This is a genomic window from Rossellomorea sp. NPDC071047, assembly GCF_050270195.1.
GTDB lineage: Bacteria > Bacillota > Bacilli > Bacillales > Bacillaceae_B > Rossellomorea.
The window spans coordinates 670,097-900,782 of the sequence record NZ_JBNNJT010000001.1 but is presented as its reverse complement, the minus strand read 5'-3'; the positions used below and the strand labels follow the sequence as shown (position 1 = coordinate 900,782).

The following is a 230,686-nucleotide window of genomic DNA, read 5'->3' as shown; positions in this document are numbered from 1 at the left end:
GAAGCAAGCGATCCTTCAGGAACTATCGGACTTCAACAATAAGGATATGCAGAAGAGAGAACAAACTCTTTCCCAGCTACAAGGCTGGAGGGAAGTGATGACCAGCTTCCGTGACAACTTCGGCTGGAAAAAACTATTCCAAATGATTCCCATCGCAGGAATCTTGTTCGGCTCCTTCATCAACAAATCCATGATCTCAGACATAGGCGAAACCGGTCGTATGCTCTACCGAAAAAGACGGATTTTGGAGAAACTGGAAGAGGGACGGACCTCTGAAATTTAAATATTCTGAAGAAAAGGCTATATATCAATCTTTATTAATGATGAATGCTGATCAGAGGTCCGTCCCTCTGATCTTTTTTTCACTCTCATTCTTTCGGGAAAATTCATATAAATGGACGAAATTAATGAATCCAGAACCAGATTTCCTAAAAATCATTAACCAGTAAAACAAAAAGGACCTCCAATCGGAAGTCCCTTTCAATTATTCCTCTTCGCTCTTATCTTTATTAAACCAAAGTGGTTCATCATTATCCACTTCGCCATTATAGTTAATGAGCAATTCTTCGCCAGCTTGAATGTCTTTGTAGGCATAAAAGTCGAAGGTATGGTTATCAAAATTTATCTCGTAAGTTGTATTAGGCGTATAAGAATGATTAAACAACATTCCATAACCTAATAGAAGTGCTGTATGGTTGATTCCGTATTCAAATACATAATCCGCCAGGAACGTTTTCTCAATATGTTCATGTTCCTCATTGGGATAAGGTATGACTGGTGCTTCATGAACCAGCTCTCCTTTGGCTATATCTCTTTTTGCAAAAACGCCGCGATTAAGATCACCGTCACTAAGGGACGATATTTTCACTTCGATCATTATGCCACCTTCTTTCTAAATCCTTTAACTTAGTAAGCTTGACACGAACTGGATAGAAAAGCAACATCCAATCTTTATTGTAGCATGCCTAATTAAAACAAATCCCCAAAAAACCCTTTAATGCTACGTGCACTGCGTACTAGCCAACTAGCCTTCTCTACTGACTCAGCGGCATAAATGTCCACTTTATTAGAAGGATGTTTTTTATCGATAATATACTCATTCTTTTCCGGGGTTTCGAGCATCATTTCTCCAATCTTTTCTCCTTTTTCAATTGGAGCTTGAAGTGTACCATCATCATTAAGCTTATCTTCTTCTAATGTGATTGAAGCTTTCACTTTATTCTTCTCTTCTTTTGTTACTCGAATGGACAACGGCTTGTCTAGCTTGATGGTAACCGATTGTTCCTTACCATCTGGAACATCCAACGTGTGCTCCTTTTTCTTTTCAATATCATTCAAATCATATTTAACCGTCTCAAACTCATCAAACCCATAATCCAGAAGTTCTGTCGTTTGAATAAATCGCTCTGCACTGCTGGGCTGCCCATATTCATCTTTGGCATCTAAAATGACTGAAATATATCGTACCCCATCCCGCTCCGCAGTCCCGGTAAAAGTGGAACCTGCAAAAGGTGTCGTACCTGTCTTCAATCCATCTGCACCTTTGTAATAAAAAGATTTGTCTTTTAATAGGCCGTTTGTATTTTTCATAAGGAGTTCTTCATCTGTCCCAGGTCTGAAAACTTTGGAAGAGAGGGCCGATGTTTCTAATACTTCCGGAAAATCACGAATGAGGTAATACGCCAAAGTAGCCATATCCTCAGCCGATACCATGTTTTCATCATTCACACCGGTTCCTTTTGGAAACATGCCGAGCATATCGTAGTTACTTAGTCCGGAAGAATTAACAAATTGATAATTTTCAAAGCCGAGTTCCTTCGCCTTTGCATTCATCCGCTTTACAAATTCACCTTCGGAACCTGCTACAACTTCGGAAAGAGCAATTGATGCACCATTTCCAGATTTGATCACCATGGCATCATACAGTTCTCTTACCATATACTCTTCGTCCGCTCTTAAGGGGACATTGCTCAATCCGGGAGCGTTCGCTAATTGATAGACTTTGTCGCTTACTTTATAGGTTTGATCCCATTTAATCTTTCCTTTTTCAATGGCTTCTAACACAAGGTATTCTGTCATCATTTTCGTCATGCTGGCAATTCCGAGGAGCTGATCTTCATGTTCCTTATACACAATCTTACCTGTATCTGCTTCCACTAAAATCGCAGCATCTGCATTTATATCTAATTTCGTCTTACCATGCGCCGTTTGTTGAAAAGGCGTCATGGCCATAAGGGATATCATCAAAACCGACAGGCTTTGCTTTACCGTATTCTTTTTCAAATCAGTACCTCCAAAAAACAATTTTACGCAACCAAATTATTTTACCATACAAGCCTCCCAAACACCCCAAATCAACACAACCTTTTCAAATCGTTCATATTATTGTAAATAATTGTTTCGTGCAAAAAAGTAAAATGTTACCATAATAAGAGGGACGGACCTTCATTTAACCCAGGGAATAAATGTGTCGCATTCTTTTGTTAAATGAAGGTCCGTCCCTAAACTGACAAAGGGATGGAACTGTATGGTGAGAAGAGTGTGGCAGGTATGTTTTGAGTTGGGGTTGATTTTGGTTGGGATTGTATTGGTCAGTGCCACGTCTGCGCTGTTTGAGGGTCAGTCGTTTTCAATATTTCGTTTTTTCGTCGCGTTGATGGATGTCGGGGAAGAGCTTCTTACACCGCAAGCGATCGTGTACGAAAACCCGAGTTCGGGGGTAGAAAGAAGTTTGTTTCCCATTATTTTTTTAGCTTATTGGAGCAGTATCAGGATCTTTTTTCTGGCTCTGGGTATTTCCATATTGCTTTCTACGATATTATTAATCGGTTATTATTCTTTGGGGGAATATTTCAGGAAAGGTATTCAGGCAGTTGGTTTTTTACTGGGGGGGCTACCCGATCTTTTCGTGATCGCTCTTTTTCAATTGGGAATCGTCTGGTATTTTAAACAGACCGGAATCTTGATCATCGACGTGGCATCAGTAGGTGAAAACCAGGTGATTATGCTACCAGCTATCACACTATGTATACTTCCTACATTTTTCTTTTTCACCAACATGATTGTCTTCTTAAAGGATGAGGAAGGTAAGCCCTATGTAGAATTGGCTAAAAGCAAAGGACTTGGGAGGTTTACTATACTTTTCAGCCATACGATTCGAAATGTGTTGGTCAGTTTAACCTATCACGGCAAACAAATCGTTTGGATGATGCTTTCGAATCTACTTATTTTGGAATATCTGTTTAATGTATTTGGTGTCACATCATTCTTATTTTCCTACAATCAGCCGTCCATCTTTGCGATAACTTCCATTTTACTGTTCATTCCTCTCTATCTGGTGCTAAAAAGCCTCCAAGGACTCATAGGGAAGAAAATAGGGAAGGAGATGAGCCTATGAAATCGAATCGGTATGATTGGATGAGCTTCATTGGTTTTTCAAGTATACTCATTATTCTTCTATCTTGGAGTCTGGTCTACAATCTCTCAAATGAGGAAATTTCACAGACTCTCATTTTGTTCAATGACGAAGGGAAAGTCATTGGAGATTCACCATTCCCGCCTTCCATGCAATTTCCGTTTGGAACAGATCGAGATGGGTATCATATGACCGATAAAGTCATTCAAGGCGCACAATATACATTAGGTGCAGCCATCACGATATCATTTCTTAGTTTTACTTTGGCTTTCCTATTTGGAATTGCAGGAGGATTCACTAAAAGCAGGCTTAGAGTCATCACACAGAAGGTATTTACATCACTTTATTTCATTCCACAATCGATTATTGCTTATAACATTCTTCACCCTTTTCTGTGGGAGCCTATGGAAGGATTTCAGACATCGCTAGTAGAAAGAATGGTCGTTGAAATCGTCGTTCTGGCCATCATCGTCACTCCTACGACCGCCATATTGATCGCAAATGAAGCTGAACAGATTCTTCAAGAGGAATTCATCTTTTCCTCAAGGGTCCTTGGTGCACGTTCCTTCTACATATTTTATAAGCATCTTATGCCCCATCTTAAGAACCGGCTATTTGTCATTTATCCTAAAATTGTGATACAAGTCCTTCTGATCATTGCTCACTTGGGGTTTTTCACTTTGTATTTCGGAGGAACAGATATCTGCTATCAGCCATTTTGCCATCCGCCGAGGCCATTCGTCCAGGAGTGGTCAGGATTGATGGGAACAAATTACTCAGAATTATACAATGCGTGGTGGATATTTCTCGTGCCGATGATCTGTTTCGCCCTCACCATTCTCTTGCTGAATGGAATCGCTCATTCATTAGAGAGAATCATGGAGAGAAATGTTTCAAGAAGGAATTCAATAGTCGTTCAAAAGGAGAACGAGAGAAATAAACCAGTGGAATTGAATGAAGAAAGTTTTACATTAATGGAGCTGCGTAAATGATGCTACCATAATTGCATCATTTTATAGTCCACTGCACTTTGGAAAATAACACCTTGTAGCAAGACTACCGATCTGGTAAAATCATCTAAAAAGTTTGGAGAGATATTATGATTACATATCCATTACTAAATAAAAACGCAACCATAGGTGTGACCGCTCCTTCATCAGGAGTACCCTCGGAACTACATGACATTCTCAAGCAGTCGATCAAAAAAATGGAGAGCAAAGGCTACTCCGTTCAGTGCGGAGATACCATATGGACGCAGAATAAAGCTAAATCTTCCTCAGCTCAAAAAAGGGCCACAGAATTGAACCAAATGCTGCAGGACGAAAAAATCTCCCTAATCACCCCACCATGGGGCGGTCAACTACTCATAGAAATCCTTGACCTCATTGACTATGAAAATATCAAACTGAAATGGCTGCTGGGTTATTCCGACACGAGTGTGCTATTACTGGCACTTACATTAAAAACCGGAATCGCCACTGCACATGGAACCAATCTTGTTGATTTAAGAGGGGAATTCTCCGATCCAACGACGGCACAATGGGAATCCGTTCTCTCAACGAAAGTAGGATCATCTGTAATTCAATATTCATCCCAACACTATCAAAAAGAATGGAATCACGACCAGCCTTCCCCCACAGTCTTTCACTTGAATGAGCCAACTATTTGGAAAACTGTAGGAAATCAAGATGTAAAGGTCAATGGCCGTCTACTCGGAGGCTGCATAGATGTCATCAGGCACTTGGTCGGAACGCCTTACGGAAATATAGCAAATTTTAGAGAGAAGCATATAAAGAATGAACCCATCCTCTGGTATTTTGAAAACTGTGAATTAAACACCGCTGATCTGCGCCGTTCACTTGTACAGATGAAATTAGCCGGCTGGTTCGACCATTCTTCCAGTATTCTGTTTGGAAGAAGTGCCGCCAACACTCCTGTTGGTGATTATGTGGTTGAAGATGTCTACCAGGAACTATCAGACGAGCTGCAGATTCCAATCGTGTATGATATAGACTGTGGGCATCAGCCTCCTCAAGTTACTTTCATCAATGGAGCACATGGAGAGGTAGAAGTATCAGGTGGAAAAGGGAAAGTCATTCAAACATTCAAATAAATAATAAAAAAAACGTCCTATTGCCAGGACGTTTTTTCTGCTTATTTCTTTGAAACATTATAACGCCTTTCATTCAACATCCACATGATGTATCCCCATACCCATCCGCCTGCTGCACAGCATACCATTAAAAGGAGAAGGTAGTCTCCCATCACTACATACAGAATCCCTGAAATTACCAATCCGGTAATCAACGACCCATATACAACTGAAAAGAACCACTTCCCCTTTTCCCGGATGATTTCCCAACGTTTCCAGTAGGTGCCATCCTGCTCCCTGCTATTGATAAAGAAAACACAGGCATTCATAAAAAAGATAAGGCTGATGACCAAATACATGTAGGCTTTCGGATCTAACCAAAACACTAGAAAATTAATCATAGAAGTGAAGGAGAACATGATATATATAAGTTTATTTTGTTTTATTTTTTCCATTTCAGAACCCCCGTTCTTCTGTATTATATCAATTCACTTCCGGAAGCCCAACAAAATCCAGCTTAATAAAGGAAAATCCCGCCATTTTCTAGAAGTCTATTGAGTAACAGAATTCAGCTAAGGAGTTTTTATTAATGAAAGCAAATGTAATGACCATTCGGAATAAGGGAATCCATGTCGAAACCCATGGTTCTAAGGAGAGTCCCGCCTTACTATACTTGCACGGTGGCCCTGGTGAAAGTTGCTACGATTTCTCTTTTCACCAAAGTGGACGATTAGGGAAACATTTTTATCTTGTGGCAATCGACCAAAGAGGTGTATGCCGTTCAGAAGCCATTCAAGAGAATGAAGAGTTTGGTTTTCAGGACCTTGTAGATGATTGTGAAGCACTCAGAAAAGAATTAGGAATCGATAAATGGTCTGTACTAGGGCACTCCTTTGGAGGGTTTCTGGCTCTTGCATATGTCTCCCAGTATCCTGAATCCATCGAGAAAGTCATTTTCGAATGTCCTACCTTCGATTTCACCCTTACATCTAAAGGACTGCTAAAAAAAACCGCTCAGTTATTCGGAAAATACAATCAGTCAGGGTTGCAAGAGAAGGCCATGAATTTGGCTGATGATCACCTTACTCCAAGAGATTTTACAGAAATCTATATGAAGCTTAGTGATGAACTTGGAGAACACCGTATGCAAATTTATACGCATAATTTTGATAATCCTACTGACTATTATGCATCTTACACTGAGAAAGAATGGGACGCCCTATACGATCGTTCAGATCATCACTATCATCTTCTCCGTGAAGAGGGCGTCATTTTTACTAGTCTGTTAGATAGAATCAAGCTAATAGAAAAACCGATGCTTCTTCTAACAGGAGAATACGATCCCGTTACATGCGAAAAACACGTAGAAATATTTAAGAAAAATGCAGCAAATGGGGAGATCATTCATTTTAAACACAGTGGTCATACACCCCATTACGAGGAAGCCGACCGCTTTAAACAGGTGCTCATGGATTATCTATTAGTTAAAAACCGTCCATTATCATGAAAAGAGCAAAAAGAATTCACATCATAGGCTCCGTCGCAAGCGGGAAATCCACACTTGCTCGCCAGCTTTCAAGTGAAAGAGGGATACCCTATTATGAACTTGATAATGTGATGTGGAGAAGAAAACCCGATGGAGATATTAGAAATACAGAAGCCCAACGAAGAGACCTACTTACCCCTATACTGAATCGGGAATCATGGATCGTTGAAGGCGTCCATTATCAGGAATGGATGTTCAAATGTCTGGAAGAGGCAGAGCTTATCATCTTTCTTGATACACCAAAATGGAAGCGGAACTACAGGATATTCAAGCGCTATATTGAAGAGAGATATGGATTCAAGGAAGGGAACTACAAGCAAACCTTAACGATGCTAAGAAAAATGTATGGATGGAGTCGCCACTACGAAGAGAAAGAAAAGCCAAACGTCATGCGAATTCTCGATCCATATCAAGATAAAGTCAACATTCAAAAAGGATAAAGGAGCAATCAACTTGTTTACCTATAAACTAAACGACGAATTAGAATTAAGAATTCTAGATATCCAGGATGCTGAAAGGATCCATGAATTGACTGATCAGTCCAGATCCTATCTGCGTGAATGGCTACCATGGGTGGATTACTCAAAATCGGTTGAAGATTCAAAGGAATTTATTAAAGGTACACGTTTAGGCTTCGCGAATAATAAGAGCTTAACTACCGGCATCATGTATCAAAATGAATTAGTAGGGGTAGCAGGATTCAACGAACTTGATTGGTCAAATCAAGTAGCCATCATTGGCTATTGGCTAGGGGAGGGCTACCAAGGAAAAGGGATTATGACGACAGTTGCGAAGGGACTAACGAAATACGCATTTGAATATTGTAAAATGAATAAAGTCGAAATAACCGCTGCAGAATTCAACCATCGCAGTCGGGCAATTCCGGAACGTCTTGGTTTCAAGGAAGAAGGGAAGCTGAGGCAAAGAGAACGGATTAACGATCATTTTGTGGATCATATTGTATACGGGATGATCGCAGACGAGTGGAAGAAGTCTTGAAACAGACTCCGCAAGAACCACTAAAGGAATTGATCTCCTGGGTTGAAGACATTAAACATAAAAACGGGAGTTCTGCTGCAGCCCTTTATATTATAAAAGATAATCAGGTCGTTTTGGAGCATTATAGCGGCAGGCACTCCCATGAAAAAAATGCTCCTCAAATAACAGAAAAGTCTCAATTCAATGTTGCCTCTGCCCGTAAAAGCTATTTAGGCCTTACGGTTGCCTACGCTTTACATGATAAATATATCTCAAGTCTGGATGATCCCATCACTCAGTACTTTCCTGAGTTTGATAAAGATCTGTATAAAGCCACAACGATCCGTCATCTTGTGACTCATTCCCACGGACTCGATTCTGACGAACAAGGATACATATTTCGGAAATTCAAGCCAGGTAGCAGTTGGGCATACCGTAACGTGGGTGTGGACATTATGACAAAATTAATTCACCGACTATATCGAAAAGGGTTCCCGCAGCTGTTGAATGAGAGGGTTTTTACACCCATGGGGTTTAGTGAAACGGGATGGAGAACGGAACAGAAAGAAAATCTTGTACCTGTCATCGACCGCATTGATAAACCTGCACTCCCTGGAATCGGTAGAGTTTCAGATGGTACGGAGAAGAATTTATTTGTATCTCCCAGGGAATTTGCTCTATGGGGGCAGCTACATGTTCAGAAAGGCATGATGAATGGAAGACAAATCGTCCCCTCTAAAGTGATTGAGACTGCCACCACCATTCAAAATGTTTCGTATTCTAATTACTCCCATCCTGGGAACGGTCTTTTTTGGTACGTTCAAGATATTCCCCGAACTAAAAGTGAATTGGGGGATAGGGTACCTTCAGGATCCTATCAAATATTAGGGGTCACCGGTCCAACGATCCTAGTTATTCCTGCTTATAATGTGGTGGTGGCAAAGATGTATAACAAGCGATACAACTATGGAGGGGACCAATACCTTTATTATTTACGAGAGTTTAGTAACAAAGTGGCAGACCTATTTTCCTGAAGAATGGTTAATCAATAGACCGAGGAATGAATTACCAAATATTTGGTAACACTAATATCTATATTATGAGTAGGGCTATGGGGGGATCCCGTGTTTCATATTGTAGTCATTGCAGTGATAATTCTCAGTTCATTGAAGTGGGGATCCTGGAATAGATGGAGAGAATTTCTGCCCACCATCTATTACTTTAGTTTTTTCAATATGTTTTATCAGTATATCAGTTACACAATGAAGGCGGTTTGGGAATTAGATGGATTTTTCATCAATATGTTTGTGACGGATTCTCTTTACACGATGATCGCTTATCCTTGCCTTGTGGTTCTATTTCTAAGCCACTACCCAGAAGAAATCAGGATGAAACTCCTCTATTACCTGAAGTATATAGCTACCGCCACATTGATCGAATGGGCAGCGGGAAAAATGGATTCCATTGAATATTTCGAAGGCTGGAACCTGTGGTGGACCATACTGTTTTATTTTATTATGTTTCCCATGCTGCGCCTTCACTACAGAAATCCTGTTAGGGCACTGATGCTATCAATATTCGTCATTGGTTTCTTACTTATTAGCTTTGATTATCATGTACTATGAAAAAACGGTGAATCCACATCTTGGGACTCACCGTTTTGCAATGTGAAAATAGTTATAAGAACAAAACCATCAATTCTTCATCGAAATATTCATCGTTATATTTCAATGCCCGCTTTTCTGTCCCGTAAGGCTTGAATCCACAAGAATGATAGAGCCCCTTCGCTGTCTCATTGGTTGTGACAACTGTAATCATGACTTGTTCAATCCCATCCTCGGCTTTAGCTTGAGTGATGGCAGCTTGAAGCAGCCCTCTTGCGAACCCTTTCCCTCGATGTACAGGGTCAACATACATGGCAAAAATAGAAGCTTTATGTTTCATTTTTAAAGCTCCTTCACGTACAAGGGTCACCGCTCCGACTAGTTTCCCGTCATTAAAGCAACCAAACGTGTAGCTGCCCTTCTGTACAAGTCTCTCTGCTGTCATTTGAATTGGATTAATACGGGCAATTGCTTCTTCATAGCTGCTGCCGAAGCTTGAAGGACTCTGCTGCAGCATTTCTAACCTAAGCTTCCAATAAGCTTCGGCATGTATTTCATTGAGCAATTGAATTTCCATTATTTTCTGACCTTCTTTCTGTTACATGATATGATGAGAGGAGCATTAATTTTAGCTATTCAAACAGAATTCGACACTAAAGGTGGAAACCCTTTAAATTGGAGGTATATAAAATGGAAGATTGTCTCGGCTGCCGTCTTGCAAATGAAAAGGAGAAAGCATTTATTATATACGAAAATGATCACGTGTCCTGCTTTTTGGACCATGTTCCGCATCACCCAGGACATACACTGATTCTCCCCAAACGACACAAAGTGGAGGTAACGGAATTTAATGAAGAAGAAAGCATCTCCGTAATGAAGGCTTCACAACTAGTAGCACAAGCCATTCAGGCTCTATATGAACCAAATGGCATTACCGTCTGTCAGAATGGAGGCATATACAACGAATTAACTCATTATCATATGCATGTTATCCCTCGTAATGAGGAAGCGGAAAGATTCGGAAACTTATTCTTTGGTGAGGCCGAAGTTGAAACATACAGTGAATCCCTGGAAGAAACCCAGAAGAAAATGAAAACCTACATAGACAGATTACTAGAATAGGAGCATATAATATGACGTTCAATAAAGATTTCGAGGAAAAATTAAAACAATACGCTGAGCTCGCCATCAAAGTGGGAGTAAATGTTCAGCATGATCAGCCCCTATGGATTTCTGCTCCACTCGGAACTGAAAAATTCGTACGCATTGTTGTAAAAGAAGCATATCTTGCCGGAGCAAGAAACGTGCATGTTCAGTGGTATGACGAGGATATCATGAGAACACATTATGAACTTGCCCCGGATGACACATTCTACGAGTTTCCAAGCTGGCTGGCTGCAGCGCATGAATGGGTTGTGGACAATAAAGGAGCCTTCCTTCAAATAGAAGCCAATGATCCGGACCTGTTGAAAGGAATAGATCCAGACCGCATCCTTAATTTTGAAAAAGCAACTGGAGATGCCTTGGACCGTTTCTATGAAGCGATTGAAAAGGATCAAATCAGCTGGTCAATCGTAGCCATCCCTTCACAAAGATGGGCAGACAAAGTGTTTCCTGATTTACCAGAGAAAGAAAGAATCCCATGCCTTTGGGACCGTATCTTCACATCGGTCCGTATCAATCAAGAAAATCCAGTCCTTGCTTGGCAAACACATATCGAAACCCTAACCAACAAAGCAAGCGAACTCAATCACTTAAAGATCAAAAGCCTGCACTACCAATCGGAAGGGACGGACCTTACCATAGAACTACATGAAGACCACCTATGGCTCACAGGAGCAAGTAAAACACCTGAAGGAACACATTTCATTGCCAATATGCCGACAGAAGAGGTCTATACTGTCCCTGTCAAAACCGGAGTAAATGGAACGGTTTCAAGTACCAAGCCACTTGCTTACAATGGGAACGTGATTGACGATTTCACCCTTACTTTTGAAGAGGGGGAAATTAAGAAAGTCACAGCAAGAGAAGGGGAGGAAATCCTGAAAAAATTGATCCTGACAGACGAAGGCGCATCCTACCTTGGAGAAGTGGCTCTTGTTCCACATCAGTCTCCTATCTCTGATTCTGGTGTCCTATTCTTTAACACCTTATTCGATGAAAATGCATCCAATCATTTAGCCATCGGTTCCTCTTATCCGACTTGTATAAAAGATGGAGACATCTTATCCGATGAAGAAAGGGAAGAAAAAGGACTCAATGAAAGTGTGGTTCACGAAGATTTCATGATTGGTTCAGAACACATGAATATTGATGGAGTGTGCCGTGATGGAAGGAAGATCGCTATTTTCCGTAATGGGAATTGGGCTATCTGATGTTGTTTTGCAACATTTTTTAAATCATAACATCCTATAGCACCCTACCTTAAAATGAAATAGATTAAATAATTCCACTTAATAAAAGGAGAGGTTAGATGATTTATGAAATGACTGTACAAGTCCGCGTAAGCGATATGCAAAAAGGGCAAAAATGGTATGAGACTTTATTAAATCGCACTCCTGATTTCATTCCTCACGAAGGATTTGCAGAGTGGGAACTTATTACCGGCTGTTGGCTACAGGTAGCAGAAGGCACCCCATCCCTCAATTCCGGTCCCATAAGATTGGGGGTTGAAGATATTATTAGAGAACGGGAAAGACTTTCATCCCTTTTAGGTATCGAACACTTTGATATAAACGAAAGAGAAGAAGTCCCTGTCAAGTGGGCAACCTTTCAGGATCCATGGGGGAATGGAATCGGATTGTTTCAATATCGAAGTAAAACTGAAATGCAAGAGCGTATGCGATTCATTTTAGGAAAGAAATAAGGTCTTCTCTGACCAATATCCTGCTAACGAATGGAGGATAGCTTTGAATGAACACATAAGATTAGTTAAGCCAACCACTGATTTAGAAGAAGAGTATCTTGATTTTTATAATGAATGGAAATCAAATGGAGGTGACATGATCCCGTGGGTCATCAAAAAAGATCCCAATCCCTTTTCCAAAATGGTCGACTCCTTACTGCTTGCTGAAAAAGGAGAAAACCTGCCGAATGGATGGGTACCTGACTCGACTTATTGGCTCGTTTCAGAATCCGATCGAATACTAGGGGTCGTAAATATTCGCCATTCCTTAACGGAAAAACTTTCGCAAAATGGAGGACACATCGGTTATGGAATCAGACCTTCTGAAAGGAGAAAGGGCTTTGCCACTAAATTGCTGACTCTTTCCCTCCGAAAAGCACACTCGATTGGGATCGGTCAAGTGTTGATTGTGTGTGATGCATGGAATAAACCTTCGGAGCGGACAATCTTAAGTGCTGACCCTGTAAGGGATGAAGATTTTATCGAAGAAGATGGTAATGTAATTTTTCGCTATTGGGTTGATACAAAAGGGCGAAATTGGGAATAGTGCTATTTTCCTTAATGAATTCTTTATCTAAACTAGCCCTTGTCTAAACTGGCCCTTAAAGAAAGATACAGTTATTTATGATATAATTTCTCCTTGTGAAAAAGATCCATTGAAAATAGTAAGGGAGGGAAAAAGGTGAGTTTTGAAGGTCAGAAGATATTACCTGCCATCCGGTCCATGAAAGACTTTGATAAAATGCTCGAAACCTCTTTCCAGTACGGTGTGTTCCTCGACCTCCATGTGGGAATGCTTAAGAGTGTATTCGATTTCGCCCGTAAGGAAAATCGGAAAATGTTCCTGCATTTAGACTTAATCCACGGACTATCCAGTGATGAATACGCAACAGAATATGTCTGTCAGGAAATAAAGCCTTATGGCATCATTTCTACCAAAGGGAATGTGATTAAAAAAGCACGGCAAAAAGGTATTTTTTCCACTCAAAGGATGTTTGTAATCGATTCAAGTGCCATGAATCGCAGCATTGAGCTTATACATAAAACAGACCCTGACTTCATTGAAGTTCTTCCTGGAGTCATCCCTAAAATCATTTCGGAAATAAGAGAAAAAACGGGGAAACCTATTTTTGCAGGAGGGCTTATTGATACCGTTGAAGAGGTGGAATCCGCTCTTGAGGCTGGTGCTACGGCAATCACGACGTCAGATCGTTTGCTATGGAAGCATTTTGACCAGAAATAAATTCTGAAAAATGTATTGACAACGTTTTCATAGTGGAGTAACATAATTCACAAGTTAATACGTTGTGAAAGAGATGAAGAGACTCACGTGAACTGCCTATTTCCAGAGGGCATTCCGTGAGTCTTTTTATTTTTAAAAAAATTATGAAATGAGGGAAAAAGCATGACAGCATTTTTAGGAGAAGTAGTTGGTACAGCCTTACTCATCATTTTTGGTGCAGGGGTTTGTGCCAATGTAAATCTTAAGAAGTCATTTGCTTATAACGCTGGTTGGATTGTCATCACATTTGGTTGGGGTCTGGGTGTCGCCATGAGTGTATACGCCGTTGGACAATTTAGTGGGGCTCATTTAAACCCTGCCGTTACACTTGGACTGGCTTTTAATGGAGACTTCCCGTGGGGTGAGGTTCCTCAGTACATCTTAGCTCAAATGATCGGAGCGATGATTGGGGCAACGATCACATTTCTACACTTTCTACCCCATTGGCATGCAACGAAAGATCCCGGGGTGAAATTGGGGGTATTTGCTACAGGACCTGCCATCCCACACTATTTTTCAAATTTATTAAGTGAAATCATTGGAACTTTTGTGTTAGTAGTAGGATTATTATCTATAGGAGCGAATACATTTACAGATGGGCTTAATCCATTTATCGTCGGTTTCTTGATCATTGCTATCGGAATTTCTCTCGGTGGGACAACAGGGTATGCCATCAATCCTGCCCGTGATTTAGGACCGCGCATCGCTCACTTCCTGCTGCCGATTCCAGGTAAAGGACCATCCAACTGGGGATATTCCTGGGTTCCTGTAGTCGGACCTGTTCTGGGAGGTTCATTTGGAGGCGTATTTTATAAAGCCATTTTCATAGGACAAGTCACAACAAGCTTCTGGGTAGTCCTAGTTGTAACACTGGCAGTACTTGGACTTGCTTACGCCAGTGACAGAAAGATCAGCTTAGCTCAAAAAGTACATCAGCTATCAACCGATAATTAATTTTTTGGAGGGATAACAAAATGGAGAAATACATTTTATCATTAGACCAGGGAACGACAAGTTCAAGAGCGATTTTATTCAATAAAAAAGGAGAAGTCGCCCATACTGCACAAAAAGAATTCACCCAGCATTTTCCAAAACCAGGTTGGGTTGAACATAGTGCGAATGAAATTTGGGGATCGATTTTAGCCGTTATTGCAAGCGTTTTATCTGAATCGAGTATTAAACCTGATCAGATTGAAGGGATTGGGATTACAAATCAACGTGAAACTACGGTGGTCTGGGATAAAGAAACGGGCGATCCGGTTTACAACGCCATCGTGTGGCAGTCACGTCAAACTGCGGGGATTTGCGAAGAACTTAAATCACAAGGGCATAACGATACGTTTCGTGATAAAACCGGATTATTGATCGATGCTTACTTCTCTGGCACCAAGGTTAAATGGATTCTTGACAATGTAGAAGGTGCGAGAGAAAAAGCGGAGAATGGCAAACTTCTATTCGGGACGATCGACACATGGTTGATCTGGAAGATGTCTGGTGGAAAAGCCCACGTAACGGATTATTCCAATGCTTCCCGCACGCTTATGTATAATATTTACGACCTGAAATGGGATCAGGAGCTCCTTGACATATTAGGCATTCCAAAGAGCATGCTTCCGGAGGTCCGTCCCTCTTCAGAAGTTTATGCCAAAACCGTTCCTTACCACTTTTTCGGGAAGGAGATTCCGATTGCCGGTGCAGCAGGGGATCAGCAGGCGGCATTGTTTGGACAGGCTTGTTACGAAGAGGGTATGGCAAAGAATACGTATGGAACAGGTTGCTTTATGCTGATGAATACAGGTGAAAAAGCTGTGAAGTCTAATAATGGTTTACTCACAACCTTGGCATGGGGAATTGATGGAAAAGTGGAGTACGCTTTAGAAGGCAGTATTTTCGTGGCTGGTTCTGCGATTCAGTGGCTGCGTGATGGACTTCGTATGCTTAAGGATGCAAAGGACAGCCAAGGGTATGCAGAAAAGGTTGACTCAACAGATGGCGTCTACGTTGTTCCTGCCTTTGTAGGATTAGGAACTCCTTACTGGGACAGTGACGTTCGGGGAGCCGTGTTCGGTTTAACAAGAGGAACTTCTAAGGAGCATTTTGTAAGAGCCACCCTGGAATCCCTTGCTTATCAAACGAAAGATGTACTGACAGCAATGGAAGCCGACTCCGGAATCTCCCTTAAGAAACTGAGAGTCGATGGCGGTGCTGTTAAAAATGACTTTTTAATGCAATTCCAAAGTGATATCTTATCTGTTCCTGTTGAGCGACCAGTTGTAAATGAAACAACAGCTTTAGGTGCCGCTTATTTAGCTGGATTAGCCACAGGTTTCTGGGATAACCGTGATGAAATATCAAAGCAGTGGAATAAAGACAAGCAGTTTGAGCCGCAAATGCCTGTTGAAACCCAAGGAGAACTATATAACGGATGGAAAAAAGCTGTTAATGCAGCTATGGCTTTTAAATAAAAGAAACGTATGATATACTAATTTCAAGTTAATAAATTCGGTTAGAGACCACGAGAGACCAAACCTGCATTATGGAACTATATACCATAATGCTCGTTTCGGTCTCTTTTTTTATGGATAAACAATAAGAATGAGAGCTTAAACCATTTATAGATACCTTAGGAGGAATCAACTATGACATTTTCAAGTACTGCAAGAAGAGAAGTCAAAGAAACATTAGCCTCAAACCACTTTGATATGATTGTGATCGGAGGGGGAATTACTGGCGCAGGGATCGCCCTCGATGCTTCGAAACGTGGAATGAAGGTCGCATTAGTCGAGATGCAGGATTTCGCAGCCGGGACTTCCAGTCGTTCGACAAAGCTCGTTCATGGCGGATTACGTTACTTAAAGCAATTCGAAGTGAAAATGGTCGCGGAAGTAGGAAAAGAGCGTGAAATCGTTTATGAGAATGGACCTCACGTAACAACTCCTGAATGGATGCTGCTCCCCCTGCATAAAGGTGGCACATTCGGTAAATTCAGCACATCGATTGGATTAAAGGTGTATGACTATCTTGCAGGAGTCAAGAGAAGTGAACGACGATCCATGCTTTCAGTTTCGGAAACATTGAAGAAGGAACCTCTTGTGAAAAAAGATGGCCTAAAAGGCGGAGGGTACTACGTTGAATATCGGACTGATGATGCCCGTTTAACGATAGAAGTCATGAAAGAAGCAGTTGCACATGGTGCCACTGTCATTAACTATATGAAATCTCAACGATTCCTTTATGATAATAAGAAAATAGTCGGAATTGAAGCTGAGGACCTGGTGACGGGAGATACGATTGAAATCCGCGGTTCAAAATTTGTCAACGCTGCCGGCCCATGGGTGGATGATGTTCGAGGTAAAGATTATAGTACGAATAACAAACAGCTTCGATTAACGAAGGGAGTTCATCTTGTCATTGATCAAAGCAAATTCCCGCTTCAACAAGCGGTTTATTTCGACACACCCGATGGGCGTATGGTATTTGCGATTCCAAGGGATGGCAAGGCCTATGTAGGGACAACAGACACATTTTTCGATCAGGAAAAATCATCTCCTCATATGACATCTGAAGATAGGGACTACATTTTAAATGCGATCCATTTTATGTTTCCCGATGTGTCTGTAGGAATAGAGGATGTGGAATCGAGCTGGGCAGGTGTTCGTCCATTAATTTTTGAAAAAGGGAAGGACCCTTCTGAAATTTCACGGAAAGATGAAATTTGGGAAGCCGATAGCGGTCTCATCACGATCGCCGGCGGGAAGCTGACAGGTTACCGTAAAATGGGAGAGACCGTTGTGGACCTTGTATCTAAACGTTTACGTGAAGAGAACAAAAAGAAATTCCCAGCATCGTCCACGAAATATTTGCCAATCTCCGGAGGTCATGTAGGCGGATCGAAAAACTTTCAAGCGTTTATTGATCAAAAAGCAGCCGAGGCCCTTCAATATGGACTAACAGATCAAGAGGGAAGGAAGCTTGCAGGAATGTACGGATCAAATGTGGATCAGTTATTTAAACTCGCTCATGCTTATAGTGGAGCAAGTGATGAAAGGTCCGTTCCTCCTTATTTATATGCGCAACTGATTTATGCGATCCAGGAGGAGATGGCAGCGACTCCGGTTGATTTCTTTATTAGAAGGACTGGTGCTTTATTCTTTGATCGTGAGTGGGTGGAGAAATGGAAGGAGCCTGTGATCGAGATTATGGCGAAGCTTCTGAAATGGAATGGAGAGAAGGAACAGCAATATAGAGTGGAATTGAATAATGAGATTAAGAGTGCAGTAGTGCCAGTGGATTTGCAGTCGTAAGCTGGTAAAGGGCAGAACGAATTTCTGCCCTTTTCTTTGTATAGACTGGGAATTCCTCCGGTGACCGGGAAAAAATTGAGGCTGACTACTTTACATACCGGGAAGATATCCAGTTCAATCGAATTGAGCTTGAAGAGAAGGATTATTTCATTCACATAGAATCTTACGCGGGCATGCTTCATATTCCACAAGTAAATTTTTATTCTAGTGATGGAACAATAGTTGCTTCGACTCAGGCAAAATAATCATCCATAAATATGCTTACAATTATATAAATATATGAATAGTAGATGAAATTGAACATAGATGACTATTCATTTCCTGAGAGAACTGTTCACTCCCTCTAAGAGAAGTTGAACTAGATACTAGGTTGCTGTAAATTAAGAATAGAAATTGACACGACTTCCTCGTTAAAAGGGTGGCTTCAATGGGATGAAGCCACCCTTTTTTTGCATTTTTTTGACAAAAAATATTGTCGATAATAGCATTATTGCTATACTGATAGAAAGAAAAAATGGGGAGGAAGCTGGAATGAATCATAAAATAGCCGTCGTGACGGGGGCAAATAGCGGGTTTGGTTTTCTCTCAACGCTGGAGCTGGCACAACTTGGATATAAAGTAATCGCCTCCATGAGAGACCCTCATAAAGGAAGTGCATTGCTTCAACGAGCTCAGGAACTGAAGGTGGGGGATTTAGTGGAGATACATCCATTGGATGTAACGTCTGAAGCATCCATCAAGGAATTTTCTACCTCTCTTAATGATTTGGGCAGGGTGCATATTCTCCTGAATAATGCAGGGTTTGCCGGTGCAGGATTTGCAGAAGAAATTACAATCGATGAGTTCCGTGAACAATTTGAAACAAATGTTTTTGGTGTCATGAGAATGACTCAAATTGTTCTCCCTTATATGAGAAAGCAAGGAGAAGGGAAAATCATCAATATGAGCAGCATTAGCGGCAGATTCGGATTTCCTGGACTTAGTCCTTATGTTTCTTCCAAGCACGCATTAGAAGGTTACACCGAAAGTCTGAGATTCGAGGTCAAGCCCTTTGGCATATCCGTGCACCTGATCGAACCCGGTTCTTATCAAACGAATATCTGGACATCCGGAAAAAAAGTCACTCCACTCTCAATGCAGAAAAACTCTCCTTACTTTCGCTACATGGAAGCCATAAACTCGGAAATTCAAGCAGGCGCAGATACACTTGGAGATCCAAGGGAGGTTGCCTTCATCGTACGTGATATAGCACTAAACAAGAAAAATACTTTTAGAATTCCCATAGGCAAAGGAGTCCGGTTAACCCTATTACTCAAAACCATCCTCCCATGGAGCATAATGGAAAACATCATCTTAAAGAAACTCCGAATGAAAAAGACCTAAGAGGGACGGACCTTATAGTAAGTGTGAATAATGTCTGAATATAAAGAATTTCATTATGCAGAAGGAGAATTTTGTCAAAAGAGAGAATATGCTAAAGGAGACATTTCCATAAACTCATTTATTAAATTATTGAATGAGTTTAAATGCTTCCACAGGAAACGAGGTGATAGATTGGATGAATGGATTGGTGCATCTGCTCTTTGCATGCATGAAGGTCGTTTATTGATGGTATTACAAGGGAAAGAAGAAGAAGAGAAACGCTGGTCGGTTCCTTCAGGGGGGAGGGAATCAAGTGAATCCCTTCAGGAATGCTGTAAACGTGAAGTTTGGGAAGAAACAGGCTATGATGTTGAAATAGGAAGACATCTGTATTCTAAGTGGGGGAATGAAGGAAGTATTTCTATAAGAATTCATTACTATGAAGTCAGGCTTCTTGGAGGAGAGGCAACCATACAGGACCCTGATCAATTAATACATAAAATAAAATGGATTTCACTTCAAGAGTTAAAGAACCTGCCCCTGGGATTTCCAGAAGATCACTCCATCCTGGAAGCCTACATGAGTAAGAAGCTAAACACACTATCCATTTAAAGGCATAGTATCGTTTAAGCAAAATATATTATAAAGTATTTATTTTTAAAGGAGAGAGTAGAATGGTGAAACGAACTGGAGAAGTAGTAATGGGAGTCATCGGAATTATCTTATCCGCATTATTTTCCATAATCGGAATCGTAGTTAATATGGGGATGAGTGATCCTGAGGTCATGTCACAACTCGAAGAAGGTATGGAAAGTGATCCAAATATGCAAAATGCGGAGATGACTGCCGGAGATCTAAGCTCCTTTATAAACGCTGCCGAATCAGCTGGATCTTACCTTGTTATATTAGGAATCATTGCGTCCATCCTGGGGATTATTGCTGTACTGACCATTGTGAAAAATAAAAAACCGGTCTTGTCCGGAATCATGTTTATCATTGCTTCCCTTGTTATTGGGATTGGCACGATTGGATTTGGGTTCATACCCGGCCTTTTGTTCCTGATCGCAGGAATCATGGCATTTGTTCGCAAGCCTAAAAAAACAGACCCAGTGTATTAATAAAGAGTTAGAGAATTTATAATCCAAGCTATTTTTTTTCGTAAAGTTTTGCTTGTACTCATCTTGCTTTCAGACTCGATTTATACTATCTTAAAAGTAGAGCATAATGATAAAACAAGAGACACTGGCGGCAACCAATGTCTCTTGCTACACAGCAAACTGCAAGGAAAGCAGTGGCCCAATAGAGAAAGGAACATAACTCTACCCTTCAAAGTTTAGGCGCTTCATGAGGGTGGGGTTATTTCTTTTTGTCATTTGAAATAACTACGGCAATGATGGAGACAATTAAAGAGCCAAAGGTAATCATTAGCGTTAACGTCTCATACGTCGTCACTATAAGCACCACCTCCTTCTATAAGGAAGTGGCCACTCCCACCCTACATTCACTGTATGCTTCAAATTATATCACAAACATCCCCCTTACTTTATAGGCAAGAGGTAGGAAAAGCTTACCCCTATCAAAAAAACATACAACCCCATTGAGTACCTTCCGATTCAATAAGATTATTTCAAACTTTCTTCAAAATGTGTTAGCATAGATATGCTCATATTAATCGATTACATAACACCACGATATTCGAGGAGGAACTCACGATGAAACAACGTATAGAAATGCTGAAAAATTGGTTAAAAGAAGAAGAGATCGATGCTACATTTATCAATTCAACTGAAAATGTATTTTACTTAACGAACTTCCACACGGACCCACATGAGCGATTAATGGGACTGTTTGTATTTCCCGATGCCGAACCATTTGTGGTCGTACCTGGAATGGAAGCACGCCAAGTGAAGGATGCCGGCTGGGGTAACGAAGTGATCGGCTACTCTGATCATGAAAACCCATGGGAATTCATTCAACAAGCCATTCAAAGACGGGGAATTGATGGCCGCAAGGTGGCTTTTGAAAATGAAGTCGTAACGTATGGCCGCAGTCAGGCATTTATAAACATCTTCAACTCCCCGAATATAGTGAATGTTGAAGACAAATTAAATGAGATGCGTGTAGTGAAGGATGAGGGTGAAATTGCCATCATGCGTCGAGCAGCAGAAATGGCAGACTTCGGGGTTGAAGTAGGTGTAAGTGCACTTCAAGAAGGCATCACCGAGATGGAAGTCCTTGCGAAGATCGAGTATGAATTAAAGAAAAAAGGCATTCGTGAAATGTCTTTCTCTACGATGGTGCTCTTTGGTGAAAAAGCTGGAGATCCGCACGGAAACCCAGGAGACCGGAAGCTTAAGGCAGGAGATTTTGTCTTGTTTGACCTGGGTGTTGTCCTTGAAGGATATACTTCTGACATCACCCGTACGTTCGCTTATAAATCGGTTTCAGACAAGCAAAAAGAAATCTACACTACCGTTTTAAAAGCAGAACTGGCTTCACTGGAAGCAAGCAAGCCCGGGAACCGTATTGGTGATTTGGATCAAATCGCACGGGACATCATTACTGAAGCAGGGTATGGAGACTACTTCCCCCACCGGATTGGTCACGGCCTTGGAATCAACGTACATGAATTCCCATCAATGAGCCATTTAAATAATGGGATATTAAAAGAAGGAATGACCTACACCATAGAGCCTGGAATTTACGTTCCGGAAATTGGCGGCGTAAGAATTGAAGACGATGTACTCATAACGAAGGATGGATACGAAACCTTGACCAGATTCCCTAAAGAACTGCAAATCATTAAATAAGACATGGAGAAGGCTAACGGTGTGTTAGCCTTCTTTTTATGAAATGAAATGAAACCAATACGAAGGTCATTCGTATATATAGGGAGAGAAAGCTAGGGAAGGATGAAATTCAATGAAAAAATTAATCATATTACTCAGCTTTTTTATGCTGACAGGCTGTGGAATCCTCGAAGAAGCAAACAACAGTTTGACCTATGTTGAGGAAATGACCGATTATTTAAATGAAGCAGAGCAATTCGCAAACGATTTTCCTGGATTAGTGGAAAATGCTGCGGCAGATTCATCCAACATACCGGCACTTGAAACAAGATTAAAAGACATGAAAACAGAAATACAAGAGATCAATGATCTGACCCCGCCTCAGCTCGCAGAAAACATCCACAAAAAAGTGGAAGGGTATAATGAACAAGCGCTGGAAGGAATTGATCGTGCCTTAGTTGAAATCGATAAGGGAGAAGTTCAAATTTCAGAGTTGCAAAACCTTGAGATCGTAAACACCTTTAATCAGTTACAAGAGATTAAAGGTAATCTGGAAAATTTAGGACAATAAGCTGATGGTGTTACGGATAATACTTTTTATCCGTAACACCATCACACAGTAATATAACATTCCCCCATTTCCACTTAGCTACAGTCACACCATCCCCTTGATTCCACAAAAAAATCAACCCTATTCTATCATGTAGTTTTGTATTAAACTAATTTCAAATATGACCGAAAAAATCGAATATGATTTCTCATATATAGAACAAGAGTTCTTAATAACATGCTATAATGAAGGAATCATAAAGACGGACAGGAGATTGTTATGAAAGTTGTAATTGCCGAAAAACCCGATCAAGGAGCCACCCTCGCTAAACCTTTCCCTCATAGAAAACGCCAAGGTTACATAGAAATACAATCTAATGATGTGTTCCCTAAAGGAGCTTATATCACATGGGCTGTAGGTCACCTCTTTCAGCTTCAAGCCCCTGAAAAATATGAAAGCAGATGGAAAAAGTGGACGTTAGAAGACCTCCCAATCATTCCTCAACGATTTCAATATGAGCTTCAACGGGCAAAAGCGAAACAATTTGCAGTCATTAAAGAACTTCTAAAGAAAAGTGAAGTCACAGAAATCATTCATGCAGGGGACGCGGGACGTGAAGGTGAATTGATCATCCGGAATATTATTTCAATGTCACGTGTTCAGAAGCCCATGAAGAGATTATGGATATCATCTCTTACTGAGAAAGCCATCATTCAGGGGTTCACCAGTTTAAGAGAAGAAACGGAACTGCGGAGCCTCTATTATGAGGCCTATTCCCGTGCTTGTGCGGACTGGCTAGTGGGAATGAATGCATCGAGAGCGTATAGCATTCTACTAAAGCAGCAAGGCATGTCGGATGTTTTCTCTGCTGGAAGGGTACAAACGCCGACTCTTGCCTTGATTGTGAAAAGAGACGAAGAAATAGAGCAATTCAAAAGCGAACCCTTCTGGGAAGTGAAAGCAGACTTTCAAATGGGAGACCACACGTACGAAGGGATCTGGCAAAAGGATGGAGAGTCCCGAATTCAAACAAAGGAACTGGCAGAGAAGATTGCTTCGTTCTGCCAAAATAAGCCTGCAAGCGTTCTGGAGATGAAAACAGAAAGAAAAGAATTTGCTCCTCCATTGCTATTCAATCTTTCAGCTCTCCAGGCAACGATAAACAAGATGTATAAATTTTCACCTAAAAAAACACTGGATGTCCTGCAAAAGCTTTATCAGAAAGGCATTGTATCGTACCCAAGGTCAGATTCACAATATGTAACGAAAGGGGAAGCTGAAACCTTCCCGGAAATATTGTCTAAGCTAAAGGAATATAGCCCTTACAATAGCTGGATTCCGACTCCTCATGAGAGCCTGCTTAATAACAAGCGTTTTGTAAATGAAGCAAAGGTTTCAGATCACTACGCGATTATTCCAACTGAACAGGTAACCGATCCTCATTCGTTATCAGGGGACGAAAGTAAAATATATGATGTAGTGGTTAAACGTTTTATCGCTGCACATCACGACAAGGCGGTGATCCATTACACTACTATCACTACCATCGTGGACGAACGGGCTGAATTCATTTCTAAAGGAAAGCAAATTCTTCAAGAAGGATGGAGACAGGTTCTGATGCAGAATGAAAAGGATGACGAGCCGCTCCTGCCACCTGTTAAGGAAAGCGACAAGGGCAAAGTCAAAAGTGTCCATATTAAGGAAGGAAAAACCCAGCCACCAAAGCGTTACACAGAGGGCCAACTTATTACATTAATGAAAACAGCAGGGAAATACATGGATAATGATGAGCTCGAGAAAGTATTAAAGCAAACAGAAGGCCTGGGTACTGAGGCCACACGCGCTGGAATCATAACCATGCTTAAAGACCGGAACTACATTGATATCCAAAAGAATATTGTCTATCCTACCGATAAAGCAAAGGTATTGATTCGGGCAATTGGTGAAAATGTGTTGGCATCAGCTGAAATGACGGCAAAATGGGAGCAGCGACTACAGGAAATAGGAAAAGGGCAAGCTTCCGCCCCCGAGTTTATGGAGCAAGTGAAGAAATTAAGCGACAAACTTGTTCAAAACGCCCTTCAAGAGGCAAATAGATGGAATTTCGAAGACCTTGATACTGCTTCCATCCAACGATCCAAAGGGAGTAAAGGAAAAAGGACAACGAAAACCAGCGTCGGCACATGCTTAAAATGTGGAGGGAAAGTGGTTGACAAAGGAAAGTTTTACGGCTGTTCCAATTATCAAAAAACAAAATGCAGCTTCACCATTTCTAAGACTATTCTTTCGAAGCGCATGACACAAGCAATCGTAAAAAAAGTACTCTCGGATGGAAAATCCGAACGAATCGACGGTTTCAAAAAAGGAGAAAAGGAGTTTTCAGCTTACCTTAGTTGGGATCCTGTTGAAAAGAAAATGCAATTCGAATTTGATATACATTAATCCATTTAAACGACTCTCAATAGGGAGTCGTTTTTTCTGCTTAAAACCTTGTAATAGAAAAATAATTTTAATACGGAAGTTTAATTTCATGATAAGAGGATAAAACAAAAGGGTAGGATAACAGCTATATATAAATGGAGGGTACACATTGAAAAAAATATTAATGGTCTTAACGAATGAAAGTAAAATCGATGATGAACACGAAACAGGTCTTTGGTTATCTGAATTCGCTGAACCATATGAAGAATTTAAGAATCAGGGATTTGATGTAGATGTGGCTAGCTTAAAAGGAGGCCGTATTCCTTTAGATCCTAACAGCCTTGATGATGAACAGGTGGAAAAGTGGAAGGGTGTCACCAAAGAATTGGATCAAACAATGGTCCTTTCGCAATTGAATGTTAACGAATATTCAGGGATATTTTTACCGGGCGGACATGGAACAATGTTTGATCTCCCTGACAGTCCAGTACTTCAGCAAGCACTGGCTCACTTTGCTGAAAACAATAAAGCCATTGGATCTGTTTGCCACGGTCCTGCTGGATTCGTTGGAACGAAACTCTCAAATGGAAAATGGCTGGTTGAAGGAAAAAGCATGACTGGGTTCACCAACGAAGAAGAACAGCAAACGGGCCTTGATTCATTAATGCCTTTCTTATTAGAAACAAAATTAAGAGAGCAAGGAGCTCAATTTGAAAAATCTGAAGCATGGAGTGAGCATGTCATCACCGACGGGAAATTCGTGACCGGGCAGAATCCACAATCCAGTCAGTCCACTGCAGAAGCGTTCGCTAAATTGCTATAAAACGAATATTCATTCTAAAGAGCATGGGTGATGACACCCCATGCTCTTTTTCTGTTATTCACTACTCTCTACTGACCTCCCAATTGTGATAAAATCGTGAGAAGACTATTTAGCGAGGAGAAAATTATGCAGGTTTTTCGAACCATCATTCAAATTACCATTCTATGCTTATTTTATGAATTGGGAAAGTGGTGTACAGCCTTCTTTCATTTGCCCATTCCCGGAAGCGTTATCGGGATGCTTTTTTTGTTTCTACTTCTCTTGACGGGGGTAGTGAAAGAAAGATTATTAATGGACGGTACGGGATTCTTTCTAAGACATTTTTCCTTCTTTTTTCTTCCCTTGTCAGTTAGCGCAATGGTTCTGGGGCCATATTTTATTGATTTCGGGTGGAAACTCATTGTCATTCTGGTTATTAGCGGGATAACAGGGTTTGTAGGAACCGCCTTATCAGCGGAGAGATTAATAAGATGGAAGGAGAAGCGAAACCATGATCCATCTCATTAGTTCACTTATGGCAATAGGCATGACAATCTTGTATTTTATCTTTGGGGTAAAAATTCACCGACTTTGGCCAATCCCCATAACAATACCTATTTTTCTTAGTACAATTACTGTAATTGTCACATTACTGATTATCGATATTCCATATGAACAGTATGCAGACTTCACATCTTTCATAACCTATTTACTTGGACCTGCTACTGTTTCCCTTGCGTATCCCCTTTATCAGCACCGAAAGTTATTAGTACAGCATATACAGCCGATCCTTATCGGTATCCTTTTCGGTAGCGGTATGTCTATGCTTATTTCTTATTTCTTCAGTATGTGGTTGCGTATCCCAACTGAATGGAACCGATCCTTGCTTATTAAAACCATAACAACCCCAGTAGCTGTTGATATAGGGGAAGTAATTGGTGCAAATTTAGAAGTCATTCCGACGGTAGTCATTGTGACAGGGATGTTTGGTGCTATGATCATACCTTCTATATTAAATTGGTTGCAAGTAAAACACCCCATCGCAAAAGGACTTCCATTCGGTGTGATTTCCCATGGAGTAGGGACGGCACAGGCTATTAAAGAAGGCGAGAGGGAAGGGGCGGTTAGTGGTGCTGCGATGGCATTAACCGCCACGATCATGTCCTTCGTCATCCCCCTCCTATTTCTTTTTGTTTGATATAGTAATTGAAGGGAGCGAATCCCATAATAATTAACCACCATACTAAACAAAGCTTTCCCTTTAAAAACAGATTGTGATTCGGTATAGTAAGGTAAGGTGAAATTACAAAAGAGAAGGAAGATAATATGATTGTCAAAACTGATGAAGATTTAAAAGCGTTAAAAGAAATAGGAAGTATCGTGGCTAAGATCCGTGATGAATTACGCTCTCATACTAAGCCTGGCATAACGACAAAAAAGCTTGACGATATGGCCGGGAGAATGTTCGAAGATAATGGAGCCATTTCAGGTCCTAAAGGGGAATATGACTTTCCGGGTTTCACATGTATTAGTGTAAATGAAGAAGTGGCTCATGGAATTCCAGGTGAGCGTGTAATCAATGAGGGAGACCTTGTCAATATTGACGTATCAGGTTCTAAAGATGGCTACTATGCTGATACAGGAATCTCATTTGTTGTTGGGGAGGGAGACCCAAAACTTACAGACTTATGTGAAGCCGCATTAAAATCATTTCAAGCGGGTCTACAGAAAGCAAGAGCTGGATCAAAACAAAACGGAATCGGCAAAGCGGTTAATAATGAAGCGAGAAAGAATGGTTATACGGTGATTATGAACTTAACGGGCCACGGTGTAGGAAAGTCTCTTCATGAGAAACCGGATCACATCTTAAATTATTTCGATCCTTGGGATAATGCACTGTTAAAAGAAGGAATGGTCATTGCATTTGAACCATTCATCTCAACCAAGGCACAAAACGTAATCGAAAAAGGTGACGGCTGGACCTACATCACACCCGACAGCAGCTTCGTCGCCCAAATAGAACACACCATCATCATAACCAAGGACGAACCAATCATTTTAACACAATAAAGCAGTGAGGGACGGACCTTGATTCCTAGGAGTAGCTCCTAGGAATCAAGGTCCGTCCCTCTTTTTGTATAGGTTTTGTATAACAATGGTTGAATGCGATCCCTATGAGGAAATGGGAGCGAATCAATAGTTTAACATTAATTTTTTGGCATGGATTTCTTATACACTCAATAGAACCATACTTTAATGAATTATTTTAATTTTACAAACAAAATGATTGTCATAGGAAAAAAGTTGGGGTAAAGTAGATATATTGAAGTTATACAAAAATTATACATAAATCACTAAAAATAACGTTATTTATCGGAGGATCCCCATGGCTGTTCTATTTTCAAGAAAACCCAAAACTGAGTCTGTAATCGTCCCTACTTCTAAAGTCATTGTCCTGCAAGACAAGAAACTGAATGAAAGATTGCATTATATGCAATTCCAGGAACACCATTTGAACGAACTAAAAGAAGTTCTCCCCGTCTATGAGCAGTTATCCGATTCGTTGCTTGACACGGTCTTGGATCATCTCTACAAACATCCAAGTTTAGTCGAAATTGCTGATAACCACTCGAGCCGAGAACGTTTAAAGAATGTTTTCCATGATTACTTTCGTTCATTATTCTCTGGTGAGTTAAATGAAGAATATTTCTCCATGAGGGAGAGGATGGGGAAGATCCATAACCGGAATGGTGTTACAATCGATTGGTTTATTTCCACCTACACAACCATTCAGCATCTATTGATCCCTAAGATTGTAGAACTCTATCAAAACGACCCATCAAAACTTGCTTCTGTCCTGGTCGCAATTGATCACGGAATCCATTTAGACGCAAGTATTGTATCAGAATACTATATCCAAAGCAGAATGGATGAGCTCGAGAAGCTTCATCAGGAAAATCAGGCCCTTCAATTAGAAATGCTCAACATGAACACAGAACTCGGATCCTCATTAAGTCAAACAGAAAAAAGTCTAAATGAGACTGCTACGAAAGCGGAACGTATTCGTGCAGAATCTGAAAACACAGAGAAGAGCAGCAAAAATCTTCTTCATCTTTCAAGAATGAACAAAGATCAAACAGATAATATGATCGACAGCTTTGGCATCATTACTGAGCAAATCGAAACGCTTTTAAACGAGATCCAAGGTGTAAAAGCAATTGCAGAACAGATTACGCCGCTTTCAAATTCGATACAGCAAATAGCTGAGCAGACAAACCTCCTTGCATTAAATGCCTCGATTGAAGCAGCACGAGCCGGTAATGAAGGCAGGGGATTTGCAGTCGTTGCTTCTGAAGTGCGAAAGCTTGCCGAAGACTCAAAGGAACTGAGCCATTCCATTCATCAGCTTGTGAATGAAAGCAATAAGCAAATCGGAGTTGTCTCAAACCGGGTTCGCAACATGACTGACTTAACGGAGAACTCCCGCAAAGAGATAGGGAATGTACAAAATGGCATTATGACCGTTCAAATGGAAATGGAAAACTATATGGGTATGTTCAAACGGAATCAATCTGAATTAAATCATATTGTTGAAGCCATCAGGCAAATTAATCATACAACAGATGAATTGGTTCAGTTTGCTTCTACGATCATTAAAAAAATGAATTAATAGAAAAAAGGGAAACCGTTTTTGATACCGGTTTCCCTTTTTTCTATTAAACGATTTTCGTTTTACCACACTCTTGACACTTTCGATAAAACTTTCCATCTAATACACGTGATTTGAAAATATTGTTCCCACATTCGCAGCGACCGCTGTGTTCGTCGGGATCATCTTTATAAAGTACGATATTTTCTTCCTGATTTTCCAACCTCGTCAGCCTCCAGTTCAACCGATACTTCTTATAGTATAGTAGGAATCTTACAGCTTGTTAAGATTAAACTTCCTTCTTTTATAAGACTATATCTTCTTCAATTAAAAAATATATCGAGTATTGCGCATTATTCATCTACCAAAAAAAAAGCAAATTGATTTGTAGAATCAGTGCCAAATAGAATAAAATTTTATAATGATTTTATCCATAAATATCCTTTACACCTATTATTTTCATTGATAATTACCATAGTATTCCTCTACATGATAGTTTATACAGGAAATCGCTTTCTATTACAGTCGTGAAATATTCTTGACGCACGATATTAAAGTTCCTGTTATTGAATTGAGATTTTACTATGTTAGTATTTTCCCTGTTAGCAAAAATAAATAAACCGCTAGCTACATAAGGAGGAATTTTTCTATGAAACTAAAAAAATCGATTATTTCTGTGGCTGCATTTACAACACTTGCAGTGTCTGGTGGAGCTAGCGCTTCAGCACAAGACATCGAAGTTAATAAAGGTGACACTTTATGGGGAATTGCGCAGGAATACGGAACATCAGTTGATCAACTCATGAAATGGAACAATTTAAATTCACACCTAATCTACCCTGACCAAGAACTCAAGGTATCATCCAAAGAATACTATACAGTAAAAAAAGGTGACACACTCTGGGGGATTTCTTCACAATATGGAGTTTCCGTTGACAGTTTAATAGGCTGGAACGCACTTGAGAGTGACCTGATTGTCCCAGGACAAGAGTTAGTCATCAATTTAGAAGATAAAAAAGCACCTTCAGCTACTGCAAATACTTCTGAGCAAGCAGCAGCTCCTGCTCAAGAAGAAGAAACAGCAGAAGTAGCTCCAGAAGCTGAAGCGCCTGCAGCAGAACCGGCTGAAGAAGAACCGGCAGCAGCAGAACCAGCTCCACAAGAGGAAGCTGTTAAGGAAATCACAGTAGAAGCAACTGCTTACACAGCAAGTTGTGAAGGTTGCTCTGGTACGACAGCAACTGGAGTTAATCTTTTAGAAAATCCTGATGCAAAAGTAATCGCAGTGGACCCGGATGTCATTCCACTGGGATCAAAAGTATATGTTGAAGGATACGGTTATGCAACTGCTGAAGATACAGGTGGAGCGATTAAAGGAAATCGTATCGATGTATTCATCCCATCAAAAGATCAAGCGGTTGATTGGGGCAGAAAATCAGTCAACGTAAAAATCCTTGAAAGTAAATAATAGAGTGGAACCACTGGGAAGTCATTCTCAGTGGTTTTTTTATATTTCAATTAGCTTATCTCTTTATCACAAGATGCAAATGGGATAACTTTCTTAATAGTCTCTTCATTGCCTATTTCCATTCAATTCACCTACGTTTTTCAACTAACATTTCCCTTCAAATGAAAGAGTTAGAAATACTTCCAGCTGATTCGACAGAAAACAATAAATATTACACGCTTGTCATCTAATTGTTATCGGTTTATAAACATTTTGTTATATGTCTGAGGTAAGTCTATGTTACTATTTCAACTGTTGGTTTCATAGACCGAACACAAAAGGAGGAATTCCACAAGATGAAAAAAGTATTATTTTCCATTTTTTCCTTCACAGTTTTTCTAACAATCGGACTTACTTCTGCCTATGCAGAATCAGACGATACTGCAATGAATGATTATCATAATATAGAAAAAGGCGATATTCTTTGGGAGATTGCAAATCGATATCATGTTTCGATAGATGAGGTTGGCACACGCCAACAACTTTTAGAAGAAGGTTATACTGTGAATAACGCACAAGAAGATGAACAAGCTGTTAAATCCGCAGATACGGAAACTTCCGGTGACAACGTTGTAAAAGAGGTTAACGTCACCGCAACTGCGTATACAGCCTATTGTGAGGGCTGTATCGGCATCACAAAGACGGGAGTTGACTTAATCGAAAACCCTGATGCAAGAGTCATTGCCGTCGATCCAAGTGTCATTCCACTGGGATCTAAGGTGTATGTAGAAGGATACGGTTATGCCCGTGCGGAAGATACAGGTGGAGCCATTAAAGGAAAACGCATCGACATATATATGGAAAAGGAAAAAGATGCCCTTAAATATGGTGTACAGGATGTCAAAGTAAAAATAATTGAAGAGTAATGTATAGTCAGGACGCCGACTTTGGCGTCCTTTTTGTATCCAAAAAAACTATTTCCCTTGAAGTTTTGTACCTTTTCTAGCAGAAGGAGCTACCGATTTCATCTCAATTTCCTCACCCATTTGTTGTTGAGCTAATTTTTCAGCTGTTTCATGTTGAGAATTCTTTTGCTTGTTTTTCATGATTGGACCTCCCCCCGTACATTTTTAATTAATATTCACCGATATATGAAAATTACTACAGGTACTCCATCCAGAATTCCCATTTTTTACTTCAAGTATTATTGAGAAAACCTTTAATTATATCGACTTAAATACTTTTTCTTCCTGTAAAATTGTTAATACATGATTGTCAACCCGATTTATCTTAACGGAATATAATGCGTTTTCATTTCCAGTTTCTCAAGCTCGGAAATTCCTAAATTGGCTTTCACTTCAAAAAAAGAATAGGAATGAAAACGTTTAAATTACAAACACTATAAAAAAATATAATGGTTATCACTTGCAAAGTTAAACTTTTTTCTGATAGGGTAACAAATGTTGGTTTTATGAGAGTGTCGTGAGGGAATAGGTAATAAGTAATCATTCCTCCACAATCCTCAGAATGCACATATTCCCATCTGCATTAACTGAGACTCTTTCACGATGAAGATTATTGCCGCTGGTGTACATATTATGACAAACACCCTTAATCCGGCTGTCGTTACCTTCATACAGAAAAGAGCAAAAATACATTGAAAATGGAAAGGAGAATTTTATGAAGAGGATATCAAATGTTTTCTGGATTACCGTTGCATTAGTTGCAGCTTCTGTTGCCTATGGTGTCATCGCGCCAAAGTCATTCGAAAATGTAACAGCTGATATGCAAAGCTTTATTACCTCAACATTCGGTTGGTATTATCTTATTTTAGTAACAGTGATTGTTATTTTCTGCGTATTCTTGATCTTTAGTCCAATCGGAACGATTAGATTAGGAAAGCCAGACGAGAAACCTGAGTACACGAAAGGAACATGGTTCGCCATGTTATTTAGTGCAGGGATGGGAATCGGTTTAGTATTCTGGGGGGCAGCAGAGCCGCTGTCACACTATTTGACGCCCCCACTTGCTGAAGGTGGAACGAATCAGGCGATCAAGGAATCAATGCGTTATACGTTCTTCCACTGGGGAATACATGCTTGGGCGATCTATGCGATTGTCGCTCTAGCACTCGCTTATTATAAATTCCGTAAAGATGAGCCTGGCTTAATCTCAGCTACATTGAGACCGATCTTTGGAGATAAAGTGAACGGTCCACTGGGAACGGTCATCGATGTATTGGCTGTATTCGCCACCGTTGTCGGTGTTGCCACAACGCTTGGGTTCGGTGCAGCACAAATTAACGGAGGACTTTCATATCTACTGGGAGTTCCAAATAATTTCACCGTTCAATTCATTATCATTGCGGTTGTAACCGTCTTATTTATGATATCGGCATGGTCAGGATTAAGTAAGGGAATTAAATATCTATCAAATACGAATATGGTATTGGCAATTGGACTGTTCGTGTTAATGTTCTTTATCGGGCCTACATTGCTCATCCTGAATATGTTCACTGATACAATTGGTGCTTATATTCAAAACATCGCTGCCATGAGTTTCCGGATCGCCCCATTAAACGAAGAGCATCGCGGGTGGATCAATGGCTGGACGATTTTCTATTGGGCATGGTGGATTTCCTGGTCTCCATTTGTCGGAATCTTCATCGCACGTGTATCACGAGGCAGAACCATTCGTGAATTCTTAATCGGTGTACTACTGCTGCCAGCTTTAGTCAGTTTCATTTGGTTCGCTACTTTTGGTACATCTGCCATTGAAATTCAACAAGCTGGAACGGATATATCAGGACTAAATACAGAAGAGGTATTATTTGCTGTATTTAACGGATTTGAATGGTCAACGATTCTTTCGGTCATTGCCATCACATTGATCGGAACCTTCTTCATTACGTCTGCTGACTCAGCTACTTTCGTTCTGGGAATGCAAACAACCTATGGATCGTTGACTCCGCCAAACTATGTGAAGTTAACTTGGGGCCTTGCTCAGTCTACTGTTGCATTAATCCTTCTCTATAGTGGAGGATTACAGGCATTACAAAATGCGTTAATTGTCGCAGCGTTGCCATTCTCGGTCATTATGGCCCTGATGATGCTGTCCCTGTATAAATCACTGAATCAAGAGAAGAAAGAGCTTGGATTATACATCAAACCTAAGCCAAGAAAAACAAAAGAGCCTAAAGAGCACATGTAAATTCGTTTTAGCGCCTGGAAATGTTCCAGGCGCCTTTTTTTATATCAAGCACGTCCTATCTAGACATTTTACTCATTTTCCTCTCCACATGATATGCAAAACCCACTGTTCATAGGCAATCTGCTCCAGCTGCATTTCATAGTCAAAAAGTGAATGCAGATTTTAATTAACCTACAATTTGTCCCCTACATACATTAATATCGTAGTAAGATAACTGGAGGTGACTGATGATGTATGGATATGGATACCCTGGATATGGATATGGCTGCGGTGGTGGCTACGCTGGTGGCTTTGCGTTAATCGTAGTTTTATTCATCCTATTAATTATCGTTGGAGCAGCGTTTGTTTGTTAATAATAAATGAATAATGGTTAGGTGACCTCAAATGATAGTCAATGATTTCTCTACCAACACCCGGTAAAGAAAAAAATGACTACCGGGGTCATCTTTTTTTATACATATTGATTGTCACAGAGTGTTTCTCGTATTAGAATACAAGAGGAATCAATACTCTTGTAAAGGATCGAACCCCGATGACTAAAAAATTCTCACAAAAAAAGCGTCCCAGTAAGAAAAAACGATCCTCACCATTTAAGATCGTCCTTATACCCATCATCGTCTTAGCTATTTATTACACCGTAAATAATGAAGAAACCACTTATAACTTGTCCTCATTGGGCAGGGAAAAAATCCCCCCCGAATACATTCCCATCTATAAAGCAGCTGAAGAGGAATATGGGGTACCGTGGTATTTACTCGCTGCTCATCACCGGGTCGAAACAAAATTCTCCACCATGAAGTCTCTTGTATCTCCTGTGGGAGCTGAGGGACACATGCAATTCATGCCATGTACATTTGTCGGCTGGGCACACCCGAGTTGCTCAGGATTAGGGAAGGGAAATATCCCAGAAAACCAAAAGACAGACCCCGATGTCATTGAAAAGTATGGTGGTTATGGAGTCGATGCAAATGGAGATGGCATAGCCGATCCATTTCAAATTGAGGATGCAGTATTTAGTGCTGCAAACTATTTGGAACGAAATGGAGCAGCCGATGGAAAAATCGAACAAGCCGTATTTGCCTACAATCATAGTGACAAATATGTAGAAGATGTATTGTACTATGTAGATCGATTTTTAGAAGATGAAGAAGAGGAGTCAAGCAAGGCTATGTGATTTTTATATTTATGGAGAAGAGCCGGAAATTAATGATATCGGTTCTTTTTTTATTTTTTTTGAACAGGTATGAAAAAAGGAGGGGCATATTCCCAATAGCCCAATAATCATATACACTCCCATAATAAATTGTTATGATAAGATTCGTGAATTTTTTCGTATGGCAAAGGTGATTCAGATGAAAACGACAGAAATGATAGAAGAGTGGCAAACCGCTCTGGATATGGAAATTCTCCAACTAAAAAAACGGGAAACATCAGGAGTTTTAATAGAAGAAGGCAGATGTATCCGAAAAGAAGAAAATGCCTATATTTATTGGTTCACCCTTAGTTATCCTTCTTCTTTACCAGAAGGAGGAGGCGTAGTTTATAAGAGAAAGCAATCGAGAATCTCAGGGATAGTGATTAGTTCAGAGGACCGGGAGTGCATGATTGAACTCGATCAATTCATAGGAGACACTATTTCTTATGGTCAGATATTGCATGAACCGTGGGAAATATTAGAGAAGTTGATAGAAAGATTAGACGAAGCAAAAGAGCGACATGCAAAAACACAGCGTATTGATCATGTGATGAATCCAATGCAAGAAACAAGGCATCCGAAGACTACCTTTAAAAACCCTTTACACGAAGCATACGTGCGCAGTAAATATAATCCTGTTACGTACCTATGGGGACCACCTGGAACAGGAAAAACCTATACGCTTGCCAGAGTAGCTGCTTATCATTATTCAGAAGGGAAAAAAGTGCTGCTTCTATCTCATAGTAATGCTGCAGTTGATGTCTTAATAGAAGAAATGCATCATTTTCTCAGCAGCCACGATCGGTGGAAGAGAGGGGAAGTCATCCGATATGGTACCAGCCGCAAAGCGTATAGTGAAGATGTCAAAGATCTAAGCGTGCTTCAATTATTAGAACAACATGACCCCAGCCTTGCAGAAGAAAAAGGAAAGGTCGAAACCTATCGGAGAAGGTTAAAAAATAAACTGGCGAAAACATATTCAAGTTATGATTCCGAACGGTTGTCTCAACTAGAGGTTCATTATCAAAAAATCAAAGAAAAGTTTAAACGAAGAGAAGGTGAACTTGTCACAGATGCAAGGGTCATCGGCACAACTCTCTCTAAAGCTGCCATTGATGGCATCCTTTATGAAGAAGAGTTTGACCTTGTTATCGTGGATGAGGCGAGTATGGCGTATATACCTCAGGTAGCATTTGCTGCATCCCTTGGAAAAAAGATCATCATTTGCGGGGATTTCAAACAGCTCCCGCCTATTTCTACATCCTTTCATCCGATGGTAACCAAGTGGCTGAAGGAAGACATCTTTCATTGTGCTCAAGTTGCACATGCCGTTGATAAGGGCAGGGACCACCCTCAGTTATTATTACTTCCGGAACAACGGCGAATGCATCCAAGTATTTCGGCATTTACCAATCAGTATATCTACCATTCGAAGGTAGGCGATCACCATTCGGTACAACTGAAGAGAGAAGAGATTACGAATAAAATGCCTTTCCCTTCTCATGGGGCGGTATTATTTTCACTTAAAGAAGGTACAGAATGGGCAGAGACTCAAAAAGGCTCGCGTTGGAATGTCCTTTCCAGTTTAGTGACGATCCAACTTACTTTGAAAGCGATCGAGGATGGTATTCAATCTATCGGGATCGTGACCCCCTACCGAGTCCAGGCAAAATGGTACAACCTTTTACTGGAGGAATTGGTAAAGACCGAAATTCCTCAATTGAATTTATATGCCGCTACGGTGCATGGCTTCCAAGGCTCGGAAAATGACATGATCCTATTTGATCTCGTTGATGGAGTTTCCCACGGGAAACCGGGGGCACTACTGACTCGAAAAGGAAGCGATAGGCTACTGAATGTAGCGATTACGCGAGCGAGGGGGAAGTTCGTTCTTATTGGGAATGATCAATTTATTCAGGAGAAAACCCATTCTGCCCAACCCATACATCAATTCATACGACACCTTCAACAGGATGGGCATAAGGAAACAAGTTCATCACTCACCCCTTCCTCCACCAAGAAAATGAAGTGGATTGATGTGAGTGATCAGAATAGACTGGTGAAGGATCTCAAGGCAGCGAAACAAAAAATCGTTGTGAACGTGGGACTTATAACAGATATTCCTCAAGTGTTATTGAGCATTTTACAAACTGTATCCGCTGAAAAAAACGTCATAATCCAATGTAAAGACCTCAGCGCTACGCAACCGGGAGTCAGCATCAAAATTAATAAAGCAACAACGGCAATCCCATTCATCGCGTTAGATGAAAAAGTCATCTGGTTCAATTCTTTTTCGAAAGGAAAGGACCGATTCCCTTTTCATGTGAGGATATTATCAAAAAGAATCACAGGTCAATTCCTCAAAATGATTGAAGAAAAATAAGCGGTGGTCCCATTGAAAGTTGGTAGCTTGAATACTACTTCTATCAAAAGGAGCCACCGCTTTTTTATTTTTCAACTAGTATACTCCATTTTTGCTTCGTCAGCACCCGACCAATTATTCTAGCTGATATCGAATGAAGTCCTAACGCCTCTACATACTTTTCCGCTTCATCCTCAGGCAAACTTACTAATAATCCTCCTGAAGTAATCGCGTCACATACAATCCACTGATCTTCCTTAGTGATACTCGCATCATAGTGCACTTTTTCTTCAAGCCACTGATGGTTCGCCTTCGACCCGCCAGGAATAACTCCTTTGGCTGCTAATTCCTTAGTCCCATCTAATAGGGGAATGGAAGAGTATGAGAACTCTATGGACACACCACTGCCCTTAGCCATTTCAAAGGCGTGACCCATTAAGCCAAAGCCTGTTACATCTGTCACTGCATTCGGATGAAAGTCATGTAAAACTTCTGCTGCAGATTTATTTAACATGCTCATGACTTCGATCACATCATTTTCTTGGTCTGCCGACACCATCTTACGCTTAATACCTGTCGTTAAAATTCCTACACCCAGTGGTTTTGTAAGAACCAAAACGTCTCCTTCTTTGGCACCGTTGTTTTTCCAATATTTTTTCGGGTGAACGATTCCAGTAACACTCAAACCGAATTTCGGTTCTTGATCGTCAATGGAATGGCCGCCGACCGTCACAGCACCAGCTTCGATTACTTTATTTTGTGCACCGCACAGAATTTTAGTAAGTATTTCACTTCCGAGCTTTTTTATTGGAAACCCTACAATGTTTAAAACCGTTTTCGGCGTTCCGCCCATAGCATAGACGTCACTTAGTGCGTTTGCCGCTGCGATTTGACCAAATTGGTAAGGATCATCCACAATCGGGGTAAAATAATCTACGGTTTGTACCATAGCCAGATCATCTGTCAGTTGATAAATACCACCATCGTCAGATGATTCGCTTCCTACTAACAATGCTTCAGTAAATGGTTGAGGGGGCAGTTGACGCAACACTTGCGTCAAGTCACTAGGACTAAGTTTGCAGCCTCAGCCAGCTTTTGAAGAAAGTTCTGTTAAACGGATAATTTCTTCCCTGCTCATTCACTTCACCCCTTTATGTATGAATATTCTAATTGTACAGGATAAAAATACAATCCGGCAAAGGAGAAGTGACGGATGGGGAAAAATCAGGAGGGGAGGAGGGAATTTGCATCTGAAATTTTTCTAAAATAGGATTTGCATCTTAAAAACAGGAGTATTATTTGATGATAGGGATCAAAACAGCACTGCAGATAGATAGAAGGTAAGTATTTGGAGAAAAATAGAAGCTATGGTATTATGCAGACATGAAAATATACAAATAAAGGAGGAAAAGAAGATGAAAAAAGTCTCGATTACAATTGAATTTTGCATGATGTGAAACTATGCACCTAAAGCCGCGAGTTTCGCGGAACAACTGTTTACCCATTTTCGTTCAGACATTGAGGAACTTAAGTTAATACCATCCTCTGGTGGCGCATTTGAAATTACAGTAGGAAAAGAAAAGGTTTATTCTAAATTAGATACAGGAGTGTTTCCTGACCTAAACCTTATCATTTCTTCGATGGAATCCCTATAAACATGTTTAAAGGTCTGAATTTTCACTTCAGACCTTTTCATCTATTTAGAAAGTGATTACTCATCAGATAACCCCTGGACTCGGATGACGAAGGAAGTGGGAGTGGGACATTCCTTTTTAGGGACATTGATTTCGATTGTATGGTGCTCGATTGAATAGGTGATTGCCCGTTGCTTTAAACAAAAGGGAAAACGAATGGTTCGGTTTCTCACCTTGATTTCGTCCTTCATCAGTATCGATACTACCAATTGAGTGTCATTTTTCTTAATGATTAATTCCTCTGGATGAATATTTTCTGTTTCGATTTCTACGATGAACGCTTCCGTTGTATCCAGAAAGTCGACTCTAAATTCTTGTTCATCCAATTGAACCGTAGCAGGATCCAATAGCCAATCCTTCATATTCTCCTCCCAGTTCTCTAAATAGAAATCCTCCCTTTCCTTGCTCATTTACACCTGACCCCCAACTTATTCTTTTACACATTGTATTCTTTCTAATTTAAATGGTGAGGGTGTTATAATCAGTATAAAGAATAAAGGAGGGTCCATAGTGAAACAACTCGTCAGACACATTCCGCCCATCTACCTACTACAACAATCCAATCAATTCCATACTCTCCTTAACAAGCATGACCTCACTAAAGAAAGAGGGACGGACCTATTAAAAGAGGTGATTTCATGCTGTCGGAATTCCCTGCTCAATGAACAATGGCAAGGACCTCATCCATCAACAGACGACTTTGTCAAAGAAGTGTTTGTACAAGCGGATACCTTGATGCAAGAATCGCATTCTCTTTCTCTTCACAAGGTTATTAATGCAACCGGAACCATATTGCATACGAATTTAGGACGGGCCAGATTGGGACAAGATGCCATTGAACATGTCCAAATGATTGCAGGTCACTACAGTAATTTAGAATACGATATTGAGGGGGGAAATAGAGGTTCGAGGCATACCCATGCTGAAAAGTTCATCTGTGAGTTAACTGGAGCGGAAGCGGCCATGGTTGTGAACAATAATGCAGCAGCTGTTTACCTTATTCTCACTGCCCTTGCGAAACATAAAAAGGTGATTGTCTCCAGAGGGGAGCTCGTGGAAATCGGAGGATCGTTTCGAATTTCTTCCATCATGGAAGAAAGTGGTGCTCTGCTCTCTGAGGTTGGAACGACCAACAAAACCCACTTAAGGGATTATGAAGAAGCACTATGTGAAGAAACAACCATGATCATGAAAGTCCATCAAAGTAATTTTGTGATAAAAGGATTTACATCATCCGTTTCCACTGACGAACTTGTTCAGTTATCCCACCGACATCCCCATATCCTATATTATGAAGATTTAGGGAGTGGTGCTCTTTACGACTTTGAAAAAATGGGGATCGGAAATGAACCTGTGGTAAAGACTGTCATTGAAAAAGGGAGCGACCTCGTTTCTTTTAGTGGAGATAAATTATTAGGAGGGCCCCAGGCTGGTATCATTGCAGGAAAAAAACAATGGATTGATCAGCTTAAAAAGCATCAGCTGGCCCGGGTACTGCGTGTAGACAAAATGACACTGGCAGCTTTAGAGATGACACTCATGCATTACATAAAAGGGGAGGAACAGGATAAAAATCCGACCATTGCATCCATTACCCGCGAAAAAGAAGAGATTCTTCAGCAATCCACACAGTTCGTAGAAGAGGGAAATTCATTGAAATCGAATTTCATGTTTAAAATAATTAAAGGAAAAAGTCAGATTGGTGGAGGGACGATGCCGGACGTTGAATTAGATACTTATCTCGTTTCAGTTACTCATGACAAATTGTCTGCCCAGGAAATACATGAGAACCTTAGAAAAGGGAACCCTTCAATATTAACAAGGATTCAGGAAGAAGCCGTTCTCTTTGATCTACGAACTGTCTCCTCCCTTGAACAAAAGGACATTATCCACGCATTAAAGGATTTGCATTAGATGATAAAAGGGAGTGCAGGGGTTGTGATAACACAACCCCTGCACTCCCTCATTTATTGGTTACATATCGTGATGGCTATGTTGCTTTTGGCGAGTATGGTTACGATTCTTTACTTTATGTGATCCACTTAAAGGCTCCTGCTGTCCAGACTGCTTCGGAGCATTTTTACGCATATCTTTGCTATCATTTTTGTTCATAAAGCATCCCTCCTGTTATTAGAATGCTTTGCTCTGAAACAGTTTATTCATGGGTATAATTTTCAGCCGATCTGACCATACTAAAAAAGCTAATTTCACAATAAGGAGAGATTATCCATGCCTTACCATAAAGACAAACAACAAGCGTACCAAGCTGCTGAGCAAAGCGTTACTGAAATACAGAATACAATCAATGAACTTGTTTTAGATGGAGCAAGTTACGGTTCACAACTGGCTCACTTAAAGAATGAGGTAAACGAAGCGTATCAACAAATTGAAAATGCACTTGAAGTGGCATCTGAAACACAAAGAGCACAACTCCAACAATTCAAATCAGACTTGTCTTCAATCGTCAATGAAGTAAACGGACAATCGTAAAAAAACAGAAGAAACAAAACCCGCTCTGCTAAACATTCACAGAGCGGGTTTTGTTTTTGGACAAACGGGGTAGGGGAAGAGAGATGAAGATATTTACATAAATGACGGTGATTAAACCAAACTGAGTATGTTCATAAACTTCGTTCGTTTAACCACCTTATCATTTGAATTACTGATTGGTTTTGCGTTTTTTATTAAACTGACGTTGAGCTTCAGTTAATGGTTCATTTGAATATTCTTCATTGTACCCGGCACCTTTTCCTTGTGCCTTCGCTGCATTCATCCCGTTGATTACATGATTTGCTTTACGTTTAGCCATTGTAGGACACCTCCATATGGATAGAATGCCACCATCATCAATCCTTTATAAGAGGGAAAGGCTAGCAGATTTATTTTATCACGATAATATTTTTATGAAACTGACACGTTTTGACATGGGGAAAAATGTTGATTTACCAATATTTTTCTAGAAACCTAAAGGAGTTTATTATTTTAGATAAGAAAAACTTATCAAAAACAATAACTTTATTGTTATTTACTTATGTAATCGCTTGTATTAAGATGTAAATGTGAGAAAAGTTCGTTAGTTTTTAGAACGAAAACTTTTCGACTTATTGTTTGATGTAGTTTAGAGGGGGAATTCGAAATGGCAAAGAACGATGTATTTAATGCACGATCTTCTTTCGAACTAGAAGGAAAACGTTATCATTACTATCGTTTAAAAGCGCTTGAAGAAGCAGGAGTAACAAAAATTAATCGTTTACCTTACAGTGTAAAGGTATTGCTCGAGTCTGTACTTCGTCAGTTTGACGGACGCGTGATCAACAAAGACCACGTTGAAAATTTAGCAAACTGGGGCTCAACCGAAGTAAAGGATGCGGAAGTTCCATTCAAACCTTCCCGTGTCATCCTTCAAGACTTTACTGGAGTACCAGCAGTAGTTGACTTAGCGTCTTTACGTAAAGCAATGGCTGATATTGGTGGAGATCCACAAAAGATCAATCCTGAAATTCCAGTTGATCTTGTAATTGACCACTCCGTACAAGTAGATAAATATGGTACAGTCGGTGCTTTACAAGCGAATATGGATCTTGAATTCGAACGAAACGCTGAGCGTTATCAGTTCCTTAGCTGGGCTCAAAAAGCATTTGAAAACTATCGTGCTGTACCGCCGGCAACGGGTATCGTACACCAAGTTAACCTTGAGTATCTAGCGAATGTCGTTCACGCTGTTGAAACAACAGATGGCGATTTTGAAACATATCCGGATACATTGGTCGGTACTGACTCTCATACCACTATGATCAACGGAATCGGCGTGTTAGGTTGGGGTGTAGGTGGAATCGAAGCAGAAGCAGGAATGCTTGGTCAACCTTCATACTTCCCAATCCCGGAAGTTATCGGGGTAAAACTGACAGGTGAACTTCCTAATGGAGCAACAGCTACTGACTTAGCTCTTAAAGTTACACAAGTATTGCGTCAAAAAGGTGTAGTAGGGAAATTTGTTGAATACTTCGGAACAGGAGTAGCAACATTACCACTTGCCGACCGTGCAACAATTGCCAATATGGCTCCTGAATACGGTGCTACATGTGGTTTCTTCCCAGTAGATTCAGAGTCTTTAGACTATCTTCGTTTAACAGGCCGTGACGAAGACCACATCAAAATGGTTGAGGAATATTTAAAGAAAAATGATATGTTCTTCACTCCTGAAAAGGAAGAACCAACATATACAGATGTAGTAGAAATTGACCTTTCTGTAGTGGAACCTAACCTTTCCGGACCTAAACGTCCACAGGATTTAATTCCTCTATCTGATATGAAAGAATCGTTCAATAAGTCAATTACTGCTAAAGAAGGCGTTCAAGGCTTCGGTTTAGATGCGTCCGAAATTAATAAAACGGCAAAGTACACAACGGAAGATGGTAAAGATGTTGTTATGCCTACTGGAGCGATTGGTATCGCTGCCATTACATCTTGTACAAATACATCGAACCCTTATGTTATGCTGGGTGCTGGCTTAGTTGCGAAAAAAGCAGTAGAGCTCGGAATGAACGTTCCTGATTACGTAAAAACTTCCCTGGCTCCAGGGTCAAAAGTTGTGACTGGTTACCTTAGAGATTCAGGTTTACTATCTTACCTTGAAGATATCGGCTTTAACCTTGTAGGGTATGGTTGTACGACTTGTATCGGTAACTCTGGTCCACTACGTCCGGAAATTGAGAAGGCTGTATCAGACGCTGATTTACTCTTAACTTCAGTACTTTCAGGAAATCGTAATTTCGAAGGTCGTATTCATCCATTAGTGAAAGCAAACTACCTTGCTTCACCACCACTGGTTGTTGCTTATGCATTAGCTGGTACAGTGGACATTGATCTTCAAAAAGATTCTCTGGGTAAAGATAAAGACGGAAATGATGTATTCTTCAGAGACATCTGGCCTTCTCAAGATGAAGTCAAGGATGCTGTAAAATCTACTGTTACTCCTGAGTTATTCCGTAGAGAATACGAGCATGTTTTCTCTGAAAACGAGCGTTGGAACGAAATCAAAACAAGTAATGAGCCACTTTATAGCTTCGATGATCAATCGACATATATCCAAAATCCATCTTTCTTCACTGGATTAGCAACTACTCCAGAAGATATCCAAGGATTAAATGGACTGCGTGTTGTTGGTAAATTTGGTGACTCAGTAACAACTGACCACATTTCTCCTGCAGGCGCGATCGGTAAGGATACGCCAGCTGGTAAATACCTGCGTGCTAACAATGTTGAACCACGTGATTTCAATTCATACGGTTCTCGTCGTGGTAACCATGAAGTGATGATGCGCGGTACGTTTGCAAACATTCGTATTCGTAACCAAATTGCTCCAGGAACAGAAGGTGGTTTCACAACCTACTGGCCAGACAATGAAGTTATGGCAATGTACGATGCTTGTATGAAATATCAACAAGATGGTACTGGATTAGTTGTTCTTGCAGGAAAAGATTACGGTATGGGATCTTCCCGTGACTGGGCAGCAAAAGGTACAAACCTTCTTGGTATCAAAACGGTTATCGCTGAAAGCTATGAGCGTATTCACCGTTCGAATCTTGTAATGATGGGAGTGCTTCCACTTCAATTCAAAAAGGGTGACAGCGCTGAATCTCTAGGTTTAACAGGTAGAGAAACGATTTCTGTCAATGTGACAAACGATGTTAAACCTCGTGATATCTTAACGGTTACAGCTGTAGCTGAAGATGGAACAAAAACAGAGTTCGAAGTACTGGCTCGATTTGATTCAGATGTAGAAGTAGACTACTACCGTCATGGTGGAATTCTACAAATGGTTCTACGTAATAAATTACAGGCATAATGTATGCTTTCAAGCCCCGGGTTCTCCCGGGGCTTTTTTTGTCCAACAATAAAGGCCAGAGGTCACTTGAAATTCCATGACTAAATAGAGACAAGCTTTCATAAGATGATAGTAATATCATTCCAATGAGAGGGGCACTCCTTTGAAATCTATCTTTGGCATATTGCTTGTAGCTTTATTAGTCTTCACGTTCTATATGGAAAATAAGTCGGAGCCCACTTCCTTATCTGAAAGCACGTTCGGGCAAGCAACTGAGTATGATCAATTAATCGATATAGAAGAAGGAGAAGTGTCGGAAACTACTCCTGTAGAGAACTATCCAGGTCCGAATGTAGGGGATAAGGCCATCGACTTTAAATTGGATACCCTTTCCGGGCAATCAATCACTTTATCTGAATTGAAGGGAAAGAAAGTGATTCTCAATTTCTGGGCTACTTGGTGTCCACCCTGTAAAGAAGAAATGCCGATCATGCAGGAGTTCTATACGAAATACGGCAAGGACGTTGAAATCCTGGCAATCAATATCGATCCCCAATACAACGTAAAAGAATACCAAAAAGCAATGGGACTCACATTCCCGATCCTATTAGACAAAGACGACAAAATCAACAACGCATATGACATACTAACAGTCCCAACCACCTTTATCATCAACGAACAAGGAATCATCACCCACAAACAAATCGGCGCCATCACAAGCCTTGAATCCTTCACCGCGCTAATCAAGTGAGGGACGGACCTTCATACCATGTTAAATCGCTTTTAATATACCGTTGGTGAGGGACGGACCTCTAAACTTCAGATTTTTCGAAATCCGATCGTCATCCGATCGTCCAAATCCTACAATCCGATCAGAAACAAGCTCTACTATTGTGACCTTTGTTTAAAATATCTGACATTTGGATATACTACTTATAACAAACCACAATTGAGAGTGAGGGGATTGAATTGCGCAGACCGAGAAAAAAATCATTCGCAGATCTTGTGAAAGAAAATAAAAAGCAGCTTCTTCTAGATCAGGATGCAATTGATGCCATTGAAGAACGAATCGATGCCAGACTGGAAATAAAGCGCCCTATTGGCAAAGCCGAGTAAGGAATTACGAGGCTTATTTTTTTTGCCTCAGAAATCATACTGCCAATTATTACGCCTTTTCTTCCTTCCCATTTTGGTAATCATACTAGTAAGGAGGGGAAGTTAATGAGTAATTCAAAGGGAAGTCCGAATCATTTTGCACCAAACCATATTGGTACTCAATCAAGAGAAGCAGGCGGAAACAAGGGAAAACAAATGCAAGATAAGTCAGGTAAGCATGCGCAAGTCATCCAAACAAAGGGTGAATAACACTTACCTATGGAACAAAAAATGAAAAGGGACAGGCCTTAAGGTCCGTCCCTTAATACAAATAGCAGGAGGAATGAAGGATGGCATGGGATAAACCGAATCCGGATGATCGTAGTGATAATGTAGAGAAGCTTCAAGGCATGGTTCAGCATACGATTGAGAATATGGATAAGGCTGAGGAGTCGATGGCGTTCACAGACAGTGAAGAGCAGCTTCAGTCTATTAAAGCGAAGAATGAGCGTCGCAGAGAAAGCCTGGAAGCTTTCCGAAATGAAATCAAAGACGAATCTCATCAAACAGAGCAATAACATCTGGAACCCGAACGGAGAAGGCTCTTAAGAGAACCTGTCTGTTCGGGTTCTTTCCTCAATAAAAGGTCAGCAGCCTTCACTCCTAAGCCTATATGTTCAATGCCTTCTCCAATCTATGTTAAAATGAGTAAGGATACTGATTAGATGAAGAGGGTGTAAGGATGCATATTGCTGAAAAAACCATAGAGGTACGATACGCAGAAACCGATCAAATGGGTGTTGTGTATCATGCGAATTATCTTGTGTGGATGGAATTAGGGAGAACGCAGCTTATTGAAGATCTCGGCTTTAAATACGCTGATATTGAAAAAGATGGGATTCTTTCTCCAGTTATTGATCTTAATGTCAGCTATAAATCACCGGTTCGTTACGGTGAAAAAGCGTTTATTAAAACATGGGTCGAAGAATATGATGGGCTCCGCATTACATATGCTTACGAAATCTATAATGGTCAAAACCAGCTGGCCATCACGGGACAATCTAAGCATGTTTGCGTTAAGCAAGAAAACTTCCGTCCGATTTCTATTCGGAAAATGTTTCCTCATTGGCATGAAGCATACGAGAGGGTCAAGAAGTAATTTCAATATAATTGAAATATTGTCTTGAAAGCTATAAGCATGAGGAAAGGAAGATCTCCATGGCATTCGGCTTAACCAAAGATGAATTACTTGCATGGAAGCAGTGTGTAAAACGGGGAGAGATTGCATTTCTCACTCATTATTGGCTTGATGACCGCTTCCCCCATGCACGATCTGTCACGAAAGTGGGCTGTTGTGATCTCGATGCATTGACTCAGTGGGGAGATAAGTACGGGTTGAAAAAAGAATGGATTCATGAGAGGGAAGACGGTTTTCCCCATTTCGATCTACTGGGAGATATTCAATATGACATTCTTCTTAAAGAGGGGCTCCACGACCATATCTCACGCTTTATTAACCGAAAATAAAAAGGCTGGCGAATGCCAGCCTCTTTCCATGCAACCTTACTTCTTGTACTCATATGAAGGCTCTTGAAGCTTATCGTCAAATTCAACGTATAAATCATGACCATCAAAAAACCATAAATCTCTCTCTTCAATAAAAAATTCCCTGTTCTCGATTTCAATTCGTTCACCAAGATCAACCGGTTCGTCTTTGTTCACTCCTAATGAAAAACTATCATGCAGAGGACTGGAACCTCCATAGCGCACATAAAAACGAACTTGATCGCCTTCCTCTACAAGCATTTCGTTCTTAAACCATGTTAGAGCTTCTTTTGAAATATGTATCTTCATTGATGAGACTCCTTTCTCTACAGGTATTCCTCCAGAGTGTTTCACGTTTCTTTACAAAGAAGGTTTCATTTCATATTATATACATAGAAAAGAAGGAACATCTACTAATACGCATAAAGGATGAGATGAATGAATACACAAACATTATTATACTACATAGGTGCATTTATATTTGCCGGATTAAGTGTATTGACGTTCCTGCAATTACACGATGCGAAATATCAGATGGAAGCCGGCACCTTCATTATCATTGCTGCCCTCATTTATTATGGGATGGTCACTCTATTCTTTAAGGGCAGCCGCAAAACTTTTTTGATCGCCAATGCCTTATTGGCTGTATTAGCCCTTGGAGGTATATTCTTTAATTCACTGCTATTCGGTGGACATTAAAAAAACGAGCTTCCGTAGAGGGGGCTCGTTTTTTTTTACCTAGAAAATAAAGGTGCTAACATATGGGCAAATAGCTTTAGAAATGTCACCTTCAGATTGCCTTTTATTATTCAGGCAGGCCATTCACCATATGTGAGACCATTTCTTCTTCTGAATAACCAATCAGCCCATTCTTCTTAGCAAATTCAAGAGGGTAGATTCGATAGTTATTGTAATGATTTTCTGAAACAAAGGTTGGCTGAAATTCAATGGAAGGATATGTAATTTTGGACCCTCCCGGTTTCATCGTTTTTTCTACTTGAACCGTAACCATTCCTCCAATATCTTTGAAATCATCTTTTTGTCCTGAAAGAAAATTCCCTAATGAATAGATGACTACTGCATCCCGGCCATCGCTCGTTTTGTATGTTTGGATTGGCTGCAGAACGTGTGGATGATGGCCAAAAATGATATCAACACCATTTTCCGTTAACACATTTGCCAGTCTTTCCTGTTCCTCAGTAGGGAAGCGTTGATACTCATTTCCCCAGTGCAGACTCAATACGACTAAATCAACGTTCATACTTTTAGCTTTTTTGACTTCTTGTATCATGTTTTTCTCATCGATTAGATTGACTAAATAGTCTTTCCCCTTTGGCACTGGGATTCCATTTGTTCCATATGTGTATGAAAGCAGGGCAAACTTGATACCATTTACATTGAAGGTACGAATTCGCTCCTTGTCTTCCTTACTTTTAAATGCACCCACATATGGCATGGATATCTTCTCATAATAGTCGATTGCACTCAGAAGACCTTTTTCACCTTGATCCAGTGAATGATTATTGGCAGTCGTGACAGCATCCACCCCCACATCCTGTAACGATTTCACAATCTCTTTCGGACTATTGAAAAGCGGGTAACTGGAAACGCCAAGTTCCACACCAGCGGGGGTTGATTCTTGATTGGCAATCAGAAAGTCAGGGGCAGCCAGCATGTCCTTGATAGGTGCAAACATAGGGGTGAAGTTATACCCGTTTTCATCTTTTGCATCATTATATACAGTATCATGGAGAAGGATATCCCCGATGGCGGCAAGTGTTGCATTTGACTTTATCGATTTCCCTGAAGCTTGAACTTCTTTCGTCGTATGAAGCAAAGAAGAGAGGTTCTTATTCTGTTCTCCTGCAGCAGAGGTGTTCCAGTCTGCGTATTGCTTATTTACAAGAAACCCGATCACTAAAAGTAAAGGAACACAAAGGATTACCCCTGTCATTATTCGCTTTTTATTCATATTCATCATCCTTTATATATACACTACCTCTATTTTACAAAATAAAAGGGCAAAGCGGGACATATTTATGAAAATATTGAGGAATATTCTCGTATTTTTGTGAATTTTGAATTATTTTGTTCAATCGACATCCTATTTCACTTTTTATATCCATCATCTTTCTCAAACGAATGCATGGGTATACCTATTTGATTTATCTATAGTCATAAAAAAAGCCACCTCTACAGCCAGAAACTCTCCAATAGAATAAGGGAGAGCCTGTCGCTTAGGTTGCTTTTTTACTACAGCCATTTGATTTTAGGTTCCGTTTTATTTTTGATTCGGACAATATTCGCACGATGTCTGTAAACAACGAAAATGGTCAGGATTCCTACGACAATAATGAGTGGAATATCTCCTGTGAAAATCGAGTACGTAAAGGCGAGCACTGCTGCTATCATTGAAGAGAGTGATACATACTTTGTTGCATACAAGCAAACAAAAAAGACTGCCAGGAGAATTAAAAATAAGATGTAATTATAGCCAAGAAGAACACCCGCTGAGGTTGCTACCGCTTTTCCTCCTCTAAAGTTTGCAAACACGGGATACATATGACCAATCACAGCAAATACCCCAGCCAATAACATATGTACATCACTTTCAAATAGCAATGGTAAGAGAGTGGCTACCGTTCCTTTTAAGATATCCATGATTGTGACAATCATCCCGGCTTTCACACCCAAGGTTCTGAACGTATTGGTTCCGCCAAGGTTTCCACTTCCATGCTCACGGATGTCTTTTCCGTAGAACGTCTTCCCAATCAGTAATCCTGAAGGGATGGAGCCTAATAAATAAGCTAATAAAAGTATAAGGGCAAAAATCATCATCACTGCTCCTTTTGAAATAACTAATCGTTCTTATTTTAACATGTTTTCCATAGGATGGGGAGAAAATAAGCGAAAAAATTAGTACCTGTTCATAAAAGTAGATAATATCTTTTATTCCTCTTAAATCTGATTCACAAGGAGAGAAATATGTTAAAATAGACACACTTTACATAGTTGAAATGAAGGTGTACACATATGCAATTATTTTTATCGGCGTTTCAATGGGTTGCCTTTATGGTAGCAGGCTCGATCGCCGCTCCCATTGCCATAGCTGACCTGTTTCAATTGTCTCCAGCAGACACAGCAGGGTTCATTCAGCGGACCATCTTTGTATTAGGAGCCGCCAGTCTTATCCAAGCAATGGTTGGTCATAAACTTCCCATAAATGAAGGACCCGCCGGATTGTGGTGGGGGGTTTTCGCCATCTATGCAGGTTTTTCAGGAACCCTCTACAGCAGTCACGAAGAAGTTCTGACCGTTTTACAGGGGGGGATGATTGTTAGCGGTGTGATTTTCTTTATTCTGTCTGCAACAGGACTACTAAAGAAATTATCAAATTTATTTACACCAGCGATTACATTTATTTACTTAATGCTCTTGATTCTCCAATTAAGCGGATCTTTTATCAAAGGGATGTTCGGGATACAGCATGAAGGACAATCTCTTCAGCCATTTGTCTTATTAGGAAGTTTCATAACCATCCTGTTGGCATTATACTTTTCAGGTCATAAACGAAAGTGGATCCAACAGTACTCCATTATTCTTGCCCTCATCTCGGGCTGGCTAGTCTTCATTCTCATGGGACTGGGTGAAAGCGTGACTGTTTCTGACAGCTGGTTTTCATTACCGGATATGTTCGTCTTTGGAGCTCCTGTATTCGATACGGGTGTCATTGTGACATCCATTTTCATTACATTCTTGTTAACGACCAATATGATTGCTTCCATTCGAGTGATGGAAGAGGTTATGAAGGCAAAGGGTCAGCCCACGTATGAAAGGTTTACGAAGAGCGGTTTTGCTTCGGGATTGAATCAGCTGTTCGGTGGAGTATTCTCTGCCATAGGATCTGTACCCATTTCCGGGTCTGCTGGGTTTGTTGCCGCTACAGGGATGTACTCGATTATTCCCTTTATCCTTGGAAGTGCGATTATTATGATCATCAGTCTGATCCCAAAAGTGATGAACTTATTCGCAAGTCTTCCAGCTCCGGTTGGCTATGCCGTTACTACGGTCATCTTCATCAAAATGGTCGGCCTTGCTCTCGGAGAGTACAGAAAAGAAGAGAACGTGGAAAGAATCCATTTTGTCGCCGGCATCTCTCTTATTGTAGGGGTAGGAGCCATGTTTGTGCCCCCTACCGCATTTAAAGATATGCCTGTAGTGGTTGCCTCCATATTGAACAATGGATTGATACTCGGGACCATCACAGGGATCATGGTAGAACAATATATTCTGTTAAAGAACAAACAAAACCCTGAAGCCGGTAAACAATAGTTTGCTGGCTTTTTAGTGTCCTGTACAGCCAAGAGGTATCTTGTATGAGGAATCCACATTATTCATAAACTAAGCCATAAAGGCAATTCCTTGGATAACATGTTTACCTTTTGTATAATGAGGGTATCCCTACTATGTTTAGAAAAATTTCTCAGTTTATAAAGCAGGTGGAAAAATGATTGAATTTAAGAATGTCACGAAAGTCTACGAAGATGGTACAGAAGCCATAAAGGGTATCAACCTGACGATTCCAGAAGGAAAACTTGTTGCCTTGATCGGACCAAGCGGATGTGGTAAAACGACCACGATGAAAATGATCAATAAACTCATTTCACCTTCGGGTGGAACGATTCTGATTAATGGTAAAGATACTTCACAAACCGATGAAGTGGAGCTCAGGCGTAACATCGGCTATGTCATACAGCGTATAGGATTGCTTCCACACATGACAATTGAAGAGAACATCAGCCTGATTCCACGTTTAAAAGGTTGGAAGAAGGAACAATACGAAGGCCGTGTAGATGAGCTTCTGCATCTTGTCGGACTAGATCCTAAGGTGTATCGGAAACGATATCCACTGGAGCTCAGCGGAGGGCAGCAGCAGCGGGTAGGCGTCATTCGTGCCCTGGCAGCTGAACCGCCTATCATTCTCATGGATGAACCATTCAGCGCCCTTGACCCGATCAGCCGGGAGCAGCTTCAGGATGAATTGAAGAGCATTCAAAATACGATACATAAAACGATTGTGTTTGTCACCCATGATATTGATGAAGCGTTAAAGATCGCTGATGAGATTGCGGTGATGCGTGATGGGAAAATTGAACAGATTTCTACACCAACGGAACTACTGTCCCAGCCTGTAAACGAATTCGTCAGGGCATTTATCGGTGAGGACCGACTTAACGCCCGACAAACTCAGACTCGAGTAATCGACATGATGGAAGATAACACAACTTACTTGCTTTACGAAGAAGGAGAATATACTTTCATACCTTATGACGAATCGGTCCAAGAAGCGGCAAGAGTACTACTTGAGACTGGAAAACCCTACCTCATGGTGACGAAAGACGGCAAAAAGATAGGAAGCGTCACGGCGAGCGGGATTCTTCGTGCAGTAGCCTCAGAAGGGAAAAAGGAGGCACGTTCGGTATGAACTCATTCTCACTATTGTTTATCAACACCATTTCAAATCGCTCGGATGCCATCTTAAACGGGTTATTTGAGCATCTGTACTTATCATTCGTATCCATTTTCATTGCGATTGCCATCTCATTGCCACTGGGCATATACATATCACGAAAAAAGCAAACAGCTGAATTTTACATCGGGATTACAGCTGTATTCCAAACCATCCCAAGTCTGGCACTATTCGGTTTTCTCATCCCGCTATTAGGGACAGGCAGTATCACAGCGATAATTGCCCTGACCGTATATGCGCTTTTACCGATTCTCCGGAACACGTATACGGGGATCATCGGGGTTGATGAAGGAGTAATAGAAGCAGGAAGAGGGATGGGGATGACCAACTCACAGCTTCTGTTTAAAGTGGAACTTCCTCTCGCCCTGCCGTTCATTATGGCGGGTATCAGAACCGCAACTGTCTTAACGGTGGGAGTCGCAACGCTTGCAACCTTTGTAGGCGCGGGTGGACTGGGTGACCTCATATACAGGGGACTATCCACTTGGAATAATTCTTTAGTTCTTGCAGGGGCCATTCCTGCTGCCTTACTTGCACTTTCTTTCGACTTTTTATTAAAGCTTCTTGAAAGAATGACAACACCTAAAGGATTAAAAGCACGGAAATAAAGCACATTCAAAGGAGAGTAAGAATGAAAAAGAAATTCAAACCATTTATTTTATTAATTGTCCTATCCTTCATGATCGCAGGTTGTGGAAATGGAGGGGGTAAGGACACCATTACGGTTTCAGGAAAGATGTGGACTGAGCAATTTATTTTAACGCAAATGATGGCTGAACTTCTCAAAGAGAAAACAGACCTGGATGTTAAAGTGGAAGAAGGACTGGGAGAAGTATCGATCTTGACACCTGCCCTTGAAAAAGGCGACATCGACGTATATATCGAGTACACAGGAACAGGACTCGAAGCTGTGTTAAAAGAGCAAGCGAAGGAAGGGGCTTCAGCTGAAGAAATTCTATCTCAAGTCCGTAAAGGATACGAAGAGAAGTTCAATGTGACATGGTTAAAGCCACTTGGATTCGAGAACACGTATACCCTTGCTTATACTCAAGATCAGGACTTTGATGCCAAAACGTTCTCTGACCTAGTTCCCTTATCGAAAGATTTAAGCTTTGGAGCGCCGCATCAATTCTATGAGCGTGAAGGTGATGGGTACGATGCATTTGCAGAAGCATACGGTTACGATTTTAAAGCGAAAGAAAGCTTTGACCCGAACATTATGTATGAAGCAGTGAAGAACGGAGATGTAGATATTATTCCGGCCTTTACAACCGATGGAAGAATACAACGTTACAATCTGAACACGACTACGGATGACAAAGGATTCTTCCCACCATATGATGCCGCTCCCATCATCCGTCAAGAAGTTCTGGAGGAGCATCCGGAAGTAGAAGAAGTCCTGAATGAATTAGCAGGACAAATTTCTGAGGAAGAGATGAGTGAAATGAATGCCAAGGTGGATATGGATAAACAAGATCCTAAAGATGTTGCACGTGAATTTCTCCTATCCAAGGGGTTAATTGAAGAGTAAAATATTAAGAAGTGTCAGAAAGGATAGAGGAAAAGCAACACGTCCTTTGTCTATCTGACACTTCATTCTGTTTAGATGTATTTATAAAATTTTGAAAAATTAAAGGGAAATATGGTATAAAAGAAGAATAGGACTTATGGAACAGTTTAAAATGAATGGTAAGGAACGAAGAAGGAGTTGTAATCATCTATGGAAAACCCATCCCGACAAGAAATTGGAAACATCCTTAAACAATCAAAACGCATTGCGGTGATCGGATTAAGTGACAATCCTGCACGAACATCTTATATGGTCTCAAAAGCGATGCAGGATCAAGGTTATGAGGTTATTCCTGTAAATCCCACCATTGAATCTGCATTGGGCGTTAAAGCGGTATCTTCTCTGAAGGAGATTGAAGGATCGATTGACATTGTCAATGTTTTTCGCCGCTCAGAATTTTTGCCACAGATCGCGCAAGAATTTGATGAGATCGATTCTAACGTGTTTTGGGCGCAACAAGGTGTAATGAATGAAGAGGCTTATCGCTTTTTGAAAGAACGTGGGTATACAGTTATTATGGATCGCTGTATTAAGGTTGAACATGCTTTAACCAAATAATTCTCACTTGTAACAAGCGGCTCTTACCGCTTGTTTTTTTTCGGATGGACTTTTGTCTTTCATCCACTAAAAAAACCGGTCCATACAAAAGAAAACAGTCCGATTTCAGAGTCATTCTAGGAAATTAAATTTGCGAAAATCAAATAAAACGCTACAATAAGCAATAGTGGTTTACCTCAGAAATGATCAAAACAGGTAAACGAACAAACGTTCTTGTGTTATAGTTAACATATACATAACCAATACTACCGTACAAGCACTATTTACGGTTAGAGAAGTTTTGAAAGGGGAATGTTCGTGGCCAACCAGAATAAGACCATGGATTACAATGATGATGCCATTCAAGTATTAGAAGGCTTAGAAGCCGTTCGTAAGAGACCTGGAATGTATATAGGCTCTACAGATTCAAGGGGATTGCATCATTTAGTATACGAAATTGTCGATAATTCGGTGGATGAAGCATTAGCTGGCTTCGGAAATGAGATTATTGTTACGATACATAAAGATAATAGCATCTCAGTCCAGGATAAAGGACGTGGGATGCCTACTGGAATGCATAAGCTTGGCAAGCCCACTCCTGAAGTCATCTTGACTGTGCTGCATGCAGGAGGTAAGTTCGGACAAGGCGGTTACAAGACCAGTGGCGGATTGCACGGTGTAGGTGCCTCAGTCGTAAACGCCCTATCTGAATGGCTTGTTGTAACGATTGAAAGAGATGGAACGAAGTATGAACAACGTTTCACAAAAGGTGGAAAACCGGAAACCACTCTTGAGAAAATCGGAAAAACGAAAAAATCCGGAACGTGTATACATTTCAAACCTGATCCGGAGATTTTCAGTAATATCACCTATAATTATGAAACACTATGTGAGCGTCTAAGGGAGTCTGCATTCCTTCTTAAAGGATTAAAAATTGAAATCATTGATGAGCGTCATGATCAGAAGGAAGTCTTTCACTTTGAGAGCGGTATCCAGGCCTTTGTTCAATACTTAAACGAAGAAAAAGATGTGCTTCATAATGTTGCTTTCTTTGAAGGGGAAAATCATACTATCGAAGTGGAGTTCGCCTTTCAATTTAATGACGGGTTCTCTGAAAACATTCTGTCATTCGTGAACAATGTTCGGACAAAAGACGGAGGTACCCACGAAGCCGGAGCAAAGACAGCGATGACCCGTGTCTTTAATGAGTACGCCCGAAAAGTTGGTATTTTAAAAGATCGGGACAAAAATCTTGAAGGGACCGACATTCGTGAAGGTCTGGCCAGTATCGTTTCTGTGCGTATACCAGAACATCTCCTTCAATTTGAGGGGCAAACGAAAGGAAAGCTTGGTACAAGTGAAGCACGTTCTGCTGTGGATGCAGTTGTTTCGGAGCACCTTCTATATTTCTTAGAAGAAAATCCCGATACAAGTTCCCTTCTTATTAAAAAATCCATTAAAGCCGCCCAAGCAAGGGAAGCAGCACGTAAGGCAAGGGAAGATGCGCGTAACGGAAAGAAACGAAAGCGATCTGAAACTGTTCTATCTGGAAAATTAACTCCGGCTCAATCAAGAAATCCTCAGCGTAACGAGCTTTACCTGGTGGAGGGTGATTCTGCTGGAGGATCAGCGAAACAAGGTCGGGACCGCAAATTCCAAGCAATCCTTCCACTTCGGGGGAAAGTCATCAATACGGAAAAAGCCAAGCTTCAGGATATCTTCAAAAACGAAGAAATCAATACGATCATACATGCGATCGGTGGCGGAGTCGGTCCGGAATTCAACGTCGGGGACATCAATTATGACAAAATTGTCATCATGACCGATGCCGATACGGATGGAGCCCATATCCAGGTTCTGCTGCTGACCTTCTTCTATCGCTATATGAAACCATTATTAGAAGCAGGGAAAGTTTATATTGCACTTCCTCCTCTCTACAAAGTAAGCAAAGGAGCGGGAAAGAAACAAAAGCTTGAATACGCATGGACGGATGAAGAGCTTCAAGGAGCCATTTCTAAAGTTGGTAAAGGCTATATGATCCAGCGCTATAAAGGTCTTGGAGAAATGAACGCCGATCAGCTGTGGGAGACAACGATGGATCCTGAAACACGTGCACTGATCCGTGTCCGCATTGATGATGCTGCCCGGGCTGAGCGTCGCGTGACGACCCTTATGGGAGATAAAGTAGAGCCGCGCCGTAAATGGATTGAAAGCAATGTAGCCTTCGGGTTAGAAGAAGATGGAAGTATTCTTGAAAATGAAAACATTACGGTCGCAGAGGAGGGGTAATACATGACAACTGTAGAAAGATATCAAGACTTACCTCTAGAGGAGGTACTTGGCGACCGATTTGGACGTTATAGTAAATACATCATCCAAGAGCGTGCATTACCTGATGCACGCGACGGGTTAAAGCCTGTACAGAGGCGTATCCTTTACGCTATGTATGTGGACGGTAACACCCAGGAAAAAGGGTTCCGGAAATCAGCAAAAACCGTTGGTAATGTTATTGGTAACTACCATCCACATGGTGATACATCTGTGTATGATGCCATGGTGCGTATGAGTCAAACGTGGAAAGTGCGTAAATATTTAGTCGAGATGCACGGAAATAATGGAAGCATCGATGGAGATCCGCCTGCTGCCATGCGTTATACAGAAGCTCGTCTTTCTGCTATCTCCATGGAGCTCTTGCGTGATATCGATAAAAAAACCGTGGACTTTGTTCCAAATTTTGATGATACATCCAGTGAACCGACTGTTTTGCCATCACGTTTTCCTAACCTTTTAGTCAACGGCTCTACTGGTATCTCAGCAGGATATGCAACCGATATTCCACCTCATCATCTTGATGAAGTCATTGATGCGACAATCATGCGCATGGAAAAACCACAAAGCACGGTGGATGATCTTATGACGGTCATAAAAGGACCTGATTTTCCAACAGGTGGTATCATTCAAGGGGTTGACGGCATCAAAAAAGCCTACGAAACCGGAAAAGGAAAAGTGGTTGTTCGTGGTAAAGCTGATATCGAAAACATCCGTGGAAGCAAACAACAGATCGTCATAACGGAAATTCCTTATGAAGTGAACAAAGCGAACCTCGTCAAGAAAATGGATGAATTTCGTGTAGATCGCAAAGTGGAAGGAATTGCAGAAGTTCGTGATGAAACAGACCGTGATGGAATGCGCATTGTCATTGAGTTAAAGAAAGATGCAGATGCTACTGGCGTCTTAAACTACCTCTATAAAAACAGTGATCTTCAAATCGCCTATAACTTTAATATGGTCGCTATACATAACCGTCGTCCTAAACTGATGGGACTTCGTGAACTATTGGATGCTTATATTCACCATCAAAAAGAAGTTGTGACAAATCGTACCAAACATGATCTAAACAAAGCGAAGGATCGCCAGCATATTGTGGAAGGCTTAATGAAAGCTCTGTCAATTTTAGATCAAGTGATAGCAACGATTCGTGCTTCGAAAGATAAACGTGATGCGAAGGATAACTTAATTCAGCAATTTCAATTTACTGAAGCACAGTCAGAAGCGATCGTCAGCCTACAGTTATACCGCTTAACGAATACAGACATTACTGCACTCCAAGCAGAAGCTGAAGAGTTAGCGAAAACGATTGCTGAATTAACGGCTATCCTGGAAAGTGAAAGCAAACTTTACAGTGTAATCAAAAAAGAATTAAAAGGGATCAAAAAGCAGTTCTCTGATGCTCGCCGCACCAAAATTGAGGATGAGATTGAAGAAATTAAAATCAACCTTGAAGTACTGATCGCCAGTGAGGATGTCATGGTTACTGTTACCCGTGATGGTTACATGAAACGAACAAGTCTGCGTTCCTATTCTGCTTCAAACGGCCAAGATCTAGCCATGAAAGAAACAGACAGACTCCTTGGTCAGTACGAGATGAATACGACAGATGTACTTTTAGTATTTACAAACAAAGGGAATTACATCTATTGCCCTGTGCATGAGCTCCCGGATATTCGCTGGAAAGATCTTGGTCAGCACGTGGGGAACATTGTACCGATTGATCGCGATGAACAGGTTCTAAAAGCGATCCCAATTAAAGAATTTGATCCAGCCCATTATTTATTATTTGTAACAAAGAATGGAATGATCAAAAGATCCGAGCTTCCCCAGTATAAAGCACAGCGTTACTCCCGTCCTCTTGTAGGAATCAATTTAAAAGGAGACGATGTGCTGGTCGATGTACATTTAACCGATGGTTCCTATGATATATTCATCGCTACACACTTAAGTTATGGTCTTTGGTTTTCCGAGGAAGATGTGAACATCGTCGGACCACGGGCAGCCGGTGTAAAAGGGATTAACCTTAAAGATGAAGATTATGTAGTGTCTGGTAAGATCATTAAAGACCCATTGAAAGATTACATTTTCTTAGCAACCCAGCGAGGGGCAGTAAAGAAAATGAAGTTAGCCGAATTCGAAAAGACATCCCGTGCCAAGCGTGGAGTCATCATGCTGCGGGAATTGAAATCAAATCCACATCGTGTTGTAAGAATAGAAGTGGTTAAAGATACAGATAAGGTAGGTCTGATCACGAAAAAGGGAAGAACAGAAGAAGTGCTCCTTTCAGACCTTAGACCAAATGACCGTTATTCAAATGGATCATTTGTGATTGATGAAGGAGATAGCGGATCTGTTTGTGAAACGTGGGCAGAATCACTGCTACCCGAACCAAAAGAATAACATCCATTAAAACGACCAGAACTTTTTCTGGTCGTTTTTTTATAAATGCATGCAAACAAATGAATATTAAATGTATATTCATTCAAAATTGTTGTACAATACCGATGAATAATTGTACAACAATTAATATTATTTCAACAATATGAATTTATCAGTTGAATAGACATCTGTTTTTTGATAGATTATAAAAGTGTCTGAATGGGTAAACATGCATAGAATCATACATTATATGTCATAAACAAAACATCTAGGGGGAACATTTATGGAGTTATTTACAAGTATAATAGGCACTTTGAATGATTATATGTGGTCATACATACTGATTGTGGCGCTTATCGGTCTCGGTTTATACTTCTCATTACGAACAAATTTCGCACAATTCCGTTACTTAGGAGAAATGGGAAGACTATTAACAGATAAAACAACGATCTCAGCAGAAGGAAAACGGGGTATCTCTTCTTTCCAGGCATTCACGATCAGTACAGCATCACGTGTGGGCACAGGAAACCTTGCCGGTGTTGCAACAGCGATAGCAGGCGGTGGACCAGGAGCCGTATTCTGGATGTGGCTGATTGCCCTTCTGGGAGGAGCGACCAGCTTCGTAGAGAGTACACTTGCACAAATCTATAAAGTTAAAGACGGAAAAGACGGCTACCGAGGTGGTCCCGCTTACTATATGGAAAAGGGATTGAATGCCCGTTGGATGGGAATCCTGTTTGCCATTATCATTACATTCTGTTTCGGCCTTGTGTTCAATTCAGTACAATCCAATACGATTTCTCTTGCGATGGAAGAAGCGTATTCTTTTGATCGTTTGACTGTTGGTATCATTCTTGCCGTGTTAACAGCTCTAGTTATTTTCGGCGGGGTAAAGAGAATTGCCAGTGTGACTCAAATTGTCGTTCCGGTCATGGCGGTACTATATTTGATTCTGGCATTCTTTATTCTGGTCACCAATATCACCATGCTGCCAAATATGTTTGTGATCATTTTTGAAAATGCATTTGGTATTCGTGAAGTAGCAAGTGGCGGAGTAGGGGCAGCCATCATGATGGGAATCAAACGCGGCTTATTCTCGAATGAAGCAGGTATGGGTAGTGCGCCGAACGCAGCCGCATCTGCTGGTGTTACACACCCCGTTAAACAAGGACTTATTCAAACTCTTGGGGTGTTCACTGATACCCTGCTTATCTGTACAGCAACAGCCTTCATGATCATCCTGTCTGACCAATACACCACAGGGATCGATGGCATTCAGCTTACGCAGGCAGCCTTAAGTTTTCATGTAGGGGAGTGGGCAGATACATTTGTCGCTGTTGCAATATTCTTGTTCGCCTTCAGTTCGATTATCGGAAACTATTACTACGGGGAAACGAATATTGAGTTTATTAAATACAGCCCGATTACTCTATTCATCTACCGAATGGCCGTTCTTGCTATGGTGATTTTCGGAGCAGTTGTCAAACTTGATATTGTGTGGAGCCTGGCAGATTTATTTATGGGTCTCATGGCGATCATCAACTTAATCGCCATCACATTATTAGCAAAAATTGCGATATCTGCACTAAAAGATTACCGAGAACAAAAGAGACAAGGTAAGGATCCTGTTTTCTACTCCAACTCTATTAAGGGGTTAAAAGGAATTGAGAGCTGGGAAGCAAAACCTGAAACAACAACAGAACAAAAATAATATGAATGGACCAACCTTTATGATGGGTTGGTCTTTTTTGACTTGTTTTATGCTAGGAAAGATGAAAAAAGAAACGATAATCATTACATAGATTTTCCTTCTTTGGTGAAAATAAAAGGGAATAATTTTCTAAAGAGGAGAGAGAATCATGAGAAAAGAATTACTATTTGCATTCGGTGCTTTCTTTGTTATGTCCCTCCATGCCATTGCAGGAAACTTTTCCAGTGAACCAATGGAAAAACAGCCTGTGAATGAAATGACTGTCAATGTGTATAAAAAAGATGTAACCGGCGATGGTAAAAAGGATACGATTACGCTTAAGGCGATTCCGTTTTCTCCTGATGCCCTGTTTCTTAAACAAATTTGGGCGGATATTAACACGTCTGAAGGAAGTAAGATTCGAATTGATTATGAAGGTGGTTATGAGCCGAAAATCCAATTCGTTGATTTAAATCATGATGGAATAAAGGATATGCTGTACTCATCCGCTACAGGGGGAAGTGGTGGACTCTATAATGTAGCCCTCCATACGTTAGCAGATAATAAACTGGTCGACATCGGATTACCTGAGCCCTTAACGATCCAGGCTCAATTTGAAGATGATTACCAAGCTTCTATTACCTTTGTAGATACGAATCAATCCTACACAGTCGATTTACGTGACCGAAAAGAAGACTATGATCGATTGGGGATATACACAAACGGAACCTTAAATGAACCTATGGAATTAATGGTGTTACCGTATGCATTTTTTGAGCCGACAAAAATTACCGGCAAACCTGGTAAGGGATTAAAAGGTTATCAGCAAATAAGCGGTGCATATAAGGCAGATGGCATCGGAACGGCCACATCTTATTGGTATTATGAAAATGATCAATGGAACTTGATGAAGATAAAGTGGAAAGCAAATAAATAGCTGAACCATTTCTAGGCTTTTATCATAATCTGTTGTAAGCCCATTTTTGTAAAGGAGGCTTACACATGAGTGAATTCAAGCCTGAAAAGCTAACTATCACGTATTTGCCACCAGCATCAATATTCAACCCCATTGATAACCGAAAGTATACATTAACCCATTCTGATACGACGGGTGAATTATTTTTAAGCGTTGGTTGTCACTTTGATTTGGAGAAGATCAATCCATCCATGAGGGACGAAGTATTAGGAGAATGGAGAAGAGACCTTGGTCAATACACACTTGCGGGTACCGTCTATGTGAGTGGGGGAGAATATGATCAACAGCTATCCAACGTACGGTTTATGATTTTCAAAAAAGAACTCCCATTGGCTTTAGCAGCAATGGTGAACGGTGATAAGGGATTCTACACGTACTATCCATGGCTTTTGGATGCACCAATCTTCGTCTGCTTTGAATCTGTATTCCCGGAATTTCAGCAAACGCTTTATTTCGGGACACCAAGACAATATTTATTGAAATAGCGCTCAAGCATAAAGAGGTTCAGATTCAATGTGAACTCTTTATGCTTATTTTTGTTCAGCTTCACTGGGAGTAAGTATAAAGAGAGCGGCTTAGATGGAACAAGTGGGTGAATGATTAGATAGGGGTTAAGTAAGCCAGAGTGAAATGTTTAACAAAGTAGAAAATGATCATATAGAAATCGACTGACCGGGATGATTATGTAAACTAACAAGCAAGTATGAACGTGAACGCAGCAACTAACAAATGAAATGATACATATACGAAGAAAAAACAAAACAGTATCGAAATCAACTAGTTAAATTATCAGATAATAAGATGAAAATCCTTAAAAAATCATTTGATATCTTGATACAAAAATTAAGATGCATGAGCAGAATGAATTTAGGTATTGATAATAAACGAAATAAATGAAAAGGATTAACCAAGTTTAATAGTTGCTGTACACTGTCTCATTTTTTTCTTTCGTCTCAATATTAACAGTATACTTGTGAAATGAGACTGAAATTGGATATTTTACTTATGTTCCTATAATAAATATTATGTAAACTAAAAACTAGAAACGATTGTTAAGTATACGTTCACTTTATCCCCCCTCCACTTCTGATTGACGTGCGACACAGATTCTTCACATCGAGTTCGTTAAATTCTTTATCATTCCAAAAATCAACTTACCTGCAACTTTTTCCTCACACGATAATAAATTCTTATCATAGAATATGGATAAGATCTAATCTCTTCATTCACAAATTGGTTAAGAAAGCTGTGATTTGACACGATGAAAAACTGTATTGATAATTACTTCTCATTTCAAAATCTACAGGAAATTGGTATGTCATTTGACAAGGTCTTTGAACATATTGTAAAGTTCATGCGATTGGAGCCAAATGGTAACTATCGGTTAATGGTAGGTACTGATTCTCAAGTTCATCAATCACATACCACCTTCATAACAGGAATTGTGATATTAAATGAAGGAAATGGTGTGTGGGCATGCATAAGAAAAGTGTTAACCCCTAGGAGAATGCTGCAATTGCATGAGCGGATTTCTTATGAATTGTCTTTATCCGAGGAAATTGTTTCGTTATTTACTGAGGAAAGAAAAAATCAGTTAATTGATATAATCCTTCCATATCTTTATGAAGGAGCTACATTTTCAATGGAGGGCCATATTGATATTGGGGCTGGAAAACAGAATAAAACAAGCAAGTTTGTTAAAGAGATGGTCGCAAGGATGGAAGCAATGGGTGTGGAACCGAAAATTAAACCTGATGCCTTCGTCGCTTCCAGTTATGCCAACCGTTACACTAAATAAAAGACATACTTTCTACTCTTCGTTATTATCAAAATTCTCACTATACTGACTTCGACCTTATAAGAAAAGATCTGAAGTTCTGAAGTGATGAGTCCTTTTGCTAACACTTGAGTTAGGTGGTGCCCTACCTCCCTTCTCCCTATATTCCTACATAATACCACCAAATACGCTCTATTGCTCCTTGGAGTACATCCTTAGATATCCATCCATTATCAAACAAATGAACATCTGCTCCCTCCTTATCTGATCAAAACACATAGAAATGATGACTTCTGCCCAAGCACAGTGGACAAAGTTGCATAGTATAGAGTAAGTCGGGGTCTACCTTGACAATTTTATAGAAGATAGGGGGATTTATTATGTGGTTCCCATTTTTCAATCAGTGTGATAGAAACAGAAGAGATGATTTTCCTTGTTGCCGTTTTTGGGACAACTTAATGTTCATCCACTGTTCATGCGATGATGACTATGACGTTTGCGACAAGCCAAGAAGAAGAGAATTTGAAGAGCAAGAAGTGAAATGTTTTAAAATAAAAGACAAACATGACTGTAAATGTCATAAGAAAGATCACCATCATCGTGATTGTGGATGTAAAAAGGATGAACACCATTGTGGATGCCATAAAAAGAATCATCACCATAAATGTAATTGTCCTAAATGCAATCGCAATTTCTAAGTGAAAACCCCTATTCCACTGATAGTTTTATCTGATAAAGAGATTATTTACTCTCTATGAGCATGGGGCTACCCATGCTCTATTTTTTTATAGTTTATTATATATTTTTAAGTTAAAGTTTTTTAATATCTTTGTTTTTCTCGATTTTTCGGGCATTTTCGCACCAACTTGCCTAATAATACACAAAAGAACAAGTGTTCGATTATATTTTGAAATTAGACTGATCTCATTAAAAATGAAAAACTTTACTATACATAGTCAACGCTTCAATCTGCTCCAAATCCGGTTCGTATCCAATACCGGCCGCTTCAGGTACAACTATATATCCATCCTTCATTTCCACCTCAGGTTGAACGATATCCCGCTTCCAATAATGAGAAGATGGGGCCGTATCCCCAGGCAGGGTGAAATTCCCCAATGACGTGATGGCGATGTTATGAGCCCTTCCTATCCCTGCTTCAAGCATTCCCCCGCACCACATAGGAATATTGTGCTCCTCACATAAATCATGGATTTTCTTTGATTCCGTGAGCCCTCCGACACGTCCAATTTTCAAATTAATGATTTTACAGCTTCCCAGTTCAATTGCTTTTCTCGCATCTTCAAAACTGTGAATACTTTCATCTAAACAGATTGGCGTTTTAAGCTGAGACTGCAGCTTGGCATGATCAATGATATCATCATGATCCAATGGCTGTTCAATCATCATTAAATCGAAATCATCCAGAGCTTTGAGGACTTCAATGTCATTTAGGGAATATGCACAGTTTGCATCTGCCATGAGTGGAATCTTCGGAAATTCCCGTCGAATCGACCGGATGATCCCGATATCCCATCCAGGTTGAATTTTCACCTTGATCCGCTTATAACCTTCTTTCAAATAATCCTCAATTTGTTTTAACATAAGGGTCTCGGTTTGCTGAATACCTACACTGACTCCTACTTCGATTCTGTCTTTCGTTCCTCCTAGTGCTTTTGCTAAAGGAAGGTTGTTTTCCTTTGCATATAGGTCCCAAATAGCCCCCTCGATTGCCGCTTTGGCGTTAAAATTCCCTCTGATTTTCTTAAATCTGCCGGACACCTCATCAGGATGTTGGACTGCTTCCCCCTGAAGAAGAGGAATCAAGTGGTCACTCATCATATGCCAGTTTGTTTCCACCGTTTCTTCGTTATAGATCGGCTGGGTGATCGCGACCGACTCCCCCCATCCTGATATCCCAGATGCTGAAATCACTTCAGCGAGAATAATCGTTTTATCCGTTTCCGTCCCTACACTCGTCTTAAAAGTATGCAGTAAATCCATCTTGATCTGTCTAAGAATGATTCGTTTGATTTCCATAATGATGATCACCTTTCTCCATGAGGTATAGGTATTGCCCGTGGTGTTTTTTATCTTTAACTAGGTCTGTCACGATCCAGCCATGATTTAAGTAGTGAGAAAAGACGTCTCTTGTTTTTTTCCGCCAATCGATAGCAAGTGAAAGATTTGCCCTTTTGATTTCCTGGAAGTGACCCGGTACCGAAACGGAAATGTGTTTTTGGCTCAGGGTTAAATCTACCCTATCTACAAGCCAACCATGTTCACATTCTTTTAAATCAATAGCAGAATGAAGGTTATTCCCTGTCACATTATTACTCTTCGATTTACGTACCCACCACTCTACAAGAAATCGATCCGTCGCTATTCCTGCATTCAACTGATCGGACATTTCTCCATAAATATTGGGGATATACGTACGCACAACAGCTCCAAGTTTATGTAGGTTGAGGTTACCGTTCACGGTTTCCAAAGGATCATATGTCCAGGTGATGACATCATATCCCATCTCTCCAGCCGTATTTTTTTGTGCTCTTTTCAGCATTTCTCCGATCCCAAATTTCCTGAAATCGGGATGGATCCCTAAACTATGGGATACAAGGTACACCTTTTTCCCATCAAAACCGGGAAAACTATACTGAAAGCCGATAAGCTTTTCCTGATAATAGGCTCCAAGAATGAACCCGCCGTTCTTCACCACAGCTACACTCTGATTAACCGGTACAGAATCTTCAAAACTCCACACAAGCGACTCTAATCTTCTGACACTCTCTAAATCCTCTACTGAGTGCAGTGTCCGGATGTTCAATGATGATTGTATTTCATGTTTCACGATCTCTCCTCCCTCTTTACCAGTCTTGCTGATCTGCTATTAATAACATTTGTATTAATATCTTTGTCCCATAAACTAGTGATTCTTGATTAAATCGCATGGAAGGGTGATGCAACCCTGGTGAGAGACCACATCCAAGTCCAATCATAGTGGAAGATAAACCAGGATGATTAATGGAATAAAAATGAAAGTCTTCCGCTCCAGGAGAGATACATTCTGATGCCACATTCTCCTCTCCAAGAACCGAACAAATGGCTTTACGGGCAAGCTCCATTGCCAGGGGGTCCTTAACAGCCGCTGGTAGATATTCCTCTACTTGACAGGTGATGACGGTTTCCGTTTCCTGTTGTATACCTGAAATCACCTTTTCTGCTTTTTCCAATAATACAGCCATGATGTCATTCGATTCAGCTCTTAAATCAAAGGTGAAATGAGCATTTTCCGGAATGGAGTTGGATGATTCGCCTCCGTGCAGTTCTGTGATCTTTATGGAATAATGATTTATGACATCCAGCCTGATCCGCTTGACCTCTTGAATCAATAAAGATGCTGCCTCTAGGGGATTGTTCCCTTGTTCCGGCCTTGCTGCATGTGCAGGTATTCCTTTAATGGTGCCCTTTAGCGTTGCAGTAGAGCTATGAACGATAACAGGAGCCGCCATCTCATAGGGGACCTCCATTTCAGGTCGAAGATGAATCCCCCCAAGAAACTTTACATCATCCAATACATTCTCTTCTATCATTTTCAGTGCCCCCGCTGCCTTTTCTTCAGCAGGTTGAAAGATGAAGCGAACCGTATGCTTCAGAGGTTTCTTCGCTAGAGCAAGCGCTGTATACAATACCATCGTACTATGGGCATCATGGCCACAAGAGTGATTCGGTTTAACCACTCCATCCTCTTCTTGAAGCAATGCATCCATATCCGCACGAAGAGCAATTACCTCTGACTGCTCACCCTTTAATTCTGCAATAAATCCGTAATGCCCTTCATACGTTTTAACAGAAAAGCCAGCCTCGTAAAGTTTTGTTCTTAAATAGCTGGATGTCTTTTCTTCCATCCAGCTCGGTTCTGCCAGTCGATGCAGCTCCTGATAGGTTTTTATAATTTCATCATGATGTTCATCTACAAAGTTCACTGTGTTTCTTCCTCCTATCAAAAAATCATATGTGCAATCACTACGACAATAGGTAGAGTAATGCACGTCCGGATTAAAAAGATCAAAATCAAATCTACGATACTGACAGGCAGCTTCGAACCGAGAAGCAATCCACCCATTTCAGACATATAGATTAATTGTGTAACAGATACACATGCAATGACAAAACGGGTAAGTTCACTTTCAATTCCACTACCGATGACAGCAGGAAGGAACATATCGGCGAACCCGACGACCATTGTCTGGGCCGCTTCACTTGCTTCAGGAACCTGCATGATGGAGAGGATTGGTTCGAAAGGTTTCCCGAGATAGGTGAAAAAAGGTGTATACTCTGCTATGACCAATGCTACTGTCCCTATCGCCATAACGATCGGTAAGACACCAAGCCACATATCCAATACGTTCTGAACGCCTTCTTTCACGACAGAAGCAGGACCATTATTCTTTTTAGCCTTCGTTACAGCTTGGTGAAAGCCCCATTTAACAACGGAAAAATCAGATGGAATCCCTGTTTCGTTCTTTAACTCAGTTCTTTCATAACCAGTATTCGGTTTTCTTGATAATGGTGGTATCCGTGGCATGATTAATGCCGCTACAAGACCGGCAAAGATGATCGTTGCGTAATAGTGAAGGAAATATTGCTCTAAGTTCAAGTAAGAAATGACCACAATCGTAAACGTTATGGAAACAACCGAGAAAGTAGTGGCAATCACAGCCGCTTCACGTTTGGTGTAATACCCTTCTTCATATTGCTTGGTCGTCAGAAGAACACCTATTGTGCCGTCTCCAACCCATGATGCCAGGCAGTCGAGTGAAGAACGGCCCGGTAATGTAAATACAGGTCTCATCACTTTCAACAACAAGGCCCCAAAGAACTCTAATAATCCGAAGTTAAGAAGGAGCGGAAGCAGTAGACCTGCCAGTAGAAAAGTAGAAAATAGGATAGGAATCAGATCATAGATTAAGAGTCCACCCGTATTTTCTGAGAAGACCATCCCAGGTCCTAATTGATAAATCGTCATCACAGCAAACAGCGTGCCAAGGACACGTGCAGCAAGCCAAAACGGACGAATGATTAAAAGAGTGCTCAAATATCGACTTTTTGTAATAAAGGCTGGTTTGATCGTTATCGCTATAAGTGACCCTATGACAGAGAGCGCCATAATCAGTACTGTCATTGCAGGGATAACTTCACCTAAATACCCATTAATTTGACCGGCTAAATAAGCGACGGGAATTGTTATGCCATCTTCTGTTGTAATCGGTACAATAAATAATAGGATTCCAATTAATGATGGAATCAGGAATTTCCATATGTCACTGGTAGTGAATGCTTTCGCTTCTATTTTTTCATTCGTTTGTGATACTCCGTTCATAAATTCTCCACCCCTCTGATTTATTCAATAAATAACCCCTGATTTGTATATAATTGCTCTAGCTTCCTTTGCCGAATACTTATGTTGTCTTGATCTCGATGTTGAAAACCTATTAAAATGATTTCAATTAAACTAACGACAGATGCAATTGAATGATGTCCCGAATTCATCCCTTCTTCGGTTGTAAGTGTAAGGTCAGAAATCTGTCCGAGGGGTGATAATTGTCTATTGGTGATCGCAATGACATAAGAACCTTGTTTTTTTGCCTCCTCCACAAGCTCAATGGATTCTGTGCGGAACCGGGGAAAAGAAAACATAACCACAGTAGAACGCTGGTCCAAATCACATATATCTTCAGGGGAAAATCCTGCTGGACTAGAGAGGAATACGTTTGCCCTGTATTGTTTTAACGTATAATACATCCAATAAGCCGCACCATAAGAACTCCCAAATCCACCAATATAAACTCGCTCTGATTGTATTAATCGATCAATGGTTTTCCATATTTCTTTCACATCTAACTGACTCATTAGCTGCTCGAGTATGGATTTTTCTTTCTCAACAACCTTACTGAATACACTCTCCTCACCACCATCAGTTGAGGATGAAGGAAATGATTCATTTTCATTCACCTTCTTCTTCTCTAACCAATCCCTCCGCACCACTTCCTGCATTTCAGAATATCCTTTAAAGCCTAACGCATAGCCTAATCGAATCACAGTTGTTTCACTTACACCAGCTTTCCTCCCCATTTGAAAAGCCGTGAGTATCGCTGCTTCACCTTGTTGCTGAAGAATCAACTCAGCCACTTTTTTTTGTCCGGCAGATAAAGAAGAATAGTTTTCTTTAATAATTCTTGAAATTGATTTTTGAACCATGCCTACTCCTTTCTGTAAACTGAAGGAAATCCTTCGTTTTTTATAGTATAGTGTATTATATACTTCATATTCAATGAGAAATTTTATAATTCTGATATTTCCAAGAAAAAAGAATGCAGTCGATGCGAACCGCCTTCTTTGATTTCACAACCTAAAAATGACGTCCGATATAAAATATCAGCCGCCATTTTATTTTTATGGAAAACAACTCAATGATTCTCTGTTGATTAAACTTAGTTACTTTCTTGTGATCCTTTATATTGCTTTGGTTTCTCGATAGGCTCTTTGCTTGGTTCTTTCACTGGTTCTTTTGTTGGCTCTTTTGTTGGCTCTTTTGTTGGTTCTTTGCTTGGTTCTTTCGCTGGTTCTTTACTTGGTTCTTCAAATTTTACAGGACCTTCTTTTTCAGGTTTTTGTTCTTCTCCCAGGTCTTCTTCCTTTTCTAGGCCTTCGCCTGTTCCTTGACCTTCACCTGCTCCTTGACCTTCACCTTCGCCTGCTCCTTGGCCTTCACCTGCTCCTTGGCCTTCACCTGCTCCTTGACCTTCACCTGCTCCTTGGCCTTCACCTGCTCCTTGACCTGCTCCTTGACCTTCACCTGCTCCTTGACCTGCTCCTTGACCTTCCCCTGCTCCTTGGCCTTCGCCTGCTCCTTGGCCTTCACCTGCTCCTTGGCCTTCACCTGCTCCTTGGCCTTCACCTGCTCCTTGGCCTTCGCCTGCTCCTTGGCCTTCACCTGCTCCTTGACCTTCGTTTTTACCACCTGATGGTGATGGGAACTTCAGTTTTGAGTAAGTATAGGTAATTGATTCAAACGTTTTATTATCCACTGCACCTGTAACTGGGAGTCCATGTTTTTTCTGAAAATACTTCACTCCTTGAACAGTGGTGCCATCATACTTCCCATGAATTTTACCTGCGTAGCTCCCTATGGACTTAAGCATTCCCTGAATGACGTAAACATCAGGTCCTTTTGCATCTTTTCCAACAGCATTACTGACTGAAGACATGGAAAGGAGCAATATAATGGCCAGAACAAAAGTACCAAACCCTTTAATGATTTTATCCCCCATGCTGCTTTTTTCTTTGTAAGATCTTTTGGTTAAATCCTTTTTCATTTCAGTACACCATCCTTATGTTTAGAGTTATAGTTACAAGTCTTACTATCCCCAAAACATCTCGTCTCATGACTCGAATTGCGAACAATTTTTTAAATTATTTCTACCCGACATTTATGTACTTTTGAAAAAAATACATACTAGCCTATATAAAATTTAAGGTAAATTCCCTATCACCCTTTTTTTAAAAAGGAGGTGAACAGAGAAAAAAACACTTGAAAAAATTCAAATGTTTTTTGTCCGATACTTTCCACATAATGTATTTATATCAATATTATCCTTGCAAACCGGACTGAAAGACAGTTGGACAATCCGTACGGGTAGGTTGATAAAAGCAATGACTTTTGAATCTGCCTGAATTTTCTTGATTATACCATTTACTTGGACAATTCCCCGCGGGCTTGAAAAACCACATACTAAAACTTGCTGGATGTAGCCGTCGACCATTGATTACTTTTCTAGCCATGTCGAGTTCGTTACTTCTTGCCCTTTGATAAAAGTATCCTTTTTGCGTTGCTTCGAACCCTCCAGGGCTTTGGTAAACCATTTGTTTAATGCTTCTGATATTCTTAAAATCCAAACAATCACCTAATACACGATTTACACCTACGTTCCCGACCATCATCATCCCTTGATTTCCTTCACCCTCAGCTTCTGCTCTCATTAACCTGGCAAGTAGTTTAACTTCTTCTTCGTTATGCTTTATTAACGGCACTATATCACCCTCCCCCATATCCTCATTTCAATATATGGGTAGTCGGACTGTCCTATACTCAGTGCCTAATTACCATTATCAGAAAATGTAAAGAAGGTCCCGCGAAAGGACCTTCGTTTTATAGTGAATTTTCTTTCCGTAAAATATTATCTCTAAGTAAAAACTTTTGAATCTTACCACTTGCATTCCGAGGAAGTTCTTCTACGAAAATATATTCACGGGGCCGTTTATAATCAGCCAACAAATCTCCATTTTTCAAAAAGAGATCGAGATCTTGCGAAGATAATGCAGATTTTTGGACACAACAACGGCAATCACCTGTTCTCCCCATTTTTCATGAGGCTGACCGAGAACGGCTACATCTACAATATCGTCATGGGCGTGGAGTGCATCCTCCACCTCACGGGGATACACATTTTCTCCTCCTGATATCACCATATCATCCACCCGGTCAGCGACGTATAGATACCCATCCTCATCCATATAACCTAAATCACTTGAGTGATACCAGCCTTTATACAATGCTCTTTCCGTTGCTTCTTTTCGATTGAAGTATTCAAGCATTGTACAGGAACCGCGAACAATGATTTCCCCGACTTCACCAGGCATACAAAGATCATCCGGTTCAGAAGGACCGTTTTCATTCGGTTTGACTACACGTATTTCATGATTATAGGCAGCCCTACCTGCGGAGCCTGTCTTGGTTAACTGCTCATCCTGAAGGAGGAAGGTAACCGCCGGCCCCATCTCAGTCTGACCATAGGCTTGTATCAAGTCAATCTTCATTTTCTCATGGAGAGCCCTCACGAGGACTGGTGCCATCGGGGCAGCTCCGTATAGACCAATCCGTAAAGAAGAAGTATCATAATCATCCACCCCGTGTTGCAGAAGCATATTCCACATTGTTGGCGCGGCAAAAAAAGAACTGACCTTTTCCCGCTCAATCACTTCCAATACGATTTGAGGTTGAAACTGATGAACGATAATATTTTTCGCTCCCGCTTGAACGCGGGGAAGAAAGCAGCAATGAAGCTCCGCACAATGAAACATGGGGGCTGTAACAAGTCCTATATCATTTGGTGTCAACCCCATTACAGATGTACAAATCAAGCTTTGCTCAGCCATATCCCTATGCCTGTGAAGAACACCCTTTGGCCTCCCAGTAGTCCCGCTCGTATACATAATCGCATATGGGTCTGTTTCTTCTACAGGGATGTCTATTAAGTCATTCGAGCATGGATTCACAACATCTTTATAGCTTTGAGCAAAGGTAGGGGCATCTACTCCAACATACCAAAAAAGGGTCTGTGGAAAGTCTTGTGAAATCTGCTCGATCGGTAGGGTGAGGGCTTCTTCAAAAATCACCACCTTTGGTTCGGCATCTTCTAAAATGTAGTGTATTTCTTGAGACTTTAACCGGAAATTAATCGGGTTGATCACCGCACCAATCTTTCCACAAGCAAAGTACACAGTTGCTAACTCCAGCGTATTAAATAAATACGTCGAAACCCGATCTCCCTTTTTCACACCTGCCTTCAGCAACGCATTGGCTGCACGATGAACTTCATCCTGCCACTGTGCAAATGTTAACCTGGTTCCTGTTTTCTCTTCTACAATCGCCTCCTTGTTCCGAAATTTTTCTACCGTTTGATCAAATATCGATCCTGTCGTTGCGTACATATTTCTCCTCCTTTTAATTAAGGTATATCCCAATCACTGCAACATTCCCTAATCAATAATGTTCGAGACAGTTGGACGTATACCCTTCTTTAATATCTGATAATTCAGAAATATATTCACAAAGAAAAACGCCACCTTTAAATAGTGAAAAGGTAACGTTCTTTTAGCAAAATGATTACGAAGCTTTCTGCTCATTCAACACAACATTAAGCTTGCGTTTAGAAAACACGTTAAAAAACATATTCAGTGCAATGGCCGTTATACTTCCGGCAACAATCCCGTTATCCGTCAAGATCCGGATGCTGGATGGCATTTGCGCAAATAATTCCGGAACAGCGGTTACTCCCAATCCCATCCCGACTGAACAGGCGATAATCAATAGGTTTTCCTGGGATGCAAAATTTACATGGCTAAGCATTTTAATCCCATATGCTACGACCATCCCGAACATGGCCACCATCGCCCCGCCTAAAACTGATGCAGGAATCACCGTCGTTAATGCACCAATCTTGGGTACCAACCCTAGGATCACGAGAAATGCTCCTGTTGCATAAATCACACTGTTGCGCTTCACGCCCGAAAGCTGGATCAACCCTACGTTTTGTGAATAAGCGGTGTAAGGGAATGCATTGAATAATCCTCCCAGTACGATTGCCAGCCCTTCAGCACGATAGCCCCTTGATAAATCCTCTTCTGAAACCTCTTTATCGCTTATATCAGCGAGAGCAAAATAAACACCTGTTGATTCCACTAAACTCACCATCGCTACTAGGATCATGGTTAGAATGGCTGTTATTTCAAACGTCGGCATTCCAAAGTAGAAAGGTTTGGCCATATGAAACCAGGAGGCATCTCCAACCGCACTAAAATCTACTTTGCCTAAAACAAATGCAACGGCTGTCCCTGCCATCAATCCCAGTAAAATGGAGACAGAACGAACAAAACCGGTAAAGAATTTATAGAGGATTAAAATAAAAAATAACGTACCAAAAGCAAGAGACAAATTTTCCAATGAACCGAAATCAGCACTCCCTTGTCCCCCTGCCATATTGTTCATGGCTACTGGAATCAAGGTAATCCCTATGATTGTTACTACAGAGCCGGTGACTACAGGTGGGAAGAAACGAACCAGTTTTCCAAAGTACTTACTGATTAGAACGACGAATAAACCTGAAACAAGAATCGAACCGTAGATCGCTGAAATACCATACTGGCCACCAATCGCGATCATTGGCCCTACTGCCGTGAACGTACATCCTAGTACGACCGGAAGTCCTATCCCAAAGAAACGATTCTTCCATACTTGCAATAAGGTGGCGATCCCACACATGAAGATATCAATGGATACCAGATAAGTGAGCTGCTCTCCCGTTAATCCTAATGCTCCTCCTACAATCAGCGGAACGATGACCGCTCCCGCATACATAGCGAGAACATGTTGAATCCCGAGTGACGCCAGTTTAATAGGCTGATTTTTCATTATACCCGCGCCTCCTCTTGCTTGAATGTCACTTTCCCATTTTCAAGGGATTGGATTTCCGCTAATGATTCAACTCTGTATCCTGTTTCACGGACGAGTTTGCCTCCGTCTTGGAAGGACTTTTCAATAACGATCCCGATCCCGGCAACATATGCGCCTGCTTGCTTAACTAAATCGATTAATCCCAGGGCCGCTTGTCCATTTGCTAAGAAATCGTCAACCAATAGGACGCGATCATTTTCTCCTATGTATTTACTGGAAATCGAGATCGTGTTTTCTTCCTGCTTCGTGTATGAGTACACCTTCGATGTAATAACCCCTTCTGAAAGGGTCAACGATTTACGCTTACGTGCAAATACAAGTGGAACATTCAATTGAAGAGCAGCCATCACGCCAGGAGCAATCCCGGACGACTCAATGGTCAACACCTTCGTAATTCCCATATCTTTGAAACGACGTGCAAATTCTTTCCCGATTTCCATCATCAATTCAGGGTCCACTTGATGATTCAGGAATGAATCTACCTTTAATACAGTATCTGAAAGGACGACACCTTCATCTGCAATTTTATTTTTTAATAAATTCATATCCAAAACGCTCCTTTACTGTAATAAAACCTGGAAGTCTACAAAAAAACCCAAAGGCTATTGTTCTCTGGATAGAGTGAGACAATGACCTTCGGGTTAGGTAAAGAGCGTCCGAATTGACGGACAATCCATTGCTCACTCATAGTCGAATCATTTACGGTAATCCGGTAGAAACTCGCGAGCCATATCCCCGCTATTATATGAGTGAAAACGAATATTGATTTGATATTGGATAGTATAACGGGAACTTGACAGTTTGTAAAGGTGCATTTCTTAACAATATGTGCATTTATTATAAAAACGTTCGTATAATGAGTGAACGGGCATAAAGTTTTATCCACTTTACACCCGTTCAGAAAGTTCCTTTAATAGTTTCCTTTTCTCCCCATCAGATAAGTCTGATGCCTTGATTTCTTTTCTCTTTGTGGCAAGGAAATCAAGCTTTTCTATATAGGAATCATCAAATGGTTGGAAGATTTGATTGGTAAGCTTTTTAGCTAAGAATGGACTTGCTCCGCCGGTTGAAACGGCAATCGTTAATTTCCCTTTCTGCCTATAGGAGACCATCTGCATATTTCCGCAATCCCCGTCATCCACCACGCATAAAAGTTGGTTTTCCTCAGAGTGTATTTTCACCTGTTCATTCACCCATCGTTCATTCGTGGCAGCGATGACGATAAAAGCATCTCGTAAATCATCTCGTTCCACTTCTCTTTTGATCCATAGAATCCTTTTTTCTTCATGTAATGCTTGAATTCCATCAACAGCTTCAGGACTGATGACTTTTATCATCGCTCCTTGCTCTAGAAATACAAAGAGCTTCCGATAGGCCACTTTTCCTCCGCCTACAATCGTAACTTGTTTTCCATTTACATCAATCATGACTGGCAGCATAGGATTCTCCTTTAACGCTGAGGGTTTCATTCACACGGTCCAGGAATGCTTCTTCCACAAGGGGGTCATACCCTAGATAATCACCCAGAATAATATGCGCATTTTCCGTTTGGCTGATCTCCCTCTCAATTCCTTTCATGAGTAAACCGGTAAACAGCAAGTAGGGAATGAAAATGACGTTTCCATTTGTATTTTTTATAGATTCCAATGTGTCCGAAAAGCTTGGTGAGGCTGCTGTTAAGTAACAGGTCCTTACATCTGCTAACTTAGTCTTGGCTTGCACAAGTTCAGCAAGGGCTCCTAAATCCTTTGTAACATCGGGGTCTGAACTTCCTCTCCCAATCAATACGGCAACCGTCGAAGAGTCAATTGAAACAGCATCGCGTATTTTCCCTATAACACTCTCAGCCATTTTATCGTGAACCCCAATGGGCTTTCCATACGTTACCGTAATCCAGGGATAGGCTTCTTGACAGTTTTGAATTTCATCTGGAATGTCTTTTTTTGCATGAACCGCAGTCAATAGGAGAAGGGGAACGACGGAAACATGTGAAGCTCCTTTTTCCACACATGCTTTAAAACCTTCTTCAATGGAAGGTGATGCAAGTTCAAGAAAGCTTATTTCCTGAATTTCCGCTTCCACTTGGTTCTGGCACCTTTTAATAAAATCTATGGCTTCTTCACGTGCTTTCGTAATACGACTTCCATGGCACACGTATAAGATCGCGCGTTTCATTCAAAGTGCCTCGCTCATGATCGATTTCTTTTCAAGGGTTTCTTCAAACCATTGAATCTTCTCCCGGAAACGGACCACTTCACCGACGATGATCATGCTTGGATTCTCAATCTTTTCTTCTTTCACTATATCGTTTATTGTTTCCAGCGTCCCTGTCACGGTTCTTTGCACTTCTGTTGTTCCCCAGTGGACGAGTGCCACAGGAGTATCCTTGCACTTCCCATAATGGATGAGCTTTTCTTTAATGTAAGGGAGATTCCCCACCCCCATATATATGGCCAGGGTATCGATTCCTTTGGCCAGACTCTCCCATTTTTCATCTTCTTGTTGATTGTTTTGTTTATGCCCGGTGACAAAGGCGACACTTGAACTGGATTCCCGGTGTGTAACGGGAATCCCTGCATAGGCAGCCGCTGCTATACCTGAAGTAATACCGGGGACGATCTCGAAGGGGATTCCTTTCTTGGCAAGTGCTTCTGCTTCTTCGCCTCCCCTTCCAAATACGAAAGGGTCACCTCCTTTTAATCTCACGACTACCTTTCCGCTAGAAGCATAACGCACGAGAAAATGATTGATTGTTTCTTGTTTCATCGTATGATAGTTTGGCAGTTTCCCGCAGTATATCAAATCGGCACCTTTTTTCGCATGGGTGAGAAGCTCTTTATTCACCAGACGGTCATATAATATGACGTCTGCTTTTTGTATTGATTTCAATGCTTTTAGTGTGATTAATTCAGGATCTCCAGGACCCGCTCCCACCAGGTAAACTTTCCCCATCCATTATTCCTCCTTAAGATTTGATGATTGTCTCCTGTTCATGTAGTACAAACCCTGCACCACTTCCCCGGATTCTACGCTTCTCGTAAAGAGAGATGTCTACCACATCAGGCTTTTTCAAAAAATACTTCTCAAGTTCTATTTCTACTAGATCAAAGGCCAACTCATCTGATTCAGCCGCAACTACGACAATCGTGACAAAAACGCGAGTAGTGACTTCAAATCGATACAAATTCATCCCCTGTGCCTCCTTAAGCTTCCTGAAGTAATTGATCTAACGATTCTTGAAGGGGAGCGGTACCAACCCGGTTAATATAGTCAAAAAAGGCCTCTCCCGGTTCTTTTGTTTGTTTAAAATGAAGGAGCAATTGCTTGACCACCCCTGTCAAATTGCCGGCCTCCACTTTCCCTTTTAATTTTTCATTCAGTTTTCCACCGTCCTGAAGAGTTCCTCCTACGTATATTTCAAATGCTTCGATCATCTTCTTATCTTTCGTTCTCATTTTAATTCCTTGAAGCCCGATATCTGCGATTTGTCGTTGACCGCATGAATTCGGGCATCCGACCATGTGGATTCTGACAGGGACATCCAATGAAAGTTCCTGATCCAATTGATTGGCGATTTGTCTCATCCGTTCCTTCGTTTCCACTAAAGCGAGATTACAATATTCGATTCCCGTGCATGATACGGAATATCCGATGAAGGATAGGGGACTTGTTGAAATGCGATCAAAGATTTTCTCAGAAAGCAAAGCATCAACGTGCTCATCTGGTATATTGGGAATGATGAGATTTTGAGAGTTACAGTTTCTCAGTTCTCCATTACCGTATTTCTTGGAAATCTTCGCAAGCTCATATACTTCATCAGAATTTAAGCGCCCAACCGGTACATTCAGCCCCACATAATTAAGTCCCTCCTGTTTCTGTGGATGTACTCCGTAGAAATATCCCGCATTCCAACCTTCCACGGCATCCACTCCCGCAGGTAAAAGCTCAACATACTGTAATAGCGTTTCCTTGAATTTCTCTGGACCCCAATCGGCCATTAAGAATTTCAACCGGGCCATATGTCTTTTTTCCCGATAACCGAAGTCGCGAAAAATCGTGGTGACGGCTATCGCAACTTCCTTCACTTGGTGAGGAAGGATGAAAACATCCAACTCCTGGGCGAGGAATGGTCTGGCGGCCAATCCTCCACCGATCTTCAAATGGAAGCCGACTTCTTCTTTACCGTCTATCAGCTTTCTTGCCGGAACAAAGGAAACACAATTGATTTCAGCATTCGACGCATTCTTGATATTTGCGGAGATTGCTACTTTATATTTTCGAGGTAAATTTGAAAAATCTTCGTTGTGCTGGAAGAAATCATATACTTCTTTCACAATGCTACTTGTATCGAATAGTTCATCAGGATCGATCCCTGCAAGGGGGTTCCCGACGATATTACGTGTGATATCACCGCATGCACCGGCAGAAGACAAGCCGACCTTTTCCAGACGGTTAAAGATGTCGGGAATCTGTTCAATCTTCAACCAGTGAAATTGGATCGCCTGGCGGGTGGTGATGTCATAGACGTCTCTTCCATACTCTTTACAGATGGCAGCAAGTTCCCGTGCCTGTTCATAAGTCAGGATGCCCGACGGGACGTTCACTCTCATCATGAAATAGCCGTCTTCCTTTGGTCTTTGCAGATACAAACCTGCCCATTTAAACTTATCCCACTCCTCTTTCGGAATCGAAGAGAAGCCGTTTTCCGCATAGTACGGAATATCTTCAAAAATAGATAACCCGTCTTTCTCCAATTTCCATTGTTCCGTTTTGTTCAATTTCTCATTTGACTCCCATGATTTTGAATATGCCATGATTTTCTCCCCTTATATAAGTTGTTTTTGCTTCAGTACAGTCAATAAGTACTCAACGCATTCTTCTGTTGAATGTTTCTCCGTATCCAGTACCACTTCCGGCCTTTCAGGTGCTTCATAAGGAGCACTGATTCCCGTGAAATGAGTGATTTCCTTGCTACGAGCTTTTTTATACAAGCCTTTTGGATCGCGCTTTTCACATTCTTCTAATGAACAATGCACATATACTTCGATAAATTCATCAGTATCCACTAAATTTCGTACGAGAGCACGGTCTTCCCTGTATGGGGAAATAAAGGCCGTTAGCACAATTTGTCCGCTATCGATGAAAAGTTTGGACACCTCTCCAATTCTCCTGATATTCTCCTTTCGATCTTCTTCCTTGAATCCCAAATCATGATTTAATCCATGACGGACATTATCTCCGTCCAGAACATAGACCTGATTTCCCAGTTCGAAAAGGGAGTGAGACAATGCATTGGCGACAGTGGATTTCCCGGAAGCGGATAAGCCCGTGAACCATAAAATAAAGCTTTGATGTCCATTTTTTTTACGTCTCTCCTGTTTCGTTACTGCGGTTTTATGCCATACGATGTTTTCTGTTTTTTCACTCAACCCGGGACCCTCCTTAAGACGTATGTCCAGCTTCTTGTTTTAGACCTTTAATTAACACTTCGATCACTTCAGGGCGACTGAACGTTGAAGGGGGAACTTCCCCGTTACGGAGCATTCCTCTCACTTTTGTCCCTGATAAAATAACGTGATCGCTCTTATCATGAGGACAAGTCTTCGTAGTCGCCATCCCTTCGCATCTCTCACAGTAAAAACTATGCTCGAAGCGGAGAGGGGTAATCCCTATCTCACTTTCACTGAACTGATCAAATATTTTCTGCGCATCATAGGTTCCATAATAATCGCCAACACCTGCATGATCTCTCCCGACGATAAAATGCGTGCATCCATAGTTTTTCCGTACCAGTGCATGAAAGATGGCTTCCCTTGGACCCGCGTACCTCATGGCAGCAGGGAAGACTCCTAAGAAAACACGATCTTTAGGGTAATAGTTCTTTAACAGAACTTCATAACTCTCCATTCTGATGCCCGCGGAGATATCATCCGCCTTTGTTTCACCAACCAATGGATTTAAAAAGAGCGCATCAACGGTTTCCAATGCCGTTTTCTGAATATACTCATGGGCCCTGTGAACAGGATTTCTCGTTTGAAATCCTACAATCGTTTTCCATCCCTTTTCCTTAAAAAGCTTTCTGGTTTCACTCGGGTCAAATGTATACTCGTTGAACCGTTTGGAAAGACGTTTAATGAGACTGATCTTCCCACCTAGGTATACATCTCCACGTTGGAATAATTTCCTGACACCCGGATGATTCTCGTCGATCGTTCCGTATACGAGAAGGGCCTCTTTCTGTTTATCTGGTTCATAAATATCCTCTACTTCAATGAGTCCATATGTTTCACCCTTATAAACAAGGCGGCTCTTTAAGCCCTCCCTTACGTCTCTTGCTTCTTCTTTTGAAATGGGCAGAGTAATCGGGATGCTCCACACATTGCCATTTCGTAATCGTAATGTTTCCACCACATGATGATAATCAACTTCGGTCAAGAATCCATTTATTGGGCTGTATGCACCTATTCCAATGAGTTCCAAATCACTTAACGCGGTTTCGTCTAAAGGAATCTCATGGAGAATTTCCTCATAGGGTTCTTCCGGCAAATATGATTGAACAAGCTTTCCTCCGTGGGGCTGTAAACTCATCATTTATCCTCCTTAACATATTGTTTTAATCGGAATTAAGATTAAATCCCGCCTCCGTCTTCATGAACGGATCGCCTTTCTTCATTGATCACCCGCATGAGGGATAATGCTCCCACAGTAGCGATAATGACGCTTATTGGAACCACGATCGAATACATATCGCTATCGATCACGAGCTTTACCAAAAAATAAGAAATACTGAGTGAAATCAAGGGAGAGACCACCCATATTTTAACGATTTTTTTGACAATTTTCTTTTGCAGCATATGTTTTCCGTTCTTCGCCATCCCGAGGCCTATGATAGAGGACGAAGTAACCTGAGTCAGCGGGATCGGTAATCCATACAGTGAGCTCACCATCACAAGGATCGCTCCTGTAGATGAAATAACAATTCCTTCGGCTTTTGAATATTGTGTAATTTTTTTTCCGTTTGTTTCCACTACTTTTTTCCCCAGTAAGATAGCTCCGAGGGCAACGAATAAACCTCCCAGCCAAATCCCCCGCGATGGAGACATTAAACCTGCACCCACTAATGGACCGACGGCGTTGGCTACATTATTCATCCCTGCCGAAAAGGCTTCAAAGAACCCCGCGATGATCAAAAGGTATGCAAGCCACCTTTTTTCAAAATGGAAACCACGCTTTTCAAGCTTTACTAAACCTATACCGAATACCCATGTCACTCCGAAGGCAATGACCGGGACAATCACCCAAAATGACATGATCGTTAAGAGTGATTTCACATAAAGAACTTGATATGCGACTCCGACTCCTACAACCGCTCCGACCGTTACTTCACTTGTAGACAGCGGGATCCCGATCACATTTGCCAGAAACAAGGAAATGGTGGCGGATAACAAAATGATGACCACGATTTTGATGGAGAGTACATGTTGAGGGATAATCCCTGAACTTATGGTTTTCACTACTTCTCCACCACCTAATACCGCCCCGCTCAGGACACCGACTGCGCAGATCCATAATGCAACCCTGATGTTCTTTATGGCCCCTGCACCATACGCAACACCCATCGATGCTGCCGCTCCACTGGCACCAATGTTCATAGCGAAAAACAAACTTATGATCAGGGCGAATACTTCAATCAAAGAATGTCACCTCTTTTAATGAAGACCGCATTCGGTTTTCCCTTTTCCTTTCCATCTTCCGGAGCGGAGATCATTGATGTCTAAGGCTTTTGTTGTACAATGAAAGCATCCGATACTTGGATACCCTTGATCATGAAGGGGATTATAGGATAGGTTATGTTTATGGACATACCTCCAAATCTCTTTCCAGGTCCAGTGAATTAAAGGACAAATCTTAACCGATTGAAACTTATCATCTTTATTGATGAATTCAACTTGACTCCTTGTAGGTGATTGCTCCCTTCTTAATCCTGAAATCCAGGCATTTCCTTTAGATAATGTTTCTTTTAAAGGATCGAGCTTTCGAATTTGACAGCATTGGTTCGGATTTCGCTCCCACAGCTTATCACCATATGTTTCTGCTTGCTCTTGAAGCGTCAATTCAGGCTTTTTCATATTAATGGTGATACCAGGATACTTCTCCTTCACCTTTTCAATCGTTTCGTAGGTTTCTTTGAAATGAACACCTGTATCAAGAAATACTATGGTTGCTTCAGGTTGTACTTTGGTTAGGAGGTCGATTAATACGATCCCTTCTATCCCAAAACTGCATGCATATACGACACTTTCACCATAATGTTCATACGTCCACTCAAGTACGTTTACCGCTCCTTTATAGACCGGATCAATTTCAAATTGGATAGTTGGTTTTTTCCAAGTTTGATAGGTTAACATGATACACCCCTTTCCCGCTCATCCAAACAAAAAGAGGCGATAACAAGATAATAGGGATTTCCATTATCTGTGTTATGCGCCTCTAGTTTGTCTAGTCAGCTTATTTAATTCGCACTTTCTCGTTTTTCTCCAATTGAATGACTTTACCGTCTTGCACCACGATGGTAATTGATCCGAAACTCATCGTCTTCAACATCGAAGTGATCTTCTCGACTACTACATCATACTGTGCTTCTTGATTATTTTCTTTAGTCACATGATTCCCCCAATTTTCATCTTATCCAGAAAAATCATGAATGAAAAAAACAACCCTCCATTTTGGAAAGTTGTTCAGGTAAGGTTACCTTATCTTCCAAAATGACTTCACATTTTGCTGGAATTAGCACCTTACATAACGTAGGTTGCTGGGCTTCGCGGGGCCAGATCCCTCCACCACTCTGGATAAGAGTTATTAATTTTAATATTCTAAATAATATCACATTCTGCCGGGAAGTCAACCCGAGTTTTTCTATCGGATTTAAGTCTTTTGACTTATTTTTCTTGGAAATCATTCATTCTCTTTATTTCTATTCGCTTTATGAAAGCTATAGGACACTATTTTCACAAGAATAATCAAAATAATTGAAATATCAGTTTACCGTCAATCACTTTCTTCTGGTCCTGATTGACGGCAAAAACGTTAAAATACAAATGATCATTCTGTTTTTCTGATACTTCTGCAATCAATGTAATGACATCGTTCAAAAAAACCATCCCTTTAAAGCGGACGGTATACTCTTTGATAAATCCTTCTTCATAATGATCACTAAATAGCTTGGAGACATTACCCATTGTCCACATGCCATGAGCAATGACTCCTGGAAGACCCAGTTTATGGGCTTCCTCATCGATTGTATGAATGGGGTTATAATCCCCCGATGCACCTGCATATTTGATTAAGTCGATTCTCGAGACTGGCGCTAATTCAACAATGGGAAGCGTTTCACCTATATTAAAGGATGATAGTTTAGTCATTTTCCCAACCTCTCTCTGACCGCTTCAGTGATAATGACAATCGCCTCGGAGGAGAAAATATTGTTCCCTCCTGAATCTTCACCGATCTCTTCGATTACGAGAAAACCCAGTGTTCCTCCCGATCCTTTCCGCTCATAGTAATCTTTTATCTCCGTATAACACTGAATACATTCCCCGACCTTCAGTGGTCTTTCATAGTGAAAAGATTGTTCCCCATGAATCAACCCGACGTTTGGTAAATGAAAACCCTCAATCGTTCCATAGTCAAACACTCTGGGAAAAGTGGGGGGAGCGATATTCCCCCTGTATCTGGACCTTTTTCCTGCTTCTTCATCCACATATATGGGATGTGGATCACCGATGGCTTCAGCAAACTTATGAACCGCTCCTTTTTCCACATAGTTTTCTACGGAAGTTGAGCGTTTACCGATATAAGATTGAAACATATCCTTCACCCCTTTCGCCCATTAGGCTTTCGGCCCTCCAGCTACGTAGAGGATTTGTCCATTAACGAATGACGAGCTTTCATCGGCGAAAAACGCCACTGCATTCGCTATATCTTCCGGCTGTCCGCTTCTTCCTACCGGAATGCCTTGAAGACTCGCTTCCACCAGTTGTTCAAAGGTTATTCCGATCCGTTTCGCCGTTTCCCTGGTCATTTCCGTTTCTATGAACCCGGGGGCTACTGCATTGGTCGTAATACCCAGAGGACCAAGCTCTATAGCCAGAGTTTTCGTCAAGCCTTGAAGACCTGCTTTAGCCGTAGCGTAATTTACCTGTCCCCGGTTACCGAGTGCAGAGGTAGAAGAGATATTAATAATCCGGCCATACCTGTTCTTCACCATATATCCTTGCGCTGCTTTCGCTACGTTAAATGATCCTTTCAAATGCACATCTATGACCGTTTGCCAATCTGTATCAGTCATTTTAAACAGCAGGTTATCTCTGATTACTCCTGCATTGTTGACGACAATATCAACGGAGCCGAAGGTTTCAAAGACTTCGTTTATGGCCTCTTCTACCTCCTGGGATTCTACTACATTCGCAACCTTTGTATATAGTTCATATTCGCTCAATTCCTCACTGACTTCCAAAAGTGCTTTTTCATTCACGTCAAGGATGGCAACCCTTGCCCCTTCTAGAGCAAAAAGCTTGGCAATCGCTTTACCGATCCCCCGGCTCCCGCCTGTTACTAAAGCTACTTTCCCTCTGAATCTTTCACCCATTCACATTACCTCCCTATCCCTTTTAAACAAATTGGCCCACTTTCACATGCCCTTTTAATAGATTCCGTGAGATGATCAGTTTTTGAATTTCATCAGTACCATCATAAATCCGCCACAGTCTTGCTTCACGGTACCAGCGTTCGATGGGGAGCTCTCTTGTGTAGCCCATCCCTCCGTGAATTTGAAGGACCCGATCCACTACCCGATTGCCCATGTTGGATCCGTACAGCTTGGCAATCGATGCAACATGGCGATTATCTTCCCCTTGATCCAGTGTGAATGCTGCATTTAGCACAAGCCATCTGGCAGCTTCGATTTCCACGGCAGAATCAGCGATCTGCCATTGAATCGCCTGTCGATCCGCTATTGGCTTTCCAAATGTCTCTCTTTCTTTGGAATAATCAATCGCCATTTGCAGTAAACGTTCTGCTGCGCCTACCGCTTGTGCACCCACAATCCAGCGTGCGAACCCGATCCATTCCAGGCCTAGATTGTAGCCACCATCGATTTCACCCAGAATATTTTCTTCAGGCACACGCACATCATCAAAAAACAGACTGGCAGGTCCCCATTCCCCCATGGTATGAATGTATTCAGATGTCCAACCCATGCTTCGATCAGCAATAAAACAGGTTACTCCGTCCCGACCCGTTCTACGATGCTTTTCCTTATCAGTCACCGCCATAACCATGACAAAGTCTGCATCATTTCCGCCCGTAATAAAGGTTTTTTCACCATTTAACACCCACTCATTTCCATCCTTCACTGCGGTCATCCGGATGTTTTGGGTATCGGACCCGGCTCCCGGTTCCGTCATGGCGAAGCAGGACTTTTTCTCTCCGTTTATCGTGGGAAGCAAATAGTTTTTTTTCTGTTCTTCGTTGGCATAGTATAGGATGTTATCTGCATAACCCCCGAAACTGAAAGGCACAAAGGTTTTGGATATTTCCATATAAACAATGGCCATCATCATTTGCCCGAGATCTGCTCCGCCGTACTCTTCTGGTGTATTGATCCCCCAGAACCCCGCTTCCTTTGCTTTTAACTGCAGCTCATTACTTTTCTCCGGGGAAAGACTTGGTTTTCCTTCCCGTTCATTTCTTAGCACTTCATTTTCTAATGGTATTAGTTCTCTCTCAACAAACTTACGAATCGTTTTTTGGATCATCCTTTGTTCATCTGATAACCTTAAGTTCATCCATATTCCCCCCCTATAAGATGGATCTTATACTAACCATCTAGTATTATGGCTGCAGGATTACCTTTCCTACCGTTTTTCTTGCTTGCATGAGTGTATGGACCTTAGCTGCATCCTTTAAAGGAAATACATGACCAACCGTTACTTTCAATTCCCCGGACGCGACATAATGAAAGATTTCATGAAGGGTTTTCTGCGTTAGTTCAGCATCTCTCATAAGAGGAGGCAGGAAGAACCCGATAACAGACTGATTCTTTGCCATCAGAGAAGAAGGATAGAATCTGCTCTGCTCCCCGCTTGCTACTCCGTATATGACCATTCTCCCGAAATAGTCGAGACATTTTAACGTCTTATAGAAAACATCACCACCTGCCATCTCCAATGCCAGCTTTACACCCTTTCCATTTGTGGCTTCCAGAACTTCTGCTTCCCAGCCCTCTTGAGTGTAGTTGACTAACACGTTCGCACCCATATCCTCAGCCAGACGTAACTTTTCTTCTGTGCTGGCCGTAGCGATGATCTTACCTGCACCAAATCGTTTTGCAAGTTGGACGGCAAGCAACCCGACGCCACCAGCCGCTGCATGAATGAGGACCGTTTCTCCCTGCTGCAACCTTCCCAAGGTTTTTAATATATGATAGGCACTTAATCCTTGAACAGGGATGGCGGCCGCTTCTTTGAAATCCAACCCATATGGGAGCGGGATCACCGAACGCTCATCTGTCAGGGCAAATTCTGCATAACCTCCGGAATCCATCATGGCTACAACCCGGTCTCCCTTTCTTACTCTCGTCACATCTTCTCCCACTTCAGTGACGATGCCTGCCACTTCAGAACCCGGGATATAGGGGAGTGGGGTTTTTACCACATATTGCCCTTCCCGCCTAGCTGTATCAGCATAATTGACTGCAGATGCATGAACTTCAATAAGGACTTCTCTCCCCTTAGGCACCGGAACATTTACATCCACATTTTCTAATACATTAGGGCTTCCAAACTCTTTGAACTGAATGGCTTTCATCCTGATCCCTCCTATTTTCCAGAAAAAGATGGTCTTCTTTTGTTTTTAAATGCTGAAACTCCCTCAGCATGATCTTCAGTTGAAATCATCAAGGTTTGTGTGATACGTTCTTGTTCAAGTATCTCATCCAATGATGAGGTGAATGAGCGATCAATCATTTTCTTCATCATTCCATGGGCTTTACTTGGCCCCGAGGCTAACTCTCCAGCCCAATCAGCGGTTTCCTCTTCAAGTCTTTCAGAAGGTACAATACGGTTTACCACACCTAAGTCATACATTTTTCCGGCAGCCACAGGTTCTCCTGAAAAGAACAATTCTTTCGCTAAATGTGGACCGATGATGCGTGGAAGAAAATACGAACCTCCTCCATCGGAAATAAGACCTACTTTAGAAAAGCTTAAAGCAAATTGACTATCTTCTGAAGCGATAATCAAATCACAGGCCAGGGCTAAATTAAACCCGGCACCTGCTGCAAAGCCGTGTACCGAGGCGATGACCGGTTTATCTATTTCTTTTATTGCATTAATGCAATTATTTAATATCCCGATGTGCTCATAGACTTCGGTTGATGTGGCGCTCCCCATCGTTTTCACGTCGCCGCCTGCAGAAAAGGCCCTCCCGGCACCGCGAATCACAATGGCCCTGATTTCCTGATTATGTTCTGCCTGCTCCAGCGCTTCAACGATTCCCGTAAGCATGTTCTCATCAAAGGAATTCAAGCTATCCGGTCTGTTTAATGTCAATGTCAGTACCCGGTCAGTGGTTTCTAGTTTTAAAGAGGATTTCATCGTTTTCGTTCATCTCCTTGTCTTTATTCCTGGCGACCTGATGCAGCTTGATTCCCCAGGGTGATCAACGATTTCGCAAACCGATCAAATTGAGAAAATCGTGAATCTCTCGTTTGCCCCATCTTAAAGCGGTAATAGATTTGTTGCACAATGACTGCGAGCTTAAAATATGCAAAAGATAAATAAAAATGGATATTGTTCACGTCCCTGCCGCTTTTCCTGGCATATTCTCCGATAAATTGCCTTCTGCTGTAAAAACCGTCCATAATCGTTACTGGAGGCTTCCCAAGACCGAATTTTAATAACTCGGGATCATCATTCTGTATCCAATACCCCATAGCGACACCTAAATCTGCAAGGGGATCGCCAACGGTCGCCATCTCCCAGTCAAATAACCCCACCATGGATGTCAGGTCAGAAGAAAACATGGCATTGTTTAATTTAAAATCATAATGAATGATGGTCGATTCAGCATTACCTGGAACATTCTTTATCAACCAATTTGTCAGCTGATCGACTTCGCGGATCTCACTTGTTTTGGCACGCTCGTAACGTTTGATCCACCCGTATACTTGTCTTTCCATAAAATATTCGGGCTTGCTGATTTCATGAAGAGTTGTTTTTCGGTGATCAATGGAATGAAGTTCAACCAGTTTAGAAACCATTTCCTCCGATATTTTCCTGCAGACATCTGGTGTCACATGGAGATGCGGGGGAAATGAAGTATCAAATACTTCACCCTTTTTTCTCTCCATGATAAAAAATGGGCTGCCTACGATCCTTTCATCATCAGAAAATACATATGGCTCCGGTGTAACCCCGAATAATGGCTGTATTTCTGAAAGGATCCTATATTCTCTTTTCATATCGTGGGCCTTCGGTGCGACCGGTCCCAATGGAGGGCGTCTCAGTACACCTTCCCATACACCCATTTTAAGTAGATACGTAAGATTTGAGTGTCCCGCAGAAAATTGTTTAATTGAGAGCTCTTCATGAAGGAGGTGAGGGAAATGCTCATTCAAAAAGCTTTTTAGATTGGTGGCATTCAGCTCTTCTCCTTCTCGCACCGGTACCGTTTCATACCCTGTTTTTCCAGACATATTACCCCTCCAATATTAAGAATATTCAGTTTTTTCCCAGTGCAGATGGGTGTTTAACTGCGCCTTTAACAACTCAGGGATCATTTTGGTTTGCTGCTCAAGGAAATCAAAATAAACGATCACCGCATTTCCCTTTGCGATCAATTGATGGGTTTTCGCACATAAGATATCATGCTCTAACTGAAAGCTCTTTGATCCAATTTTTGATAGATAGGTGGTAATTTTCAGCTCTTGATTAAAATACCCTTGTGATACAAAGTCGCATTTGGTAGAGGCCAGAATAAAACGCCAGTCTTTCACATCCATATCAAATCCGAGTGATTGAAAGAATTTAATTCTTGCTTCTTCTAAATAAACAAAATAAGTTGTATTGTTGATATGACCTAATGCATCGGTTTCGCAAAATCTACTCGTTACCGTAATGGTTTCCATTAGTCCGCCATCTCCTTATATAAATACTAACCAGTTGGTATGTTGATTCAAAAGGAAACCCTGTAGATGATTTCCCCTTTACTCTTTCTCAATCCCTTTTAATACCATATTGACAAAAGTCCGGGCAATTTCCTGATCGGATTTCGCACCATCAGGCTTATACCATTGATAGCTCCAATTCATCATACCGAGAATTCCAAAAGCTACAATCGAAACGTCAAAGTCCTCATGAAAGTCTCCGTTCTTCCTACCTTCTTTCAGGAGAGTTTCAATATTATAGCGATACATATCCCGCTTAGGCTCAATGGCTCCCAGACTTTCCTTGCTCAAGTGTCTCATTTCTCTAAAAAACACTTTCGCACTGGCCCCTTGCTCTTTAATGTCCAGAATGGAAAGATGGACAATATCATAAAGTTTTTCCATGTAGCTCTTCCGCTCATCGCCAAGAACTCTTTCCTGTTTAGATAATAAGCCATCAATATAGCGCATGTGAATTTCCTTTAACAGCTCTTCCTTACTGGAAAAATAGTAATAAAATGTCCCTTTCGTTACACCGATGGATTCTACGATGTCCTGGATGGAAGTAACGGTAAACCCTTTTTCATCAAATAAGCGTACAGCATGTTCTGTAAGTTTTTCTTTCATCTGAAATCCTCTCAATCTGCAAATCTCACCTGAATTATATCATATTACGTCACGCTTTCACGCAGAGCCCTTCGTAATATTTTCCCAACACTCGTCTTTGGAAGCTCCTCACGAAACTCAATGATTTTTGGAACTTTGAATGATGACATGTTCTCCTCACAGAAATGGACCAATTCTTTTTCGGTTGCCTGTTCACCTGACTTTAAGACGATTACTGCCTTAACCGTTTCTCCTCTATAGGAGTCAGGGACACCGATTACGACAGCTTCCTGTACGCTTGGATGCTCGTAAATTATTTCCTCGACTTCCCGGGGATAAACATTGTATCCTGATGCAATGATCAAATCTTTTTTTCGGTCCACAATCGAAACATAACCTTCTTCATCCATTCGGGCGATGTCTCCCGTGTAAAGCCAGCCATCTCGAAGGGCGTGAGCAGTCTCTTCAGGTAAATTCCAGTAGCCTTTCATTACTTGAGGGCCTTTAATAATGAGTTCGCCCACATCTCCTAAAGGAACCTCCATAGTGCCCGTTGCTAAATCGACTACTTTATAGTCAGTGGATGGAAATCCGATTCCAACGGTTCCCGGCTTTCTTTCTGCAAAAGCCGGATTGCAATGAGTCGTTGGAGATGCCTCAGATAATCCGTATCCCTCTAATATTTTCGCCCCTGTTTTCTTTTCGAATTGATTCAATAGCTCAACTGGCATTGGGGCGCTTCCGCTATTACAAAGCTTTATTGAATCAATGCCGTACTCTTCTGCCTGAGGATGATTGGTGATCGCCACGTACATAGTCGGCACACCTGGGAACAGGGTGGGCTGTTCGTTCTTAATCGTGGTTAAAACTTCTGTCAATTCAAACCTCGGGAGCAAGATCATTTCATTTGCTGAATAGACTGCAAAGTTCATACATGAATTCATCCCAAATACATGAAAAAACGGAATCACACTCAGGCTTCTTTCTTTCCCAGTTTCAATGCTGTCTTTAAAGAAGAGTTGACTTTGAATGACATTTGAAAGAATGTTTTTATGAGTGAGCATGACTCCCTTGGATGCACCGGTAGTTCCACCCGTATATTGAAGGACTGCCACGTCTTCTTCAGGATTGATCGACACCTCGGATACTTCACCATTTCCCAACCTTAAAAATTCATCAAAGGAATAATCCGAAGCACTGTTATCCCCCTGGAGGCTGACTATGATAATCGTCTTGATCTTTGTTTCCTGTTGTATGGATTTGACCATATGATAAAAACGGTCCAATACAACGATTGTCTCAGCTCCCGAGTCATTTAGCAGATGGATTAATTCCCTTTCAACTGACATCGGATTCACCTGTGTGACTATTCCCCCGAATGTAAGGATTCCATAATAAGAGATCACATATTGCGGACAGTTCGGGAGCATGATCGCCACCCTGTCTCCTTTCTTCAATCCAATATGTTGAAAGGATGAAGCAAGCATGGAGACGGCACCTTGAAGTTCACCATACGTTATCCGTTTTTGATAAAAGCTAATACATGGATGATCCGGGAATGAAGAAACGGTATGTCGAAGCATTTCTGGTATTGAAAAATCAATCGCAGGAATTTCAGTCTCATACGCTTCAGGGTAATGACTGAGCCAAGATTTAGTTGTCATAAAATCATTCCTTCCATTTCAGATTACTCATATACTAATTCTGCATGTACCTTAAAAGATTAATCCTCCACCATCAACAGATAGTGTAGCACCGGTTATAAAGGACGCCTCTTCAGAAGCTAAAAACAGAATCGCTGATGCGACTTCTTCTGGATTTCCAATCCGTCTTAGAGCATTTGATTGAGAGATAACCGACCATTTCCTCTCATCTTTCTTCCAACCATTGATGATGTTTGTATCAATAATCCCAGGCGCTACTGCATTCACTCGAATATTATCCTTTCCATATTCCAGGGCAGCATTTTGTGTCAGTAGTATGACACCACCTTTAGCCGAATTGTAGGCTGACACGTATTTGCGGCCCTTTAAACCGAGAAGGCTCGATACATTCACAATTACACCATCTTTTTTCATCAATTCAGGTACAGCATACTTCATTCCCAGAAAAATGCTCTTTAGGTTTGTATCCAATACGGCATCCCATTCGTTTTCGTCCAGGTCAATACTCCTGACTTCCGACTGGCCGATTCCTGCATTATTGATAAGGATATCGAAACCTCCGAAATGTTCCACCGTTGTATGTACGAGGGATTGAATGCTTTCACTTTCCCGCACATTCGTCTTGACAAAAAGTGCACTTCCTCTTTTTTCGTGAATGAGTCTGACCGTTTCTTCACCACTTGCATCATCCAGATCTGCTACGACCACAGCAGCACCTTCTTTTGAGAACCTTAGTGCTGTAGCGCGCCCAATTCCTCCGCCCCCTCCTGTAATAACGGAAACTTTCCCTTGTAATCTCATCATCATCCAACTCTCTTCCTAGCTCTCTACAGGAGAAGCTTTTTCGTGTTTTCTCAATTCCAATTTTGCCAATTGAGCACGGTGTACTTCATCAGGTCCATCAGCAAGTCGCAGAGTACGGGCACTTGCCCATTGAGCTGCCAACGTGTAGTCATCCGATACTCCTGCTGCCCCGAACGCTTGAATGGCCCGGTCAATCACACGTAAAGCCATAGAAGGAGCCACCACTTTAATCATGGCGATTCCCTGTTTTGCTGCTTTATTGCCGACTGTGTCCATCATGTAGGCTGCTTTCATCGTAAGAAGACGGGCTTGTTCTATTTCAATTCTTGAATTCGCAATCCATTCTCTTACGACCCCTTGACTTGCCAATGCCATTCCAAATGCATCACGATCCTGAACACGCTTACATAATTCTTCAAGTGCCCGCTCTGCTGCACCGATCAATCTCATGCAATGATGAATTCGCCCCGGTCCCAACCTTCCTTGAGCAATAGCGAAACCTTTTCCTTCACCCCAGATTATATTTTCTTGAGGAACTCTTACATCGGTAAAGGTGATTTCACCATGACCATGAGGGGCATGATCGTAACCGAACACAGGAAGCATACGTTCAATTTTCACACCTGGTGCATTAAGTGGGATGATAATCATTGATTGCTGTTCATGACGACTCGCTTCTGGATCAGTTTTTCCCATCAAAATTGAAAAGCTGCACCGAGGGTCACCGGCGCCTGATGACCACCATTTCTTCGCGTTAATAATGTATTCGTCTCCATCCCGGATGATACTCGCCTTTATATTCGTTGCATCGGAAGACGCGACATCAGGCTCAGTCATAGAGAAACAAGAACGGATATCACCATTTAGAAGTGGGATAAGATACTGTTGTTTTTGAGTGGGAGTCCCATAACGTTCCAACACTTCCATATTCCCTGTATCAGGTGCATTGCAATTAAACACTTCAGGGCCGATCAGAGATCTCCCCATGATTTCACAAAGAGGGGCGTATTCTACATTATTGAGCCCGGCTCCATATTCGCTTTGAGGAAGGAATAGATTCCATAGCTCCTGTTTCTTCGCTTCGGCTTTTAATTCTTCCATGATTGTAGGAACCCCACTCCAGCGGGTTTCTTGCATATTGAGCTGTTTCTCATAGAGAGATTCATTCGGGTACACGTATTCTTCCATAAAACGGGATATTCTATTTTGATATTCTTGTACTTTTGGAGAATAGGAGAAATCCATTTCAACCACCCTTTCTTAACCAAAACATATGTTACTTCGCACTCGGTTACATCGCTGAGGAACCACCGTCTACGACGAGAACTGAACCAGTGACAAAATCAGATGCACGAGCCGCCAGGAAAAGTGCCGCTCCTTTTAGGTCGTCTTCCGTACCGAATCGATTTAATGGTGTGCCGTTTAAAATGGCTTCCCCTGCATGAGACAGAATTCCTTTGGACATTTTTGTTGGAAAGAATCCCGGGGCGATTGCATTCACATGAATCCCTCGGGATCCCCATTTCACGGCTAGATCCTTCGTGAAATTGATGACCGCTGCTTTACTGGTACTATAGCCGATGGCATCCATATAACGTGGGTCTGTACCTTGAAGCCCTGCTACGGAAGCGATGTTAATGATTTTTCCTCCCTGTTGCTCAAGCATTATTTTCCCCACGGCCTGTGACATAATAAAAGTACCGTTTACATTCACATTGATAACTTTATGCCAGGCATCAAGAGGCATTTCTTCTGCAGGTGCCCCCCAGGAAGCACCACTGTTATTTACTAAAATATCAATGCGGCCGAACACCTTCTTTGTTTCATCTACAACACGCTGTACGTCTTCAGGATTAGTGACATCACACTTCAATGCCAGTGATTGGACACCTATTTCTTCTAGTTCCGTCTTCACGCCTTCACATGCTTCAACGTTTCTCGAGCATACTACAACGTTTGCCCCCGCTTCAGCAAACCCTGTCGCGATTTGTTTTCCCAATCCTCTGCCCCCTCCTGTCACAAGGGCTACTTTACCTGATAAATCAAATAATTCATTCACATGCATGTTCGTGCCTCCTCATCTTTACAGCATTTCAATCACACACCCAAGATACTAACCAGTCGGTATGTTTAATTCTATAGTAAAGAATATAGTCTGAATTTTCAAACATAATCACTCTAAATAACTTAATTTGTTTTCATACAAAAGTAAAACTGGCTCATATATGAATGAGCCAGCCCACTTGTTTAAGCTTCCGCTTCAATGATTTCTTTGTTATACGTTTCGCTATCCAAATCCCCTGTCACTTTACTTGTTATCACTCCGGATGTCATCGCACCACTCACGTTAACAGCTGTCCGCCCCATGTCAATCAAAGGTTCAACAGAGATCAATAGACCAGCTAACGCTACCGGAAGATCCATGGCGGATAGAACAAGGATAGCCGCAAATGTAGCTCCGCCTCCGACGCCTGCAACACCGAAGGAGCTAATGGCCACCACTACGATGAGCGTAAATATAAAGGAAGGAGTTAATGGATTAATCCCGACAGTCGGTGCAATCATCACTGCAAGCATGGCAGGATACACACCTGCACAACCGTTCTGACCGATGGATAACCCGAAGGATCCCGAGAAGTTGGCAACCCCTTCTGAAACCCCCAATTTATTCTTTTGTGTTTGAATATTAAGTGGAAGTGTTCCGGCGCTGGATCTCGACGTGAATGCAAATGCTAATACAGGAAATACTTTTTTCATATAAGTGACCGGATTTAAGCCAGCAAGAGTAAGCATGATTAAGTGAATCGCAAACATGATAATCAAGGCCACATAAGATGCTCCAACAAATTCTCCTAGCTTCATGATGGCATCGAAATTACTTAATGCCACTGTTTTAGCCATGATGGCCAACACACCGAATGGAGTAAGTCGCAGTACCAATGTCACAATTCTCATCACTACAGCATAGACAGAATCAACGATCTTCTTGAAGAATTCGGCAGCTTCAGGCTCTTTGCGTTGAGCCCCCAAGTAAGCGATACCAATGAAAGCTGCGAATATCACGACAGCGATGGTTGAGGTTGCTCTTTGTCCCGTAAAGTCCAGGAACGGATTCGCAGGTAGAAGCTCGAGAATTTTTTGAGGATAACTCTGACCTTCTAAAGACGTTGCTCTCTCCTCTAATTGAACACCCCTTGCCGCTTCTGCCTCTCCTTGATCTATCTGAATCGCTTCCAAATCAAAAGCCACGGTCGTTGCAATCCCGACAGCAGCAGCAACAGCTGTTGTGCCTACCAGCAATCCTATGATCAGCACAGAGATCTTCCCTAAATTATGAGACCGTTTTAATTTAGTGAAAGCTGATATAATAGACACAAATACTAAAGGCATGACAATCATCTGAAGTAGTTTAATATAGCCGGTTCCGACGATGTTAAACCATTCAATAGATTGCATGACATTTTCATCCCCGGCTTCATATACCCACTGTAATCCAAGACCAAATAAGATCCCCAGCCCCAGAGCGGTAAACACCCGTTTTGAAAACGAAACATTTTTCTTTTGCATATAAAGTAATACACCAATGAGAACAAGAAACACCAAAATGTTTAACAAAACAAACCAGACATTCATTCTTACCCCTCCCTCTTATCGTTGATGATGATACAAGTTAGACCGAGGTCTACTGTATAGTATGATGAGGGAGGAAGAGATATGTTTCTATAGTGGTTTTATTTTTTATTGTGGATCTATTACATCCGTAAAAGCTTTTGTTGGACAACTTGGGCTAAGTTTTCCGTGCGGAAGGGATGTTTTGAAATCTCAGAAATGACTGCTACACCGTCAGCACCTGCTTCCAATACTTGAGAAGCATTTCCGGTATGAATGCCTCCAATCCCGACAAGGGGAATATCGATACCATTTGTTCTTAATAGTTGGATGATTTTCGGGCCACGAACCTCGCTACAATTGTTCTTTGTATTGGTAGGAAACATTGGACCAACACCAAGATAGTCTGCCCCGGACTCCAAAGCTACCCTGGCTTCATTCACGTCATGAGAGGAGACACCTAGTATTCTATTTCCTATTTTCCGACGGACTATTTCTATTGGTTCATCCTCCTGACCTATATGTACTCCATCAGCATTCATATATAACGCCAGCTCCACATCATCATTCACGATAAAAGAAACACCGTATTTACGACATAAATGCTGCAGCTCATGAGCCAGCTCAACTTTCGCATCACCTTCCAAAGCTTCCATACCTTTTTCACGAAATTGAAACATGGTAACTCCGCCTAAAAGGGCTTCCTCTAATACATGTGCCGGATGCTTCTCACAATTAGGGCTTCCCATCACAAAATATAACTGCAGACTTTCTCTTAGATTCATGCATTCATACCTGCATGGTACGCCCAATGATTCGTAGGTCCGTGCTCACTCCCAATGCCCAGTGAGTCACTGATCGCGGCAGTGATAAATTGTTTGGCAGTTTGGACAGACTGATTGACCTTAAGTCCTTTTGCTAATTGTGCTGTAATGACAGCAGAGAATGTACACCCTGTCCCGTGAGTATGTGGTGTGAAGACTCTCGGACTGCTAAACTCATAAAATCTTTCTCCATCAAAGAGGATGTCAGTCGCTTGACTAGATTGAGCATGAGATTGATGCCCGCCTTTTATCACCACATGTTTAGCCCCCATTTGGAACAATATTTTAGCCGCTCTTTTAATGTCAGCTTCAGTGAGGATTTCATGCCCGGTTATGGCCTCCGCTTCAGGAATGTTCGGCGTGACCACAAACGCAAGGGGGATCAATTCATTGATCAGAGCGTTAACGGCTTCCCTCTCCAATAAAGCTGCTCCCCCTTTTGCTATCATGACAGGATCCACAACGAGCTTCTTCCAGGAGTGTAATCGAACAAAGTCGGCAACATGAGAAATAATTTCTTCGTTTACCAACATGCCCGTTTTGATGGCTTTGGGAGGTAAATCTTCAGCAATCGAGGTTAATTGATCAATGACAGCCTCAGCTGATAATGGATACACACCTTGTACACCTCTAGTATTTTGCGCCGTCACTGCTGTGATGGCAGACATTCCATAGACATTCAGCTCCTGAAACGTCTTGAGGTCTGCCTGGATTCCAGCCCCTCCGCCACAATCCGATCCGGCAATCGTCAATGCTTTTTGAATCATATTGTTCTCCTTTCTTTATCCCAAATAACGATGATAAACCGATTTTGCTTCCCTTATATCTTTTGTTCCGTGAATGAGAGTACGCCCATCACGAAAGAGTACGATTCGATAGGATTCAACCTCGAATGAAATCAAATATGGATTTCTAACAACTTGTTTCCCTTGGAGTTCTAACGATTTTGATCGTTCAATAAGATCGATGTCAGGTTTTGCAACTGGACGGATCTGAACTGAATCCCTTCCACAAAGGACTGCTGTTTTGGTTTGATTTTCGTATTTCAGACTGGGGAATGTACGATGCTCTCCACATGAAGGGCATCCATCCCTTTTCAGCTTGCTCACATCCAGGGAAGTATGCTCATTTTTCCATAAATCAAACGAGACCACTTTATTACCCAGTGCCTCCATGTCTTCTACCAGTATCTTTAATGCTTCAGTAGTTTGATAGGCCACAACTGTGGAAACGGCAGGGCTGATAATGCCCGCTGTATCACAGGTCATTCCACCGATTGGAAAAGTGTCGATCAAACATTGAAGACAGGGAGTGATACCGGGAAGAATAGTGAATGATATTCCGTAACTTCCAACACAAGCACCATAAATCCAAGGAATGGAATATTTTTGAGAGATATCATTTATGATCATTCTTGTATCAAAGTTATCCGTTGCATCGATGATAAGATCTACGTTCTTGGCAAGTCTCAACATCTCTTCTGGCATGGCATCCAGTATATGCTCTTCAATATTCACAGTTGAATTAATTGCTAGGAGTCTTTTTTTTGCCGCTACAGCTTTTGGGATGCGGTTTCTTGCATCTTCCTCGTTATACAGCTGCTGACGTTGTAAATTACTCCATTCTACATAATCACGATCCACAACCGTCAACTTCCCGATACCAGCACGCACCAAGGCTTCTGCATTGCCTGTCCCCAGTGCTCCCGCCCCGATCAGCAACACATGTTTATTTCTTATTAACTTTTGTCCCTCTGATCCGATGGGGTGAAACAGCGTTTGTCTTGAATATCTCTCTTCTATCAAACACTCATCCCCTCCACTGGGCTGCTTGCTGTTGCATAACGTTTCTTCGGAATTCTTCCAGCCTCATATCCGAATCGTCCCCCTTCAATCGCCAGCCTCATAGCATTCGCCATCATAACGGGATCGTTCGCAGAAGAGACGGCTGTATTGAGTAATACAGCGTCTGCCCCGAGTTCCATTGCAAGAGCTGCATCAGAAGGAGAACCAATTCCTGCATCCACAATGACCGGTACCTTTGTTTGTTCAATAATGAAACGGAGATTGACTGGATTGATGATTCCCTGTCCAGAACCTATAGGGGACGCGCCCGGCATGATGGCATGTGCCCCTAACTCTTCCAATCTCCGTGCAAGAACAACATCGTCAGAAGTATAGGGAAGTACTGTAAAGCCTTCTTTTATTAATTCTTCTGTTGCTTTCAGTGTTTCGACGGGATCGGGCAGAAGCGTTTTATCACATCCGATCACTTCTACCTTAATCATGTCACAGAGCCCTGAAGCTCTTGCTAATTGTGCATGTCGGACTGCTTCCTGAGCACATTTAGCCCCTGCTGTATTCGGTAATAATGAATAATTCTCAAGATTCAGTTGTTCTAAGAAATTAGGTTGACTAGGCTCAAAGATATTCATGCGCCTTACCGTGAACGTAAGAATTTCTGCACCGGAAACCTCGACAGCTCTTTTCTGAATATCAAAGTCAGGGTATTTTCCCGTTCCCAGTAATAGTCTTGAATGGAATGTGTACTTTCCGATTTTCAACATTTCAACCGCCTCCTACAAATTGGACTAACTCTAAGGTATCCCCTTGTTTCACTTTGGTGATCTTGTGCTCCTCTTTTTCAAGGATGGTTTGGTTCTGTTCAACGATGATCATTCGGTTTTCCAGGTTAAAATGATGAATCAATTCCAATACTGTTGAAATTGATTCCGGTACCGTGACCAGTTGTCCGTTAATTCGTAATTCCACCTTCTCAGCTCCTTACGTATGTATGTAGGGGATGGGATTCCTTCCCCTCTATCAGATCTGCCATTATTACCCCAGTTATTGGCGCCAGGAGTATACCATTACGGTAATGCCCCGTTGCAATGGAAAGTCCCTTCCATTTTTCACTTCTCCCCATAAACGGCACCCCTTGTTCCGTTTGAGGCCGTATCCCGGCCCAAGCTTTTTCCCACTTGGCATCAACCAATTCTGGAAGGATGGATGTGGCCAAATGGATAAGGTTCATTAATCCCCCTGTGGTAATCGTTTCATCGAAGGTATGGGGGTGCTCTGTTGCACCGATTAAAAGACGCCCCCCAGCTTTTGGAACAATGTAGCAGCCTTCTGTAAAGATGGTCCTCTCCACTATTTTTCCAGGGACTTTAACGGAAAAACATTCACCCTTAACTGGATAACTTTTGAACTTCATTCCCAGTCGATCCAAGAGGAATCGACTCCAAGCACCGCCAGCTACAATCGTTTCATCTGCATAAAAGTCACCTTTAGACGTCCTGACTCCAGTAATTTTGTTTCTCTCTTTCATAAAATCATACACGTCTGTATATTCACTGATTTCTGCACCCTGCAAAATCGAAGCCGACCCCAAGGCTTGTGTAAGCTTTGGTGCTGAGACGTTCCCATCCTTCGGAATATATAATCCGCCTGCCACACCTTTTGAAAGATGAGGTTCATAGGAAAATAGAATGTTGGGGGAAAGCCATCTAATTTGTTCCCCATGGGGAGCTTTAGAAGCCGTTTCTACTAACTCCTGGACTTCCTCCTCCGTTCTCGCCAGCTTAATCATTCCATTTTCCACATATTCAATGTCCATTCCACTGATCTCTTTTAAATCCGTCGCTAAAGAAGGATACATATCACGGCTCTCCTTCGCCAGATGATACAAAGGGCCGTCCCCCTTCAATTCGGTTTGAACGCCTAGCATGCCTGCAGCTGCTTGCGATGCTTTTCCTGCCAGTCTATCCTTCTCTATCAGGAGAACTTTCTTTCCTCTTTTGGCCATTTGATAAGCAATGGAGCAGCCTATCACCCCTCCACCAACAATCAAAGCATCAAACTGTTTTATCAAGCTACGTCACCCCCTGTGTAATTGTTTATAATAGGATCGGGCTGCCTCTAATGGATCTTTTGAAAGCAAAATACCTGATAAGACGGCGATCCCTTTTGCTCCGGTTCCCGTAATCTCACATACGTGTTCAGGTGTAATGCCTCCTATGGCAATAGTGGGAATCGGGACGGATTGAACCACTTTTTCTAAGCTTGCCAAGCCTCTGCCAGGCATACTACGCTTTGAAGAGGTAGAATAGATATTTCCATATAGCAGGTAATCCGCTCTGCTAATCATTGCCTGTTGTGCTTCTTCAATGGAATGTACAGAAGCACCAATCTGTAAGGAAGGAAAGGCACTCTTCACTAAGCTGATATCAGCACTTTGATGGCCTAGCTGCACCCCTCTTACATTCTTCATAAAGGCAATGTCTGCCCGATCATTGACACATAATTTTGTTAAGGGAACTCCTGCTGCTACTAGTCGATCAACTGCCATAGCCATTTCTTTCCCCGTCCACTGCTTTTCGCGAAGATGGAGCATGTCGAGATACGGATAAATGGATTTCGAAATTTTCACGAATTCTTCCACTGAATGTTTTCCCGTTGAAATCACATGTAATTGCTTTCTCGTTTCAATTCCCATAGCGAACATCCCCCGTCGGAAAAATAGGTATATGGGTAGAAAAATAATAACTGAGCACAATCATGAAGAGAATGCTCACAAAAAAGTATCCATCATATTTCGAAAAGGTCACTTTGTAGAAATAGGTTCGTTGCCGACTTCCTTCAAACCCCTTTGTTTCCATGGCTACTGCAATTCTGTGGGCTCTTCTGATGCTCTGGGCAAGCAGGGGAATGGAATACGATTTCACTTTATGGAATACGTGCTTTATTCCTTTTTGTTCTTCAACTCCCCTGACTCTCATGGCGTTTCGTATCGTGAAGAATTCTTCAATCATAATGGGGATTAATCTGAATCCGGCCATAAAACTATACGCATACTTTGGTTTTAATCCCAGTTGCTGCATGAGGGAGTAGAAAAGCTTCACAGGTCTCGTTGTAAGGGCAAATAATAATCCCAATATAGCGAATACAATGGTACGCAACCCTACATGGATCCCCCGATAAAAACTCTCTTCGGTAATGTGGATCAATCCAAATTTCATCCATGTTGTTTCACCTTTCCCAAATAAAATCATAGATGAAGCTGTAGAAATGAAAACAAGGAAAAAGGGTAGGATCATTAAACTGACGGTTCTATAGGAATAACCTGAGAACACCCATAACAGGAGAAAAAAGAGAAAGCTTAAATATAACAACCAGTTAAGATAATGAACAAAAAGCAGGAATACAAAAAGCCCGATCAAGGTCATTAGCTTGAAGCTGGGATTGATTTGATGAAGCCAGGTTTCTCTATGCTCGAGTTCCATATTCATATTGCTTTACTACCTGCAATCTCATTATGGAAATCCTTGGTGAGACGCCCATTTTCAATGACCCATACTCTGGATGCAAAGTGAGTGATGATATTTTCATCATGTGTCACCATCAGAATGGTGGATCCTTCTTTTTGATAGTCTTGTAGCATCTCAAGTAACGCAAACGTATTTTGTGAATCCTGGCCAAAGGTAGGTTCGTCCAATAATAGAATATCTTTATTCCTGACAAGTGACGCTGCGACGCTTAACCTGCGCTTTTGCCCCATGGATAAATGATAGGGATGATGATGATTGTATGGATCAAGCTTGAATCGCTTCAATAGTGCATGCACCTTTTCCTCCAATCTTCCTTCATCCACTTTCCCCCGACGAAAGGTATACGCAACTTCATCAAACACACTGTGTGTCACAAACTGAAACTCGGGATTTTGAAAAACAAACGTACATTCATCTGGAACATTCTTTCCTTTTACTTGTCTTCCATATAATTCATACGTCCCGGTCGTTTCGATGAATTTCATGAGACTGTGGAGTAATGTTGATTTCCCTGCTCCATTCTTTCCGGTGATTGCAATCCATTCACCTCTAAAACAGACGGCATTTTGAAGATGGATCTTCTCCTCTTTTTGTACATACCCTTTGAAGTTCTCTAGCTTTAGATTCTTTTTTCCAAACGGGGCAACCTTCTCCGGAGGGTGGGATGAAAGATAATCTTTCCACGCCTCCGGATACCATACCCCTACTGATTTCAATGTTTCCTTGAAATGTGATAAAATGTGAGCCTTTGGACCATCAGCCACTATCCTTCCATTCACATCGAATAGAATAATACGATCAATGATCTCCAATACGTTAGTCAACTTATGCTCAACGATAAGTAACGTTTTATCTTTACATGCCGTCTTCACTGTTTCCCATACAGATTTGGTGCTTTCTTCGTCTAACATGGCTGTAGGCTCATCCAGAAATAGTGTTTGGGGATGGAGCGCAAGAGCAGAAGCAATGGCCAATTTTTGCTTCATCCCCCCTGATAGAGAGGAGATTTTTGTATGTGAATACGTCAGACTTAAATTCACTTTCTCTAACAGATCGTTAATTATCTCTCGCATTTCGTCTCTTGGTATCTGCTTGTTCTCCAAAACAAAGGCAATTTCCTCATCTACATAGGGCATACAAAATTGAGCGTCCGGATCTTGAAAGACATATCCGAAGGATTCAGGACGCTCAATCGAGTCCGCTTTCATCGGCACATCTATCGAATGGGGTATCACACCGGATAAAACCTGGAGGAGTGTGGATTTTCCACAACCAGATGGCCCCAGTAGCAATACCTTTTCCCCGTCTTCTATCGAAAGGCTTATGTCTTTAAACATCAGTTTCTCTGAACCGGAAAATGTAAGGCGCAGATTTTCAATATGCATCGTCTTTCCCTCCTTTACTGGTTCAGGGCATCATAATCTTTTTGGTCCGCACGTCTGACCAAACTGGTTACCCCCGTTTTCTCCAGAGCCTTAACGAGATAAAAGGCTCCGATGCCTGCTATCACGATGGATCCTATTAATCTGGCACCAATAAAAAGTGATAAATTCCACAGAACCAGGTCTCCCATGTACCCTTTAGCATAGTCCATCAGAATTGAGCCAATTGCTGAGCCCACAGCTGCTGTACAAATGATGATGACATCATAACGCTTATAGCGGGTGATAAGGAAAATCAACTCTGCAAACAAACCTTGAATCAGACCGAATAGGAGTACCTCGAGGCCCCATTCACTTCCCATGAGAAATTCCCCTGAAGATGCTGCAATCTCTGCCAGAAGTGCGACGCCAGGTTTCCGAATGATTAAAAAAGCCACGGTTGCCGCCATGAACCACATCCCATAGATCAATTGATCAGCATGCAATCCAAATGGCTTTAAAAAGTTGTACACCGGTCCCCATAGCTTATATATAATTCCAAAACCTATGGAGATCACGACCGTTACTAAAATGTCCGTCAGCTTTAAATTAGACATGTATTGTACCTTCTTTACCTAGAGATGTCTGAAACGGCCACTTCTCAAGTGTGTATGCCATCTCCCAAAACTGTAATTCATAAATGCTGCTCAAAATGAAATTCTCTTTCATTCTTTCCTTATCTGTTTGCGTCATCGTTTCAGCCAATCCATCCAATCGCTGAATCTGTTCTTCCACTAACTCCCGAAACCATTCTCCACCATAAGCTGCGATCCACTCCTGATAAATACCTTCCTTGGGTGTACATAATTTCAAGTGCTCACCGATCTCATAATACAACCAGTAACAGGGGAGTATGGCCGCAAGAACATCTGCCAGTCCTCCATATTGTGCGGATCGATACATATGCGACGTATAGGCATAAGCCGTAGGAGCGGGCTTGAACAGCCGTTTTTCTTCTTCCGTAATCCCTAAACGGTTTGAGAAATTCTCATGGAGTGAAAGCTCCGCTTCATTTGTCCCCACAGCGTGTGCTGCCATTCTCGATGTAGTATGTAAGTCTGTTGCTTTGGCCGCACCAAGTGCCTGCACCTTTGAAAAGTGTGAGAGGTAATAGGCATCCTGCAGAATGTAGTACCTGAAGTTTTCAAGGGGAAGGGTTCCATCCCCGATACCTTTTACGAAAGGATGGTGAAAACTCGCTTCCCAAATTTCCTTCACTTCGTTTCTTAAGTACGCTGTAAATGACATAGTATCTTTCTCCTTTTCCAGACGACCCGAAATGGGCAATAAAAAAAGCCACTTTCATTATGCATACCGCATACAGAAAGTGGCTTGAGATCAGTTTGATAGAATTCAATTCTATGTGACCGTCAAACACCACTTCCCTACGCTGGTCTCAACCAGATCAGGTTCAAAGGGTCTTAAAGTCACACTTTAATCTCAGCCTTTTAGAAGGCACCCCTAGTGGATCGTCTTATGAAATTTTGTATTCGATGTTATCGTACCATGATTCTTTTACTTGTCAACAGCAAAAAGAAAACCTTTCATCATTTTCCCATTGGCCCTTTCTATACAAAACCAATCATAGCAACGGATACCTCCTATGAAAAATTAAATGGAATTCATTCCGATTAAAGATCTTGTAAAGGAAAATCAAGTGACTGTTAGAACCGTATAAATATACAACCAATAGAGTAGAGTAAAACAAAATCCACCTTAAAGCAGGGACGGACCTCCAACATGGAGGTCCGTCCCTGCCCATCATTTAAACCATCCTTTTTCTTTTGATTGAGTGATGGCTTCGATTCGATTTTTCACTTCAAGCTTGTCGAGTATGGTTGAGATGTAGTTTCGGACGGTACCCGTTTTGAGGCTAAGCTCATCGGCTATCTCCTTCGTGTTTTTCCCGTCAGCAACCAGCTCCAACACTTCTTTTTCACGGTCAGTCAGGGGGTTCTCTTCACTATACACATCGTCCATGAGCTCTGGTGCATAAATACGTTTCCCCTCCATGACAAGACGAATGGAGTTCGCCAGTTCTTCACTCGGGCTATCCTTTAACAAATAACCCTTCACGCCTCCTTTTAATGCACGTTGGAAATAACCGGACCTGGCAAAGGTTGTCAGGATAATCACTTTGCAATTTTCGCCTTTTAATTCCTCTGCTGCTTCAAGACCGGTTTTTTTGGGCATTTCAATATCCATGATACAAATATCCGGCTGCAGCTCGTGGACGAGGGCAATGGCTTCTTCTCCATTGCCTGCCTTTCCAACCACTTCCATATCATCCTCTAAACTAAGTAACGAGCCTAAGGCACCTAATAACATTCTTTGGTCTTCTGCAATAACAATTCGAATCATTCCATTCCCTCCCTGTCTGTTTGCTTGATTACTTTCGGTACTCTCATAATCAATGTGGTCCCATTCTCTGAAAAAACGTCTAAGCTCCCATTAACAAATTCTAACCGTTCTCTCATCCCGATTAAGCCGCTGCCTTTAGACTGAGTGTAATCTCCCTGAATCCCCATACCATCGTCCTTCACTATGATGGTCATCTCTTTATCCGACTCTTCTATGATTAGCTCACAGTAAGAAGCCATGCTGTGTTTGACAACATTCGTAACGGCTTCTTTTAGGCACATGCTCAAGATATTTTCCAGAAAGAGTGATGTCTGGGGCAGCATGACCTGATCATCCATGACGAAATCAATTTCCGCTGCCTTTAATAGCTGTTTAATCCGGACGATTTCGTCTTTTAGTCGAATTCCCCTCATTTGAGATACCATTGTCCTAACTTCACTTAAAGCCGTTCGTGCGGTTTGCTGAACATCCTTTAATTCGCTTCTGGCCTGCTCTGGATCTTTGTACACCAATTTTCTGGCCAGATCGCTTTTCAGGCCGATAAGAGAAAGCTTTTGACCCAGAGTATCGTGTAGATCACGGGCAATCCTCTGGCGTTCCTCCTGCTTGACCAGGTCTGAAATACGTTTATTAGCATCTTCCAACTGATCTTCGAGCTGCACCTGTTTATTTCGGTTATAAATATTAAACGGCAACAGAATGACACTTATCCATATGATCAGAATAAAAGGAAATTGAGATAAAAATAATTCATCCTGTATAACAAAATTATAATTGATCGATGCCGTCGTTAACACCAAGTGAATGATGTATAGGGTTAAAAACGCCACCCGATTTTTTATATTCCCATTATAGTAGGCAATGTAAAAAGCAAAATAGATGAAATTAAATTGAATGGTCATGGTAATGGATATCGCGATTAAAATCGATGTCCATAAATAAACCGGCCAATCTCTTGAAATAAAAGCAAATCGTAAAGAAATAAAGAACATGATGGTCAAGGAAATCCCTACAACTATTTCAATTGTAGAGGAGGACTGAAAGATAAAATAAAATGGCAGGATGCTGATGATGCTCCATATGTACGGGGAAATTCCGGAACCTTTTTGAATATTGATTAACTTTTTCGGCATTTGCACAATAAAATAACCTCTTTTACTTTCAGTTTTTTTAACTATGTAACTTATAGTATGACATAAATTATACCCATTTTCATACAAACGGTATAAGAATCCCCCCGCCGAATAGACAAGAAAATCGTATGAAATTCATCATTAACAAATACTAATATTTCCGATTCTGAATCGCCTTTTGCTTCTGCATGATTTCATAGGATTTATGGATAATATCTGTTAAAACATCACCTTTGTAAACTCTTCCAATTTTCGTGTTTTGCTGATAGTATTCAACGATTTCATCCAGTTTCTCTGATGTTTCCTTATTAACCCTTACATTAAGTTGCATTCTTCCTTGATCTGACAAGGTTCGCCCTCCTCCCCTATCTACCTGTTATCATCTGCTAGCACTTTGTTATCACTAGTATAACAGATACTATCAATCATATATACCGACAAATGACATGAAAAACTCGTTTCATTTTAAAAAAGCCAGAGCGTCAATCCGCCCAGGCTTTCCGTTTAATATTATTTGGTTTCAATCGAGATTTGTACTGGTTCGATATCCATCTTCACATTGAGATATGAGTAATCATCTTTGTTTCCATCTTTATACCCCCAAAAGCCTTCCGATTGATCTCCTTTTTTGAAAGTCAGTTCAAATCCTTCATCATTAGAAAAACTATAGCTTTTCACTACATCCTGTCCAAAGTTATCAAGAAGGCTATAGCTTAAATAATTTGCAAGTGAAGGGTGCGGAGTTAATACTCCTGTATGGGGAGCAGCAATATATTCGTAGTATTCATAGTCTTTTGTTGAAACTTTATGATTACTGATCGCATATTCCTTCGTGTTTAAATTTAATTGATCCCCTGAGGTAATCCATGATAAGTGTACATTTTTATACGTATGCGATGTTTGTGATAGATCTGACTGACTCAAATCTACTACAGAAACGCCGCCTCTACCTTTTACCTCAATGGTTTTCGCTTCGTTATCCACTATCATCGCTGTATCTTCATCAATCCCATACGAGAATTCATTTTCTTCTCCATGCTCAGCAGTGGTTGCAATTAAACGTCCCAATCGTGCTTTTTTATCAAAGTGCTGATCCACGATACCGTACGGGAAGAATCCTAATCCTTTTTCAAGATATCCAGGTCCGCCTTCTTGTTGAGACATGCCGTCATACGTATCAGTGAAGCCTTTTGATAGAGTGTCATAGCTTCCACCACCTGCAATCATCACATCGCTCATGATTGCAGCTCCTGCACTTGTACCGCCAAGAACAGCTCCATTACGATAGATCTCCCAAATATTTTCAAGAGCTAATGATTGAGTTCCATCTTGGTTGAACAATGTTTCGGTGATATCCGTTTGATCTCCACCTACAAACCAAATGGCATCGTACTCCAGTATACTTTCTGCTATATCCGAATTGTTTTTATTATTCATCCAGTTAGACTCATCTTCTTCCGTCCCTTTAAAATCATGGTTTGATAGAGGAAGAATGTCGACATTTTCTTGGGGTACACCGAAAGATGACAAATCCTCTTTAAATGCATGTGAAGACTTTAAACTGGAACTCGCAGCAGGGATAATCCCGATCTTCCCATTTTCCCCTGCCCGATTGATAAATTCGCTGTACACTTCTTCATTACTACTTCCCAAAGCTCCTCCAACGATTACCAGGCTACCCTTTGTTTCAGGATCAAAAGAACTTTCAGGTACTTCTAATGAGGAAGAAGTAAAGTCATGTGAAAGCTGATCTTTCTTATGAAAATGAACGGATACAGGTGAGACATTCATTTCCACATGCAATAGGGAGTATGAGTCCTTTTGACCATCCTGATAACCCCAATATCCGTTTGTTTCATCTGTCTGCTTAAACTCCAGCTCAAAGCCATTTCCTTCACTATCGTAAATATAACTATTAATCTTACTTACCGCCTCATTGTCCACCAGGGAATACGACAGGTAATGTGGCAATGTTCCATAAGATGATAGAACTCCGGTAGCCGATAGGGGTCTAAAGTTATAATATTCATAGTCTCTTGTTTCAACCTTATCCTCGCTCATGTGAAATTCTTTCGTTTTCACATTGAGCACATCACCAGGAGAAATATAACTGAGATCAATGTTCTTTATTTCTTTTCCTGTTAAAGTAGATTGAGATACATCCACTACCGTAATATTACTTCTGCCTAAAACTGAAATCGTTTGTTTTTCATTGTTTACCACCATCGCTGTGTCTTCATCAATTCCATAGGCAAGATGTTTTTTATTCGTTTCGTAGCGGATGGCTGCTGCCGCAAGTCTACCCAGACGTGATCTTTCATTAAAATGTTGATCTACAATTCCCCATTGAAAGAATCCAAGCCCTTTTTCAATATAGACAGGTGCATATTCTTCATCCAGATTGGATAAGTCTTCCGTAATAAACTCTTGACGAAGCCCTCCTAAACTATCACCGCCTGTAATCATCACATCACTCATGATGGCTGCTCCTGCACTTGTCCCACCAAGAACGGCACCTTTGCGGTAAACCTTCCAAATTTCATCTAAGGCTTTCGTGTTTTTTCCATTGCCCTTTACTAATGTGTCTGTGATCTTTAGTTGATCTCCACCGACAAACCAAATACCTGTCAACTTTTTGATTTTTTTTGTTATTTCTTTCTTTTGAGCGTTATCTTTCCATTCGCTTTCGTCTTCTTCTGTCCCTGAGAAATCATGAGAAGATAGCGGAAGGATTTCAATAGCCGATTCTGCTAATCCATAGGAAATCAAATCTTCCTTAAATTGATTTGATGACTTCAGAGAGCCTGAAGCAGAAGGGATGATTCCTATTTTCGCTTTCTTTTTACCCCCTGATAGTTTAATGAATTCTTCATAAACAGCCGAGTTGCTGCTGCCTAAAGCTCCTCCGACAATCAATAGACTCCCTTTGATGCTGTTTTCGTTTTTCTTGGCAAATGCACTGGAAGTTGCCATGCTGCTTATAACTGCAAATACAGTTATAACAATGAATAGTTTCTTCGCTTTATCCCAATAACCATTCATCAACATTTCTCCCTTCTATTAATCTATTTTCAATTAATTATTATGCAATTTCCATGCCAACACTGAAATCTCTGAATTATCAGTCACGCAAGAAGGAAAGGGTTAAAATGGGATGTTTATGGTGAGGAAATAAATGAACCAATAACAAAAAAACCTCTACATTCGTTTGGTTTCGAATGTAGAGGGTGCAGCTTATATCGATTACCTGATATTTTCCTCACAATATGATAGAAGGAGACTTTCTTCATCTTCTTCTAATTCAAAGTCAAGATACGCCTCAGTATTTCTTTCTACAATGGTCGACTGGACGATCCTGGAACCGTTCTCGTCGCGAACAAAAATGACCTTTATGTAAATACCCTGTTCTCTGTAAAGCTCATCATCCTCAGGTACTTCAATATCAAGAATGACTTCATATCGATCTCCATTTAGAATACCGGTAGGATCTTTCAGTTCCTCGGCACTATGACTGGTAATGTTCATTTATCTAACTTCCTTTCAATGTGAAACAAGTTTCTTTCATCATCCTATTATACACCTAAATCGATGGATTTTAAAAACGTATTCCTTTAATCAGCTTAACAAGTAAATGAATGGGCTTGGTCCCCAAACTTCGTTATAATAGTAGCAGATATGAAGTTTAAGGAGAGAATGACAATGAATTCTAAAGAGATGCAAGAAAAAATCATTGAAAACTATCAAAAGGACGAGCATATGATGATTCTTGTGTTTGCCCAGTGGTGTGTGAATCACGATCTTGACCCTGCAGCCCTTTATCAGAAAGCCTACCCCACTCAAGGGGAAAATCCTGCATTATTGCAAGGGATTGACTTAACGGTCTCTAAAGATGAGTCTGAAGAAATTCCCGACACGACTTTACTGGGTGTCCTCTCCCTATTCGGAAATGATGACTTGGCTCATGTCGTCACAGAAGAAATCAGCAAGCGCCCTGGTAATAAATGATGATAGTAAGAGGGACGGACCTACACAAGGTGCGCCCCTCTTACCTTTTTCACATGAAATCAAAGTAGTAACGAATGATGTGAAAGAATATGGGAGATGTGTAGGCTAAACTGTCGACACGATTTAGGTAACTTTCTTTTAATGAAGCAACTTTTTCTTGATCACCGATCAGGAGATCACGTTTCAAAACAGAAATCGTCAAGCTTCCAAAAAAACCAGTGATGCTGATAATCATGCCCGATAGGATTCCAAATTTCATATCTAGAGGAGTTAAAAAAGGATAAATAAAATAGGACACGCCCGTCGTCACCAACACAGCAGCCAAAAAGCCTTCCCATGTAATGGTTGGATTAGAGGTCGGTACTACCTTCCGCTTCCCGATGTATATCGATACAACATACTGAACAATATCGCTCACCTGAGTCAGCACAACTAAAAAAAGCACTAGATTCGCACCAATTGTTGGATTAGCAACCTGGTAATAAGCAAGGTGACTTAACCCGAAAACCATCAGCATCAGCCCCCATTGAGTCGAGCTGACAGAGCGAAGGAACCCCAATGTCCCCTTCCCCAATAATCGAGGCAGAGGTAATAACAAAAACACATAAACTGGAATAAACACAATGAACATTCCATACCATCCAATATAAATCCAATAAAACTGAATGGGGATCGATAAGTAAGCCCACAGGAAAATCCTTCGATCCGCTTTTCTCGTTTTCATCATAGAAAAATACTCTTTAAGCGAAAAAAAGCAGAGAATCATCAAGGAGAACATGGATACGATCGGATTAAACAGGGTAGCTAAACAAAAGACAACAAACATCCCCCACCAGGTTTTAACCCGTAACGAAAGTCGCGAGAAATCTCTTCCTCTTTGATTACTCTTAATCTGTAAAAATAGGACGGTCACAACGACCAATCCGATAAAAATAACAAATAAAGTCCAAATGGCTGATTCCATCATCATTCTCCCCCTAATTTAAATGACTATATTTCAATCGGTAAAATTACTGTATAATTAAGGATATGGGAATTTCTACTACTTTAAAAGAGGGAATGAGCTATGCAGGGTAAATATATATATATTTTACTGACAGACACGGGAACTTTGTTCACCAAATCCATCAAGAAATATACAAAAGCACCTTACAATCATGCCTCAATCTCCTTTGACCGGGACTTAAACGAACTATACAGTTTCGGGCGGAAACATCCAAACAACCCGATTAGCGGAGGATTTGTGAAAGAGGATATATTTCATGGAACCTACAGCAAATATCCCAGTACCACATGTGTTATTTATCAATTAGAAGTTACGGAACGGGATATAGTAAAAATGAGGCGGGTTTTAAATGTGTTTAAGAGGAGTCGCACTAAATTTCTCTATAATTTATTAGGGGTTTTCGGGGTATCATTGAATGAACCTGTTGAATTCAGTAACTCGTACTTCTGTTCTCAATTTGTGGCAGAGATTCTTCAACGCTCAGGAATCAAATTGTGGAATAAACTTCCTGCATTAATTACACCAGAAGATTTCAGAAATCATCAACATTTGAAGCTGGTTTATGAAGGAATATTAATAAACTACGAACCAATCAAACGAAAAAGAGCAAAATAATCCCCCTCGATCATGAATACGAGGGGGATTTTTTCTTTAAGCCTCATCCACCTTTTGAAGAAGTTGAAAAAGGAAATCGTATATGAGCTCGTAAGAAGCAAGCATTGTCAGTCCTTCATGAAAATCAGGGAGATCGTTTAAAGTAATGTTTAAATCCCATAATCCATCCTCACCATTAAACAATAAGTCATAAGATGATTGGCCTTTAAGGGTATCTTCCAAGTAATGCTCAATTTGACTGCGATATTTTTTTTGAAGCTTCAACCCCAGCATCGCATCATATGTTCCAAACACGTCATCCACTTCTATCGAGACAGCCTCCACTCCAATCACGTCAAACCAGTCCAATTCCAGGAAGACAAACTCGTTTTTATGTTTTTTTAGGTAGGTGATCGGCTGATCGAGGAACATGAAAGTTTCTTGTGCGATAAGTTCTTCCGTTTCCTTCACGCAACGCTCGATATAAGCTTCTTCAAATTTTGAACCGGATTCCCGTGTCGCTATCTTGTCAGCATCCAGTAATCCATGCTTTAGTGCATATTCTTTTTCCTGTGGAAATAAAGCAACGCTACCATTCGATTCTTCGATATACTGCAGCAATCTCTTTCTTAACATCCTTTACCCTCCGCAAATGTAATTTCTCTACTTCTTTTATGCACTACTCTAACTCTAAGTATACAGGACAGTGATCACTTCCGAGTATTTCAGAGTGGATCTCTGCAGTCTTTATAGCAGGTGCTAAACGGTTTGACACAATAAAGTAGTCAATTCTCCACCCAATATTCCGTTCACGGACATTACTCATATAGGACCACCAACTAAAGGCATCATCCTTTGTTGGATGGATATACCGAAAGCTATCGACAAACCCTCCCTGCAGAAGCATGGTCATTTTCCCGCGCTCTTCATCTGTAAAGCCTGAATTCCCCCGATTTGATTTGTCATTTTTCAAATCTATTTCGGTATGTGCGACATTCAGGTCCCCACATAGAACAACAGGTTTATGTTGATCCAAATCAAGAAGATACTCCCGTAAGGCATCCTCCCACTCCAGACGTTCACCGATCCTCGACAGATCCCTTTTGGAATTCGGGGTATAAACATTCACCAAATAAAAAGAATCAAACTCACATGTAATGATCCTTCCCTCAGGCTCTATATGGTCATCATTGATACCATATGAGACAGCCAGTGGTTCCTTTTTAGTGAAAACGGACGTCCCTGAATATCCCTTTCGCATCGCATAGTTCCAATATTGATGGTATCCCTCTAATTCCAATGAGATTTGCCCTTCTTGAAGCTTTGTTTCCTGAAGGCAAAAAATATCTGCGTCCATATGTTCAAAGTAATCCAAAAATCCTTTTTTTACACACGCTCTAATTCCATTTACATTCCACGATACTAATTTCATATTAATCTATTTAACTCCTTTACTCATAGCAATACCCTTTATTATCCTACCATAAAACCACTTATAGACATTCATTATACTGATATAATATAGTTTTTCACCCGTTATTATTCTGATATACTTTCGGATCTCCAATGATATTTTTGCACAATAAAAACCATGCCTACGCATGGTTTTATCGTTTATTTTTTCGATTACTAGATTGAGAGGAAGATTTTTTTCCTGTTTTTCTCTCTTTAAAGTCATACTGCATTTCTACTGCTGTCCCCTCGGAAGATTTTTGTTGTTGAGATACAGGAGACTTTCTACTTGTCATTTTTTTATCTCTGAAAACGTACTTTTCCCTTGTCAGGGATTCCAAATCCTTGCTATTCCTTTTTCCTTTTCTTTTATCTCCCTTTTTCTTAGAGGTCGTTTTTGACTTTAGTGAAATGGTATTCCCAAGGTTTTGCTTTTGAATCCGACTATTCAGCTCTGCTTCAATTCCGTCCAGGAGGCTTCTTTCTTCAGAAGAATAGAGTGTATAAGCTAAGCCTGTTTCACCCGCTCTCCCCGTTCTTCCAATTCGGTGAATGTAGGTCTCGGCATTCTCTGGCATGTCATAATTAAATACGTGAGTGACCCCCTCAATATCCAATCCCCTGGAAGCCACGTCAGTCGCAACCAGCATTGGTACATCACCGGTTCTAAATTGCTCCATTACTACTTCACGCTTCTCTTGTGGTATATCTCCATGAAGTTCAGCCACTTTATATCCTTTTGACTTCAGCACTTCGTACAATTTCGTCACCCGTCGTTTCGTTCGGCAAAAAATGATGGATTTACTTGGTTGAAATGCCTCTATTAATTGAATGACTGTGTCTTGCTTGGCCCGGTCCACTGTAAAAATGGCAAATTGATTAATGGAAGTGGATCTTTCTGGTTCTGCCACCTCGATAAATTGGGGAGTTTTCATATATTTGCGCGCCATTTTTTTGATTTCAGCAGGTATCGTCGCAGAAAATAACATCGTTTGACGATGAGCTGGCGTTTTCCTTAAAATTTCTTCGACTTTATTTAGAAAACCTACTTGCAGAAGCTGATCTGCTTCGTCAATGACTAAAAACATAAGATGAGATAGATCGAGATTCCCTCTTTTCAGATGATCCAAAAGCCGTCCCGGAGTTCCAACAACAACATTTACACTCTGTTCCAGTTCCTTGATTTCCTCTTCATGGCTTTTACCACCATAAACGGAGAGAACGCTATATCCTTTGTTTTTCGTTGTGAGCTTTCTTATTTCACTTGTCACCTGGATAGCCAGTTCACGTGTCGGTGTAATGATCAAACTCTGAATATGATGTGTGTTTGATTTACTTTTTTCAAGAATCGGTAAAACGTAAGCAAAGGTTTTACCTGTACCGGTTTGAGCCTTGGCCATAACATCTTTTCCCTCCAAAAGGGTCGGTATCACATTTTCTTGTATGAGTGTCGGTTTATTTATTCCATTAGTAGATAAGGTTTTCTGAAGACTTTTTGATAGTCCCAGTGAATCAAACGAATTCATTGATCATTCCTACTTTCTTAAAACGAGATTTGACTTGTCTACTAATAGTGAAGGTTTAGTGTTGAAAAAGCAAGAACAAAAAGGATCCCGAATTAGAATGACTCATGTTAAGTATGAATTAACCCACATAGTATTTTTTCAACCAAATAAAAACGCGATCACCTAATGATCATCGCGTTCTTTGCTCACTCACTATACTACTTCTTTATCACTTCATATATTTCCTGAAAGATTTCCTCTCTAATCGTATTCACCATTGAAAAGTCCATGGCTTTTATATAGATGGATTCAAGTTGTTCACGAAGGCATTTGGCTTCTTTAAGATATGAGATTGCTTCTTTCATTTTATCTTTATAGGCTTTCGTCGTACGTTCTATGTCGGCAGCATAATTTTCATCGGTCCCTTGAGTGATGCATCTTTCATACATATCGATGATCTCATCAGATTCCCTATCCGGGAAATATTCGTGTGGTGCAGTGCTATCGAAAATAGCGATTCCTTTTTCTCGTATGATCAACATATCAAGACTATTAGGGTCAAACCCACAATGATATACCTCTACATCATAGCCTTTTTCTTCTCCAGCAGAAGCAATTTTCTTTAGCATCGTTGACTTTCCAGACCCTGCACGCCCTTTGATAAAGTAGCGCTTATCGACATCCTCTGTTAAATTCTGAATGTAGTCAACTGCTCCATCAGGAGTCGCGGCACCTAAGAACCGATGTTTGACTTTAGAGGATTTAGAAAGGTTCTTATCTTCAAAAAAGAGTGAAATTAACTCACTTGTCAATTCATTCGCCTTTGTGAAGTCCATGTTGGAAATGTATATCTCTTCAATGTCATCATGGGCACTCAGTGATGCAGCAAAGGTATCATATGCTTTCTGAAAGAATGAGGCAATTTTATCGTTTAAGCCAAGAATTTCCTCTTTGTGGTTCAAAAGTTTCTTTGAGTCCCATGCCGCTCCTAAATTCACATATTCTTCTATAACACCGGGTGCTTTCGGTTCTATAATATGAGGAGCCGTCCCATCCACAATGCCTACCCCAAATTCAGGGAGGAGAACACCATCGATCGAGTGATTGTCGGAAGCGCAATGTAAATATTCAACTTCTAACCCCTTTCCCTCAAACCGTTCTCCAACCGACTTCATCAATGAGGATTTACCTGTACCGGGACCACCCTTCAGGATATAAATTCGCTCTAATCCATCTAAAACCGAATCATATAGACTGTAAAAACCTTTAGCCGTATTCCCCCCAGCATAATAATGACGAACCTTTCCTTTCATGAAATCACCCTTTCACATCATTTATTTAAACATATGATGTGGGGTCTAAATAGGTGAATACCCAGTGAAGCGTAAAAAAAAGCACTTCCATGAATGGAAATGCTTTTTATGTATAGCCGTGAATCAGTCGTCCCCGTTTAGAAAGTCTCCGATTCCACCAAGTAAACTACCCTCACCAGTCGAACGGCCACCACCCTGTGGAGCACTTGCATAAATTCTTTCAGCTAAGCGACTGAATGGAAGTGACTGAATCCAGACAGTTCCTGGTCCACGGACAGTGGCAAAAAACAAACCTTCTCCGCCAAGGAAGGCAGATTTGATTTTCCCTACATACTCGATATTGTAGTCCACATCTTTCGTCATGGCCACCAAGCAACCCGTATCTACGCGTAACATTTCGCCAGGTTGAAGTTCTTTTCTATAAATCGTCCCTCCAGCATGAAGAAAGGCTAATCCGTCGCCCTCAAGCTTCTGCATAATAAATCCTTCACCGCCGAAGAAGCCCGTTCCTAATTTCTTTTGAAAATCGATCCCAACAGAAACTCCCTTTGCTGCACATAGAAAGGAATCCTTTTGACAGACAACTTTACCGCCTAATTCACTTAGATCAACCGGGATGATTTTTCCTGGATAAGGAGCAGCGAATGATACATGCTTTTTCCCCCTCCCTTCATTGGTGAATACGGTCATGAACAAGCTTTCACCCGTTAATACACGCTTCCCTGCACCAACAAGCTTTCCTAAAAACCCCCCGGTCCCACTACCCTTGGAACCATCTCCAAAGATCGTTTCCATCTCTATGCCGTCTTCCATCATCATCATTCCGCCGGCTTCGGCTACGGCACTTTCTCCTGGATCCAATTCTATTTCAACGAACTGCATATCATCCCCATGCAATTTATACTCGATTTCATGTGAATTCATTCATTATTCCTCCTTTTTAATTCAAGCATATTTACCTATTCTCCAACACAGGTACATTTCCCTTCTCCCTTTGATTTTTCACAATAATGAGATTTCAAGCAAAAAACACCACGTTACGAATGGATTCGTACGTGGTGTCTTTTTGTTATTTTTACGGCTTAGATATGTTCTTACCGTAGAAGATTTCATCCATTTCCATTTTCACTTTATCTGTAATTTCATCCATTTCACTTTCATCCAGTTTATCTTTTGTATAGCCGAATAAATAATTATTTAAATCAAACTCTTTCAATTTACATTTTGTATGAAATATATTCTGAGGATATACATTTACATCAATCATGTCATACTCATCTTTGATTTCCTCTGGTATGTAATTCTGAATTGAATTAATATCATGATCGATAAATAATTTTCGTCCGTTGATATCACGTGTAAACCCTCTCACCCGATAATCCATCGTCATGATGTCTGTGTCGAAGGAGTGAATAAGATAATTCAACGCCTTAAGTGGAGAAATTTCCCCGCAAGTAGAGACATCGATATCTGCCCGGAAAGTAGAAATCCCTTCGTGAGGATGATACTCAGGATACGTATGAACCGTAATATGGCTCTTATCAAGGTGCATCGTAACTGTAGATGGAAGTGGCCCAGGTGATTCATCAAAATGTTCCGTAGGGACTTCAACTATCGGCCCTTCAGAAACCAGGATGGTCACACTCGCACCCTGCGGGACATAATCCTGCTTGGAAACGTTCAAGACGTGTGCGCCAATAATATCCGATACATGAGTCAGGATCTTCGTTAACCGATCAGCGTTGTATTGTTCATCGATATATTCAATATACGCTTCACGCTCTTCTCTGGTCTTGGTATAGCAAATATCGTACATATTAAAACTTAATGACTTCGTTAAGTTATTAAATTCATGTAGCTGAATTCGTTCTTCATGAGATAATTTCATTGTGAATTTCCCCTTATATGTAAGTTTGTCGTGCCTGCCTATGCTTTTATCTTACCCAGAGCCAACCATACTAAAACAGGTTCTTTTGATTGAAGATGGCTGAGAATGGGTACTGAACATAGTGAATAAGCATTTCCCTTTTTACTTATTTATGAAATTGGATACAATGGAAGATAGAATGGAGTGTTAGCAATTGAGACGATTGTTTTTTCTTATTATGATAGTTGCTTTTGCCTATATATCAAAACCCGCATGGGAAGAAAAAGTCGAAGCAACAGAATTCGATTCTGTGCTCACAAAGATTGAAGAAATAAAGAACAGTCCTAAAGTGAAAGACACTTTCAATCAACTGTACAACGAAGTAAACCTTCTGCTCATTAAATTGGACGAGTCCTTTAGAGATCTCGAAAATCCCTCTGATACAAAGGAAGAGAAATCTGTAGAAAAACCTGCTTTGACAGTACCAAGTGATAAAAGCTACTCTATCTATAATATTGAAATGGGAGAATCAAAAGGAGACCTTGAAAAGGAGTTAGGTGCAGCAAAGAGACAATCCACTAATGAATACGGAGTTTCCTGGTATGCATATCACGAAAACTACCGTAATTTCTTAATGGTTTCTTATGATGAAAATAACCAGGTTAATGGGCTTTATACCAATCAAGACCTCCTTTCCTCCTCATCGGGTATTGAAATGGGGGTACCCAAAGAGGTAGTTCAGAATGAACTCGGTGAGCCACTCTCAAATATCCGAAAAGGATTGACTCTATATCAGCTCCAAAACAATGGAGAACAGGACGTCTATCAAGTGGATGGAAGCTACGTAACTGTGTTTTATGACAAGCATGAAAATGACACCGTCACGGCCATACAAATAATCGCTGAAAGCCTGGAAGCAAATAAGAAGAATTTCTATTCAGAAGCGAGTCCCGAGTTGAAAGAAGGATTTGAATTCCAGCTTTTTGACCTCACAAATGCTACACGTGTAGAAAAAGGGTTAAATGCTCTCTCCTGGGACGATCAAGTCAGGGACACTGCAAGAAAACATAGTCTCGACATGGCGGAACAGAACTATTTCAGTCATACCAATCTAGAAGGCGAATCCCCATTCGACCGCATGGAAGAAGATCAGGTAGCCTTTCGTACAGCAGGAGAAAACTTAGCCTATGGACAATTAAGTTCCATCTTCGCCCATGAGGGATTGATGAACTCAAAAGGGCACAGGGAAAACATCCTTCAATCCCATTATGAACATTTAGGTGTCGGAGTCGCATTCAACGGTAAAGCACAGCCGTATTTCACAGAGAACTTCTTCAGTAATTAACACAAAAAATCATAGCCACTAAAAAAAGCAAGTGAGGATCTCTCACTTGCTTTTTTGCTGAGAATTTTATTGCGGTTATGATTTAGAAGGAGGAACATCGCATCCATTTTCGTCACAAGCCATACCATCGGTTCCCAGTGGCTGAAGGGAAGCCGTTTGATTCTCCTCTTCCCATACTTTCTGGATGGAGCTTAAAACTACGTCGCTTGGCTGTGCACCTGAAATAGCGTATTTACGGTTGATCACAAAGAATGGGACACCCTGTACACCAATTTGTCTTGCTTCTTCTTCATCGGTACGTACATCCCGTGTGAATTCTTGACCTTTCAATACAGCTAATGATTCTTCTGCATCCAATCCCGCTTGTTCCGCTAACCCTACCAGCGTTTCCTTGTCACCGATATGCTTTGAAAGTGTAAAGTGAGCTTGTAACAGTAATTCAGTAAGCTCTGTTTCCTTTCCTTTCGTTTTCGCATATTTTGTCAGGCGGTGTGCATCGAATGTATTCGTCGGAATACTGGTATCGAAGCGGAAGTCCAGACCAACCGTTGCAGCTTGTTTCGTCATGCTGTCTGTCATGTTTTTTGCTTGTTCAAGAGACGTTCCATACTTTTTCGAGAGAATTTCCTGGATACTCATGTCTGTATCCACAGGAGCATCGGAATCTAACTCAAAGCTCTTAAATGCTACCTCAACTTGATCTCTTTCAGGGAATTGTTGGAGTGCTTCCTCTAAATGGCGTTTTCCAATATAACAAAATGGACAAACATAATCTGACCATACTTCAATTTTCATTGTAACACCTCTATTAACAATTTTAATTCGTATCTGATCGTACCATAATTCGCTTGTTTCCACTTGTTATCTGCTCACAGCTTAAGAATATGGAGGCTTTCTTCGCGTTCTTCTTTTCACTCTAGACGCATGACATCTATCACAAATTGGAAACCCGAAATTTGGAGGTAATTTCTTTCCGCATTGTTTACACGTCTGACTTATACTGGTAAGCTCAGTGCGAAGGCTTTCGTGTACTCCATCGGCGATTTCACTTCTAATCCGTTCCCAGTAATAGGCCTCTGTTTGTCTTCCCAAACGATATAGGAATAAGAGATGCAGACCGACAGCCTTGTAGGATACTTCTTTTTGTTCCAGGTTTTTGTTATTTATAGGCGGTTCGGGTAACTCTTCACCGTGTACAATGGCGTACATACACTCTAACCATTGCTCGGTTAATTGAGCCTCCTTTTTCGAAAAAGGAAGATGTAAAAATCCGTATAGGTCATTTAACGTAAGTTTCGCCTCGATATCGGTTCCACGAATTAGTTCATATAGCTCCCTTTCTTCAAACAGGGTGGCTTTTTCCGTGCCATAAGGACTTTTGAATTTCTCCCAAAAATAGAAAAACGTATCAAGGTCGTGGAAATAGCGTTGAAAGCGTTCAAACACACCGCTTGTCGGTGCGATGGCAAATGTTTCGAGCGAGCGATCGGGCTGATCTAATAGAAGTTTCATTACTTTAATATCCTTTGTAAAAGCTACTTTCCCTTCATTGTACAGGCCTTTTCTGCCAGCACGACCGGCAATCTGCTTTACTTCCTGGGATGTCAGCCTTCTCCTTCTCGTTCCGTCAAATTTATCGGTTTCCAGGAATACGATCCTCCGTATAGGTAAATTCAAGCCCATTCCGATTGCATCGGTTGCCACAATCATATTTGTCTTCCCTTTAATAAATTGCATCATTTGTTTCTTTCTTGTTTCGGGTGGCATACTGCCGTAAATCATGCTGACCTTATGCCCATTATTTTGCAACCTTGAAGCTGTATCCAATACTTTTTTTCTGGAAAAACAAACGAGAGCATCTCCTTTTTTGGCATGCCGTAATTGAAATTCCTTCGGTTCGACTTGCAAAGGAATTTCTCTTTTATAATCATGGACTACAATGTTTCCTTCACCTACTAATTCCATTAGCAGGTCCCGAACATTTTCACTTCCGATGATATGTACCTCTTTTGCCCTTGCTTTTGTAATAGCACGGTACCAGGAGAAACCTCTATCTTGATCGGCCAGCATCTGAGCCTCATCGATTACGATCACTTCATATTCGTCCTTTTCACGAAACATCTCTACCGTAGACGACACGTGCTTTGCCAATATAACTTCTTTTTCCTCTTCTCCTGTTTTCAGATTACATGGGACTCCATCTGCGTTCAATGTATCAAATACCTCAAGGGCGAGGAGGCGGAGTGGAGCTAAATACATGCCGCTTTTCGCTTCTTTCATCCGGCTAATGGCATGATGGGTTTTCCCAGTATTCGTTTCACCAATATGGAGTGTATACTTGATATCCCCACGGAATGAAGGGCTATACTCCCTTCCAAAAATATCTTCCATCATTCGCTTTTCTTCTTCCTGCTTCCTTTTCAACTCGGCTAACTCAGCAGCCTTCCTCTTCTCCCTCTTGTGTTTATCTTCTTCATAAATGGAAAGGTGATTAGTCTCATCAAAAGGAACTTCTGCAAGTTGATATAAGTCAACAACATATTCTTCTTGAATCATAGTGAAAAAGGTCGACTTCAACGTAAGGAGAAAATGGTGACTAATCCTGCTTAAACGCTCTTCCGATAAGGCCTGACCGAATACATTTTCGTAATCCGACAATAATTCTTCAGGCATTTTATTGAGTAGTGAACGGTATACAATTTGCTCTGAATAATAAAAGACGAATCGCTCATACGGATAGAAATAGGTTTCATATTCCCATACGTGTCCATCCCAGTTTTCACTTTTCTTGTGAATGGAGCCTGTAAATTCTTTGAGGAAGTCAGCTACCGTTGTAAAAGAATCACTAGTGAAGCTTCCTACCTCTTCCAGTCTCTCCTCCAGCATATATGGTTCAATATGGTGATATTTTGTCTTTGATTCCAAATCTTGTACAAATTTATTAGCAAATAAATAGCGTAACTCCACATACCAATGCAGTTCAAACCCATCCATTTGCTTGTTTATGAAGGAGAGGATCTCTTTTTGAATATCTTTTTGGATGGCTGCTTGTTTTTTTTCTTCGTGTTTTTTTATATAATTTCCCCTTACATTTTGATGGCGCTCCTTCCAATCGTTTGTTGAAGGTGGATATTCCATTAACCATTCTAGAATATGAAATGGCTGAAAATCTCTTATTTCATTGCGAAATAACTTGTTAATCAATTTTTTATCTGTCCCTTCGATGTCATAACCTACCTTTCTCAAGAAGGCTTTTTTATGGCTTCGAAGAACATCATTGGTTACTTTATTAAGCCAGATATTCGTCCAGATATTGTGAAAGAAAGCACTCCTTTCCGCAACATAATCCTGGAAAGAAGGACAATTCTCATGTTTCTCTAAGTAAAGTGTGATATCATCCTCTATTTTTCGTTTTGTTTCCTCTATGGCTTCTTCACGAAGTGTTTGAAGGTTGTGCATGATTTGACCCCTTTATATGTTTTACGAGTTATCCCTATATGTACTTTATAGTGTATGTATTTCTTCTTTATCTAACAAATCTCTTGCTTACAAATAGTTCATTATAGCATACAAGCTGCACCTAAATGATGATAAATTCACACAGAACCACACAAGCCCCATCGATCAGGGCATGCATGTCATTGTTTGCCTCGCTCAATCGCTTGCCCAACCGCTTCAGTTAGTTCCTTAGTGAGCTCGTGCACCATTTTATCAAATGCAGATTCAAGGATTTTAGCCAGTGAACTTGTGGATTCAACCGTTAGACACCCCGTCATAGCCGTGATGGAAGAGTTTACTTTATCAGCCCTAAAAAAACCCTCACCTGTAAACTTTTGATTGACCCCCCTTAAATTGAACTTAACTTCTGATGGTACCTTCCATTCTGTAACCAATACCTTCACATGAACCTTTTTTCTCACCACTCCAACCTGCAGGATGAATTTCCAAGTCGATTGAACGTCAGAGACAATGGTGTGTTCTTTGTATCCGGGGACGAGAGGAGCCCAGGCATTCATATCTCGGATGAATTCCCATACATGTGAGCGTGATGCAAGAACGTTAACATGATGAATCCCTATTCCCATAAAAATCCCCCTTCCCTTATAAAATGAGATATCCGTGAATAGTATGTAGTGTAAGAGGCTATTATGTCTGGTCGGAGTGATCAAAAAAAAGAAGCTTCATAAGGAAGCCCCCTATTTCAAGTTATTTACGATCTCTAGAACCTCATGGAGCTCATTGATTTCATAATCAGGGATAATATCTTGAAGCTTTTGCTGACGGCGATTAATCCAAACCGTTGTGATACCGAGGTTTGAAGCCCCGAGAATGTCTGTATTTAAATTATCTCCCACCATGATCACTTCGTCCTTTTGAAGCTTAAGCCTCTCCAATGCATGAAGGAACATCGCTGAATCCGGCTTCCCTTTCCCGATATCTCCAGAGATGATAATTTCTTCAAAATAAGGTACGAGTTCAGGGGTCTTATCAAGTTTTGTATTCTGTAAATTGGGAGAACCATTCGTTAATAACAACAGTTGAAATTTCTCTTTCACTTCATTTAGTACACGGAAAGTATCTTCATACACAAACGGCCTCTCTTTTCTCTCTATGCGAAACCTTTCTGATAATTCCTCCCCAAGGTTTTCGTCCTTGATGCCTAAAGAATGTAATCCTGACGTCCAGGCCATTTTCCGGTAAGTTGGGACGATTTCTTTCATCTTATGGAAGCCTTCATCATGTTCATCAAGGAAATCTCCCCAAAGTCCTTCAAAGGGATTAATACCAATATTTTGTGTGAATTCATATGTATCATAGGTTGAATACAATTTTGTCGCAGCTTCTCTGACACGAAGCTCTAAATCTTGGGGATCAACCCCCACCCTCGTCTGTGCATAACGGCAAGTTGCTATAAACGCTTCTTCAATACTTTTGGAGTCCCATAATAATGTGTCATCCAAATCAAACATGATGGCTTTGATCATCTTCTTCTCTCCCTTTTCGTTTACGTAACCTTATAATTTAGATTACTAGCTATACGGGAATTAGTAAACCAGGAAGAGAAATAAATTATCTTTACGTTATTTTCAACGTTTTTAGGGAATACAACTAAAAACAACGTTTATTGAGGTGAACTTTACATGTGGATTGTATATGCAAGTATTGCGTTAATTGTAGTTGCTATAGTCATGCTGGGAGTCGCGCTAATGAAAACAGTGAAGTCGACCCGACCCGTTATTAACGAAATGAATCAAACTATGGCAAACATTCAAACCAGGGTAGACAAAATTACTTCTGAAACGAACCAGCTACAAGAAACACAAGGAGAGATTCAGGGAGATATCGAATACAAAAAGACGACCATTACCAACACCGTTCAAGAAATCAAACGCACACCAGAAGTATTGAAAGGATTCTTAACCAGCTTGAAGAAATAAAAAAAACTCCTTACTCTTTAGTGAGGTGATTTTTTTATTACGTTAGATCAGTTTACATAATATTATTAAAGTTCACCTCACCTTGCATTTCCATCCCCTCCTTTAAACATGGTACAATCGACTGGAGTAGTAATGAGGAGGAGATGGTATGAAAAAATGGGCATTTGTTTCTGACTTTGATGGTACGATCTCTAAAAAGGATTTTTATCATCTTGTACTGGAGAAGTACTTTGCAGAGGGACAAGTTTTATATAAACAATGGAAGTCCCGGGAAATAAAGGACATCGAATTTTTGAGTCAGGTTTTTTCGTCCATTCATCAAGAAGAAAGTCAGATCATTGAAGATATACATTCCCTTGAGATTGATGAACACGTCCCTTCCTTCATCCGTAAAGTCCAGGCCCAAGGAGGCGACTTCTACATATTAAGTGCAGGTACGGATTACTATATTCATCATATTCTTGCGAAGTACGGCATTACAGGCGTTGAGGTATACTCAAATGAAGGATACTATAAAGAGAAAAATGTACATATGAATATCGATCCCGAACATCCACATCACTCCGAAAGATATGGAATCGACAAATCAAAAGTACTTACTGATCTCAAAAAAGAGTACGGAACCATATATTTTGCAGGTGATAGTGAACCAGATAGTCATCCTGCCAAAGTGGCAAGCGTTACTTTTGCCTTGAAAGCATTACAGGATATCCTGAAAGAAAACAATACCCCTCATATTGAAGTGAATGATTTCATTGACATTGAGCAACATCTCATACGTATTGGTGTGCTGCACTAAATCTTTTGCTTATCTTGCCCTTGCGTGATACAATGATCTTGCCTCTCCCGAACATTCGCTTGTTGCGGGACACTTAACCATGTACGGACGGGAGGGGCCTCGATACAGAAACCTTCAGACCGGATTCCATTTAGGAATTCGGTCTTTTTGTTTGCTGTTCATTTATTTAGAATTATTTAGAAATGAAAAAAGCCAGCCCCCGATTGGGAACTGGCTTGAGATACTAATGTAAGGAGCCACATTTGCCGTAATTTGATATAAGAAAGTTTTAAACCACCACTCCTCAAAGTGGGTGTTTGCAGAAGGTTTCCTGTCGTCCTCAGATCGTGGAGGCTTGACATTCCAACTTCGATGTAAAACTCCCTATTACAGTTTAAAGGTTAAAACTTCGTTATGATTACGTACAACGCAGCCTATATTAGTATAATACATCATCATGAATAGCATTTCAACTATTGTTTTTCTTTACCATCAATAGATATTAGCTAACAAAAGAATCGGAGCAAGGTCCGTCCCTCTTTCTTTACGCGTCGTATACTTCCATTTTCTCCATAACGTCGCCGTTTTTCATTGATTTAGCGATATCGATTCCTGAAGTCACTTTTCCGAAGACGGTATGAACGCCATTTAGGTGAGGCTGTGGCTCATGAACGATGAAGAACTGACTTCCTCCAGTATCTTTCCCCGCATGGGCCATGGATAACGACCCTTCTTCATGCTTATGTGGATTTCCTTCTGTTTCACACTTGATTGTGTAACCAGGGCCACCCATCCCATTACCATTAGGGCATCCGCCTTGGCTTACGAAACCAGGGATGACACGGTGGAAGCTTAAACCGTTGTAGAAACCTTCGTTTGCTAATTTTTCGAAATTTGCCACTGTTCCAGGTGCTTCATTTGGAAATAGATCAAATTCGATTTTTTCACCTGTCTGAAATTGTATGTATCCTTTTTTCGCCATTATTAACAGCTCCTTTTTTATAATAGGTCAATCAATATAATATCATTGAACAATTCTAATGTCACTTTAAAGGTCCGTTTTCATTGGGAAACATTTAATTGAACATATCAACCAATTATTTTTACCGTTTATGCAAATTCCCCTAAAAACTTCGGGTACAGGTTGTCATGAAACAATAGCATGTTCGAATAAGCTTTAAAAGAAGTTATTTTTCTTTTAGGGAGTGAAACATGTGATCGAAAATTTATTGAGTGGTATATCAATCGATCCACAAGTCACTGTACTCGTTCCAGTTCTATGGGTTTTAGGGTATGCATTGAAGCGGACTCCTCACATTCCGGACTGGTTGATTATCTGGATCTTATTACTGGCAGGGGTTGCTGCCAGCGGCTGGACTTTGGGGTTTGATTTCAATGGTATTGCCAACGGATTCATCGCAACGGGTGCAGCCATTACCACCCATCAATCTGTTAAACAGACGTTTTTCGCACGGGTGAATGATCGAAATAAAAGAGAAAAAAAGAAATAGGACAACAAAGGACTGGTTCACGAGAAACTAAAAATTAAAGTTTTTCGAGGCGCCAGTCCTTTTAATTGTGCATTTATTTTGCTAACACTTCAATGAATTCTTTCATATAGTCTGGTAAATCAGGAGGTCTGCGGCTTGAAACAATATGACCATCTGTGACGACGGATTCATTTACCCAGGTTGCCCCTGCATTTTCCATGTCATCTTTTATTCCTGGTGTGCTGGTGACTTTTACACCTTGAAGAATTTTGGCTGAAATCAAGACCCAACCTGCATGACAAATTTGACCGATCGGCTTCTTACTCTTATCCATGGTTTGAACCATGGAAATCACATCTTCATAGCGACGCAACTTATCAGGGGACCATCCACCCGGTACGAGGATTGCATCATAGTCTTTCGGATTGATATCTTTAAACGCGTATTCTGACACAATCGGAACCCCGTATTTTCCGATGTATTCTTGATTTGCATTTTCACCGACAATATGTACAACTGCTCCTTCTTCACGCAATCGTAATACAGGATACCATAGTTCAAGATCTTCAAAATCTGCACTTACTAATTGAATGACTTTTTTACCCGTTAGCTTCAACAGGATCCCTCCTCACTTATCTTCACTATCATTGTCTAAGTTATGTATAGATATTGCAAACAATAAATCTTAGTTATACGGACTATACTTCTTAATTGCTTGAATGATTGTTTTCGTTTGCAAATAGGATACAAGGAAGGCAACTACGGTCATGATAGAACCAAACGTGTATATAAGGGTCGATAATTGCTTAAACGATTTTCTTTTCAAAAGAATCACCTTACCTTCAAATTTGTAACAACACTCTCCTATTATTCCCTAATATAAAAGAAGTATGATATAGAAAAGAACCTTCTACCCAATCATATAAAGTCATGATCAGGCATATGTTGATAGTACTTTTTATGAAAGGGGTGATTCGATGTATGAACCCCACTACTCATTTAATCGTGCAATGAGAAGTGAAGATTGTTCCTTACCCTTTTGTGCCCAAACCAATGATCGAGCCCCTCTCTTTGTAGCTGAGGCATATGATAACGCGCAAAAGAAAATAAACACCGTCAACTTAGAATCCTACAGGGGTAAATGGGTTATTTTGTTTTTTTATTCCAGTGATTTCACCTTTGTTTGACCAACCGAACTGGCAGCGGTCGCTGCTATTTATCCTAAATTTCAAGCATTACAGACTGAAGTATTTGGAATAAGTACTGACAGTGTGTACTCTCACAAAGTGTTCACTGAAGTATCCCCATCTGCTTCTAAAGTGCAATTTCCGTTAGTGAGTGATCGAAACCATCAAATAAGCAGATCTTATCGGGTGTTAAATGAGCGTGCAGGAGCTACGTTCAGAGCTACAATTATCATCGACCCTGAAGGAATGATAACGTCAAAAATGATTTACCCGCCTGAAGTTGGTCGGAATACCTATGAGATATTGAGAATGCTGGAAGGTATTCAATATGGAAGAAAAACGGGAGCAGGCGTTCCAGCAAATTGGCTGCCGAACCAATCGGGAATTCAGAAAGATCCTGACTTCATTGGAAAAATATAAAGAACGGCTCCATTGATTCTTCGATGGGGCGTTTTATATTTTAATTCTCCAACAGTTTGATAAGGGCTTGAGTGCCACTGTTTTCTTCACCATTATGAGCCAATTCTTCATATAATGAGAGGGCCAGCTCTAACCCCGGTGTTTTGATTTCCATCTCCCTGGATGATTCCATGGCTATCTTAAGATCTTTGATAAAGTGCTTTATATAAAAGCCTGGAGCATAGTCCTCATCAATCATTCGTGGAACCAGATTACTAAGGGACCAGCTGCCTGCCGCTCCAGAGGTGATACTCTTTAGCACATTATCTGGATTCAAGCCTGATTTCTTGGCATAAAGAAGGGCTTCACTTACTCCCATCATGTTAGAAGCAATCGTGATTTGGTTACACATCTTCGTGTGCTGTCCCGCTCCTGCCTTCCCTTGATACACAACATTGGAACCCAGAAGGTCTAAAAGGGGCTTTGCCGTTTCGAATGATTCCTCTTCTCCTCCTACCATGATAGAAAGTCTTGCTTCTTTGGCTCCGATATCTCCACCTGAAACGGGGGCATCCAATGTGGCTACACCTTTATCCATGCCTACTTTAAAAATTCTCTCTGCTAGTTTTGGAGATGAAGTAGTCATATCAATGGCAAGGGAATCACGTTTTAAGTGATTAAGAATTCCATTTTCACCGAGGTAAATTTCCTCTACGTCTGTAGGATATCCTACGATCGTAATGACTGCATCCGAAATTTCAGCCACTTTCTTTGGTGTATCTGCCCATTTTGCACCTCTATGTATAAGCTTCGATGCTTTCTCTTTCGTACGATTGTATACGACCACCTGATAACCGGCCACGAGCAGATGACCAGCCATGCTTTGTCCCATTACGCCTGTCCCAATGAATCCAATGACACTTTGTTTGGTAATATTCTTCAATGATTTCTTCCTCCCTTTGCTTTCCATCTATTATGTATATTTTTAACCAGAACTCTATAATTGTCCACTCCTGTAATTATTTGAATCAATCCCTAATGTTTAAATTCATGTATACCGGGAAAATAAAGAACATACTATACAAACTATTTATTTTTTGAAGGAGGAAGAATAAAATGAGAGTAAATAAAACCTTACTTGTTGGTGCGACGGTTACGGCCGGTTCATTAGGATGGATATTATCATCGAAGGAGAAGCGTAATCAGTTGCACAATATTAAAGAAGGATTGGTAACGAAATTCAAAAAGAGAAGAAAAGAAGATCTGCCTGTTGAAAAAGGCGGAAATCCAGACCCTGCAAATATTGAAGACAATTCCATGGTGAGTGAAGGAGCCATGACTTCTGTTCAATATTATAATGAAAAAAAACAAGATTAATAAAGCTGAACGAGGGGGTTAACCCACTCGTTCAGCTTTTTCAATTCAGTATGAAAAAATATACGGTTACAAATAAAAGGACAACAGTTGCTACAATCGCCATCATCTTGATGAAGGCATCTGCAGATACAAATGTTTGTGTGTTTATATGTCTCCTCGTCCGGTAGTAGTTAACGGTCGATCCAATAATGATCACTAACCCGATAATGATCGATACAGCACTGATGGAGACGGCGATTCGATCTTGGACGGCATCTCCTTGAAGCGAGTTATAATGCAAGCTTGTGGTGAGAAAACCAATTCCGATAATAGCGATCGCTGTACGGATCCAAGCCAGGAATGTTCGTTCGTTCGCTAGGTGCTGCTGAATATATTTTGATTCATTTGTTCCGTTCATGAATGTCCACTTCCCTGGTTCTTCCTTATACAAGCAATCATCCTCAATGAGGATGATTGCATTATTTAACTATGCTTTAAGAGAAACCTCATTAGCTTTCTTTTTTACCGCACTGCACATCGGTTTGGACCTGTTTCCATTTCCCGTTGTTCCTCTTCTTCCGGATGCATTTTACCCATGTTGGTTTCACGTATTTTTTCATAGCTATTTGGTTGAGGAGGAAGATTTTCCGTAACTGTTTTTCGGAATTCCTGCTCATCTTGTATATTTAATCCATGATTCTCTCTATATAGAGCCTTTAAAGGATGAGAAACCGATCCATCTTCATTCATCTCATCGATGGTCATAAAGTGGGCTGGTAAGACAATCAACTCATCCGCAAGATCTTTATATCTCGTATACAAAGTTTTCCTCAAGTCCCCTACCCAGTCTTCTGCTTTACCAGCTAAATCAGGTCTGCCGATCGAATCAATAAACAGAATGTCACCTGTTAACAAGTAGTGATCGTCCACAATAAAAGAAGTGCTACCAATCGTATGCCCAGGAGAGTATACAGCTTTTATGGTCGTATCACCTACATTAATGACCGTGTCATCATTTAATTCTTTATATTCGTATTGAACGTCCTCTGCATCTTTTGGAGGCAAATAATAAGGAGAATTGTATTCACTACTTAAAGACCGCCCGCCTGAGATATGATCTGCATGGAGATGCGAATCAAGTACTGCTTTCACCGATACTTTATGCTCTTGAATAAATTTCTTATAAGACCCCAAAATTCGGCTGGAGTCAACGAAAGCTACTTCTCTATTTGAAACGATAGCATAAGATAAACAACCTTTCCCTATGCGAACAAATTGATAGAGTGAACCACCTGAAACATCACCAATTTTAACAGGCTCTAAATATTCACTCCAAGCCTGCATGCCCCCATTTACGGAATAAATGTTGTCCATACCTGCATCTACCAGCATTTCTGCCGTTTTCGTTGAAGAATTTCCTTTTGCACATATTACGTAAATGGCTTCATCAGGTGGTAAAATTGATTGAACTGATCCGAGATTGTCCTTCAGTTCGGAAAAAGGCTTGTTTATTATTTTTACGTTCTTCCCCTCTACCTTCCAATCATCGAAAGCATCCTTTGGACGAACGTCCAGAATAAACATGCTGTCTCCATTGAGTATCTTTTTCGTTAATTCCTTTGACGTCAATTCATTTACTTTTGTCATATGATGAATTCCTCCCTCTTTCTATTTTCATCTCATCGTATATAAATTATCCTATATTTCACCTTTTAAACCTACAGGGGTATTCAAAATGATTATTTTTCCCATACAATAAATGAAAATCGAAGAAAGAATGAATTTAATCTACTTTACCTTTCCATGAGAGCATTCCGCCGTTCATGTTTGTTACATTGAATCCATGATAGTCGAGAAACTTTACCGCTTGACTGCTTCTCCCGCCGGATTGACAGACCACGATGTATTCTTTCTTCTTGTCTAATTCATTCATTCTAAATTCGATAAGCCCCAATGGAAGGTGGATACTTGTTGGAATTCTCCCACTTCTCACCTCAGCTACTTCGCGAACATCAATAATATTTAATGTTTCTCCAGCTGTTAATCGATCATTTACCGCACTTGCTGAAATTGTTTTCATTACGATTACCTCTCTTTCAAATGTTATAGCCCGCTCTATTAATTGGACCATGAATTCATTCCACCCTTAACATTAGTAACTGTTGTGAATCCTTTCTTTTTAAGCACTTTACAGGGGCACTGGCACTTCTCATTCCACTTTGACAAATCACTATGATTTCTTTATCCTTACATAATTTGTGAGCGTTTTGTTGTAAAGACTGTAATGGCAAATTCTTAAATTGTCTGATGTGATTTTGTTTGAATTCTCCCCGCGTACGGACATCAATGAATTGCTTGTCATTGTTACCTAACAATGATTTTAATTCATTCGATGAAATTTGCTTGATATTTTTTCCTGATTTCTTCATCATCACATAAATATAGATTAGTATAGCTAGAACAATCACACCAATAAATTCCAAAAAATCACCTCAACTGTTTGAATTAATCTGATTTCTAAAGCATTTACTTTATATTTTTATAATATACCCTACGCGGTATATAGTCAAGCACTGTTCATCAACATAGAAAAACCGACTCTGCCTTTAGAGTCGGTTTGATATATTAAAGATAATAATAGTAGCGTTTATGTGGACCCTTAAATGGGCTATTTACAATCTGTCCTCCAAGGAATCCCAATCCCAGACCAATTAAACCTGCACCGATTGGATTAATACCATACCCGTAGCCCCCTGCTGGCCCAAATGGTGGTGGACCGTAACCGGGCTGTGGAAATCCTTGTGGCGGAAAACCTTGTGGTCCCGCTGTACTAACATAAGGTCCTTGATTATAATAACCTGGTCCTCCACCGAATCCCCCTCCTTGCAACTGGTTACCTTCCCATGGTACATAGCCTTGAAACCCTCCTGGAGGATTGCCGTCATATCCAGTCCCAAGGTTTGGAAATCCGGATCCGGAATTAAATAGGTTCATCAAATTCTTTCTGTATATGGTTCTCCTCTCATACATCTTCGTCACTCCTCTTTATTAGCCTATTAAAAAATGGGAAAAAGGGAAGGGCAAATGTCCCTGTTTAGGAAAAGTAGTGAGCCATGAGCGGATAATACTGCTGTAATTCATGCTAATATGGAGAAAGCTACTACGATAAATGTATCCTATATCATAAAAAATTCACTAATTTCGTCTATAATAAAACTTATGCTTTGCATGTGTAGTATGGATAGGAGTGGTTTACGTTGAAAAAATGGAATGTCCTGATCGTGGATGATGAGACGGAAATGAGGCAGCTGATCAAACTGTATTTAAACAGGGAGCAGTATTTCTGCTTAGATGCAGAGAATGGACTCGCTGCCCTTGATCAACTGAAGAAAACACATGTGGATATCATGGTTGTGGATATCATGATGCCATTCATGGATGGTTATCAATTATTAAAAGAGGTCCGGGAAACAAGCCAGGTACCCTTTATCTTCCTTTCGGCAAAGGGCGATGATTTAGATAAGGTGAAAGGACTTAGGCTTGGAAGTGACGACTATATGGTTAAACCATTTAATGCTGAGGAACTTGTTGCACGAATCGAAACGATCCTGAGAAGATCCTACGGTACTCAATCATCCCAACATTCAATGATTGAACGTTATGGACCGGTGTCATTTAATTTGGCATCAAGGACGATTTCAGTTGGTGAACTTACACCCCGATTAACCTTAAAAGAATATGAACTATTCTTGTTCCTGGTCCGTAATCAAGGAAGAGTGTATAAGCGAGATCAGCTTCTCGATCAAGTATGGGGAAGTGATTATGAAGGAAGCGATCGTACAGTGGACACCCATATTAAAACATTACGGCTGAAATTGAAGAACCATGGACATTTGATCGAAACCGTGTGGGGCCTTGGCTATAAGTTCGAGGGATCCGTTTGAAAAATTCCAATCTGACTCTCAATAAAAAAGTCTCTCTTCTATTATTAAGCAGCTTATTTTTAACCATTGTATTTTCATTTCTATTTATTCATTTTCTCTATAAGGATCTATATATCGGGACCGTTAAGGAGTCACTGCTTTATCAAGGACAGAGAACAGCTGATCACTATCACTATGGTGACGTAAGCGGAAGTGTAAGGGATAAAATCCTTTGGTATAATGTGATCTCCCCTTACGAAGTGTCTGTTGTGGAGGAACTTGAAGACTTAACCAAAAGCTTCCCATATCGCATTGACCAAAACCCTCTCATCAATAACGATGACAAAAGAGAATTGGCTAAAGGTAATCCGGTAATGAAAGAAGGATATGTAGCAGAATTTAATCGGAATGTGATTGGAGCTATTTTTCCTCTTATGAACGAAGATAGATTAATGGGTTATTTACTCATTTATATCCCCTTGGCTGAAATGACGGAAGTGTTTAGTAAAGGGATCCCTATATTGGTACTCACAGGTGTCATGTTTTATTTTGTATTGTTCTTGATCATTCAATCTTCTTTAGGTTCATTATTTAAACCTGTCAGGGAAATGCAACAATTTTCAAATAAAGTGGCTAAAGGTGATTTTTCAGACAGGCTCAATGTCAACTCGAGAGATGAAATGGCAGAACTTGCCCTGACATTTAATAGTATGGTCGATTCTCTTCAACATCAAGAAGAAAGGAAGCGTCAGTTTCTTTCAAATGTTGCCCATGAATTAAGGACTCCCCTTACCTATATTGGTGGATATGCAAAGGCACTGACTGACAAGGTTCAAACGAATCCTGAAGAAATGGAAGAAAGCCTGCACCTTATTCAAAAAGAATCGATACGGATGCAGAAATTAATTACTGAGCTACTTGAATTGAATAAATTGGAGGATAGCTCTTTTTCTTTAGATATTGAACCGATTGTACTCTCTCAGTTAATAATGGATTCTTTAACACTTATCCAGCCTCATGCAAAAAACAAAAAATTGGATGTCCAGCATGATTTAAATGAAGAATCCATTATTAATGGGGATCCCAACCGGGTCATGCAGGTATTTTATAATATTTTGGATAATGCCTTGAAATATTCTCCTGAAGAGAGTCGCGTTCTCATTCAATCGTACGAAGAAGGTGGAATGGCTGTTGTAAAAATCAGGGATACCGGTATTGGCATTCCTGCTGATTCCTTATCCCGTATCGGAGAGAGATTTTACCGCTCAGATTTGTCGAGAACAAGAAATACAGGAGGATACGGCCTCGGTTTATCCATCGCGAAAGAAATCATGTATAAACACGATGGTACTTTGTCTGTAGATAGTGAAGAAGGCAAGGGAACAACGATCTATCTAAGATTTCCTTTACTTGAAATAAAAGACTGAGTCAATGCAGACTCAGTCTTTTTGCTATTTTAAAAACAAAATAGTCCATTACCCAAATAGATTTTTAATGGATTTAAAGAAATCAGCGATGGCATTTAACAAGCCCGTAAAGAAGTCAGACACTTTTTGCCCGAACCCTTCATCTTTGACAATTTCCTTAATCGTGGTTTGGATGTCATTCGTCAAGTCATCTAATTGTTGTTGAACATTATCAAAGTTAATATCCAGTGACCTCATTTTTTCAAACAAATCGATTAATAACTGGCGGTCCTCCGGGCTTAGCTCGATGTTCAGAGTTTGGAGCTTCTCTTCAACGATTTGTTCCACTTCTTCTTTCGTAGCCGGATCTTGTTCGGCTATTTCCTTCTTTATTTCGGTTAACAGGTTGCTGACCTCTTCCTTATCAATCCCGGATTCTTTGGCAAGTTCTGTTGCCACGGTCAATTCCTCGTTGGCAACCTCCATGCGAACCGTATCAAGCTTCTCTCCACTAACATCATACGCTTTATAAATGCCGACTAATGCAGAATGACCACTTACCTTTACAGGTGAGGCCACATCCACTACTGCGTTCTCGACGCCTGCAGTTAATAAAGCGTTTGAATACATAGAATTCGTCACTTCCGTAATATTTTCCGGAGTCACAATATTAACCTTCAGACCCTCGCCTTTTTCTTTGCGAGTAATCATGGCAGAGGAAAACATACGGGCATTACGGTTTTCACCTTCAATATACTTCACAAGGTCTTCACCTGTTGCCGTAAACTCTTCCACTTCTGTTCCGTCTTCCATTCCTAATTGATCTTGTACCTTTTTCTTTTGTTCTCCGGTAAGGGTTTCTCCATATACAACGATAGGCAGACCGAATTTCTCATTGATGCTTTCTTTATCATTATCTGCAGCAGATGCTGGCTGAATGAGGCCCACTATTAGTGTTAATAATAAGGCAATACTAATTAATTTCTTCATTAATCATTCTCCCTTTTCATGATGGATAGGTAATAGAGCTATTCCACTCTTCCATTGTACTAGTCTCATTAAGTATGTTCATCCATCTAGAGTCTTATTTCTTTCTGTTGATTAGACGAACAATGCCAGAGGAAAGTTACAATGACTTTTTTGTGCATTTCTATAACAGACACGAAGCTACAACACAAAAAAGCATAGTTCTGTTCACTAGAAATCCTCTATAGGGTAGAAGATACTAGGTGAATCAGAACTAAGCATTAAATGGTTTAAAGAATATCGAGCCAGATTTTAATCGCTGTAGCCAGGATTAAAACGGCTAGTATCATTTGAAGAATCTTTGTATTCATTTTCTTTCCTGCCATCGCGCCCAGTGGAGATGCAATTAAACTAGCTACGACCATGATCATAGCTGGTAGATATTCCACTTGACCTGTCGATATCTTTCCGACTGTTGATCCGATTGAAGAAATCAACGTGATGGCAAGGGATGAAGCGATCGTCATTCTTGTCGGAATCTTAAGGACCACCAGCATAATCGGAACTAATAGGAAAGCTCCTGCTGCTCCAACTATGCCTGCTCCAATCCCGACGATCAAGGCAAGTATCGCTGCTAACCACTTGTTAAATTTTACATCCTCGAGTTTTATATCATCAATGCCTTTTTTAGGGATGAACATCATGATCGCCGCAATTAATGCAAGAATTCCATACACAATATTAATTCCAGCCTCACTCATGAATTTCGAACCATACCCTCCGATGAAGCTACCTATTAAAATACTTACACCCATGTAAGTGATAAGAGTTTTATTAAGATAGCCTCCTTTACGGTAAGCCCAAACCCCACCAAGTGTGGCAAAAAACACTTGAACTGCGCTAATACCTGAAACTTCGTGAGCAGTGAATGTTGCTACTCCAAGCATCGGCGGGATATATAGGAGCATGGGATATTTAATGATACTCCCCCCGATACCTACCATCCCTGATATATACGAGCCCGCAAATCCGATAAGAAAGATTGTAATTATAAATGCCAAATCCATCGTGTTGTTCCTCCTCTTCTAATAAAACGGGAACCTCTTTTTCAGGTTCCCATTTTGATTATTTGTTTAGATTAGTACGATTGATTATCGAACAGCACAACGGTTAGGTCCAATTTCCATCTCACGCTGTTTTTCTTCATCTGGGGTTACTTTACCCATGTTCGTTTCTCGGATTTCTTGATACGCGTTTGGCTGAGGTGGAAGGTTTTCAGATACCAGCTTTCTGAATTCTTCTTCACTCTCGATATTTAATCCGTGGTTTTTTGCAAATAATGTTCCCAGCTTTTCACCTACAGAGCCATCTTCATTTAATTCATCAATAATCATGAAGTGAGCCGGTAACACGGTAAGCTCCATAGAAAGGTCTTTATACCGTTTGTAAAGACTTTCTCTAAGATCAGCTACCCAATCTTCTGCTTTCCCGGCAAGATCCGGACGTCCGATACTGTCCACAAAAAGAATGTCACCTGATAATAAATACTTCTCATCAATTACAAATGAAGTTGAACCGATTGTATGTCCAGGTGAATAAAGAGCTGTAATATCAATCGTTGTATTTCCGATCACGACTTTATTCCCATCTTCAAGTGCAGCATATTCAAAGGTAACTTCCACAGCATCTTTAGGAGGTAACCAATAGGTAGCATTTGTTGCTTCTGCAATGTTACGTCCACCAGAAATATGATCGGCATGCAAGTGAGTATCAAATACATTTGTAATCGTTGCGCCTTTTTCTTTTGCAAAGTCGATAAAGATATCAGTCATACGAGTAGCATCGACAATCGCTGCTTCACCATTTGATACGACCATATAGGATAGACAACCTTTACCTAAACGTACAAATTGATAAAGCTCTCCGCCTTTTGTTAATTCACCCACTTTAACAGGCTCCAAATGTTCGCTCCAAGCTTTCATTCCGCCTTCAAGGTAAGAAACGTCCATCCCTTCATCTGAAAGCATTTCCGCTACCATAATAGAAGAACCTTCTTTCGCACATACAACTAGAATGTCTTTATCCTTAGGAAGTTGATCCATTATTTCTTCTACACCATCTAAAAGATCGAAGTATGGGATGTTCAGGTATTCAAATTTTTCACCTTCAATTTTCCAATCTTCAAAGGCATCTGCATTACGAACATCCAAAATAAATAAATCTTCTCTGTTCATGACTTTTTGAGCTACTTCTTTTGAATTCATTGGTTTGACTGACATAATTTAACCTCCCGATATTAGTGTTTATACATTACTTCACGTTCGATTCAACGTCTCCAGTCCAATCGCTCATGCCTGGAACTACATTGATAACATTAGCGAATCCTTTTTCAGCTAATAATTGCGCCGCCATGTCGCTTCTGTTTCCTGTACGGCAAACTACATAAATGTCCTTGTCTTTATTCAATTCGTCTACACGTGTTTCAAGCTCTCCAAATGGCATCGAGATAGAGCCTGGAATATGTTTGAATGCATATTCGGCTTTTTCACGGACATCCAGAACAACGACATTTTCATCGCCCAATTTTCCGGCCAATGTATCATTATCTGTTACTGATTCATGTTTACGCTCTACAGCCTCTTCACCACTTGATTTCCGAACAAAGTGCTTCAGAACATCTCCTTCTTCGATTGTCCCCAGATAGTCATGCCCGGAACTTTTTGCCCATGCTTGAAGGTCAGCCTTTGATCCCTTGTCTGTTGCTTGAATTTCAATCACTTGTCCTGCTTCCAGGTTATTCATGGCTTTTTTTGTTTTGACGATCGGCATTGGACAAGCTAATCCCTTTGCATCCAATACGAAGTTTGTTTCAATCGTGTTCATTAATAAAACCTCCAATTACCTAATAGGGTATATTTTATTTCAAAAAAATTAGATGAATAAGTTCACGTTACCATTTTCAGCATCCGCTAAATACGCAGCTACCCCTGCATACTCGATTTCTTCTAACAATTCATCTTTGTGTAAACCTAATAAATCCATTGTCATGGTACACGCAACCAGATTGATTTCTTGTTCCCTTGCCATGTCAATTAAATCAGGTAAAGGCATAGCATTATGCTTCTTCATAACACCTTTGATCATTTTAGGGCCCATTCCCATGAAATTCATGTTGGATAATCCCAGCTTATCTGCACCCCTTGGCATCATACGCCCAAACATTTTCTCCATAAATCCTTTTTTTACCGGTACCATTTCTTCTTTTCTTAAAGCATTCAATCCCCAGAATGTATGGAAAATGGTTACGTCATGATCATAAGCCGCAGCTCCGTTCGCAATGATATATGCAGCCATCGCTTTATCATAATCTCCACTAAAGAGAATAATATTGGTTGTTTTTCTTTCTGACATTGTATCTCCTCCTATATACTATAAGGGGTATTTATCCCCTTAAAAAAATTTATCCTTTTTTAATCCAGAATGTAAATACATCATTTTCTTCATTTGAATCGAGCAATTCATGTCCTGTAGATTTAGCCCAGGCTGTCAGGTCACTTTTAGCACCTTTATCCGTTGTTTGAACCTCTAAAATTTGACCAGCTTCAATTTCATTTATTGCTTTTCTTGTTTTCACAATAGGCATCGGGCAGGCTAATCCTTTTGCATCTAGTACTTTATCTGCGTTCATTAATAATTCCTCCTAAGAATGATTGTTTTTCAAAATACCTATAAGGGTATATTATATGATATAAAAAAAGATGTCAACTTTTTTTATCGACTCTTCACTAATAAATTCACTGCTTCTTTTACAAGGTCTTCTGTATTTTCACCCGTCTCTTGTGAATCCCTTACACATTCCACAAGATTCATACTGACAATTAAGCCTACGGAACGGTCCAGAGCTGTTTTTGCTGCGGAAAGCTGTGTAATAACGTTTTTACAATCTTCCCCTTGCTCCATCATTCTTACGATTCCACGGAGCTGCCCTTCAACACGTTTAATTCGATTCTTAACTTGTGAATTGTATTCCATAAAGACACCTCCTATTGGCTTGTTGTTTCCTGCTACAATTACAATAATATACCCCATTAGGTATAATGTCAAGGGATAGTTCACACTTTTTTATGAAAACACCTAAATAAAAAATGAGTACAATTGGGGGATTGTACTCATTCTCTCATTATATAAGATAGAAGGCCATTTGCCTTTTCGCCATGTATTCCAATCGATTCTGAATGAAGGCAACGGGCTCTTCCAGAAAGATCGGAACAATCTGATCCCATTCAGGAACGTATTGTTTGATGTTGAATTCCATGGCATAGCATGTATTTGCTGTTAGAGGGAGGTCACCTTTTATAGGGATGTCTCTTTGTTGATCATATAATCCCATTATGGCCCCCGCTTCATGACAGTGATTTCCTATGGGGTGAGAATAAAGCATCGCCTCTATCTCTTCATCTCTTGCCTTTTTCATTACACGATGAAACACTTCATTTCCTGTTCTTCCCACTTTCATTTCTTCTGTAATGATATCTTCAAATCTTAAGGCAGTTTGTAATGCGGATTGAAGTCCTTCAGGAGCTTCTTCCTCACCTGGATAGAGAACGTATGCGAGTTGCTGGGTGTCTGTCGCTAAACCGAGATAACGAATACCAAAATCCAAATGCACAATATCTCCACATCGAATGATTTCCCCTTCTAATCGCTCCATCGCTGCCCCTTTTCTTTGTAAATCCACCGTAGGGTAAAATGACGTTTCCATTCCTAAATCCAATACGCATTGCCTTATCCAATCCACTACATCTTCAGTCGTTGTGATTCCAGGATGGATCACCGCTCCGGATAAAGCTTCTGCCGCTATTTGCCTCGCAAGTTCCGCTATTGAAGGATAGGCTGTGAGTTCCTTCGATGACCTTATCGATAGCCAATCAACAATAATTTGCTGGGCTGACACAAATTTATGGGAGTACTCATCAAGTAATATGCTTAAATGTTGGTAAAACGAATGACTTAAACCATCACTTGCAGCAAACGATGTGGAATAGTTCAAGGCAATTGTATCAGGGCAATGAACTTCTACAAGTCGTTTTAGATACTCCCATTGATCACAGTCTTCCGGCTTCCAGACACGTTCATAAAATGGCTCGAAGTTCGGATTAGAGTGCAGTATCCACCTTTTCAATTGTTGCTCTCCGTCAAGATAAAACACTACAATCGTCAATCTCCCGGAACTGTCTATTGATGCCGGATAGAGACTTTTCAGAACAGGATCTTCATTATACTCTCTGCCCGCAATAATCCACATATCAAGATTATGCTTTTTCATTAAGGAAGGTAAAAGGGTATTAAGTCGATGAAATAGCCATCGGTTCTGTGTTTCTTCTCTTTTCTTCAACGGAAGAATTCCCGGTAAATGTTTCATATCTCCACGCATGGGTATCACTCCCTTCTTTCATTGATTCCATTACATTTTCGACAAAAAATGATTTTTCCCTCCTGAAAAATAAAAATGACCATTAGATGAAATACCCCCAATGGTCAGCAAGTTCCTATGAATACTCTTATATTAGATGGTTCTTTCACTACTAATTACTTCTCTCTGTAGATAGTCTACAAACTCATCGAGATGACGGGGTGAACAGATATCTTCTTCTAATAGAGGAATTCGATATAACGTCTGGTTTGTGAATTTCTCCCTCATCAGCTTTAGGTATAACTTTTCCTGTTCCCTCCTTTTTTGCAGGAACACTCCATCTGCCTGCATAGGGAGGATCTTATTTATGATCAGCCCCCCAATATTCAATCCGTGCCCAGACATCAATTCAATGGCTTTTTCTGTCTCCAGTATCGGGAGCCTTTCAGGAATGAGTACAAAGATAAATCCTGTTCTTTTTTGATCCAGTAGAATCCCCCGTACTCTTGAAAACTTTTCACGTCGCTTTTGCAGGACATCATAAATGGGGTCCTCTACGGGCTCGCCGTCATTTAATAGCTGTGAATAGTTTTTGTTTGTTTTCTTCCGCCTTTCAAGCATCCCGTCCATCCATACTCCCATGAGTTCAGGAAGAGATAAAAGCCGGATTGTGTGGCCAGTAGGTGCTGTGTCAAAAATGATCTTATCGAACTCATTTCCTTCCTCGAGAATGATGGAAACCATTCGGTCAAATAATGCTGCTTCTTCTGCCCCTGGTGCCGAAGCAGCCATATCGATTTGACGGTGAACCTCATTCACCATTTTTGATTTAACCATTCCTTTTAAATTCCTTTTTACTCCGTTAATATAATCCTGTGTTTCAATTTCAGGATTAATTTCTATCCCCCATAGATTTTTGAGTAGAGGAGTTTTATCCCCCTTGATTTCCTGATGAAAAATATCACCCAGGTTATGCGCGGGATCTGTTGAGATGATTAGCGTTTTTTCTCCCATTTTCGCAAACATTACGGCTAAAGCAGAAGCAGATGTTGATTTTCCTACACCTCCTTTACCTCCTACAAATAAAATTGACTGTTGATGTAATTCATTCATGTACATATCCCCCTCCCTATACTTCAACAACATCTGATTCCATCTAAGGGAGAGTGCTCCATTCCCATTCTTAAATGCCAATCATGAAATTTCTCTATAATATATGGATAAAGTTCCAATGTATAATAAAAAACGGGATTCGGGAGGCCAAGCATTTCTGAATAGAGCAATAATAAGAATAAATCATCCTCATCTCTCAATTCCCTGGCGATTTCCGTTTTGTGAGGGAGGCGAATCATTTCATCGTATAGCTGTATGATTCTTTTAAACCTTTCTTTCATAGACGAATCCATTCGTGATCCCCTCCTTAAAGATGTCTCTGTAATGTGGCATGATAATTTCGATATTCTTGTCCCTCCTTCAAAAGAAAGTAGAAAAAGGGGACCCGATCCCGAGTCACCCTCATCTCATAACTAAGCAGAGAACTGTGAAGGGTCATCTCCCTTTTTAGACAGTGAAGATGCTGCGGTTATAAGGATCCACAAGGTGAAAATCAGAATGATACTCCCGAAGATAAAGAGCAGCATATTCCCTTCTGATTCACCGACAGCTGACCATTCAAACACTACCTGGTTAATCATCGCCCATAATGTCATGAACATAAGGAATACCATAGGAATTAAGGTAGCCAAATAATTTCTTCCTTGACGCTTAAGCCAGATGGTAATCAGAAGTAAACTGATTCCAGCAAGCAATTGATTCGATGTACCAAATAGCGGCCATAGAAGATATCCACCCGACCCGAACCCTTTAGGGCCTTGAGGTAATAAAGTTAAGGCTGCACTTGAAACAACGGCGATCGTCGTTGCAACATGAGCATTCGTCAAAGGATTTACGTTGTACTCTTCTCCCAATTCGGCAATGATATATCGCATCAGTCGAACAGAAGAGTCCAATGTTGTTGCAGCGAAGCTCACAATGATCACTGAAACAATCGTAGCTGCGATATCAGCAGGAATCCCAACACCTGTTGCGAGTTGTCCGGCTCCTTGGATGAAGACACCCAACCCTGCTCCACTTGCTGCAGCAAATCCGCTGTAAGTCGCTTGGAATTCTTCTACGTTCGGGAAAAATGTTATACATGCAATGATCGCAATCAGTGCAAGAGCCCCTTCACCTACAGCTCCTAAATACCCTACAAAGCGTGCATCCGTTTCTTTATCCAACTGTTTTGACGATGTGCCTGATGAAACCAATCCGTGAAACCCGGAAATGGCACCGCAAGCTATCGTAATAAATAGTAACGGGAACCAGGAAACATCTGCAGCTCCGTTTGTCATTGGTGCGGTAATTTCAGGATTAGTAAACAGGAGACCAAGATATAACAATCCTAAACCAACAATTAATTGATGGGAATTGATATAATCACGTGGCTGCAATAACTTCCAAACAGGTAGAGTGGAGGCTATGTATACATAAATCATGAGAATGACGATCCACACCAGGAAAGCCATGCTGGTTGAACTCAATCCAAACAATGATGTTGCATCTTTACCACCGAAATAACGAACTAAATCAATCTGCAAAAATCCAACCCGGCTGGCAATGACAGCTGATGCATACATGACTGCCAGTGCAACGATTGAAGGCAGCAGCATGCTTCCATTGCGCTTATAAACCGAATACCCAATCCAAACTGCCAATGGGATCTGAATGAACACCGAGATGACACTAGCAGGAAAAGTAATGAACAGATTTGCAATAACCCAGGCAAATACTGCGTTTACCATCAACACAAGTATTAAAATAATAAATAGAAATAGTACTTTTGCTCTTTTCCCTATTAACTTATTGGCTAATGAACCAACGGATTGTCCTTTATTCCGAACTGAAAGAACCAAAGTTCCAAAATCATGCACCCCGGCTGCAAATACTGTCCCTAGAATGACCCACAGAAATGCTGGAAGCCATCCCCAGTAAACGGCGATTGCCGGACCAACAATCGGAGCAGCCCCCGCTACAGAAGTAAAATGGTGACCCCACAGAACAAACTTATTCGTTGGAACGAAATCGACACCATCTTTGTATTGGTGAGCCGGCGTCACATAATTCGGATCCAGACGGTACACCTTCTCAGCAATAAGCTTGGAATAATATTTATACCCAAATAAAAAGACAAGCCCTCCTATTACCGCTAACCAAATTCCACCCATCAAATTCCTCCCTCTTCTTTTAATTTGTACACATTTAAATATCTGAATTTTTAGAATGTATACGCTTACTACATTTTACATTGGGTTTTTATGGATTTCAATGAGAACATTTACTCTTATTGGTCTTATAAACCAAATTAAAAGACAGATTCAATAATAGAATCTGCCTTAAAGTTAAACGACGTATATGCTATCCTCATCTGTCGGATCTACCGCTTGAGGAATGTCTACTGTGGTTCTTAAAATGGTTTTGTTAGCATCCGTTGTTCTGGGATGATCAGTTGATGTAGGAAATGTGAAAGAGATTTTCTTCTCTTCACCCGCACCGATTGTACCGATCTTATCAAGGATAATCGTGTCTAAATCTTTTTCATGATAGGAAAAGTCACTATCTTTTTTATCCTCCTCATATTTTTCAAGAAGCAATAAACGAATTTCATTAATAGGCTGATCGGCCATACCACCGATCAAAACGACTTCACCTTCAATTGAATCTCCAGGAGAAATTTTCGTTTTGTGCACGATTGTATCTACTTTAACGTGTCCTATCCCAATACTTGACAAAAACTGTTTAAACATATTTCAGCCACCTTTCCAATACCTAATTGTCTTTACCCTAACATGTACCCCTCTTATTCATCTATTCCTACATATTCTGCGAGTTTTCCGCAAAGAATATGAGAGAAACATTGGAAAGGAGTGAATAAAATGAAAAAAATAGTTGTATCTCTCTTAGCTGTATTCTTGATTAGCCTGAGTGTCGGTACATTTGCAGCTGCAGAAGGTGAAACACAAACACCTAAGGTAAATCTTACTGAAGAACAAAAATCGGAGCTTGCCAAATTGCATGAACAAATGTATTCAACAAAAAAAGAACTAGTTAAGAAATATGTAGAGTATGGTGTCTTCTCAAAAGAACAGGGAGACAACGTACTTAAAATGATGGAAGCGAAGTATCAAAAACTGAAAGAAAATGACTACATGATGAGATGGCATCCCCATCCACACCATGGAAAAAAACTAGATCACAAAGAGTAATCAGAAGGGCTACTTTGGCCCTTCACTGCTTAAATGATTAGAGAATCCCCTCCTGTAATTAAGAAAGGCTTCTTAAAATTCCAGACACCTTGTTAATATCTTCCATCGTAACATCATAATGAGTGGTAAAACGTACAAGAGTAGGTCCAAAAGTCACTGCCAGTATCCCCTTCTCTTTTAACTCATCAATAAATTGCTCTGATGTGGTCCCTCTTCCCTTTACATCTGCAACGACAATATTTGTATCAACCTGATTGATTACTTCAATTCCCTTACAGGCTTGAAGGGTTTCTTTAAGTACGATTGCTTTCTCATGATCTTCCACTAATCGTTCTCTCATGGTTGTTAATGCAACCAATCCTGGAGCTGCAACCATCCCTACCTGTCTTAAACCCCCACCTAATCGCTTTCTCCACTTACGGGCACGATTAATGAATGAATGATCACCTGCGATGATAGACCCTATAGGGGCACCCAGCCCTTTCGATAAGCATATTTGCACCGTATCACAATGATCGGTGAACTCCCTGATATCTCTTCCACTGGCATATACTGCATTAAAAAGCCGTGCTCCATCGATGTGCACGGGAATTGAATGTTTTTTCCCAAGTGTATAGATCGCCTCCATATTGTCTGGAGACACAATGGCTCCACCTGCACGATTATGTGTATTCTCCAAACAAATGAGCCCTGTTTCTGGAAAATGCTGATCTTCAGTACGTATAGCCGCTTCTACTTCAATCGGATCCATCTCTCCATTTATCCCATCGATCGTACGCGTTTGAACACCTGCCAATGCGGCGACCGCTCCTGATTCATAGTAGAAAATATGAGAATTCGTTTCTAATAGAATTTCATTCCCAGGACGTGTGTGTGTTAAAACAGCCACTTGATTACCTTGAGTACCACTTGTTACAAATAGGGCCGCTTCTTTACCAAGTAAAGTGGCCGCTTCTCTCTCAAGCTTTGTGACTGTAGGATCTTCCCCATACACATCATCCCCTACTTCAGCCTCAAACGCAGCCCTCCGCATTTCTTCCGTTGGTTTTGTTACTGTATCACTTCTTAAATCGATCATAATGAAATACCTCCTCTTAAAACTTTAACTAGATTCATTATAACAAAGGAAGGCATTTGATGAATCAACTTACAGATGAATAAAAGACCATACAAAATACCCACAAAAAATATAATTATAGGAATATTCAAAACATTTACCTTTTTAATATGTTACTATTTTAATAATCAATCACCTGGACGAAATGAGTAAATAAAGCCAGTTAGAGGAGAAGGATCATATGACAATCGGTTCTAAAATCCGCTTTCACAGACTTAAACGAAATTTAACACAAGAAGATTTATCAAAAGGGATTATTTCCGTATCATACCTTTCCAAACTGGAAAACAATCAAGTTACTCCGTCAAATGACATAATTAATTTACTCTGTGACCGATTAGGTGTAAATAGTCTGCTTGATACGACTGCCCATTTGAACAAACTACTTCAGAATTGGAACCATGCCCTACTGTGGAATAAAACAGAGGAAGCGAAGTCGATCAATGCGGACGTTAAGAAGGACCTGGAACAGACGGATGATCTCATCCCACATTTATTCTATAAAATCCTTTGCTTCCGTGTTCAATTAATTAAAGGGAACCTTCAGAACGCGTTGGAACACATGAAACAGATCCAATCCCATTATAAAGAACTGACCGATACACTGAAATTCTATTATCACAAATATAAAGGGAACTACTATTATTTGATTGAAGAGTACGATAAAGCCAAAGGTGAACTGAAAGAAGCTGAAACCTGCTATGTACTTGGAAATGTGATTAATGAAGAAGAAAGAGCAGATTTATATTATTTATTCAGCCTGGTCTTGACCCGTTTAAGTATGTACCGCTTAGCAATCTTTTACGGGGAGAAGTCACTCTCCATTTTCCAGGGCGTCTACTACCAGAAAAGATGCGCCGAAGTGCATTTAATACTAGGGATTTGCTATCGGCGTATACGTTATAGCGAAGAAGCGATAAAGCATTACGATTGGGCCAATTTCATTTCTCAATCCATAGAATATACCTCTTTAAATTCAAAGGTAGAGCAAAACTTAGGATATTTAAAATCGTTTATGAACAAGAGCGATGAAGCCATCCAGCATTATTTGCGAAGTATTGAATTGAAAGGCTCAGACGAAGAAGGAAAGCTGTACTCTATACTCTCTCTGGTCAAGGAATATTATAAAAAAAACCAATTTTCCGAGGTGCGTTTCTGGTTACCTAAAGGATTACACCTTTGCTCTAGAGAAAAGTTCCCGGATAAATTTTATCAATTATCTTATTATCAGTTTGCTTTAAATGATTTTCCTCAGGGTTTTGAGGCGTTTATGAAGGAGAATACACTGCCCTTCTTTAAAAAAAGCGGATCCCATCTATTATATGCTGAGTATTCTAAATTCCTTGGCCAATATTACCAAGGGGTTAGAAAATATAAATATGCAGCATTTCATCTAAATGAAGCCAATCTCATTTATGAAGAAATGTTAACTTTATAGGAGGTGAAATGATGAAAAAGGTGAAAAAATTTTTACTAATCACCAGCCTTACTGCTATGGCACTCTCTGGTGTCGTAGTAATCAACTCCCCGGAAGAAGAATTCCCACCATTCTCAAGTAAATTATAAGAACAAAACAATCAGGACTGGCCTTTTTAGGACCAGTCCTTTTCAATCGTTCAGCTTATCTGTTGATCCACCATATGTGAACCAGTACAAATCACGTATAAAGAAAGTTCACCTCCTTCACATATACTTCTATCAATTGATTGGAAAATGTAATTATTCAATGAAATTTTCTGAATAAAGAGATATAGTTAGTATTGAATACATATCAAGGGGGATTTAAGATGAATCATGCATTCGAAAGTAATTTAGAAAGATACGCAGATTTAATCGTACAAGTAGGACTGAACCTGCAAAAGGATCAAGAACTCCTGATTTCTGCACCTATTACAGCATATAAATTTGTTCGACTTGTTACTAAGAAAGCATATGAAGCAGGTGTTTTAAATGTACTAACCGATTTCTACGATGAAGAGTTAAAGAAAATTCGCTTAGACAATTCTTCTGAGGATGGCCTGAAAGCGTTCCCAGAATGGAAGGCAAAAGGATTTATTGAAATGGCGGAAAACAATGTGGCGCTATTAAATTTAGCGGCACCAAACCCTTCACTATTAAGAGATGCGGATCCTAAAAGGGTTGCCATTTTGAACAGAGCTTCCGCCGAAGCAATGAAAGATTTTTCTGCTTATATCGGCGGCGGCAAGATAAGCTGGTTAATAGCGGCATTCCCCACAAACGAATGGGCTCAAACTGTTTTCCCTGAACTCTCTCAGGACGAAGCAATCGATAAACTATGGGAAAACATCTTTTATACAACCCGGACGGATCAGGAGAACACAGTTGCTCTATGGGAATCTCATATTAGTAATCTGAATAAGAACGCCGACCGATTAAATGAAAGCAAATACAAAAAGCTTCATTATAAAGGACCTGGAACAGATCTTTCCATTGAATTTCACCCACAAACGAAATGGATCAGTGCCCAGTTCACAAATGATCAGGGAATTCCCTTCGTTCCGAACCTCCCAACGGAAGAAGTATTTACAATCCCAGTCAAACAAGGTGTGAATGGGACGGTCTCAAGTACGAAACCACTTAACTATAGCGGTACATTAATCAGGAACTTTTCCCTGACATTTAAAGATGGTAAAGTGGTAGAGTTTACAGCTGAGGAAGGATATGAAACTCTGAAAAATCTGCTGGAAACAGATGAAGGGGCCTCCTATTTAGGAGAAGTGGCATTGGTTCCTCACAACTCCCCTATTTCTAATACAAACATTATCTTCAACAACACACTTTTTGATGAAAATGCTTCTTGCCATATAGCGCTGGGTAGAGCATTATCAGTGTGTGTGGAGGAAGGCAGAAATATGACGGCTGACCAATTACAGAAAGTAGGTTTTAACGAAAGCATGATTCATGTAGATTTCATGATAGGATCGGCTGAGTTAGACATTGACGGCGAAAAGGAAGACGGAACGATTGAACCTATCTTCAAAGCCGGTGATTGGGTTTAATATTTGATTTAGAAGGAAGAATAATGATGCAGGCTTAAATAATTTATTTAAGCCTTTTTTTGTTGTAGTTTATCTTAACAATACTTTTGGAGAAAAGAGTTTTTAATATAAACCACTGTATCATTATTGGTAAAAGTTACATGTAATATGACAAACAAATTTCTTTTTTAACATATTCAATACTTCACGAATACTTTACAATAGAAGTATACCTTTTTTAAAGGAGCGATTTTCTTGTCGATCAATAACAAACATTCGTTTTTATGGAGTGGCATCATTCTCTCTTTCTTCACTTTATATATAATATTTCGCACTACAAATGTACAATCCAGTGAAAAACCCTTAACTGTTGAAGAAAAATACCCCACTGTCTTTGTGCACGGGTACAAAGGTACATATAATTCTTTCAGGACGATGCTGGAACGTTTTGAAAACCAGCATGGCTGGGGACAAAAGACGTTGGAGATTTATGTGTCTGAGAATGGCAGTGTGGTGTATAAAGGATCTCTTTCCACAAATCCCACTTCACCTCCACTCGTTCAAGTCATTTTTGAAGATAATCGTGCATCATTGGAGAAACAGGCGATTTGGTTAGAAAATGCCATGAAGCTCTTGCATCATCAGTTTGACGTTTCAAATGTAAATATTGTGGGACACTCCATGGGCGGCCTTGCGTCAACAAAATATATTCTAAATACCAGGGATAGCTCATTTGTCCCTAAGACCCATAAATTGATTACGATTGCTACCCCTTTCCTCGGTGTTACGAAGGAATCCTATGATGAAATCAATACAGGTGCAGCTGTTATTGACTTAAAACCTGAATCACGTGCATTGAAAGAAATGTTTTTGAATCGCCATTTGATCCCTTCCGATATAAACGTATTGTCCATAGCGGGATCTGGTGATGATGTGGTGAATGTTCAAAGTGCTATAGGCAGTCGATCACTATTTGAAAAAAACCAATATCAATCCAAGATCGTGTATGATCCATCCATTTCTCATAGCGGCCTGCATGAAACGATAAAAGTAGACCGGCTTGTAGGAGATCACTTATGGGGTAAATGACCGGCTTCCCTATTCAGACCGTTTATATCTGAATAGGGAAGTTTTTTATTGTGCAGTTGCGTAAACTTCCTTTACGTTCTATACTACACAAGACTAAACCTCAAGGTTAGGATGAGTAGAATGACAAAAGAAAGAATCATTAAAGCAAACCCTAAATACATACAACAATTCCAAAAAGGATTCCCCCTTCTTAATAAAGAAAATGTGACAACATCCATTGAGAATATTCAAGAAGGTGAAGTTCTCAAACTTGTAGACAATAACAATGCCTTTATCGCCAAAGGCTACTCGGGAATACAGAACAAAGGAATCGGATGGCTTCTGAGTTGGAAAGAACAAGAAGCGATTGACAAAGACTTTATCTTTAAAAAGCTTCAAGCTGCCATCAATCAACGTCTTCACTTCTTTTATAGTGAAGATACGACAGCGTTTCGAGTGTTTAATGGTGAAGGAGACGGATTTGGAGGTATCACCATTGACTACTTTGATGGATACTACCTCGTTCAATGGTATTCAAAAGGAGCCTATGCCTTTAAGGAAGAAGTTATGCAAGGGTTGAGAGAATTAACGGATTACAAAGGCATTTATCAAAAAAAGCGATTTGCACAGGAAGGAAAATATGTGGAAGAAGATGACTTCGTTGAAGGAACCCGGCCTTCATTCCCTCTTCTCGTCAAGGAAAATGGCGTTCAATTTGCCATCTATTTAAATGACGGCGCAATGGTAGGGGTTTTTCTTGATCAACGTGAAGTGCGTAAACGAATTTGTGACTCGTACTCTGAAGGAAAACGAGTATTGAATACGTTCTCTTACACAGGAGCATTTTCCGTTTTCGCTGCACTCGGTGGTGCTTTAGAAACAACCAGCGTTGATCTCGCTAATCGCAGTTTAAGTAAAACGATCGAACAATTCAGTATTAATGGGATTGATTACGAAGCACAAAACATCATTGTGGAAGATGTCTTTAAATACTTTAAATATGCCGTAAAAAAAGAACTCTCCTTTGATCTTGTGATTCTCGATCCGCCAAGCTTTGCCCGTTCAAAGAAACATACATTCAGTGCAGCTAAGGATTATAAAGATCTGTTAAAAGAAGCGATTGCCATTACTGAAAAAAAGGGTACCATTGTGGCATCCACTAATTGCAGCACTTTCAATATGAAGAAATTCAAGAGCTTTATTGAAACAGCCTTCAAAGAAACCAATGAAAAATACAAAATACTTGAAGAATACACACTTCCCGAAGACTTTATAACCCTCAGTCAATACAAACAAAGTGATTACCTTAAAGTCGCCTTTATTCAAAAACTATAATGGATAGAGGCTGGGACAAAACTAAAAACCACGGCAGAAAGACGAACAACTATAGTTTAATTTCTCAATACCGCTAATGATTTCCGTGCAAGACTTCGCTTTCCGCGGGTAGCTCGTGAGCCTCCTCGGCACGCCTGCGGGTAGAAAAGCGGAGGGGCTTCGCTCAGAGGCGGTTGGCATAAGGCGGATCGTCCATGAAGGCGTTCTTTGCCTTCATGGACGATCTGCCTTATGACATTTGCCTCTAAGCCCTATAGCTGGACAAGTCTCACAAAAGCTACTCTTCCCGCAGGAGTCTTCGTCTTGCACTCCAATCAACCGCTAGAGAGAACTAGAAACTAATTGTACATTGAACAAAAAAACCGAACTAAATTGCCTCTTGATTGCAATTTAGTTTGGTTTAACTTATACAAAACACGTTTGTCCCAGCCTTCTCCTATATGTATATATATAAAGTTTTCTTTCATTTTCTTTTATTCCTTTGTTTTGGAAATAAATGCTCATCAAATGGAATAGGAGCTTTTTGTATGTCTATCTTTTAAGGCAGTAAATTGAAGTAGCACAGAGTGGATTGTAGCGGAAGGCACTTTACTCCTGCGGGAAATAGAGGAAAGGTCGAGACCCCACAGGGCGAAGCCCGAGGAGGCTCGACTTCGTCCCCGCGGAAAGAAAGTGCCTGGAGCGGAAAGGAACTGTCACGGCCTCAGTTTTCACACTACCATTCATTCAATAGATTAATATACTTTTTAGAATCTGTGTTAAGGTTTATTCTTTCCCGTAGATGACAGAATAATCTGTCATTATTTCCTCGGAAAGCGCATAAAGCGACAGGTAGTGAGGGTTTATTGGAGAAAAAGATCGAATAAGGAGGTTTACTGATGAAAAAAGCTGTTTTTCTTGATCGTGATGGAGTAATCAATGAGGTGAAAACCAAAAGAGTGACATTTGTTAATCGACCCGATCAATTTTATTTCCTGGAGGGAGCCATTGAAGCTATTAAATTATTGACCGATTCCGATTTTCAAATTTTCGTCGTTACCAATCAGGGTGGAGTCGGATTAGGATATCTATCTCATGAACAACTCCAATCCATTCACGATCATATGTTGAGGGAAATCACAAGGGCCGGTGGATTCATTCAAGAGGTTTCCTGTTGTACTCACAAGCCTCACGAAGGTTGTGGGTGCAGAAAACCTGAAGCAGGTATGCTCTTGGCCCTGGCAAAAAAGCATGATATTGATATTGCCCAATCGTATATGGTAGGTGATCGCGAGGTAGATATTGAAGCCGGTCGCAAAGCGGGATGCACTACTGTCTTACTTTCAGACAGCCCCTCTCATCTATATGACGCCGATCACATGTTTACTAACTTAATGGAAGCTGCTGAATTTATCCTCAAACATAAGTAAGTCCTAAAGGTGCCCCAAGAACGGGACACCTTTTTCTCATCCCTTTTTGATCATTGATGGATTTCGTGGAGATTTAGCAAATTCGACCATTCAATATATCCATTACAACTTCCATAATGACGTCCGGAAGATCCCGTTTTATCGTTTTCAAAATAGGGAATTCTATGGTAAAGTACTATGGGACTAATGAGAACGGGAGGTATTCGATGAACCAGCTGGAATTATTACAAATTATTAGAGATCACTACCCCTTTGATGTTCTGAGCACTGAGCAGTTAGATTACATTATTTCCGGTTCTAAATACACCACCTTCAAAAAGGGTGAATTCCTTTTTCATGAAGATGAAACGGTAGAAGAACTTGATATATACTTCCTTGTCTCTGGACTTGCGAAGAATGTTCTCCACCGCTCAAGCGGCAAACAGTATTCACTCCGATTCTATTATCCTGGAGACTTAATCGGGATTATGATTATGCTTACAAGCGGTGAAATGACATTTTCCGTACAGGCAATAGAGGATTGTACTGTGTTCCGCATTCGAAAGGATCGACTATTGGAGATAATGACCAAGAACAATGACTTTTCAAAGATCATCTTCGAAAGCATCGGAAATCGCATGAAAACATTGTACGATGAAATAAAAGCGAAATCTGCCACTGAATCCGACGACGAAAATATCAACCTGTTTCGAACTAAAGTACATACGTTAATGGATCGACCCACCTTCATTGACGAAAATGCCACTGTTCTTGACGCAGCCAGAAAGATGAAAGAAGAAGATACATATGGTCTAGTGGTAGTAGATCAAGAGAAACAAATGAAAGGCATTCTTACCCAACGTGAAATCCTGTCTTATATTACAAACCCGATAATTAGTGAATCAGTAAAAGACTGGATGAAAAAAAAACCGTTTTGGATTCGTGATGAATCCTTTGCCTATGAAGCCCTTTCTTATTTCAAACATGAAGAAGTTGATTTTGTACCAATCATTCGCAATGATGAAGTCGTTGGGGTTCTGACCAGTACATCATTTCTCAATATACAGGATTCAAATTATTTGGACCTCTCATATAAAATCCAAAAAGCCGTTTCGAACGACGAACTCGTAGAGCTGGCGACTGTTAAAAGTAATACCTTTCAACAGTTCATTCAAGATTTACTCCTTCAAGATAGTTTTGGCTACGATATTTGCGAAGTGATCTCAAACTATAATGATCGCCTTCACCGAAAAATCATTCAATTAACCGAAAAAGAAATGCGTCAGGAAGGCTTCGGTTCTGCACCTATCAATTATTGTTTTATTGTCATGGGCAGTCAAGGCAGGAGTGAGCAAGGCTTTCATACGGATCAGGATAATGGAATCATACTCGATGATTATAATCACTTATCGGATCTCAAGAAGATTGATTTGTATTTCCAGGCATTTACTGAAAAACTCAATCTAAAGCTTGCAGCATGCGGTTTTCCAGAATGTACTGGCGGAATCATGGCAAAGGAACAAAAATGGAAACGATCCTATACCGATTGGAAAAAGGCGATTGATGAATGGCTTTACGAAATAGATGCACAGGAAGTTCAAAACATTACGATGTTTTATGATTTCCGCCCCATTTATGGTGATTACTCCATCGCAGAGGAAATTCGAAATTATTTAGCGGAAAAATCGAAACGGTCTCTCAATATGCAACAACTATTAAGAAAGGATGCCCTTCGTTTCAAGCTTCCTGTAGGCCCTTTGGGACGAGTGAACCTGAAGCCGAGGAATCATTTGTTTAACATCAAAAAGTCGGGGCTATTGCAAATCGTCAATATGATTCGCATCCATTCGGTAAAATACGGAATAAAAGAAGTCAACACCATAAAGAGGGTTCAAGCATTGAAAAAGATGCAGGCCTTCCATCCAAGGGATGCTGAAAATGTAAAAACAGCTATGCATATTCTGCTCACCCTCCGAACAAAGCAAAACCTTCTTGAACTTATTGAAGGAAAACCATTAAGTAATGATATTGATGTACGTACTCTTTCAAAAGAAGATCGTCAGAAATTAAAAGAATCCATCCAGATTGCTAATCGACTTCAACAAGTGATGGAAATTAGTTTTAATAGGAACCGGGTGGTTTAATGAATGATATTGGAATTAATGTGGGTTACCGCATTCTTAAATATTATTTATGGCAGCAATTTTTCTTTCGCTTTCAAGTGAAACGGGAAAAAGAAAAGCTTTCCTACCATAAATTATCTCGAGCCCTAAAAGAGTTTGAAGAAGAAAAACCCACACTTCAACAAAAACATTTATTCGACTGTGACTTTACCATATTTGACCTTGAGACGACGGGCTTTTTTCCGGAGGTAGGGGATGAAATCATCTCGATTGGAGCGGTTAAGGTTAAGGAAGGTAAAGTGCAACGGAGAGATACATTCTATCAGGTCATTAATCCCCTTCAAACGGTGTCAAGGGATACGAAGCGATTTACTGGTCTGAGAAGAAAAGACTTTCTGAATGGTGTTACATTACCTATCGGACTGGAGCGATTTATTGAGTTCAGTAAAGGAACGATCTTGGTCGCTCACCCAGCTAGTTTCGACATAAATTTTCTCCAAAAACGGATTTATAAGTGGCAGCTCCCTTCATTTGATCCGGAATATGTCGACTCCTTTTCGCTTGCCAATGGATTATTGGAACGGGACGATTGCTACCTGGACTCCCTCGTAAAACGATTTGACATCGACTACAGGACACGTCATCATGCTCTGAATGACGCTATCATGACCGCCGAAATCTTTGAGGAGCTATTAAGAATCTGTTACCAGCAAGAAGTTCACACGATAAAGGGATTGAATGAGTTTATACTGGAGGAGACAAGCCCGGGCTTTTAAACTGAGCTCTTCCATCCTGATAAACTGATTAACGAGAAAAACACTTGAGGAAATGTCCTCAAGCGTTTTTCTATGTTGTTTATCGGATTTGTCCAGTTCCATGCATCATATACTTAACTGTTGTTAACGCTGGGAGCCCCATTGGTCCTCTGGCATGAAGTTTCTGTGTAGAGATTCCAATTTCAGCACCGAATCCCAACGCTCCTCCATCAGTGAAACGAGTGGAAGCATTATGATAGAGAGCAGCAGCATCTACGAGCATCATGAATTTCTTCGCTGTTTGTGTGTTTTCCGTGACTATGGCTTCTGAATGCTTTGTACCATATTGTTCGATGTGATCGACCGCTTCATCCAAAGAAGGTACAATCTTTACGGCAATATCCAGACTTAGATATTCATTTGCCCAATCTTCTTCTCCGGCAGGCTTCGCATCTTCAATCGCTTCGACAACTTTTTCATCTCCGTGAATGGATACATTGTGCTCCTTAAGCTTATTAACAAATGCAACCTTATTTTCATTAAACCAGTCTTCATGCAGGATGACGGTTTCAGCTGCATTACATACAGCCGGACGGTCTGTTTTTGCATTGATGATGATGTTTAGTGCTTTTTCCACTTGAGCTTCTTTGTCAATATAGATATGACAGTTCCCTACTCCAGTCTCAAGGACAGGTACAGTTGCATTATTAACGACAGCATTGATCAATGCACCTCCACCGCGGGGAATCAGTACATCAATATGCTCTTTCATCGTGAATAACTCACTTGTTGCTTCTCGATCGGTTGTATTGATGAATTGTACTGCATCCTTGGGAATATCCGTCTTCTCAAGTGCTTCATGCATAACGTCCACAATTGCTTTGTTCGAAGTGATGGCATTTGAACCACCTTTCAGGACAATGGCATTACCGGATTTTAGTGCTAATCCGGTTGCATCAACCGTTACATTAGGACGTGCTTCATAAATCATTCCAATGACACCAAGTGGGACCGTTACTTTTTGAACTTGCAGTTGATTTTCAAGAGTCCAATCGGATACAACTTTTCCAGTGGGATCTTCCAGATCAGCTACTTGACGGAGACCACTTGCAAAATCTTCAACACGTTCTTTAGAAAGCGATAAACGGTCCATAAATGCAGCTTCGAAGCCCTTTTCTTTCCCTCTTTCAAGGTCTTTTTCATTTTGCTTTAGTATAGATTCGTAATTCGCCTCTAAATGATCGGCAAGTATAAGAAGGGCTTTATTTTTTTGGTCGGTAGTCAGCATACTTAGTGTTTTAGAAGCTTTCTTTGCTAGCATCGCTTGTTTTTTTACATCCGTTTTTTCTATAGTTAAAGTCATCAAATACCTCCTGTTTTTTTGAAAAAGAATTCAACCGGATTGTGCAGGGGAAGAAGGAGACAAACTCCTTCTTTTATACTCCTACTGGAATGGGTAAATCAACATGACATACTAGTTGGTCAATCTCGACTGCGATTTGATCCGCTTTGATGTCTGTAGGATTTTTCAGTTGTCCTGAACGGAAATTGACCATTCCCAAACCAATTTCTTCATTACGATTATCAAGGATTCGCACGACTGCACCTTTATTAAATCGGCCTTTTACAGTATAAATATCATCAATGGTTAAACTTTCTTTTTGTTCCAGAATACGTTCTTTCGCATCTGAGTCGATGGTGATTTCACCTTCGGGACCTGAGTTGAACGCAATCCACTGCTTTTTGGAGTCAAGGTTTACGGAATCTTCTGCAGATTCAAAGTACGTTCCTTTTGCTGTATGTTGGACAGCATCGTAAATAACATTTGAGTTTCCTGATTTACCTAGAAACGCAGGAATTCCAGAAGCCATCGTGATCTTAAATGCATCGATTTTGGATCTCATTCCACCAGTTCCTACAGAACTTCCCGGCTCTCCTGCCATGTCTTCGATATCTTCAGTAATTTCCGTTACGCTTTCAAGCAGTTCAGCATCTGGATTTTTACGTGGATCAGAATCATATAGTCCGTCAATGTCAGATAGAATGATGAGTTGATCAGCATCGACTAATGCCGCAACTTTGGCAGAAAGGGTATCATTGTCTCCGAATTTCAGCCGGTCAATTGTTACTGTATCATTTTCATTGACAATTGGGATGATCCCTCTTTCAAGCAGGACATTGATTGTATTTCTTGCATTGTTATATCGATCTTTATCCGAAAAATCACTACGAGTGATCAAAATTTGTGAAGCCACGTATCCGTTGGAAATTAATAGATCAGAATACGCTTCAATCAATAGACCTTGACCAATAGCTGCTGCTGCCTGCTTCTCCGGAAGAGAGCTTGGACGTGTTAAACATCCTAGTTTACGATACCCGGCAGCGACTGCACCTGATGAAACAAGCAATACTTCATGGCCATCATCCTTTAAACGGACAACTTCATCAACAAGACGTTCCAGTTTTCTACGACTCATTTCTCCATGCAGGCTTGTTAATGAACTACTTCCAATCTTGATTACGATACGTTTCTTCTGATTATTTTGGGACATTCAATCACTCCTAGTAAAAAGGTCCGTCCCTCGCCCCTCTTTATGTGTGTAGGAACGGACTTGTATTTCTTGTTTGGTTGGTATTAGTTATTTGGGGTGTTTACTATTCGATGTTTGTTTAGCTAGTTACTAATTGTTTGGACTGTAAGGATGAGCTTATTTCTTTCGATCGTTTTTCTGCTCCCTTGACAGCTTCTGAGATAGCCTTACCTCCGCCGAACTCTGCTAATGCATCCAGTCCTGCAGCTGTAGTACCATTTGGGGATGTTACATTCTCTCTAAGTTGAGTTGGTGATTCTTCACGCTCAAGCATCATTTTGGCTGCACCGAAAATGGTTTGAGCTCCGATTTTACGTGCTAATTCAGGATCTAATCCAGCTTCGGCACCTGTCTTTTCAATGTGTTCCATTAAATAGTAAAAGTATGCCGGACCACTGCCTGCAATGCCAGTGAAAATATCCATCTGACCTTCTTCAATCACGAACACTTCACCAATGCTCGATAATAACTCTTTTGCATTTTCCATATCTTCTCTTGAAGTAAAGCGACCTGCACTTATGGCTGTAGCAGATTCTTTCAACATACTTGACGTATTTGGCATGACTCGGATAACAGGCTGACCTGCAGGTAATTGCTCTTCCATATGAGAAGTAGTGATCCCTGCCAGCACCGACATGATCACTGTATCGTTTCTTACTAAGTGATTAATCGAATCTAATGCTTTATCAATATCCTTCGGTTTCATCGCAAGAATAAGAATATCTATCTCATTAAAGGGTAGATCATCTTTTGTTAAAGCCGTCACATCGTATTTCGCTTTCATTTCCTGAAGTCTTCCTTGATTGCTTCGATTAGAAACAATAATTTGTTCTGATGGGATCTTTCCGCTTTGCACAGTACCTGAAATCATTGCTTCCGCCATGTTTCCTGCACCTAGAAAAGCAACCGTTTTATGTTTTAACAATCATATCCACTCCTCTTCCTACATTATTTGTCGGGTTTTTAATCGTACATTCATTGTTTAAGTTTAATATTAAATATGAAGAATTGTTTGTTGTTAAATTTCCTGGTTAATGTGTCTAAAAACCTTTGGTGTCGTGTGTTTGTTCACAACGTTTATAATCGTAACATGCTGGTATATGATATCAAGGGCAATAAAGGAAGTAGTTAGGAATTAGCCGAAATACGAAGTGGAAGCGTTATCATTACCATTTATGTTAGTCAGATTCCTTCTAAAGGCTATATATTGGCTCAGAGAGCGTATAATCAGAATTTTTACTTTTGCTTTACTGCTTGAATGACAGTCGATTTTTCCCACACATACTGTCAGATCAGTTCTTATCGCTGTATTCATTCCTACTTCCCAATCGTCAAAAAAAGCCCGTAAAGCATTTTCAGCTTTACGGGCTTAATAAATTCATTCAGTTGTAGCTTCGTCTGAGCTCTTACCATTAAGAAAATCTTTCAGAGCTTGTATATTTTCTTCAAAATTAATGTCAAGTACCGATCCTACACCGCTATAGCTGCCAAAACCATACGACCCTTCAACTGGAATGGTGAGCTTATCCATATCACTGCTATTACTCAACAGGATATCTTTAGCGATGGAAATTTGATCAAGCTTACTCATATTTGTCTGTATATAGGGTTGAATCGATCCCGCCATTTTAGGAAGCTTTGTAACTCCACCTATTGAGAGGACTTCATCTTTAAGAGCATTTATGACTTTTTGTTGTCTTTCAACCCTGCCGAAGTCTCCCTCTGCATCAGCACGGAACCTGGCATATCCCAATAATTCTTTCCCATTTAAGTTTTGAACACCCGGCTGAAGGGAAACGCCAATGTTTTCCGACATCGCCTTTTCCACATCCATTTCAATTCCATCCGGTGCCAGTACATCAACGGATTGTTCAAATCCTTTGAAGTCGACTACCATGAAATATTGAATATCAATATCAAAGTTGTGTTTGATGGTCTTTCTGAGCAATTCTGGTCCACCTAAATAAAATGCTGTATTCAGCTTATAGTTTTGGTATCCCGGTATTTCAACATATATATCCCTCATAAAGGAAACGAGTTTGGTTTCATTTGTTTTCGGGTCGATCTGTGCTAGCATCATCGTATCGGTCCTGGATTTCTCTTCGCCTCTGCTGTCGACTCCCAATAGCAATACATTGACCTTACCGTCCTTATCTTTTACACCATTGAATGTATACTCTTCTTGAAGCTTATCGTCTCCAGCCATTTTGTATCCACTATAAAATTGAAACCCTGCATAACCGAGTAAACTAAATATAAGTAATAATAATACCAATATCACTTTTCTTCCGCGTTTTTTCTTTTTAGACTTGCGGTCTAATCGTGAATCCATTTCTTCACCTACTTTTATGACATTCATGAATTACTGATGATAGTATGAAATAGTACTCTATTCGAATGAAATTGACAATCGAAGAATCTTGGATGAACTAACACATTTCTCCATACCATTTGAAAGTATATTTTATCACAAATATCCATAAAAGTATTTATTTGTTCCTACCACTGGAAATCAAGTGAATGGAAGAAACCGTTCGTAAGATCTTTTACATCAAGTTCCTCCGCTTTTCTGAAAGAAATGATGAATGATGTTGAAGGTCCGCTTGATTTGTCCAAGTCTTGGGTTGAAGCGACATCCTCGCTTCTTAAAGGCTTCCCTGATAAGAGAGAAAGTTCATGAAGAACGCCTTTAGAACCGACTGGCATTATATCGATGATAGATGAGTGATGAACACACTTCATAAATAGAGATAGTGGAGCAATGAATGTATGTTGGTCTATCACTTCATTTCCTACCAAGGGGGTTCCGATAAGCGCATAAGCAAGGTTTGAACAAGAGGTAATGGGTCTTTTCTTGTTTCTCATGCCAATACACGTAACTCCAATGGCCGATTGATTAAGACTGATATTCGATTCAGTGCTCCCTGTAATAGGAGTACCATCCAGGTTCATTTCACTTAAACCTTTCTTCACACCACTGCAATACTGATCCCATACAGCATCACTTGTAAAGTTCAGTAATTGAATAGCTTTGAGCCTTGCTCCTGTGGCCAAACATTCCATCACTGCGACCCGGAAACAGTAATAGCCCACTGTCTCAGGATCCGCAAACACTACATCTCCTTCTTTATTTCCAATCCCTCCACTGCAATCAGTTGCCAAGATCAGCTCTTCCTCATCTGAAATAGAAATGGATATGACATCTCTAAGCTTAATCATGCAATTTTCCCCCTTTTCAATCTTGACTCAAGTGGAGGATACAAGAAGTGGGCTACCGTTAAATTAACGAAACTGGCTAATAATAAGGGTGGAAGAATCGCATAGTAAAATGAAGGACTAAAGATGAATATAAATGGAATTCCAGCGAGTATACCGTTGCCTATAAAAAACAGGATGGCTGCAAATACCCGTTTTCCTTTTGAAAATACATATCCAAATAACCATACAAAGAAGGCCATTTCAATCGCAATGAGAACATGAAACGGTCCTAGCGGGAATCCAACGTAATAGCTAGAAAGCAAGTGACCTCCACTTGCAACGATTGCCCCCCATCTCCCATTGTAGAGAGAAGCAATCAATAAAGCAGGCATACTATCTATAGCTATTGTCCCGATTACAGCAGGTATCTTTACCATTCCACCGATCGCAGAAAAAGCCATAAACAAGGAAAGTAATAAAAGAGTCCTAAGATTACTTTTCATTTTTTTTCTGAACTTTACCTGTTGAAAATACGTTAGCGCTGCGAATATATTCAACATCTTTTACATTACAACGATAATTGATCACACGTGCCAATGCGAAAAAGTAGTCGGATAATCTATTGATATACTGCAATGTCACAATGGGAAAGTCCTCGTCCATTTTTGAGAGCGAAACCATGATCCTCTCTGCTCTTCTTGTAACCGTCCTAGCTATGTGTATACTTGATGAAGCTTTCACACCTCCTGGTAAAATGAACTTCTCAAGTGAAGGCGCTTCCTTCGTAAACCTATCAATCTTCTCCTCCAACATCTTGACGGATTGAGGTTGAAGTTTGATTTTTCTATGCTTAGAAACGTTGGATAGGTCACCTCCACAATCAAATAGTTCATGCTGAATCGCCTCAAGATCCTGTAGGACATCCTGAAAACGCTCGACATCCAGTTCTGAAACGGCTTGCCCAACAAAAGAATTCACTTCATCCAATGTACCATATGCTTCTACACGAATATCATCTTTATCTACTCTTCCACCGATTAAACTCGTTTGACCTTTATCACCAGTTCTTGTGTAAAGCTGCATGCTTACCCTCTCCTTTATCCTTTTAACGATGTAGCAAGGCCGTACCAAACCAGCCATACTTGCTTAGACATTTTCGACAGATCTTGATAAACCCATCCTGTCATATCCCGCCATTCCCTGGACAACTTTTCCATTGGGACAATTCCTTTCCCGACTTCTGAACCTATCCAGATCACTCTACGATCAGGGTCTTCTTCTTCCCACTGCTTTAAGGTTTGCATCAAAATTGTAAAAGACTTTCTGACTTCGGAATCATTTTTTAAAATGGCTGATCGAATTCCATACTCAAGTCCCTCTATTACGATGACAGAGTTTGAAAAGTTGATTTCATCCAAATGGATCCTTTCTCCACTAAATAATGAAATCCAGGTTGTATCCGTTTCTTTAAGATTAAAATGGGTTTTCACCCACATGCTTTTCCCATTAAAGGAACCTCCCGTAACGAAGTACATGTTTGATTCCTCCAATCATTTTCTGTCTTCCATACCATTTCATACCCTTCTCCATGGTTGACCTTCCATTCCCAAAACGTTCTGTGAACATGTCCAGGAGATAAAGAAGTTAATAGATGTCGAATGACTCCACCATGAGTAATAACTGCGTACCGCTTCCCATTGTGCTCTTCTATCTGGGCTATGATCTGTGCCCAGGCTAAATCGACTCGTTTTCCAAATTGTTCTATCCCTTCCCCATTTGGTGGAGAAATGGATGGGTCCAATAACCATTCTTGATAAGCATCGTCATCCTTTAAGCTCTCATAGGTTTGACCTTCCCAGCCTCCAAAGTGTATCTCTCTTAAAAGGGATGAAGAGATTAATGGAGCGTGAGGGAACAGAAAATGAGCGGTTTCTATACAGCGATTAAGATCACTCGAATAGCATCGTTCATACTCTTCAAAAAAAGGATTTTGCCTCTTAAGTAATTCGATTCCTTTTCGAGATAAACTGGAATTGGTCCAGCCGAGGTATTTCCCTTTCTCATTTTCCTCTGTTAAACCATGGCGAATACATGCAATAACCATATAGTCATCCATAATAACAACTCCACCCCCTCTACACTGCCCCCGATTGTATCACCGGACATACCGCCAAACCATTTAATGGATCTAGAATAAACAAAGCAGAATAAAGCTAACGTCACCAGGCTGAATAAAGCATAAAAATAAAAGCAATTTAAATAGAAACTGCCCACTCCACCGAGCAATAAACCGGAAACAATCCATATAAGATCATAACCGGTCACATTCTTACTGAAACCATAGCCCATTCCAGACGTCTGGGCTGCAGGGATAAGAATTATACTCGCCCCCATCATTATTCGACTTAATAAGGGAATCGACAAAAGGATCATGCCTATCAGAATAGTGGAATGGGTTTGAAGGATGGTTTCATAGATAAATAGAAACCGTGAAGAAAGCAATACCACCAGTGACAAAACACCAAAGGCACCTACCCTTGGGTCTTTCATTATTTCTAATCGCTTTTCCTTATCTCTATAGGAAAAAAAGGCATCACTTGCATCCATATAGCCATCTAAATGGATACCGCCCGTTAATACGATTGGCAATACCCAAATAAAGAATGATATACCTAAAGGGCTTATGTGCGTAAAAGAATTCAGAAAAACATATCCTCCTACAAGAAACACACCTACAAATAAACCTAACAGTGGAAATGTACGGACCATCCACTTCATTTCCCTATCCCCTATTGAAAATTCTTTACGGATTGGCAAAATCGTAAAAAACTGCAGGTTAAGAATAAAGCTTTTAAATAGGATCATGAGGAAACCGTCCCTCCTCATTCGGACCCCTCTTTTTCACAACTGGGATTCCCGCCGTCATTTTAATCGCCACACATGCTTTTTTCACCATTCTTATATGCAATGCACCTAGCCGTTTCTGGAAAGTAATGATATCCTTTGAATCAATCGGAAGGTCAGAAAACAATTCATTGCTAACCAGGAACAGTACATCAACTTTATTTAGCAACTGTACGATAGATTGATAGATTTTCTCTTCTATATATTGACCTTTCTCCTCAGTACCACCATACATCTCATTTGTTAAAAGAGTCGTGAGGCAGTCTAAAAGAACAACGGAGTGTTGAGGAATTTGGTTGATTATCCTTTCAATTGAATTTGGACATTCAATCGTCGTCCATTCCACAGCAGACTCTTGCCGGTCCAACTGGTGTTTCAAGATTCTTTGCTTCATCTCCCTGTCAGTGTTTACTCCACAAGCAATATAGACCAATGGAACGTTCGACTTCTTCTTCTCTATTGCGCATCTTTCAGCAAAAGAGCTTTTGCCGCTTCTAACCCCTCCGGTAATAAAATATAGGGTTCCCAAGCCGATTCCCCCTCTCCTCAATAACCTTTTTATTGAAAAGATTCTACTCTGTTTGATCCAAATAGCGTTCAATGGCTTTTTTTGTTACCTCATACACACCGCGCCCAATCAACTTCCCTATCGGTGTAATCGGCCCGGCAAACGGCTCCAGCTCTCCTTGTTGACTTGAGGAGATCAGAATACTGTCGGTCGGTGTGCCGGTTGCAAGTTGACCAGTTCTTCTGTCCCTCACATTCATGTCATGAAGTGCCCTCACTTTCGCTTCTGTTGAGGTTACAAGGGCTTCTATATATGCTTCATCTGAAAGATTCCCATTTATGAACACCCATGTATTAATCGTCCCTGGCCTTAAATCAATATCATATTGATAACTTGTCGAGACATCAATCGCATTTCCGACACCGGCTGTCACTACGACGAATACGGAATGCCCCTGAACTTCGAATGATTCGCATACCATATTATTTAAAGGAAGCGCCGTCATCATGCCTACAGAAAATGAGGGGTCCAGGTCTTTCTGAACAAGAAATTCTTTCATATCTTCTTGGTAATCTGAGCAGTCATAATCTGCAGGGACTCTACGATTGATAAAGTGACTGTACCACCCGATTCCTGCACCAATAATTCCTGAGGACATGCATTTTAAAGGGTAAGGGGCAGAGAAATGTATGTATTCTTCTCTCACGTTTAGGTAACTGTCATCTAACACAAAGTTCTCTGTCGCACTCTCCTCGGGAACAATGACCATTTGAGGTTTTGCAACTAAAGGATGAGCTTGTTTCTGAACCTTCGTATCATACACCTCTTCTATATGTTTCTCTTTCAGAACCTCTTCCGGGTGGTGGAGAAGTTTGGTTCTTCCTTTGTCTAAGAGCAGTAAGCGATCACAGTATAAACTTGCTAAGTTTAAGTCATGAAAGATTGCGATTACCGTTAATTTTTCGTGTATTGTCTGATTTTTTATTAAATCCAACAATGCCTTCTGATATGAAAGATCGAGATGATTAGTGGGTTCATCAAGCAACAACACCTGTGGCTCTTGAGCGAGTGCCTGGGCAAGGAATACCCTCTGTCGTTCTCCCCCTGACAGCTCATGAAGGAAGCGGTGCTGAAAGGACGTAATGCCCGTTTGATCCATTACCTTTTCCACGATTTCAGTATCCCGTTCAGTCGTTCCTTTAAAGAGACCTTTTTGGTGAGCATATCTCCCCAGCATAACCGTCTCCCTCACCTCATAGGAAAAGGATTCTGTCGATATCTGAGGAAGTACCGCTACCTGTGTGGCTAGATCCCTTGAAGAAAAATGATGCAGTTTTTTTCCTTTCAACCTTATGCTTCCATCCATTAATGGAAGCAGACCCGTCATGGCTTTTAACAGCGTCGTCTTTCCACTTCCGTTAGGTCCAAGAATCCCAAAGAATTCTCCTTCATCTATATGAAAATTCATGTCTTCCACGATTATTTTATCGTTATATCCTACTGTAACACCGTTTACATCTATCATGATGAAAGCCCTCTTTTCTTCAGGAGAATATAAGCAAACATCGGGGCACCAATAAGAGCTGTTATCACTCCAATCGGAAGCTCGGTTGGTGCAATGATGGTTCTTGAAATGAGATCAGCCAACACGAGAAAGCCTCCCCCAACAATGATGGACAAAGGAAGTAAATGTCTATGGTCATGCCCTACTATCCTTCTTAGAAAATGAGGAATTACGAGCCCAACAAATCCAATTGTACCTGAAACGGCGACAGCCGCTCCCGTCAGGATACTTCCAGCAATTAAGATAAGGAGTTTTCTCTTTTGTACGGATATTCCGATGTGATGGGCTTGTTCTTCACCAAAACTCATGCCATTCAGTTCCTTGCCATTGAGGAACAAAACGATCACTCCAATTAAGAAAAAGGGGAATATTATCGTAATGTAATCCCACCCTCTCATGGACACGCTTCCAAGTAGCCAACCGATAATCTGTCTTAATTCCTCTCCCGTCAGGGCAATCATTAAGGATATAAAGGAACCTAAAAAAGAGCTGAAAATAATTCCAGTCAATATGATGGTTTCAACTTTCATAGTTCTTTCAACCTTCTGTGCAAACCATAATACTAGGAAGACGGTTATAATCGAACAAAGAATACTGAGAAAGGGAAGCGTAAACTTCCCAATGAACGGAATGCTCCAATTAAAGAACAACGTAATAACAGCACCGACCGATGCTCCTGAAGACACACCCAATGTATATGGATCAGCAAGCGGGTTGCGCAATAGTCCTTGAAAAGAAGCTCCTGCAATTGCCAGGGAGCTGCCAACCAATAATGCCAGTAATACTCTGGGCAATCTTATGGAGTACACTATATTTGCAAACATTGGATCAATTTCTCCCGGTATAGGGAATCCAAACCATTTGGCTCCAACGATGAACAGAATATCCATCGGTGGGACAGAGACGGTTCCGATCGAAATGCCTGTAAAGAGAGCGAAAAGTAAAAACGTTACAGCCAACCCGTATGTTATCCATATTTTATTCTGCAAATAACTCCGGATAGATCGACTTTGCAATTTCCTCTACTCCTTCAACTAATCTCGGACCGGTACGTGTCACCAAATCTGAATGTACGTCATGGACATCTTCATTTTTTACAGCGGTTACATCTTTCCAACCTTCTCGGCCCATCACTTGTTCCTTAGGATTTTCACTATAAAAACCATATGTTGTAATGATGACGTCTGGATTGGAAGCGATGACTGCCTCTTGGTTTACCTGAACCCATCCGTCCTGTTCACTCATTACATTCTCAGCATTTACAAGCGATAGCATTTGATCAATGAAAGTATTTTTCCCTGTCGAATATATGTCAGGAGATGGTGAAACCTCTACATACACTTTTTTCTTTTCAGATACACCACTGACTTTTTCCTTAATGGATTCTAGATCTGCTTTCATCTCAGAAATGACGGATTCAGCTTCATCTTTCTTACCGACCAATGTGCCGATGTTTTTCATCGTGGTGTACACTTCCTCAAAGCTATTGGCATCACGTACGATATATATCTTTACCCCTGCACTTCGAAGCTGTTCTAACCCTTCTTCTGCCGACACAGCAGTGGACTCATGAGCAAGAACCAAATCCGGATTCAAACCGATAATCTTCTCAACGTTAAATTCCATTCCACCTATTTTTTCTTTGTCCGCTGCTTCTTTTGGGTAATTATCAAAATCTGAAACCCCTACAATTTCCTTATTCAACCCTAACTCGAATAAGATTTCTGTGTTGCTTGGAATCAATGAAACAATATGCTTAGGTTGCTCATCCAGCGTGACTTTATTATTCAAGGCGTCGTTTACTGACAAAGGAAAAGCAGATTGTCCCTGACTTGCTTCCCCGCTATTTTTATTCTTTTCTACACTTTCATCGTCAGTACCGCAAGCTGAAAGGAGTCCTAGAGATACTATTAGTACGAGAATGATTTTGAATGTGTGTTTCATACGTTTTCCTCCTGTAAATGAACTTATTCCCAGACAAAAAAACATCTCCAGTGGACTAGAGATGCTGTGTAAGATGCATAAAAGGCTTTAAACCGTTAAATATGCATATTACACCTTTCTATCCGCGTAGATTTGGTGCGAAAGAAATCAGGCAGGTCTCCTGGCTCATGGTCATTGTTCGCTGCACCTTCCCATACCCATTGGTACAGTGGCATTCATACAGCTCACTTCCATTTACAGTGGCGGGACCGCGTTGGAATTACACCAACTTCCCTATTATGAAGCAAAGAAGTATCGTCACTTCCGCTTCACCTGATTTCATGTCGTATGTAATTGTTCCGTTCAACAGAATTATACACAAGATTCTATGGATAGTGAATGAAATTTGATAAACTTTGCTGAAAATAGCAGGAATCCTTCTTTTCGAATCAATCCAGGTGCAAACTTCAAGCTAATAGATTGTCCCCTCCATTATTTCGTGATAAAATCTGTTTCAAGCAATCGCTTTACTGCTTTAGAGGAGCACATAAGGTACAGGAGGTTCAGCAATGAATGAAAAAAAAGAAATCGCTACCTTTGCAGGTGGTTGTTTTTGGTGTATGGTAAAGCCATTTGATGAATTACCGGGAATTATTGATGTCGTGTCGGGTTATTCAGGTGGCCAACTTGAAAACCCAACATATCAAGATATAAAAGCAGGAAATAGTGGACATTACGAAGCTGTTCAAATCACATTTAATCCTGATTTGTTCCCTTATGAAAGATTATTAGAGCTATACTGGCCTCAGATTGACCCAACGGATGATGGAGGACAATTCCATGACCGCGGGGATCAGTACCGTACAGCTATTTTCTATCATAATGAACACCAAAAACAATTAGCTGAAAAAACGAAGAACGATATAGTAAATAGTGGACGATTCAAGAAGCCTATCGTCACAAGCATTCTTCCTGCCTCCACTTTCTATCCGGCAGAAGAATACCATCAAAAATTCTACAAGAAAAATCCAGATGAATATAAACAAGACCGGGCAAAATCAGGTCGCGATCAATTTATAGATAATCATTGGAAGAACTAAATAGTGGGATGAAAAAAACTCCTTTCGCCAAACTAATGGCAGGAAGGAGTTTTTGTATGAAGAAAAATGAGAAAAACCCAGAAGATAAAGAGCAGGTTATCGGGTTTGAAGGTCCAGGGAAAGTCGTCAATTTCTTTGACCCCTATCCTGATGAAGATGAAGAGAATGTAAATAACTCGGATACCGTAGATAATCATTCTTCAGAAAAGCAGTAAAAGCCTAAAAGGTGAAGATTATTTAAATTTAACCTTCACCTTTTCATATTAACCAATGAATCGATTCACCTTCACTTGCTCATTAATGATCAGTTCCGCTGTCAGTTGTCCCGAAAGTGTGACCATCGGCACACCTCCACCTGGATGGGTTGAACCTCCCACGAAGTACATATTAGAGAGCACTCTGCTCTTATTCGGAATCTTGAAGCCTCCGTTAAGCTTACGGTCTGTGACAGTACCATAGATTGAACCACCATTCGCCCCATAAAGGGTTTGAAGGTCGTTAGGAGTGAAGGTATATTCGTATTCAATATGATCCCTTAGATTTGTTACGCCCATTTTCTCCAACTTATCCAGCACTTTGAGTCGATAAGTTTCTTTGTATTGAGTCCAATCCTCACCCTCTTTTAATGGTGGCACGTGTGTCAACACAAACAGGTTTTCTTTTCCTTCAGGAGCCTGTGCGGGATCCGATTTCGACGAGATCCCAATATAAATCGTCGGATCATCAGCCAGTTTATTCTCATCGAAGATTTGCCTGAATTCATTTTTAGGGTCCTTACTGAAAAAGAAGTTATGGTGAGCAAGATGATCATATTTACGATCTACCCCTAGCAGCAGTACCAACCCTGAGACCGTAGGGGCATACTTACTTAGTTCCTCGACTTCCTTAGGAGACTCATGATAGTCAGCCAAAAGGGATTTGTAGCAAGGGATCGCCTCTAAATTCGATACAACGATGTCCGCCATCAACTCTTCTCCTATTTTCGTACGTATTCCTTCAGCACGGCTGCCAGTGGTAAGAATATCCTCAACTTCACAATTTAAGCGAATCTCTACATCGAGTTCCTCCAACACCTTTGCCATTGCCTCTGCAATTTTATACATTCCGCCTTTTACGTAATGGACTCCCAGTCCCAACTGAACATGTGTAAGCTGTGACATGATGGCTGGTGCATGGTAAGGTGACGAACCGACGTACATGACCAGGAAATTAAATAGCTGCAGCAAATGCTTGTCTTTAATGAATTTACGATTTGCAGCATCCATGGATTTCATCGGATCCATTTGCAGTAATTCTTTGACCGGATGCATCGTGCGTAGGTCCTGCAAGCCATTGATGCTCTTTTTATAGAAGCTTTTCATTGTGAGCTCATACATTTTTCCACAGTAGCTTAAATAGTTAAAGAAGTTATTCGCATCCTCCATGGATGTCTTTTTCATTTCTTCTAACATCGTTGGAAGGTCCGAAGATATATCCAGAACCTTACCGTCTTCAAAGAATGTCCTCCAGCCCGGCTCCACTCTGATAATATCCACATAATCATTCAGATCACGGCTTGCATGAGCAAAGACTTTTTCCAGTACCCACGGCATCGTAAGGATCGATGGTCCTGTATCGAAAGAAAAGCCTTTTCCTTCTCTTTTATTTAATTTTCCGCCAAGTCTTTCCCCTTTCTCAACAATGGTCACGTCATATCCTTCTGAGGCAAGACGGATCGCTGTTGACATACCTCCTAATCCGCCACCTACTACTATCACTTTCTTCTTCATTTCATTTCCTCCTTACGAGAAAGATCGTTCTCTAGTGAATCGCCTATTCAGCTTTCCATTGTGCCCATTTTGATTGACTTCAAACAAATTTGACATGAATTTATACACACAAAACAACCATTTCATATGAAAAAAGGTATCACCTTTAACGAAAATGGTTAAAATGTCGATAAAAACCAAAAGATCAGAGGGTGAAAAAATGTATATTTGGTTAGGGTCTATTATTCTTACCGTTTTCCTTTTTACTAGAATCCCTACAGTCAAAAAGTCCATTCATGTAAGGAATAGTTTTCTCGTAAAAAAATGCTCCATTATCATTCCTGTCAGAAATGAAGAACAGACTATCGGAAATCTATTATCGAGTATTCAGAAGCAATTTATTCAGCCGTTTGAAGTGATCGTGGTAAATGATGGATCGAAGGATCGAACGAAAGCAATAGCTGAAGAGTTCGGTGCAACAGTCGTGGATACTCCCCCTCTCCCAAATGGATGGAACGGAAAATCCTGGGCTTGTTGGAATGGGGCGGAAGCAGCAAAGGGTGAATTCTTACTGTTTGTTGACTCAGATACATGGTTCGAGCAAGCAGGACTTCTTAGACTATGTGAGACTTATCAAGAACAGCAATGTCAGGGAGTTCTGAGCATTCATCCCTATCATAAGATGAAAAGTGGATATGAGACTTTATCCATGATGTTTCATTTAATGGTATTCGCCGCTACAAGTGTAACTCATCTTTTTTCCGGGTTGGTCAAGCCTTCGGGTGGATTTGGACAGTGCTTCCTGTGTTCAAGAGCTGTATATCAGCGAATTGGTGGGCACGAAGCAATCAAAGGGGATATGGTGGAGCATTTTGCTTTAAGTCAACGCGCAAAGAAATGTGGAGAATTAGTAGAAGCAGCCAGCGGGAGAAATGCCATATCCATGAGAATGTATGGGAACGGGTTAAGTGAGTTATTCCACGGTTGGTCGAAGAGTTTCGCTTCCGGGGCAAAATCGACAAACATCATCCTTTTGGCTCTATCCTCTTTGTGGATTACCTCACTCTCTTCCTTTGTCATACATTCGCCGGTAATGATATGGACAGACCCATATATTTATATGATTCAGTACTTGTGTTTAAGTGTTTACTTGTATTTCATTCTTAGCAGAATTGGAAATTTCACCATTTTTGAGACGCTTCTATTTCCCGTCCATATTCTATTCTTCGTGATGACATTTTTCCACTCGGTGTTTACAACATTTTTGACGAAAAACACGAAGTGGAAGGATCGATACATTTATTTAGACAAAGGGAAGGATGAAAGGATGAAATGATCATCCTATTAAATATTTTTGCTTGGGTAAGTATTCATTTCGTTATTTCCTTTATGACATCCAGATTGACCACCAAACAACTCCAAAGCTTGTCCCCCCTCTTTCATCCTCTTGAAATGGAAGCCGGGGGTGGAATATTTCGATTTTTGAAGATTAAAAAATGGAAGAAATATATACCTGATGCAGGGAGATGGTTTCGTGGTGGCATAAATAAGAATGAAATCGGCCTCACTTCTCAACAGGGTCGAATCACCTTCCTCCTCGAATTGAATCGTGCCGAATTATCCCACTGGCTGCAAATGATACCAGCACCTTTCTTTTTCATTTTAAATAATGGAATCGAGTCCGGGATCATGTTCCTATACGGAATTTTATTTAACCTGCCCCTTATTCTCGTGCAGCGCTACAATCGTATAAGGATCATTAAGATAATGGCTAAATATTCCCCGTCAAAATCTCGCCCATCAAGAAATCTCAGTCACCATATCTTTAACCATTTTACAAATAGTGAATAAATTTATAAAAATTAGACCATTTTAATGATAAGAACCGAGGAAGTCCTCCACATCAATAGCCATGCATCACCCGATTTGCTCGGTTCCCTCTTCTTTTCCCCCTCCTTGGTCCATATAACCCCATGTAGATATTTGTCGAACACTTAAGTCTCTTCTTTTCCCACCATTATGCTAAACTAGTTGCATCAATTATGAGGAGGAAATAACATGCAAAAAACGTTCAAAACACTTTCAACATTTCAAGGAGGAGTGAACGTTTAAGTTCCTTATACATGAAACGACGCTCCTTCTTCCAGGACAAATAGTACATTATTAGGAAGTAGGAGACATATATGGACAAACGAACGACGATTGCATCCCATAATATCCGGATGCTATTTTGGATTTCTTTTTTTGGTACGATCAGTTTTCTTCAACCAGTCTTGACTTTATTCTATTTTGAAAGAGGTTTAACTTCTTCTCAAATTTTGATTCTACTCATGTTTTGGAGTGGAGCTGTTTTAATTGGAGAAGTTCCAACCGGGATGTTTGCTGACCGGTTTGGGGCAAAGTATTCATTCTTGTTAGGTTCTGTTCTTAAAATCATTAGTATCGTGCTTCTTTTATTTGCCTATGATCCTTGGATGTTTTTCTTATACAGCTTTATAAATGGGTTTAGCGTGACTTTTTTTTCCGGGGCTGATGAGGCACTAATTTATGACTCACTCAAAGAATCCAATGAAGAAAATCGCATGGATCACGCAATGGGCAAAATTCAATCTGCTACATTTATCAGTATGTTGATTGCGGTTATATTCGGTTCTTATTTAGCTAAAGATTTAGCTGACAGCCAATTTAATTTACTCATTATCTTAGGCTTGGTCTTCCATTTAATAGAGATATTCTTCGTTCTCAAAATTAAGCAGCCCTCTATGGACTCCTTCAAAAGAGAGAATCCTTTTTCTCAAATTAAAAGTGGTCTGCGCGTGATTCGTCAAGCACCGGAGCTTTCGCTGATGTTCCTAAACGTAACATTGGTCTTCATACCTGCAGGAGCTGTTTATCAATACTTCGATCAGCCCTTGATGAAGGAGGCAGGATTGCCTGTTTATTTAATTGGCGTTTTTTATGCCATTTCGGCAGTCATGGGTTATTTTGCTTCTAATTCCATTGGGTGGATGACTGCAAAGGTTTCTAGGGTGAAGCTTATGAGTGTATCTGGTTTGTTAGCGGTAATAGGCTTACTGTTATCCGCTTTATTCGGTTCATCATTATGGATTGTTCTGGGATCTTTTTTCGTTTTAAGACTGGTTCGAGCCATCCGTTACCCGATATACGCTCAATTAAGCAATGATTTGATTCCGTCCGGGATCAGGGCGACAACAATTTCCTTGCTTTCCATTGTAGATTCCGTACTGGACCTTGTAGTGTTCGGAGTGTTATCTACAATTGCAGTAACAGGATATTCAACTGTTTTGATCGGATGTGCATTCATCGCATTGATAGGCACGATCCTGCCTATTAAATCCGTAAGTATGCAGAAAGCCCACCAAAATGTTAAACAAATAGAATCATAATACAAAAGAGTGCTGACAGTTATGGTCAGCACTCTTTTGTATATGTTCAAGAAAACCAGGAAGGACTACCCCCTCTGGGCGAGCCTCCCGTTAATATTGTTACTTTTTTAAGTAAGTCCAGCCTTCTTCTTGATAAACCCGGTCTTCCTTCATGAGTTTTCCTAGGGCTCGTTTGAAGGAAGCTTTGCTCATATTAAAGCGATCTTTAATTTCTTCGGGCAGACTCTTATCCCAATAAGGAATGGCTCCATTTCTTTGTTCCAGATACTCGAGAATGACCTCCGAATCATCCAGCATTTTGTCCTGCTTTAACGGTAAGAACGATACATTCAAGTTCCCGTCATCCTTAACGTCGATGACTCTCCCTTCAACCAGCTCACCAAGTCTAGGTTCCGCCTTGCGTTCATTTTCGTGAACGAAGCATCGATATCCTTGTTCGGATAAAAAGAAGGTTCCGACTCTAAGTAGTCGATACACCCGTCCTTGCACTTTAGCGTTCATCATTTCTGTAGAGGCTCTTCTAGACACCTGCTCAATGATATTTTCAGTGGCTAATCGTCCGTATAAGCGGTCCTGCTTATCACGATTCAGTGTTAAAAACAACTGATCACCCTGGTTTGGCCAAAGTTCCAGGAATTTAGGAAGATCATCTGCCGAGACTAAAATATCCTTAGGAAGGCCAATGTTAACGAAAACGCCTAAATCCTCCCGTTTATCCACTACCTCAGCCCATCCGTAAGCACCTACTTGTACTTTAGGGATTCGCATTGTCGCAGTCAGGCGAACATCCTTATCATGATAAAGAAATACCTTCACAGTATCTCCTTCTTGAATTTCTTCTGTTATTTCAGAATGGTGAAGTAACACACGGTCTAAATCATTCGTTAGAAAGAAACCATACGGTACTTCATGATCAACGAATAAATCTACTACCGTACCTGGTTTTAAAGAAGACATTATACTAGTTCCTCCTATTTCAATTACTTATTAACTTAAGTTCTCTCTACTCAAGTTTTGTATTCACTAAATATAGCTTTTTTCAGTGATTATGTATAGTACATGAGGCGATTTTTATAATAAACCATCAATTTAGAAAATAATGAATTCACGAACATTTAGTCGTTCCATTGACCTGATGAAAGTGACTTGATATGATGCTTCTAATTCAATTATAACAAATTCTCATACACCTTGTATAAGTTCAAGAATAAGGCTTGAACGTTTCTACCAGCTACCTTAAATGGCTTGTCTACAAGATAAAAAAACACGATTATTTTTATCCTGTGGATATGACTCTGGTTAACTTTTGACCAGAGTCTTTTTATTTACTACTTGGAGGGTTATTTATGAAAACATTCTTTCAATATGCAGAAAGAAGAACAACTTATAGAAAAGAAACGTTAGCAGGTATAACGACCTTCCTTTCAATGGCCTATATTCTTGTCGTCAATCCAATCATCCTCAGTCAGGCAGGGATGGATAAAGGCGCATTATTTACAGCTACTGCCCTGTCAGCGATTGTAGGGTCTCTCTTAATTGGGGTACTTGCAAACTTCCCAATAGGTATTGCACCCAGCATGGGACTTAACTCTTTCTTTACCTTTTCTGTATGTATCGGAATGGGCGTTCCATGGGAAATTGCACTGACCGGAGTATTTGTGGCAGGCATAATTTTTATGATCTTAAGTGTCATGAAAATACGCGAGAAAATCATCAATGTCATTCCACCGGATTTAAAATATGCGATTGTAGGGGGAATTGGGTTTTTCGTAGCATTTATAGGGTTTAAAAATGCTGGACTTGTTGTTGCCAATCCAGAAACCTTTGTTTCAATCGGAAATCTTTCTTCTCCTGCTACACTTCTTGCAGTCTTTGGATTTGTTATTACATTGATGATGTTAGTGAGAGGTATTAGAGGCGGAATATTTTATGGAATGGTCGCAACCACAGTCATGGGTATGATCACCGGGAAGATCGAGGTGCCAAACTCCATTATTGGCAAGGTTCCCAGCTTAGATCCTACATTTGGAGTTGTTTTTACTCATTTAGGAGACATTTTCACCCTTGAAATTATGGCGGTGATCTTCACGTTCCTATTTGTAGCATTCTTTGACACTGCGGGGGCATTGATTGCTGTTGCCAGTCAAGCGGGTATAATGAAAGACAATAAGATTCCGAATGCAGGTAGAGCTCTTTTAGCTGATTCTGCTTCAGGAGTCGCTGGAGCGATCTTTGGGACTTCAACGACAGCCTCCTTTGTAGAATCCTCTGCAGGAGTAGCCGTTGGAGGCAGAACGGGCTTCACTTCCATAGTGATTGCATTTTGTTTCTCTATTGCTCTTTTCTTTTCACCTATTTTATCTGTTATTACACCTGAAGTGACAGCCCCGGCATTGATTATTGTCGGTGCTTTAATGGCTACCGAAGTAAGGCATATTAACTGGAGTCGCTTGGAAATCGTTATTCCTACATTTGTAACAATCATTATGATGCCCTTAACCTTCAGTGTTGCAACCGGGATTGCATTAGGGTTCATCCTTTATCCGTTAGCGATGATCTCGTTAAAAAAATGGAAAGACGTTCATCCGATCATGTACATCCTTTGTGCATTATTCATAATTCACTTTGCTTTTTCTTAAAGGGAAGAGAGTGATTGCCGGATTATCACCTTTGCAATCACTCTCTCTTTTATTCTATGGAAGTTTATGAAAACTCCTCACCTTTTCATCGGTAGGAAGCAAGAAGGTCAACATCCCTAGTAATGGGAGAAAGCTGCAAAGTATCATGACGAAACGAATGGTGAATAGATCTGCGAGTCCTCCGAAGATGACTGCACCTACAGCTCCCATACCAAAGGCAAGTCCAACGGTCAGTCCTGATACCATGCCAATTTTGTGTGGCAAAAGCTCTTGTGCATATACAACGATTACACTAAAGCTTGAAGACAAAATAAACCCGATGCAAAAGATAAATGGGTAGACAATACTTAAAGATAAGTAAGGTAAAGCAAGGGTTAACGGGGCAGCACCCAACATTGAAAAGAAAATGATATTCCTTTTTCCAAAACGGTCAGAAAGTGGCCCTCCCAAGAAGGTTCCCAGTACTCCGGCAAACATAAAGACAAAAATGTATGCTTGCGCTTCTTTAATTGAAAGACCATAGTCTTCAATTAAATAAAACTGGTAATAATTGGATAAACCAGCTCCGTACCACGAACGGGCAAACACTAAAAACACTACTAATACCATTGCCCATTTAATTCTTCTATGAATCGGGTTTTTCTTCACGTTTGTCTTGTTATGTCGGTTCATCTTCTCATTAGAACTTAATTGTTCAGAGTACCAATTGGATACATGAAATAAAACAATGACCCCCAAGATTGCTACAACGGAAAACCACAAAGCCCCTTTTTGGCCAAATGGAACAAATATAAATGCAGTAATCAATGGGGCAAGTGACTGACCGGTATTCCCGCCTACCTGGTAAATCGATTGAGCCAGGCCTCTGCGGTTTCCCGCTGCCATATATGCCACCCTTGAACCTTCTGGATGAAAGATGGCAGATCCGAAGCCGATGAATAACACCGACAAAATGATCCATAAAAAATGGCCAGATAATGCAAATCCCACCAAACCAATTAAGCTTGATAGCATTCCTAAAGGAAGTAAATAAGGTTTCGAACGTATATCCGCATAATAACCGAATACTGGCTGCAACAATGAAGAGGTCATATTGAGGGCAAATGCGATCCAGCCGATTTGGGTATAACTCAGCTGCAAGGATTTCTCAATGATTGGAAACATGGCCGGAACAACTGCCTGTAACGTATCATTTATAAAATGACCAGAGCTAATGGCTAATAGAATACCGTAAATAGTTGGATTTTGCAGGGGTTTCACAGCTGTTTGAGCCAAAAATGTCACTCCTCCCTTTTATTTCGTCACTCTAAATAGTATACTGAATTCCCTGTCCAATTCATACAGGCAAATAAAAAAAGCCGAAGCAATGTTCGACTTTTATTATTAGGTTTACCCTCTGTTCGGAAAAACGCGTTTCAGCATATCTGCCATTTCTTCTCCCAGACCCTCAATCGGTTTTCCGTTCTCTGCTTTGTTTGCATAATCTCTCATACGATCAGTGAAATCAGGATTAGTTGAAATATAAACGTTATCTATATTTCCGTTTTGACTTTTCACTTGTTCCGAAATCTTTTTCTCCAAGTCTTTCGAAACTTTCCCATTCATTTTATCTTCAAGTACCGCCGCTACATACGCGTTTTGATCTGTGGTCAAAACATAAGCGCTTTTCACTTCATTAAGACTGGCCACTTTATTTGCCTCTTTTTCTGCCAGTGAATAATTTTCTCTCATTGTTCCGTCATTGACATACTCACGATTATTAACATAATCACGATTTGCCTGATCGTTTTTGTAGTTCACCTTTTCCAAATTCCTGTTATTCATTTCTTGGCCTTCTTCATTCATGTCATTCCCCATACCGCAACCTGTTGCAATGCCCATGAACAATAACCCCAAAAGGGATATCAATAGAAATTTTTTCAATTTGACTACCTCCTAAATATTATTCATCCTTACTATCCCCACAGCACTTTAAAACTATTCAAGGACTGATTTAGCGTTTAATCCCACTCACATTTAGGGAAAACTCATTGTGTAGAATGTTACGGAGGTGGAGAAATGGGCCAGGCTGCTTTATGGGGAGGAATTGCCAGTTTATCCCTGCTGATCGGTGCTGTTATGGGAATTTATTTGCACATATCAAAACGAATTGTCGCTTATATCATGGCATTGGGAACGGGTTTGATCATAGGCTCTGCCACCTTTGATTTACTAAGTGAGGCAGAAGGGAAAGCGAACCTCTTCCATCTCACATCCATGTTCTTACTAGGGGCGCTCATATTCACTCTTTTCGAAATCTTCATTTCTAAGAAAGGTGGAAGTGAAAGAAAGAGGTCAAAGAAGAATCCCCATGGTCACTCAGGATTAGCAATTTATGTAGGAACCATAATGGATGCAATACCCGAATCCATCATTATTGGAGTCAGCTTTATAGGAGACCAATCAATACAATGGGTGTTCATCATCGCCATTTTCATCAGTAACTTACCTGAATCCTTATCAAGCAGTATCGGTTTCAAACTTGATCAATATAGTACAGGTAAGATTCTTACTCTTTGGGGAAGCGTAGTCGTTCTCTCATCCCTTAGCTCCCTGCTCGGGTATACACTCTTACAGGATGCATCGGAAAGCATTTCTTACATAATCGGAGCGTTCGGGGCAGGCGGATTATTAGCCATGGTATCCTCTACGATGCTGCCAGAGGCGTTTGAAGAAGGTGGGCCCATTGTCGGATTTCTATCTTCATTGGGAATCATACTTTCTTATATACTGACAAACTTGTCGTAAATCATTTTCTTATAATCCCTTTGATATAGTAAAAACGTCCTTAAGCAAATGCTAAAGGACGTTTTTTACGTTTATTCTTCATGATCTATAGTTAAACCCTCAACAAACCGTTTTCCCATCAGCTTTTCTTTTTTCCGGTTTTCTTTACTGTTAAAGATAATATCAAAATCATAATCATCGGGATATAGCTCTTTCGCTGAAACATAAAGATCCAGACGTTTATGATTAATTAGTCTTTTTTCACCCTTAATTTGCACCATGTAATCTCCTCTATCATTTGGTCCGCCATATACAATCCCGAATTCTCCACTTGTTGAAAGCTTAACATTATCACCTTTACTAAATAATTGAACTCCTCTCTCTCCCTTCAATGTTGATTTACTATGGTTCCTTTTTTGATATTTGTTTACGATAACCTGCTTTTCCATTTCCTTCTTCGTGTGATAATCGATTTCTCCCAGGTCATAGCATTTCTTTTCTCTATACGTAATTTCATGGGCTTTTTCAATAATCTCAGGGTGCATTCCCAGCTTTAATGCAATGGCAAATGCTTGACTCTCGCCTCCCTTACCCACTATGAGCTTATACGTGGGTTGTAATGTATCAATATTGAATTCCATACTCCCGTTCACGAAGCCTTCATGCTCTTCTGCGAAATGCTTTATTTCACTGTAATGGGTAGTTGCGAGTATTGTGGCTCCCTTTTCATATAATTGATCCAGGATGGCTGTGGCAAGCCCCATTCCTTCAAGGGGATCCGTACCGGAACCAAGCTCATCTAACAGAACCAAGGTTTGATCATTTGTATTCTTTAATATTTCGATAATGTTTATTATTTGGGAGCTGAATGTGCTTAAATTTTGCTGAAGGCTTTGTCCATCCCCTATATCCAATAGAATATCTTGATAAATACTGATTTCACTGCCCTTTTCTGCGGGGATATGAAGGCCGCATTGGGTCATGACGGTGAGTAGTCCAACCGTTTTAATGGCGACTGTCTTACCTCCAGTATTCGGTCCAGTTATCACTAATGCATGAAAATCCTCACCCATCTGAATGGATAGTGGTACTGCCTGTTTTCCAAGCAGGGGATGCACCGCATTTATTAAATGTATTTGATGATTTTCATTTACCATGGCGCTCACACCATCAATGGAACGGCTATACTTCGCCTTTGCAAATAGGACATCGTAATGCACCATCGTCTCAATCGCCAGCCTTAATTGTGGTTCATATGTTTGAACCAGCCCAGTTAGCGTCCACAGGATGTTCTCTACTTCACGGTCTTCCTCAAGTTTATAAAATAAAAGCTGATCTTGCTGAATGCTTAATTCCTCAGGCTCAATATAGAGAGTCGATCCTGAAGCAGATGAATCCAATACGGCTCCTTTCAATTTTCCTTTATATTCTTTCTTGATGGGGAGAACATACCTGCCACTTCTCTGACTAACAATCGATTCTTGTAGGTATGATTTATATTTAGCTGATTTTACAATCGCTTGAATTTTATCCTTTAACCGATCCTCTTGAATCCCCATTTGTTTTCTAATCCTTAACAACTCTTTACTGGCGTAATCGTCCACTCTTCCATTACGTATACATCGATTGATTTCTTCCCCAATCTCAGGGATCTCTTCAATTGAATAGACATATGAAGAAACCCTTGGAGCCACCCATTTTTTATCTTCCATGAATTTTTTTATTTTTTTACACGCATCTAGAAAATGATAAAGGCTTGTCAATTGATCTGGTTTCAAAGGCACCCCTTTATTCAGGTTTACTATAATGTTTTCAACACCATCTAAAGCGTGAATTGGTATACTTGCACTTTTTTCCAGGATACTTACAGCTTCCGTTACTTCACCTAAACGCATTTCAATTTGGCGTTTGTTGATGGATGGCAATATGTTCCTTAATTCCTTTTTCCCCTCTTCTGTAAGGGCATACCGTGTCAATTCTTCCTTCACATTGTTAAATTCTAATGTTTGAAAAGTCTTTTCGTTCAATGTTTTCTCCTCCAAATATAAAAATAGACCACAACGAACAATGTCCATTGTGGTCTTACTCACTCGTATACTGACTTACCAATAATAATTGCATGTGTCTACGTAAAACGCGAATCGTTCATAACTGGAAGTTAGAAACGACTACACAGATTTCAGAATCCATGTACACAAAAAGAGCTGTGCACAAAGACACAGCTCTCCTATTAAAGGGTTGAGTATGCTATGACCATTGTTCTTAACTACACTTTGAAGGCAAAGCTAAATAAGCTTATCGAATAACCTGTTTTTAAGGCTATTGCCTGCAAAATGTCCGTATTCATTTCACGGTTAGTTAAGAACGACACCTAACATAGAACATACTCCCTTTGTATACATTAATTTATTTCATGAATAGTTTACGATGTATGGGATTCATTGTCAATAGGCTATTGTACAGACCTTTTATATTGGAACCTTTTCCATTGAAAACGGATAAAGCAACCGACACAGAATCCCCCAAGGGCGATGGAAGCTGCGAGGAATACCATTCCTGAAAAAAGGTAGAAGCCTGTGCTCCATCCAGCCAGAGCACTAATGATTGCTCCTCCTAAGCAAATCACGGCGATCATGTTGTTAAATCGCTGCTGATCAGCGTCTTCAGGAGGATATGATGAAAGCTCATTCTTCAAAAAACTCCTCCCTGCCTTTATGACGGGATTGAACTTAAATATCATGGCTGATAACCCTACCGTTAATGGAAGCAATAAGAATAATTCTATTTGAAACACCCATGAAGTGGCTACAGTTGAAAAGATGAACCACTGATTTAATTGAACTAAAGGTTTCGGTATAGAATTGAGTGAAGGTGACCCCACTTTAATCCCTACCTTTCTGATTGGAATTTATGTAATTATAGTGTAGCGGATTCATCAGAAATAATCAAAAGAAAAAACCGAAAGCAGCCGCCCATTTTTTGGCTGATTCCGGTTCTCATTATGTTTGCTAATTTGACTTTATCATTTGGGGCAAGCTCTGCAGTTTGTATAGTAATTGTATCATTTCTTGTATTCATAACGATTCTTTAATTCCTCGGGAGCCATCTTTACAATAAGCTGAAGCACAAACGTAAATACAGCAACATCATCTATAATACCAAATAGTACAAAAACATCGGGAATCAAATCAAAGGGCAGCCAGAAATAAACGACTACAATCCCTATCGATAACACCTTCTTTATAAACGAAACCTCTTTCGATCGAAAGAAATCAACCATAAACGGAACCGATTTCCGGATATTAAATAGAAATCTTAACCGCTTTATAAACCTCATCATTCGCCATCATCACCAATCTTTTTTAATAACGTTAGCATAGCGAACTAAATTAGGGAAGAATTTAACGTATCTATTAGCATCTTCACGATTTTCGGCTCATTCCCTTCAATCGGCAGAGACCCCCGCATCCCCAAAATTTATAGAAAATCCTTTATCCGCTTATGTAAATAGCCGGTAAATTTCTCACTGTTCCGGCTAACACTCTATCTTTTTAGCATACTCGCGTGTTATAATCTTTTAGATTGAGTATTAGGAGGTATATCACACATGATTCAAGTATCAGATGTAAGCTTACGTTTTGGTGATAGAAAGCTATTCGAAGACGTGAATATAAAGTTTAACCCAGGGAATTGCTACGGACTTATCGGAGCAAACGGTGCTGGTAAATCAACATTTTTAAAGATTCTTTCAGGAGAAATCGAAGCGCAGACCGGCCACGTATCGATGGGTTCAGGCGAGCGACTTGCTGTATTAAAGCAGGATCACTTCGAATATGAAGAATATGAAGTGCTGAAAGTTGTCATTATGGGGCATACCCGTTTATATGAAGTCATGCAGGAAAAAGATGCCATCTATATGAAGGAAGATTTTTCTGATGAAGACGGCATGAAAGCTGCAGAATTAGAAGGTGAATTCGCAGAACTTAACGGTTGGGAAGCTGAATCAGAAGCTGCGATCCTACTAAAGGGCTTAGGAATCAACGAAGATCTGCACACGAAGCAAATGTCCGAACTAACAGGTGGAGAAAAAGTAAAAGTATTATTAGCACAGGCACTATTCGGCAAGCCGGATGTTCTTTTACTGGATGAGCCTACCAACCACTTGGATATTCAAGCGATTCAGTGGTTAGAAGACTTTTTAATTAACTTTGAGAACACAGTCATCGTCGTATCACATGACCGTCACTTCTTAAACAAAGTATGTACACATATTGCTGACCTTGACTTTGGCAAGATCCAAGTTTATGTCGGGAACTATGATTTCTGGTATGAGTCCAGTCAATTAGCACTTAAAATGGCTCAAGATCAGAATAAGAAGAAGGAAGAAAAAATCAAAGAGCTTCAAGCATTCGTTGCCCGATTCAGTGCAAATGCATCTAAATCGAAACAAGCGACTTCACGTAAAAAATCGTTGGAAAAAATCTCATTGGACGATATCAAGCCAAGCTCTCGTCGTTATCCTTATGTACAATTCAAGCCTGAGCGTGAAATCGGAAACGATGTTCTGCGTGTAGAAGGACTTACAAAAACGATCGATGGAGTAAAAGTCTTAAACAACGTTACCTTTATCATGAATAAAGAAGACAAAATCGCACTTGTCGGAGCGAACGAAATCGCCAAAACAACTCTTTTCAAAATCCTTGCTGGTGAAATGGAGCCGGACAGTGGTACATTCAAGTGGGGAGTGACGACAACACAAGCTTATTTCCCGAATGAAAACTCCAAGTACTTTGAAGGAAATGAACCTTCCCTCGTGGACTGGTTACGTCAATATTCACCGGAAGATGAAAGTGAAACATTCCTTCGCGGATTCTTGGGTCGCATGCTCTTCTCAGGGGAAGAAGTATTGAAGAAGCCAAGTGTCCTTTCAGGCGGAGAAAAAGTTCGCTGTATGTTATCTAAGATGATGTTAAGTGGATCAAATGTTCTATTATTAGATGAACCAACAAACCATTTGGATTTGGAATCTATTACTGCATTGAATAATGGATTGATTAACTTCAAAGGTGCCATGATTTTCGCTTCTCATGACCATCAGTTCATTCAAACCATTGCGAATCGCATTATCGAAATCACCGAAGAAGGTGTAATTGATAAAGAAACGACTTATGATGAATTTCTTGAAACAAAAGCTTCTATGAAAGCATAATTATGAACAATAAAAAGCAGGTAGCCGGATGGCGCCTGCTTTTTCTCTTTCCCTTGTTATACGGTCATTCATATTGGCCGTGTTTAACCAAAAATCCTTTAATTTGAAAATAGCCTATTTTTTTCGGTAATTCTTCTTTGATGGGCTTTAGGAGGTCCGTCCCTACTTTCTGGACTGCATCTTCAATAAGTGTTTCTTCTTCTTCTGTAAAGAGGATGGTCCAGTCGTTCGTGATGCCTTCCTGATAGGCACGGATAATGTGATTTTCAATTGTTGCTGTACTCATACCCCGTTCTTTCGCAATTTTTTTTATGTCCCTATTATCTTTGAACAACTCATAGCTGATTAAATGGGATGCAGTGTCAGATTGACTTGTTTTACGTGATCGCGAAGATTTTTTGACAACCTCAACTTGATGTTCAGGATTCTCACGTAAAAAAACGGAAATTTCGTTTATGAATCTTTCACCATACCGATTCAGCTTGTTTTCACCAACTCCGCTAACCTGCAGGAATTCCTCAGATGTTTTCGGCATCTTCACGCACATATCCTGCAGAGACTTATCCGAGAAAATAACGAATGGTGGGACCCCTTCTGAATCTGCAATTGTTTTACGGAGTGATCGCAAGATCTGGAACAAGCCATCTTCTTTAGGGATGATGGCTGAAACAGTAGATTGGACCTTTCTCATAACCATTCTTTCCCCCATTAACACCTCTTTCCCTTTTGATGAGACTTTTAGGATGGGAAAGCTCCCTCCCTCGACTTGTATAACCCCCTCTGAAATCAAATAATCGATGAAAAGGCCGACATCCTTCTGAGATTGCTCCTTCATTAATCCATATGTTGAAAGCCGATCGAACCCCCATTCCAGGATCTTTTTGTTCTTTGAACCCGTCAGTACACCGCTGATGAGTGAGGTTCCAAATCTTTCATTCATTCGCATCATACAGGATAATACCATTTGTGCCTCTCTCGTTACATCCTCGGATTCCCTATCATCCAAGCAATTGCTGCAATGACCGCATGCTACCTCTACATCTTCACCAAAATAAGCTAAAATGTAGTTCTGCAGGCATGCTTCTGTATGGACAAAGTCAACCATTTCACGTAATTTCTGCATCTCATTATCATGTAATTCCTGATTTACGATGTTCTGGTCAATGATATACCGCTGTGTCTGGATATCCTGAGGTGAGAACAATAAGACACATTCGCTGTCCACTCCATCACGACCTGCCCTGCCAGCCTCTTGATAATATCCCTCCATATTCTTCGGAATTTGATAATGAATCACAAAGCGTACATTTGATTTATTTATCCCCATCCCAAATGCATTGGTCGCAATCATGATGGTAATGGAATCATTCAGGAAGTCTTCCTGTTGTTCCTGCCTTACCATATCAGACAACCCGCCATGATATTTCCCAACGGAAATTCCCTTTTTCTCAAGATAAATATAAAGGTTTTCAACTTCCTTCCGTGTTGCACAGTAAATAATGCCGGAATGCTGATGATTCTTTTGTACATACCTTTCTACCCAACGTTTACGATCTTCACCTTTTACAACCTGGAAGAACAAATTCGTCCGTTGAAAACCCGTTAATACTTTATATTGATCCGGAATGTGTAAATGATGAAGGATATCAGCTTGTACTTGTGGAGTTGCAGTTGCGGTCAGTGCAAGAATGGTGGGATTTGATTGTAGTTGATTAACAGCGTTATAAATCCCTAAGTAGCTTGGTCTGAAATCATGACCCCATTGGGATAAACAATGGGCTTCGTCAACAGCTACAAGGGGGATGGGTAAAGTATTGAGGAATCGGATAAACCCGAATGATTCCAATCTCTCAGGAGCAATATAAACGAGTTTGTATTCACCTAGAGAAATCTCTTCCATCCTGGTCTCTACTTCACTATTCGATAGCGTACTATTAATATAGGTTGCTGGAATCCCTTGATGAAGTAACGAATCCACCTGATCTTTCATTAAAGATATGAGTGGAGATATAACAAGTGTAACTCCATCAAGCATTAGAGCAGGAATTTGGTAACAAAGCGATTTCCCTCCTCCTGTCGGCATGATTCCTACTGTGTTTTTTCCATCAAGTATGTATTCTATAATACTCGCTTGTCCATCTCTGAATTCGTCGTATCCAAAGTACTGCTTTAATACTTGCTTTGCTTCTACAATCACATTTTCCCCTCCAAATAAAATTTACTATTCCTTTATTGTATTCCAGAACGGGGAACGTGCCAATAGGGTTTCCTATTTTTCAAACAAAAGGCTGTACATTCGTAATCATACACGTAATGTACAGCCATATCATTACTTTAAAACCACTTGACTGTTTTCTCTTCTTTATTTACTTCAACAGGCTTAGACAGTTTCCAAAAACTATCCCATACAGTATCTTTACTCTCAGTTGAAGAACTTTTAACTTCTTTCTCTTTCTTGTTAGACATGGTGCTACCTCCTTTAATACATAAATACATTACATCCTATTCAAATGTAAAAGAAGAGTTTAATAATTTTTGAAAAAACACCTATGAATATGAGGATTGTTTTGCCTAGACAAGAAAAAAGAACCAATCAGAATAGATTGGTTCTCTACGATCCATCAGGATGATTTCATTGTAGGATGTGGATTGTCTACAACTTGTAATACCTTTGTAGATGTCACCATATCTTCTTTACAAAGCGGACACTTAGGAGTATCTTCACTTTTGAAGTTATCTCTCATCCAGCCTTTACAATCTTCAGCGGAACAAGCCCAAATCTTTGTTTCCTCTGTTTTAATTTCTTCCTCAACTTGATTTCTACGACCAAAAGCCATTGAACGTCCTCCTTTAAGGTAAGTAGGATTTCCTTGCTATGCTTTCTAACAGGAAAATAATGATTGTGGTAATTTATGCTGCAGATAGTATGTGGTCAGTTATGTGTAGCCAGTGTAATCGAACAATTTCTGCGATTGTTTCCATTATACCATACTTGACTCCAATTTAATATATGAACTCCTCAGTAAAGGTAACAAACGCACCATATGTAATGAAGGAAGAAAAAGAAATCCTTCATCATTTTTTATTTTTGTTTCTGGAAGAAGGAGCCTTTACTCCACCTGATAATTCCTGGTTCGTCGTACCTTGTCCTTCCACTTGAGAAGAACCCAGCACAGCTTTTGATGGATCTTTTTTCTTATTGCTCATCTGCTTCACCCCCACTCCTACCTTGCCCAAATCCTTTACAGAATATGTATGTATCAACCACTATTCTCTATAATGAATGATCTTATCGTAAATTTTGTTGCTTATTGTAGAAGAGAAAGTAATAGTTGATTTCCGCTCCAGGAAGCTCGCTTTCCGCGGGGCTGGCGGTGAGCCTCCTCGGCTGCGCCTCCGGGGTCTCACCTGTCCAGCTATTCCCGCAGGAGTCGAGCATCCTTCCGCTCCAATCAACTTTCTGAGCATGTATCCTTAATGGAAAACAATAAAAACAAGAATTTTAGCAAACAATCCCATTTAAGGTAAGTAGAGATTGATTTTCCTTTTAAGTAAGAAAATTTTTTTCTATTTACATTGTTTTCTTACACACCTTGAAGCTCTGTCATGAAAATTTTTTTATAGATGGTGAGGGGAACTGCGTAGACTCCGGCGGATTTTGGGCGTGCCGAGACCCCGTTCGGCTAAGCTAAGGAGGCTCGGCCGAACGCTAGCTGCAAGCGAAGCAGTTCCCCTCACCATCCAGCATAAACTGGTTGACAGAGCCCTCGCGGATTCTATATTAGAAAACAAAAATCTTTGCGAAATGAGCATTAATGAAAAAATGCCACCTTATGATTAAGAAAAGGATTCATGGGAAGTCTAATCTATAAATTAAGGTTTAGGGTGTTGAATTCTATGTTTAGACGTAGGGAAGTGAAGAGAGATATTGAAAACGGGTCCCCCCATAGCTTTGATATAGATACATTTCATAAAGAAATACTTTCATTGGTAAGCAATAGTGAAGATTTGGTATTCAGAATCATTACAATAGGAGAACAGAAGCTTGCAGTAGTATATTTTGATGATTTAATCAATACTACATCAATGCAGGACAGCATCATCAGGCCTCTTGAGGAATACACAGGTGACCTGAATTATCAAATCATCCAGGATACGATTAATATTGCGAAACTTACACAGACGAATCAAATTAATGACGTTGTAGAAAATATAGTCAATGGAACTGCTTATATTTTCAAGCAGGGTGATACCCATGGAATATTAGCGGATGTTGCTGATAAAGGCACAAGGGGTTTGGAGAAAGCTGAAACAGAATCCCTTGTGTTTGGTCCTAAAATTTCTTTCACAGAATCCATCACGAAGAACTTAAATTTAATTCGTTCTAATGTTAACGATCCTAAACTATGTGTTGAAACCTTCATGATTGGATCAAGAGCCAAGAAAAAAGTTCAAATGGTTTACATAAAAGACATTGCAGAAGAAGAAAACGTAAATACGTTTAGACAGCGCATTACGGAAATTGAAGTTGATAGTATAGTTGATTCCACAGTACTCGCTCAGATGATTGAAGATAATTCATTTACATTCTTCCCGCAATTTATCACGACTGAGCTGCCTGACCGCTGCACCATCTCACTCCTGCATGGAAAGATCTGTTTACTTGTTGACCGCAGTCCTACAGCGATCATCGGGCCATCTACGTTTATGAACTTCTTTGAATCGACGGAAGACATTTATATGAGATGGAATATGGGGACATTCCTTAGATTAATCCGTTTTGTCGCCATCTTTTTCTCCATCCTTTTAACACCTGCTTATGTGGCGGTCCTGACATTTCATTATGAGGTCATCCCTTCTGCTCTTCTAGTTTCTTTGGGACAGTCAAGATCTAATGTTCCATTCCCTCCCGTGTTCGAAGCGATATTATTGGAATTCATCATCGAGCTTCTGAGAGAGGCGGGAGCAAGATTACCTACAAAGGTTGGGCAAACGATGGGGATCGTAGGTGGTATCGTCATCGGTCAAGCGTCAGTGCAAGCAGGGTTCACCAGTAACATTTTGATTATTATCATCGCGATATCCGCCTTGGGTTCGTTCACTGCTCCGAGCTATACAATCGGAACAGCCGTGAGAATCATCCGCTTTCCAATCATCATCATGGCGGGGTTATACGGGGGTGTGGGAATCATGTTTTGCTTCTGTTTTATTCTCATTCATTTACTGAAAGTGACAACATTGGGCAGACCTTATCTATCACCGATATACCCATTTAGGTTTGCAGACTTCAAATACAGTCTATTCCGTTTACCCTATCAGTATTTAGTCCAACGCCCGATTTCCAATCACCCCATAGATCAGGGACGAATCCCTGAGAAAAAAGCAAAAGAGAAGAAAGACGTTGATGAGTAAAGGATGAAATGTATGAATATTAATGTGAATCCAAAGGAAGGGTTAATGTTTAATGCCTTTTTGATTATGTTTATCTTACACACAGCCCAAACCGGAGTCGGGATTGCAGGGCTGCCTAGAATCATTTACATGGAGGCAAATAGGGACGCATGGATTTCAGTAATATTAGCTGGAATTCTTGTATCTATTGTTCTTTTTATCATGATAAAAATGCTTGAAACATACGATAGTACCGATTTGTACGGTATTCACTTGGACATTTATGGGAAATGGTTTAGCAAAGGATTTAACACCCTGTATATTGGATATTATCTCAGTGTCACATACGTAATCTTAATGAACTATATTGAGATGGTCCAGGCGTGGATATTCCCTAAAATGCCCACATGGCTTTTGATGGGGTTATTGATTTTTTTAATGGTTTATGGTGTGTTGGGGGGAATCCGGGTCGTGGTCGGTATTGCTTTTTTAGGACTCATCCTTGCCTTCTGGTTAGTATTTATGATCTATACCCCCATCAAATATATGGACTTCAATCATCTACAACCTGTCCTAACATCTTCCCCGAAAGAGATTATGATGGGGATTTACAAATCTAGCTTTACTCTCATTGGCTTTGAATTAATGTTATTTGTGTACCCTTACATAAAGGATAAGAAAAAAGCACTTAAATTTGGGCTGATCGGTGTAGGATATTCATGCTTTCTCTTTACGGTTGTGACCGTTGTCAGTATCGGTTTTTTCTCAGAAGATGCCCTTTTAAAGACCATCTGGCCAGTCCTGTCCATGTTCAAGATATTGAGGATCCCGAACTTGGAGCGATTTGAATTCATTGCCGTCTCTTTCTGGATGCTGGTTATCCTTCCAAATATCTGTCTCTATTTCTGGGCAGCTTCAAGAGGAATGAAAAGAGTGTTTAATGTATCTCAAAAAAAATCCATTTACCTCTTCGCCATCCTGCTCTGGATATTATCCCTATGCGTGCAGGATCGTCTCACGATGAATACCATTACAGACAAGGTTGGGACGTCGAGTTTTATTCTTTCATTCGTTTATCCCTGCTTCTTATTCATACTGGTTAAATTGAAATACATTGCTAAGAAGGAAAAGGGTGTGGATGTATGATCAGGACCATCATGCTTCTTATGCTTTGTCTTTGTTCAACTTTCTTAAGCAGCTGCGTAGAGTCAAAATATTTAGAAAAGCTGGGATTGATTACAGCCGTTGGATATGATCAGGCTGAAGACGAGAAAATAACGGGCACAATGGTCCTCTATCAGTTTAACCCAGCCATGCAAGATGTGGAAAAGGTACTTATAAGTAAGTCAAAGACGAGTAAAGGAATACGTTTGTCACAGAATTTAGAAACCGATCATAAACTTGTTTCCGGTCAGTTAAGGATTACTGTATACGGAAGGGAGCTTGCGGAAAAAGGGATTTCTCACTTGGTTGATACGTTGGAGCGGGATTCTTCCATTGGGAATATGGTGTACTTAACAATTGCTGATTCGACTGCCGAACAAATCCTGAATTATCAAATGGCGGAAAGACCTTCTAACATGGGGACGTACTTATATAATTTGGTCAGGCAAAATGTGGAATCGGAAATGCTTGTTTCTCCAACTCTACAAGAATTCATCACCGATTACGGCAGTGTTGGCAAAGACCCGATCCTGCCGTTGCTAAAGGCATCAGACGGGAAGGTTGGTGTGGATGGGTTCGCATTGTTTACAAGGGATAGATTCATTAAAGAGATTAAAAAAGACAAGATTTTCTTTATTCGATCTCTTATGGAAGATTACAATGCCGGCAGTGTCGAAGTGGAACTGCCAATAGACAAGTTCAAATCTTACTTAACAAGTCCTCATCTTGGACAAGAAAAAGAAAAGATTTATATTATGATTGATAGTATCAAATCCTCTCATAAGATAAAAACAGAGAAAACAGCATCACCATCCTTTGAAGTGATATTGAAGATCGAATCACGTTTACTTGAAATGTCCGAAGAAATGAAGTTGTCAGATCCGAAAGCGTTAAGATTACTTGAAGATGAGATTGGGGATTATATCGAAAAAAACATTAAAGAAATGATCTTGATGCTTCAAGGGGAAGGCACGGACCCGATTGGATTTGGCATGGAGTATAAAAGTATAAGGGGACACGAAGATTTATCTAGGGAAAAGTGGGATAAACTTTACAAAGATGCTTCATTTCATGTAAAGGTAGAGAATAAAATCATTCGAACAGGAGTGATTGATTAAACCTGAGGGTCCATCCAATAAAGATGGACCTTGTTTTTATTTTTGTGGAATTAACTCTGTGATTTCATTGATGACGGCCTCATCCTTAATTTCCATCGGTCGGTCATTTTCGAAAATAATCAAGCCGTAATAGACCTGCAGATCATCGTCACACGCTTCGCAAAAAAGCACTTCATTTGGGTCCCAAAACGCAATAGAGTGCAACTTCTTATTTTTTGACTTAAGATAGCTTTTTCTCAGTCGTCTCATTTCCTCAAGAAACCTTTCGATTGCTTCATCCCTGTTATTAAATGTCCACTCTTGAACAATATCTTTTTCCCAGCCTTCAAAAAACCACCAAGGCTCTGCATCACTTTTTGTTGTCATGACTCTCCAAGTACTATTCAATGCTTCACCCTCCTTTTTCACATGTCCAAATTGTACAAAAAAAACGAACGAAAGAAAAATATTTAAATTATACTACTCTAAATTATTGACAAGTTCCCTCCTGTACAAGCATAGGTTTATTAGAAAAGACCTATTAGGATCAAATCTAAAATAAAAGGGAGGAAAAACATATGAATTTTATTGTTTTGAAAAAAGGCTCCATCATTGCCATATTAGTTACCATTATGATCATTACTGTCGGCACGACTTGGGCATTTTCTTCTAAAAACTCCTATCCTACTGTTTCATTATCAGATAAGAAGGGTGAGAAACAAGTCATTCAGCTTGTCACAGGGGAATTCAAGTCTGAAACACCTTCAGGAAAAGAAATAGAAGCCTATCGATGGGATCCAGGTACGATTGTAGTTGAAAAAGATAATCCTGTGGAATTGCGCATTTATGGTGTTAACGGTATGGAACATCCGTTCTACATCGAGGGGACCGATGTTAAAGGTACAGTAAAAAAAGGGGAAGAAACCGTTGTAAATGTGTCGTTTTCAAAAGAGGGAACGTATAGACTGATTTGCGAAACACACGAGACCATTGAACGTAACGGTCCAATGATTGCGTATATAGTAGTTGATTAATATATGAACAGTGGGATCTCTGAGTTGGAATTTAGGACCTTGGGGATCTTGGGCATGGCATCATATTAAAATGCCATGCCCATTGCATACCCTGCCGCTCCAGATCCGATCCCAATGAAATAACTTGCGAAAAAATAAAATAGACCCATTTTTATATTTTCCTGTAGAAGTCTCAATACCTCCCAGTTTAAGGTTGAAAAGGTAGTAAATGCTCCACACACTCCGATCCCGAAAAAAAACATAACAGTCTCCTCAGCACCATTTCCAACCAGAATTCCCAATAGTAATGACCCAAGCCCATTCACCAACAGGGTCGCTTTCGGAAAACGCGAACTACTGAACCGCTTAACAACGTTCGCAACTAAAAACCGTCCGATCGCCCCAACACTCCCCCCTAATGCGATCATCAATATGCTAATTCCCATGACCGATCACCCTCCCTTTCCTTCCAGAGAAAAAGCCCAACCATGCAAAAAGCATCCCACCAAAAGCAGTTATGGTCATATACAAGAAAAGCATGCCCCATTGCTTCAGCAATAAAAAGGTGACCAATTCGATACTAAGTGTCGAAAAGGTTGTGAAAGAGCCCAGGAATCCTGTTGCAATAAGTAAATACGCTTTTTCATATTTATAAGAACACCGACTATAGAAGTAAGCTAATAGAAAGCTTCCCAGGAGATTCGCCGTCAGAGTCGCGAACGGCAACCCATTTTGAATTGTCCAGAGATAACTAATTCCCCACCTGCAGAAACTTCCCAGCGCTCCACCGATCCCGACTAATAGATATTTGATCATATGTAACATCCCTGTATAAAAATTTAGTTGTTTGTGAATCCTTTTGTTCACTTATTCGTATATACAATTACCATAGTTTCTTTTTCCATGTAGCAGTATACTTTAACTGTAACAGAGTTTATGCTTTAACCCTTAGTTTGATCAGTAAATTGAAGGAGTCTTCTCCATTGACATTTATCATTATACAAGACTTATTAGAATTTTACTTAAGTCCATTACATTTTAGTATAGTAGTTCTATTTATCATAGCTTTGATTTTGAATCACTTCCCTGGCACATTTCATCTTTTCGTACGACCTTATGATAAGAGGATTGAAGGAACGAATAACATTGTAAAATGTGTGGAAGTTAATGAGATTATCCCTATAGGGTTCAGGTTCATTACATGCATGAAATATCAATTTTATCATACCGATAATGACGAAGAATCCTCTTCTGTTTGCTTTTAACCAACAAGCATTTATACAGAGGAGGAATTATCATTGAGAAAAATTTCATTCATCATGCTACCGGCATTATTCATTCTATCAGGGTGTCAAAGTGCAACAACTGAAGGAGCGTTCTTTCACGACTATCTTGTTAACCCATTTTCGTTTCTTATCCATGAAATAGGTACCTTCCTAAATGGAAACTTTGGTCTTGCGATCATTCTCATTACAATTTTCATACGTCTCGTTCTTTTTCCTTTTATGCTTAAAACGTATAAGAATCAACAGGATATGAAAGGGAAAATGGCTTTAATAAAGCCGGAGATGACGGAAATGCAAAAAAAGATAAAAGAAGCGAAGGATAAAGATGAACAGAAGAAACTGCAGCAAGAAATGATGATGCTTTACCAAAAACATGGAGTGAATCCTCTTAATTTGGGATGTTTACCATTGTTAATCCAAACACCCATATTGATTGGGTTATACTATGCGATTCGGTCATCATCTGAAATAGCTAGCCATTCCTTTCTATGGTTTAATTTGGGACAGCCGGACTATATAATGGCCATTATCGCTGGGGTGGTTTATTTAGCCCAAGCTCAGGTATCTTTAATGAATATTCCTGCAGAACAGCAGGCCCAAATGAAGATAATGAGCTATCTTTCGCCCATTATGATCCTTATTTTTTCATTTAATGCGCCGGCTGCCTTACCCCTGTATTGGACAGTAGGAGGGGCATTTCTCATCTTACAAACGATGATTGGTAAGAATCTTTATCATCATCAACCGACTTTAGAAAAACAAGAAAGTCAATGAAAAAAGGGAGCCGTAAGCTCCCTTTTTATCATTCAATAATTATTTTCAGGATTATTTTTTGACAGCTCCTATTCGGAAAATGGAAATTCCCATAATGAAAAGCAGGATCATGTATATAAAAAACGGATAAAAAAGGATTTGTTGACGTAATTCATCTCCTAAAAACAATCCTGTACTTTTACTCGAAGCAACTGCGTTTTTATGATTTACGGGAGATTTCATCACAGGACTGAGCTTTGTTGAAGACATTTTTTCCTGATCTTCGTTATATAGTGTTAATACTCCATTTCGATCCAGGCTCTCAGTGAAATTTCCATTCGTAGGCTGAGTATATTGGAAATCCCGATCAAGCTCAAAAGAAGCATCCTCATATTGAAAGACCGTACCCTTTGGTATATAGCTTCTAGTGAAACCATTTAATCCATAATCAAGTAGTTTTCTGGTATCTGAGTAGGTAGCTCTCTTCGACTGAGCCTTCATTGTCACAATGACCAGAGAAAGGTTATTATTTTCAGCGGAAGTCACAAGCGTATGTTTGGATTCATCAATGAACCCATTCTTCCCTCCGGTCACTTCCTCATAAGGAAGTTCTCCTTTAACCATTTTATGATGATTATAAAGAGTAGTCTTCCATCCCTCCGTCGACCATTCAATTGATTTCAAACTAAAAAGCTCTTGAAATTGTTTGTTTTTTAAAGCATAGCTAGTAATCACTGCCATATCATAAGCCGTTGTATAGTGATTCTTACCAAACAGTCCATGAGGGTTTTCAAAATTGGTTTCCTCTACGCCAATTTCATTTTTCAGAAAGACGTTTAATTTTTCAACAAATTGCTGAACAGATCCCTCAGTGTGTTCAGCAATGGCAACCGCTGCATCATTACCGGAGTTGACCATCAGTCCTTGAAGCAACTGCTCCAAAGAAACCTTTTCTCCAGCTTCCAAATAAACGGTGGAGCCTTCTGTATTACTTGCTTTCTCACTTATTACCACCTCGTCATTCAGGTTGGCATGCTCGATCGCATAAATAGCTGTAGCAATCTTTGTAATACTTGCAGGATTCATTCGTTTAGAAGAATTTTTCGAGTACAATATACTCTTTGTTTTAGAATCTATAATGATAGCCGATTCACTAATGATGTTTTTAGGCTTTTTTACATTATTTTCTTGAGCTGATACGATAGAGGAAGAAAAGATGAATAAAATCAGCACAACGAACCATTTTTTCATATATCCACACACCTGTCTTGTCAATGTACTAACCCATTCTATCAAAAATATTTTTTTATGAATCATGAATCTCAGAATTGTTAAGAAATTGAAAGAATGGTGTCAAATCCTGTCATTCTTTTCAGCCTGTATTATAAAAGGTGTCTATATTTCCATTTCACCTTCGTTTACAATAAAATAAGAGTATGAATATGAAACCTTTTTGCGCATGAAATCGTATTTAACGTAAGCATCTTTATTAAGGGGTAGATGAAATGAATACATTTCTTCAATTTTTAGTAAGAACAGTCATCTCATTCAGTATAGGGACCAGTAGTTTTATCGCCTACTTATTCCTGTTTGACTTAGGATTCCCTCTTACATTCTTGTCAAGCATTGGTACGGGTATTCTCATTTTCTTCCTTGTAAAAGGACTCCAGAAGAGATGGTGGCTGAAAAAAAATGGACTTTCCTCACAGGAATTTCGATATATTAACAAGAATTTAAAAGAAGCGAAAGAAAAAGTAAAACGCCTTCAAAAACAACAATTAAGGGTTAGGTCACTTGGGGCCTTTAAACAAATCCTCGAATTGAACAGATTGAGCAGAAGAATTTATCAACTCGTAAAGAAAGAGCCGAAAAGATTCTTTTCTGCAGAATCATTTTTCTTCTACCATCTGGATTCAGTTGTTGAAATCACAGAAAAATATACATTCCTTGCTGCACAACCCGGGAAAAACAAGGAAGCATTCTTATCACTTCAACAAACCCGTACGACACTTGATGACCTGACAGGGTCATTGGAAAAAGACTTGCAAAGCGTATTGGCTAATGATATGGATACACTACAGTTTGAACTGAACTTTGCCAATCAACATTTATCTCATAAAAAAGACTTAAAATAGATATCGGAGGTTTTATGATGGAGCAACGAAATGAACAATCTGAACTGGACCTGCTGCTTTCCAACCCGTTTGGAGATGAAATGCCTGCTGTAAGTGAACAGACAAAGTCTCCTTTGCTACTTGACCGCTTACCAAAAGAACAGCAGGAAAAGGCAAAGCAATTAGCTGCTCAGATCGACTATAAAGACTATGAAGCGATTTTAAAATACGGAACTGCCGCTCAGACCCAGCTTTCCACTTTCTCCCACTCCATGCTCGATCATGTACAAAAACGGGACATCGGGCCAATTGGCGATGTGTTGGGAGATTTGATGAAAAAGCTCGAGCAAATGAATCCGGATGAGCTTAACACCAAGCAAAAAGGTGTTTTCAAAAAGCTATTCCGTAAAGTCTCTTCTTCCCTGCAGGAGGTCCTTTCCAAATACCAAAAAATCGGCTCACAGATCGATCGCATTTCTGTCAGACTCGAACATTCAAAAAAGACCCTGCTTGATGACAATCGACTATTGGAAACACTATATGATAAAAATAAAGACTATTTTCAAGCCCTGAATATGTACATTGCAGCAGCTGAAATAAAACGTGAAGAGATCCAACATACACTTCTTCCTTCATTACGCAAGAGAGCGGAAGAAACGGATGACGAGTTAATTTACCAGGAAGTCAATGATACGATGCAGTTTCTGGATCGGTTGGATAAACGTATTCATGATTTGAAGCTAAGTAGACAAATGACCATTCAGTCTGCCCCTCAAATACGCCTAATTCAAAATACGAACCAGGCACTGGCCGAAAAAATTCAGGCATCAGTACTCACAGCCATTCCTCTTTGGAAGAACCAAATTGCCATAGCACTGACTCTTCTGAATCAGCAAAAGGCTGTAGCCGCTCAGAAACAGGTTTCGCGCACCACCAATGAGCTCCTTCTGAAAAATTCAGAGATGCTTAAAACAAATAGTATTGAAACTGCGAAAGAAAATGAACGTGGAATCATTGATATTGAAACGTTGAAGAAAACACAGGAAAACCTTATTTCCACCATTGAAGAAACATTGGCCATACAAGCAGAAGGACGCCAGAAACGTCAGCAGGCAGAACAGGAAATGGTCACGATGGAAAACGACTTAAAACAAAAACTCATTGAAATCAGAAAGTAAAAGAGGAGCCGATTTGGCTCCTCTTTTACTATTTTTCCTCATTATGAACAATGCTATCGGTTATATCATCATATTCTTTTTCAGCGATGGAGCTTGTGATGATTTCTTCTTTTTCCAGTTTTGCAACGGCCTCATATTCTGCGTATAATGCGTGTTTGCTCAGTGTTGTAAGCTGATCTGCTTTTATGACTGGGTTTTTTTCAAATAAATCATCCAACTGAGCTTTTAGCATATCAATTCTTTTTGTATACGTATCGATAAGCTCATTTGATACAGGGTCTGTAATATAGAGCTTTTGTTTTACCCGATGGATTTCACCAATGGCTGTTTCATATCTGTGTAGTTGACTGAGCAATTTTTCAAATTCTGCATGTCCCTCTTCCTTTGGTTTAATCCCTAATACATTGATCAGTGGTTTAATCGTTAATCCTTGAATGACAAGGCTGAATAATACCACACTGAATCCAAGAATAAGGACGTCTTCCCTGCCCGGAAAGTCTCTTGGAAGGCTAAGTACCAATGCAATGGATAGCGACCCTTTCAAACCTCCCCAATTCAAAATATGCTTCCATTTATGAGGAAAGTTCCCAATGAGAGATAGACTTGTATAGACGGCAATGCTTCGTGCCAAGAGTACTAAGACAATGGCTGCGAAAATATAAGGCCATTTTTCAACTAGATCAATCCTTGTTATTTCAAGGCCGACCATTAAAAAAACGAGGGAATTGGCCAGTAATGCGGCTACATCCCAAAAGCTATTAATATTCAACTTGGTCGTAGGACTCATACCAATTTTCCCGCCATAATTTCCAAATATAAGAGCCGCAATGACCACTGCGATAACACCTGAAGCATGCAAACTTTCTGCAAGAAGGAATGAACCGTAAAACAAAATCACACTAAAAATAATTTCCAACGGATAATCGTCGAAATACTTCGTTAATATGGAAAATGCATAACCAAGGGAGCTTCCAATAATGACCCCCAGGGATACTACCCGGATGAACTCCCAAATCCCACTTCCAAGTCCGGCCCAGCCTGCATCGATATAGGATAGTAAATAGTAAGCTGAGATATTGAACAGTACCACGGCTAAACCGTCATTAAATAAGCTTTCACCTTCAATGACAACAGCAAGCCTCTTCTTTACCCCTACACTTTTGAATATGGATAATACACTGACAGGGTCAGTCGCACTCATCAATGCCCCAAAAACAAATGCTGTCGGAATGGGAAATTCAAAGAAGTAATAAGAGGTAAATCCTATTATCAAGAAAGAAATGAATGTTCCACCAAAAGCCAGGGCTATAATAGGCTCCTTGTTAGCACGCAAATGAGTGAAAGGCAGCTTCAAAGCTGCTTCTCCCAAAAGCGCTGGTAAAAATAATGTGATAATGACGAAATTAAATACTTCCCCTTCTGTTATAAAATCCTTGAGGGGCTCAAGGACTGGTATATTGAACAACCCGATAAGGGCACCTACAATAACAAGTGCAATTGGATACGGCTGTTTGAATTTCTTGGCTATCGCCGTTATGCCTGCTGCGATCATCACTAAAATAAGTCCCAGTTCAAAAATATGGTGCATATCCAACTCATGCATAATCACCGTGACCTCCCTTTTTCTATAAATTTTTCCTCATCTTATTATTCATTAACCTTCCCTTCGTCATGAATACAACTCGCATTTATATGATTTTCACCAAACAAAAAAGAATGACCTTCTACGATAAAGTGAGAATAGTCATTCTTTTTATTATACATTTTTTTCCTCTTTTTTCGAACATAACGAATTTTTCACCTACAGATTTTTAGCAAACCATGGAGAGAGATATTGTTTCTTAGAGGTTCTTTTTTGCCTCCATCCTTTTAGATTTAAGATATGATTCATTCTGTGATATTCTTGAATCGCCGCATTCATATCAGAAATATTGTTCATCCTACCCATCCCCTTTAATGTTATTACTTTCAGTATATTGCAGGTAAAGGGGATCCGAATGAGATGGATGATTGATTTTGTTTCAGTCTAAGGACTGATTTGAATTGCTCCTCAAAAAAAAAGACGACTACATGTTTCCCATGTAATCGTCTTGGTTCTTCTTCTATATACTTTTATACAGAAGCTTTCGTAATAAAGGAAACAACACCTCAGGGAGTTCTTCTACATCTGATACAAGAATGCTGTAATTCCCATATATATTCTGAATGGTTTTTCTTTGCCCCTCATCTATCTCGCCGTTCGCTAAAAAGACGTTGATGACTTCTATCCCTTGTTTTCTTGCGTCTAATACAGCCTCATGGGTATCAACAATCCCGTTTTGCTCATAATCCATGGCTGCTGGCTCACCATCTGAAAAAACAAGAAGGAATTTCTGTTTTTCTTTCCGTTTAATAATCCGTTCTGTCATTAAACGAATGGCAAAGCCATCCCTATTATCTTCTTCAGGCTGGAGCTGCATGATTTCTGAACCACTGTTAGGTTTTAAGGAAGAATAGAAATCCAGTACAGGATTCATATAATTGGGTTGACTGGTCTTTGTTGCGCTGTTGGTATCTTCCCAGAAGCCGATAACTTCATGTGGCACGCGAACGGACTTTAACGATTCATGAAATAACGTAATTCCAAGCTTAGTTTGATCCATCTTGTCATACATTGATCCGGAACAATCCACCAATAGTGAAAACACGGCATCTATTTCAGAGGAAGGATTCAGTTTTTTATAGAAAAGTCTTGGATTATCGTCAGTAATAAACCGCAATAACTTTTTGTTTAACCTGCCGAAGTGCAAATCACTTCTAGGCTGGATGCGCTTATGTTCCAATGTTTTCTCGATCATTTTCTGAAGTTTCTTCTGATAAGGAGCAATTAACCCTTTGTTAAGGTTATACAAGTGCTTATCTTCTGAAGTAGGAATGGTTGGTGAAATAAAGTGAGGTACAGCAAAGCGATTGTCTTTTCCATACTCACCTTCCCCTCCACCAAGTTCATCCCTTTCTTGCTCCTGTGCCCTCACATTTTGGTACTGCTCCTGCTCCGTTTCTTTGGCTGAGCCCTGTACCATAGCCATTGCCTGGTCCCCATCATCTCCTTCACGGACACCTTCGCCCATAAGGTCGGATTGAGACCCTTGATCTAAGTCAAACTGAAGGAAGGACTCCCCTTTGTCACTCGTCTCCCGGTGCCAAGTTCGGAATTCTTCATCTATCACTTCTTCCTCCCCTGTACTCTCCTCTTCCAACACATCCTGATTAGCAAGGGGATCTTTTCTCTTTAAATCATCAAATGTTTCAGTAAAGATTTCCTCCGTGTCATACACATCTTCAGGTAAATGGAAGTATTCATTTAACATATCTTTTCTAACAATCTCATCTATTACTTCTACCATTTCCAAGCAAATTCTTACCACATCTTTTGTGTTACGGGTTTCAAAGAAGCGGGTGATTTGCCGATGCAAAAAGGGCATTGCTAAATCAATATCCTCATTTATCCGAACAGGTTCTTCTAATGGTGATTGTGCATGGAGAAGAAGGAATATTGAATTAAATAGTGCATCTGTAAAAACACTTTTCGTTATATTTACTTTGAGCTGTGCTTCGAAATGCTGGCGATATAATTTTCTTCTTGTTTCAAATGACTTCTTTGTTCCGGGACGCTTTGATTTACAAATTTCCTCTAAGCGAGATTCTTCACCAATGACAAATAGCTGCTTTGCAAATCGGGGAACGGACGTTGCTTTTACCTTCTCAATATAATCAATAACATCATCTTTCTTGGTTTCATGAAGATTACCGATCGTCCTTAAATAAATATCACTTTTCAATCCATGTATTTCTTCTTCTTTTTTTCGGTGATCCCAAAAATGACTGACATAAACCGTTCCTTCCTTATAATCGAGATAAGAAAACGGTCCGTATTTCAAGTTCATATCGGCATTTTTGGAAAGTGTTTTCGTCAAATCAGCCATTTCCATCACTAAAAAAGAGTCTATTGTTTCATCATTAAATTGGATAAATCGATGCATTACATGTCCCTCATTCAAATAATGTTTCAGCTATATTTTGAATAGCCGCTTTTTCTCGTTCATCTTCCAGTTTATCTACGATTCCCCGTTGTATAGCCCTTTTGGCCGGCAAGTACACGGCTAAATCACAGGCATCCAACAGGGCACGTATGGAAGCCGCTTCCTCTGAAATTTGGCCATTCTTCACTTGAACCAATAAATCCGAAGACAGGGCTACAAATTGTGTAATAAGCTTAGAATCGGACAGCTTGCTTTGACTTCCAATCACACTCTTTAACGTTTCCCCTTCGATATATGGTACGTCGATTACAACAAAACGATTTTTTAACGCTTCATTTAAAGGAACTGTGCCTACATATCCTTCATTGATTGCCGCTATTACACCGAATGTAGGGGCGGCTTTGACTATTTCCCCTGTAAATGGATTCGTTATACTTCTGCGGTAATCCAACACACCATTTAAGATCGGAAGTGTTTCAGGCTTAGCCATATTGATTTCATCTATATAAAGGAGATGTCCATTTTTCATCGCTTGAATAACAGGTCCCTCAATGAATTCAATGGTGTTTTTACCGTCTCTTTCGCTGATTGTTTTGTAACCCAGTAATGCTTCTGCATCCAAGTCAACCGAGCAATTTATACTGTGCATCGGTTGAGAGAAGATGGATGACAAGGTATCAGATAGCTTCGTTTTCCCTGAACCTGTAGGTCCCTTAAGAAGAAGATTTTTCCCTAATGACAGAGAAATGATACTATCTTCAATTATATGGTCTTCACTGGCGGTATATCCCCCTTCTCCAATTAATGAAGAATTCTCAGGAGAAGAAAATAATTGTTTTCTCTCATTTATTATATAAGTAACCGATTCTGGTAATAACCGTTCAACATTCATTTAATGACATCCTTTCCATTTCACATACTAGACATTCTACATGTAATAACGCTTAAACTGCAAAGGCTATGCCTAATTTTGTTTCAAAGCATATATTTTAGTTCTGAATTAGCATCCAATTAATATACCAAAATGAAAAAACACCCTTGATTGGGTGTTTTTCAGCTTCTACACTTCTAAATCATATCGAGTGAACCCCCGATATACGTACATACCAGCTTTTTGATAAACGATGGTTGCGTCTGTATAGCTATCACTGTCGACTGAAAGAGCGGCTGTAGTCATTCCTTCCTCTTTCAATTTTGAAAAAGCATAATACAGCAAATAATGGGCAAGCCCTTTACGACGCCACTTTTTGGCAATCCCCAAATGAGTGATTTCCCCTAATTTTGTTTCATGGTTAACCGTGCAAAAGACAAAACCTATCAGGTCATTTTCTCCTCTTAATACAAACCAGAGATCGGGATCAAATGAAGGACGAAGAAAACGATTCTTAAATTCATCCAGACTGGATGGGTGATAATCAAAGTGGTCCGAAAACACCTCTTCAAAAATCTGATGAAGACTCTCCGCTTCTGTATCGGGGTTGAAACTTGAAATACAATAAGATGAAGAGACTGATGCGACAATTGGATCTTCAAGGTCTTTTTTCATCTGAAACCAATAACGAGTTGGTTTAAAGCCATATTTCTCAAAAGCCTTTTTCTCTTTCTCAAGATTCGCAGAAAGGATAATGGTTTTTGTGTCAGAATTCGTTTCTTTCTTTCTCATGGCTGAAGTTAGAAGTTCTTCTGCCAACTCACCAATATAGAGATCCATGTGATCATTTGGGAGGGCAAGGATTAATGAAGGTAAACGGTGATCTTTTTCAGAAAGAATGGAGATAGCCACTAGATACCCTTCATCCCAAAGCCCTCTTCGGTCAGCTTCAGGAATTGAATCAATCATTTCTTGAATATCAGCTTCACTCGTTTGAACCTCTCCAAATACTTCAGTTTCATAACTCTTGAATAGGTTAATTAGAGATGCTTGGTCCTCCATAGAAATGATTCGCTTACTAAATGAGTGTTTCATTCTCTTCTCCCCATATGCACCATATTTTAGTAGCCAACAAAAAAAGCCGGTTTCTTCAAATTAAAAGAAACCAGCCAGAAAGAAGTGGATTACACCTCTTCAAAGTACTCTTTGTAGAAGCCTCCCATTTTGCCACTTTCATCGATGACGAAGTAATACTCTTCAGATTCGTTTTTCACTTCGTATTCTTTTCCAATGGTTAAAACATTTTCAACTGTATATTTTTTCGCATCCGTATGTACACATTTTACTTTTTTTCCGGTATCTTTTTCCGTCCAAGTTTTGTGAATCAATTCAATAACCTCCTGTTTGTATGTACTATGGTAATAGTATATTCTTACAGAGCCATAAGTTCAACTACTATCTCATTTGTCAGTTTTTTGTGAAACTATCACTTCCAACAGGAAAATATGGTATATTATAGGAGGGATTTGCAGGAGAGGTACGATGATGATGGCGAGAAATGGATTAAAAAGAATAGGTATGTTCACTTTTGTATTGTTAGTTTTTTACATGAGCACGCACCGACCTGATGAAGAACAATTTTATTTATGGCTTTTAGATAATTACAATATTGAATGTCATGAATCAATAACATGCACGAAAAAACTTGAAGGGAACTCTTATTCAACCCTGATTGAAACAGGCTCAAATGTTAAAAACGGCTACTTGCTATTTAACACAATCGGTAAAATATATGAGGATGAAAATGGCTCAATAACCACAATCAAGGCTCTGGGTGTATTCGGGAAGTATTTTACTATTATTAAGGATGAACAGGATAGATAGACTGATTAAAGGAGAAGGCATCTTTGATCAGTCTTTTCTTATTTTCGAGAACGTACCTTCTTCCATTTCGAGGTATTAGGGGTTTTTTTCAAGGTAAATACAATACTATACACAATTACCCCGATGAATAAAATGGAGAAAATGATTCCTGCCTTCACGCTCACTTCTTCCAGTAGCCCCTGAAAACTTTTTGGGAAATACCTCCCTATCTGAAAATACACAAATCCCCAAACGAAAGCAGAAGGAAGAGCATATAAGAGAAACTTCATGAAAGAAATTCCTTTCGACGTTCCGGCAATATAAGGCATAAATAATCGGATGCCTGGTATAAAATAGCTAAACGAAATGGCAAAGGGACCATACTTATTTATCCATTTTTCACCATTATCAATGAGTTTCCTTGATTTATCTCCCTTCATAAATCGAGAAATTAATTTTGTTCCGAAATATCGGCCGTTTAAAAAGGCGAAGATTCCATAAGAGATCAAACCACTATACATGAAGAAAAAGGAGGTATACGGGTTGAAATTTCTCCATTCAGATAAATATCCCGATAGGGCAGCAGCGAGTTCGTTAGGCACCGGCAATCCTAAAAAAACAATCCAGCTAAAAAGAAACATGGCGATATATCCAAATTGATCGACCAATTGTAGTAAAACATCCATCGTACCACCCCATTTCACACAAACCGACTATTTTGTCTCACTTATCAAACCTGCCTGCACTTTTCTATTCACTACCCAATATTGATAGGTTGAAAACGGTTGGAAGCCCAACCTCTTAAGAATGGGGGCAGAGTGGCCGACTCTCGCCTGACAGGTTACAAACCGACATTGTGCTCGTTTTGCCATATCCAATCGATGGGCCACTAAAGAAGAATATACCCCTCCATGCCTTGCTTCTTGGAGCACCCCTCCTCCATTGAGATAAAGGACTTCATGATCACGGCTGTACCGAAAATTTCCGTATCCAACGGGATGACCCTCCTTATTGTAAGCTAATGTGAACCCACCATCCGGTCCCCATTTGCTCATAAACTCTTTTCTTTGTTTAAAGATGACCGCCTTGTCTTCTTCCCGATATCCCCATATGGAGGAGCTGATTTCTACAAGGTCATGGATGTGAAGGTCACTTTCAACTGTAATGACTCTATGAGAAGGTGAAGGGATTAAATGACTCTGATACAGATCAAATACAAGTCCCTCATAACGCTCTTCCAGAATACCATCACGTGATTGGAGAAATTCCTCTTCCTGGTCGATAAGTGGCTCCCTGATCCACATACTAAAGGATTCCTTTCCATAAAACCCTTCAATCACCTTCCATTTTACATGAAGTTCATTCATATTGTTCACGATGAATTTAGGTACCTTATTCGCAAATACATTCTTCAACTGTTTATTTTTAATTGCAACGATTCCATCACTGTGTAAACTATCCACTTCACTCGGTATCAATCGATCTGGATAGTCCCAGTGATGTGATTCTATTGCAGTAAATAATAGATCATCACTTACCTTCATGACTTGACCTCCCGAAACCTCATTTGTACATCTATTCTTCTTCGTTAAGAAGATTCTGCACCTGCTCTTCTGTCATCCCTATTCCAACTAATTGTTGCTGTAACTTATTATGATAGGACTTGCTTACATGTGGGAGACTGCCACGAAGAATCTCTTTTGCATAATGGTCTGGGGGACAGGTTTCCTGACACTTGCCTTTCACAATAAAGGTTAATACGTCCTTGTGATACTTCCCATCAATCTGTATGTCGATGAAAGCTGCTCTATACCATCCAGGAGCTACCCCTTCTCTTGTGAACAAGTATTCTACTGCCTGTTGGGGGAGATCATATACTACCCCTTCCATTGTCCCTCCATCCTCAATGATGTCTCCCCGGCCACCATCATGGACTTTAAAGAGATACTTCATAGAATATCCCTCTAGAACTCCTGAACCAAGGCAGTTTTTAAAATGGTGATCTACTTGCGCTAATTTAAAACGCTCATCATCCATGCACGAACCATACGCAAAATAAAGTATTCTATCAGGCTTTTCATTTAGAAACTGATGAACTTTCCAATCTCCTGAAGGAATTTCTTCCTGAAACAATTCTTTGTTTTCAGAATAATACACAAAAGCTTCCTGAGGTCCATTATCTGTGTTGACAAGTTTGAGCTTTCGTATATAAAGGTTGTCTTCACGTTCTTCGATGAAATCCTCCAACTCATCTAACGGTGATAATATAGTGGAGTTGATTTTATATAATTCGCCATAGGTGGTCCCATTGCCTTCTTTTAGTGCTGGATATCCTCTTTTTGTATCGTAAAGAACACCTTCCACCCAAGCTTGTTCTCTCATCAATATGGCTTCCTTTAATAAAAAATGATTGCTTTCATGTTTTCTTAACGTCCCATAAACAAAAACATACACAGATAATCCACTTCCCTTTAATTTACATAATTATATTATTGTTAATAAATTAATGATGCTTTCCTCTATTTTAGCAAATAGTCTCTGAAATTTCAGTTATCTAATACTCTATTATACTTTTATTTCCGTATGAAAAGGACATTCCCGTTGAATGGGGAATGTCCTTTTGGAGGAAGCGTTTTCAATATATTAATTGCTTTTAGGCAGGGCTGCTTCTTTTGCCTGCTCTCTTAAACGAAACTTTTGAATTTTTCCTGAAGCTGTCATTGGGTAGGAATCAGTAAACTCGATATACCTTGGAATTTTATGACGGGATATCTTCCCTGTGCAATAATCTCTAATCTCTTCTGGTGTTGCTGTTAGACCTTCCTTCAAAATAATCCAGGCCATAACTTCTTCACCATAGACTTCATCAGGAATTCCAATGACTTGAACATCTAATACCTTTGGATGGGAATAAAGAAATTCTTCAATTTCTCTTGGATAAATATTCTCACCGCCTCGAATGATCATGTCTTTTAACCTTCCAGTAATTCTACAATAGCCGTGTTCATCCATGACCGCTAAGTCACCTGTATGCAGCCAACCTTCATGATCTATGGCAAGTCTTGTAGCCTCTTCATTCTTGTAGTACCCTTTCATGACGTGATACCCACGAGTACACAACTCTCCCTGTACCCCATAGGGAACTTCCCGGTTCGATCCAGGCTCCACAATCTTCACCTCTACATTTGGCAAGGCTTTTCCAACCGTTTCCACCTTTAATTCAATCGGGTCATGGGTACGTGTCTGCGTAATGACAGGGGAAGATTCTGTCTGACCATAGGCAATGGTTATCTCATCTGCCCCCATTTTGTCCATGACGCCCTTCATTACTTCGATAGGACAGTTACTTCCTGCCATAATTCCAGTACGTAAATGGGAAAGATCATATTGATCAAAGTCTGGAAGGTTTAACTCAGAAATAAACATGGTTGGCACTCCATGAAGCCCTGTACATTTTTCATCCTGCACCGTTTGGAGTACATGTTTCGGATCGAATTCCTGTAATGGAACCATAGTAGCGCCAACGGATACGCATGCTAGTGTACCCAATACACATCCGAAGCAATGAAAGAATGGAACAGGAATACATAAACGGTCTTCGTTCGTCAATCTCATGCACCCGGCAATATTATAACCATTGTTTACGATATTCGAGTGGGTAAGCATGACTCCTTTAGGAAATCCTGTCGTTCCTGACGTGTATTGCATATTGATGGCATCATTGGGGGAAAGGCTCGAAAGTCTTTCATCCAACTCACCTTCCTCAACATCATCCCCTCTATCCATAATTTCCTGCCAGCTATATGTACCTGGATATGCTTTCTCCCCTAAGACAATTACATTTTTTAAATAAGGAAGTTTTGGACTCTCCAATTCTCCGGGCTTAGAGGTTTTCAATTCAGGACAAATTTCATACAACATGTCTATATAGGAAGCCCCTCTGAACTCTTCCATCAAAATAATCGTTTTACTGTCGGATTGCTTCAATAAATATTCTAATTCAGCAGTACGATAATTAGTATTTACGGTTACCAGTACAGCTCCCATTTTGCCCGTCGAAAACTGACTTATCAACCACTCAGGAGTGTTAGAAGCCCATATCGCAATATGATCTCCTTTTTTGATCCCAAGATTCATAAACCCTTTTGCAGCTTGCCTGCACTGTTGGTTAAATTCATGATAAGACCATCTTAATCCCCTGTCTGCGTAGACGACCGCTTCAACCTCAGGCTGTATACGAGCTTTCTCTTCGAGTAGTTCACCTACAGTTGTTTGTATAATCTCCGACAAATGAATATCCCCCTTTATCTGTATTCATGTAAAGCATGGAACCTTTCAGTATATGTAGTCAAAGAGGTAAATGTTTCAGTTCCTTATGCGTGTAATATTATCACAAAAATTAAAATTTTCAAACTAATTAATAGAGGATTTTCTTATGTCTTTTATTTCTCAAAGGTGAATGGCTATTGATAAGAGTTAGCTGACAAGTTTCTACATGACCTCGATGAGTCCAACTATTTATATAGACAAAAAACGCCTTCTCTAAACCTGTTTCTACATAATAACTATAAATACTACTTTAGACGTAATTTATAAAAAACCCTTTTCAAATGCGCAATTTCTATGTAGAATATATAGAAAATATAGAAAATTCTATATTTTATACATTCCTGGGAGGTTGGTCATGAAAATCTTAAGTAATGAACAGTTGGTGGCAGCTTATCGTGATGCTGAGAAACAAGGGAATGATCAAGACTGGATTTTGCTTCTTAAGAAAGAAATTCGTAACCGAGGATTGAAGCCTTTTAGGAAATCTTGACAATGAAAATTTAAAAAGAATAATAGCTTATATCTCACCCCCTGAGATGCGATTTTTACGACAGACTCATATTCACTTGAGTCTGTCTTTTTTCATTCTTATTCAATTTGACTGGGCTATTGATTTCAGCTCCACGCTCTGTAATCAAAAGGTTAAGAAAAATCATCAACACATGTTGAATCACATTCATAATAGAACATGCCTTAACTGTGTTTCTTAATTTTGGATCCATGATATTCCTCAATTTGTTTGAATTGCTTATTATCCAATAGTCCCATTTTATGAAATAGATACGAATACTGAATCACTTTTTTCGAATTGAAGTTCTTCATCTTTACACCTTCCCTCTTTTTCATGTCCGAAAGTTTCCTTTAGCAAACTTTATTTTAGTTATCCATATTTTATTCTCTTAGTAAAAAAACGTGAAAAAAAAGCTGATCCACAATCCAATAATGGATGTATGAATCAGCCAAACATTCATCTATTTCTATTCAATCAGGACTGCTTATCCTTCAAGTAGTAAGTCTTCTGGATTCTCAAGTAAATCTTTCACCATTGCCAGGAATCCAACTGCTTCTTTCCCATCAATGATTCTATGATCATACGATAAAGCAATATACATCATAGGGCGATTTTCCATTGTATCTTTATCAATGGCCACTGGACGAAGCTGAATTTTATGCATTCCTAAAATCCCAACTTGCGGTCCATTTAAGATTGGAGTTGATAGTAATGAACCGAAGACCCCACCATTTGTAATCGTGAATGAACCACCTTGCAGATCCCCAAGAGATAATTTGTTGTTTCTAGCCTTAGTAGCCAGTTCCATAATTTCCCCTTCGATTTCTGCAAAGTTCTTGCGTTCACAATCGCGTACAACAGGTACTACCAGTCCATCATCCGTAGATACAGCTACCCCGACGTCATAGAATTTCTTAAGGACAATTTCATCCCCATCGATTTCTGCGTTCACGTATGGGAACTTCTTAAGAGCCGCTACAACCGCTTTTGTAAAGAAACTCATGAAACCAAGTCTTACATCGTGGTCATCAAAGAATTTATCCTTTTTACGTTTACGTAGTTCCATTACTTTGCTCATATCAATCTCATTAAACGTTGTAAGCATGGCAGCTGTTTGCTGAACCTCTACTAAGCGTTTCGCAATCGTTTGACGACGGCGTGACATCTTCTCACGAACAACCGGCTTTCCATCATCTTTTTTCGCAGGTGCCTTCTTCTCTTGAACAGAAGGTTTAGATGGAGCTTCAGCCGGCTTATTGCTATAGGCTTCAATGTCCTGCTTACGTACACGGCCTAGAGGATCTGTTGGGACATCGGAAAGGTCGATACCTTTTTCACGTGCTAACTTACGGGCCGCAGGAGAAGCGATTGGACGATTCTTCTTGTCCTCTTTCGCTGGTGCTTCTTCAGTTGCCTTTTCTTTCTTATCTTCCTGTTTAGGGGCAGGAGTTTCTTCTTTTGTTTCAGAAGTAGCTGGAGCTTCACCTCCTGCACCTACAATGGCAATAACTTGACCGACTTCAACCGTATCGCCTTCATCAGCTTTAAGTTCTTGAATCGTACCTGCTTCTTCTGAAATGACTTCAACATTCACTTTATCTGTTTCCAGCTCAACGATGTATTCGCCCTTTTCCACATAATCCCCAGGCTGTTTCAACCATTGGGCGATTGTACCTTCTGTAATTGATTCTGCTAATTCTGGAACTTTAATTTCTGCCACTGTGATGTCCTCCTCTTTCTTATCGGGTTAACGCTTCGTTAATAATTCGTGATTGTTCTTTTTTGTGTACTGTTGGTTCACCTTCTGATGGACTTGAACGTCTGCGACGGCCGACATAATGTACTTCAACACCCTCAGGTGCAATGTCGCGGAGTCGTGACTCTGCAAATGTCCATGCCCCCATATTCTTAGGTTCTTCTTGAATCCATACAATTTCTTTAAGGTTTGAATATCTTTCCAGAATAGCTGATATATCACCTTTAGGGAAAGGATAAATTTCTTCTACCCTAAGAATGTGTAACCAATCCTTATCATCGATATTTTGAAGCTTCTCTTCTAAATCAATCGCAATTTTCCCGCTGCATAATACAACCCGTTCAACAGCATCCTGATTCTCACCAAGTCCCTTTTGCTCCAGGACTGAATGGAATTCTCCGTGAGCTAATTCCTCAGCTGTGACAGCTGCGAATTGATTTCGGAGCAGGCTTTTCGGCGTCATGATTACAAGTGGTCTTACTTCTTCCTTTTGTAAAATGGCAGCTTGACGTCTAAGGATATGGAAGTATTGACCAGCTGTTGAACAGTTGGCAACCGTCCAGTTATATTCTCCACCCAGTTGCAGGAAGCGTTCTAAGCGGGCACTTGAGTGTTCAGGCCCTTGACCTTCGTATCCATGTGGTAACAGCATAACCAGGCCGGTTTTTTGACCCCATTTTGCACGACCGGCTGAAATGAATTGATCGAACATCACCTGTGCCATATTGGAGAAATCACCAAATTGAGCTTCCCAAAGGACCAACGTCTCAGGTGCAAATACATTGTACCCATACTCATATCCAACCACAGCCGTTTCAGTAAGGGGACTATTAAGAACAACAAACGAAGCATGACTGTCCTTAAGGTTGTGTAAAGGAATGTATTCTTCACCGGATTTTTCATCATGAAGGACCAGGTGACGTTGAGCAAATGTACCGCGCTCTGAATCCTGTCCCGTTAATCGAATCGGTGTTCCATCCTTCAAGATAGAAGCGAATGCCAACGTCTCAGCATGGGCCCAGTCAATTTTCCCTTTACCTTCAAACACCTGACTGCGTCGTTTTAAAATGCGCTCCAACTTCTTGAACACATTAAAGCCATCCGGCCATTGAAGCAGTTCATTGTTTAAACCTTCTAGCTTATTAAAATCAACACTTGTATTAATTTCCGGTAAGCCGTTTGCCACATACTCTGGTGGAGCAAGAACCGTATCGGGATCATCGTCTTTAGCCGGTACTTTATCGTAAGCCGCTTTTAATTCTTCTTCGATGTCGGTATCCATTTTCTCAACATCTGCTTCTGTAACGATTCCTTCTGAAATTAATTTTTCAGCATATAGTTTTTTAACATTTGGATGATTTTGAATGACTGAGTACATTAAGGGATTCGTCACCATCGGTTCATCCATTTCGTTATGACCAAAGCGACGGTAGCCGATCAGGTCAATGACAAAGTCTTTTCCAAATGTTTTACGATATTCATAGGCGAGCACCGCTGCAGCAAGACAAGCTTCAGGATCATCTGCATTGACATGGACAATAGGAACTTCAAAGCCTTTGGCAGTATCAGATGCATATTTCGTAGAGCGGGAATCACGGCTTTCGGTCGTGAAGCCGATCATATTGTTTGCAATCAGGTGAATGGATCCACCCGTGTTATACCCACGTAATTGACTCATATTTAATGTTTCAGCTACAACACCTTGTCCAGGGAAGGCAGCATCCCCGTGAATCATGATGGCGTAGGAAGATTCCGGTGATTGTGCAGGATAACCCTTTTCTTCACGAACTTCTTGTGCAGCACGTGTGTAACCAGCCACAATCGGGCTCACAACCTCTAAATGACTTGGGTTATTCGCCAGAGTAACCCTTGCTCTCGCTGTTGAAGACTGTAGAGGTGAGATTTCGCGATCAGCACCTAAATGATACTTAACATCACCTGTCCATCCATATGTAATCCCAATTGATCCTTCTGAAGGAATCAGATCCTTGCTTGGGGCATGTTGGAATTCAGCAAAAATCATTTCATAAGGTTTACCGATAACATGGGCCAATACATTTAAGCGCCCTCGATGTGCCATGCCGATATTGACTGTTTTAGCACCTGATTCAACCGAATAACGAACCATTTCGTCCAGTAAAGGCACCATAGTATCCAGTCCTTCAATGGAAAAACGCTTCTGACCAACAAAAGTACGGTGAATATATTTTTCAAATCCATCCACTTCGGCGAGGCGTTTTAATAACGCCAGTTTCTTTTCTTTTGAAAGAGGAGTGAAATAGGATTCTGATTCAATCTTTTCTCTTAACCAATTCTTTTCTTCAAGCTCATGGACATGAGCATATTCAAATGCCAGTTTTTTAGTGTAGACCTGTCTTAAATGATTGATTGCCTGCAAACCATCCTTTATGTGAGAAGGTGCATTCGGGCACAAGAAATCAACAGGAATCTGCTTTAAATCCTCTTCAGATAAATTAAACTCTGATAGTTCAATTCTTCTTGTGTCTTTATTTCGGTCATTAAGGGGATTAATATCCGCAGCTAAATGACCATATGTACGAATATTATCAGCTAATTTGACTGCAGCTACCATTTTACTTAACGCAGTCGGTTGTGCCGGCAACGTGAATGATGTATCCCCATGCTGAGCACTTGTGATTACTTGTACGTCTTCAGCTGTAGGAGGGCCCCATTGTTCGAATAATTCTTTCAATTCAGGATCTACGTCTGTTGGATCCTCCAAGAATTGTTCATAAACCTCCATTACATAGCCTAGGTTAGGTCCGTAAAACGATTGCCACGGTTCCCCTTTTGCCGATTGCTTTTTCATTGTGAAAAACCTCCAACTATTTTGCCAGTTAGTATAATTTGGGTATCATGTATTCTTACAATTTCAAAGCCATATTTCATTATGCAAGAATAGTAATTTTAAACACATTAAAACGCTTACAAGGACATTTTATCACTGTGCAGTAGTAAGATAAAGTCTTAATGACAAATTTCTCAAAATTTTGTTTTCCGTATTATGCATACGGATATTACTTATATTCCCATAATAAATTACAAGGAAACCTTTTTGTGTATCGACTATTCTGAAATAATATTTTATTAAGCGCTTTCTCTTTCACCTTCTTGTATCCCTGATATGAGGGTACTTTTTTCATAAACCATCTTACTACTGTTACTAAAAAAAACCAAATATTTTTTGTTATTTTTCATAAATTTTTATAGATTATAAGATTTTCAGAATGATAAATAAACCTTATGTGTAAAATTTCTTCACACTTGCAAATGAACTCATCGCCCATGCATTGCATACAATATAACAATCATGGCAGTTGGCCTATAAAGATTAAAGTGAGGTGGTTCACATGTTCCCATGGAGTTTATTTCCTTTCAATAAAGACATGAAAGATCAAATGAATCAGATGAATCCGAATGAAATGGATTCCTATATACAGGGTATGATGAAAAAAATGTTCCCGGGCGGATGGGACGGTATGATGAATCCAAATGACATGATGAGCGGGGCGCAATCCTTTATGAATCCGATGGGCAATCAGGGGCAGAAATCACAGCGGGGGCAGCCTTCTCCTTCTTCAAATTCAATATCTGCAAATGTCTTTGAATCGTTTGAGGATATTTACATCCGGTTTCAGGTTCCAAGTGAAGAGTGGATGAAGCAATTGAAAATTTTCCATACGTCGAATCAGGCAATTATCGAGAACATCCCTGAGCAGGGGGAAAGACAGGTCATCACACTCCCTTGTCTAGTGAAAAAAAAAGGCGCAGTGGCTCAATACAAAGACGGAATATTAGAACTGAAAATACCTAAAAGCATTGACATGCAATATACAGAAATAGACGTCTCAGATAAATATTGAGACGTCTTTACTAGTAAAATACAATTAATGAGCATACTTAAGAGAGATGCGTATAATGGTACCTGCGGGTTCGTTTCTTAAGGCTAAGATATCACCGTTGTAGTTTTGGACAAGCTTTGACGCGATGGCTAACCCCAAACCATAACCTCCTTGTTCACGATTTCTTGCCTTATCCACACGGTAGAACCGGTCAAAAACCTTTGGAAGATCATCTTCTGGAATTCCGATCCCTTCGTCTTTCACCTCGATCATCACATCTTCTTCACGATTCACTAGCTTTATTTCAATGTTTGAATGTTTATCAGAGTATTTAACGGCATTATCTAACAGGATGATCATAATTTGTTCCAGATGCCTTGGCATAATAATCACCATCGTTTCGAAATCCAACTCATCCAAGCACAGAAAAGTGTGTTCTTGATGTAGGAATTTAAAGTCTTTGATAACCTTATCAACCACTTTTTGTGGATTGGCACGAGCGGTTTGAAGGTCAAATTTCTCACGATCCGCCCTGGAAAGCTCCAGCAATTCACCTATAAGCCTTTTCACTCTTTCAAGTTCTTCCAATGACACCTGTAAAGATTCTTCCAGTATCGACGGATCTTTTTTTCCCCACCTGTTCAAAAGAGCGAGGTGTCCTTCTAATACCTGTATGGGCGTTCTTAATTCATGTGATGCATCTTCAACAAATTGTTGCTGTTGCTGAAACGATTTCTCTATTTCGCTCATCATCTTATTGAAAATTTGAGATAGGTCACTGATTTCATCGTGGGCCTTCACAATCTCCACTCTTTCATGAAATCCTTTTCTTTCTATGGATCTCATTGTTTCAGAAAGCTTATTTAATGGACGTACAAAGCTTCTAGCCATGAAATAGCCGATAATTGCACTGATCAATAGCGCTAATACGCCCGTGATGGTCATCATCCAGAACAGGTTTTTCATGATCTTTTCATAACGGTTTAAAGGCTGGATAATTTCAATATATCCATTGAATTGACTAGATCTTATCGGAGATCTCCCAATAAGCATTTGTTTCCCCTCAGATTCAATGAGTGTAACTGCCTTCTCTCCAACGGGTTGAAAAGGAACGTAAAAAGCTGATTCATTTTCACCTCGTATCTCCAATACTTGATCACCCTGACGATCTAAAATACGTATAGTCTGGTCCTTTTCAGCGATTTGCTTCATCAAATCCCGGCTATCATAGATGTCCTGGAGCTGTATATTTGGCCCTTTTTGTTTAAAAAACACCGTAATTTCATCCAGAACACGACCAAAGTTATTTTCTTCTTCATCCACCATCCACTTACTGATTGCATGATATTGAAAAAAACTAAATAAGAAAAAGGCAAGGAATATGGCTGAACCAGCCGCTAATGCCCACTTCACTTTAAGAGAAGAGGGCTTAAAACGATTCATGAATGTATTCATGTCCTCATCACATACCCGGTACCGCGTACAGTTTGGATGTAACTTTCTTCGTCAGGCGAATCAATTTTATTTCTCAAGTACCTTACATAAACATCCACTACGTTCGTTTCAACTTCAGTATCATACCCCCACACTTTGTTGAGAAGGACTTCCCGGGTCAATACAATATTTTCATTTTCCAAAAAGGCGAGTAAAAGATCATACTCCCTTTTCGTAACCTCGATTTCTTGTTCAAACTTAAATACTTGACGTGACTCCTTTTGAACGGTGATATCACGGTAATGATAAGTTGTTTGTGTCGGAGCTGCCTCTTCATTTCCGGCTCGTCTAAATACAGCCCTCAATCTCGCTAACAGTTCTTCAATAGCAAAAGGCTTTACGATATAATCATCTGCACCGCTGTCCAAGCCAGATACACGATCCATTACACTATCCCTTGCCGTGATCATGAGGATCGGAATAGCTTTTACTTGCCGGATTCTTCTGCAAACCTCAAGTCCGCTTAAATTTGGCAGCATGAGATCCAATAAGATTATGTCCCAATCCTCGTTTAAACCCTTCTCTAAGCCCCCTCTTCCATCATAGGCAAGACCCACTTCATATCCTTCATATTTAAGTTCCAGTTCAATGAACCGGGAGAGATTTTTTTCATCTTCTATGACTAAAATTCTTTTCACATCAATCACCTGCTCTAAATGCTTAATACGTCTTATTTTATTTTACTTTTGCTGAAAATAAAATCATTAAGCGCTTGAAAGATTTCAATACCTTGATACGTCATTAGTGAAATGGCAGTAAAACTGAAAAATAAAATAGGAATTATTCGAATCCACATGGTTCTTACCTCCCTTTTTATCATTACCGTCATTTTCCTCGACTTTCATTAAAATTGAATGAGAAAGGGGTAAGTTTTCACTAAGAGAAGAAAGAAACGTTAGGTTTACATAATGATATTATAATCAAATAATTAGATAGTATGAAATTGCTCCTGTTGAAGAAAATAAGAGTTGTATAAATAAAAATGAGGTGCACGAAATGGAAAGTAAGAAAAAATTAGATTTACTTGCGTTATCCTCTATTCCTTTTGTTATGACACTAGGGAATTCGATGTTGATCCCTGTTCTTCCTCAATTAGAAAAGGAGCTTAACATTACGGGATTTCAATCAAGCTTGATCATAACCGTTTACTCCATCATAGCCATACTCTGCATTCCAATTGCCGGTTATTTATCCGATCGTTTCGGGAGGAAAAACATATTAATACCCAGTTTAGTCATTGCAGGAATCGGTGGCCTCATTTGTGGATTTGCTTCCATCTACGGTTCTAACGCTTATATTTTTGTAATTATTGGAAGGGTTGTTCAAGGAATTGGAGCAGCCGGTGCTTTCCCGGTCGTCATCCCTACCGTCGGTGATCTGTATGAAGATGATGATCAAATCACCAAAGGATTGGGCATAATTGAAACATCTAATACATTCGGCAAAGTTCTAAGTCCAATACTTGGTGCATTATTTGCCGCATGGATTTGGTTCATTCCCTTTTTTTCCATTCCAGTATTTTCACTTTTATCCATCCTACTGATCGTCGTTTTTGTAAAAGTCCCAGCTAAAAAAGGAGAAGGAGCGAAACAAACCATTAAGGAATTTGTTCACGAAGTGGGAATCGTCCTTATGAAGGAAAAGAAATGGATTTTCGGAATCTTTATTATCGGAATCATTTCCATGTTCACTTTATTTGGATTTTTATATTATTTATCAACCCGCTTAGAGCAGACTTATGGAATTAATGGAGTAATGAAGGGACTATATTTAGCAGTCCCACTCCTTTTCTTATGCCTTACCTCCTATATAACCGGAAAATTGATCGGAAAGAGCAAAGACAAGATGAAGTGGGTCATCGTATTTGGATCCATTATGAGTTCGGTGTCTTTCATTCCATTGATCTTTACTGAAGGAAAATGGATCATCTTGATTATTTTTTCCATTGCTGGTATCGGAATGGGTGCAGCCCTTCCCTGTCTGGATGCATTGATAACAGAAGGAATCGAGAAAGAACACCGTGGGACCATTACCTCCATTTATAGTTCGATGAGGTTTACAGGTGTCGCTTTAGGTCCTCCTATAGTAGCGTTGATTGAACCTTTGAATACCTTTATCATTTTCATAGTTCTAAGCCTGCTTTCCAGCCAGGTCGGAATACTTTTCATTAAGGTTCCAGAAACTCCCCCGCAAGCTTTCTCAACTAAAAAGGCTTAAGGATTCATTACATGATGAAAAAACGGGGCTGAATGCAGGCTCCGTTTTTTTCAGTTGCATCCCTACATCTGCTGAGTAGAATAAAGGAAGCTTCACTTTGCGATCCCAATATGTTTATTTCGATTCATAATGTGGTAGATATATCCATAAATATGATAGGGATCGTAAGGGAGGAATATTTATGACTTGGATAATCGTGATTGTTTCACTTTTTGTACTTCTCATTCTGGCTGAGGAAGTCATTAATTATTTTCTACGTACAAAAGTAATCGATCATCACCCCAAGGCGAAAAGAAGCGAAGGGAAGAGGAAATCTTTGTTTCAAAAGGTAAAGCTGAAACTGACTCATTCACAGTAAGTTGTACTATATAGTCTAAAAGGTGGAGAACTTCTTCTCCGCCTTCACTTACATCACTTCTTTGACACAATATGCAATGTTTCATTTGGTTGATGTGATAACATATCTTTAACCTCTTGAGGATATAATTGAACTTCTGAAAGTTCTCCAAGGGGAATCCACTTATATAATAAACGATCCCCTTCCAGTCCATGAAAGGCGTCCTTTTGAAAAATTACCTTGTCTGCGGCTTTCACTGTATAGTAGAAACCAATTTCATGGAAATCCCATTCTTTATAGGGGAAGAAATTTTCGTTCACCATGATCAATTGTTCTACATGAATATCTATCCCTAGTTCCTCTTGCATTTCTCTCTTTAAACTTTCCTGTGATGCTTCTCCCATGACTACTCTTCCCCCGGGCAACGACCAGTAATTGTCTTCCACTTGTTTATGTAATAAAATATGGTCCTGTTCTATCCAGACTGCCACTACCCTGTAATTAAATACATTTTGGTTTTGTTTAAATACAAGATCCATTTGACCCCTCCTTCCCCTTCATTCTAACCATTGCCTAATAAATACACAAAAAGAAGACAAAAGCTTCAGCAAAACTTTTGTCTCCAAAGGAAAGAAATTAGAATGGGTCTTATATAATAAAGATTTAAACAAAAAGAAAGCTACCCCACTTCCATTTTGTTTAGGGAGTGATAAATCCTTATTCATAAGCAAGATTCATTGTAACGGGTGAAAAAGTGAACTCTATTAGAACAAGATTAAAATTTGATGAGAAAATCATTTTCTCACTTGATTCTCCACAACTCTATCAGAAAAGCATCGAGATTAAATTTATGATATGATAAATAAGAATTCAGAATGTTACAATTCATTCTATTGGATGAAAGGATGGAAAAATGAAAATCGATTTAAACTGTGATTTAGGAGAAAGTTTTGGTACATATACAATTGGACAAGATGAAGAAATGATGAAATTCGTTTCCTCCGTCAATGTCGCTTGCGGATTCCATGCAGGAGATCCTCTCGTAATGAAACAAACCGTCACAAATGCATTAAGTCACAACTTAAAAATAGGTGCTCATCCCGGGTTGCCTGATCTTCAAGGCTTCGGGAGAAGAATGATACAAATATCCCCTAAAGAAGCGTATGCCCTTGTACAATATCAAATTGGTGCCCTCCTTGCTTTCATTAAGGCACAAGGAGGTAAGTTGTCACATGTTAAGCCCCATGGTGCCCTCTATAATATGGCTGCGAAGGATTCCAAATTGGCTGCATCGATTGCTAAAGCAGTATACGACCTTGACCCTGGATTAACATTGTTCGGCCTTTCTCAAAGTGAGCTGACAAAAGCTGGAGAGGAAATCGGATTGCATGTTGCTCATGAAGTATTTGCCGATCGAACCTATCAATCTGATGGTTCACTAACTCCCCGTTCCCTTCCCAATGCCGTACTTCATGATGAAAACGAAGTCGAAAAGCAAGTCTTACGGATGGTTGAGAAACAGGAAGTAGTTTCAACAGATGGTGAGGTATTATCAATTAAAGCGGATACCATTTGTCTTCATGGAGATAACACGGCTGCTTTAAACCTTGCAAGAAGATTATTTGAAAAGTTAAGTTGAATTCTATAAGGGCTATACTTAGCCCTTATTCTATGGAGAATGTAAAGGATTTGTCTAATGTATAGAAGATAGGAGCAGTCTCTAATGAATAAGACTTTACTACTCGAAGGGTTCCGTTGGATGTTCATCTTACTTGTTGCTTGCGTTATTATTCTGTATGGCTATCAGCGGTTCCTTTTGCACTCTAGCATTGAAACATCTCTACAAACCGTATCTCCCGACTCAACCATCATTGGAATCATTCAAACCCATACCACTGATAATAAAGAAAAAGTGTATAAAGCTTTATACAAGACAACAGACGGTAAGTGTTACCGAGCTTCATTCGAGCGTAAGGGGCGCACATTCATAAGTAATCATGAGGCATCCTGTGAATAGAAGGTATTGACCTTTGAAACGATCCATACGTACCTTTACTCAGTTCGAATCAGCAGAAGAATCTATAAAATCAGATAGAAAGGGTCATTGCCATGATAAAAACTTTGACAATCGATACTAAAAAACGTGATGAGATGATTGATATCACCACTTATGTCCAAGACATCATCACCAATGCAAATATGAAGGAAGGTGTTGTTGTGGTTCAATCCTTACACACAACAGCCGGAATCACGGTGAATGAAAATGCTGATCCCGATGTAAAAACAGATTTTTTACGTCGATTAGACGAGGTATATCCTTGGGAACATACTCTCGACCTTCATGGAGAAGGAAACACAGCTGCCCATTTAAAGACAAGTACGGTCGGACACTCTCAAACAATCATTGTCACTAATGGAGAGCTTCTATTGGGAACTTGGCAGGGCATCTACCTCTGTGAGTTTGATGGCCCACGTTCTGGAAGAAGGGTTTCGGTTACTACGATTGACGCTGAATAAGGAACGAAAAGACTCGGGGGCATTTCCACCGAGTCTTACTATTCTATAAAACGTTCTCTTATGTTTTCAGAAGGCAGCATACAAGACTCTTGCTTTCCAAACCATTTATATCTATTCTTAGCAATCCATCTGTACACCCTATCTCTTAGGGGCTTAGGGACAATTATGCATGTAGCGATAAGCTTCCATGGCCATGTCAAATGAGAGCTCACCTTTAAAGCAGCGATTGATTCCACATACGCTTTATCTTCTTCAATTAATACAAAGCTATCTGTAGTATGAGGAATGTTGTGCTTCTTCAATAATTGTTGACCAACCCCACTTTGTAAGGAAGCAAACTGGTATATTCCTTCTGGATCACGTTCGATAATAAATCTCACACTACTATTGCAGAAATTACATATGCCATCAAACAAAATTATTGCCAATGAAATCACACCGTTTCATGAATATCCCATATTCATTTCTAATTATAATAGAATTCATAACTTCTTTCCAGGAAGTTACCTGCTCTTAACCTTTTGAATGCTCCGATAGGTGACCTATTTCATTATAGGAATGAACTGCCCATCGTTCACTCTTGAAATGGAGATTGGTCAGGCAGCCGTTAAAAAGCTTTATATGCTCGAGAACTGCCTTTTCTTGATGAAACTCCCGCAATACTGCATTGATGACAGCACCGTGAGCAACCAACAGTACCTTCTGGTCGGGAAACTGAGCATGAATCTCTTCCAGCCCCTCCTGCACCCTCTCGACCAACTCTTCGTACGATTCCATATACGGAAAGTTAAAATCAGGATACCGCTTTATCCTTTCTTCACGGGACAATCCCTCACCCTCACCAAAATGGCGTTCCTTGAAATGATCCATTTCAACGATTGGCAGTTCCAATGATTCATTGATAATATCCGCTGTTTTTCTCGCTCTCATCAAAGAAGTGGTTATGAGAACATCCCATTCTGATTCCTTCAAAAACTCTCTGCACTCTTCTGCTTGACGTTTTCCAGTATCATTTAATGGTATATCCGTTTGACCTTGTAATTTACCCAAAAGATTCCATTCAGTTTGACCATGTCTTACTATGCATATATGAGTCATTTTCATTTACTCCTTGTAATAAAGTTGATGTTTCTAATATCCGTACATTATCCAGGCTTTAAGATAGATATAATTCTGCTAGATTTTATGATATACTATATTACCATTAAAAGAGATTATTTTGAAAGTTTTAAATAAATGAGCAGTATAAGGAGTTGGCTGAAAAGAATGAGAGATGAATTATTATATCTGGGTCAAGAAATTGTTACACATAAATCTGAAATTGCTAAAGGTGTAATTGACTATCAGGAACAACGATACTCTGAACAACTTAAGTTTTCAGGTGTGAACATGGAGAAGGTCACAGAATGGAGAATTGAATTAATACAAATACTGGGAGAATCTTTATTTGAAAATCAAAAGGATTCTCTTATTAAAATAAAAGAGTGGACACAGAAAGTCGGGACTATTGCCATTGAAAAAGGTATCTCCCTAAACGAATCTTCAAAAACTCTATCCACATTCCGTACGGCCATTTGGGATTTTTTCAATGAACAAATCGACAAACAAATTTCAGCCTCCATTATGTTGCAATCAAATAATAAGATAAATCCCTTACTCGACGAAATTGCTTATCTTTTCAATGAGTTATTTATTAAGCAACAGAAAGATCAGTTGGCCCTTGTTCATACTGCTATGGATGAACTATCAGCACCGATTGTGCCGATAGCTGACAAAATTGCGATACTTCCTCTTATCGGGGAAATTGATACTCATAGAGCCAGCTCTGTTATGGAAACGGCTCTAAAGAAAAGCTCTGAATTACAACTGGACTATTTATTTATTGATATATCAGGTGTAGCCATCATGGATACGATGGTTTCGCATAATATCTATCAAATTGTAAATGCTTTAAAAATGATGGGTGTCCAATCGGTATTAACCGGTATCCGTCCTGAAGTTGCCCATACTTTAGGGAATCTGGGTATTACCTTCGACGATTTAAAAACAAGCTCAAGCTTAAAACAGGCTCTTGAGGATATCGGATTCAATCAATATGAGGTTGTCCTTCCCCTATAATGAAAACCAGAAACCATGATGCATCATGGTTTCTGGTTTTTTTGGTTTTTTCCAAACACTAGTCACTCTGATTTATTGTATGATGAAACAATAGTTGAATGCTTTGGACAGCCATATATATGGGAATCGACCAATACATTTCATACCCTTTATCGAAATGGAATATACCGATTCTGACTGTGAACCATTCCATTAAGATAGAAAAAGCTGTCCAAATCAATAAATAAGCAAGATTCATAATCCCTCTTATCTTTATCTTTTTATATATGTATATGAAGAAATAACTATAAGGGCCATACATGATGTAACTTATAAAGTCAATTGCCTGGTAAGCGGAACTGTCATTGACATCATAGAAATCCCATGGAGGTATACTTATCGTATGATCATAGAACATTCCTATAGATATGCCATAAATATAATAACTTAACCCTTCAAGGAATGAGAATATTTTTGGCGTAATCCAGATCAACAAAAGGAGAACGATGAGACTAATGATGATAAACCACTCGTTTATGTCAAATGATCTCTCATAGATTCTGTCCACTGTCTCGCTCCTCCTTTTTCTGCAAATAATATAGCCCTAGTCCTATCCAAATACAAATCAATAAGTATGTTCCATTAATGATAATTGTATTTAACAGGCTCCATTGGGGATACTCAAGCGTTTTAAAGTGTATGTGAAGGATATCCAATCCACTGATAAAAAATAGCAAGCAAACGTATAAAAAGAATTGATGAGTTCTATTTCCGTAATTCAAGTAACCATTCACCATGACAATCCCGACTAATGGCAAAATGCATTCCCGGTTTATCAATAAGCTGATGAATTGAGTGACGTCCTCTGAGGCCTTAATCCACTCCAGTTTATTGGTCATAATAGTAATGTAATTCGTTGAAATGATCGATAACACCATGAACTGTATGGAGTTTGAAGTGAATGAAAGCTTCTTTCGCATAAAACTGACAATATATATCAGCATGATCAATATGGAAATGAAGAAAGGAAGAGACATTGTTTTCTCCTTAGATTTTTCTTACTATCTTTGCCTTAATCGACTCATTACATAACTAAATCTTCGACTAGAGAGTTTGGATGTTTGTATTATTTTGCAAGGGGAAAAGAGTAAAGGAGAATAAAGGAGGTCATTTTATGAAACATGAATCTATCAGCCCCAAATATGCAAGAGATGAAATAAAAGAAGTCTTTGTGGATGGTTTGCAGCGGGACTTATCACCTGAAGAAGAAGGACTTATCTCAGGATGGACTCAAAGCTTTAACAAAAGCGAACGTGCCACCATCATAAATATGCTAAAAGAACTACTAAACAAGCATAAAAGACATGACTAAACCAAAAGCGCAGGCGGCTGGTCAGCCCCGACAAGCATAAGGCGAATCAACCGGAAAGGCGCTCTTTGCCTTTTTGGTTGATTTGCCTTATGACCTCGAGGGGCTAGCCGCCGGAGCTGGATGAACCAAAAGCGCAGGCGGCTTGGTCAGCCCCGACAAGCATAAGGCGAATCAACCGGAAAGGCGCTCTTTGCCTTTTTGGTTGATTTGCCTTATGACCTCGAGGGGCTAGCCGCCGG

242 protein-coding genes, 1 other RNA gene, 3 pseudogenes and 5 riboswitches (1 of these 251 only partly in view) are annotated in these 230,686 nt (G+C 40.2%); of the genes and pseudogenes, 100 read left to right on the top strand and 146 right to left on the bottom strand.

Annotation, left to right across the window (positions count from 1 at the left end; translation table 11 throughout):
• Positions 1-283: the 3' end of an EcsC family protein gene (locus ACQKFO_RS04740; protein WP_427597152.1), read on the top strand. It extends 542 nt beyond the left edge of the window; 283 of the gene's 825 nt are visible here — the last part of the coding sequence; its start codon lies beyond the left edge, outside the window; its stop codon occupies positions 281-283.
• Positions 284-484: 201 nt separating this feature from the next.
• Here ACQKFO_RS04740 and ACQKFO_RS04735 read toward each other — a convergent pair whose 3' ends face one another.
• Positions 485-877: an SET domain-containing protein gene (locus ACQKFO_RS04735; RefSeq protein WP_149155824.1), complete on the bottom strand. Its 393-nt coding sequence runs from the start codon at positions 875-877 to the stop codon at positions 485-487.
• Between the two features lie 92 nt (positions 878-969).
• On the bottom strand, positions 970-2,283 hold the full coding sequence (locus tag ACQKFO_RS04730; RefSeq protein WP_427597151.1) for a D-alanyl-D-alanine carboxypeptidase family protein: 1,314 nt from the start codon (positions 2,281-2,283) through the stop codon (positions 970-972).
• 244 nt (positions 2,284-2,527) lie between these two features.
• Here ACQKFO_RS04730 and ACQKFO_RS04725 point away from each other — a divergent pair, with 244 nt between their 5' ends.
• The 3 genes from ACQKFO_RS04725 (at position 2,528) to ACQKFO_RS04715 (ending at position 5,528) form a co-directional block, all read left to right on the top strand.
• Entirely contained in the window at positions 2,528-3,397 is an 870-nt protein-coding gene (locus tag ACQKFO_RS04725; RefSeq protein WP_427597150.1) for an ABC transporter permease subunit, read from the top strand.
• The gene (locus ACQKFO_RS04720) at positions 3,394-4,407 is read left to right on the top strand and encodes an ABC transporter permease (RefSeq protein ID WP_427597149.1); all 1,014 of its coding nucleotides are present in this window, start codon (positions 3,394-3,396) and stop codon (positions 4,405-4,407) included. The genes ACQKFO_RS04725 and ACQKFO_RS04720 overlap by 4 nt, the downstream gene beginning before the upstream one ends.
• A 107-nt stretch (positions 4,408-4,514) precedes the next feature.
• Positions 4,515-5,528: a S66 family peptidase gene (locus tag ACQKFO_RS04715; protein WP_427597148.1), complete on the top strand. Its 1,014-nt coding sequence runs from the start codon at positions 4,515-4,517 to the stop codon at positions 5,526-5,528.
• A 41-nt stretch (positions 5,529-5,569) separates the two neighbouring features.
• On the opposite strand, the gene ACQKFO_RS04710 is transcribed toward ACQKFO_RS04715, so the two are convergent.
• Positions 5,570-5,962, bottom strand: a complete 393-nt coding sequence (locus tag ACQKFO_RS04710) for a hypothetical protein (protein WP_427597147.1) — start codon at positions 5,960-5,962, stop codon at positions 5,570-5,572.
• A 134-nt stretch (positions 5,963-6,096) separates the two neighbouring features.
• Between ACQKFO_RS04710 and ACQKFO_RS04705 the strand changes: the two genes are divergently transcribed.
• The 5 genes from ACQKFO_RS04705 to ACQKFO_RS04685 all read left to right on the top strand — a co-directional run bounded on the left by ACQKFO_RS04705 (position 6,097) and on the right by ACQKFO_RS04685 (position 9,656).
• Positions 6,097-7,014 carry an alpha/beta fold hydrolase gene (locus ACQKFO_RS04705; RefSeq protein ID WP_427597146.1) on the top strand — a complete coding sequence of 306 codons (918 nt, stop codon included), beginning with the start codon at positions 6,097-6,099 and terminating at the stop codon, positions 7,012-7,014.
• Positions 7,011-7,493, top strand: a complete 483-nt coding sequence (locus ACQKFO_RS04700) for a DNA topology modulation protein FlaR (RefSeq protein ID WP_427597145.1) — start codon at positions 7,011-7,013, stop codon at positions 7,491-7,493. The genes ACQKFO_RS04705 and ACQKFO_RS04700 overlap by 4 nt, the downstream gene beginning before the upstream one ends.
• Before the next feature lie 13 nt (positions 7,494-7,506).
• Positions 7,507-8,052, top strand: a complete 546-nt coding sequence (locus ACQKFO_RS04695; RefSeq protein WP_427597144.1) for a GNAT family N-acetyltransferase — start codon at positions 7,507-7,509, stop codon at positions 8,050-8,052.
• Positions 8,037-9,065, top strand: a complete 1,029-nt coding sequence (locus ACQKFO_RS04690; protein WP_427597143.1) for a serine hydrolase domain-containing protein — start codon at positions 8,037-8,039, stop codon at positions 9,063-9,065. Before ACQKFO_RS04695 ends, ACQKFO_RS04690 begins: the two co-directional genes overlap by 16 nt.
• A gap of 90 nt (positions 9,066-9,155) precedes the next feature.
• Positions 9,156-9,656, top strand: a complete 501-nt coding sequence (locus tag ACQKFO_RS04685) for a CBO0543 family protein (protein ID WP_427597142.1) — start codon at positions 9,156-9,158, stop codon at positions 9,654-9,656.
• Between the two features lie 52 nt (positions 9,657-9,708).
• On the opposite strand, the gene ACQKFO_RS04680 is transcribed toward ACQKFO_RS04685, so the two are convergent.
• On the bottom strand, positions 9,709-10,212 hold the full coding sequence (locus tag ACQKFO_RS04680; protein ID WP_427597141.1) for an N-acetyltransferase family protein: 504 nt from the start codon (positions 10,210-10,212) through the stop codon (positions 9,709-9,711).
• A 113-nt stretch (positions 10,213-10,325) separates the two neighbouring features.
• Here ACQKFO_RS04680 and ACQKFO_RS04675 point away from each other — a divergent pair, with 113 nt between their 5' ends.
• The 11 genes from ACQKFO_RS04675 to ACQKFO_RS04625 all read left to right on the top strand — a co-directional run bounded on the left by ACQKFO_RS04675 (position 10,326) and on the right by ACQKFO_RS04625 (position 20,606).
• Positions 10,326-10,757, top strand: a complete 432-nt coding sequence (locus ACQKFO_RS04675; protein WP_427597140.1) for an HIT family protein — start codon at positions 10,326-10,328, stop codon at positions 10,755-10,757.
• 11 nt (positions 10,758-10,768) lie between these two features.
• On the top strand, positions 10,769-12,010 hold the full coding sequence (locus ACQKFO_RS04670) for an aminopeptidase (protein WP_427597139.1): 1,242 nt from the start codon (positions 10,769-10,771) through the stop codon (positions 12,008-12,010).
• A 98-nt stretch (positions 12,011-12,108) separates the two neighbouring features.
• Positions 12,109-12,501 (top strand): VOC family protein, encoded by a 393-nt coding sequence (locus tag ACQKFO_RS04665; protein ID WP_427597138.1) that lies wholly within the window; start codon positions 12,109-12,111, stop codon positions 12,499-12,501.
• Positions 12,502-12,544: 43 nt separating this feature from the next.
• Complete coding sequence (locus ACQKFO_RS04660) at positions 12,545-13,087, top strand: GNAT family N-acetyltransferase (RefSeq protein ID WP_427597137.1); 543 nt, start codon at positions 12,545-12,547, stop codon at positions 13,085-13,087.
• Between the two features lie 135 nt (positions 13,088-13,222).
• Positions 13,223-13,783 (top strand): glycerol-3-phosphate responsive antiterminator, encoded by a 561-nt coding sequence (locus tag ACQKFO_RS04655; protein ID WP_427597136.1) that lies wholly within the window; start codon positions 13,223-13,225, stop codon positions 13,781-13,783.
• 162 nt (positions 13,784-13,945) lie between these two features.
• Positions 13,946-14,776, top strand: a complete 831-nt coding sequence (locus tag ACQKFO_RS04650) for an MIP/aquaporin family protein (protein ID WP_427597135.1) — start codon at positions 13,946-13,948, stop codon at positions 14,774-14,776.
• A gap of 20 nt (positions 14,777-14,796) precedes the next feature.
• Positions 14,797-16,287: a glycerol kinase GlpK gene (gene glpK / locus ACQKFO_RS04645; protein ID WP_427597134.1), complete on the top strand. Its 1,491-nt coding sequence runs from the start codon at positions 14,797-14,799 to the stop codon at positions 16,285-16,287.
• 174 nt (positions 16,288-16,461) lie between these two features.
• Positions 16,462-18,126 carry a glycerol-3-phosphate dehydrogenase/oxidase gene (locus tag ACQKFO_RS04640; protein WP_427597133.1) on the top strand — a complete coding sequence of 555 codons (1,665 nt, stop codon included), beginning with the start codon at positions 16,462-16,464 and terminating at the stop codon, positions 18,124-18,126.
• A gap of 531 nt (positions 18,127-18,657) precedes the next feature.
• The gene (locus tag ACQKFO_RS04635) at positions 18,658-19,509 is read left to right on the top strand and encodes an SDR family oxidoreductase (protein WP_427597132.1); all 852 of its coding nucleotides are present in this window, start codon (positions 18,658-18,660) and stop codon (positions 19,507-19,509) included.
• Between the two features lie 171 nt (positions 19,510-19,680).
• Complete coding sequence (locus tag ACQKFO_RS04630; protein ID WP_427597131.1) at positions 19,681-20,100, top strand: NUDIX domain-containing protein; 420 nt, start codon at positions 19,681-19,683, stop codon at positions 20,098-20,100.
• Between the two features lie 62 nt (positions 20,101-20,162).
• Positions 20,163-20,606: a DUF4064 domain-containing protein gene (locus ACQKFO_RS04625; protein WP_427597130.1), complete on the top strand. Its 444-nt coding sequence runs from the start codon at positions 20,163-20,165 to the stop codon at positions 20,604-20,606.
• Between the two features lie 238 nt (positions 20,607-20,844).
• Here the strand turns inward: ACQKFO_RS04625 and ACQKFO_RS04620 are convergent, their stop codons facing one another.
• Positions 20,845-20,940 carry a putative holin-like toxin gene (locus tag ACQKFO_RS04620; RefSeq protein ID WP_427597129.1) on the bottom strand — a complete coding sequence of 32 codons (96 nt, stop codon included), beginning with the start codon at positions 20,938-20,940 and terminating at the stop codon, positions 20,845-20,847.
• 260 nt (positions 20,941-21,200) lie between these two features.
• On the opposite strand from ACQKFO_RS04620, the gene ACQKFO_RS04615 reads away from it, so the two are divergent.
• The 10 genes from ACQKFO_RS04615 to ACQKFO_RS04570 all read left to right on the top strand — a co-directional run bounded on the left by ACQKFO_RS04615 (position 21,201) and on the right by ACQKFO_RS04570 (position 32,072).
• Positions 21,201-22,298 carry a M24 family metallopeptidase gene (locus ACQKFO_RS04615; protein WP_427597128.1) on the top strand — a complete coding sequence of 366 codons (1,098 nt, stop codon included), beginning with the start codon at positions 21,201-21,203 and terminating at the stop codon, positions 22,296-22,298.
• Positions 22,299-22,410: 112 nt separating this feature from the next.
• Positions 22,411-22,848 carry a DUF6376 family protein gene (locus ACQKFO_RS04610; protein ID WP_427597127.1) on the top strand — a complete coding sequence of 146 codons (438 nt, stop codon included), beginning with the start codon at positions 22,411-22,413 and terminating at the stop codon, positions 22,846-22,848.
• Between the two features lie 258 nt (positions 22,849-23,106).
• Positions 23,107-25,269 carry a DNA topoisomerase III gene (locus ACQKFO_RS04605; RefSeq protein ID WP_427597126.1) on the top strand — a complete coding sequence of 721 codons (2,163 nt, stop codon included), beginning with the start codon at positions 23,107-23,109 and terminating at the stop codon, positions 25,267-25,269.
• Positions 25,270-25,417: 148 nt separating this feature from the next.
• Positions 25,418-26,071 carry a type 1 glutamine amidotransferase domain-containing protein gene (locus ACQKFO_RS04600; protein WP_427597125.1) on the top strand — a complete coding sequence of 218 codons (654 nt, stop codon included), beginning with the start codon at positions 25,418-25,420 and terminating at the stop codon, positions 26,069-26,071.
• A gap of 126 nt (positions 26,072-26,197) precedes the next feature.
• A complete protein-coding gene (locus ACQKFO_RS04595; protein ID WP_427597123.1) occupies positions 26,198-26,578 on the top strand; it encodes a CidA/LrgA family protein in 381 nt (126 codons plus the stop codon).
• Entirely contained in the window at positions 26,562-27,248 is a 687-nt protein-coding gene (locus ACQKFO_RS04590; protein WP_427597121.1) for an LrgB family protein, read from the top strand. The genes ACQKFO_RS04595 and ACQKFO_RS04590 overlap by 17 nt, the downstream gene beginning before the upstream one ends.
• A gap of 128 nt (positions 27,249-27,376) precedes the next feature.
• Positions 27,377-28,120, top strand: coding sequence for a type I methionyl aminopeptidase (gene map / locus ACQKFO_RS04585; RefSeq protein ID WP_427597120.1), 744 nt, complete (start codon positions 27,377-27,379; stop codon positions 28,118-28,120).
• Positions 28,121-28,436: 316 nt separating this feature from the next.
• On the top strand, positions 28,437-29,720 hold the full coding sequence (locus ACQKFO_RS04580) for a protoglobin domain-containing protein (RefSeq protein WP_427597119.1): 1,284 nt from the start codon (positions 28,437-28,439) through the stop codon (positions 29,718-29,720).
• A gap of 628 nt (positions 29,721-30,348) precedes the next feature.
• On the top strand, positions 30,349-31,167 hold the full coding sequence (locus ACQKFO_RS04575; RefSeq protein WP_427597118.1) for a LysM peptidoglycan-binding domain-containing protein: 819 nt from the start codon (positions 30,349-30,351) through the stop codon (positions 31,165-31,167).
• Between the two features lie 335 nt (positions 31,168-31,502).
• The gene (locus tag ACQKFO_RS04570; protein ID WP_427597117.1) at positions 31,503-32,072 is read left to right on the top strand and encodes a 3D domain-containing protein; all 570 of its coding nucleotides are present in this window, start codon (positions 31,503-31,505) and stop codon (positions 32,070-32,072) included.
• Positions 32,073-32,120: 48 nt separating this feature from the next.
• On the opposite strand, the gene ACQKFO_RS04565 is transcribed toward ACQKFO_RS04570, so the two are convergent.
• On the bottom strand, positions 32,121-32,252 hold the full coding sequence (locus tag ACQKFO_RS04565) for a hypothetical protein (protein WP_427597115.1): 132 nt from the start codon (positions 32,250-32,252) through the stop codon (positions 32,121-32,123).
• Positions 32,253-32,826: 574 nt separating this feature from the next.
• Here ACQKFO_RS04565 and ACQKFO_RS04560 point away from each other — a divergent pair.
• The 4 genes from ACQKFO_RS04560 (at position 32,827) to ACQKFO_RS04545 (ending at position 37,934) form a co-directional block, all read left to right on the top strand.
• Positions 32,827-34,356, top strand: coding sequence for a glycine betaine uptake BCCT transporter (locus ACQKFO_RS04560; RefSeq protein WP_427597114.1), 1,530 nt, complete (start codon positions 32,827-32,829; stop codon positions 34,354-34,356).
• A 230-nt stretch (positions 34,357-34,586) separates the two neighbouring features.
• The gene (locus ACQKFO_RS04555) at positions 34,587-34,709 is read left to right on the top strand and encodes a YjcZ family sporulation protein (RefSeq protein WP_172655644.1); all 123 of its coding nucleotides are present in this window, start codon (positions 34,587-34,589) and stop codon (positions 34,707-34,709) included.
• A gap of 179 nt (positions 34,710-34,888) precedes the next feature.
• The gene (locus ACQKFO_RS04550; RefSeq protein WP_427597113.1) at positions 34,889-35,530 is read left to right on the top strand and encodes a lytic transglycosylase domain-containing protein; all 642 of its coding nucleotides are present in this window, start codon (positions 34,889-34,891) and stop codon (positions 35,528-35,530) included.
• Positions 35,531-35,708: 178 nt separating this feature from the next.
• A complete protein-coding gene (locus ACQKFO_RS04545; protein WP_427597112.1) occupies positions 35,709-37,934 on the top strand; it encodes a DEAD/DEAH box helicase in 2,226 nt (741 codons plus the stop codon).
• Between the two features lie 64 nt (positions 37,935-37,998).
• Here ACQKFO_RS04545 and selD read toward each other — a convergent pair whose 3' ends face one another.
• Positions 37,999-39,051, bottom strand: coding sequence for a selenide, water dikinase SelD (selD, locus tag ACQKFO_RS04540; protein ID WP_427597111.1), 1,053 nt, complete (start codon positions 39,049-39,051; stop codon positions 37,999-38,001).
• A gap of 331 nt (positions 39,052-39,382) precedes the next feature.
• Here selD and ACQKFO_RS04535 point away from each other — a divergent pair.
• Positions 39,383-39,568 (top strand): annotated as a pseudogene (locus ACQKFO_RS04535) (Rdx family protein); the annotation flags it as partial.
• A gap of 56 nt (positions 39,569-39,624) precedes the next feature.
• Here ACQKFO_RS04535 and ACQKFO_RS04530 read toward each other — a convergent pair.
• The gene (locus ACQKFO_RS04530) at positions 39,625-40,017 is read right to left on the bottom strand and encodes an Hsp20/alpha crystallin family protein (RefSeq protein WP_427597110.1); all 393 of its coding nucleotides are present in this window, start codon (positions 40,015-40,017) and stop codon (positions 39,625-39,627) included.
• A 100-nt stretch (positions 40,018-40,117) separates the two neighbouring features.
• Here ACQKFO_RS04530 and selA point away from each other — a divergent pair, with 100 nt between their 5' ends.
• Positions 40,118-41,521 carry an L-seryl-tRNA(Sec) selenium transferase gene (selA, locus tag ACQKFO_RS04525; RefSeq protein WP_427597109.1) on the top strand — a complete coding sequence of 468 codons (1,404 nt, stop codon included), beginning with the start codon at positions 40,118-40,120 and terminating at the stop codon, positions 41,519-41,521.
• Positions 41,522-41,581: 60 nt separating this feature from the next.
• Here the strand turns inward: selA and ACQKFO_RS04520 are convergent, their stop codons facing one another.
• Positions 41,582-41,719, bottom strand: a complete 138-nt coding sequence (locus ACQKFO_RS04520) for a small acid-soluble spore protein P (RefSeq protein WP_148968976.1) — start codon at positions 41,717-41,719, stop codon at positions 41,582-41,584.
• Positions 41,720-41,836: 117 nt separating this feature from the next.
• On the opposite strand from ACQKFO_RS04520, the gene ACQKFO_RS04515 reads away from it, so the two are divergent.
• Positions 41,837-42,097: a hypothetical protein gene (locus ACQKFO_RS04515; RefSeq protein ID WP_148968975.1), complete on the top strand. Its 261-nt coding sequence runs from the start codon at positions 41,837-41,839 to the stop codon at positions 42,095-42,097.
• A 169-nt stretch (positions 42,098-42,266) separates the two neighbouring features.
• On the opposite strand, the gene sspO is transcribed toward ACQKFO_RS04515, so the two are convergent.
• The gene (gene sspO / locus ACQKFO_RS04510) at positions 42,267-42,416 is read right to left on the bottom strand and encodes a small acid-soluble spore protein O (protein WP_113967856.1); all 150 of its coding nucleotides are present in this window, start codon (positions 42,414-42,416) and stop codon (positions 42,267-42,269) included.
• Between the two features lie 327 nt (positions 42,417-42,743).
• On the opposite strand from sspO, the gene acnA reads away from it, so the two are divergent.
• The 7 genes from acnA (at position 42,744) to ACQKFO_RS04475 (ending at position 48,056) form a co-directional block, all read left to right on the top strand.
• The gene (acnA, locus tag ACQKFO_RS04505; RefSeq protein WP_427597108.1) at positions 42,744-45,455 is read left to right on the top strand and encodes an aconitate hydratase AcnA; all 2,712 of its coding nucleotides are present in this window, start codon (positions 42,744-42,746) and stop codon (positions 45,453-45,455) included.
• 142 nt (positions 45,456-45,597) lie between these two features.
• A complete protein-coding gene (locus tag ACQKFO_RS04500) occupies positions 45,598-46,185 on the top strand; it encodes a peroxiredoxin family protein (RefSeq protein WP_427597107.1) in 588 nt (195 codons plus the stop codon).
• Between the two features lie 218 nt (positions 46,186-46,403).
• Positions 46,404-46,550, top strand: a complete 147-nt coding sequence (locus ACQKFO_RS04495; RefSeq protein WP_113967859.1) for an FbpB family small basic protein — start codon at positions 46,404-46,406, stop codon at positions 46,548-46,550.
• Between the two features lie 105 nt (positions 46,551-46,655).
• Complete coding sequence (locus tag ACQKFO_RS04490) at positions 46,656-46,799, top strand: acid-soluble spore protein N (protein ID WP_427597106.1); 144 nt, start codon at positions 46,656-46,658, stop codon at positions 46,797-46,799.
• An 80-nt stretch (positions 46,800-46,879) separates the two neighbouring features.
• Positions 46,880-47,107 (top strand): small acid-soluble spore protein Tlp, encoded by a 228-nt coding sequence (tlp, locus tag ACQKFO_RS04485; protein ID WP_427597105.1) that lies wholly within the window; start codon positions 46,880-46,882, stop codon positions 47,105-47,107.
• 164 nt (positions 47,108-47,271) lie between these two features.
• Positions 47,272-47,688 (top strand): acyl-CoA thioesterase, encoded by a 417-nt coding sequence (locus tag ACQKFO_RS04480; protein ID WP_427597104.1) that lies wholly within the window; start codon positions 47,272-47,274, stop codon positions 47,686-47,688.
• Between the two features lie 59 nt (positions 47,689-47,747).
• Positions 47,748-48,056: a hypothetical protein gene (locus ACQKFO_RS04475; RefSeq protein ID WP_427597102.1), complete on the top strand. Its 309-nt coding sequence runs from the start codon at positions 47,748-47,750 to the stop codon at positions 48,054-48,056.
• 36 nt (positions 48,057-48,092) lie between these two features.
• Here ACQKFO_RS04475 and ACQKFO_RS04470 read toward each other — a convergent pair whose 3' ends face one another.
• Positions 48,093-48,383 (bottom strand): HesB/YadR/YfhF family protein, encoded by a 291-nt coding sequence (locus ACQKFO_RS04470; RefSeq protein WP_148968968.1) that lies wholly within the window; start codon positions 48,381-48,383, stop codon positions 48,093-48,095.
• A gap of 129 nt (positions 48,384-48,512) precedes the next feature.
• Here ACQKFO_RS04470 and ACQKFO_RS04465 point away from each other — a divergent pair, with 129 nt between their 5' ends.
• Complete coding sequence (locus ACQKFO_RS04465) at positions 48,513-48,773, top strand: hypothetical protein (protein WP_427597101.1); 261 nt, start codon at positions 48,513-48,515, stop codon at positions 48,771-48,773.
• A 106-nt stretch (positions 48,774-48,879) separates the two neighbouring features.
• Here the strand turns inward: ACQKFO_RS04465 and ACQKFO_RS04460 are convergent, their stop codons facing one another.
• The gene (locus ACQKFO_RS04460; RefSeq protein WP_427597100.1) at positions 48,880-50,046 is read right to left on the bottom strand and encodes a CapA family protein; all 1,167 of its coding nucleotides are present in this window, start codon (positions 50,044-50,046) and stop codon (positions 48,880-48,882) included.
• Positions 50,047-50,327: 281 nt separating this feature from the next.
• Positions 50,328-50,912 (bottom strand): glycerol-3-phosphate 1-O-acyltransferase PlsY, encoded by a 585-nt coding sequence (gene plsY / locus ACQKFO_RS04455; RefSeq protein ID WP_427597099.1) that lies wholly within the window; start codon positions 50,910-50,912, stop codon positions 50,328-50,330.
• Between the two features lie 195 nt (positions 50,913-51,107).
• Between plsY and ACQKFO_RS04450 the strand changes: the two genes are divergently transcribed.
• From ACQKFO_RS04450 to ACQKFO_RS04395, 12 genes are all read left to right on the top strand, one after another.
• Entirely contained in the window at positions 51,108-52,406 is a 1,299-nt protein-coding gene (locus ACQKFO_RS04450; RefSeq protein ID WP_427597098.1) for a purine/pyrimidine permease, read from the top strand.
• A 175-nt stretch (positions 52,407-52,581) separates the two neighbouring features.
• Complete coding sequence (locus tag ACQKFO_RS04445) at positions 52,582-53,559, top strand: ABC transporter ATP-binding protein (protein ID WP_427597097.1); 978 nt, start codon at positions 52,582-52,584, stop codon at positions 53,557-53,559.
• Complete coding sequence (locus ACQKFO_RS04440; RefSeq protein WP_427597096.1) at positions 53,556-54,212, top strand: ABC transporter permease; 657 nt, start codon at positions 53,556-53,558, stop codon at positions 54,210-54,212. The genes ACQKFO_RS04445 and ACQKFO_RS04440 overlap by 4 nt, the downstream gene beginning before the upstream one ends.
• A 23-nt stretch (positions 54,213-54,235) precedes the next feature.
• Positions 54,236-55,135, top strand: coding sequence for a glycine betaine ABC transporter substrate-binding protein (locus tag ACQKFO_RS04435; RefSeq protein WP_427597095.1), 900 nt, complete (start codon positions 54,236-54,238; stop codon positions 55,133-55,135).
• A gap of 189 nt (positions 55,136-55,324) precedes the next feature.
• Positions 55,325-55,732 carry a CoA-binding protein gene (locus ACQKFO_RS04430; protein ID WP_427597094.1) on the top strand — a complete coding sequence of 136 codons (408 nt, stop codon included), beginning with the start codon at positions 55,325-55,327 and terminating at the stop codon, positions 55,730-55,732.
• Positions 55,733-56,029: 297 nt separating this feature from the next.
• The gene (parE, locus tag ACQKFO_RS04425) at positions 56,030-58,000 is read left to right on the top strand and encodes a DNA topoisomerase IV subunit B (protein ID WP_427597093.1); all 1,971 of its coding nucleotides are present in this window, start codon (positions 56,030-56,032) and stop codon (positions 57,998-58,000) included.
• A 3-nt stretch (positions 58,001-58,003) separates the two neighbouring features.
• Positions 58,004-60,442, top strand: a complete 2,439-nt coding sequence (gene parC / locus ACQKFO_RS04420) for a DNA topoisomerase IV subunit A (RefSeq protein ID WP_427597092.1) — start codon at positions 58,004-58,006, stop codon at positions 60,440-60,442.
• A gap of 262 nt (positions 60,443-60,704) precedes the next feature.
• Positions 60,705-62,132, top strand: a complete 1,428-nt coding sequence (locus ACQKFO_RS04415; protein ID WP_427597091.1) for an alanine/glycine:cation symporter family protein — start codon at positions 60,705-60,707, stop codon at positions 62,130-62,132.
• Positions 62,133-62,280: 148 nt separating this feature from the next.
• Positions 62,281-63,048 carry a hypothetical protein gene (locus ACQKFO_RS04410; RefSeq protein WP_427597090.1) on the top strand — a complete coding sequence of 256 codons (768 nt, stop codon included), beginning with the start codon at positions 62,281-62,283 and terminating at the stop codon, positions 63,046-63,048.
• Between the two features lie 65 nt (positions 63,049-63,113).
• The gene (locus ACQKFO_RS04405) at positions 63,114-63,572 is read left to right on the top strand and encodes a staygreen family protein (protein ID WP_427597088.1); all 459 of its coding nucleotides are present in this window, start codon (positions 63,114-63,116) and stop codon (positions 63,570-63,572) included.
• Between the two features lie 830 nt (positions 63,573-64,402).
• Positions 64,403-64,885, top strand: a complete 483-nt coding sequence (locus ACQKFO_RS04400; RefSeq protein WP_427597087.1) for a ribonuclease H-like YkuK family protein — start codon at positions 64,403-64,405, stop codon at positions 64,883-64,885.
• 543 nt (positions 64,886-65,428) lie between these two features.
• A complete protein-coding gene (locus ACQKFO_RS04395; RefSeq protein WP_427597085.1) occupies positions 65,429-65,566 on the top strand; it encodes a hypothetical protein in 138 nt (45 codons plus the stop codon).
• 225 nt (positions 65,567-65,791) lie between these two features.
• On the opposite strand, the gene menC is transcribed toward ACQKFO_RS04395, so the two are convergent.
• The 50 genes and pseudogenes from menC to ACQKFO_RS04145 form a co-directional block, all read right to left on the bottom strand.
• Complete coding sequence (menC, locus tag ACQKFO_RS04390) at positions 65,792-66,901, bottom strand: o-succinylbenzoate synthase (RefSeq protein ID WP_427597084.1); 1,110 nt, start codon at positions 66,899-66,901, stop codon at positions 65,792-65,794.
• On the bottom strand, positions 66,876-67,712 hold the full coding sequence (locus ACQKFO_RS04385; RefSeq protein ID WP_427597083.1) for a GNAT family N-acetyltransferase: 837 nt from the start codon (positions 67,710-67,712) through the stop codon (positions 66,876-66,878). Before ACQKFO_RS04385 ends, menC begins: the two co-directional genes overlap by 26 nt.
• 16 nt (positions 67,713-67,728) lie before the next feature.
• On the bottom strand, positions 67,729-68,847 hold the full coding sequence (locus ACQKFO_RS04380; RefSeq protein ID WP_427597082.1) for an amidohydrolase: 1,119 nt from the start codon (positions 68,845-68,847) through the stop codon (positions 67,729-67,731).
• Positions 68,848-68,864: 17 nt separating this feature from the next.
• Positions 68,865-70,244: a YjiH family protein gene (locus ACQKFO_RS04375; RefSeq protein WP_427597081.1), complete on the bottom strand. Its 1,380-nt coding sequence runs from the start codon at positions 70,242-70,244 to the stop codon at positions 68,865-68,867.
• Between the two features lie 20 nt (positions 70,245-70,264).
• Complete coding sequence (locus ACQKFO_RS04370) at positions 70,265-71,122, bottom strand: MurR/RpiR family transcriptional regulator (RefSeq protein WP_427597080.1); 858 nt, start codon at positions 71,120-71,122, stop codon at positions 70,265-70,267.
• A gap of 233 nt (positions 71,123-71,355) precedes the next feature.
• Positions 71,356-72,240 carry a peptidoglycan-binding protein gene (locus ACQKFO_RS04365; RefSeq protein ID WP_427597079.1) on the bottom strand — a complete coding sequence of 295 codons (885 nt, stop codon included), beginning with the start codon at positions 72,238-72,240 and terminating at the stop codon, positions 71,356-71,358.
• Positions 72,241-72,514: 274 nt separating this feature from the next.
• Entirely contained in the window at positions 72,515-72,904 is a 390-nt protein-coding gene (locus ACQKFO_RS04360; protein WP_427597793.1) for a cell wall hydrolase, read from the bottom strand.
• Between the two features lie 169 nt (positions 72,905-73,073).
• Positions 73,074-74,635 (bottom strand): annotated as a pseudogene (locus tag ACQKFO_RS04355) (fatty acid--CoA ligase).
• Positions 74,636-74,810: 175 nt separating this feature from the next.
• Complete coding sequence (locus ACQKFO_RS04350; RefSeq protein ID WP_427597078.1) at positions 74,811-76,115, bottom strand: nucleobase:cation symporter-2 family protein; 1,305 nt, start codon at positions 76,113-76,115, stop codon at positions 74,811-74,813.
• Entirely contained in the window at positions 76,115-76,702 is a 588-nt protein-coding gene (locus ACQKFO_RS04345; RefSeq protein ID WP_427597077.1) for a xanthine phosphoribosyltransferase, read from the bottom strand. Before ACQKFO_RS04345 ends, ACQKFO_RS04350 begins: the two co-directional genes overlap by 1 nt.
• Positions 76,703-76,824: 122 nt before the next feature.
• Positions 76,825-76,926: riboswitch (purine riboswitch) on the bottom strand.
• A gap of 118 nt (positions 76,927-77,044) precedes the next feature.
• Entirely contained in the window at positions 77,045-77,596 is a 552-nt protein-coding gene (locus ACQKFO_RS04340; protein WP_427597076.1) for an NAD(P)-dependent oxidoreductase, read from the bottom strand.
• Positions 77,577-78,332 (bottom strand): sirohydrochlorin chelatase, encoded by a 756-nt coding sequence (locus ACQKFO_RS04335; protein ID WP_427597075.1) that lies wholly within the window; start codon positions 78,330-78,332, stop codon positions 77,577-77,579. Before ACQKFO_RS04335 ends, ACQKFO_RS04340 begins: the two co-directional genes overlap by 20 nt.
• Positions 78,333-79,109 (bottom strand): uroporphyrinogen-III C-methyltransferase, encoded by a 777-nt coding sequence (gene cobA / locus ACQKFO_RS04330; RefSeq protein WP_427597074.1) that lies wholly within the window; start codon positions 79,107-79,109, stop codon positions 78,333-78,335.
• A 13-nt stretch (positions 79,110-79,122) separates the two neighbouring features.
• Positions 79,123-79,347 (bottom strand): DUF3906 family protein, encoded by a 225-nt coding sequence (locus tag ACQKFO_RS04325; RefSeq protein ID WP_427597073.1) that lies wholly within the window; start codon positions 79,345-79,347, stop codon positions 79,123-79,125.
• A gap of 13 nt (positions 79,348-79,360) precedes the next feature.
• On the bottom strand, positions 79,361-80,971 hold the full coding sequence (locus ACQKFO_RS04320) for a nitrite/sulfite reductase (protein WP_427597072.1): 1,611 nt from the start codon (positions 80,969-80,971) through the stop codon (positions 79,361-79,363).
• Between the two features lie 12 nt (positions 80,972-80,983).
• On the bottom strand, positions 80,984-81,586 hold the full coding sequence (gene cysC, locus ACQKFO_RS04315; protein WP_427597071.1) for an adenylyl-sulfate kinase: 603 nt from the start codon (positions 81,584-81,586) through the stop codon (positions 80,984-80,986).
• A 13-nt stretch (positions 81,587-81,599) separates the two neighbouring features.
• Entirely contained in the window at positions 81,600-82,745 is a 1,146-nt protein-coding gene (gene sat, locus ACQKFO_RS04310) for a sulfate adenylyltransferase (RefSeq protein ID WP_427597070.1), read from the bottom strand.
• A 41-nt stretch (positions 82,746-82,786) separates the two neighbouring features.
• Positions 82,787-83,848 (bottom strand): inorganic phosphate transporter, encoded by a 1,062-nt coding sequence (locus ACQKFO_RS04305; RefSeq protein ID WP_427597792.1) that lies wholly within the window; start codon positions 83,846-83,848, stop codon positions 82,787-82,789.
• A gap of 18 nt (positions 83,849-83,866) precedes the next feature.
• Complete coding sequence (locus ACQKFO_RS04300; RefSeq protein ID WP_427597069.1) at positions 83,867-84,565, bottom strand: phosphoadenylyl-sulfate reductase; 699 nt, start codon at positions 84,563-84,565, stop codon at positions 83,867-83,869.
• 100 nt (positions 84,566-84,665) lie between these two features.
• Positions 84,666-84,821, bottom strand: coding sequence for a YezD family protein (locus ACQKFO_RS04295; RefSeq protein ID WP_262372569.1), 156 nt, complete (start codon positions 84,819-84,821; stop codon positions 84,666-84,668).
• 86 nt (positions 84,822-84,907) lie between these two features.
• Positions 84,908-85,013, bottom strand: a riboswitch (SAM riboswitch).
• 164 nt (positions 85,014-85,177) lie between these two features.
• A complete protein-coding gene (locus tag ACQKFO_RS04290; RefSeq protein WP_427597067.1) occupies positions 85,178-85,579 on the bottom strand; it encodes a MaoC/PaaZ C-terminal domain-containing protein in 402 nt (133 codons plus the stop codon).
• Positions 85,576-86,025, bottom strand: a complete 450-nt coding sequence (locus ACQKFO_RS04285; RefSeq protein ID WP_427597066.1) for a MaoC family dehydratase N-terminal domain-containing protein — start codon at positions 86,023-86,025, stop codon at positions 85,576-85,578. The genes ACQKFO_RS04290 and ACQKFO_RS04285 overlap by 4 nt, the downstream gene beginning before the upstream one ends.
• A gap of 21 nt (positions 86,026-86,046) precedes the next feature.
• Positions 86,047-86,805, bottom strand: a complete 759-nt coding sequence (fabG, locus tag ACQKFO_RS04280) for a 3-oxoacyl-ACP reductase FabG (RefSeq protein ID WP_427597065.1) — start codon at positions 86,803-86,805, stop codon at positions 86,047-86,049.
• 22 nt (positions 86,806-86,827) lie between these two features.
• Positions 86,828-88,003 carry an acyl-CoA dehydrogenase family protein gene (locus ACQKFO_RS04275; protein WP_427597064.1) on the bottom strand — a complete coding sequence of 392 codons (1,176 nt, stop codon included), beginning with the start codon at positions 88,001-88,003 and terminating at the stop codon, positions 86,828-86,830.
• 46 nt (positions 88,004-88,049) lie between these two features.
• On the bottom strand, positions 88,050-89,024 hold the full coding sequence (locus ACQKFO_RS04270) for a quinone oxidoreductase family protein (protein WP_427597062.1): 975 nt from the start codon (positions 89,022-89,024) through the stop codon (positions 88,050-88,052).
• A gap of 11 nt (positions 89,025-89,035) precedes the next feature.
• Complete coding sequence (locus ACQKFO_RS04265) at positions 89,036-89,812, bottom strand: enoyl-CoA hydratase/isomerase family protein (RefSeq protein WP_427597061.1); 777 nt, start codon at positions 89,810-89,812, stop codon at positions 89,036-89,038.
• Between the two features lie 23 nt (positions 89,813-89,835).
• Positions 89,836-90,912 carry a phosphotransferase family protein gene (locus ACQKFO_RS04260; RefSeq protein WP_427597060.1) on the bottom strand — a complete coding sequence of 359 codons (1,077 nt, stop codon included), beginning with the start codon at positions 90,910-90,912 and terminating at the stop codon, positions 89,836-89,838.
• A gap of 15 nt (positions 90,913-90,927) precedes the next feature.
• Positions 90,928-91,344, bottom strand: a complete 417-nt coding sequence (locus ACQKFO_RS04255) for an acyl-CoA thioesterase (RefSeq protein ID WP_427597059.1) — start codon at positions 91,342-91,344, stop codon at positions 90,928-90,930.
• A gap of 78 nt (positions 91,345-91,422) precedes the next feature.
• Positions 91,423-91,989, bottom strand: a complete 567-nt coding sequence (locus ACQKFO_RS04250) for a TetR/AcrR family transcriptional regulator (RefSeq protein ID WP_427597058.1) — start codon at positions 91,987-91,989, stop codon at positions 91,423-91,425.
• A gap of 44 nt (positions 91,990-92,033) precedes the next feature.
• Positions 92,034-93,632 carry a long-chain-fatty-acid--CoA ligase gene (locus ACQKFO_RS04245; RefSeq protein ID WP_427597057.1) on the bottom strand — a complete coding sequence of 533 codons (1,599 nt, stop codon included), beginning with the start codon at positions 93,630-93,632 and terminating at the stop codon, positions 92,034-92,036.
• Positions 93,633-93,683: 51 nt separating this feature from the next.
• Complete coding sequence (locus tag ACQKFO_RS04240) at positions 93,684-94,433, bottom strand: SDR family NAD(P)-dependent oxidoreductase (protein WP_427597791.1); 750 nt, start codon at positions 94,431-94,433, stop codon at positions 93,684-93,686.
• A gap of 18 nt (positions 94,434-94,451) precedes the next feature.
• Positions 94,452-95,681 (bottom strand): acyl-CoA dehydrogenase family protein, encoded by a 1,230-nt coding sequence (locus ACQKFO_RS04235; protein ID WP_427597056.1) that lies wholly within the window; start codon positions 95,679-95,681, stop codon positions 94,452-94,454.
• Between the two features lie 46 nt (positions 95,682-95,727).
• Entirely contained in the window at positions 95,728-96,501 is a 774-nt protein-coding gene (locus ACQKFO_RS04230) for an SDR family oxidoreductase (protein WP_427597055.1), read from the bottom strand.
• 182 nt (positions 96,502-96,683) lie between these two features.
• Positions 96,684-98,069 carry an L-cystine transporter gene (locus ACQKFO_RS04225; RefSeq protein WP_427597054.1) on the bottom strand — a complete coding sequence of 462 codons (1,386 nt, stop codon included), beginning with the start codon at positions 98,067-98,069 and terminating at the stop codon, positions 96,684-96,686.
• 119 nt (positions 98,070-98,188) lie between these two features.
• Positions 98,189-98,830 carry a thiamine phosphate synthase gene (gene thiE, locus ACQKFO_RS04220; RefSeq protein WP_427597053.1) on the bottom strand — a complete coding sequence of 214 codons (642 nt, stop codon included), beginning with the start codon at positions 98,828-98,830 and terminating at the stop codon, positions 98,189-98,191.
• Entirely contained in the window at positions 98,827-99,636 is an 810-nt protein-coding gene (gene thiD, locus ACQKFO_RS04215; protein WP_427597051.1) for a bifunctional hydroxymethylpyrimidine kinase/phosphomethylpyrimidine kinase, read from the bottom strand. The genes thiE and thiD overlap by 4 nt, the downstream gene beginning before the upstream one ends.
• A 15-nt stretch (positions 99,637-99,651) precedes the next feature.
• The gene (locus ACQKFO_RS04210) at positions 99,652-100,671 is read right to left on the bottom strand and encodes a thiazole biosynthesis adenylyltransferase ThiF (RefSeq protein WP_427597790.1); all 1,020 of its coding nucleotides are present in this window, start codon (positions 100,669-100,671) and stop codon (positions 99,652-99,654) included.
• The gene (locus ACQKFO_RS04205) at positions 100,671-101,435 is read right to left on the bottom strand and encodes a thiazole synthase (RefSeq protein WP_427597049.1); all 765 of its coding nucleotides are present in this window, start codon (positions 101,433-101,435) and stop codon (positions 100,671-100,673) included. The genes ACQKFO_RS04210 and ACQKFO_RS04205 overlap by 1 nt, the downstream gene beginning before the upstream one ends.
• A gap of 1 nt (position 101,436) precedes the next feature.
• The gene (gene thiS / locus ACQKFO_RS04200; RefSeq protein WP_427597048.1) at positions 101,437-101,640 is read right to left on the bottom strand and encodes a sulfur carrier protein ThiS; all 204 of its coding nucleotides are present in this window, start codon (positions 101,638-101,640) and stop codon (positions 101,437-101,439) included.
• A 4-nt stretch (positions 101,641-101,644) separates the two neighbouring features.
• The gene (thiO, locus tag ACQKFO_RS04195) at positions 101,645-102,742 is read right to left on the bottom strand and encodes a glycine oxidase ThiO (protein ID WP_427597047.1); all 1,098 of its coding nucleotides are present in this window, start codon (positions 102,740-102,742) and stop codon (positions 101,645-101,647) included.
• Between the two features lie 6 nt (positions 102,743-102,748).
• A complete protein-coding gene (locus tag ACQKFO_RS04190) occupies positions 102,749-103,366 on the bottom strand; it encodes a thiamine phosphate synthase (RefSeq protein WP_427597046.1) in 618 nt (205 codons plus the stop codon).
• On the bottom strand, positions 103,356-104,159 hold the full coding sequence (locus tag ACQKFO_RS04185) for an energy-coupling factor transporter transmembrane component T family protein (RefSeq protein ID WP_427597045.1): 804 nt from the start codon (positions 104,157-104,159) through the stop codon (positions 103,356-103,358). The genes ACQKFO_RS04190 and ACQKFO_RS04185 overlap by 11 nt, the downstream gene beginning before the upstream one ends.
• Entirely contained in the window at positions 104,156-105,583 is a 1,428-nt protein-coding gene (locus tag ACQKFO_RS04180) for an ABC transporter ATP-binding protein (protein ID WP_427597044.1), read from the bottom strand. Before ACQKFO_RS04180 ends, ACQKFO_RS04185 begins: the two co-directional genes overlap by 4 nt.
• A 14-nt stretch (positions 105,584-105,597) precedes the next feature.
• A complete protein-coding gene (locus ACQKFO_RS04175; RefSeq protein WP_427597042.1) occupies positions 105,598-106,176 on the bottom strand; it encodes an ECF transporter S component in 579 nt (192 codons plus the stop codon).
• Positions 106,169-106,867 (bottom strand): thiaminase II, encoded by a 699-nt coding sequence (tenA, locus tag ACQKFO_RS04170; RefSeq protein ID WP_427597041.1) that lies wholly within the window; start codon positions 106,865-106,867, stop codon positions 106,169-106,171. The genes ACQKFO_RS04175 and tenA overlap by 8 nt, the downstream gene beginning before the upstream one ends.
• 117 nt (positions 106,868-106,984) lie before the next feature.
• A riboswitch (TPP riboswitch) is annotated at positions 106,985-107,092 on the bottom strand.
• A gap of 288 nt (positions 107,093-107,380) precedes the next feature.
• The gene (locus ACQKFO_RS04165; RefSeq protein WP_148968912.1) at positions 107,381-107,980 is read right to left on the bottom strand and encodes a response regulator transcription factor; all 600 of its coding nucleotides are present in this window, start codon (positions 107,978-107,980) and stop codon (positions 107,381-107,383) included.
• Positions 107,977-109,113 (bottom strand): sensor histidine kinase, encoded by a 1,137-nt coding sequence (locus tag ACQKFO_RS04160; RefSeq protein ID WP_427597789.1) that lies wholly within the window; start codon positions 109,111-109,113, stop codon positions 107,977-107,979. Before ACQKFO_RS04160 ends, ACQKFO_RS04165 begins: the two co-directional genes overlap by 4 nt.
• 151 nt (positions 109,114-109,264) lie before the next feature.
• On the bottom strand, positions 109,265-109,462 hold the full coding sequence (locus ACQKFO_RS04155; RefSeq protein ID WP_148968911.1) for a hypothetical protein: 198 nt from the start codon (positions 109,460-109,462) through the stop codon (positions 109,265-109,267).
• A gap of 161 nt (positions 109,463-109,623) precedes the next feature.
• Positions 109,624-112,155: a cyanophycinase gene (locus ACQKFO_RS04150; protein ID WP_427597040.1), complete on the bottom strand. Its 2,532-nt coding sequence runs from the start codon at positions 112,153-112,155 to the stop codon at positions 109,624-109,626.
• 201 nt (positions 112,156-112,356) lie between these two features.
• Complete coding sequence (locus tag ACQKFO_RS04145; RefSeq protein WP_427597039.1) at positions 112,357-112,638, bottom strand: DUF6509 family protein; 282 nt, start codon at positions 112,636-112,638, stop codon at positions 112,357-112,359.
• A 174-nt stretch (positions 112,639-112,812) separates the two neighbouring features.
• Between ACQKFO_RS04145 and ACQKFO_RS04140 the strand changes: the two genes are divergently transcribed.
• Positions 112,813-113,118, top strand: coding sequence for a hypothetical protein (locus tag ACQKFO_RS04140; RefSeq protein ID WP_427597038.1), 306 nt, complete (start codon positions 112,813-112,815; stop codon positions 113,116-113,118).
• A 49-nt stretch (positions 113,119-113,167) separates the two neighbouring features.
• Here ACQKFO_RS04140 and ACQKFO_RS04135 read toward each other — a convergent pair whose 3' ends face one another.
• Entirely contained in the window at positions 113,168-113,944 is a 777-nt protein-coding gene (locus ACQKFO_RS04135) for a phosphatidate cytidylyltransferase (protein WP_427597788.1), read from the bottom strand.
• A gap of 240 nt (positions 113,945-114,184) precedes the next feature.
• Here ACQKFO_RS04135 and ACQKFO_RS04130 point away from each other — a divergent pair, with 240 nt between their 5' ends.
• The gene (locus tag ACQKFO_RS04130; protein WP_427597037.1) at positions 114,185-114,739 is read left to right on the top strand and encodes a hypothetical protein; all 555 of its coding nucleotides are present in this window, start codon (positions 114,185-114,187) and stop codon (positions 114,737-114,739) included.
• Positions 114,740-114,775: 36 nt separating this feature from the next.
• On the opposite strand, the gene ACQKFO_RS04125 is transcribed toward ACQKFO_RS04130, so the two are convergent.
• The 6 genes from ACQKFO_RS04125 to speD form a co-directional block, all read right to left on the bottom strand.
• Positions 114,776-115,354, bottom strand: a complete 579-nt coding sequence (locus tag ACQKFO_RS04125; RefSeq protein ID WP_427597036.1) for a branched-chain amino acid aminotransferase — start codon at positions 115,352-115,354, stop codon at positions 114,776-114,778.
• Between the two features lie 43 nt (positions 115,355-115,397).
• Positions 115,398-116,150 (bottom strand): exodeoxyribonuclease III, encoded by a 753-nt coding sequence (locus ACQKFO_RS04120; RefSeq protein ID WP_427597035.1) that lies wholly within the window; start codon positions 116,148-116,150, stop codon positions 115,398-115,400.
• Between the two features lie 175 nt (positions 116,151-116,325).
• Positions 116,326-117,696, bottom strand: a complete 1,371-nt coding sequence (locus ACQKFO_RS04115; RefSeq protein ID WP_427597034.1) for a DEAD/DEAH box helicase — start codon at positions 117,694-117,696, stop codon at positions 116,326-116,328.
• 197 nt (positions 117,697-117,893) lie between these two features.
• Complete coding sequence (locus ACQKFO_RS04110) at positions 117,894-118,988, bottom strand: PRK06851 family protein (protein ID WP_427597033.1); 1,095 nt, start codon at positions 118,986-118,988, stop codon at positions 117,894-117,896.
• A 123-nt stretch (positions 118,989-119,111) separates the two neighbouring features.
• Entirely contained in the window at positions 119,112-119,912 is an 801-nt protein-coding gene (locus tag ACQKFO_RS04105) for a TIGR00266 family protein (protein WP_148968901.1), read from the bottom strand.
• A gap of 151 nt (positions 119,913-120,063) precedes the next feature.
• Positions 120,064-120,876 carry an adenosylmethionine decarboxylase gene (gene speD / locus ACQKFO_RS04100; RefSeq protein WP_148993965.1) on the bottom strand — a complete coding sequence of 271 codons (813 nt, stop codon included), beginning with the start codon at positions 120,874-120,876 and terminating at the stop codon, positions 120,064-120,066.
• 193 nt (positions 120,877-121,069) lie between these two features.
• Here speD and ACQKFO_RS04095 point away from each other — a divergent pair, with 193 nt between their 5' ends.
• Positions 121,070-122,200, top strand: coding sequence for a CAP domain-containing protein (locus tag ACQKFO_RS04095; RefSeq protein ID WP_427597032.1), 1,131 nt, complete (start codon positions 121,070-121,072; stop codon positions 122,198-122,200).
• Between the two features lie 75 nt (positions 122,201-122,275).
• Here the strand turns inward: ACQKFO_RS04095 and ACQKFO_RS04090 are convergent, their stop codons facing one another.
• From ACQKFO_RS04090 to ACQKFO_RS04075, 4 genes are all read right to left on the bottom strand, one after another.
• On the bottom strand, positions 122,276-122,995 hold the full coding sequence (locus ACQKFO_RS04090; RefSeq protein WP_427597031.1) for a DsbA family oxidoreductase: 720 nt from the start codon (positions 122,993-122,995) through the stop codon (positions 122,276-122,278).
• Positions 122,996-123,076: 81 nt separating this feature from the next.
• Positions 123,077-125,659, bottom strand: a complete 2,583-nt coding sequence (locus ACQKFO_RS04085) for a helicase-related protein (protein WP_427597030.1) — start codon at positions 125,657-125,659, stop codon at positions 123,077-123,079.
• Between the two features lie 179 nt (positions 125,660-125,838).
• Positions 125,839-126,285, bottom strand: a complete 447-nt coding sequence (locus ACQKFO_RS04080; RefSeq protein WP_427597029.1) for an SRPBCC domain-containing protein — start codon at positions 126,283-126,285, stop codon at positions 125,839-125,841.
• Between the two features lie 111 nt (positions 126,286-126,396).
• Positions 126,397-127,185, bottom strand: a complete 789-nt coding sequence (locus ACQKFO_RS04075) for an HAD family hydrolase (protein WP_427597027.1) — start codon at positions 127,183-127,185, stop codon at positions 126,397-126,399.
• A 156-nt stretch (positions 127,186-127,341) separates the two neighbouring features.
• On the opposite strand from ACQKFO_RS04075, the gene ACQKFO_RS04070 reads away from it, so the two are divergent.
• Both ACQKFO_RS04070 and ACQKFO_RS04065 read left to right on the top strand, forming a co-directional pair.
• A complete protein-coding gene (locus ACQKFO_RS04070) occupies positions 127,342-127,638 on the top strand; it encodes a DUF948 domain-containing protein (RefSeq protein ID WP_427597026.1) in 297 nt (98 codons plus the stop codon).
• A 148-nt stretch (positions 127,639-127,786) separates the two neighbouring features.
• Positions 127,787-128,437, top strand: coding sequence for an MtnX-like HAD-IB family phosphatase (locus ACQKFO_RS04065; protein WP_427597024.1), 651 nt, complete (start codon positions 127,787-127,789; stop codon positions 128,435-128,437).
• Between the two features lie 229 nt (positions 128,438-128,666).
• Here ACQKFO_RS04065 and ssrS read toward each other — a convergent pair.
• Both ssrS and ACQKFO_RS04055 read right to left on the bottom strand, forming a co-directional pair.
• Positions 128,667-128,855, bottom strand: a non-coding RNA gene (ssrS, locus tag ACQKFO_RS04060) — 6S RNA.
• Positions 128,856-128,960: 105 nt separating this feature from the next.
• Entirely contained in the window at positions 128,961-129,398 is a 438-nt protein-coding gene (locus ACQKFO_RS04055; protein ID WP_113967927.1) for a peptidylprolyl isomerase, read from the bottom strand.
• A 232-nt stretch (positions 129,399-129,630) separates the two neighbouring features.
• Between ACQKFO_RS04055 and ACQKFO_RS04050 the strand changes: the two genes are divergently transcribed.
• The gene (locus tag ACQKFO_RS04050) at positions 129,631-129,927 is read left to right on the top strand and encodes a phage holin family protein (protein WP_148968893.1); all 297 of its coding nucleotides are present in this window, start codon (positions 129,631-129,633) and stop codon (positions 129,925-129,927) included.
• Between the two features lie 73 nt (positions 129,928-130,000).
• Here the strand turns inward: ACQKFO_RS04050 and ACQKFO_RS04045 are convergent, their stop codons facing one another.
• On the bottom strand, positions 130,001-130,522 hold the full coding sequence (locus ACQKFO_RS04045) for a type 1 glutamine amidotransferase domain-containing protein (RefSeq protein WP_427597021.1): 522 nt from the start codon (positions 130,520-130,522) through the stop codon (positions 130,001-130,003).
• Positions 130,523-130,591: 69 nt separating this feature from the next.
• The gene (locus ACQKFO_RS04040; protein ID WP_427597019.1) at positions 130,592-130,732 is read right to left on the bottom strand and encodes a hypothetical protein; all 141 of its coding nucleotides are present in this window, start codon (positions 130,730-130,732) and stop codon (positions 130,592-130,594) included.
• A gap of 184 nt (positions 130,733-130,916) precedes the next feature.
• Here ACQKFO_RS04040 and ACQKFO_RS04035 point away from each other — a divergent pair, with 184 nt between their 5' ends.
• Positions 130,917-131,513, top strand: a complete 597-nt coding sequence (locus ACQKFO_RS04035) for a peroxiredoxin (RefSeq protein ID WP_427597786.1) — start codon at positions 130,917-130,919, stop codon at positions 131,511-131,513.
• 40 nt (positions 131,514-131,553) lie between these two features.
• Here ACQKFO_RS04035 and ACQKFO_RS04030 read toward each other — a convergent pair whose 3' ends face one another.
• Positions 131,554-132,435 carry an NAD(P)-dependent oxidoreductase gene (locus ACQKFO_RS04030; RefSeq protein WP_427597017.1) on the bottom strand — a complete coding sequence of 294 codons (882 nt, stop codon included), beginning with the start codon at positions 132,433-132,435 and terminating at the stop codon, positions 131,554-131,556.
• A gap of 173 nt (positions 132,436-132,608) precedes the next feature.
• Here ACQKFO_RS04030 and ACQKFO_RS04025 point away from each other — a divergent pair, with 173 nt between their 5' ends.
• Positions 132,609-132,869: a hypothetical protein gene (locus tag ACQKFO_RS04025; RefSeq protein ID WP_427597015.1), complete on the top strand. Its 261-nt coding sequence runs from the start codon at positions 132,609-132,611 to the stop codon at positions 132,867-132,869.
• A gap of 40 nt (positions 132,870-132,909) precedes the next feature.
• On the opposite strand, the gene ACQKFO_RS04020 is transcribed toward ACQKFO_RS04025, so the two are convergent.
• The 5 genes and pseudogenes from ACQKFO_RS04020 to ACQKFO_RS04000 all read right to left on the bottom strand — a co-directional run bounded on the left by ACQKFO_RS04020 (position 132,910) and on the right by ACQKFO_RS04000 (position 135,878).
• Positions 132,910-133,266, bottom strand: coding sequence for a YidH family protein (locus tag ACQKFO_RS04020; RefSeq protein WP_427597013.1), 357 nt, complete (start codon positions 133,264-133,266; stop codon positions 132,910-132,912).
• Positions 133,267-133,370: 104 nt separating this feature from the next.
• The gene (locus tag ACQKFO_RS04015) at positions 133,371-134,495 is read right to left on the bottom strand and encodes an MBL fold metallo-hydrolase (RefSeq protein ID WP_427597011.1); all 1,125 of its coding nucleotides are present in this window, start codon (positions 134,493-134,495) and stop codon (positions 133,371-133,373) included.
• 136 nt (positions 134,496-134,631) lie between these two features.
• The gene (locus ACQKFO_RS04010; RefSeq protein ID WP_427597010.1) at positions 134,632-134,928 is read right to left on the bottom strand and encodes a rhodanese-like domain-containing protein; all 297 of its coding nucleotides are present in this window, start codon (positions 134,926-134,928) and stop codon (positions 134,632-134,634) included.
• 38 nt (positions 134,929-134,966) lie between these two features.
• A pseudogene (locus ACQKFO_RS04005) lies at positions 134,967-135,280 on the bottom strand (rhodanese-like domain-containing protein).
• A gap of 193 nt (positions 135,281-135,473) precedes the next feature.
• Positions 135,474-135,878: a hypothetical protein gene (locus ACQKFO_RS04000; RefSeq protein ID WP_427597008.1), complete on the bottom strand. Its 405-nt coding sequence runs from the start codon at positions 135,876-135,878 to the stop codon at positions 135,474-135,476.
• Positions 135,879-136,105: 227 nt separating this feature from the next.
• Here ACQKFO_RS04000 and ACQKFO_RS03995 point away from each other — a divergent pair, with 227 nt between their 5' ends.
• Both ACQKFO_RS03995 and ACQKFO_RS03990 read left to right on the top strand, forming a co-directional pair.
• A complete protein-coding gene (locus ACQKFO_RS03995; RefSeq protein WP_427597007.1) occupies positions 136,106-136,792 on the top strand; it encodes a response regulator transcription factor in 687 nt (228 codons plus the stop codon).
• Positions 136,789-138,198 carry a sensor histidine kinase gene (locus ACQKFO_RS03990; RefSeq protein ID WP_427597005.1) on the top strand — a complete coding sequence of 470 codons (1,410 nt, stop codon included), beginning with the start codon at positions 136,789-136,791 and terminating at the stop codon, positions 138,196-138,198. The genes ACQKFO_RS03995 and ACQKFO_RS03990 overlap by 4 nt, the downstream gene beginning before the upstream one ends.
• Before the next feature lie 48 nt (positions 138,199-138,246).
• On the opposite strand, the gene ACQKFO_RS03985 is transcribed toward ACQKFO_RS03990, so the two are convergent.
• The 12 genes from ACQKFO_RS03985 to ACQKFO_RS03930 form a co-directional block, all read right to left on the bottom strand.
• Entirely contained in the window at positions 138,247-139,167 is a 921-nt protein-coding gene (locus ACQKFO_RS03985) for a DUF1002 domain-containing protein (protein WP_427597004.1), read from the bottom strand.
• A gap of 266 nt (positions 139,168-139,433) precedes the next feature.
• On the bottom strand, positions 139,434-140,210 hold the full coding sequence (locus ACQKFO_RS03980; RefSeq protein ID WP_427597002.1) for a sulfite exporter TauE/SafE family protein: 777 nt from the start codon (positions 140,208-140,210) through the stop codon (positions 139,434-139,436).
• Between the two features lie 84 nt (positions 140,211-140,294).
• Positions 140,295-141,422, bottom strand: coding sequence for an MBL fold metallo-hydrolase (locus ACQKFO_RS03975; RefSeq protein ID WP_427597000.1), 1,128 nt, complete (start codon positions 141,420-141,422; stop codon positions 140,295-140,297).
• Between the two features lie 31 nt (positions 141,423-141,453).
• Positions 141,454-142,026, bottom strand: coding sequence for a sulfurtransferase TusA family protein (locus ACQKFO_RS03970; protein WP_427596998.1), 573 nt, complete (start codon positions 142,024-142,026; stop codon positions 141,454-141,456).
• Positions 142,027-142,074: 48 nt separating this feature from the next.
• Positions 142,075-142,554, bottom strand: a complete 480-nt coding sequence (locus ACQKFO_RS03965) for a DsrE/DsrF/DrsH-like family protein (RefSeq protein WP_397551256.1) — start codon at positions 142,552-142,554, stop codon at positions 142,075-142,077.
• Between the two features lie 49 nt (positions 142,555-142,603).
• Positions 142,604-142,831, bottom strand: a complete 228-nt coding sequence (locus ACQKFO_RS03960) for a sulfurtransferase TusA family protein (protein ID WP_427596997.1) — start codon at positions 142,829-142,831, stop codon at positions 142,604-142,606.
• 83 nt (positions 142,832-142,914) lie between these two features.
• Positions 142,915-143,175 carry a metal-sensitive transcriptional regulator gene (locus ACQKFO_RS03955; protein WP_397551254.1) on the bottom strand — a complete coding sequence of 87 codons (261 nt, stop codon included), beginning with the start codon at positions 143,173-143,175 and terminating at the stop codon, positions 142,915-142,917.
• A gap of 148 nt (positions 143,176-143,323) precedes the next feature.
• On the bottom strand, positions 143,324-144,577 hold the full coding sequence (locus tag ACQKFO_RS03950) for a M24 family metallopeptidase (RefSeq protein ID WP_427596996.1): 1,254 nt from the start codon (positions 144,575-144,577) through the stop codon (positions 143,324-143,326).
• Positions 144,578-144,709: 132 nt separating this feature from the next.
• Positions 144,710-145,669 carry an ArsA family ATPase gene (locus tag ACQKFO_RS03945; protein WP_427596995.1) on the bottom strand — a complete coding sequence of 320 codons (960 nt, stop codon included), beginning with the start codon at positions 145,667-145,669 and terminating at the stop codon, positions 144,710-144,712.
• Positions 145,670-145,692: 23 nt separating this feature from the next.
• Positions 145,693-145,950, bottom strand: coding sequence for a cory-CC-star protein (locus ACQKFO_RS03940; protein WP_427597785.1), 258 nt, complete (start codon positions 145,948-145,950; stop codon positions 145,693-145,695).
• Between the two features lie 132 nt (positions 145,951-146,082).
• Positions 146,083-147,822: a carbon starvation CstA family protein gene (locus ACQKFO_RS03935; protein ID WP_427596994.1), complete on the bottom strand. Its 1,740-nt coding sequence runs from the start codon at positions 147,820-147,822 to the stop codon at positions 146,083-146,085.
• Positions 147,823-147,996: 174 nt separating this feature from the next.
• Positions 147,997-148,401 carry a sporulation protein gene (locus ACQKFO_RS03930; protein ID WP_427596993.1) on the bottom strand — a complete coding sequence of 135 codons (405 nt, stop codon included), beginning with the start codon at positions 148,399-148,401 and terminating at the stop codon, positions 147,997-147,999.
• A 129-nt stretch (positions 148,402-148,530) separates the two neighbouring features.
• Between ACQKFO_RS03930 and ACQKFO_RS03925 the strand changes: the two genes are divergently transcribed.
• Positions 148,531-148,860, top strand: a complete 330-nt coding sequence (locus ACQKFO_RS03925; protein ID WP_427596992.1) for a YckD family protein — start codon at positions 148,531-148,533, stop codon at positions 148,858-148,860.
• A 58-nt stretch (positions 148,861-148,918) separates the two neighbouring features.
• Here the strand turns inward: ACQKFO_RS03925 and ltaE are convergent, their stop codons facing one another.
• Positions 148,919-149,938 carry a low-specificity L-threonine aldolase gene (gene ltaE / locus ACQKFO_RS03920; RefSeq protein ID WP_427596991.1) on the bottom strand — a complete coding sequence of 340 codons (1,020 nt, stop codon included), beginning with the start codon at positions 149,936-149,938 and terminating at the stop codon, positions 148,919-148,921.
• Between the two features lie 220 nt (positions 149,939-150,158).
• Here ltaE and ACQKFO_RS03915 point away from each other — a divergent pair, with 220 nt between their 5' ends.
• The 7 genes from ACQKFO_RS03915 (at position 150,159) to ACQKFO_RS03885 (ending at position 159,666) form a co-directional block, all read left to right on the top strand.
• Complete coding sequence (locus tag ACQKFO_RS03915) at positions 150,159-151,415, top strand: helix-turn-helix domain-containing protein (RefSeq protein WP_427596990.1); 1,257 nt, start codon at positions 150,159-150,161, stop codon at positions 151,413-151,415.
• Positions 151,416-151,764: 349 nt separating this feature from the next.
• The gene (locus ACQKFO_RS03910) at positions 151,765-152,997 is read left to right on the top strand and encodes an aminopeptidase (RefSeq protein WP_427596989.1); all 1,233 of its coding nucleotides are present in this window, start codon (positions 151,765-151,767) and stop codon (positions 152,995-152,997) included.
• Positions 152,998-153,231: 234 nt separating this feature from the next.
• Positions 153,232-154,065: an alpha/beta hydrolase gene (locus tag ACQKFO_RS03905; RefSeq protein WP_427596988.1), complete on the top strand. Its 834-nt coding sequence runs from the start codon at positions 153,232-153,234 to the stop codon at positions 154,063-154,065.
• Positions 154,066-154,185: 120 nt separating this feature from the next.
• Positions 154,186-155,379 carry a class I SAM-dependent rRNA methyltransferase gene (locus ACQKFO_RS03900; RefSeq protein WP_427596986.1) on the top strand — a complete coding sequence of 398 codons (1,194 nt, stop codon included), beginning with the start codon at positions 154,186-154,188 and terminating at the stop codon, positions 155,377-155,379.
• A gap of 878 nt (positions 155,380-156,257) precedes the next feature.
• Entirely contained in the window at positions 156,258-156,788 is a 531-nt protein-coding gene (locus ACQKFO_RS03895) for a D-glycero-alpha-D-manno-heptose-1,7-bisphosphate 7-phosphatase (RefSeq protein WP_427596985.1), read from the top strand.
• A gap of 206 nt (positions 156,789-156,994) precedes the next feature.
• Complete coding sequence (locus tag ACQKFO_RS03890) at positions 156,995-158,911, top strand: DUF294 nucleotidyltransferase-like domain-containing protein (RefSeq protein WP_427596984.1); 1,917 nt, start codon at positions 156,995-156,997, stop codon at positions 158,909-158,911.
• Positions 158,911-159,666, top strand: a complete 756-nt coding sequence (locus ACQKFO_RS03885; protein ID WP_427596983.1) for a 3'-5' exonuclease — start codon at positions 158,911-158,913, stop codon at positions 159,664-159,666. The genes ACQKFO_RS03890 and ACQKFO_RS03885 overlap by 1 nt, the downstream gene beginning before the upstream one ends.
• A gap of 79 nt (positions 159,667-159,745) precedes the next feature.
• On the opposite strand, the gene ACQKFO_RS03880 is transcribed toward ACQKFO_RS03885, so the two are convergent.
• The 14 genes from ACQKFO_RS03880 to ACQKFO_RS03815 form a co-directional block, all read right to left on the bottom strand.
• A complete protein-coding gene (locus tag ACQKFO_RS03880; RefSeq protein ID WP_427596981.1) occupies positions 159,746-161,008 on the bottom strand; it encodes a glutamate-5-semialdehyde dehydrogenase in 1,263 nt (420 codons plus the stop codon).
• Between the two features lie 73 nt (positions 161,009-161,081).
• Positions 161,082-162,197 carry a glutamate 5-kinase gene (gene proB, locus ACQKFO_RS03875; protein ID WP_427596980.1) on the bottom strand — a complete coding sequence of 372 codons (1,116 nt, stop codon included), beginning with the start codon at positions 162,195-162,197 and terminating at the stop codon, positions 161,082-161,084.
• 118 nt (positions 162,198-162,315) lie between these two features.
• Entirely contained in the window at positions 162,316-163,161 is an 846-nt protein-coding gene (proC, locus tag ACQKFO_RS03870; protein ID WP_427596979.1) for a pyrroline-5-carboxylate reductase, read from the bottom strand.
• A gap of 453 nt (positions 163,162-163,614) precedes the next feature.
• A complete protein-coding gene (locus ACQKFO_RS03865; RefSeq protein ID WP_427596978.1) occupies positions 163,615-164,568 on the bottom strand; it encodes an LCP family protein in 954 nt (317 codons plus the stop codon).
• Positions 164,569-164,735: 167 nt separating this feature from the next.
• Positions 164,736-165,455 carry an ATP-binding protein gene (locus tag ACQKFO_RS03860; RefSeq protein ID WP_427596976.1) on the bottom strand — a complete coding sequence of 240 codons (720 nt, stop codon included), beginning with the start codon at positions 165,453-165,455 and terminating at the stop codon, positions 164,736-164,738.
• Positions 165,452-165,937, bottom strand: a complete 486-nt coding sequence (locus ACQKFO_RS03855; RefSeq protein WP_427596975.1) for an ECF transporter S component — start codon at positions 165,935-165,937, stop codon at positions 165,452-165,454. Before ACQKFO_RS03855 ends, ACQKFO_RS03860 begins: the two co-directional genes overlap by 4 nt.
• Positions 165,927-166,517, bottom strand: coding sequence for a cob(I)yrinic acid a,c-diamide adenosyltransferase (locus ACQKFO_RS03850; protein WP_427596974.1), 591 nt, complete (start codon positions 166,515-166,517; stop codon positions 165,927-165,929). The genes ACQKFO_RS03855 and ACQKFO_RS03850 overlap by 11 nt, the downstream gene beginning before the upstream one ends.
• Before the next feature lie 14 nt (positions 166,518-166,531).
• A complete protein-coding gene (locus ACQKFO_RS03845; protein ID WP_427596972.1) occupies positions 166,532-166,969 on the bottom strand; it encodes a bifunctional adenosylcobinamide kinase/adenosylcobinamide-phosphate guanylyltransferase in 438 nt (145 codons plus the stop codon).
• Positions 166,921-167,550 carry a histidine phosphatase family protein gene (locus tag ACQKFO_RS03840; protein WP_427596971.1) on the bottom strand — a complete coding sequence of 210 codons (630 nt, stop codon included), beginning with the start codon at positions 167,548-167,550 and terminating at the stop codon, positions 166,921-166,923. Before ACQKFO_RS03840 ends, ACQKFO_RS03845 begins: the two co-directional genes overlap by 49 nt.
• Positions 167,508-168,299: an adenosylcobinamide-GDP ribazoletransferase gene (locus ACQKFO_RS03835; RefSeq protein WP_427596970.1), complete on the bottom strand. Its 792-nt coding sequence runs from the start codon at positions 168,297-168,299 to the stop codon at positions 167,508-167,510. Before ACQKFO_RS03835 ends, ACQKFO_RS03840 begins: the two co-directional genes overlap by 43 nt.
• Positions 168,286-168,867: a bifunctional adenosylcobinamide kinase/adenosylcobinamide-phosphate guanylyltransferase gene (locus ACQKFO_RS03830; RefSeq protein ID WP_427596969.1), complete on the bottom strand. Its 582-nt coding sequence runs from the start codon at positions 168,865-168,867 to the stop codon at positions 168,286-168,288. Before ACQKFO_RS03830 ends, ACQKFO_RS03835 begins: the two co-directional genes overlap by 14 nt.
• A gap of 43 nt (positions 168,868-168,910) precedes the next feature.
• Positions 168,911-170,371: an adenosylcobinamide amidohydrolase gene (locus ACQKFO_RS03825; protein WP_427596968.1), complete on the bottom strand. Its 1,461-nt coding sequence runs from the start codon at positions 170,369-170,371 to the stop codon at positions 168,911-168,913.
• Positions 170,368-171,426, bottom strand: coding sequence for a FecCD family ABC transporter permease (locus ACQKFO_RS03820; RefSeq protein WP_427596966.1), 1,059 nt, complete (start codon positions 171,424-171,426; stop codon positions 170,368-170,370). The genes ACQKFO_RS03825 and ACQKFO_RS03820 overlap by 4 nt, the downstream gene beginning before the upstream one ends.
• Positions 171,389-172,354: an ABC transporter substrate-binding protein gene (locus ACQKFO_RS03815; protein WP_427596965.1), complete on the bottom strand. Its 966-nt coding sequence runs from the start codon at positions 172,352-172,354 to the stop codon at positions 171,389-171,391. Before ACQKFO_RS03815 ends, ACQKFO_RS03820 begins: the two co-directional genes overlap by 38 nt.
• 133 nt (positions 172,355-172,487) lie before the next feature.
• A riboswitch (cobalamin riboswitch) is annotated at positions 172,488-172,685 on the bottom strand.
• 217 nt (positions 172,686-172,902) lie between these two features.
• Between ACQKFO_RS03815 and msrA the strand changes: the two genes are divergently transcribed.
• Together msrA and ACQKFO_RS03805 are read left to right on the top strand one after the other, a co-directional pair.
• The gene (gene msrA / locus ACQKFO_RS03810; RefSeq protein ID WP_427596964.1) at positions 172,903-173,433 is read left to right on the top strand and encodes a peptide-methionine (S)-S-oxide reductase MsrA; all 531 of its coding nucleotides are present in this window, start codon (positions 172,903-172,905) and stop codon (positions 173,431-173,433) included.
• A 56-nt stretch (positions 173,434-173,489) separates the two neighbouring features.
• Entirely contained in the window at positions 173,490-173,648 is a 159-nt protein-coding gene (locus ACQKFO_RS03805) for a hypothetical protein (protein ID WP_427596963.1), read from the top strand.
• 48 nt (positions 173,649-173,696) lie between these two features.
• Here ACQKFO_RS03805 and ACQKFO_RS03800 read toward each other — a convergent pair whose 3' ends face one another.
• Complete coding sequence (locus tag ACQKFO_RS03800) at positions 173,697-175,202, bottom strand: phytoene desaturase family protein (RefSeq protein ID WP_427596962.1); 1,506 nt, start codon at positions 175,200-175,202, stop codon at positions 173,697-173,699.
• 199 nt (positions 175,203-175,401) lie between these two features.
• Between ACQKFO_RS03800 and ACQKFO_RS03795 the strand changes: the two genes are divergently transcribed.
• From ACQKFO_RS03795 to ACQKFO_RS03785, 3 genes are all read left to right on the top strand, one after another.
• Complete coding sequence (locus tag ACQKFO_RS03795; protein WP_427596961.1) at positions 175,402-176,517, top strand: glycosyltransferase; 1,116 nt, start codon at positions 175,402-175,404, stop codon at positions 176,515-176,517.
• The gene (locus ACQKFO_RS03790; protein WP_427596960.1) at positions 176,514-177,032 is read left to right on the top strand and encodes a hypothetical protein; all 519 of its coding nucleotides are present in this window, start codon (positions 176,514-176,516) and stop codon (positions 177,030-177,032) included. The genes ACQKFO_RS03795 and ACQKFO_RS03790 overlap by 4 nt, the downstream gene beginning before the upstream one ends.
• 332 nt (positions 177,033-177,364) lie before the next feature.
• A complete protein-coding gene (locus ACQKFO_RS03785) occupies positions 177,365-178,588 on the top strand; it encodes an MFS transporter (RefSeq protein ID WP_427596959.1) in 1,224 nt (407 codons plus the stop codon).
• Positions 178,589-178,687: 99 nt separating this feature from the next.
• Here ACQKFO_RS03785 and ACQKFO_RS03780 read toward each other — a convergent pair whose 3' ends face one another.
• Positions 178,688-179,545 carry a CvfB family protein gene (locus ACQKFO_RS03780; protein ID WP_427596958.1) on the bottom strand — a complete coding sequence of 286 codons (858 nt, stop codon included), beginning with the start codon at positions 179,543-179,545 and terminating at the stop codon, positions 178,688-178,690.
• Positions 179,546-179,759: 214 nt separating this feature from the next.
• Positions 179,760-179,860: riboswitch (purine riboswitch) on the top strand.
• 74 nt (positions 179,861-179,934) lie between these two features.
• Between ACQKFO_RS03780 and ACQKFO_RS03775 the strand changes: the two genes are divergently transcribed.
• Positions 179,935-181,227, top strand: coding sequence for an NCS2 family permease (locus tag ACQKFO_RS03775; RefSeq protein ID WP_427596957.1), 1,293 nt, complete (start codon positions 179,935-179,937; stop codon positions 181,225-181,227).
• Positions 181,228-181,281: 54 nt separating this feature from the next.
• On the opposite strand, the gene ACQKFO_RS03770 is transcribed toward ACQKFO_RS03775, so the two are convergent.
• Positions 181,282-182,502 (bottom strand): MFS transporter, encoded by a 1,221-nt coding sequence (locus ACQKFO_RS03770; protein WP_427596955.1) that lies wholly within the window; start codon positions 182,500-182,502, stop codon positions 181,282-181,284.
• Between the two features lie 114 nt (positions 182,503-182,616).
• Positions 182,617-183,150: a YhcN/YlaJ family sporulation lipoprotein gene (locus tag ACQKFO_RS03765; protein ID WP_427596954.1), complete on the bottom strand. Its 534-nt coding sequence runs from the start codon at positions 183,148-183,150 to the stop codon at positions 182,617-182,619.
• Positions 183,151-183,285: 135 nt separating this feature from the next.
• Here ACQKFO_RS03765 and ACQKFO_RS03760 point away from each other — a divergent pair, with 135 nt between their 5' ends.
• A complete protein-coding gene (locus ACQKFO_RS03760) occupies positions 183,286-184,014 on the top strand; it encodes a ZIP family metal transporter (protein ID WP_148968840.1) in 729 nt (242 codons plus the stop codon).
• 71 nt (positions 184,015-184,085) lie between these two features.
• On the opposite strand, the gene ACQKFO_RS03755 is transcribed toward ACQKFO_RS03760, so the two are convergent.
• The 3 genes from ACQKFO_RS03755 to ACQKFO_RS03745 form a co-directional block, all read right to left on the bottom strand.
• Positions 184,086-186,020 (bottom strand): endonuclease MutS2, encoded by a 1,935-nt coding sequence (locus ACQKFO_RS03755; RefSeq protein WP_427596953.1) that lies wholly within the window; start codon positions 186,018-186,020, stop codon positions 184,086-184,088.
• Positions 186,021-186,445: 425 nt separating this feature from the next.
• Complete coding sequence (locus tag ACQKFO_RS03750; RefSeq protein WP_427596952.1) at positions 186,446-186,874, bottom strand: DUF4395 domain-containing protein; 429 nt, start codon at positions 186,872-186,874, stop codon at positions 186,446-186,448.
• A 180-nt stretch (positions 186,875-187,054) separates the two neighbouring features.
• On the bottom strand, positions 187,055-187,333 hold the full coding sequence (locus tag ACQKFO_RS03745) for a YkvA family protein (protein WP_427596951.1): 279 nt from the start codon (positions 187,331-187,333) through the stop codon (positions 187,055-187,057).
• Between the two features lie 267 nt (positions 187,334-187,600).
• Between ACQKFO_RS03745 and ACQKFO_RS03740 the strand changes: the two genes are divergently transcribed.
• The gene (locus ACQKFO_RS03740; RefSeq protein ID WP_427596950.1) at positions 187,601-189,202 is read left to right on the top strand and encodes an ABC-F family ATP-binding cassette domain-containing protein; all 1,602 of its coding nucleotides are present in this window, start codon (positions 187,601-187,603) and stop codon (positions 189,200-189,202) included.
• Positions 189,203-189,266: 64 nt separating this feature from the next.
• Here ACQKFO_RS03740 and recQ read toward each other — a convergent pair whose 3' ends face one another.
• The 4 genes from recQ to ACQKFO_RS03720 form a co-directional block, all read right to left on the bottom strand.
• Entirely contained in the window at positions 189,267-191,399 is a 2,133-nt protein-coding gene (recQ, locus tag ACQKFO_RS03735) for a DNA helicase RecQ (protein ID WP_427596949.1), read from the bottom strand.
• A 137-nt stretch (positions 191,400-191,536) separates the two neighbouring features.
• The gene (locus tag ACQKFO_RS03730) at positions 191,537-191,668 is read right to left on the bottom strand and encodes a hypothetical protein (protein WP_262481757.1); all 132 of its coding nucleotides are present in this window, start codon (positions 191,666-191,668) and stop codon (positions 191,537-191,539) included.
• Positions 191,669-191,823: 155 nt separating this feature from the next.
• The gene (locus ACQKFO_RS03725) at positions 191,824-192,039 is read right to left on the bottom strand and encodes a cold-inducible protein YdjO-related protein (RefSeq protein WP_034758928.1); all 216 of its coding nucleotides are present in this window, start codon (positions 192,037-192,039) and stop codon (positions 191,824-191,826) included.
• A gap of 238 nt (positions 192,040-192,277) precedes the next feature.
• Positions 192,278-192,409, bottom strand: coding sequence for a YuzL family protein (locus tag ACQKFO_RS03720; protein WP_427596948.1), 132 nt, complete (start codon positions 192,407-192,409; stop codon positions 192,278-192,280).
• Positions 192,410-193,099: 690 nt separating this feature from the next.
• Between ACQKFO_RS03720 and ACQKFO_RS03715 the strand changes: the two genes are divergently transcribed.
• The 3 genes from ACQKFO_RS03715 to ACQKFO_RS03705 are packed head-to-tail and all read left to right on the top strand — an operon-like array spanning position 193,100 to position 196,875.
• The gene (locus ACQKFO_RS03715) at positions 193,100-194,614 is read left to right on the top strand and encodes a spore germination protein (RefSeq protein WP_427596947.1); all 1,515 of its coding nucleotides are present in this window, start codon (positions 193,100-193,102) and stop codon (positions 194,612-194,614) included.
• Between the two features lie 12 nt (positions 194,615-194,626).
• Positions 194,627-195,739 carry a GerAB/ArcD/ProY family transporter gene (locus ACQKFO_RS03710; protein WP_427596946.1) on the top strand — a complete coding sequence of 371 codons (1,113 nt, stop codon included), beginning with the start codon at positions 194,627-194,629 and terminating at the stop codon, positions 195,737-195,739.
• On the top strand, positions 195,736-196,875 hold the full coding sequence (locus ACQKFO_RS03705) for a Ger(x)C family spore germination protein (protein ID WP_427596944.1): 1,140 nt from the start codon (positions 195,736-195,738) through the stop codon (positions 196,873-196,875). Before ACQKFO_RS03710 ends, ACQKFO_RS03705 begins: the two co-directional genes overlap by 4 nt.
• A 36-nt stretch (positions 196,876-196,911) precedes the next feature.
• Here ACQKFO_RS03705 and ACQKFO_RS03700 read toward each other — a convergent pair whose 3' ends face one another.
• Positions 196,912-197,262, bottom strand: a complete 351-nt coding sequence (locus ACQKFO_RS03700) for a DUF1033 family protein (protein ID WP_427596943.1) — start codon at positions 197,260-197,262, stop codon at positions 196,912-196,914.
• Positions 197,263-197,432: 170 nt separating this feature from the next.
• Between ACQKFO_RS03700 and ACQKFO_RS03695 the strand changes: the two genes are divergently transcribed.
• Positions 197,433-197,888: a cupredoxin domain-containing protein gene (locus tag ACQKFO_RS03695; RefSeq protein WP_427596942.1), complete on the top strand. Its 456-nt coding sequence runs from the start codon at positions 197,433-197,435 to the stop codon at positions 197,886-197,888.
• Between the two features lie 65 nt (positions 197,889-197,953).
• Here ACQKFO_RS03695 and ACQKFO_RS03690 read toward each other — a convergent pair whose 3' ends face one another.
• A complete protein-coding gene (locus tag ACQKFO_RS03690; RefSeq protein ID WP_427596941.1) occupies positions 197,954-198,313 on the bottom strand; it encodes a fluoride efflux transporter FluC in 360 nt (119 codons plus the stop codon).
• Positions 198,303-198,683 (bottom strand): fluoride efflux transporter FluC, encoded by a 381-nt coding sequence (locus ACQKFO_RS03685; RefSeq protein WP_427596940.1) that lies wholly within the window; start codon positions 198,681-198,683, stop codon positions 198,303-198,305. Before ACQKFO_RS03685 ends, ACQKFO_RS03690 begins: the two co-directional genes overlap by 11 nt.
• Before the next feature lie 503 nt (positions 198,684-199,186).
• Here ACQKFO_RS03685 and yidC point away from each other — a divergent pair.
• Complete coding sequence (yidC, locus tag ACQKFO_RS03680; protein ID WP_427597784.1) at positions 199,187-199,927, top strand: membrane protein insertase YidC; 741 nt, start codon at positions 199,187-199,189, stop codon at positions 199,925-199,927.
• A gap of 51 nt (positions 199,928-199,978) precedes the next feature.
• On the opposite strand, the gene ACQKFO_RS03675 is transcribed toward yidC, so the two are convergent.
• Positions 199,979-201,157 (bottom strand): D-alanyl-D-alanine carboxypeptidase family protein, encoded by a 1,179-nt coding sequence (locus ACQKFO_RS03675; protein WP_427596939.1) that lies wholly within the window; start codon positions 201,155-201,157, stop codon positions 199,979-199,981.
• A gap of 254 nt (positions 201,158-201,411) precedes the next feature.
• Between ACQKFO_RS03675 and ACQKFO_RS03670 the strand changes: the two genes are divergently transcribed.
• Positions 201,412-202,041: a 5-bromo-4-chloroindolyl phosphate hydrolysis family protein gene (locus ACQKFO_RS03670; protein ID WP_427596938.1), complete on the top strand. Its 630-nt coding sequence runs from the start codon at positions 201,412-201,414 to the stop codon at positions 202,039-202,041.
• Positions 202,042-202,055: 14 nt separating this feature from the next.
• Entirely contained in the window at positions 202,056-203,198 is a 1,143-nt protein-coding gene (locus ACQKFO_RS03665; RefSeq protein ID WP_374053987.1) for a toxic anion resistance protein, read from the top strand.
• Between the two features lie 28 nt (positions 203,199-203,226).
• Here ACQKFO_RS03665 and ACQKFO_RS03660 read toward each other — a convergent pair whose 3' ends face one another.
• From ACQKFO_RS03660 to ACQKFO_RS03640, 5 genes are all read right to left on the bottom strand, one after another.
• The gene (locus tag ACQKFO_RS03660; protein ID WP_427597782.1) at positions 203,227-204,801 is read right to left on the bottom strand and encodes a cation:proton antiporter; all 1,575 of its coding nucleotides are present in this window, start codon (positions 204,799-204,801) and stop codon (positions 203,227-203,229) included.
• Between the two features lie 499 nt (positions 204,802-205,300).
• Positions 205,301-207,220, bottom strand: a complete 1,920-nt coding sequence (locus ACQKFO_RS03655; protein ID WP_427596937.1) for a vWA domain-containing protein — start codon at positions 207,218-207,220, stop codon at positions 205,301-205,303.
• A gap of 10 nt (positions 207,221-207,230) precedes the next feature.
• The gene (locus ACQKFO_RS03650; protein WP_427596936.1) at positions 207,231-208,112 is read right to left on the bottom strand and encodes an ATP-binding protein; all 882 of its coding nucleotides are present in this window, start codon (positions 208,110-208,112) and stop codon (positions 207,231-207,233) included.
• Between the two features lie 168 nt (positions 208,113-208,280).
• On the bottom strand, positions 208,281-209,186 hold the full coding sequence (locus tag ACQKFO_RS03645; RefSeq protein WP_427596935.1) for a GNAT family N-acetyltransferase: 906 nt from the start codon (positions 209,184-209,186) through the stop codon (positions 208,281-208,283).
• A gap of 89 nt (positions 209,187-209,275) precedes the next feature.
• Positions 209,276-209,479 carry a DUF6501 family protein gene (locus tag ACQKFO_RS03640; protein WP_427596934.1) on the bottom strand — a complete coding sequence of 68 codons (204 nt, stop codon included), beginning with the start codon at positions 209,477-209,479 and terminating at the stop codon, positions 209,276-209,278.
• A 154-nt stretch (positions 209,480-209,633) separates the two neighbouring features.
• Between ACQKFO_RS03640 and ACQKFO_RS03635 the strand changes: the two genes are divergently transcribed.
• Positions 209,634-209,975 carry a hypothetical protein gene (locus ACQKFO_RS03635; protein ID WP_427596932.1) on the top strand — a complete coding sequence of 114 codons (342 nt, stop codon included), beginning with the start codon at positions 209,634-209,636 and terminating at the stop codon, positions 209,973-209,975.
• Positions 209,976-210,013: 38 nt separating this feature from the next.
• Here the strand turns inward: ACQKFO_RS03635 and ACQKFO_RS03630 are convergent, their stop codons facing one another.
• From ACQKFO_RS03630 to ACQKFO_RS03615, 4 genes are all read right to left on the bottom strand, one after another.
• On the bottom strand, positions 210,014-210,640 hold the full coding sequence (locus ACQKFO_RS03630) for a DedA family protein (RefSeq protein WP_427596931.1): 627 nt from the start codon (positions 210,638-210,640) through the stop codon (positions 210,014-210,016).
• Positions 210,641-210,667: 27 nt separating this feature from the next.
• Positions 210,668-211,498, bottom strand: coding sequence for a GNAT family N-acetyltransferase (locus tag ACQKFO_RS03625; RefSeq protein ID WP_427596930.1), 831 nt, complete (start codon positions 211,496-211,498; stop codon positions 210,668-210,670).
• A gap of 31 nt (positions 211,499-211,529) precedes the next feature.
• Positions 211,530-212,408: a gamma-glutamylcyclotransferase gene (locus ACQKFO_RS03620; RefSeq protein ID WP_427596929.1), complete on the bottom strand. Its 879-nt coding sequence runs from the start codon at positions 212,406-212,408 to the stop codon at positions 211,530-211,532.
• A gap of 189 nt (positions 212,409-212,597) precedes the next feature.
• Positions 212,598-214,235, bottom strand: a complete 1,638-nt coding sequence (locus ACQKFO_RS03615) for an AMP-binding protein (protein WP_427597781.1) — start codon at positions 214,233-214,235, stop codon at positions 212,598-212,600.
• A gap of 403 nt (positions 214,236-214,638) precedes the next feature.
• Between ACQKFO_RS03615 and sda the strand changes: the two genes are divergently transcribed.
• Complete coding sequence (gene sda / locus ACQKFO_RS03610; protein WP_044336757.1) at positions 214,639-214,773, top strand: sporulation histidine kinase inhibitor Sda; 135 nt, start codon at positions 214,639-214,641, stop codon at positions 214,771-214,773.
• A gap of 203 nt (positions 214,774-214,976) precedes the next feature.
• Here the strand turns inward: sda and ACQKFO_RS03605 are convergent, their stop codons facing one another.
• The 3 genes from ACQKFO_RS03605 to ACQKFO_RS03595 all read right to left on the bottom strand — a co-directional run bounded on the left by ACQKFO_RS03605 (position 214,977) and on the right by ACQKFO_RS03595 (position 219,380).
• The gene (locus ACQKFO_RS03605) at positions 214,977-215,105 is read right to left on the bottom strand and encodes a hypothetical protein (RefSeq protein WP_427596928.1); all 129 of its coding nucleotides are present in this window, start codon (positions 215,103-215,105) and stop codon (positions 214,977-214,979) included.
• A gap of 173 nt (positions 215,106-215,278) precedes the next feature.
• On the bottom strand, positions 215,279-216,514 hold the full coding sequence (odhB, locus tag ACQKFO_RS03600; protein WP_427596927.1) for a 2-oxoglutarate dehydrogenase complex dihydrolipoyllysine-residue succinyltransferase: 1,236 nt from the start codon (positions 216,512-216,514) through the stop codon (positions 215,279-215,281).
• A 19-nt stretch (positions 216,515-216,533) separates the two neighbouring features.
• Complete coding sequence (locus ACQKFO_RS03595) at positions 216,534-219,380, bottom strand: 2-oxoglutarate dehydrogenase E1 component (protein WP_427596926.1); 2,847 nt, start codon at positions 219,378-219,380, stop codon at positions 216,534-216,536.
• A gap of 541 nt (positions 219,381-219,921) precedes the next feature.
• On the opposite strand from ACQKFO_RS03595, the gene ACQKFO_RS03590 reads away from it, so the two are divergent.
• Positions 219,922-220,434, top strand: coding sequence for an Hsp20/alpha crystallin family protein (locus ACQKFO_RS03590; RefSeq protein ID WP_427596924.1), 513 nt, complete (start codon positions 219,922-219,924; stop codon positions 220,432-220,434).
• Between the two features lie 24 nt (positions 220,435-220,458).
• On the opposite strand, the gene ACQKFO_RS03585 is transcribed toward ACQKFO_RS03590, so the two are convergent.
• Genes ACQKFO_RS03585 through ACQKFO_RS03575 form a run of 3 tightly spaced genes read right to left on the bottom strand, consistent with a single transcriptional unit; the run spans position 220,459 to position 222,703 of the window.
• Complete coding sequence (locus ACQKFO_RS03585) at positions 220,459-221,868, bottom strand: HAMP domain-containing sensor histidine kinase (RefSeq protein ID WP_427596923.1); 1,410 nt, start codon at positions 221,866-221,868, stop codon at positions 220,459-220,461.
• Positions 221,865-222,545 carry a response regulator transcription factor gene (locus ACQKFO_RS03580; protein WP_427596922.1) on the bottom strand — a complete coding sequence of 227 codons (681 nt, stop codon included), beginning with the start codon at positions 222,543-222,545 and terminating at the stop codon, positions 221,865-221,867. Before ACQKFO_RS03580 ends, ACQKFO_RS03585 begins: the two co-directional genes overlap by 4 nt.
• 32 nt (positions 222,546-222,577) lie before the next feature.
• A complete protein-coding gene (locus ACQKFO_RS03575; protein ID WP_427596921.1) occupies positions 222,578-222,703 on the bottom strand; it encodes a hypothetical protein in 126 nt (41 codons plus the stop codon).
• A gap of 200 nt (positions 222,704-222,903) precedes the next feature.
• Here ACQKFO_RS03575 and ACQKFO_RS03570 point away from each other — a divergent pair, with 200 nt between their 5' ends.
• The gene (locus ACQKFO_RS03570; protein ID WP_427596920.1) at positions 222,904-224,124 is read left to right on the top strand and encodes an MFS transporter; all 1,221 of its coding nucleotides are present in this window, start codon (positions 222,904-222,906) and stop codon (positions 224,122-224,124) included.
• Between the two features lie 181 nt (positions 224,125-224,305).
• Positions 224,306-224,482: a hypothetical protein gene (locus tag ACQKFO_RS03565; RefSeq protein WP_427596919.1), complete on the top strand. Its 177-nt coding sequence runs from the start codon at positions 224,306-224,308 to the stop codon at positions 224,480-224,482.
• Between the two features lie 53 nt (positions 224,483-224,535).
• On the opposite strand, the gene ACQKFO_RS03560 is transcribed toward ACQKFO_RS03565, so the two are convergent.
• Positions 224,536-225,000, bottom strand: coding sequence for an NUDIX hydrolase (locus tag ACQKFO_RS03560; RefSeq protein WP_427596918.1), 465 nt, complete (start codon positions 224,998-225,000; stop codon positions 224,536-224,538).
• A gap of 374 nt (positions 225,001-225,374) precedes the next feature.
• Between ACQKFO_RS03560 and ACQKFO_RS03555 the strand changes: the two genes are divergently transcribed.
• The 3 genes from ACQKFO_RS03555 to ACQKFO_RS03545 all read left to right on the top strand — a co-directional run bounded on the left by ACQKFO_RS03555 (position 225,375) and on the right by ACQKFO_RS03545 (position 226,978).
• Positions 225,375-226,100, top strand: coding sequence for a LamB/YcsF family protein (locus ACQKFO_RS03555; protein ID WP_427596917.1), 726 nt, complete (start codon positions 225,375-225,377; stop codon positions 226,098-226,100).
• Between the two features lie 84 nt (positions 226,101-226,184).
• Positions 226,185-226,478: a hypothetical protein gene (locus ACQKFO_RS03550; protein WP_427596916.1), complete on the top strand. Its 294-nt coding sequence runs from the start codon at positions 226,185-226,187 to the stop codon at positions 226,476-226,478.
• A gap of 92 nt (positions 226,479-226,570) precedes the next feature.
• Positions 226,571-226,978 carry a secondary thiamine-phosphate synthase enzyme YjbQ gene (locus ACQKFO_RS03545; RefSeq protein WP_427596914.1) on the top strand — a complete coding sequence of 136 codons (408 nt, stop codon included), beginning with the start codon at positions 226,571-226,573 and terminating at the stop codon, positions 226,976-226,978.
• Positions 226,979-227,016: 38 nt separating this feature from the next.
• Here ACQKFO_RS03545 and ACQKFO_RS03540 read toward each other — a convergent pair whose 3' ends face one another.
• Complete coding sequence (locus ACQKFO_RS03540) at positions 227,017-227,406, bottom strand: thiol-disulfide oxidoreductase DCC family protein (RefSeq protein ID WP_427596913.1); 390 nt, start codon at positions 227,404-227,406, stop codon at positions 227,017-227,019.
• A gap of 85 nt (positions 227,407-227,491) precedes the next feature.
• On the bottom strand, positions 227,492-228,076 hold the full coding sequence (locus ACQKFO_RS03535; RefSeq protein WP_427596912.1) for a histidine phosphatase family protein: 585 nt from the start codon (positions 228,074-228,076) through the stop codon (positions 227,492-227,494).
• Positions 228,077-228,244: 168 nt separating this feature from the next.
• On the opposite strand from ACQKFO_RS03535, the gene ACQKFO_RS03530 reads away from it, so the two are divergent.
• Positions 228,245-229,096, top strand: coding sequence for an STAS domain-containing protein (locus ACQKFO_RS03530; RefSeq protein ID WP_427596911.1), 852 nt, complete (start codon positions 228,245-228,247; stop codon positions 229,094-229,096).
• Positions 229,097-229,154: 58 nt separating this feature from the next.
• Here ACQKFO_RS03530 and ACQKFO_RS03525 read toward each other — a convergent pair whose 3' ends face one another.
• Both ACQKFO_RS03525 and ACQKFO_RS03520 read right to left on the bottom strand, forming a co-directional pair.
• Positions 229,155-229,643 carry a hypothetical protein gene (locus ACQKFO_RS03525; protein WP_427596909.1) on the bottom strand — a complete coding sequence of 163 codons (489 nt, stop codon included), beginning with the start codon at positions 229,641-229,643 and terminating at the stop codon, positions 229,155-229,157.
• Positions 229,627-230,112 carry a hypothetical protein gene (locus ACQKFO_RS03520; protein WP_427596908.1) on the bottom strand — a complete coding sequence of 162 codons (486 nt, stop codon included), beginning with the start codon at positions 230,110-230,112 and terminating at the stop codon, positions 229,627-229,629. The genes ACQKFO_RS03525 and ACQKFO_RS03520 overlap by 17 nt, the downstream gene beginning before the upstream one ends.
• A 137-nt stretch (positions 230,113-230,249) precedes the next feature.
• Between ACQKFO_RS03520 and ACQKFO_RS03515 the strand changes: the two genes are divergently transcribed.
• Positions 230,250-230,447 (top strand): hypothetical protein, encoded by a 198-nt coding sequence (locus ACQKFO_RS03515; RefSeq protein WP_427596907.1) that lies wholly within the window; start codon positions 230,250-230,252, stop codon positions 230,445-230,447.
• The last annotated feature ends 239 nt before the right edge of the window (positions 230,448-230,686 follow it).

Coding starts and splice junctions, on each gene's coding strand:
- ACQKFO_RS03855 (WP_427596975.1), bottom strand. CDS start 165,937: ATGAAAAGTAATCTTAGGACTCTTTTATTACTTTCCTTGTTTATGGCT.
- tenA (WP_427597041.1), bottom strand. CDS start 106,867: ATGTCATTTACAGCGTACTTAAGAAACGAAGTGAAGGAAATTTGGGAA.
- ACQKFO_RS04490 (WP_427597106.1), top strand. CDS start 46,656: ATGAGTAATTCAAAGGGAAGTCCGAATCATTTTGCACCAAACCATATT.
- ACQKFO_RS03635 (WP_427596932.1), top strand. CDS start 209,634: ATGATGATGGCGAGAAATGGATTAAAAAGAATAGGTATGTTCACTTTT.
- ACQKFO_RS03910 (WP_427596989.1), top strand. CDS start 151,765: ATGAATCATGCATTCGAAAGTAATTTAGAAAGATACGCAGATTTAATC.
- ACQKFO_RS03945 (WP_427596995.1), bottom strand. CDS start 145,669: ATGAATGAATTACATCAACAGTCAATTTTATTTGTAGGAGGTAAAGGA.
- ACQKFO_RS04375 (WP_427597081.1), bottom strand. CDS start 70,244: ATGAACGGAGTATCACAAACGAATGAAAAAATAGAAGCGAAAGCATTC.
- ACQKFO_RS04255 (WP_427597059.1), bottom strand. CDS start 91,344: ATGGAAACCATTACGGTAACGAGTAGATTTTGCGAAACCGATGCATTA.
- ACQKFO_RS04020 (WP_427597013.1), bottom strand. CDS start 133,266: ATGAACGGAACAAATGAATCAAAATATATTCAGCAGCACCTAGCGAAC.
- proB (WP_427596980.1), bottom strand. CDS start 162,197: ATGTCCCAAAATAATCAGAAGAAACGTATCGTAATCAAGATTGGAAGT.
- ACQKFO_RS04735 (WP_149155824.1), bottom strand. CDS start 877: ATGATCGAAGTGAAAATATCGTCCCTTAGTGACGGTGATCTTAATCGC.
- ACQKFO_RS04615 (WP_427597128.1), top strand. CDS start 21,201: ATGAAACAACGTATAGAAATGCTGAAAAATTGGTTAAAAGAAGAAGAG.
- ACQKFO_RS03655 (WP_427596937.1), bottom strand. CDS start 207,220: ATGCATCGATTTATCCAATTTAATGATGAAACAATAGACTCTTTTTTA.
- ACQKFO_RS04010 (WP_427597010.1), bottom strand. CDS start 134,928: ATGAAAACAATTTCAGCAAGTGCGGTAAATGATCGATTAACAGCTGGA.
- ACQKFO_RS04230 (WP_427597055.1), bottom strand. CDS start 96,501: ATGCATGTGAATGAATTATTTGATTTATCAGGTAAAGTAGCCCTTGTG.
- ACQKFO_RS03545 (WP_427596914.1), top strand. CDS start 226,571: ATGATAAAAACTTTGACAATCGATACTAAAAAACGTGATGAGATGATT.
- ACQKFO_RS04300 (WP_427597069.1), bottom strand. CDS start 84,565: ATGTTAACCTATCAAACTTGGAAAAAACCAACTATCCAATTTGAAATT.
- ACQKFO_RS03760 (WP_148968840.1), top strand. CDS start 183,286: ATGGGCCAGGCTGCTTTATGGGGAGGAATTGCCAGTTTATCCCTGCTG.
- ACQKFO_RS03670 (WP_427596938.1), top strand. CDS start 201,412: ATGAATACATTTCTTCAATTTTTAGTAAGAACAGTCATCTCATTCAGT.
- ACQKFO_RS04405 (WP_427597088.1), top strand. CDS start 63,114: ATGAGTGAATTCAAGCCTGAAAAGCTAACTATCACGTATTTGCCACCA.
- plsY (WP_427597099.1), bottom strand. CDS start 50,912: ATGATGATTTTTGCCCTTATACTTTTATTAGCTTATTTATTAGGCTCC.
- ACQKFO_RS03660 (WP_427597782.1), bottom strand. CDS start 204,801: ATGCATGAGTTGGATATGCACCATATTTTTGAACTGGGACTTATTTTA.
- ACQKFO_RS03950 (WP_427596996.1), bottom strand. CDS start 144,577: ATGCGTGGAGATATGAAACATTTACCGGGAATTCTTCCGTTGAAGAAA.
- ACQKFO_RS04340 (WP_427597076.1), bottom strand. CDS start 77,596: ATGCTGCCAGTCATGATTGATGTAAATGGAAAACAAGTTACGATTGTA.
- ACQKFO_RS04530 (WP_427597110.1), bottom strand. CDS start 40,017: ATGAGCAAGGAAAGGGAGGATTTCTATTTAGAGAACTGGGAGGAGAAT.
- ACQKFO_RS04165 (WP_148968912.1), bottom strand. CDS start 107,980: ATGATTCGAATTGTTATTGCAGAAGACCAAAGAATGTTATTAGGTGCC.
- yidC (WP_427597784.1), top strand. CDS start 199,187: ATGCTACCGGCATTATTCATTCTATCAGGGTGTCAAAGTGCAACAACT.
- ACQKFO_RS04515 (WP_148968975.1), top strand. CDS start 41,837: ATGCCTTACCATAAAGACAAACAACAAGCGTACCAAGCTGCTGAGCAA.
- ACQKFO_RS04245 (WP_427597057.1), bottom strand. CDS start 93,632: ATGACAACTAAATCTTGGCTCAGTCATTACCCTGAAGCGTATGAGACT.
- ACQKFO_RS04150 (WP_427597040.1), bottom strand. CDS start 112,155: ATGAATGGTTATTGGGATAAAGCGAAGAAACTATTCATTGTTATAACT.
- ACQKFO_RS03835 (WP_427596970.1), bottom strand. CDS start 168,299: ATGATCCTATTTAAAAGCTTTATTCTTAACCTGCAGTTTTTTACGATT.
- ACQKFO_RS04475 (WP_427597102.1), top strand. CDS start 47,748: ATGGCATTCGGCTTAACCAAAGATGAATTACTTGCATGGAAGCAGTGT.
- ACQKFO_RS04435 (WP_427597095.1), top strand. CDS start 54,236: ATGAAAAAGAAATTCAAACCATTTATTTTATTAATTGTCCTATCCTTC.
- ACQKFO_RS03895 (WP_427596985.1), top strand. CDS start 156,258: ATGAAAAAAGCTGTTTTTCTTGATCGTGATGGAGTAATCAATGAGGTG.
- ACQKFO_RS03980 (WP_427597002.1), bottom strand. CDS start 140,210: ATGGATTTGGCATTTATAATTACAATCTTTCTTATCGGATTTGCGGGC.
- ACQKFO_RS04065 (WP_427597024.1), top strand. CDS start 127,787: ATGAAAAAATGGGCATTTGTTTCTGACTTTGATGGTACGATCTCTAAA.
- ACQKFO_RS03685 (WP_427596940.1), bottom strand. CDS start 198,683: ATGATCAAATATCTATTAGTCGGGATCGGTGGAGCGCTGGGAAGTTTC.
- ACQKFO_RS03745 (WP_427596951.1), bottom strand. CDS start 187,333: ATGATGAGGTTTATAAAGCGGTTAAGATTTCTATTTAATATCCGGAAA.
- ACQKFO_RS03960 (WP_427596997.1), bottom strand. CDS start 142,831: ATGAACGCAGATAAAGTACTAGATGCAAAAGGATTAGCCTGCCCGATG.
- ACQKFO_RS04140 (WP_427597038.1), top strand. CDS start 112,813: ATGAATTCTAAAGAGATGCAAGAAAAAATCATTGAAAACTATCAAAAG.
- ACQKFO_RS04115 (WP_427597034.1), bottom strand. CDS start 117,696: ATGAATTCGTTTGATTCACTGGGACTATCAAAAAGTCTTCAGAAAACC.
- ACQKFO_RS04610 (WP_427597127.1), top strand. CDS start 22,411: ATGAAAAAATTAATCATATTACTCAGCTTTTTTATGCTGACAGGCTGT.
- ACQKFO_RS04285 (WP_427597066.1), bottom strand. CDS start 86,025: ATGTTTCAATCTTATATCGGTAAACGCTCAACTTCCGTAGAAAACTAT.
- ACQKFO_RS03970 (WP_427596998.1), bottom strand. CDS start 142,026: ATGAACACGATTGAAACAAACTTCGTATTGGATGCAAAGGGATTAGCT.
- thiD (WP_427597051.1), bottom strand. CDS start 99,636: ATGATTCAAAAAGCATTGACGATTGCCGGATCGGATTGTGGCGGAGGG.
- ACQKFO_RS03675 (WP_427596939.1), bottom strand. CDS start 201,157: ATGAAAAAATGGTTCGTTGTGCTGATTTTATTCATCTTTTCTTCCTCT.
- fabG (WP_427597065.1), bottom strand. CDS start 86,805: ATGGGTGAAAGATTCAGAGGGAAAGTAGCTTTAGTAACAGGCGGGAGC.
- ACQKFO_RS04270 (WP_427597062.1), bottom strand. CDS start 89,024: ATGAAAGCCATTCAGTTCAAAGAGTTTGGAAGCCCTAATGTATTAGAA.
- msrA (WP_427596964.1), top strand. CDS start 172,903: ATGAATGAAAAAAAAGAAATCGCTACCTTTGCAGGTGGTTGTTTTTGG.
- ACQKFO_RS04440 (WP_427597096.1), top strand. CDS start 53,556: ATGAACTCATTCTCACTATTGTTTATCAACACCATTTCAAATCGCTCG.
- ACQKFO_RS03775 (WP_427596957.1), top strand. CDS start 179,935: ATGAAAACATTCTTTCAATATGCAGAAAGAAGAACAACTTATAGAAAA.
- ACQKFO_RS03790 (WP_427596960.1), top strand. CDS start 176,514: ATGATCATCCTATTAAATATTTTTGCTTGGGTAAGTATTCATTTCGTT.
- ACQKFO_RS04190 (WP_427597046.1), bottom strand. CDS start 103,366: ATGGGAATTGAAACGAGAAAGCAATTACATGTGATTTCAACGGGAAAA.
- ACQKFO_RS03715 (WP_427596947.1), top strand. CDS start 193,100: ATGTTTAGACGTAGGGAAGTGAAGAGAGATATTGAAAACGGGTCCCCC.
- ACQKFO_RS04125 (WP_427597036.1), bottom strand. CDS start 115,354: ATGTTAAGAAAGAGATTGCTGCAGTATATCGAAGAATCGAATGGTAGC.
- ACQKFO_RS04470 (WP_148968968.1), bottom strand. CDS start 48,383: ATGAAGATACATATTTCAAAAGAAGCTCTAACATGGTTTAAGAACGAA.
- ACQKFO_RS04570 (WP_427597117.1), top strand. CDS start 31,503: ATGAAAAAAGTATTATTTTCCATTTTTTCCTTCACAGTTTTTCTAACA.
- ACQKFO_RS04145 (WP_427597039.1), bottom strand. CDS start 112,638: ATGAACATTACCAGTCATAGTGCCGAGGAACTGAAAGATCCTACCGGT.
- ACQKFO_RS04360 (WP_427597793.1), bottom strand. CDS start 72,904: ATGAGAGCAGAAGCTGAGGGTGAAGGAAATCAAGGGATGATGATGGTC.
- ACQKFO_RS04025 (WP_427597015.1), top strand. CDS start 132,609: ATGAGAGTAAATAAAACCTTACTTGTTGGTGCGACGGTTACGGCCGGT.
- ACQKFO_RS04400 (WP_427597087.1), top strand. CDS start 64,403: ATGTCATTTGACAAGGTCTTTGAACATATTGTAAAGTTCATGCGATTG.
- tlp (WP_427597105.1), top strand. CDS start 46,880: ATGGCATGGGATAAACCGAATCCGGATGATCGTAGTGATAATGTAGAG.
- ACQKFO_RS04265 (WP_427597061.1), bottom strand. CDS start 89,812: ATGAAATCCTCTTTAAAACTAGAAACCACTGACCGGGTACTGACATTG.
- ACQKFO_RS04545 (WP_427597112.1), top strand. CDS start 35,709: ATGAAAACGACAGAAATGATAGAAGAGTGGCAAACCGCTCTGGATATG.
- ACQKFO_RS03740 (WP_427596950.1), top strand. CDS start 187,601: ATGATTCAAGTATCAGATGTAAGCTTACGTTTTGGTGATAGAAAGCTA.
- ACQKFO_RS04555 (WP_172655644.1), top strand. CDS start 34,587: ATGTATGGATATGGATACCCTGGATATGGATATGGCTGCGGTGGTGGC.
- ACQKFO_RS03825 (WP_427596968.1), bottom strand. CDS start 170,371: ATGATAGATGTAAACGGTGTTACAGTAGGATATAACGATAAAATAATC.
- ACQKFO_RS03730 (WP_262481757.1), bottom strand. CDS start 191,668: ATGTCTAACAAGAAAGAGAAAGAAGTTAAAAGTTCTTCAACTGAGAGT.
- ACQKFO_RS03900 (WP_427596986.1), top strand. CDS start 154,186: ATGACAAAAGAAAGAATCATTAAAGCAAACCCTAAATACATACAACAA.
- ACQKFO_RS04565 (WP_427597115.1), bottom strand. CDS start 32,252: ATGAAAAACAAGCAAAAGAATTCTCAACATGAAACAGCTGAAAAATTA.
- ACQKFO_RS03650 (WP_427596936.1), bottom strand. CDS start 208,112: ATGAATGTTGAACGGTTATTACCAGAATCGGTTACTTATATAATAAAT.
- ACQKFO_RS03535 (WP_427596912.1), bottom strand. CDS start 228,076: ATGACTCATATATGCATAGTAAGACATGGTCAAACTGAATGGAATCTT.
- ACQKFO_RS04225 (WP_427597054.1), bottom strand. CDS start 98,069: ATGAATGTCTGGTTTGTTTTGTTAAACATTTTGGTGTTTCTTGTTCTC.
- ACQKFO_RS04650 (WP_427597135.1), top strand. CDS start 13,946: ATGACAGCATTTTTAGGAGAAGTAGTTGGTACAGCCTTACTCATCATT.
- ACQKFO_RS04720 (WP_427597149.1), top strand. CDS start 3,394: ATGAAATCGAATCGGTATGATTGGATGAGCTTCATTGGTTTTTCAAGT.
- ACQKFO_RS04480 (WP_427597104.1), top strand. CDS start 47,272: ATGCATATTGCTGAAAAAACCATAGAGGTACGATACGCAGAAACCGAT.
- ACQKFO_RS03785 (WP_427596959.1), top strand. CDS start 177,365: ATGGACAAACGAACGACGATTGCATCCCATAATATCCGGATGCTATTT.
- ACQKFO_RS03985 (WP_427597004.1), bottom strand. CDS start 139,167: ATGAAGAAATTAATTAGTATTGCCTTATTATTAACACTAATAGTGGGC.
- parC (WP_427597092.1), top strand. CDS start 58,004: ATGACAACTGTAGAAAGATATCAAGACTTACCTCTAGAGGAGGTACTT.
- ACQKFO_RS04580 (WP_427597119.1), top strand. CDS start 28,437: ATGGCTGTTCTATTTTCAAGAAAACCCAAAACTGAGTCTGTAATCGTC.
- ACQKFO_RS04415 (WP_427597091.1), top strand. CDS start 60,705: ATGGAGTTATTTACAAGTATAATAGGCACTTTGAATGATTATATGTGG.
- ACQKFO_RS03665 (WP_374053987.1), top strand. CDS start 202,056: ATGATGGAGCAACGAAATGAACAATCTGAACTGGACCTGCTGCTTTCC.
- ACQKFO_RS04550 (WP_427597113.1), top strand. CDS start 34,889: ATGACTAAAAAATTCTCACAAAAAAAGCGTCCCAGTAAGAAAAAACGA.
- menC (WP_427597084.1), bottom strand. CDS start 66,901: ATGGAAATCAAACGAATCATTCTTAGACAGATCAAGATGGATTTACTG.
- ACQKFO_RS04130 (WP_427597037.1), top strand. CDS start 114,185: ATGCAGGGTAAATATATATATATTTTACTGACAGACACGGGAACTTTG.
- ACQKFO_RS04290 (WP_427597067.1), bottom strand. CDS start 85,579: ATGACTAAACTATCATCCTTTAATATAGGTGAAACGCTTCCCATTGTT.
- ACQKFO_RS03520 (WP_427596908.1), bottom strand. CDS start 230,112: ATGTCTCTTCCTTTCTTCATTTCCATATTGATCATGCTGATATATATT.
- ACQKFO_RS03585 (WP_427596923.1), bottom strand. CDS start 221,868: ATGAATACATTCATGAATCGTTTTAAGCCCTCTTCTCTTAAAGTGAAG.
- ACQKFO_RS03555 (WP_427596917.1), top strand. CDS start 225,375: ATGAAAATCGATTTAAACTGTGATTTAGGAGAAAGTTTTGGTACATAT.
- ACQKFO_RS04395 (WP_427597085.1), top strand. CDS start 65,429: ATGACTGTAAATGTCATAAGAAAGATCACCATCATCGTGATTGTGGAT.
- ACQKFO_RS04250 (WP_427597058.1), bottom strand. CDS start 91,989: ATGAAAGAAAAACTTACAGAACATGCTGTACGCTTATTTGATGAAAAA.
- ACQKFO_RS04605 (WP_427597126.1), top strand. CDS start 23,107: ATGAAAGTTGTAATTGCCGAAAAACCCGATCAAGGAGCCACCCTCGCT.
- speD (WP_148993965.1), bottom strand. CDS start 120,876: ATGAAATTATCTCATGAAGAACGAATTCAGCTACATGAATTTAATAAC.
- ACQKFO_RS04665 (WP_427597138.1), top strand. CDS start 12,109: ATGATTTATGAAATGACTGTACAAGTCCGCGTAAGCGATATGCAAAAA.
- ACQKFO_RS04180 (WP_427597044.1), bottom strand. CDS start 105,583: ATGCATATTGAAAATCTGCGCCTTACATTTTCCGGTTCAGAGAAACTG.
- ACQKFO_RS04710 (WP_427597147.1), bottom strand. CDS start 5,962: ATGGAAAAAATAAAACAAAATAAACTTATATATATCATGTTCTCCTTC.
- ACQKFO_RS04430 (WP_427597094.1), top strand. CDS start 55,325: ATGGAAAACCCATCCCGACAAGAAATTGGAAACATCCTTAAACAATCA.
- ACQKFO_RS03550 (WP_427596916.1), top strand. CDS start 226,185: ATGAATAAGACTTTACTACTCGAAGGGTTCCGTTGGATGTTCATCTTA.
- acnA (WP_427597108.1), top strand. CDS start 42,744: ATGGCAAAGAACGATGTATTTAATGCACGATCTTCTTTCGAACTAGAA.
- ACQKFO_RS04450 (WP_427597098.1), top strand. CDS start 51,108: ATGCAATTATTTTTATCGGCGTTTCAATGGGTTGCCTTTATGGTAGCA.
- ACQKFO_RS04725 (WP_427597150.1), top strand. CDS start 2,528: ATGGTGAGAAGAGTGTGGCAGGTATGTTTTGAGTTGGGGTTGATTTTG.
- ACQKFO_RS04185 (WP_427597045.1), bottom strand. CDS start 104,159: ATGAATATGGAACTCGAGCATAGAGAAACCTGGCTTCATCAAATCAAT.
- ACQKFO_RS03860 (WP_427596976.1), bottom strand. CDS start 165,455: ATGATTAAGCTTAGAGATGTCATATCCATTTCTATTTCAGATGAGGAA.
- ACQKFO_RS03590 (WP_427596924.1), top strand. CDS start 219,922: ATGTTCCCATGGAGTTTATTTCCTTTCAATAAAGACATGAAAGATCAA.
- ACQKFO_RS04350 (WP_427597078.1), bottom strand. CDS start 76,115: ATGAAAAATCAGCCTATTAAACTGGCGTCACTCGGGATTCAACATGTT.
- ACQKFO_RS04105 (WP_148968901.1), bottom strand. CDS start 119,912: ATGAATTCACATGAAATCGAGTATAAATTGCATGGGGATGATATGCAG.
- ACQKFO_RS04055 (WP_113967927.1), bottom strand. CDS start 129,398: ATGGCGAAAAAAGGATACATACAATTTCAGACAGGTGAAAAAATCGAA.
- ACQKFO_RS04085 (WP_427597030.1), bottom strand. CDS start 125,659: ATGCACAACCTTCAAACACTTCGTGAAGAAGCCATAGAGGAAACAAAA.
- ACQKFO_RS04015 (WP_427597011.1), bottom strand. CDS start 134,495: ATGACAAAAGTAAATGAATTGACGTCAAAGGAATTAACGAAAAAGATA.
- ACQKFO_RS03930 (WP_427596993.1), bottom strand. CDS start 148,401: ATGTTTAAACAGTTTTTGTCAAGTATTGGGATAGGACACGTTAAAGTA.
- ACQKFO_RS04675 (WP_427597140.1), top strand. CDS start 10,326: ATGGAAGATTGTCTCGGCTGCCGTCTTGCAAATGAAAAGGAGAAAGCA.
- ACQKFO_RS03850 (WP_427596974.1), bottom strand. CDS start 166,517: ATGCAGCTTTACACAAGAACTGGTGATAAAGGTCAAACGAGTTTAATC.
- ACQKFO_RS03530 (WP_427596911.1), top strand. CDS start 228,245: ATGAGAGATGAATTATTATATCTGGGTCAAGAAATTGTTACACATAAA.
- ACQKFO_RS03780 (WP_427596958.1), bottom strand. CDS start 179,545: ATGTCTTCTTTAAAACCAGGTACGGTAGTAGATTTATTCGTTGATCAT.
- ACQKFO_RS03695 (WP_427596942.1), top strand. CDS start 197,433: ATGAATTTTATTGTTTTGAAAAAAGGCTCCATCATTGCCATATTAGTT.
- ACQKFO_RS03575 (WP_427596921.1), bottom strand. CDS start 222,703: ATGTGGATTCGAATAATTCCTATTTTATTTTTCAGTTTTACTGCCATT.
- ACQKFO_RS03645 (WP_427596935.1), bottom strand. CDS start 209,186: ATGAAACACTCATTTAGTAAGCGAATCATTTCTATGGAGGACCAAGCA.
- ACQKFO_RS03805 (WP_427596963.1), top strand. CDS start 173,490: ATGAAGAAAAATGAGAAAAACCCAGAAGATAAAGAGCAGGTTATCGGG.
- ACQKFO_RS04260 (WP_427597060.1), bottom strand. CDS start 90,912: ATGTCTGGAAAAACAGGGTATGAAACGGTACCGGTGCGAGAAGGAGAA.
- ACQKFO_RS04560 (WP_427597114.1), top strand. CDS start 32,827: ATGAAGAGGATATCAAATGTTTTCTGGATTACCGTTGCATTAGTTGCA.
- ACQKFO_RS03630 (WP_427596931.1), bottom strand. CDS start 210,640: ATGGATGTTTTACTACAATTGGTCGATCAATTTGGATATATCGCCATG.
- ACQKFO_RS04705 (WP_427597146.1), top strand. CDS start 6,097: ATGAAAGCAAATGTAATGACCATTCGGAATAAGGGAATCCATGTCGAA.
- ACQKFO_RS04670 (WP_427597139.1), top strand. CDS start 10,769: ATGACGTTCAATAAAGATTTCGAGGAAAAATTAAAACAATACGCTGAG.
- ACQKFO_RS04700 (WP_427597145.1), top strand. CDS start 7,011: ATGAAAAGAGCAAAAAGAATTCACATCATAGGCTCCGTCGCAAGCGGG.
- ACQKFO_RS04635 (WP_427597132.1), top strand. CDS start 18,658: ATGAATCATAAAATAGCCGTCGTGACGGGGGCAAATAGCGGGTTTGGT.
- glpK (WP_427597134.1), top strand. CDS start 14,797: ATGGAGAAATACATTTTATCATTAGACCAGGGAACGACAAGTTCAAGA.
- ACQKFO_RS03565 (WP_427596919.1), top strand. CDS start 224,306: ATGACTTGGATAATCGTGATTGTTTCACTTTTTGTACTTCTCATTCTG.
- ACQKFO_RS03725 (WP_034758928.1), bottom strand. CDS start 192,039: ATGGCTTTTGGTCGTAGAAATCAAGTTGAGGAAGAAATTAAAACAGAG.
- ACQKFO_RS03885 (WP_427596983.1), top strand. CDS start 158,911: ATGAATGATATTGGAATTAATGTGGGTTACCGCATTCTTAAATATTAT.
- ACQKFO_RS03955 (WP_397551254.1), bottom strand. CDS start 143,175: ATGGAATACAATTCACAAGTTAAGAATCGAATTAAACGTGTTGAAGGG.
- sat (WP_427597070.1), bottom strand. CDS start 82,745: ATGAGTTTACAGCCCCACGGAGGAAAGCTTGTTCAATCATATTTGCCG.
- ACQKFO_RS04320 (WP_427597072.1), bottom strand. CDS start 80,971: ATGGCATATTCAAAATCATGGGAGTCAAATGAGAAATTGAACAAAACG.
- ACQKFO_RS04365 (WP_427597079.1), bottom strand. CDS start 72,240: ATGAAAAAGGATTTAACCAAAAGATCTTACAAAGAAAAAAGCAGCATG.
- ACQKFO_RS04205 (WP_427597049.1), bottom strand. CDS start 101,435: ATGTTGAAAATCGGAAAGTACACATTCCATTCAAGACTATTACTGGGA.
- ACQKFO_RS04460 (WP_427597100.1), bottom strand. CDS start 50,046: ATGAATAAAAAGCGAATAATGACAGGGGTAATCCTTTGTGTTCCTTTA.
- ACQKFO_RS04335 (WP_427597075.1), bottom strand. CDS start 78,332: ATGAAACGCGCGATCTTATACGTGTGCCATGGAAGTCGTATTACGAAA.
- ACQKFO_RS04640 (WP_427597133.1), top strand. CDS start 16,462: ATGACATTTTCAAGTACTGCAAGAAGAGAAGTCAAAGAAACATTAGCC.
- ACQKFO_RS03705 (WP_427596944.1), top strand. CDS start 195,736: ATGATCAGGACCATCATGCTTCTTATGCTTTGTCTTTGTTCAACTTTC.
- ACQKFO_RS04135 (WP_427597788.1), bottom strand. CDS start 113,944: ATGTTTGTTGTCTTTTGTTTAGCTACCCTGTTTAATCCGATCGTATCC.
- ACQKFO_RS03975 (WP_427597000.1), bottom strand. CDS start 141,422: ATGTCAGTCAAACCAATGAATTCAAAAGAAGTAGCTCAAAAAGTCATG.
- ltaE (WP_427596991.1), bottom strand. CDS start 149,938: ATGATCGATTTAAGAAGTGATACAGTAACAAAACCAACGGAAGAAATG.
- ACQKFO_RS03515 (WP_427596907.1), top strand. CDS start 230,250: ATGAAACATGAATCTATCAGCCCCAAATATGCAAGAGATGAAATAAAA.
- ACQKFO_RS03890 (WP_427596984.1), top strand. CDS start 156,995: ATGAACCAGCTGGAATTATTACAAATTATTAGAGATCACTACCCCTTT.
- sspO (WP_113967856.1), bottom strand. CDS start 42,416: ATGGCTAAACGTAAAGCAAATCATGTAATCAACGGGATGAATGCAGCG.
- ACQKFO_RS03815 (WP_427596965.1), bottom strand. CDS start 172,354: ATGAAACACACATTCAAAATCATTCTCGTACTAATAGTATCTCTAGGA.
- ACQKFO_RS03710 (WP_427596946.1), top strand. CDS start 194,627: ATGAATATTAATGTGAATCCAAAGGAAGGGTTAATGTTTAATGCCTTT.
- ACQKFO_RS03595 (WP_427596926.1), bottom strand. CDS start 219,380: ATGAAAAAGCAATCGGCAAAAGGGGAACCGTGGCAATCGTTTTACGGA.
- ACQKFO_RS03880 (WP_427596981.1), bottom strand. CDS start 161,008: ATGACTTTAACTATAGAAAAAACGGATGTAAAAAAACAAGCGATGCTA.
- cobA (WP_427597074.1), bottom strand. CDS start 79,109: ATGGGGAAAGTTTACCTGGTGGGAGCGGGTCCTGGAGATCCTGAATTA.
- ACQKFO_RS03720 (WP_427596948.1), bottom strand. CDS start 192,409: ATGAGCAATAAGAAAAAAGATCCATCAAAAGCTGTGCTGGGTTCTTCT.
- ACQKFO_RS04325 (WP_427597073.1), bottom strand. CDS start 79,347: ATGAATTTGTATCGATTTGAAGTCACTACTCGCGTTTTTGTCACGATT.
- ACQKFO_RS03800 (WP_427596962.1), bottom strand. CDS start 175,202: ATGAAGAAGAAAGTGATAGTAGTAGGTGGCGGATTAGGAGGTATGTCA.
- ACQKFO_RS03935 (WP_427596994.1), bottom strand. CDS start 147,822: ATGGGTGGAATTTGGTTAGCGGTAATAGGAGGGCTTGTCTTTTTATTT.
- ACQKFO_RS04345 (WP_427597077.1), bottom strand. CDS start 76,702: ATGAATTTATTAAAAAATAAAATTGCAGATGAAGGTGTCGTCCTTTCA.
- ACQKFO_RS04160 (WP_427597789.1), bottom strand. CDS start 109,113: ATGCCGAAAAAGTTAATCAATATTCAAAAAGGTTCCGGAATTTCCCCG.
- ACQKFO_RS04175 (WP_427597042.1), bottom strand. CDS start 106,176: ATGTCTAATTTAAAGCTGACGGACATTTTAGTAACGGTCGTGATCTCC.
- thiE (WP_427597053.1), bottom strand. CDS start 98,830: ATGAATCTAAGAGAAAGTCTGCAGTTATATTTTGTGATGGGAAGCCCT.
- ACQKFO_RS04625 (WP_427597130.1), top strand. CDS start 20,163: ATGGTGAAACGAACTGGAGAAGTAGTAATGGGAGTCATCGGAATTATC.
- ACQKFO_RS04715 (WP_427597148.1), top strand. CDS start 4,515: ATGATTACATATCCATTACTAAATAAAAACGCAACCATAGGTGTGACC.
- ACQKFO_RS03560 (WP_427596918.1), bottom strand. CDS start 225,000: ATGGATCTTGTATTTAAACAAAACCAAAATGTATTTAATTACAGGGTA.
- ACQKFO_RS04235 (WP_427597056.1), bottom strand. CDS start 95,681: ATGGATTTCTCCTATTCTCCAAAAGTACAAGAATATCAAAATAGAATA.
- ACQKFO_RS03925 (WP_427596992.1), top strand. CDS start 148,531: ATGAAAAAAATAGTTGTATCTCTCTTAGCTGTATTCTTGATTAGCCTG.
- ACQKFO_RS03915 (WP_427596990.1), top strand. CDS start 150,159: ATGACAATCGGTTCTAAAATCCGCTTTCACAGACTTAAACGAAATTTA.
- ACQKFO_RS03845 (WP_427596972.1), bottom strand. CDS start 166,969: ATGTACTTCGTTACGGGAGGTTCCTTTAATGGGAAAAGCATGTGGGTG.
- ACQKFO_RS04070 (WP_427597026.1), top strand. CDS start 127,342: ATGTGGATTGTATATGCAAGTATTGCGTTAATTGTAGTTGCTATAGTC.
- map (WP_427597120.1), top strand. CDS start 27,377: ATGATTGTCAAAACTGATGAAGATTTAAAAGCGTTAAAAGAAATAGGA.
- ACQKFO_RS04590 (WP_427597121.1), top strand. CDS start 26,562: ATGATCCATCTCATTAGTTCACTTATGGCAATAGGCATGACAATCTTG.
- ACQKFO_RS04240 (WP_427597791.1), bottom strand. CDS start 94,433: ATGAGATTACAAGGGAAAGTTTCCGTTATTACAGGAGGGGGCGGAGGA.
- ACQKFO_RS03625 (WP_427596930.1), bottom strand. CDS start 211,498: ATGAAGGTAAGTGATGATCTATTATTTACTGCAATAGAATCACATCAC.
- ACQKFO_RS03795 (WP_427596961.1), top strand. CDS start 175,402: ATGTATATTTGGTTAGGGTCTATTATTCTTACCGTTTTCCTTTTTACT.
- ACQKFO_RS04465 (WP_427597101.1), top strand. CDS start 48,513: ATGAATACACAAACATTATTATACTACATAGGTGCATTTATATTTGCC.
- ACQKFO_RS04410 (WP_427597090.1), top strand. CDS start 62,281: ATGAGAAAAGAATTACTATTTGCATTCGGTGCTTTCTTTGTTATGTCC.
- ACQKFO_RS04595 (WP_427597123.1), top strand. CDS start 26,198: ATGCAGGTTTTTCGAACCATCATTCAAATTACCATTCTATGCTTATTT.
- ACQKFO_RS03570 (WP_427596920.1), top strand. CDS start 222,904: ATGGAAAGTAAGAAAAAATTAGATTTACTTGCGTTATCCTCTATTCCT.
- ACQKFO_RS03865 (WP_427596978.1), bottom strand. CDS start 164,568: ATGGATTCACGATTAGACCGCAAGTCTAAAAAGAAAAAACGCGGAAGA.
- ACQKFO_RS04080 (WP_427597029.1), bottom strand. CDS start 126,285: ATGGGAATAGGGATTCATCATGTTAACGTTCTTGCATCACGCTCACAT.
- ACQKFO_RS03965 (WP_397551256.1), bottom strand. CDS start 142,554: ATGTCAGAAAGAAAAACAACCAATATTATTCTCTTTAGTGGAGATTAT.
- ACQKFO_RS04520 (WP_148968976.1), bottom strand. CDS start 41,719: ATGAACAAAAATGATAGCAAAGATATGCGTAAAAATGCTCCGAAGCAG.
- ACQKFO_RS03605 (WP_427596928.1), bottom strand. CDS start 215,105: ATGAAGAACTTCAATTCGAAAAAAGTGATTCAGTATTCGTATCTATTT.
- ACQKFO_RS04680 (WP_427597141.1), bottom strand. CDS start 10,212: ATGGAAATTCAATTGCTCAATGAAATACATGCCGAAGCTTATTGGAAG.
- ACQKFO_RS03840 (WP_427596971.1), bottom strand. CDS start 167,550: ATGGATGACTATATGGTTATTGCATGTATTCGCCATGGTTTAACAGAG.
- ACQKFO_RS04110 (WP_427597033.1), bottom strand. CDS start 118,988: ATGAAAGGAAAGGTTCGTCATTATTATGCTGGGGGGAATACGGCTAAA.
- ACQKFO_RS04120 (WP_427597035.1), bottom strand. CDS start 116,150: ATGAAATTAGTATCGTGGAATGTAAATGGAATTAGAGCGTGTGTAAAA.
- ACQKFO_RS03690 (WP_427596941.1), bottom strand. CDS start 198,313: ATGGGAATTAGCATATTGATGATCGCATTAGGGGGGAGTGTTGGGGCG.
- ACQKFO_RS04370 (WP_427597080.1), bottom strand. CDS start 71,122: ATGGTTCAAAAATCAATTTCAAGAATTATTAAAGAAAACTATTCTTCT.
- ACQKFO_RS04275 (WP_427597064.1), bottom strand. CDS start 88,003: ATGAACTTAAGGTTATCAGATGAACAAAGGATGATCCAAAAAACGATT.
- ACQKFO_RS04000 (WP_427597008.1), bottom strand. CDS start 135,878: ATGTATGAGAGGAGAACCATATACAGAAAGAATTTGATGAACCTATTT.
- ACQKFO_RS04575 (WP_427597118.1), top strand. CDS start 30,349: ATGAAACTAAAAAAATCGATTATTTCTGTGGCTGCATTTACAACACTT.
- ACQKFO_RS04445 (WP_427597097.1), top strand. CDS start 52,582: ATGATTGAATTTAAGAATGTCACGAAAGTCTACGAAGATGGTACAGAA.
- ACQKFO_RS04090 (WP_427597031.1), bottom strand. CDS start 122,995: ATGAAAATTGAAGTATGGTCAGATTATGTTTGTCCATTTTGTTATATT.
- sda (WP_044336757.1), top strand. CDS start 214,639: ATGAAAATCTTAAGTAATGAACAGTTGGTGGCAGCTTATCGTGATGCT.
- ACQKFO_RS04075 (WP_427597027.1), bottom strand. CDS start 127,185: ATGATCAAAGCCATCATGTTTGATTTGGATGACACATTATTATGGGAC.
- ACQKFO_RS03940 (WP_427597785.1), bottom strand. CDS start 145,950: ATGAAAGAAAGGTTTAAAAGAATCATACAGCTATACGATGAAATGATT.